Source organism: Saccharothrix isguenensis, assembly GCF_052936305.1.
On sequence record NZ_CP193626.1, the window covers coordinates 4,581,603 to 4,812,288 of the forward strand.

Consider the following 230,686-nt stretch of genomic DNA (forward strand, 5'->3'; position numbering starts at 1 on the left):
CGGCGCAGCGTTTCCGTCAGATGGCCACGCGCCCCGATGATCGCCGCGGGCAGACCCGTCACATCCCGGACGCTGGCCAGGAACACCCCGAACCCGGTGAAATCCAGCCGGCGGACCCGGCTCAGGTCGATCACTACCTTGCCCACACCTGCGGCGCGCACCCGGCGGAGCCAGCGCGACAGGTGCCCGCAGACGTGTTCAGCCTGCTCCGGGCTCGGACGCAGGACCCACACGGAAGCATCCGTCCGGCCGTCCGGAGACCGGGCCGCACACCCATCTGCGGACACACCGACCACCGGACCGCCACCGGACCGCCGCGCACCAACCGCGGTTGGACGAGGCCGCGCCGAGGTCGCGATTGCCATCAACACCACCTCCAGGATCGCCGACGTCGGGTGAAGCAACCGCTTCACAGCGAAGACGTGTCCGCCTGCCCCGGTGTTCCCCGCGCCTCGAACCGACCCGACGCTCAGGCCCTTCCCGATCGCGGTTGAGTCGAGAGGGCTCAACTTCGGGAACACAGGGCCGCTCATGTTCGTTCTGTGGCACGAGAGCGCGTACCGCACGCGCTCGACCGACACGAAGTTGATCGTTTGGAGGTGGAGCCATGACGCTGCCGGCCGTGCGATCGTCCGGCCCCGTGGGCCGCTGGGACCCGTTTCGCGAGTTCGAGGACCTCTACCGTCAGCTGGGCCGCTGGATGGACTCGGTGGCCGGACACCTGGACGACACCGTCGCGACATGGTCACCGTCCGCCGACGTGACCGAAACCGAGGACGCGTACCTGGTCGGGGTCGAACTGCCCGGCGTCAAGCGCGACGACATCTCCATCGACCTGGTCGGCAACGAGCTGGCCATCAGCGGCGAGCTCAAGGAGAGGGAGCGGCAGGGCCTGTTCCGGCATCGCACCCGCCGCACCGGCCAGTTCTCCTACCGCGTGACGCTGCCGCACGACGTCGACGCCGACAAGGTCGAGGCCAACCTGACCGACGGCGTGCTCACCGTGCGCGTGCCCAAGAGCGAGGCGGCCAAGCCACGACGCATCGCCATCACCGGCAGGTGACACCTGCCGCCGGCAGGCCCCCGGGCTCGCCCGGCCCAGGGCTCGCCGGCCGGGGGTGCGCTGGGTCCGGCGGCAAACGTCGCACGCGCTCCCTCACCACCGCCTAAGGACAACCGACCGATGGAGGCGACCCCCATGACGACCGCGACCACCACCCCGTTCCTGCGCGCGCAGCCGGCCGTCCTGCCGACACCGCCCACGGGATGGCCGATCGGCTCCTACGCCACCTACGCCGAAGCCCAACGCGCCGTGGACCACCTGGCCGACCAGGACTTCCCAGTGCACGACGTCACCATCGTCGGCGTCGAACCGATGATCGTCGAGCGCGTCACCGCCCGGTTGACCTGGCGCCGCGTCCTGGCCGGCGGTGCGGCGTCCGGCGCCTGGTTCGGCCTGTTCGTCGGCCTGCTGCTCGGCGTGTTCAGCACCGGACCACTGCCGGCGCCGCTCCTGACCGGGTTGCTCACCGGCATGGTCTTCGGCACGACCTTCGCAGCCGCGGGTTACGCGTCGCTGAGAGGCCAACGCGACTTCGCCTCCACGACGCAACTCGTCGCCGGCCGCTACGACGTGCTGTGCGAACCCCGCCATGCAGAGAAGGGGCGCGACCTGCTGGCCCGACTCGCCCTCACCGCGCCGTCAACCCCCTGAGAACCGGAACCTGACCCACAGCGTCAACCGAAAGGAGGTGGGTAGGCATGTGTGCCCATCCCGTGCACGGCGCTCTGCGGTCAGGCGACAGAGGGCTGCGTCGGGCCGCCGCCTCGCTGCGGCGAGCCACGTTGTCCGCGGACTCCCTCAGGTGCGCGGTAGGGCGGACCCGGCGGTTGACGGCCGAACTGGCCACCCTCGCCGACGCGCCGGCCGACCAGGCGCAGGCGCTGCCCCCGGCCGAGACGGTCTCCGACCAGCGCCCCGGCAGCGCTCCGGTCGACCAGACCATGCGGGAGATCGCCGAGGACCTCCGCACCGTGGCCCGCCACCTGCACACCGGTCATCTGCTGCTGGAACCGGCCGACGACGACCTCACCCACCTCCGGTCGCAGATCCCCGCACCGGGCAATCCCGGCCCGAGAACAGCCCGACACACACCGACGGCGCGCTTATGCCGACCGCCTACCCGCACCACGGCCAGGTCTTGCCGGTTGAGACACCAACCGGCAAGACCACGAGGAAACGGGCGCAGCGCCGGAAGGCAACTTGAAGGATGCCGATGGACTCCGAACGCCCGGACCCGCTGGAGCGCCTGGACGCCACCACCGCGGCGATCGCCGCGACCGTCAACGCCGCCGCCGGAAACAGTCCCGCGACACGTCAGAGGTCGCCCACTCCGCCGCGTCCGGTGACCGCCGACGTGGCGCACGACATCCGCAACGGCAAGGCGGTGCCCGTCACGTAGCCCATCGGCCCCGTGGGCGGCCGCGACGACGATGAAGCGTCGGCGGCGGCCCGACCGGTCGGTGCCGTCAGCAGCCGGCTCAACACATGCCTGCTCCTGAGGTTGGACGCCCCATACGTGCGGGAGCGCGTTTTCCTACGCCTTGGCTGCGCTCCCGCGCCTGGCGTCCGAAGGCACCCGGATGGCCGTGTCCGCATCCGCCACGGTCCCGAGTCACATCAGCCGCCGGATGCCTGGTCTCTTCCGCGCCAGTCCAGGGCGACGACCATGGCATCGTCCTCTGGTCCGGAGGTGTGCCGGTGCCCGGCCAGCTCCTGCAGGATCGCGCGGGGCACCTGGGCGGCGGGCAGGAGGCGGGTGGCGTTGATGGCGCGCGCCAGCGCGCGCTCGCCGTAGCGCTCGCCGCCGGTCGAGGCGACGTCGTAGACGCCGTCGCTGACGAAGACGAGACGGTCGCCTGGCAGCACCTGGAACCTCTCAGCGGTGTACGGCGTGCCGTCGAACATTCCCAGGGGCATCTGGGCTTCGAAGGCCACCGGTCCGACAGTGCCGTCGCGCAGCAGCCACATCCGCGGCGAACCGGCGTCGATGACGTCGACGCGGCCGTTGGCCAGATCGAATTCCAGCAGCAGCACGGACACGTGCGCCCGGCCCGCGTACTGGCCGTAGACGGCCTGGTCGGCCAGGGCGGCCTGGTCGGCGAGCGGGGTTCCGGCGCGTCTGGCGTTGCGCAGGGCGTTGACCGCGAGGTTGGTCAGCAGCGCTGCGTCGATGCCCTCCCCCATCCCGTTGGTGACCGTGAGCGTCAACCGGTCCGCGGAGGTGGACCAGTCGAAGTTGTCGCCGTGGATGGCGTAGGCGGGTTCGAGTTGGGCGCCGATGCTGTACTCGGCGCGGGCGCAGGCGCGGCCCGGCAGCAGTTGCCACTGCATCTCGGCGGCCAGGGTGAGCCGGTTGGCGCGTCGGGCTTGGAGGTAGAGGTCGGTGTCGCGTTCGGCGACGATGATCTCGTGCGCGAGCACTTCGCTGACCTGGGCCAGCGCCTCGAGCACCACGTCGTCCGGCGCCTGGGGCAGGCTCACCGAGAGCACCCCGAGGCGGTCGCCGCGCACGGTGACCGGCAGGTGGACCACGACGCCGGACGGCTGCCGCCGCTCGACGTGCGGCTGCTGGGACCCGAAGGCCTTGCCCGGCTCGCTCGTGCCCGTGGGCACGGGGTGTGCGGTGTAGGGCAGGACGGAGACCGGCTGCAGCATGGTGAGCGCGTAGTCGGCCATCAGCAGGTCGACGGTGGTGGCGCCGAAGCGCCGTGCCAGCTCGGTGCGGGTGACGTCGAGCAGTTCGTGCGGGGCGGCGTTGCGGAGTAGGCGCTCGACTTCGAGGTGTCTGCCGTCGGCTGGTGCGGTCATGGGTGCCTATCTTCTTCCGGTGGCTGCCGCACGGTGGTGACGGACGAGCGCAGGCTGACAGAGCGCGGCGTGGATGCGAGAGTGGGAAGTGTGAACCGGTTCCGCCCTCGCTCCGACCCCGATGAGGCGCTCAATGTTCTCACCGAGGTCTTCGAGCGCATCGAGGTGATGTGGGAGCGGAGTCGCGAAGTGTCGTCTGCGCCCCTGTCGGCCTCGCAGCTGCGTGCGATGTTCGTACTGGAACGCCTGACCTGCATGAACCTGCGCACGCTCACGGAGGAGCTGGACTCGACGCCCCCGTCGATGAGCCGGTTGTGCGACAGGTTGGAGGCGGTTGGGTTCCTGGAGCGGTCCCTGAGTCCCAACAGCAGGCGTGAGGTCGAACTGCGGCTGAGCGAGCGGGGCCGGGTGTACCTCTCGGATCTGCGCAAGCGGCGCAGAGAACACGTCCGAGGGCTGATCGAGGCGATGCCGGTGTCGGCTCGGACAGCGATGACGGACGGCCTGATCGCACTGCGCGAGACCGCTGCGGCGCAGGACACGCCGCACGAGGAGTCGGGCACGCAGTCGGCGTAGCGCCCTGCGCAACATGATCGCCTTCTGACTGCACTCCACGCGGAACCGCTGCCCGCCGGGTCGCCACTACCCTGCTAACGTTTGTCGAGAGACAATAGTTTAGCAATCAGGCATTACCCGCCGGAAGGAGTGGTGGACGGTGGCCACCGAAGGCAACCCGATCGTGCGAGAACTCCTGGTCAAAGTTCTCGTCACGCGGGAGGCGGACATCGTCGACCACTGGGTGCGAGCGCAGTTCGACCGCGCGGTCTCCACTGCCATACCCGCAGAACGCGAACTCCGATCCGAAGCGGCCGACATCCTCACCGCCCTGCGGGACGGCCTGCTGATCCAGCTGCCGGTGGACGAGGTAGTCGAACGGCACGGACCGACCCGCGAAGCCGTGGTGCAGCTATCGGTGCGGCGGGCCCGCGCGGGCGTGGACCCGACCACCACCGCGCTGTCCACCCTGGCGTTGAAGGACGCGCTGCTGGACGCGGTCCGGGCGGAAACCGACGACCCCGCCGTGCTGTTCGCGGCCGCGACCACCCTCAACGGCCTGCTCGACGCCGCGGGCGCGTTGACGTTCGCCACCTACGTCGGGGGACGTGAGGAGATCATCCGCACGCAACACCGGCAGATGCTGGAGCTGTCCACCCCGGTGGTCCGGTTGTGGCGCGGCGTGCTGGCGGTGCCCCTGATCGGCACCCTCGACAGCACCCGCACGCAGCTGGTGATGAACGGGCTGCTGGAGGCCATCCAAACCGACGAGGCGCCGGTGGCGATCATCGACATCACCGGTGTGCCGACCGTCGACACCGTGGTCGCCCAACACCTGCTGCAGACCGTCACCGCAGTCCGGTTGATGGGTGCCGAGTGCTTCATCAGCGGCATTCGGCCGGCTATCGCCCATACCATCACGCAGCTCGGCATCGACCTGTCGATGATCACGACCAGGGCCACCCTGGCGGACGCCCTCGCCGAAGCCATCCGGCTGCTCGACGTGGACTCCTCCGACCAGGCGCCCGATCGGGTGCGGAGCGTCCTGTGACCGCGCGGTCGTCGGCCGGTGTGCCCGTCATCCGACTCGGCGACATCCTGTTGACGGGTCTGCTCGACGACATCGACGACCGGACCGCCCTGCGGTTCACCGAGGAACTGACCGAGCGCATCGCAGGCGTCGGTGCCCGCGGCGTCGTGATCGACATCTCCCGGTTGCAGATCATCGACTCGTTCGTCGCCCGCATGCTGACCGAGGCCGCAGCGGCGGGACGGCTGCTGGGCGCGCGGATGATCGTGGCGGGGATGCGCCCGGCGGTCGCCATCACGCTGTGCGGCCTCGGGCTGAGCCTGACCGGCGTGGAGACCGCGCTCAACGCCGAACGGGCCCTGGCCGCGCTGGGCTGGCAGAGGGCTCCGGCCCGCGACGAGCGCGGGAGCCGGCCACATGCGATCAGGTGAACTTCCGACCGTTCACCGAGGCGTCGTCGCCGAGTCGACGCACCCGGTGCGCGACGAGCCCGACCTGCTCCTCGCCCGGCACGCCGTACGTGCGGCCGCGGTGGCGGCGGGCTTCGACCTGGTCGCGCAGACGAAGATCGTGACCGCCGCGAGTGAACTGGTCCGCAACGCCTACATCCACGGCGGTGGCGGCACGCTGACCATCAGCACCGTGTCCAGCCCCCACGGCAGGCGCGGGCTCCGACTGACGGTTCGCGACAGCGGGCCGGGCATACCGGACGTCCAAGCGGCACTGACCGACGGCTTCAGCACCGGCGCCGGCCTGGGGCACGGCCTGGGCGGTGCGCGACGACTGGTCGACGAGTTCACCATCGACACCACACCCGGCGCGGGCACGACCGTCACCGTCGTGCAGTGGGTGACGTGACCGCACCGTCGACACGGGAGATCCGCATCGACCACGTGAGCGCCGTGCACGTGGCCGCCAGGACGGCGCGGGCCCTCGCGACGGAGGTCGGCCTGCCCGGCGTCCTGCCGGAGCACGCCGCCGTGATCGCCTCCGAGCTGGCGAGCAACCTGGACAAGCACGCCGTCGACGGCACGATCCACATCCAGCCGCTGCTACTCGACGCCGGAGTGGAGATCACCTCGCACGACCGCGGCCCCGGCATGACCGACCTCCGCCGGTGCCTCGCCGACGGCCACACCACGACCGGCACGCTCGGGGTCGGCCTCGGCGCCGTCCGCCGTATGTCCACCGAGTTCCTCATCACCACCGCGCCCGGCGAGGGCACGCTCGCCGCCGCGAGCCTGCGCGCGCCCGGCGAACCCGATCGGGCCGTCGAGATGGGTTACGCCGTCCTGCCCGCCGACACCGAGCAGCACAGCGGCGATGCGGTGGCGGTGCACCACGACGAGGACGTCACCACGCTGCTGCTCGTCGACGGGCTCGGCCACGGTGAGCCGGCGGCGGAAGCGGCTCTCACCGCTGCCGACGTCTTCCACCGCAACCCGACCCGACCGGTGTGCGACACGGTGGAGGCGTTGCACCGCGGCATCAGGCACACGCGTGGAGCGGCAGCCGCCGTCGTCCGCGTCGAACGCGGCCGGCTCTCGTTCTGCGGCGTCGGCAACATCACCACCACCGTGCTGTCCGGCGCGCGTGACCGCCACCTGCTCAGCCGTCCGGGCGTGGTCGGCCTGCGCGTCGACCGCCCGACGGTGCACGAGATCGACCTCCCGGCCGGCGGCACCGTCGTCCTGCACAGCGACGGCATCGCAAACCACTGGCTGCTCGACGCACCCGGGCACACCGCCCCGCCGCCGCCCCTGCTCACCGCCCGGCTCCTGCGCGACCACCGCAACCACCACGACGACGCCGCCGTGCTGGCCGCCCGATTCAGAACCTGTTCCCCATGAGCGCCGACATCCCCACCGCCCGCACGGACACCGACACACCGCACGCCCTGCGAGCCCGCCTGCGCCACCTGTGCGACGTGCACGGCGTGCCGGTCGAACAACGCGCCCGGCTCGTCCTCAGCGCGACCACCCTGGCGGGCTCCACGCCCGAGGCCGCGGTCACCTGGCACCTCGACCACGGCACCACGCTGGTGATCACGCTGCACGTGCCCGCACCCGTCGGCACCGCGATCGATCTGCCGCTCCCACCCGAGACGACCACCGGCACCGACATGACGTGGAGGCTCACCGTCCCGGAACAGCCGGCCGTCCGACACACCGGTGCCACCGACGACGACACGGCCACCCGACAGGAGCTCCGCGCGATGATCGCCCGCGCCGACATGCTGGAACGCCAGCACCGCGATCTCAAGCACGAACTCGCCGAAACCAACAGCGGCGTCGTGGCCATGTACGTGGAACTGGAAGAACGCGACGAACGCCTGCGCCGAGCCCACGCCGAGATCTTCCGCGAACTCGAAGACGCCCTGCGGCCACCGGCGCCCACCGTTCCCGGCGTCGAACTGGGCGTGCACTACCAACCCGCCGGCCAGTACACACCCACCGGCGGGGACCTTTACGACTGGTTCGTCCTGCCCGACGGCACCCTGCACATCACCGTGGTCGACGCCGTGGGCCACGGCGTCACCTCCACCCGCAACGCGATCAACGTGACCCACACCGTCCGCACCCTCGCCATGGAAGGCCACCGCCTCGACGACCTCGTCCAACGCACCGCACGGATCAACCCCGCCGCCATGGCCACCGTCCTGCTCGCCCGACTCGACCCGTCGACCGGAGACCTGCGGCTCGCCAACGGCAGCCACCCACCGGCCCTGCTCGTCCGGCCCGACTCGACCACCTACCTACCCACCCCCGGCCGCGGCATCGGATTCCCCGACCCGGGCAGCAACGGCGTGCTCACCACTCGACTCGCCCCCGGCGACCTGCTGTTGCTCTACACCGACGGCCTGATCGAAAGCCGCGGCGAGGCCGACCACGACGAGGTCCGCCTCACCCACACGGCACGCCAGCACGCCAACCTCCCCGTCACCCCTCTGGTCTCCGCCGTCGTCCACGACATGCTCAACGCCGTCCGCTACACCGACGACACCCTCCTGCTCGCAGTCCGGTACACCGGCAACCCCGATCCCAGGCACCCTCCCGCCGCGGCGGTGCGGGACCCCGAGCACTGCTACTCCGGGGTGGACTCGCCACTACCCGGCGGTGCCCGACCACTACCCATGATCGGTCGACACCGGCGACCTCGGCCGGCGCGCTGACGACAATCCCGCCGCATGGTGGCGCCAGCGGCTGACACCACAAGACAGCCCGCGGCTGTCGCCGATCCGCACACGTCTCTTCGCGCCACGGGCTACAGTTGCCGCTATTCTGCGGCGACAGTGGAACAGGCCCGCGGTTCGACCTGCTCGACGCCGGTACGTCGGCTCCAGCGAGTCCGGGGAACGGACGACATGACTACCAGCCTCGACGCAGGTGGGCGTGGTTACGACCACGCCGCCGTCTACTACGGCTCCTACGACGAACTGCTGGCCGTGGTGGTCCCGTTCGTCCGCGCCGGCGTGGACGCCGCTGAGCCGACCGTGGTGTCGCTGGCGAAGCACAAGTCCGACCTGGTGCGCGCCGCGCTACCCGACGCGTCGGACGTCGAGTTCCTCGTCGCCGACGACCTCTACGCCCGGCCCGCCGCCGCGATCAAGTCCTACCGGGACCTCATGGCCGGGTACGTGGCCGACGGCGCGAGCCGGATCCGCATCTTCGGCGAGGTCCCCCGCTCCGGTCTCGGTGCCACGTGGGACTGGTGGGCTCGATACGAGGCGGCGGTCAACCACATCTACGACGAGTTCCCGCTGCGCAGCATGTGCGGCTACGACACCCGCGACACCCCGCGGCACGTCTTGGACGACGTCGCGCGGACCCATCCCTTCGTGGCCACCGCCGACGGACGGCACCTGACCAACGACCGCTACGTCGAGCCGCGTTCGTTCCTCACCGCGTCACGGACGATGACCGATCACGCGATCCAGCACACGCCACCACTGGTCGGCCTGACCGATCCCACACCGGCCGAAGCCCGTCGGGCTGTCCTGGCGACCAACCGGACCAGCCTGTCCTCCGACGAGATCGATGATCTGTCGCTGTCGGTGACCGAGGTCGTGACCAACGCCCTGCGTCACGGCCGCAGACCTGTCCAGGTACGTGCTTGGTCGGACACCGCACAGCTGGTGGTGACCGTCCACGACTGCGGCACCGGGCCCTCGGACCCGTTCGCGGGTCTGCTGCCCGCACCGGACCGGTCGACGGGCGGGTTCGGCCTGTGGCTGGCTCACCAACTGTGTCACCACGTCGCCTTCGCCGGCGACGAACGAGGCTTCACCATCCGCCTCACCATGGGCGAGCCCCACCCCGCCACCTGAGCACCGAGAGCCCGTTCGTCCAATGCGCCTCAGCGCGGCGGCCCTGGTCGGGTCCGGACGGCTCCCGATTTCTTCTTCTTCACCTCATGATCCGCTGGGAGCCCGCGGACAGCACCGTGACGTCCTGAAGGGCTCTCGTGCGACCGTGGAGCGCACCCCGCCCGCTTCAGCCGGACTCGGTCCCGTTGTCCCGCGCGGGCGAGGCGGTGTGGATGTCGGCGCCGTTGTCGGCCTGGCGTTCGGTGCGGCCGGGGCCGTGCCAGTCCAGGCAGAGCACGGTGGCATCGTCCTGGAGGTGATCGCCGCAGGCGTGCCGCACCGCCCTGGTGGCCGCCCGCACCACCTCCCGGGGGTGCAGCCCTTCGGTGTCGCACAGCAGCGCGGGCAGGTCGACGCCGGCGGCGTCGCGCTCGAACATGCCGTCGGTGATCAGCACCAGCCGGTCGCCGGGCCGCAGGTCCAGCCGCTGCACCCGGTACTCGTGCTGCGCGACGCCGAACAGCAGGTCGACCTTCAGCCCGACCGGCTCCACCACGCCGTCGCGCAGCAACAGCGGTACGGGGTGACCGGCGTTGACCAACTCACCTACTCCGCTGTTCAGGTCCACGCGCATCAGCAACCCGGTCGCCAACGACCCACCGCCGTGCTCCAGCAACGCCTGGTTGGCCCGCTCCGCCTGACCGGCCAGGTCGCAACCGGCCCGGCGCGCCCCGCGCAGCGCGCCGACCAGCAGGGTCGCCGTCAGCGCCGAGGCCACGTCGTGACCGACGGCGTCGGTCATCGACACGTGCAAGGTCTCGCGGTCCAGCGTGTAGTCGTAGGTGTCGCCGCCGATGTCGTCGGCGGGCACCAGACCTCCGGCGACGGTGAACTGACCCGCCTCGCAGCAGGACGCCGAGGGCAGCAGCTGGTGCTGGATCTCCGCGGCCAGGCTCATCGTCGTGGTGCGGCGACCGGTGTGGTACAGGTCGGTGAAGCGGCGGTCGGTGAGGATGACGTAGGCCAACGCGTGCGCGGCCTCACCCAGCTGCGCCAGCAACTCCTCGTCCAGGGCGGGCACGGTCGCTTCCAGCACACCGACGCAGTCGCCGCGGTTGGTCACCGGCAGCACGACACGCACGCCGTCGCCGTCCTGCTCCCGCCTCGGCTGCTGGGTGCGCAGCACCTCTTCGTAGGCGCTGCCCCGCAGGTCGACACGCTCAGCATCACGCCCGTCCAAGTCCAGCGAGGTCGACGTCAGCCGCACCAACTGCTCGTCGACGAGGTCGGTCAGCAGGTACGACACGTCGAAGGCCCCGAACCGCTTCGCCAGGTCACGGGCGACGACCTCGACCGACTCCCCCGGCGGCGCGCTCTCCGCCGCCGCCAGCACATCACCGGTTCCCACCACGCCACCGTCCACGGCGACCTCCGACCACTCGGGCGTCCACCCAACCACAACCGCCGACCCGCCTGAACACAACGAGGCCATCCGCGATCCCCCGGGCCGCACACGGCCGTCTACTGGGACGAAACGAGGTGGCACGCGTCCGCCCACCCATTCGCGCTTCGGTCCCTGCCTTCCCGACCACATCCGCCGCAGGTCGGGGAACGTGTGCCTGGGGATGCGTTATGTTGGCCGCCTGGAGGGTGTTGAGCAGCACAGCATCCCGGTTCCCAGTTCCGCCCGGTCCTACAGCCGTCGTGCGGAACGCGGCCTGTCGAGGGGTGCATCGATGACACGTGACCAGGACGTCTCCGTCCGCGCACTGGCTGCCGAGTTGACCGAGATGGGCAGGCTGGTGGAAGACGAGGACCACGAAGCGGTCGGGCGCCGGTTCACCGAACACCTGGTCCGCGCCGTCCCGGGCTGCGACTTGGCTTTCCTCGCGGTCGACCGCGAGGGCGAGGTCGATGTGACCGCGAGCACCGACCACCCGCCGCTCGACCTCGCCGTGGACGAGGGCGACCCGGTCCGCGAGGTGCTGCGCTACCGCGAACCGCGCCGCCTGGGCGACACCGCGCAGGACCACCGCTGGCCGCTGTTCGCCTCGCGCCTGGCCGTGCACGGCCACCGCAGTTGCCTCGTGCTGCCGCTGCCCACCCTGCACTCCCCCACCGCCGCGGCGGTGCTGCTGTCGAAGGAACCGCACCGGTTCAACGACCACTCCTACGACATCGTCCTGCTGGTCGCCCTGCACGCCGGCGTCGCCCTGGACAACGTCGAGGCGCTGCACCACAGCAAGCAGCTGGTGGGGCACCTGACCACAGCCCTGGGCACCCGCCACACCATCGGCCTGGCCCAAGGCCTGCTGATGCGCCACTTCGCCCACGACACCGACCAGAGCTTCACGCTGCTGCGGCATGCTTCCCAGCACGCCAACCGCAAACTGCGGGACATCGCCCAGGACCTGGTGGCCGCCCACGAGCGCGGCGAACTCGGCGAAGCGCTGGCCCGGCACCGCATCCCAGGACCTGACGGCGTCCTGATGTGACCGGGGCGGTGGCGGTGGCCGACGGTCGATTGTGCCGGCCGGTGGTAGGCACGTACTGTCGGTATCGGCGCGTCCTCACGGATCCGCCGCGGAGCGCCGATACGGGTTGAGCAGCAGCTCGGTTGCCGGTTCTCGTAGGTTCCGACGAGAGGCACCCATGCTCGACACCACCGGGATCGCGACAGTCGACACCACCCCGCATCACGACGTCCCCGTCGTGGTCGTGACCGGTGAGGTGGACTCCACCAGTGTCGACCCCGTGCGGGTCCACCTGTTCGACCAGCTCGACCGCTGCCCGCGGAGTGTGGTGCTGGACCTGTCCGGCGTGGTTTTCCTGGGTTCCACGGCCCTGCAACTGCTGGTCGAGTCCGCCACCCGCGCGGAGCGCGCGGGCACGGCCCTCGTAGTCGTGGCGAACCACCGCGCGGTGCTGCTGCCGATGCGGATCACCGAGCTGGACCGGGTGGTGGCCGTGCACGCCACGGTCGACCAGGCGGTCACCGCGGTGCTGTCGCGCTGACCACCGGTCAGCCGGCGGGCGGCGGTGCGGAGCAGGGCACCTCCGCCCACACGGTCTTGCCCCGTTCGTGGAACTCGACGCCCCATGCCGTGCTCAAGTACGCCACCAGCACCATGCCCCGTCCGCGGTGCTCACCCAACCGCGACTTCTCCACCACCACCTCGCCGTGGGTCGCGTCGAAGACCTCGACTCGCACCGAGCGCGGTTCCGATGACCGGTGCAGTCGCACTCGACGCGGCGCCTCGCCGTGGTCGTAGGCGTTGGCCACCAACTCGGTGATCACCAGCAGGCAATCACCCAGGTCGTCGTCGGTCAGACCGGACAACACCTCCCGCGCCCAACCGCGCACCCAGGTCAGCGGTGGCACTTCGTCGGCCAGGTCCATGGTGGACGAGCTGGGCCGGCCCGCATCCTCCTCGAGCAGCGTCACAGTCCTCACGCGCCTCTCCGCCGAAGACGTTGGACGGCGCGAAAATACCCACCCGCCCTGTTCGTCAACCATGCCGCGACTCGGGCCACCACATCCGACCCCTGTGCCGGTGTTCTCGACCGCCCGCGTCTCAGGCCGGCCGCGAGCCGTCACTAATGCCCTGACCTGCGGCGATCAGGCTCAGGAATGCGTACACGGTCGTACCGTGAGCGCTGGTGTGGACACGGACCAGATCGGCGAGCTGGTTGACCAGGAGCAGCCCACGGCCGCCCTTGTGCCCCGGCGCGCGCGGGCGGCGGCCGGCGAGGGGGTCTGCCAGGTGTCCGCTGTCCTCGACCGCGCAGACCACGTGGCCGCCGGCGTGCCAGATCCGCAACAGACAACCGGCTCCGGTGTGCCGGAGGCCGTTGGTGGCCAGTTCGGTGGCGATCAGCTCAAGATCGGCGACCCGCTCGGCGGCCAACCCCCACCGTTGTGCCCGTGCGGCGGCGAACCCGCGCGCACCGCGGATGTCCGCGGTAGCGGTGACGGGGAAGCCCGCGGTATCGGGAGCCATGTCGAACGGTCGGTTGTACCGGCTGACGATGACGTCGGGGTCATACCGATCGCTGACCCCGCGATGGGTGCCGTGCCACACCGCGGGGTGGGTGACCAGGGCATCGTCCAGGACGCGGGGGTCGAGAGCCGATGTGTCGTACGGGCAGAGGATGGTGACGTCACGGCCGGCGAACGCCAGGTTTATCAGCGCCTCGTGCTGGGCGCACGCGGGATACTCGGCGTCGGTGCGGCCGGCCCAGATCGGTTCACCGACGATGCGCACGTGGCCGCTGACGTGGGTGTCGGCGAACCGGCGCAGCACGGCGGGGATGATCCGGCCGGGGTTGCGGCCGGCGACCTGCATGTCGAGCATCGGCACGTGGGTAGCGGCGTCGCCCAGAGCGTCGTGCAGCAGCCTCATCCGTGCCCCGGGCACCGCCACGGCGACGGGCTGTCCTGCGGCCAGGCCGTCCAGGACGAAGGGCACGAGGGTCTCCACGTACTCCTCGTCGGAGGCGTAGAAGAAAGCGGGGTGGACGAAACCTGCCGACGACGGCGCTTCCAGGGTGGTCATGCGACCGTCTCCCCGTGCCCGTCGCGCGGTCGCGGATCGGCTCGGTCCGAAGTCGGAGCGAACGGCTTGCTGGTGGACATGTCCACCTCTCCGCCTAGGACGGGCATCGGGGCAGCCGCTGTGCGCGGACAGGGACCGATCGCCACGGAGTGGGCGTTCGAGTACACGCACGCGACCTGCGCGAATACCCACTCCTCTACGTCCGGGCCAGCATAGCCGCATATCGCTGAGAGTCGAACGCGGTGTCTCGGTGGCTGGTGCCCGCCGCGGGATTCAGGACGTCGAGAGGGGCAACCGGCGTGACTCGCCCGTCGCCCTGCCTGAGGTCTTGGGCGGCCTGGAGCTCGGGGACACGGTGGTGGTCGATGGCGTCGGCGGCGATACGCGTGGCCCCACCGGCCCTCGCACCGGGAACGGGGTGGACACGTGCTCTCGGGACGGGTCGGCCACTGCGTGAGTCGCCAAGGACAGTCGATGCTCCCGCAAGTCGGTGAACGGGCGCAGAAGGCTGTCGGGGCGGGTGGCGGCGTCGGCGGCCAACTCCATCAACCGCATGCCGGATTCCCATCCGGCTCTCGTCGAACGGGTCGGGAAGGCACCCGTTGACGACGCGATCGTGGGCGAGGTGGTTGTCCACCCCGGCGCGGACGCGCCACACCACGGTGCGGGCGTGCCCGAGCGTGCTGTGCTCCAGCACGGGCGCGACGGTGTCGAGGACACGCCGGGCCAGGTGTGGCGGAAGCGGGGCGGGGGAGGCTGCGGGCGTAGTCCAGGCACTCGTGGGCCAGCAGCTCCCGGATTGCGCTGCGCCACTCCGCGCCGCGGTTGCCCGGATCTCCGCCGCCGTGGTCGTCCTCGACCGCCGACAGCGTGGTGGAGGTCCGCGCAGCCGAGCGGTCAGGTGGTCAACGCGGTAACGGGAACGACCCGGGGCTGAACGCCGCCGTTGTTCTCCCTGATGTGCTGCCTGCTATTCGGCACGCGCCTGCGGCGCACCGCCGGAGGAGGCATGTCCGGCTACCTTCGCAACGACCCCGCGACAGGTGAATACGCGATCTCACCAGTCGGCACCCCTGCCAGCGCGTCGCCACTCTCTCATGACCCGCCGGGACGCCATCGCGGCTGGCGGCTTCATGACGGCGTCGGCATGTCGATCGCGACGTCGACCCCGATTGACCAGTCGGTGACCGGACGCAGGCACTCGACGTCCAGCCGGGCCCTGACCCGGCCGGACGCAGCGAGAACCGAGGACGCCGCCTCGGCAGCGCGGAAGTCCCGCCGTGAGCAGCTGAGGAAGAGGTTCGACACACGATCGGTCCTGCCTGTGACCGTCCCCGGTAGGTCCCCGATGTGGGTAGTCGTCGACGGAGCCGATCAGGGCCCTGCTTTTGTAGTGGCGCGACGGCATCTGCCGCCGCCACAATCGACGAGTGTCCACCCACGACCTCCTGCGCCGGCAGTTCGACCTGACCTGGGCACTGTTCGAGTACCACCTCGAACGGCTCACGTCCGAAGACCACCTGTGGGAACCTGCCGGTCTGGTGTGGACGATCCGGGACGGAGCGCCGGACTGGGCCGAATCGGAGCCGGACCCGACGCCCGTTCCGACCATCGCGTGGGTGTCCTGGCATATCGGGTGGTGGTGGTCGGTCACGATCGACCACGCGGCCGGGCGTCCGACACGGGAACGCACGGACGTCGTGTGGCCCGGCCCGGAGTTCGTCGCGGACTGGCTGCGCGGCCTGCGCGACGAGTGGCTCCAGCTGCTGCCGGGGCTCGACCTGGCCGCACCGTCCGACTTCCCGCAGCCCGGAGGAACGGTCGGGCACACGGCGGCATGGGTGAACGCCGAGCTGATGAAGAACGTGGCCGAGATCGGCCAGTTGCGCCTGTTGCGGGCTGCCGGCCGCTGTCCTGGGTCGTAGTGCGCCGATGGAGGCGGCACCCCCTCGACCTAGCGCGTGTTTCAGATGTGGCGTAGCCAGATGTTGATGGCGGCGATGTCGATGGTTGCCTGGTAGCGGATGGCGAGTTTGTCGTATCGGGTGGCGACCGCCCGGTGTTGTTTGAGCAGGTTGATGCCGCACTCGACGGCGTGGCGCTGCTTGTAGACCTGCCGGTCGATCGTCGGTGGCCGTCCACCGTGGGAGCCTTTGGCCTTGCGGTGGGCGGCCTGGTCGCGGGGCTGGTCGATGGTCGCCTTGATCTTTCGTCGCCGCAGGTAGGCGCGGTTGGCCTTGGAGCTGTAGGCCTTGTCCGCCAGGACCCGGTCCGGCCGGGTACGTGGTCGACCACCGTCCGGACGCGACACCCGGATCGCCTCGATCACCGGCACGAACTGCGGGCTGTCGCCGCGTTGCCCCGCGGTGACCAGCAGCGACAGCGGTTTGCGGCCTTGTTCGCAGGCCAGGTGCAGCTTGCTGGTCCACCCGCCCCGCGACCGCCCCAACCCGTGATCGTCCGGTTCCGTGCCACCGGTCGGTGTGTCGGGCGGTTCGACCTGGAGATCCCCCTTTTACGCGCACCGGCGGCATGCTGGTGCGCCCGCATGATCGTGGAATCCACGCTCACGTCCCACACGATCAGCCCGTCGGCGTCCGCACGGGTCTGCAGCGCGGCCAGGATCGCTTGCCAGACCCCGGCCCGCTGCCACCGTCGGAACAACCCGTAGACGGTCTGCCAGGGCCCGTACTCGGGCGGGAGATCCCGCCACGGAGCACCCACCCGCACCCGCCACCGGACGCCGTCGATCAACTGCCGCTTACTCCACTTCGGGGGACGTCCCGGCCTGACGCCGACGGGTAACAGTGGTCGCACCAGTGCCCACTGCGCGTCGGTCAGATCGAACCGCCCCGCTGCCGCTACGCTGGCCACGAGGTCTCCGGTACTGCGGTTTTGCTTGGTCGCTAAACCATCTACCGGAGACCTCGCCACATTCCGGCCACCGACACGCCGCCAGCCACCTCACCTTTGAAACACGCGCTAGGCCTCCACGTGATACCCGAATGCCTGCGCAGTAGAACCAGCTATGATCTTCGACCGGCTGACGCCGAGAAACGAGCACGACACGGGCGTACGTCATCGACCTGGACGTGCCGCCGAGGATGCCGGCTACCGCTCGCCACCCGGCAAAATCGGCCGTCGCTCCCCCGGTCTACGACCGCAGGCGCTCCCGAGGTGGTGCGCGCTGATCGACGAGTACGGGCAAGCGACCTGACCGGCAGCGATGCCTTTCGAGCGGCACCGGTCGAGTTCCGCGAACGCGCTCGGCAGCCAGGCCGGGACAAGCGGCTCAGGCAGGCGGCGGACCGGACAGCGCGGTGCGCCGCAGGGCGGGCAGGGACTGGATCAGGAGGTACCCGAGCACGCCGCCCAGCGTGTTCGCGAGCAGGTCGTTGATGTCGACGCTGCGCCCGCTGCGCGCGACGACGTAGATCAGGAGCTGCGTCACCTCGATCGACGCGCTGAACGCCAGAGACAGCGCAGCCACCCGCCCCGCGCTCGGGGCTCGCGGCGACACCAGCGGGAGCAGAACGCCGAACGGCACCAGCATCACCACGTTGAGCGCGAACGACGGCACGTCCGCGGTCAGCAGCGGGAACCAGTTGACCTGCTCGTACCACGGGGTCTGGTCGGCGTACGGGCCCTGCTGCACGTCGATCGGGAACAGCGTGAAGTGCACGACCCCCGCTACGTACGCTCCGACCGCCGCCCGGATCACCCAGTGGCGCCCCGTCCACCCCGGCCGACCGCGCACCGCACGTGCCACGAGCACCGCGCCCCACAGCGCGAGTGCGGGCACGAGCACGTACCACGATTCGATCCCCACACCCGCGTAACCGACGTCATCCCACACCTGCGGACCTCCTGACTGGACTCGGTGCCAGCGTGCGCCGAAGCGCGCCGCGCGGACCTCCGTCCTCAGGCGGGTCTTGCGGGTCCGCCTCCTCCTTTCGGCGGACCCCCTTGCGAGGGATCCGGCGATCGCGCCCGGTCCTTACGCTGGCCGGGTGCGGTTCTTCCTCCGAGCAGCAGTCCCCTGGCTGGCCGCCGCGTGCGTGCTGGCCGCCCTGGGCGTGGTCGACCTGTGGCTGGGCGAGTTCAGCGGTCAGGACAACACGCGCCTGCCGTGGGCGGTGGCGATGGTGGCGGTGGCCTTGTGCGCCGGTTGGCCCGGCCCGCGCGGTCTGCCCGCGCTCGCGGCGGCGCAGGCCGCCGGCGCGGCGGGCATGTGGTGGGCGACCCGACACGACCAAGCGGTGGAGATGCCCTTCACGCTGTCCGCGACCGCCGCCCTGCTGGGCGTGCTCGGCCTGGTGGCGTGGCGGGGAGATCCCCGGTGGACGACCGTCGCGGCTCCTGTCCTGGCGGTGTCCGTCCTGGTCCAGCCGCTGCGGGGCGACGTCGAAGACCTGCGGACGACGGTCGGCGTGCTCGTGCTGGCGCTCGGCGTCGCGGTCGCCGTGGCGGCCGGTCTGGTGGCACGCTCGGCCGCCGCCGCCCGGACTCGGCAGGTGCAGCGCGCCCGCGCCGCGCAACGCGCCGAGTTCGCCCGCGACCTGCACGACTTCGTCGCCCACCACGTCGCCGGGATCGTGGTGCACGCCCAAGGCGCGGCGGCGGTCGCCCGCACCGACCCCGAACTCGTGCTGTCCGCGCTCCGCGAGATCGAGCACGCGGGCACCGAGGCGGTGGACGCCATGCGTCGCGTGGTCGGCCTGCTGCGCGACACCGCCGATGACGGGGCACCCGGGGTCACCGAGGTGCCCGCCCTCGTGGAGAGCTTCCGCCGCACGTCGGGCCTGCTCGGCGACCTTGACGTGCGCGGTCCGTTCACCGACGTGCGCCCCGACATCTCCACTGCGGCCTACCGCGTGGTGATGGAGGCGTTGACCAACGCGCGCAAGCACGCGCACGGTGCCGGCGCCGTCGACGTGTCGGTCCACCGCACCGGCAGCCACCTCGAGGTCCGGGTGATCGACAACGGCCGTCCCGGCCCCGAGCACACCGGCGGGTTCGGACTGCGCGGCCTGCGCGAACGCGTCGTCGCGGCGGGTGGCACCCTGTCCGCGGGCCCGGCCCCACGCGGCGGCTGGGCGGTCGAGGCCAGCCTGCCGGTCGGGAAGGAAGCATGACGATCACCGTCCTCATCGCCGACGACCAGGCGATGGTCCGCACCGGCTTCCGCATGATCCTGTCCGCCGAACCGGGCATCGAGGTCGTGGGCGAGGCCGTCGACGGCGTGGAGGCCGTGGCCCTGGCGCGGGACCTCGTTCCGGACGTCGTGCTGATGGACATCAGGATGCCCCGCCTGGACGGCCTGGCGGCGCTGCGCCGGATCAGCGGCCCGAAGGTCGTCGTGGTCACCACCTTCGACGATGACGAGCACGTGCGCGAGGCGCTGCGCCACGGGGCGTCCGGTTTCGTGCTCAAGACCTCGGGCGCGGCCCTGCTGGTGGAGGCGATCCGCGCCGCGGCGTCGGGCGAGGCGCTGGTGAGCCCGGCGATCACCGTGCGCCTGCTCCGGCAGCTGGCCGGTCGACGTCCTGCGCCTCGCGAGATGCCGCTCTCGCCTCGGGAACTGGACGTGGTGCTGCTCGTGGCACGCGGTCGCACGAACGCCGAGGTGGCGCGCACCCTGCACGTCACGGTAGGCACGGTCAAGACGCACTTGGCGGCTGTCCAGGCGAAGCTGGGCGCCCGCAACCGCGTGGAGATCGCCGCCTGGGCGTGGGAATCAGGCCTCCTCGACGCCGAGGGGTGAGCGGCGGGATCGGCTCGGATCGCAGGGCGTGCGACTGTGGCGACCGAGGCGATCATCCGTCTACGACCCAATCACCGCCAGGATGACAAGGCATCGACGGTCAAGCCGACAACCACGGCCCGCTACAGCACCGCGAAACGCGTTCGGTGGTGCTCACGCACGTACACCTGAACGTGAAGTTCGACGGGAGCCACCGAACCTGTCCAGGAAATGTTGGCAGGTGCAGGTCCAGGTGCCCGGTGGCCGAGCTCCACGGCGAGGTCGATCAGCGGTGTTCGACAAGCTCGCTCGCCACCGGACGGTGCTGGTCGTGGTCGACCAGCCCGCCGCCATCGACGCCCTGCCGGTCGCGGTCACCCGCGTCCTCGGGTACCAGGTCGCCTACCTGCACGACCTGGCGATGCGCCGCACCGTCGACCGACACCCCGGCCGAACTCGGCGTGCTGGTCGGGTTCGACGACGGCCTGGCCGCCGAAGCCACCCGCCTCTCCAACCGCGTCCGCGGCCTGCTCACCGGCATCCACCCCGTCCACAGCCCGTCAGGTCGGCGAGACCCTCACGAGCGAGCCCGGCCCGGCGCCTCCGGCGGGCTACGACTGGTGATCAGCCTGCCGGCCCGACCCGTAGGCCTCTGCGAGTCGGAACCTCAGGGCAATCATGTGGTCAGGCGTTGTCCTGGAGCATGGCCAGGGTGAGGACGGTGTCACCGATCCCCCAGCCGCCGTCGGCGACCTCCTCGACGAGGATCATGGTGTTGGGCCGAGCCCGGTCGCCGTAGATCTCGGCGTAGATCTCGGTGGCCCGGTGGACGATGGTTTCCTTCTGCTTCGCGGTGAGGGAGCCGGCCGGCACCTTGAAGTTCGCGAATGGCATGTTTTTTCTCCTTCTGCTGTAGGCCAGTGGCTGGCTTGGGTGGGTAGTAGCTAGCTGCGATGCTGCCGATGCGGCGGTAGGACTCGGCCCTGATCCGGTCGTTCACGGCGGAGACGATGTCGCTACCGTCGTGACTGGGGTCGGCGTGGGCGCGGAATGGTCGTTGCCGGTGGGCAGGTCGATCACGCATGCGACGCAGAAGCCGCTGGACGCAGCCGTGATCACGACGACCTCCCTGTCGGTCATTGCGGTGACCTCAGACGATTCCGCCGTTGGCACGCACGACCTGGCCGTTGACCCAGTGTCCCTGGGGACTGACCAGAAAGGCGACCACGGCGGCGATGTCGGCAGGCGTACCGAGCCGCTCCAGCGGTGGCTGGGCCGCCAGAGCGGCGACGGTCTGCTCGTCCTTGCCGTCGAGGAACAGCTCGGTGGCGGTCGGGCCGGGGGCGACGGCGTTCACGGTGACGTCCCTGCCGCGCAGCTCCCGCGCCAGGATCATCGTCAGCGCCTCCACCGCACCTTTGCTCGCGCTGTACGGACCGTACTGGGGAAAGGCGAGCCCGACCACGGAGGTCGAGAACGTGATCAGCGCACCACCGGGCCGCAGCCGGCGCGCGGCCTGCTGAGCGACCACGAACGTGCCGCGGATGTTGGTGCGATGCAGGTCGTCCAGAACGGTGAGGTCGAGGTCGACCACAGTGGACAGAACCAACTTGCCGGCGGCGTGCACCACCACGTCGACACAGCCGAACGTGGCCTGGGCCGCGTCGAACAGCGCGGCGACGGCGTGCTCGTCGGCCACGTCCGCCTGGACGGCGATCGCCCGCCCACCCGCTTCCTCGACCGCGTGGACCGCGTCGTCGGCCAGGTCCTCGCGTCCGGCGTAGCCCACAACGACGGCACAGCCCTCCGCCGACAAGCGGGTCACGATCTCGCGGCCGATGCCGCGCGAGCCGCCGGTCACGACGGCGACCCTGGATGTGGCCCCGGTCATGGTGCTGCTCCCTCCATCCGGTGATGGGTCCACCATGGGGCCGCCGGCCGCGCTCAACCAGTTGCCGTTCACCCAGGGGATGACAACCCCTGGCAGGAGCCGGCGGGACGGCGGAGGATAACGACGTGAACCTGGCTGAGCTCGGCGCTTTCCTGAAGTCGCGACGCGACCGGATCCGACCGTCGGACGTCGGCCTGCCGACCGGTCAGCGGCGGCGAGTGCCGGGGCTGCGCCGGGACGAGGTGTCCCAGTTGGCCGGCGCCTCCGTCGACTACTACATCGAGCTCGAACGGGGCAGCGGTGCGCAACCGTCCGAGCAGATGCTGGCCGCGCTGGCCCGAGCGCTGCGGCTGACGTTGGACGAACGCAACCACCTCTACTACCTCGCCGGGCGCCCGGTTCCGCGCTCGGGCAGCCCGGCGGCGCACGTCCACCCCGGCATGCTCGACCTGCTGGACCGACTGACCACCACACCCGCGCAGGTCATCACCGACCTGCACGTCACGCTGGTGCAGAACCGGCTCGCCGTCGCGCTGCTCGGACCCGCGCCCAGCACGACGGGCATGGAGGCGAGCTTCGTCCACCGCTGGTTCGCCGACCCGTCGGCACGCTCGATCTACCCGGCCGAGGACCACGCATACCATTCCCGGACGTTCGTTGCCGACCTGCGCGCCGCCGTCGCCCGTCGCGGCGGACACGACCAGGAGGCCACTCAGCTCGTGGTCGACCTGCAACGTCACAGCCCGGAGTTCGCGACCCTGTGGGAGCAGCACGACGTCGCCGTTCGCCGCAACGACCGCAAGCGAATCATCCACCCGGGCCTGGGCACCGTCGAGGTCAACTGCCTCAACCTGTTCAGCGAGGACGGCCACCAACGGCTGCTCTGGTTCACCCCCGCTGTCGGCGCCGTTTCCCTGGAACAGCTGGAACTGCTCGCCGTCCTCGGTACGCAAGAGCTCGCACCCGAGCGGTCCTGACAACGACCCGGTGTCAGGGCTCCGCTCCTTCCGGAGGTGCTCATCACCGCCGCACCCGCACCCACGTCCGGAACACCCGACCTCAGAGCCGGGCTGCACCTCGTCACCGCGGGGCGATGTCGGTGCAGTCGACCTTCTTGTCCGGCAGCCGGCCGGTGGTCAGGAACGTCACCGTCGCCTCGTCCACGCACGTGGAGCCCTGGTGGTAGACGTAGTGCCCGCCGTTGTCCGCGCCGACGAAGGCCGCTCGCTCGCCGAGGACCTGGTACAGCCCGAGGCCGTCCTCCCACGGTGTGGCGTTGTCCCTGCGGTTCTGCAGGATCAGCGTGTTGCGCGGTCCCTTGTCCGTAACGCGGACGGGCTCTTCGATCGACTTCGGCCAGAACGCGCACGCCCAGATGTTGGCGGGCATCCCCGCGGTGAGCGGCCAGGCCGTGCGGTCCTCTGCGGTGCGGCGGGCGTAGTCGTCGACGTCGTCGGACCAAGGCGCGTCACCACAGGTCAGTGCCAGGAACATGGTGGCCTGGTTGTCGGCCGGCACGCCCGGGGTCGGCGGCGGTGCGGTGAACACCTGGCGCAGCACCTGGCCGTCCGCCTCGGTGAGCGTGCCGTCGGCCAGCCCGACTGCGGCCTTCCAGAACTGCGCGAGCACCGGGAGGGTCCCGTTGTGCAGCAGGAGGCTGTAGGTGACGGTGCGCAGCATCGATCCCGTCAGTGCCAGTGGGGTGCCGGGGACGGGCGCGGGGGTGCGGTCGAGGCGGTCGGCGAGTGCGAGGTACTTCCGGGTCACCTCGTCGACGGTGCCGCCCAGTCCGAGCGTGGCGTGCTGCGCCGCGGCGACCCTCGCCGCGTCGGGGAAGCGTTCCGACATGGCCTTGCCCCAGTTGTCCGTCGCGTTGGCCCAGACCTTCGTGGGGTCGACGTTGCCCTCGAGGACCACCCGGTCGGTGCGCTCCGGGAACAGTGACCCGTAGACGGTGCCGAGGTACGTGCCGTAGGACTGGCCCCAGTAGGAGATCTTCTCCTCACCGAGCGCCGTGCGGATGCGGTCCATGTCGCGGGCCGTGTTGGCGGTGGTGAAGTGCCGGAGCTTCTCGCCGGCGTTCGTCGCGCACCGTTCGGCGTCGGTGCGGGCGTGGTCGACGTTCGCGGTGATCGAGCCGTCCGCGGCCGGGTACGGGAAGAGACCGGCGAGAGACGGGTCGTCGAGGCCGCAACTCTGCGGGGTGCTGTGCCCGACCCCACGCGGGTCGAAGCCGATCAGGTCGTAGGCCGCCAACACCGAAGGCGGCAGGGTCGGCGCCACGACACCCGGTGCGTCCAGGCCGGGCAACGCCGGGCCGCCCGGGTTCAGCAGCAGGACACCGCGGCGGTCACGGGACTTCGCTGCCGGCAGCGTCGAGACGGCCACCTCGATCTTCTCGCCGCCGGGGTTCCGGTAGTCGAGCGGGACCTCCACCGTTCCGCAAGTGAGCCGGGGGTCGCGGCCGGCACCCTCGGCCAACGCCGGACACGTGCCCCAGGTGATGCGTGGCGTGGCGGCCGACTCGGCGGCGACCGGTGGTGCGTCCTCACTCGTCGCGTCTTCTTCCGCGGCGGCGTCACAGGCCGCCACCGCGGCGACGGTGAGCGCCACCGCGACCACCACCCTGGTGAACCTCCGGGGGATACCGGCTCCCGCTGGCCGTTGCATCGTCTTCAAGGCCCTTGCCCTCCAGTTCTCGGCGTGCCGCACGCGCTGACGCCGTCCCAGCGAAACTATGGGACACCGCAGCCCCACGAATCCCCTTGGTGTGGACACTTTCCTGTAGTCCTCACGGGGGACAGCGGCCTGCGGCAGCCGTCGCCCGATGCGGGGCGCGACGGACTGCGCGGCGCGGACACCCCTGCGTCGTGCCGGCACTGCGGCTCGATACCACGCGGTCGTCGTGCCCGGCCATATCCCGGTACGCGGCAAAGATCTCCGAGGGTTCTGCGTCGAGCGCCTGTCGGATCGGATCGCGCGCGCCGGTGTCCGTCGGGCTACTGGCCGTGACCCGGCCGGCGGTCATCCCATCGGAAACCTCACCGTCACCGGGAGGCGCAGGTGAAGGATTCCGCGTCGTCGGCATCGCGCGGGGACAGCTGCCCGCGGATCTGCACACCGAGGCCACCGAGCTGGTGCGGGACCGACTCGGCACCGCCGAAGCAGCGAAGCAGACCGACTCAGCGCCCTGACCCGGTTGACCAGGAAGGTCGGGCGGGTGCGCCGGCTCTCTTGACCGCCGACTTACCGCTCTACTATGTTCCTAGGAAAGGAGTAAAGGGGATACCGTGTTCGTCTTCCGGCTCGACACCCACTCCGGCGTGCCGCCGTACCTGCAACTCGTCCAGCAGGTCCGCCAGGCGGTGCTGCTCGGCTTCCTCCAACCCGGTGACCGCCTTCCGCTCATCCGCGAGGTGGTCGAGGACCTGGCGATCAATCCGAACACCGTCGCCAAGGCGTACCGGCAGATGGAGCAGGAGAACCTGGTCACCGGCCGGCCCGGCCAGGGCACGTTCGTCAATGAACAGCAGTCGGCCGCGATGTCGGCATCGACGTACACGTCGCTGCGCCGCGGCCTGACGACCTGGCTGCGCCGCGCCTACGCGGCCGGCCTCGACGAGCAGGCGGTCAACGCGCTCCTTACTTCCGTCCACCAGCAGACGAGGAATGAGGACGTGGGGTGACAGCGACCGAGTTCGCGCTGCGCACCGACGGTGTGGGCAAGCGGTACCGGAAGGGCTGGGCGCTGCGCGACTGCACCCTGGCCCTGCCGGCGGGCGGCGTGATCGCCTTGGTCGGGCCGAACGGCGCGGGCAAGACCACGCTGCTGCGCCTGGCCGTCGGGTTGCTGGCACCGAGCACCGGCACGGTGGAGGTCCTCGGCCACGACGTCACCGCCAGCACCCCGCAAACCCTGTCGCGGGTCGGCTTCCTGGCCCAGGACCACCCGCTGTACAAGCGCTTCACCGTCGCCGAGATGCTCCGCTTCGGCCGGGCCTGCAACCTGCGGTTCGACCAGGGGCTGGCCGAGCGCCGGCTGGCGAAGCTGGGCATCCCGCTCGACCGCAGGGCCGGCACGCTCTCCGGCGGGCAGCAGGCCCAGGTCGCGTTGGCTCTGGCCCTGGCGAAGCGGCCGGACCTGCTCGTCCTCGACGAGCCGGTGGCCAGCCTCGACCCGCTGGCCCGGCACGAGTTCCTTCAGGTCCTCATGGGCGCGGTGGCCGAAGGCGGGGTGACCGTCCTGTTCTCCTCGCACGTCGTGCACGAGCTGGAGCGCGTCTGCGACCACCTGGTCGTGCTCAACCACGGCCGGGTCACGCTCACCGGTGACATCGACACCCTCCTCGCCGAGCACCGGCTGCTCGTCGGCCCGCGCACGGTCACCGACCTCGACCGGGCCCGCGCCGTCGTGGAGGCCGTCCACAGCGACCGGCACACGACCCTGCTGGTACGCGACGGCGCGATCCCCGCCGCGCCCGGGTGGCAGGCCCGGCCGGTCGCGCTGGAGGACCTGGTGCTGGCGTACCTGCGCCGACCGTCCGAGCCGAGCGCCGCGGTCGCGTCGGGGGGCGCGGCATGACGTGGTTGATCTGGCGCCAGCACCGGACCGAGGTCTGCGTCCTGGGTCTGCTTGTCGGCATGTTCGGCATTGCCCTGCTCGTGCTCGGGACGCAGGCCCACGACCTGTTCCCCGGCGGTCCCGCCCGGTGTGCGGGAGGGGCCGGTGTCAACGAGGACTGCGTGGCCTCCTTCCGCCGGCTCGACGAGGAGTACGGGTACGTCGAGAACCTCCTGGCGGGCTTCTACCTGGTCCCCGTCGTCATCGGCGCGTTCCTCGGTGCGCCGCTGCTCGCGCGCGAGCTGGAGGACGGCACCTGGCAGCTCGCCTGGACGCAGGCCGTGCCGCGGATGCGCTGGCTGGCGGCCAAGCTCGCGGCACTGGCCGGCGTCACCGTCACGCTCACCGGGATGTTCACCGCGGTGCTCACCTGGTTCCGTCAGCCGTTCGACGCGTGGGAAGGGCGGTTCCAGTACGACGCCTTCGACGTGGAAGGAATTGTTCCGGTGGCGTACGCGCTGTTCGCGTTCGGCGTCGCCACCGCCGCCGGGGCGATCCTGCGGCGCAGCCTGCCCGCGTTCGGCGTCGCGTTCGGGGCGTTCCTCGCCGCCCGGATGCCGGTGGCGCTGTTGGCCCGCCCCGCGTACGCCACCCCGCTCACCACGATGGAGCCGGTCCCCGTCGGCGGCTCGGAGGACCAGGCTGGGCACCGGCCCGTGCACAGCTTCGCGGACTGGATGATCGAACACGGCTACGCGGACGCCACCGGGCGCAGGCTGAGCTGGACCGAGTACCACGAGCTGGAGGACGCCGCCAACCGGGCCGGCACCAACCTCAACCAGTTCCTGCACTCGCGGGGCACCCAGCAGTACGGGGTCTACCACCCGGCCGACCGGTTCTGGACGTTCCAGCTCATCGAGGCGGCCCTGTTCGTCGCCGTCGCGGCGGTCCTGATCGGTGTGGTGGTGTGGCGGGTGCGGCGCCGTGTGATCTAGTGCCCTGACCACGAACGTTCACGACGTTGGTCGACACGCTGTTCGGCTTGTCGGCCGGGCGGCGTGTCGACGTTCACGCCGTGTGGGTGGCAGAGCCGGACTTCCCCGACGACAACAACGGAACTCCCGGTGGAACGGCGCATGGTCACCGTCCGATCCACCAGCAGTTCCCCTGTCTGCGCACCAAGAGCCTTCGCCCGACCAAGTCGGGTACAGCACCTGGCAAAGCTCTATCAGGACGTGCGCGAGGACGTGCGCGCCGGATCGCCGGTGCCGCGCTTAGCGGACCGCAGGTAGCGCGCCAGCCCGTTGAGCTTCTGGTCGGCGATGAACGTGGACCGCTCGTTGATGATGACGTCCTCCGCATGTCGGATGCACGCCCACGCCGAGTCGCCCCACGGGTCGGCGACCTTGACCTCGACGGGGTTGTCGCAAGGGCTCGACAAGCCGAGCTGGCACGTCCGGGGGTGCTCACCGTCGAGGTGGTCGGCCGCGAGGTGCCGCAGTTGGCCCGCCAACTTCGCCGACGCGGTGGCGTGTGCGCCGGGGACCTCGTCCAGGCCGCGTTCCGCGCGCACCGCTTGGATGGCGGCCAGGCGCAGCTCCAACTGGTCGGCGACGATCCCGGCCAGCGCGGTGAGCGTCGCCAGCTGGGCATCGGTGACCTCGCGGGGTTCGCGGTCGATCACGTTGACCGTGCCCAGCCTGTGCCCGTCGCCGGTGATGATCGGGGCGGCGGCGTAGAAGCGCAGGCCCAGCTCGCCGCGCACCAGCGGGTGGTCGAGGGTGCGGGGGTCGACCGCGCCGTCGTTCACCACGTACGCCTCGTCCTGCAACACGGCCGAGGCACACAGGCCGGGCTCGGTACCGATCTGGGTGACGCCTGACAGACCGTGGCAGGCCGCGAACCACACCCGATCGACGTCCACGATCGTCACGGTCGCGATCGGTGTGCCGAAGACTTGCGCGGCCACGCGGGCGACGTTGTCGAAACTGCCGTCGGCGGGCGCGTCCAGGATGTGGTAGCGGCGGACCGCCGACAGGCGCTCTGGATCGGTGTGGGTGAGCACGCATGCAGGATAACTGACGATCACCGCAGGCCCGCAGTGCGAACAGTCCTATAGCAGCAGGTCGTGGAGGCAGTCCTGCCACGCTCCGCACGCGGTCGGCCGGTCGCGATCCGTCCGAACCGTCACCCCGTGGCGGTTGTCGGCCCGTGGTGGCCGAGGACTGCGACCGAGGACCGCGTCGCGACACACCTCGTGCGCTGCGGAAGCTCCACGCGTGGCGGCTCTACGAAGGGACGGGACGGCCGTGCGGGACGAACCAGTCACGACCGCGTTCACCGGCACCCCCGGCGGCCCCGCTCCCGCCGAGATGAACGGTCAGGCCGTTGAGGTCGAACCGCCGGAACGACTCGCCGAACTCCCCGCGGGTCGGCAGGGGTACCGAGCCGCACATGCTGCCCAGCGGAAACTCGTCGTCGGATCCGACAGGTGCACTCCAACTCCGCCGGCACCCCCATACACCGACACCGAGGGGATGACCGGCTGCGCCGATGCCTTCGTCGGCGAATCGCCCGACGCCGAGGCGCTCGACGCCATCGTGCGCCGGATCAGCGGGTCCTTCGAGCAGGTCGACCGAGCTGAGCCGTGCGTACGCACTCTCCTGGACGGCGCCCACCGTGTAGCCGGCGAGTACCAGCGTTGCGTAGAATGGAGGGAATGCGCAGGTCGGGACTCGTGGATCACACGCGTGGGCTGGGTGCACACGACCACGTGTGCTGGCGGTACGACGACGTACCGGAGTTCGACGCCCGCGTGCGGGAGTTCCTGCTCGACGGCCTGCGGCGAGGCTACCGAGTCCGCTACGTGGCCTCCGGCGACATAAACGCCCTGGTACACGACCTGCGCGGGATCGACGGCATCGACCGGGCACTGCGAGAAGGTGCCGCCCAGGTCACCTCGTTGGAAGCGATGTATCCGGTCGGCGCGGTGGTCGAGCCCGAGGCGCAGGTCCGGGCCTACGCCGCCGCCACTGAAGCCGCCGTGCGCGACGGGTACGCGGGGTTGCGGGTGGCAGCCGAGGCCACTCCCCTGGTGCGCACCTCGCAGCAGCTCGCCGCCTTCGCCCGCTACGAGCACCTGGTGGACCGCTACATGGCCGAACACCCGTTCTCCGCGATGTGCGCCTACTCCTCCGCGGAGATCGACGACTCGGCGTTCGCCCAGCTGGCGTGCCTGCACCCGAACACCAATGCGCGGTTGCCCGGTTTCCGGCTGCACGCGGTCGACGATCACGTCACCGCGCTCGGCGGCGAAGTGGACTCCTACACGGGCGGCCTGTTCACCCAGGCGTTGGACCGCATCGACCTGCGTCTTCGGGACGGGGAGCTGGTGCTCGACGCCACGGGGCTGACCTTCATCGACCACAACAGCCTGCTGCGCCTGGCCGACCACGCGGCACACCTCGGTGCGCCCCTCGTCCTGCGCGCCTCCTGGCCTGGCTTGGCCCGCCTCGTCGACCTGCTCAACCTGGGCAACGTGCACGTGGAGCACGCCGCATGACCGTCTCGACGCCTCCTCCCGGCGGGTTCGTGCACCCGGCCTTCTTCTACAACTCCGACGAGGAGTACCTGGGCGCACTCGTGCCCTTCATCACCGACGGGCTGACCGAAGGGCAGCCCGCCGCCGTGGCGGTGCCCGGCGCGAGGCTGCGGCTACTGCGCGAGGCCTTGGGCACGGCCGCGAACGACGTGCTGATGCTGGACATGGAAGTGGCGGGCCGCAACCCCGGCAGGATCATCCCGACCGTCCTGCGACGGTTCGCCGACACCCACCGCGCCGGGCACGTGCGCATCATCGGCGAGCCGATCTGGGCCGGCCGCACCGAACTCGAGTACCCCGCCTGCGCACAGCACGAAGCTCTGATCAACCTGGCCTTCGCCGGACGCGACGTCACCATCGTCTGCCCCTACGACACCCGGACCCTCGACGACCACGTGCTGGCCGACGCCCTGGCCACACACCCGACGGTGTGGGACGCAGCCGGGCGTTGCGACAGCGACCACTACGACCCCCACGCCGTGGTCGATCGCTACAACCGACCACTGCGAACCGCCCCCGACGCCACCGCCCTCGTCATCGAGACCACCGCGGACATCCGCGACGTCCGTCGACTCGTCACCGACCAGGCGCGACAAGTGCACGTGGACGCCGAGCGGACAGCCGACCTCGAACTCATCGCCACCGAATTGGTGACCAACAGCCTCCGGCACACCGGCGCCGGATGCCGAGTGCGGATCTGGCGCGATGAAGAACACCTGATCTGCGCGGTCGAGGACGAAGGACGCCTGACCGACCCTCTGGCCGGTCGCCGACCAACCGAACCAGGGCAGCTCGGGGGCCGCGGCCTCCTGCTGGTCAACCAACTCGCCGACCTCGTGCGGACCCACGCCACCAGCTGCGGCACGACCGTGACCGCTTTCCTGCGCCTGAACCGGTGACCGGCGCGCGTCTCGAGGTGCTCGACCTCGCGGCCGGTGTCCGCTGGACAGCAGGAAGCCGGCACATCCACCGACAGCGCCTCGGGCCGCAGGATTCCGGATGGCGGTTCACGGGACCGTCACCGCGATTGGTCGGCCGCGGTGCTGCACGTCAATACCCCGCGGATCAATCCTCGGACGCACGATCAACGAGTACGAACCCGCGAACAGCCCCGGAGATCCCAGGTTTGCCCGGCCCGAACGCCGACGCGGACTGCCCGTCGACCAACAGGTCCGGTAACTCGTCCCGGACCCGCATCGCGAACGTCTTCCGAAACGCCGCCATGGCCACCGCCGCCCCACAGACGAACGCCAGACCGACACGGCGGGCGGTGCGGCCCGCCAGTACCGCTATCGGCCCGCACCGCGTTGCCGGAGGGCGGGCGCTGACCGTTCAACGACCCCGGATCCACCTGGCCGGAACCTCTGCGGGGCCCTCGCCGCATCCCCTCAGGAAACGGCACTGACAGTGCTACCCGGATGCAGACGGTTAGACCTTCTCGGATGCGGGTTCGGTCGGTGCCGTGGCGGACACGGTGGCAACAGCCTGGTCGACGTCGGGATAGATGTCGAACACCTCGTCCAGTTGGGTGGCCTTGATCGAGCGCAGCACGGCACGGTGACCGGCGGCCACGACGAACCGGACGCCGCACCGTTCCGCGTGCCTGGCGGCCTCGACCAACAGGGCCAGGCCGCTGGAGGCCAGGAACATCACCCCGGTGAGGTCAAGCACCACGCGGTCGGAGGCGCTCTCCAACCAGGCCAGCAGTTCGGCGCGCACCGTGTCCACGCTGCCCATGTCGATCTCGCCCGTCACGCGCAGCACCGGCACGCCGCCGACCGTGACGGCCTGCGCCGAGACCGCCTCGAACGCCTGGTCCTCGCTCATCCGCCAACCCCTTGTCTTCCCGGTGCACCACTTGCGGCGGGGCTGTCACTTCAACCCGATCAAGCCACATCGACAACGGCAACAGTAGCCGCGGCTCGCCACGTGCACAGCACCAGTAGCACCGATGACGCAACACCATTTGTACTGCTCACCAAGCGTGACGAGGGATTGGGAGCGTGCCCCTGTCGCCCTGGCGACCGTGGTCGATGGACCGCCTGGCCCGTGGGGAGACAAGCACCGGGGGCCGGGGGGCGTGCCCCTATCGCCACGCGTCCATCCCGCGACACGCGCCCAAGTGATCAGGCCGAGACCTGCGTTTACCGGCGCGGTGACGGTGTCCATCACCTCGCTCCTGGGACTGTGCGGAACAGGCGAGCAGTGCTGGCCGGAGTCGTTGTCGACGCACGAGATGATCGTCGAGACGCTACGGACTGTGCACGTGAATCGGCTCTGTGGTGGCGCTCGCGGTTGCCGCGCCGGCTCGGCGCTTCCCTCACACCGCGGCCGTGTCGGCGGTCGGCCAGCATGAGAGGAGTCGTTCGCCGCGCACATCGACACGGCCGAGCAACGAGCACGTGTAGATGCCGACGGGCTGGTCAGCCATGATTGTTCGTCACGACAGCCAGGCGATCGTGTGAGCGGGGCTTTGCCGGCGGAAGGGGATTCAGGCGGTGGCCGACAGTGATGCCGCGGAGGCGGGGCGGGTGAGCTTCGCACTCCATCTCGACGCGCGGTCTCCGCAATTGGGAATGGTGCGCCGCTGGGTCGGCCAGGTCTTGGCCGACGTGGACGAGAACGACCTGGACGACTGCGTGCTGGTGGTGAACGAGTTGGTGAGCAACGCGTTCGACCACGCCGATGCTCCTCGCCGCGTCCGGCTGCACCGGTTGGAGGGGCCGTGCGTCGTGCGTGTCGAGGTCGATGACGCGTCACCCGATAGGCTTGTCCTGGGCCGGTCTCGACTGGGCGGTAGCCGTGGCCGCGGCTTGATCATCGTGGAGCGTCTGTCCAAGGACTGGGGAGTCGTCTCGCACACGGAGGGCAAGACCGTCTGGGCCGAGATGCCCTGCTCGATGGCCACGACCCGCGCCGACGACGGATAGGCGTCAACCGTGCGCGGCGCCCGCCGGGTGTCAGCCGTCCGATTCCGATGACACAATCCGATCGCACCGAAGTACGCCGTGCCATTCAATTGATCTCGTGGCTGGCGGCGCGGGCACGGATCGACCGGTGGACGGTGTTGAGCTTGACCGCACACATGACCGCCTACATCGATGGACACAGGGAGCGATCCGGGGTCGAGCCGATCTGCACGGTCCTGCGTGAGCAGGTGTGCCCGCACCGACTCGTCGCCCGGCAACGAGGACGGTTCGACGAGTCGTAACTCTAGTCGACACTGAAGTTATAGAGCCGACCTACGCCAAGTCGTGTCCGTGCTGTCGACCGTCCTTGGCGGCCTGATCGACGAGCACGAACTCACAGCCGCTGAACAGGACCGTGTCGTCCCGGTCGGCCAGACCCGGCCGGGTTGCGGACGGCGCGGCGAGCGAGTGCGCGGTGCGTGCGCGGCGTGGAAAGGCGGCGGGCGGTGACGTGCACCAGCTGACCGCCGTGCGACGGCTCGAACGGCGGTTCGCCGCGCAGCAGAGCGCTGGAGGTGTCGGCCCCTCGCCCTGTCGGGAGGAGGCCGGGAATGCCGTGCCTGAGAGGTCGCCGGGCAGGACCTCTCAGTGGCGCAGGTCGTGTACCGGGCCGGTGGCGTGATCGGTGATCTGGTCGGTGATCGTGTACGGCATCCCCACGGGTGGCCACAGATCGTTCAGGGACAGCAGGACCTGGTGATCGCGATGTGAGCCGTGGTCGTGGACGGTGATGGTGACCTCGGAACCGACACGGTGAACACGTCGATAGGTGAGGTCGGTGTCCCGGTAGTCGACCAAGGCCATCGCATGGCTGCCCAGCCGTACAGCAGCTCCGCCCACGGGTCGAACCGGTAGGGCTGTTCGGCGAACGGCGGCACGGGCGGCGTGGCCAGTGCGCGGGCCAGGTCGTCCATACCTGCCGCTACCGGCACCGCCACCGTCCCGGCCTCGGTGGTCAACGCCGCTCGCCGTCGGCGAACTCGACCGCGTCCACCCGACTGCCTGCCAGGACGAGGGCGGCCAACTCGGTGAGCAGGGCGCCCTCGCGCCGGTATCGAGCCGTGGTCATCGGGTCGATGCTGGATGTTGACCGAGTTCTTCACCCAGTCCGGGCAGCGGACGGTGCCGAGGCAGAACGCGGTCACGATGCCGAACGCCTTGGCGTCGGCGCCCGCGTGGTTCTTGCGGAAGTCGTGCCCTGCGCGCACGACCTTCTTCTCCACCACCTTGCAGGTACGCCACGGCCCCAGCCGCTGCAGCGCACCCGCAGCACGTCGGTGTCGTAGTTCCACGTCGTACCGCCGATGTGGGTGCGGACGCGCGGCCACTTCGTGGTAGCCATGACGGCCCGCTCGGTGAGGTTGTGCTTCCAGTAGACCTTGTCGAAGCCGAACCCCTTGTCGGTCGCCGCGTTGTAGTAGCCGCGGCGCAGCACGAACGGGGTGCCGAGGCGGTCCTGCCACTGCCACAGGATTTGGTACATCGGGTAGCCGGCGGTCGTGGCCCGGGCCGCCGTGATCTCGGGGATCTCCGGGTCTTCCGGACCGGGGTCGGTGTTGGGCTCCGACTCCGGCGCCACAACGGGTTCGGCCTGCTCTACGACTCTCAAGGAGAACTGCCCGGCACCTACTACGACAACCGACCACCAGGCCACGACCCAGACCGGACGAGTGGTGCTCCCGACCCCAGCTCAAGGGATCCGAAGCCTTCCATGGCCCTCCTCCACCGCTCCGGAATCAACGCGAGTCGGCGTGAGCACACGTTTCACGCGCGGCTCGGGTACCGGCCGGTGAGCTGACCGGGGCAGGAATCCCGACCCCCGCTCCGCCTGGCGCGGACCGGGGGTCGGGAGGCCGTTCCCGGGAGGTCACCGCAGTGCGGTGAAGAACGTCCGGATGTCGTCCACCACGACCTCCGGGACCTCGAGTGCGGCGAAGTGGCCGCCCTTCTCGAAACGGCTCCAGTGCACGATGGTGGAGTTGTCCCGTTCCGCGAACACCTTGATGGTCTGGAAGTCGTCGGCGAACACGGCCACGCCGGTCGGGGCGGCGTTCACCGGGACGGGCTCGTCGGCGTGGGCGGCCGCGTTGTCGAAGTAGGACCGGGCCATGCCCGCGGCGGCGTTCGCGAACCAGTTGACCGACACCTCGGTGAGGATGGTCTCCAGCGGCACCAGGGACGTGCCGTTGCCGAAGGAGTTGAACAGCTCGCTGTAGGCGAGCATCCCTATCGGTGAGTCGCTGAGCCCGGCCGCGACCGTCTGCGGCCTGCTGGCGTTCATGGTGTTGTACCCGCCGACCTTCTGGAACCACCGCATGTGCTCCAGACCGGCGTAGTCCCGCGGTTCGAGTCGTTCGAACTCCGCGGGGTCGCCCGACGGGAAGGAGAACAGTTGCAGCACGTGCAACCCCAGGAAACCCTCCGGGGCGAGGATGCCGAGTTCGCGGGCGACCATCGCGCCGTGGTCGGAGCCGTGGACGCCGTAGCGCCGGTAACCGAGCCTGCGCATGAGGGTGTCGTAGGCGCGGGCCACGCGGGCGGTGGTCCAGCCCGATTCGGTGACCGGGTTGGAGAAGCCGAAACCGGGCGCGTCCGGCACGACGACGTGGAACGCGTCCTCGGCGCGCCCGCCGTGGGCGACGGGGTCGGTGAGCCTGCCGATCATGTCGAGGTAGTCGACCGACGAGCCGGGGTAGGTGTGCGCTAGCAGCAGCGGCGTCGCGCCCTCGTGCGGCGACTCGACGTGGATGAAGTGGATCGGCTGGTTCTCGATCTCGGTGACGAAGTGCGCGTGGGCGTTGATGCGCTCCTCGGCGGCGCGCCAGTCGAACGCGCGCCACGCCGCCACGGCCTCACGCAGGTAGTGGTTGGGGGTGCCGTGCTCCCAGGTGTCGCCCGGTGCCGGCTGCGGCAGGCGGGTGCGGTCGAGGCGACCGGTCAGGTCGTCCAGCTCGGCCTGTGTGACCTCGATGCGGAAGGGGCGGATCTCCGTGTTCGTCATGACACAGACGCTAGAGTTCCTATAGGAAAGGTTCGTTCCTATAAGACGGAGGTCGACACGGTGACCGCGGACACATCGGCGCGGCTCCTCGCGCTCCTGGCGCTGTTCCAGTCGCGCCCGTCGTGGAGCGGCACCGAACTCGCCGACCGGCTGGGCGTCACGACCCGCACCATCCGCAACGACGTGGAGCGCCTCCGCACGCTCGACTACCCCGTCCAAGCCACCCGCGGCGCGACGGGCGGCTACCGGCTCGGAGCGGGCGGCAAGCTCCCCCCGCTGCTCCTGGACGACGAGGAGGCGGTGGCCGTGGCGATCGGGTTGCGCGCCGGCCGCGGCATCGCCGGGATCGAGACCTCCAGCGCCCGCGCGCTGGCCAAGCTGGAACAGGTCCTGCCGCCACGCCTGCGGCCGACGGTGGACGCACTGGCCTCGGTCGTCGACCACGCGCCGGAAAACACCGACACCGACGCCCCGGACCCCGAGGTCGACCCCGCCGTGCTGCGCACCATCGCGACCGCGATCCACGACGTCGAGTGGTTCCGCTTCGACTACCGCGACACCTCGCTGCTCGTCGAGCCCTACCGCCTGCTCGCCTGGAAGCGACGCTGGTACCTCGTGGCCCGCGACCCCTCCAGTGGCGAGTGGGACGTCTACCGGGCTGACTGGATCACGCCACGCATGCGCACCCACCGCCGGTTCGCCCCCAGCGCCCTCCCCGACGAGGACTACACGAGCTTCACCATGCGCCGTGTCGCGTTCAGCGGCTGGCAGGTGCACGCACGCCTGCGGGTCGACGCGCCGGCCCAGGCCGTCCTCGACCGGATCCACCCGGCCGTCGGCGTGGTCGAGACGGTCACCGACACCACCTGCGTCCTCGTCACCGGCGCCGACTCCCTGGACACCATCGCCGCCTACATCGGCATGCTGGGCATGGACTTCACCGTCGAGTCGCCCAGCGAACTCAGACCACTGCTGCACACCCTGGCGGAGCGCTACGCCCGCGCCTGACCACCGCAACCACCCCAGGGAGGTGCGGCGTATCCGGCGAAGCGGTCCCAGTCCCCGGTGCGCAGAGACTTCTCCGACCTGTCGCGGACACAGTCGTTTACCCCCGACAGGCTCTCGGTCCTCGGCCCGTCGTTCGAGAACACCGGTTCCCCGACCAACCGATCGACCTCGGTGCGAGGATCATCCAGGTCCGACATCATCCCACCTTGATCACTCCCGCATCGAGCACTCTGCCGTTGAGATAGGGGGTTGACCGGGTTGTGCCTCCGCGTGCGGCAGGGGCACGCCGACGTCGGCCAGGACGGTCACCGCGCGTCGAACAGCGAGGGCAGGCCGGTGTTCATCACGGTCGTCGCGAGGGTCTCGCCTCATGCGGCGGGTCGCCGTCATCGACCGACACGATCACCCGCGCGACGCCCGCCACGTCCAACAACCGCATGTCACCGCCGGCGAGGCCCCGCAGACCCGGACCGCGGTCAAAGGGTGTCGAGCAGTGGCTGTGCGCACTCGCTCAGGCCAGGAGCGTGCTCGTGTCACGCGGACACCGCCTCGACCACTGGTCGGCCGAGACGTGGTCCGCGTCCAACGACACGATGGTGCTCAACGCCATCCAGCACTTTCTGATCGAGGCGATCGCCCCGCGAGCCAGCGAACTGGCCCACGCGACGTTCTCCCCGCACTGATCACGCACCTCCTCCGTCCAGTGGTCGGAACCGTCGACGGCGGGTGGGCTGCACACCGGAACCCACCGTGGCGTCGAGCGTGCCGGATCAGGTATTGCTGCGGGCAGCGCTGATGTCGGCCAACCCGGAGAGCGAGTCCTTCTCGATGGCGGCGTCCCCCAGGGACAGCACGCCGACCGGTCGACCGTCCTCGACGACCGGGATGCGGCGGACGGCGTTCTCCCGCATGCGTGTCACGACGATGTCGACGTCTTCGTCCGGGGTCGCGGTGACCAGTTGGTCGCTGCACACATCGCTCAGCCGGCAGGCGGACAGGTCGTCCCGGTCGGCCAGGCCGCGGACGACGATGTCCCGGTCGGTGACGATGCCGCGCACCTGGTCGCCGTCGACCACGAGGATGTCACCGATGCCCTGGTCGCGCATCGCCTGCGCAGCCTCCCGGACCGGTGTGTCCGGCGCCAGGGTCACCGGGCTGGTAGTCATCAGATCGCGCACGTGCTGAGCCATCCTTGTGCTCCTCCTGATCGAGGTCGCGAAGCGAGTCGTGGTCCGTTCACGGCTACCCACGACAGCGCGAACCATTCGTCTCGCGAGCACGCGGCCCAGGAGTACCCCGGCCCAGCCGAGTGAGCGGGAGCCCAGGCGATCACCTCACCTGCCGGTCGGATCCCCGGCGCGCTCGCCCAGGCGGATGATCAGGAGAAGGGCTGCGGTCCTGCTTGCACCGCCACCCGTCCACCGATCTCGTCACAGTGGTCCACATCCGCTGTGATGGTGGCGACCGCCTGTGAGGGTTCGGCGGGGTCGGCGTGGGTATGTCGTCGGCATGCGAACCGGGGTTCTTGTCACGGCAGGCCGCCCGTGGGCAGGGTGCCGATTCACGCGGTGAGCCGGCATCGGAACAACGGGTTCACCCCCGAGTCCAGCTTCGCCGGCGGCACGCGGATGCACGCCGGGGTGCTCGGGCCGGCCGGTGCGCAGGACGTGGTGTGCGTGCCCGGCTTGGGCTGCTCCCACCGCTACTTCCTGCCACTGGCACGACTCCTGGCACCCGACGCACGGGTGGCCGCGGTCGACCTGCCGGGCTTCGGCCGCTCCCCCGGGCCGCGCGAGCCGCTGGACGTGCGGGGTCTGTCGCTGGCGCTGGCCGACTGGCTGCGGGCCACCGGACGAGGCGGCTCGCTGTTCGTGGCCAACTCCGGCGGCTGCCAGGTCGTCGTGGACCTGGCCGTGCACTCCCCCGACCTCCTCGGCCCGGTCGTCCTCATCAGCCCCACGATGGACCGGCACGCCCGCTCGGCCGCGCGGCAGCTCGGGCGGCTGCTGGCCGACATCCCACGGGAACGGCCGACGCTGAGCCTGGTGATCGCCCGCGACTACCTGACCTGCGGCCCGCGCAGGTTCGCCCTGACGTTCCGGCACCTGGTCGACGACCCCATCGAGCACAAGCTCCACCACGTCCACACCCCGGCCGTCGTCGCGCGCGGCAGCCGCGATCCGATCGTGTCCGCTGAGTGGGCCGCGGAGGTGGCGGCGCTGCTGCCGCACGGACGGCTGGTCGAGGTGCCCGGCGCCGGCCACGCGTTGAACTACTCGGCCGCCGACGAGCTGGCCAGAATCACGCGTCCACTGCTCGCAACCGCCGACGGCAACTGCTGAGCGGCATTTGCGACAAGCACACCGTCCGCGGGGACGGACCGGATCGTGCTCCGATAACGCGGTCGCGGAATCGTTCTTCGCCGCCTCCAGACCGAGATCGGGCTTCTACCGTCGATGGGGTCGATCGGTGACTGCTACGACTGTGAGCGCCGCCTTGACCGGAACTGGTCGCGCGACGTCGGCGCGGCCCGGTGGTGCGAGCCGCGCCGACGTCGCGCGTGATCAGCTCGCCGGGCAGGGGGCGCCGGGGCGGGTCAGGGTGACCCTGGCGTGGCTGATGACGAGTTCCACGCCGCTGAGCAGGCGGACGCGCAGGGCGTTGACGGCGATGCCGGCACCGCCCGCGAGCGACCTCTGCTCGTTGACCACGACGGTGGCCACCAGCGGGATGGTGATGGCGAGGTCGACCGCGGGGTTGACGACCGGAACGCCGTTGACCTTGAGGTTGACCAGCTCGACGGAACCGGCGGTGGTGACCGCGCCGGTGCCGTCCTCGTCGGCGACGGCGGTGGCGCGGATCTCGTCGGCGGTGATCAGTCCGCCCAGCAGGGAGACGCCCGCGGTGCGGGCACTCGCCGTGGCGGCGCGTTCACCGTCGCTGTCGATCACGCCGATAGCCTCGGTGTCGATGACCCCCAGCGAGCCGATCCCGGGGAGGTCGGCGCCGAGGAGCTGGTCCTGGTTGACGTCGGGCTGGGTGGTGCAGTTCAGGTCGGAGGGCGCGAGTGGGCCGACGCCGATCAGCGGGGCGGTCAGTTTGCCGCCGTGGGCGTGGGCGTCGAACACCAGCACCGGCGCGATGAACCGGATCGAGGCGCACCCCGGCGCGTCGAGCCCGACCCGGGCGGTGAGGTCACCGGCGCAGGTGGTGTAAGTGCCGGGGACGGCCGCGGTGACCACGAGCGTGATGGTGCACGAGACCTGGCCGGTGGCCAGCGCACCGGTGGCGGTCACCGCGCCGGCGGCGGTGGAGGCGGTCGCGTCGGTGCAGTCGGTGGTGGGCTGGGCGATGGCGGTCAGCCCGGCCGGGAGGTTCGCGGTGAACGACCAGCCGTCCTTGACCAGGAGGTCGGTGGTGTTGGTGACGGTGAAGGTCAGGGTGGCCGTCTGGCCGGTCTGGGCCGGGGGCGCGCTGTAGCCGACGTCCAGCTTCGGCGTGACGTCCAGGACGCGGATGTTGTCGAAGGCCGCGTCGTTGCCGGTTCCGCTGCCCTGGGCGTTGACCAGTTGCAGTCCCAGGGAAGAGCCGCCGAACAGCACGGGCCGGTCGCTGGTGAAGGTTCCCACGGAGGTGCCGGCGATGACGGTCGTGGCGTCGGCACAGGGCTCGATCGGGCTGGTGAAGGTGGGCACCGCTGTCGCGCCGTCGAGGAGGTAGAACTCGAACAGGGCATGGTTGGCGAAGCAGTTCTGCTCGGCCGCGTCCACGGAGAAGGTGAGGAACCGGTCGGAGGAGGTGAGCGGGATGGGCTGTTCGGTGCGCAACTGGACCTTGTCCGCGCCCGGGTTGCCGGCGGTGTAGGCGGTCACGGCGTGGTTGGTGTCGAGGTTGCCGCCCGACCACTGGCCCAGGACCGCGGCCATGTCCTTGACCGACTGCCAGTTGCCGACGCTGCACCCGCTGCCGGGCGGTGGCGTGGCCGACTGCTGCCGCGAGGCGAGCCAGCCGTTGCACGCGGTCAACCAAGCGGGGTCGGCGTCGTAGGTCTGACCGATCGGTGGTGCGCCCGTGTAATCGGTGAGCAGCACGGAGGTCGCGTCCTGGCCGGTCTCGAAGTCCTCGGCGAACACCACCACCGGCTCCTGCGGCACGCCGGGTGCCGCTGCGGCGGGGTGGACGGCGGCCAAGGCGGTCGTGAGCGGCACGGCCAGCAGGACCGCGGTGATCGCGGACAGCGCTCTGCGCCGGAACCGGCTCGATGGGGACTTGGGCACCAGTGGACTCCCTCGTTCAGTGCGATGTCGGACACCAGTTCCTTCGTCACCGCGTGATGCGCATTAGCCGGTGCCGGGCATCCACACCCGCACGGCCGCAGGTACTCCACCCGATCGCCCCAAGCGGTCCGGCGGTCGACCACCCGGACGGACACGGCTCGCCCCTTCGGGTGATCGGCACACGATCACGCCGCGAACATCCGGATCGTGAGCGTCACCACGGCGGAGGCCCACCCTTCTCCGGGGGTGACTCGACCACTACGACCCCACGCCGTGGTCGATCGCTACAACCGACCACTGCGAACCGCCCCGGACGCCACTGACCTGGTCGTCAAGACCACGGCAGACATCCGCGACGTCCGCCGACTCGTCGTCGACCAGGCGCGACATGCACGACTGGCCGCCGAGCGGACGGCCGACCTCGAACTCATCGCCACCGAGTTGGTGACCACCAGCCTCCGGCACAACGGCGCGGGATGCCGAGTGCGGATCCGGCGCGACGAGGAACACCTGATCTGCGCGGTCGAGGACGAAGGACCCCTGACCCTCTGGCCGGTCGCAGATCACCGGACCCGGGACAGTTCGAGGGCCGAGGGCTCCTGCTGGTCAACCCACTCACCGACCTCGTACGCACCCACACCGCCGCCTGCGGCACCACCGTGACCGCCTTCATGCGCATGATCCGGTGACCGGCGCGTAACGGCAGCCCAAAGCCGCACCTGTGCGGTGTAGTTCCCGCACGACCCGGGTAACTGGCGTAGTGCCGCAACGAGCGATCGCACGGCGGTAGGGCCGCTTCCAGCGGTCTCGGTCCAGGCGGCACAGTGACGTTGAACAAACCAGCGCCTGTGCCGCCTGGGTTGCGCGACGCGCCGTTCCCCGCGACCGGGCGGCACGGTGAAGTACGGCAGGTCGGGGCGTTGAGGATCTCGCCAGCGGGCGGAGGGCCTTGCGCCATGACCATCCGCGACGATGTGGCACTTGCGGCCCGCGACCTCCTTCCGCGGTCCAGTCCCGCGGGGCCCGGCCGGCGCGGTCTCCGCGGCGCCCCGCGACTGGGAGTTCACGACCGCCGCCGACGGCGCCGCCACGGCCACGGTGGACGGTCCGCGATCACTCCCCGGCGGTGCTCCTCCCACCGCCCCACCCGACCGGCTGAGCACACCGGATCGGGCAACATCGAACCCGACTCCGACAACGTCCGATCTACCAGGAGGTCCCTCGTCCGCGCGCCGAAGGGCTTCACCTACTCAAGCTCGGGAACAGGTACTCGGCCCTGTCGTCGCGCATTCCTCGACCCCACTCTCATCTGGAACCGGCGACCTCTGTTCCACGCCCTGCGTGGAACAGAGGTCGCCGGCACTTTCACAACACACCGGTATTGCCAGGACATCGCCAACGCACGACCGCTCAGCCACTGTGACAACGAATCACCGATCAAGCAGGACTCACCCGGTTCGGCGGTCGTCGACGGTATTTCCGGTGAGCACAGCATTCGACGGCGTGTCGGATGGGAGGTTCGTCCGTTTATGCGTCGGTTAGGTTCAGCTGGCCGCTTGCAGTTGTTCGCCGTCCTCCGCGACCACGCCGGACCGGGCCAGGATGTCCAGGATCACACGCCGGGACCGCGTGATCTGGTTCAGCGACTCGTCCAGCCGCTGGACCTCCTTCATCAGGGTTGCCACCAGGTTGGAGCAGGGCAGCACCCGCGGAGTCGCGTCGAGCGTGCAGGGCATCAGATCGCGAACCGTTTTCAAGGACAGGCCCGCGCCCAGGAGAGCCCTGATGCGCTTCACCGTGTCGATGTCGGACTCCTGGTAGTGGCGGTAACCGTTCTCGCTCCGCTCCGCCGAAAGGAGACCTTGCTGTTCGTAGTAGCGGAGTAATCGGCTGTTGACACCGGTCCGCTCGGCGAGCTCACCGATCAACATGTGAACGTCCTCCGGATGTCGTCACTTGACCTTGACACTGATGTTAACCCTTAGTGTCCCGTGCTGTGAACGCACCAATCATCCCCGAAACCTCCCTGGCCTACGACAGCCACGGCGAGGGCCCTGTCAGCGTGATCTCCCACGGCGTGCAGACCGTCGCCGGCCACTGGGCGGCGGTGGCGAGCGCGCTTCCGGGGCGGACCCTGGTGGCCAACCGGCGTGGCCGCACCCCCAGCTGCACGCTGGGCGACGACTACGACCTGGGAACCGAGGTCGCCGACCTGAACCGGGTGCTCGACTTCGCCGGACCCGGCGCCGTCCTCATCGGCCACAGCTACGGCGGAGCGATCGCCCTGTTGACGGCGGCCGAGCGCGACGACCTGGGGGCCTTGGTCCTGTACGACCCGACCCTGCCGCTCGACAAGACCGCCGGCGAGGCGACTCTCGGGCGGGTCTCCGACGCGCTCGCCCGCGGTGACCGCGACGAGGCGTTCCGCGTGGTCCTCGCCGAGGTCGTCGGCGAGGCACCGGAGAACATCGAGGCGTTCCGCACCGGGGCGCCCGACGACTGGGCGGCCATGCTGGAGCTGGTCGAGACGACCCACCTCGAGCTGGCGGCGCTCAACCGCTTCGACTTCGACCCGACCGTGCTCGACAGGATCACCGTGCCGACCACGGTGCTGCTCGGCGAGCTGAGCGACCGCGAGCCGCTGAGCTTCGGGCCGACGTCGCGGCTGGTCGCCGAGCGCGTCGGCAACGCCGAGCTGGTAGTGCTGCCCGGCCAGCACCACGTCGCCCACATGCAGGCGCCCGAGGTGCTGGTGGAACGCATCGGCGCCGCCAAGGGAGTCGGCTCCGCGCTCTCCGCCTGATACCCCTTCCGACGAAGAGGAGAAGCAAGCCATGCGTGCGATCGTGCTGCGTGAATATGGCGATCCGCACTTGCTCACCGTTGAGGAGTTGCCCGAGCCGCGTCCCGCGGACGGGCAGATCCTGGTGCGCACCGCCGCCGCGGCGGTGAACCCGGTCGACCTGCAAGTGCGCTCCGGCGCCCACGCGGCCAACGTCTCCGCGGGTTTCCCGATGATCCTGGGCTGGGACCTCGCCGGAACGGTGGTGGAGGTGGCGCCGGACGTGACCCGGTTCGCGGTGGGCGACCCGGTGATCGCGATGTCGGCGCAGATGGCCACAGGTGTGGGCACCTACGCCGAGTTCGTGGCGCTGGACGCGGCGCTCGCCGCGCCGGCGCCCACGTCGGTGCCGTTGCGGGACGCGGCCGCCCTGCCGCTGGCAGGGCTGACCGCGGACCAGGCCCTGGACGTGCTGGACCTGGAGCCGGGCGCCCGCGTGCTGGTGGCGGGCGCGGCCGGCGCGGTGGGCTCGTTGGCCGTGCAACTGGCCGTGCACCGCGGTCTTGAGGTGATCGGCTTGGGCCGCGTGTCCGACGTGGACGCCATCCGCGAGGCTGGCGCCACCACGGTGCTGGTGGCCGGAGAGGTGATCCCACCGGGTGTCGCCGACGGCCTGCTCGACGCAGCGGGGCTGCCCGAGGCGATCACCGGCGTGCGCGACGGCGGCGTCGCGGTGTCCATCGTGCCCACGGCGGCACCGGTCGCCGAGCGCGGCGTCGAGGTCCGGATGTCGTTCGTGGAGCAGGACGGCGACCAGTTGGCGCACCTGGCATCCCTCGTGGACAAGGGTGTGCTCGCCCTGCGCGCCGGCACGGTGCTCGGCTTCGCCGACGCACCGGAAGCCCACCGGCGCCTGGCGGCGGGCGGCAGCCGCGGCAAGCTGCTGCTGGACCCCGCCGAGGGCTGATCACCCCCACAACCCTGCGCGAATAGCGGAGACGATCGTGCCCTTGTCCTTGTTCGCATTGATGCTGTGCGTGCTCAGCGTGGGTACCGCGGAATCAGCTGTCGCGGGCATCCTGCCGGAGATCTCCACCGACCTGGGCGTGTCCCTGCCCTCGGTGGGCCTGCTGTTCTCCGGCTACGCCGCGACCGTCGTGGTCCTCGGTCCCGTGCTGACGATCGTGACCAGGAAGGTCCCCGCCAAACGGCTGGTGCTGTGGCTGATGGCGGCCTTCGTGGCGGGCAACCTCCTGGCGGCGCTGGCGCCGGGGTACGGCGTGCTGATGGCGGGGCGGATCGTCTCCGCCCTCGCGCACTGCACGTTGTTCGCCGTGAGCATCGTCATCGCCAGCAGCGTGGTCGGCCCGGGGCGCCAGGCGTCGGCCGTGGCGAAGGTGGCCCTCGGCCTCAACCTCGCCACGGTGCTCGGCGTCCCGGTCGGCACGCTGATCGGCCAGCAGTGGGGCTGGCGGGCCACGTTCTGGGCCGTGCTGCTGGTCTCGGTCGTCGCGGCGGCCCTGGTGGCGGTGTCAGTCCCCGAGCCGCCGCAGGCCCCTGCGGGTTCGGTGGCGGGCGAAGTGCGGGTGCTGCGCCGCCCACGGGTGCTGCTCGCCGTGGCGATGACCGTGCTGGCCAGTGCCGGCGCGTTCACCGCCTACACCTTCATCGCACCGCTGTTGTTGACCGTCAGCGGGTTCGACTCCGAATGGGTGACCCCGCTGCTGCTGGTGTTCGGGATCGGCTCGATCCTGGGCAACGCGATCGCGGGGAGGTTCCCGGAACATGCCCTGATGCCCGCTCTGGTCGCAACCCTGGGTGCAATGACCCTGGTGTTGCTCGGCATTGCCGCGGTGGCCGACGGGCAGCTACCGGTGACCATCGCACTGGTTCTGTTCGGGGTTACCTATTTCGCGCTCATACCGCTGTTGCAGGGCCGCATCCTGGCTTCGGTGAAGGATGGCGCACCGACGCTGGCGCTGGCGTTGAACATCTCCGCGTTCAACATCGGTATCGCGACGGGCGCGTGGTTCGGTGGCAGGGTCATCGACGCCGGGCTCGGGCTGCGGGCGGTCGTGGTGGCTGGAGCGTGCCTGAGCGCCGTGGCCGTGGCCGTCGCCATCAGGGAATTCCGGTTCGACCGCCGGGCCGCGCACTCCGTCCGGGAACAGCACGAATCAATGGTGGGCTGAGTTCGTTCGAGTGAGGTGGTGGATGGCCCAGGCCATCCACCACCGTTTTCGCATGCCCTCAATCAGGCACATTTGAATTGCCACACAGTGATGGCGATCACCATGGAACGATGCATCGAATTCGTTGTGCGGCTCTCGGCAGCCTGCTTAGAATCGATCTCGCCGAGAGGTTGGCCAGAGTGCCGGTAGCTCACCGGGTGAATCCCGACCCGGCCCAACTCTCAATCTCGCGCTCATTCTTTCCGGGCAGTGTCGCCTCTGATTTTTGGCGGAATTCCCTCGACCGCATGGAGGAACCATGTTCGTGACGTCGGCTGTGGGCTCCCCCACCGAGAAGAACTTACCGGCGGGTGCCGGTGCAGGGCTGTTCGTGTTCAGCAAGCAGGTCGACTCCTGGGTGGTGACCGCTCAGAAGCCCGTCCAGTACGAGGTGCGCTTCTGCGACGACCTCTTCAACCCGGGCAAGCGCGACCTCATCGACGCGGGCGGCACGTCCGCACCCGGCACGCGGACGCGGCGGTTCGTCGTCCTCGACGCCAACGTCGACCTGCTGCACGGCGACCGCATCCGCGAGTACTTCGAGTACCACGGCGTGGAGACCCGGCTGTGCGTGATAGCGGCCAACGAGACCACCAAGGACTTCGGGACCGCGGCCCGGATCGTCGCCGAGATCGACGAGTTCGGCATCGACCGCCGCCGTGAGCCGATCATCGCCATCGGTGGCGGCGTGCTGATGGACATCGTGGGCCTGGTCGGCAGCCTCTACCGCAGGGGCACGCCCTTCATCCGGGTCCCCACCACGCTCATCGGTCTGGTGGACGCGGGCGTCGGCGCCAAGACCGGGGTCAACTTCAACGGCCACAAGAACCGGCTGGGCACTTACTTCCCCGCCAACCTGACCCTGTTGGACCGCTCATTCCTGGCCACCGTGGACAGCAGGCACATCGGCAATGGCCTCGCTGAGATCCTCAAGATCGCCCTGATCAAGGATGCCGAGCTGTTCACCCTGCTGGAATCGCACGGCGAGCTGCTGGTGGACGAGAAGTTCCAGGGCACCACCGCCGTCGGCGACCAGGTCGCGGGCGTGGTCCTGCGCCGGGCCATCCACGGCATGCTGGAGGAGCTCCAGCCGAACCTGTGGGAGACCAAGCTGGAGCGCTGCGTCGACTACGGGCACACGTTCAGCCCGACGATCGAGATGCGTGCGCTGCCGGAGCTGCTGCACGGCGAGGCGGTGTGCGTCGACATGGCGCTCACGACGGTGATCGCCCACCGCCGGGGCTTGGTCGGCGAGATCGACCGCGACCGCGTCTTCGACGTGATGCACCGCATCGGCCTGCCCAGCTGGGACCCGCTGCTGGAACCCGAGCTGCTGGCCAAGGCGCTGGAGAACACCGTGCGCCACCGCGACGGCATGCAGCGCCTGCCGCTCCCGGTGGGCATCGGTGACGTGGTGTTCGTCAACGACGTCACCCGTGACGAGCTCGCCGACGCCGTCGCCGAGCAGCGCGAACTTGGTCGGACCAAGGCGTTCGACGGTGTCTGAGCGGGCGCACCAGGCCCCCGTGCCGGTCGCTGACGTGCGCGGGGTGACCGACATCCGGGGAGTGCACGGCGCGGAAGGGCTCAGCCACTGGAAGTGCCTGGCCTCCCGCCGGGACCTGCGCGGCGAGTGGGAGGCGGTCGAGCTGGCGCGGGTCCCCGCGGGCGGGATGTCCGGCGAGCACCGGCACACCCGCACCGAGGAGGTCTACTTCATCGTCACCGGCGAGGGCGAGATGCTGCTCGACGGCGAGCCGCACGAGGTCCGGGCGGGCTCGGTGGTCCTCACCGGCCTGGGCACCGTGCACGGGCTGCGCAACACCGGCGACGACGACTTGGACTGGATCACCATCGAGGTCCTCGCTCCGGCGACCACCGCCGTGCAGCGCGGGCAGGGCCCTTTCACCGCCACGGGAACCGCGAAGTCGAGGGGAGGCGGAGTGAACGCGGAGGTTCACGACCTGAACGAGGGACCGGTCGACACCCGGTCGGTCTTCACCGGACCGTTGCGCAGGCTCGCCGTGCGGGACAGCGAGCCGGGCGCCACGACCACCGTCAGCGCCGACGGGGTCGAGCACACCCTGTTCGTGCTCGCCGGCTCCGGCACGGCCACGGGCGGCGGGGGCGAGGTGCCCTTGGCGCCCGGTGTGTCGATCACCCTGCCGCTGGGCACCGGTGTGCGGGTGGAGGCCGGCGCGGAAGGACTGCGCTACTTCCACGCCGAACTCGACGTGCCCGCACCGCGTGGCGGTCGGCCGTGATCGTCAACCACACCGACTCGCCCGCCGTGCTGCGGACGCCCGACGGGCCGCCGCACTCGACGTGGCGATGCCTGGCCCGGCGCGGGATGCTGCACAGCGAGACCGAGATCGTCGACCACCTGCGGGTCGCGCCCCACGACTCCCTGCCGCACCACGCGGACGACGTCGTGGAGGAGGCGCTGTACGTCGTGGCGGGTGGCGGCGAGGTCGTCGTGGGTGAGCGCGCCCTGCCCGTGCGGCCGGGGCACGCCGTCCTGCTCGGTCCCGACGAGACGGCCCGGCTGGTGGCCGGGCCCGAGGGCGTCGAGCTGATCAGCCTGCGCACCATGCCGCTGCGCGTCAGCTCCGCCCTGCCGCCGCGCGTCCCGGAACTGGTCGAAGCCCACCGGTAACCCGTTTCCCCGAGGAGAGAGCTGTGTCCGTTTCGGAACTGCCCGGCTCCACCGCCCGGCTGCCGGGCTGGCCGACCGGGACCATGCGAGCGGCCGTGCTGCGCGGCGTCGGCGCCGTGGCCGTCATCGAGCTGCCCGTGCCCGCACCCGTCCCGGGCACGGCGCTGGTGGCGCCGCGCCTGGTCGGCCTCTGCGGCACCGATCTGGAGCTGCTGCACGGCACCGCCGCCTACGTCCGCGATGGCCGCACCGGTTGGCCGCACGTGTTCGGGCACGAGTGGGTCGGCGAGGTCGTTGCCGTCGATCCCGACGCCCGGGGGCACGTGGCGGTCGGTGACCGCGTCGTGGGCCACACCATGATCTCCTGCGGGCTCTGCCGGTCCTGCCAGTCGGGCCGGCGCAACAACTGCTCACGGCTGGTCGAGGTCGGGCTGTACGGCCAGCAGGGCGCGGCGGCGCAGTACGTGCGGATGCCGGTGCACGCACTCAGCGTCGTGCCGAGCGGGGTCTCCGACGCGGAGGCGGCGCTCGTCGAACCCGCCGTCACCGTGATCGGTGGCTTGGAGTCGGTCCGCTGCGGCCCCGGCGACCGGGTGCTCGTGCTGGGCACCGGCACGATCGGTCTGCTGGCCGTCCAGCTGGCGGTCCGGCTCAGCGGATCGGTCGACGTGGTCGGCGTGGACGAGGCGGGCCTGGCCGCGGCCGCGTCGTTCGGCACCCGTCGCGGCTACGGGCCCGGCGAGGCCCCGCGTGGCGCGTACGACGTCGTGGTCGAGGCGTCCGGCGCCGACGTGGCGTTCCTGGAGGCGCTGGAACTGGCCGCCGTGGGCGGCCGGGTGAGCGCCATCGGCGTGCCGTCCAGGTCCGTCGGTCCCATCGACGCCTGCGACCTGGTGCTGCGCGGCGTCAGCGTCCACGGCGTGCGCCACGGCCTCGACCACTACGACCGCGCGCTGTCGCTGTTCGCGGGCGGCGCGCTCACCGCGGCGGGCATGACCAACCCCCCGATCCCGCTCGACCGGGTGACCGAGGCGTTCGCCGTCCTGGAGCACGGGCCGCGGATGGCGCCGAAGGTCGTGCTGGCCCCCTGACAGCACCTGGGCCCGGCGCGATCCCCGGCGCCGGGGCCACAACGGATGCCACACCGACGAACACGAGGAGGCAACGCAGATGTCCGCACCCATCGCCGTCGTCACCGGTGCCAGCTCCGGCATCGGCGCCGAGATCGCGTCCGCGCTCGGCGCGGCGGGGTACGACGTGCTGCTCGGCTACGGCCGCAACGAGGCCGCGGCCAAGGAGCGCGCCGGCCGCATCACCGCCGACCACGGCGTGCGCACGGAGACGGTGGCCCTGGACCTGACCGACCCCGGCCGCGCGGCCGAGGCGATGGACCGGGCCGCGGAGTCCTTCGGCGGGATCGACGTGCTGGTCAACAACGCCGGCGTGAACCGGCGGGCACTGGCGGTCGAGGAGACCGACGAGGACTGGCACCGGGTCATCACGGTCAACCTCACCAGCCCATTCGTGCTGGCCCGCGCGGCGGCCAAGCGGATGATCTCCCAAGGCCGTGCCGGCCGGATCATCAACATCACCAGCTGCCACGAGCACTACCCGATCGTCGGCGGCAGCGCCTACTGCACCAGCAAGGGCGGACTGGGTGCGCTGACCAAGGTGATGGCGCTGGAGCTGGCCGAACACGGGATCACCGTCAACGCCGTCGCGCCCGGCGAGACCGCGACGCCGATGAACGGCGTGCCCGAGGGCGTCGACGCGGCGCGGATCGGCAGGCCCGCCATCCCGGTGGGCCGCCCGGCCCGCAGCAGCGAGGTCGCCGCGCTGGTGGTGCACCTGGCGTCGCCCGAGGCCGCCTACACCACCGGCAGTTCGGTGGTCATCGACGGCGGCCTCGGGCTCACCGCCGCGATGGCCAACGCCGCCCGCGCCGGACAGCTCTGACCGACCCACCGCGACGAACCAGACGAAACCAGCACACGGCAGGAGGAGATCGATGACCCAGGCCGCGATCCGGGCCACCGCCGGGCGGTCCCGCATCCCCACCATCCGCAACGTCGACCACCTCGCGTACACCGTCCCGGACCTGGCGCAGGCGGTGGAGTTCTGCACCGAGGTGCTGGGCGCCGAGGTGCTCTACCACCTGGGCCCGGTCGAGGAGCCCGACTCCGACTGGATGACCGTCCAACTGGACGTGCACCCGCGGGCCAGCACCCGCATCTGCCTGCTGCGCCTGGGTCCGGTGACGAACCTCGAGCTGTTCCAGTACACCTCACCGGACCAGCGCACCGAGCGCCCCGCGGACGGCGACGTCGGCGGCCACGAGCTGGTGCTCGACGTGGTCGACGTCGAGGCCGCGCACACCGCTCTGGCCGGATTCGCCCCGACCGCGATCACCACCGAGGCGGACGGCCCCACGGCGGGGGTGCGCTGGTTCGAGATCCGCACCCCCTGGGGCATGGCGCTCCGACTGCGGCAGGTCCCCGCGGAGCTGCCGTTCGAGCACGAGGGCGGCCCCCGGCTGTTCCGGCCCGACCCGGCGGGGTACCGCGTGCCGCAGGCCGTCCTGCCGGGGCTGCTCGGCGTCAGCCAGGTCGGCTACACCGTGGCCGACCTCGACGCCGCCGTCGAGTTCCACGTCGACGTGATCGGCGCGGCCGTGCTCCACCGCACCGACGACGCCGCGGTGCTGCGGCTGGGCCCGGTGACCAACGTCGAGCTGCGCCGGTGCACCTCCGGGCGCACCGAGCGCCCCCGCAACAGCGATGTCGGCGGGCACCACCTGGCGTTCCACGTGGAGGACCCCGAGGCCGCCGCCGCGTACCTGCGCACGGTGCCGGGCGTGCGGGTGCTGGGCGAGGTCCAGCTCATCGACGACGGCGGCCCCATCGACGGCGACCGCTGGGTCTACTTCAAGGCGCCCGACGGCTTCCAGATGGAGGTGTTGAACATGCCGCCCGGCATGCCGTACGAGCGCCACACCACCGCGCGCAGGTTCGGTCCGGCACCGGAGTGGCGCGTCGACTGACCCGTGCGCGACGGGTGAGAGGGGGAAACCATGATCTGGCACGACATCTTCGTCGACGCGGCGGCGGTCGAGCTGCCCAGGCTCCTCCCGGTCGCGGAGGCCGTCGCCGCGGGCGAGTACGACGCGGAGGAGGCGGCGCGCAGCCGGATGCGCTCGGTCGCGGTGAGCGACAAGGCCGCGGCACCCGAACTGGCCGTCGCCGCGGCCCGCGCCGCGCTGGCGCGGTCGTCGGTGCCGGCCGCGGGCATCGGTCTGCTGATCCACGCCGACTGCTACTTCCAGGGCACCGAGTTCTGGAACACGGCGGCGTTCGTCCAGCACCAGGTGCTGGGCCACGGCGAGACCGTCGCGTTCGAGCTGCGGCAGATGTCCAACGGCGGCATGTGCGCGCTGGACGTCGCCGCGGGCCTGCTGACCGCGCGGCCCGACTTCGGCGCCGCCCTGCTCACCACCGGCGACCGCTTCGGTGACCGCGGCTTCGACCGGTGGCGCACCGACAAGGGCCTGGTCTTCGCCGACGGAGGCACCGCCGTGGTGCTGAACAGGCGGCCCGGACCGCTCCGCCTCGTGGCCACCGCGGCGTACGCGGCGCCAGAGCTGGAGGGTCTGCACCGCGGCACCGGGTTCGCCGAGGGTTTCGAGGAGGCCAGGACCGTCGACCTCCTGGCCAGGAAGGAGCAGTTCCTCACGACGATGCCCGTCGGCGAGGTCGGCGCGCGCAACGCGGCCGGCATGATGACGGCGGTGAAGCGGTGCCTGGCCGAGGCCGGGTCCGATGTAGACGAGATGGCCCTGGTCGCCGTCCCGTTCTTCGGCGCAGGACTGCTCACGCGCCAGTGCCTGGAACCGATCGGCGTGCCCCTGGAGCGCACGCTGGGGGACTGGGGCTTGGAAACGGGGCACCTCGGCTCCGGCGACCAGTTCGCCGCCCTGGCCAAGGTGCTCACCGACGACCTGCTCGCACCCGGTCAGCGGGTGCTGCTCGTCGGTGTCGGCGCGGGGTTCACCTGGACCTGCGCCGTGCTGGAGAAGTGCTGAGGACCGTCCTGTCAGGACGGTCGTTCCGCATCGCCCGGCCCCGCTGTGGCCGGGTTGAACACGAGAGAAAACCACCCGAGGTCGCACATGTCCAACCTGTCCCGCCGGTCCTTCTTGGGCGGAGCCGCCGCTGCAGGTGCTGTGTCCCTGCTGCCGGCCGGCAGCCCAGCCGCAGTCGCCCATCCCTCACCCGCCGCCCCGGGGATGAGCGCGGCGTCGGTCGCCGTCACGGCGGCCGACGCCCGGTACCCGGACCTGGTTCGGGGCGCGAACTTACGCTGGGTCGGCCAACCGGACTACGTCCAGCTGGTCGACAACGCCGACGCCGTCGTCAAGGCGGTGCGGTCGGCGGTCGATTCGAACACCCGCTTCGCCGTGCGCAGCGGGGGCCACTGCTACGAGGGGTTCGTCACCGATCCCGAGAACCGCGTCATCATCGACCTGTCCTGCATGAACCGGGTCGGCTACGACGCGCGGGCGCGTGCGTTCTCCATCGAGGCGGGCGCCACCCTCGCCGAGGTCTACGAGACGCTGTTCAAGCAGTGGGGCGTCACCATCCCCGGTGGTTCATGCCCGTCGGTGGGAGCCGGTGGGCACATCGTCGGCGGTGGCTACGGCGCCCTGTCCCGGATGCACGGCCTCACCGTCGACCACCTCTACGGCGTGGAGGTCGTGGTCGTCGACCGCGACCGCAAGGTGCGCAAGGTCCTCGCGACCAGGGAGCCCAACGACCCCAACCGCGAGTTGTGGTGGGCGCACACCGGTGGTGGCGGCGGCAACTTCGGCATCGTCACCCGGTACCTCATGCGCTCGCCGGGCACGGGCTCGACGAACCCGGCCGAACTGCTGCCGCGCCCGCCGTCCAACCTGATCGTGCTCAACGTGACCTGGCCGTGGGCGGACTTCACCGAGCGGACCTTCGCCCGGCTGGTCCGCAACTTCTGCACCTGGCACGAGCGCAACTCCGCGCCGGACTCGCCGTACACCGGGCTGTTCAGCCAGCTCAAGCTGTTCCACAAGTCCCAGGGCAGCAACCTGCTGGTGGCCCAGGTGGATGCCGACAACCCGCGCGCGGACGAACTGCTCAGCGCGTTCCTCACCGAGATCAACCGCGGGGTGGGTGACGTCCCGGGCGGTCCCACCATGCGGGTCAACGAACGCAGGCGCCTGCCGTGGTTGCACGCGGTGTGCACGTGGCCGGGCTTCGCCGGCCTGGACGCCACGCAGCGGTTCAAGGACAAGTCGGCGTACCTGCGGCGTGGGTTCACCGACGCCCAGATCGCCACGCTGCACCGCCACCTCACCGACCCGAACTTCGGCAACCCACTGTCGCTGCTGCTCCTGGCGGGCTACGGCGGCCGGGTCAACGCGGTGGCCCCGTCGGCGACGGCGGTGCCGCAGCGCGACTCGATCCTCAAGCTCCAGTACCTCACCTTCTGGCTGGACGAGGCCGACGACCAGCCCAACATCGACTGGGTGCGCGCCCTGTACCGGGACGTGCACGCGGACACCGGCGGGGTCCCGGTGCCCAACGACATCACCGACGGCTGCTTCGTCAACTACGCCGACGCCGACATCGGCGACCCGGCGCTCAACACCTCGGGCGTGCCCTGGCACCAGCTGTACTACAAGGACAACTACCCGAGGCTGCAGCGCGTCAAGGCGACCTGGGACCCGTTGAACGTGTTCCGCCACCGGCAGTCGATCCCGCTGCCATGAGAGGTCCGCGCCCGTCACCCGCGGCGGGCGCGGACCACACCCCCTTCCCCGCACCGCTGAGCGGTGCGCCGCAGACGACGTGGAGGTGTTGTGGCCGACCCCGGTTTCCTCGTCCTGCTCGGGCCCGACTACGCAGGCAAGTCGACGGTGATGCGCGCGCTGGCCGCGACGCGACCGGACTGGCGGCTGCTGTCGGTGGACGACGAGTTCCTCGCGCCCGAGCACGGCGTCGTGTCGACGCTGAAGTCCAGCCTGGTCACCGACGTGCTCCCGGCGATGGGCAAGCACCACTCACCCGACTTCGTGGCCGCCCTGCTGAACACCGCCGTGGTGCACCTGCGCGACCAGCTCCTCGACCGCGGCCCGCACCAGCCGGTCGTGGTCGACTCCTACTACTACAAGATCCTCGCCAAGTGCCGCCTGGTCGGTGCGGCAGCCGACCCGCTGTTTGCCTGGTGGCGCTCGTTCCCGCAACCGCGCAAGGTGCTGTTGCTCGACGTGGACCCGGGAACGGCGTGGGAGCGCAGCGGCCGGGGCGCGCGGGCCAACGGATTGGAGTTCCACGGCGCGCACGTGGACCGCGACTCCTTCACCCGCTTCCAGGCGGACCTCCGGACCGCGCTGCTCGACGAGGTCGCGCACCTGCCGGTCGAGGTCCTGCCGCCCGCCGACCCGGCCTCGACCGCCGAGCGCGTGCTGGAGGTGGTACGCCATGGGTTCGCCTGAACGCGGTTGGAGCGCCGAGCACATCCGCGGCTACCGCGAGCGCGTCTTCAGCGAGCGCGAGCGGCTGCGGCGCTCCCTCGGCGAGGCGCGGTCCTGGCAGCAGCGGGTGCTGGAGGACCTGCTGGAGTTCAACGCGGACACCGAGTTCGGCCGCAAGTTCGGCTTCGCGTCGATCCGCGGCGTCGACGAGTACCGCCGTGCCGTCCCGCTCCACGACTACGCCGCGCTGGAGCCGTGGATCGAGCGCATGGCGGCGGGCGAGTCCGGGGTGCTGACGGCCGACGACCCGGTCGTGTACTTCACCAGCAGCGGCAGCACGGGCGCGCACAAGAAGATCCCGGTCACCCGGCGGTTCATGCGCACCAGCTTCTTCCCGTTCTTCTACGCGGCGTGGGCGTCGATGGCCGAGCACCACCCGGACGTGCTGGCCCGCGCGGACGCCGTGCTGAACCTCAAGCACGACCCGCTGCCGGTGCCGCGGACCACCGCGAACGGCCGCCCGCACCTGGGCGCGAGCCAGGTCGACTTCGGCGCCGCGTTCGGCGAGCCCCTCGCGGCCGAGCCCGGCACCTCGGCCGCCTGGGCGACGCTGCCCGCGGCGGTCGCGCCCGACGACCACCTGGAGAAGGCGTACCTGCGGCTGCGGTTCGCTGTGGCGGCCGACGTGCGCTGCGTCATCGGCATCAACCCGGCCGTCGTCGCCGCACTGCCCCACCAGCTGGAGACGTGGTGGGAGCGTCTCGTCCGGGACGTGCGGGACGGCACGGCGGGCGGTGAACGGATCACCGACCCCGACCCGGCGCGCGCGGCCGAGCTGGAGGCGCTGGCCCGGGTGTTCCACCCCGTGCGCCCCGCCCACGTCTGGCCGAACCTGCGGGTGGTGTTCTGCTGGACCGGCGGTGTCGCCTCCCTGTACCTGCCGCGCCTGCGGGAGGAGTTCGGCATCGGCGTCGACGTGCTGCCCGCGCCGCTCGCGGCCTCCGAGGGGCCGACCGCGGTGACCCTGGACCGGCACGCGACGGCGGGCAGCCCGGTGGTCACCGCGTCGTTCTACGAGTTCGCGCCCGCCGACGAGCCGATCGGCCCCGACGTGGAGACGCTGCGGCTGCACGAGCTGGAGGTCGGGCAGGAGTACCAGGTCGTCTACAGCCACGTCGGCGGCATGTACCGCTACGCGGGCGGCGACGTGGTGCGCGTGGTCGACGCGCCGGGCGACGTGCCGCGCGTCGAGTACGCGGGCCGGGCCGACGCGAGCGACGCGGTCGGCGAGCGGCTGCGCGAGTCCCACGTCGTCGGCGCGCTGTCCACCGCGCTGGACGAGACGGGTCTGGCGGTGCGCAACGCGTCCTGCCGGGTCTCGCCCACCACCGACGGCACGCCCGGTTACGAGTTCGCGGTCGCGCCCCTCACCCGGTGGAGCCCGGACGAGGTCGAACGGGTCGCGCGGCGGCTCGACGCGGCGCTGGGCGCGCGGGCGCCCGGCTACCGGCGGGTCCGCGCCGAGGGCGCTTTGGCCCCGGCACGGCTGCGCACCATCTCCGCCAAGGCGTTCCAGGACGACTGGCACGCGCGCGTCGCCGAGGGCACCAGGCCCGCCCAGGTCAAGGACCGGCTGTTCCGCCGAACCGACCGCGAGTGGGACCGGTTGGTCGGCACGCGGCCCCAACCCGAGGAGTGAGATGATCGAGACCGGTGCGCTGCTCGACTCGATCGAGCGCACGGCCCTGCTGACCGCCGCGCTGCGCGCCGCCGAGAGCCGCCGCGAGGACCGCCTCTACGTCGACCCGTACGCCGAGGCGTTCGCCGGGGAGATCGGCCCGCGGCTGTTGGCGGAACTCCGCGCGGTCACCTTTCCGCCCGACCGGCCGCGCACGCTGCCCAGCACACCCGACTACAACGCGATCCGGACGCGGTTCTTCGACGACTTCCTCGTCGGAGCCGCCGCCCGGCCGGGGATGCGCCAGGTCGTGATGGCTCCCGCGGGCATGGACTCGCGACCGTTCCGGCTGTCCTGGCCCGACGGGGTGCGGGTTTTCGAGGTGGACCGCCCGGCCGTGATCGCGTTCAAGGACGCCTTGCTCGCCGGCGAGCGGCCCGCCGCGGACCGGGCCGCGGTCGCGGTGGACCTCCGGGACGACGACTGGGAGGACGCGCTCGCGGACGCGGGCTACGACCCGACCGCGCCCTCGACCTGGCTGCTGGAAGGGCTGCTCTACTACATCCCCGAAGCCGACGTGCACCGCCTGCTCGACCGGGTCCGGCACATCACCGCGCCGGGAAGCCTCGTCGCCGCCGACATCGTCAACGCCTCGGCGCTGACCCTGCCGACCATGCGCGGCCTGCTCGACGTGTTCGCGGGCTGGGGCTGCCCCTGGCTGTTCGGCTCCGACGAGCCCGAGGCGCTGTTCGCCCGCCACGGCATCGACGCCGTGGCCGTGCAGCCGGGCGACCCCGAGGCCGACTACGGCCGCTGGCCCGACCCGGTGCCGCCGCGCGAGGTCCGGGACGTGCGCCGGGTGTTCTTCGTGCACGGCGTCAGGAAGTAGGCGACCACGATGGCTGAGGTCGTGATCGCGGGCGGCGGCGTGGCGGGACTGGCCGCGGCGCTCGTGCTGGCGAACGACGGGCACCGCGTGGTCGTCGTCGAACGCGGCGCGCCGCCGCCCGCCGGACCACCCGACCTGGCGGGCCGGCTCTGGCACCGGCCCACGGCGCCGCAGACCGGGCACTCGCACACGCTGACGTCGTTGGGCGTGGCGGTGCTGGAGGACCACGCGCCCGCGCTGCTCGCCGACCTGCTCGACGCCGGGGCGCGTCTGGTCGACCTCACCGAGGCGATGCCGCCCGACGAGGGTGCGCCGCGCCCGGACGACACCGAGCTGCGGGCCCTGGCGTGTCGGCGCACCACCTTCGACGTGGTGCTGCACCAGCACGTCGAAGCGCACCTGGGCGTCCGAATCCTCCACTGGACCCGCGTTCTCGGCCTCCTCGTCAGCCCCGACGGCGACCGGGTGCAGGGCGTGACCACGGACCAGGGGACGCTGCCCGCGGACCTGGTCGTCGACGCCACCGGCAGGCGCGCCCTGGGCAGGCGGTGGCTGGAGCGGCTCGGCGTCGTGCTGCCCGCAGACCTGACCTCGCCCACCGCGACCCGCGCCCACACCCGCTTCTACCGGGGGCCGAGCGGTTTTCTCAACCGCGGCAACGCCGCGGGCGTGCTGGCCGACCACTTCGCGGGCGTACTGCACCCCGGCGACAACGGCACGTTCTCGATCGCGTTCGGCGTCCTGCCCCAGGACGCCGAGCTGCGCCGCCTGGGCGATCCCGACGCGTTCGACGCGGTAGCACGCGTCACCCCCTGGGTGGCGGACTGGGTGGTGGCGGGGCGCGCCACGCCGATCTCCGGAGTGCGGACGATCACTTGTCCGCCGAACGCCCTGCGCACCCTGGCCGTCGCGCCGCCGTCGGCGCCGTCGGGGCTCGTGCCGGTGGGCGACGCCGCGTGCGTCACCGACCCGCTGTTCGGGCGCGGCATGTCGTTGGCGCTCGCCCGCGCCGCCGAACTGCCCGCGCTGCTGCGCGAACACCCGCGGGCGGGACGTGACCTGGACCTGGACGCGGCCCGCGCCGCCGAGCGGCTCCTCCTGCCGTGGTACCTCCAGGCGGAGGAAGAGAGTGAGGTCCGCATCGCCCGCTGGCAGGCCGCCCTGGCCGGCGAGCCCGTGCCGCGGACACCGACCACCCCGCTCCGCTCGGCCGCCGTCGCGGCGTCGCGGGACCCGGTCGTCTGGCGCGGCGTCACGCGCGTGCTGATGGGGCTCCGCACACCGGACGAGGTGTTCGCCGACGAGGTGTTCGCGGCGCGGGTGCGCCGGGCCACCGCCGACCCGCCCGCGCCGCCGCACCGCACGCCGGACCGGGCACAGCTGCTGGCCACCACTCGGTTACCGGGGAGGGAAGATGCTTACGCTGGAAGCGCACCGCGCTGAGCGGTCCACCGCCGCGGTCCGCCGCGACCGCGCCGCCACCGGGTCCACTCGACGCAGGGTGCTGCTCGCACCCGTCACGATCACCCCCACCAAGCCGCTGACGCCGAGCCACCTCAAGGGCCTGTTCTGGACCGACGTCGCCTACCGCGCCACGCGGCGGCTCGCCGACGTGACCTACCGCAGCAACCGCACCGCGTTCGACCCCTGCGAGCAGACCCTCGGCTTCTGGGAGTACCTCGACCGGACCCTCGGCGACACCGACTACTCCGGCATGTCGGAGGACGCCGTCGGCGAGCTGTACCGGCGCTGGCGCGCGTCGGGCGAACGCGCGCCCTTCGCGGCGTGCGCCCCCTACCTGGAAGCGATCGAACAACACGGCTGGGTGCACCCCGCCAGCGCACGCCTGCTCGACGCGTGGGCCGGGCAGTACCGCCGCCTCGGCCTGCACGACCCGGGGCTGACCGCGCACCAGCCGCCGGGTCTGGGCCTCGACGAGGCCGTGGACCGCCTCCACTCCCTGGGCATGTGCCTGGACCTGCGCGCGGACGGCGGCCCGGTCTACCTCGACGCCACCCGGGACGGCATTCCGCTGCGGCAGATCGTCGCCGCGGACGGCAGGCCCAACTACCTGGCGTGCGCGCTGCGCGACCTGATGCCCCTGGCACCCGACCACGACGAGGTCGTGCTGCTCCACGACCGGGAGCTCGAACCGGACTACCTGCTGCTGCAACGCGTCCTGTCCCGGCTCGGCCCCGCCGTGCACCGGGTGTCGCTGGGGCGGGTCCCCATCGACGGGCGCATCGCCTCGGCCCGGCACGGCGGCTGGCGAGGGCACGGCGCGGGCGCACTGCTGGCCGAGTTCGGCGACCGGTACGACCCGGCGGTGCTCCGGCTGGGCATGCGGCTCTACTTCATCGCCGTTCTCGGTCCCGGCGACCACGACTCGATCCGGCACGACCTGCTCGACCGCTCCTTGGCCAAGGCCGCGCGGCTGCTCGACTCGGCGGACGACGTCGGCCCTGGCGAGGTGTCGGCCGCGCTCGCGGCCCACCGCGGCGCGAAGGGCGGCCACCTGCACGTCGATCCGTACCGGCTCACCAGCAGCCTGCTCAACCGACGCCGCGGCGCGCCCGCGCGCGAACTGCTGGAGGAGGTCTACACGTGACCATCACCCAGCAGGTGCTGCGCGACCACGTCGCCCAGCGCATCGCCACGGCCCGACCGGACCTGGCGCGGCTCCACGACCTGTCCACGGTGGACGGGCTGGCCGGTGTCGAGGCGTGCGTCGCCGAGGACGGCACCACCGTGGTGGCGGTCGTGCGCCGCTTCGACCTGGTGTCGTGGACGCGCGGCACGGTCGCCTTCGCCGCCGGCCTGGACCCGGAGCGGGCCGCGAAGTGGCGTCGCTCGTTCACCAGGACCGTCTTCCTGGCGGGAAACCCGGTGAACCTCGTGGACAGGTTCGCCTTCGCCCACGTCGACGACATCGGCTCGACGGCGTGGACCGCGCCGGCCCCCGGACCGGTCCACGCGCCGCTGCGGCGGCTGCTGCGGACCTTCAGCGGTTCGCGCGAGGTCGCGCCCTCCGGGGACGTCCTGATCGACCTGCCGGGCGGCGGCGGTGGCCGGCGCGCGCGCCGGGTGCTGTACCTGGCCGGCTCGGGCACCACCGTGGAGCGGTTCATGGTGCACATGAACCACCTGCTGGTGGAGGCCGTGCTCGACGGGATCGTGTCGCCCGGTGATCGGCTCGTGGTGCGCCGCGTGCCCCGGCTGGTGGGCGTGCCCGGACCGTTCGACGCCCTGCGGGTCGACATCGACCCGGTCTGCCCCGGACGGCTGCGCGCCGTGATGGGCCTGACCGAGGAGGGGGAACGTGCCTGAGTTGAGGTTCGGCTACCACGGCTCGCGGAGGTCGCCCCTGGCGCTCGCCACCGCGGCCGGTCTGGCCGCCGACGAGGTGGAGCTGGTCGAGTACGACGTGCGCGACCCGTTCACGCCGCTGAGGACGGGCCGGGTGGACGTCATGATCACCAAGTTCGACCAGCGGGAACCCGACCTGCACTACAGCGCGCCGGTCGCGGTGGACCCGCGGGCGGTGGTCGTGGGGGTCGGGCACCCGCTGGCCGACCGCGCGGAGGTGTCGGTGGAAGAGGTGGCCGACCACCTCCTCTTCCACCGGCCCGGTGACATGCCCGTCGAGGCGTGGGACCAGATCGTCCCGCCCACCACGCCGGGAGGCAGGCCGCTCCGCCGCGGGGTCGAGCTGACCACGGTGGCGGGGATGATGCGGCTGATCGCCTCCGGCACCGCCGTCCACCTCACCGTGCTGTCCATCGCCGACATCGCGCCGCCCACCGTGCGGGTCGTGCCGGTGACCGACCTGCCACCCGCGTCCGTGCAACTGACCCACCTGCCCGGCGCGGCGCAGCGGGTGACCGACTTCGTCGCCGCCTGCGAGGCGGCCGGCGCGCTCCTGGGAGTCGCATGAGCGCCCCCGTCGTGCTGCTGCACGCCCTCGCGGCAGACGAGGGCATGTGGGCCGGGCAGGAACGGGCACTGGCCGAGTCCGGGCATCCGGTGCTGGCCCCGAACCTGTACCGGCTCGCGGACCGGGTGCCGGGCCCGCCGTCCGTCGCCGGGCTCGCCGCCGCGCTGGCCGACGTCCTCGACGCATCCGGCTTCCGGCGCGTCGTGCTGGCGGGCTGCTCCCTCGGCGGTTACGTGGCGATGGCGCTGGTGCGCCATCGCCCCGGGCTGGTGGGCGCGCTCGCGCTGCTCGGGACCAGGGCGGACGCGGACGACCCGGCGACCCGCGCACAGCGGCTCGCGTTCGCGAACCGGATCGCCGACCCGGCGTCGGCGCGCGTGTTGACCGCGGCCACCGCGCCGAAGCTGCTCGGCGCGGGCACCAGGCGGCGCAGACCGGAACTGCTCCGGCACGTCGAAGACGTCGCGCACGCCGTGCGGGCCGGGGACGTCGCCTGGGTCCAGCGCGCCGTCGCCGACCGCGAGGCGGCCCACGATGTCCTCGCCGGGTTCGCCAGCCCCGCCGTCGTGCTGGTGGGCGCGGAGGACGAACTGGTGTCCGCTGACGACGCCCGGCGCGCGGCGGGATCCCTGCCGCACGGGCGGCTGCGGATCGTGCCCGACGCCGGTCACCTGTTGCCCCTGGAAGCCCCCGACGCCATCCGACACACCCTCGAATCGCTGCTCGCCGACGTTGAACGGGAGCCCGCATGCTGACCGCGACCGACCACGCCGACTGGGGGTTCACCACCTCCACCGGGCTCGCCTTCACCCGGGCCGACATCGTCGGCGCCCACTTCGAGGCGTGCGCCACCACCTACCTGGGCCTGCTGGCCCGCGTCGGCGTCCGCCCCGGCTGGCGCGTGCTCGACGCGGGCTGCGGGACCGGGCGATTCCTGCCCCACCTCGCGGACCTGGTGGGCGGTGGCGGCGCGCTGTCCGCGGTGGACCTCGCGCCCGAGAACGCCGAACAGGCCCGTGCCCTCGCCGCGGACCTGCCGTGCCCGGTCGAGGTGCGGCAGGGCGACCTGACGGACCTGCCCTACCCCGACGACGCCTTCGACGCCGCCTGGTGCGCCAACACCACGCAGTACCTCGACGACGACCAGCTCCGCCGCGCCCTGGCGGAACTGCGCCGCGTGGTGCGTCCCGGCGGGCTGGTGGCGGTCAAGGACCTGGACGCCACCGCGGTCACCGCCCGACCCGGACCGCCCTTCCTGTTCACCGACTTCTTCCGGGAGGCGGCCAGGACCTCCGGCTACGCCCGGCAGCTGCTGCGCGCCAGGGATCTGTACCGCCACCTCGCGGAGGCCGGCCTGGCCGACGTGCGCCAGCACACCGCCCTGTCCGAGCACTACGCGCCCTTCACCCCGGCGGAGAGCGCGTTCTACGGCGGGTCGTGCGCCCGACTGGCCGCCCAGGCCACCGCGGCCGGCCCCGCCCCGGACTGGCGGCCGTTCCTCGACCCTGCCGATCCGGCCAACCCCCTCAACGCCCCCGACGCCTACATCTGCGAGGGCAACGTGCTGGCGGTGGGCACGGTGCCGTACCGGGCGGTGACCTGAAAGAGTCCGTCCGCGCGCTACCCGCAGCGACCTGCGCCATGGACGCCTGGGCATCTTCCGCCAGGTCGAGTGCGTCAGCCAACGACGCGAACGGGAGATCATCGACTGCCTGGCGCAGCGCGGTCACCACCGCACCGACACCGGCCAAGCCCGCGCCTGCCGTGAAGCAGCTCGGCCCGTGGTCGGACGGGGTCGCGCGCAGGCACGCCGGCAGGTCGGCCGCCGCTCCGGCACGCAGCGCGGCCTGTGCTGCGGCGAAGCAGGATCCCCTCGTGCAGTGCCCGCAGGACCGCGTTGGTCCGGTCCCTGGCGCCGAGTTCGAGCAGGATGGTCGAGACGTGGTTCTTCACCGTGACTTCGGCGAGCAACAGGGCCGCGGAGATCTCGCGGTTGTTGTAGCCCTCGGCCACCAGCCGCAGCACCTCACGCTCGCGCTCGGTGAGGTCCTTCACGGGCACGGCACCAGTCGCGACCGGCGACAGGCCGGAGCGGATCGCCCGCAGCAGCCGGTCGGTGACGGACGGGGCGATCAGGGTCCCGCCGCCGGCCAGGGTGTGCACCGCGCGGGTCAACTGTTCGAACGTCACGTCCTTGAGCAGGTACCCGCGCGCCCCGGCGTGCAGCGCGTCGAGCACGAGCGAGTCGTCGTCGAAGGTCGTCAGGACGAGCACCGGGACCTCGATGCCGCGCTCGCGCAACTCGCGCACGTCGGCCAGCAGGTCCCTGGCGACCTGGTTCGCCCGGTCGACGTGCGTCCGCGCCTGCTCCTGCCCGCGGTGCCGCGCCACCTCGGGCGGTCGTCGGCTCGGCGGCTCCGAACAGGACCGGCCCGCCGACCGCGACCGACACGACGAGCATCGCCGGCCCGGACCACACCTCCGGCCCTACTCGACGCATGACACCTCAAGTTTCGGCGCACCACCTCGCCGGTGCCGAAAGTCATGGTGTGGCTTCCTGACCATCGGCACAGGCGCACCGCCGACCGCGCCACCTGGCGTTCCGGCCCATGAGCAGCACGACGGTCGCGATCGTGGCCGAGAACCTCCACAAACGGTACGGCGACACGGTCGCGGTCGACGACCTGAGCCTCCGGGTCGGCACTGGCGAGGTGCTCGGCATCCTCGGCGCCGCAAGATGATCACTTTCGACTCAATACCACGAGATAAAAGTTTAGCGCTGACCCCGTCATTCCTATGGTGTAGACGCCGCGCGTAGCCGCTCGCCCAAATCGGGGTCAAGCAGGGACTGGAGAGGCACTGTCCGCCACTAGGCCGTTAGCCTGACGGCAGGCGCAGGACCAGCGAAGGCCCGCGTGTCTCCAGGATCGATACGGGGAGCTCATGTCCGTTTATTCGGTACGCGCGCGTTTTTACGCAGCGTCTTCTCGATTCATTACCCGAACGAGTCGCTTTCCCCGGTTGGGGGTGACCGTCGCGGTGCTCGCCGTAGTGGCCGGCACCGGTTTCGACGCCTCACCGCGGTGGCCGACCCGAATTCAGGTGTTCGTGGCCAACAGCGGCTCGGACAACGTCACCGTGTACGACACCCGGCTGGGCAAGGTGACGGCCACGGTGGGTGTCGGCGACTACCCCGCGGGTGTCGGCGCGCACCCGGCCGGGCACCGCGTCTACGTCACCAACGAGTCCTCGAACACCGTCTCGGTGATCGACACCCGGACCCTCGCGGTCATCGCCACCGTGCCCGTGGGCCCCAACCCCTTCGGCGTCGCCGCCACACCCGCCCACGCCTACGTCACCAACTTCGGCCGCGACGACGTCACGGTTGTCGACACCGCGACGAACGCGCCGGTGAAGAGCATCCCCGTCGGCCGGTTCCCGCACAGCGCGGTGGCCAGCCCGGACGGCTCCCGGGTGTACGTGACCAACAACGGCGCCGACAGCGTCACGGTCATCGACACCGGCTCGCAGACGGTCGTCGGCACCATCCCGGTCGGCGTCTTCCCGGCGGGCATCGCCATCAGCCGGGACGGCAAGCGCCTGTACGTGGCCAACACCGGCAGCGACACGGTCACCGTCATCGAGACGGACGGCAACCGCCCGAGCACCACCACCAAGGTCGGCGACGCGCCCCTCGGAATCTCGGTCACCCCGGGAGGCCGGGTGCACGTCGCCAACACCGGCTCCAACACGGTCAGCGTCCTCGGGCCCACCGGCAAGCCCATCGAGGTCGTCAAGGTCCAGCGCATGCCCGAGGGCTCCGGGGCTGCGCCCGACGACAGCTTCGTCTACATCACCAACACGGGGTCGGGCACCGTGTCCGTGATCAACGCAAAGAACGGCAAGCCAGCCGCCCCGTTCGCCGTCGGCAAGTCGCCCGAAGGCGTGGCGGTCACCTCCTGACGGAGGGCCAGGCCGCAGGGAACTCGACGGTCGCCCGGCCGGCAGATCCTTCAGGACACCGGAATCGATCCCACGCCCGACCGCGCGTGGTGCGCGACTGCTGCGCGCCCTGCGCGCCCAACGTGGTCGACCGACACCACGAGAAGAAGGACGAGCGTGGCCGGGGGTCGCGATCGCGGTAGGCCCGCACAAGCGCAGTCACGCTGGTGGCCGTCTACGGGGTAGGACGCAGACTGACTGAGCTCTTCCGACCGCATGCAGGGACGACTGGACGGTGTGCGCCCGACGGCACCGGTACTCCACACGAACATGTCAGCGTTCCCGCCCACTGCGCAAGTGACTTCACGCGAAAGGGGTGTCTCCGATCATGCTGACGCGGCCCACGTGGTCCAGCAGCGCGCCCGTGGGCTCGCCACCGGGGCCGCGCCACCCGCCCGTCCTTGACCAGCTCGTCGACGAGGCGTCGAGCCGCCGGTTCAGGACCGGCTGAACCGATCGCCGGCGGTCGGTGCAGGGTGGAAGCTGCTCGTCTCACGCTACGCGGCGACGCCGTCGAACGAGAAGCGCTGGTTGTCCTGACCGTGGCAGGGGTACTGGCGGATCTCCGCGCCGTCGTCCAGGGAGGCGTACTCCACCTCCAGGCACTGTCCGGTGTGGTCGGAGACGAGCTGGTACCCGTACTCGGCTTGGCCTTCGACCCGCCACTGCTGGGCGGGGTCGCCGTCGCAGGCGCGCTGGACGACGTCACCGCCCTCCTGGGCGGCAGGCGCCGCCTGGAGGCACTTGTCGGTCGCCTGGGACCAGAACGACCACGAGCCGTTGCCGGAGGAGGCGGCGGAGAAGCGCTGGCTCACCCGGCCGTCACAGGTCCACTGGACGATGTCGGCGTCGTCGCCGGGGTTCGCGTCCAGGACGTCGACGCACTTCTGGCTGTGCACCGGGACGATCAGGTACTCGTACGGTTCGGTCTTCGCCGTGGCGGCCGTCGCCGAAGCGACCAGCGCGGCGGCGGCGGCCAAGGCGGTCATCGCGGCCCCGCGGCCGGTGAAACGGGACATCGTTCGGTCCTCCGGGAGTGGTCGGCAGGTGCTCGACCACCACCATGCCCACATCCACCGGCCACACGCGGCGAAGTTCACACCGCCGTTGCACACCGACCACCCGTCGAGGTGACGCACACGTCCCGACACCGCCACGGCACGCCGGTGGACCGTTCGGACGCATGGAACCCAGTCGTCCAGGTTAGCGAGGGCCGCCGTCCCCGTGCCGGGTGCGGCGGCCCTCCCTCGTGCGACGTGGACAGGCTCGCCGGCCGGAGGTCAGCTGGTGCAGGGGTTCCCGTTGGGGTGGACCCCCGTGCCGTGGATGTCGGCGTGTGCTTCACCGATGACCACGTCGGCGAGCAAGGTGTCCAGCACCACGGCCCGTTGGGTCACCGATGTCGCCGTGGTCTCGGTGCTGTTGAGCTTCAGCGAGCCGATCACCAGCGGGATGGTCAGCGGCGCGGACCCGACGGTCGTCGGCACACCGTTGATCTTGAGGGAGGCGATCGTCGAACTACCCGAGAACCGCGGAGCCAACCCGGTGCCACTGGGCGCGCACTCGACCGCGGCCTCGGACTTGATCACGCCCAGCTCGATGATCAGGCCGAGGGTGCTGATGGTGGTGGTGTCGACCTTGGCGTTCGCGGTGGCGTTGTCGCCCGCGGCCGGAGGTGCCGAGGTGAGGTCGTCCGGTGTCTGGTCGGTGGTGGCGGACAGCACCTTGGCGTTGACCGCCAGCGCCCCGGCGTTCAGACCGACCTGCGCCAGCGTCTCGCTGTCGTCCACGCAGGGCACGTCGGCCGGGTTCGCCACCACAGGCTCGATACCGACCACGTTCAGCGCACTCGCCCGGCAGGAGAACACGCCGTCACGGTCGTCGTCGACGATCGTGCCGACACCGACCGCGTCGGTGATCGCCGCGCCGCCGGCCGCGGCCAGCGTCACGGTGAACGTCTCGTTCAGCTCGTCCACCGTGTCGCCGACCACGGGAACGATCACCAGCTTGGAAGTCTCGCCCGGCGCGAAGGTCACCGTGCCGGCGGTAGCCGCGTAGTCCCCGGGCGCCACGGCGGTGGCGTCGGCAGTGGTGAAGTCGACCGTGACCGGGTTCGGGCTCGGCCGGTCGAGGCTGACGGTGAAGGTGGCGGGTGTCGTGCCCGCGTTGCCCTCATCGACGGTGACGTCGTTGATCGACAGGCCGGGCACGTGCACGGTGTTCTGCTCGATGAAGCCGCGCGAGGTGCCGTCGACCAGGAAGTCGACCGTGCAGTGGTAGGTGCCGGCCGGGGTGCCGGGGTCGACCGTGATGGTCTCGGTGAACTCGGCGACGTCGCCGCTGTCCACGGTGCGGCTCGCGGGCGCGAAACCGATCGTCAGCTGCGGGTCGCACGCGGTGATCGCGGGTGTGACGGTGACCTGGACGGCCTGGATGCCGTCGATGATGGCCTGCGCCACCTGGTTGGCCGGGACGTTGTTGAGCAGCACGCCCCCGGTGGCGTCGACGATCGCGCCGGCCTGCCCTCCGGCGTCCAGTCCGCCGCCGGACGGTCCCATGTTGACCGCGATGACGCGGATGTCGGCGGCCTGCAGCGCGGCGATGGCGTCGGCCAGGGTGTGGCCCAGGCTGGGGTCGTGGGAGGGCGCGTCGCCGAACCACGCCACGATCCGGGTGCCGTCGGGGCGGAACGCGATGGCTCCGCTGCCGATCTCGAACAGGGCGTTGATCGCGGCTTCGGGGAAGTCGCCGCCGCCGCTCGCGACCCAGGCGTTGATCCCGTTCTGCACGGCCGTGGCGTCGGCGGTGAGGTTCTGGTTGACCCGGAAGGCGAACGGGTCCCCGGCGTCGCGGTACTCCGAGACCGCGAACCGCGCCGTCGGTTGGGCGTCGAGCACCGCGTTGGTCACGGCACCGGCGTTGTTCCGGACGTCGGCGATGGCGCCGCCCATGCTCCCCGTGGTGTCGGCCAGGAACACCAGGTCGGGGTTGGGCGGGACCGCCGGGGTGGTGACCGTCTTGGCCACCGTGGTGCTCGCGCCGGGGCCGAGGGTGACCTCGACGTCACCGGGCTCGACCTGGGCCCCTGCCTGTGGTGCCGCGCTGATCGCGACCGTCGTGGCCCATACCGCCAGCGTGGCGGTGGCCGCCGCCACGGATCGGCGCAGCAACGAGCGTCGCCGCGTATTGGAATAGGACATGGGTTCCCCTCATCAGATACGTCCTGGCACTGTGCCCGGGAGTTCGGACCCGGTAGCGAGCACTGACTGCGGACCGGTTCGACGGACCACTTGCGGACCGTTCCCACGAGCGTGGAAGCTGAGCGGACCAGTAGGTCAGGACGACACAGCCGGGGTTGCCGGGAATCCCTGGAAGGATCCGCCGTTGGCTCTGTCACCGCCCCGACCCGTGTCGGCGGGACACACGGCCGGCAGGGATCCGCCGGCCACTCCACCCGGACCTCCGGCGTTGCCGCTGCCTCCCACGGCAGCACCGGCGACCGTTCTACGTCCGAGCGCGTCAAAAGAACGGACAATCGTGTACATCGACCCTCCCTGTGGAGGGGCATCTACGTGTCGCCGCAAACCGGAGGGTGAATCGCGAGTCCACCCGGCCGTCGTCCCGCCAAGGCGGCGGATCACCCGTCGATTCGACAAGCAGAAGGCATTGCCCCCATCATGGAAACGTAACAGGGATCATTGCCCCCGCAGGGATTCCGGCCAAGCCTCCAGCGGTGTGACACGAAAAGTCGTGTCACGACACCGACGGTGTGATCAGTGGTCCCGTCAGGTGACGACACCCCATTTCTACGGTCACTTCCGGCCCACAGCCACAATTTCTGCCCCGCCGACCCCTCTACCGGACCGGACCGGAGCCGCCAGGCCGTCGGCACACCACCTTCCGATCCGAAGACCCCATGGACGCACGACGAGGAACCGAGTCTTCCCAGTAACCGTGCGGTGGCATCACTTGGTCAACTGTCGTTGAGCGGGCCGTCCAGTGATCTCGTGTTGCAGCAGGACAAGCGCCGTCCCGACGACGCGCAGACGCTCAGGGACTCATGTCGCGCACGGCCGTGCCGCACACCGGAAGTCCACAAACGCCACCCGAGAATGCGGGACGTCCACGGCGGCCCTGAACGACCAGTACCGGCACGTAGCCGCCCACCACAGGCCAGGGCCCGCAACGCCCCCTCCCCCAGTCGTCGCGGCCGCGAACGACAACTGGTTCAGCGGTACCCCTTGCGCGTCACCGGAGGTCGGCCACCGATCACCCACCGTCGAACGCGACCTGGGCCGCTCCGGTCTTCTGCCCGGGAGCGGGCAGGGTCGTGGAGCCGAGCGTGCCCTCCAGTTGCTCCCATCGCGTGACCAGGTCCGACATCATCAGCATCAGCACCTCGGGGAAGGCTTGCAGGAAGCTCTGGTACCGGTAGTGGTCCAGGTAGAACAGGACCACGTCGTCACCGAGCGCCGTCATCGACGTGGTGCGGGCGTTGAAGAACAGGTCGTAGTGGCCGAGCACAGCTCCGCGGCCCACGACCGCGCGTTCGTAGATCCCACCGAAGTCGACCTCCACCTCACCGCCGGCCACGATGAACACCCCGTGCGCGGCATCGTCCTCGCGGCAGATGACATCACCCGCGGCGAACGGGATCTCGTCGAACATCGAGGCGAGGGTCTCCAACTCGGAGGCCGCCAGTGAGGCGAACAGCCGCACCCCGTACGGGTCGACTCCCTCGCGCAGGCACGCCACCCGCTCGGCCAGATCACGCTCATCGATGTGCGTCATCCGCAACCGTGCGAAGCGCAGCACGCGGTCGGTGTTGCGCGACTGGCGGCGAAGGGTCCCGGCGCTCGGCGCGGTGTAGAGGGTCGGGTCCCCGCTGATCCGCGCGGCTTCCCGCAGACCGGACTCGTAGGCGCTGTGCACGCAGCCCCAGTGGTAGGGATTGGTGCCCTCGCCGGCGAAGAACAACCGATCGCCGACCGGCTCGGCCAGCGTGCCGATGTCCTTCGACGAGGAGCCGACACCGATGCAGGTGTACGAGCCCCGGGCGAACGGGTCGGACGACCACGCGGTGCGCGAGATGTGCTCGGGCGCGGGCGCATCGGCGCCGAACAGGTCCTCGACGATGGTGCCGGCGTAGACGGCGGCGTCCCGATCGGACCAGGTCTCCGCCTCACGGCCGAGCGAAGCACCCAGCAGCAGCACCAAGACCGGCTTGCCGTGGGACTTCCACATGCTGATGACGACCGTGGGGTAGCGATCGGTGTCACGGCACAGGTAGCCGAACACGTACTGGTCCCGCGGCCAGAAGGGCTCGCGGTAGTGCAGGGCGATCTTGTTGAGGGTGCCGAAACCCAGCCGGGCGATCGCCGACCGCTTCGCCTCGGGCAACGGAGGCTCGAAGCGCACGACCCCGGCCTTGAGCACGCCGAGCGGCACGGTCACCAGCACCCTGTCCGCCTCGAAGTCACCCCGGTCGGTGGTGACCCGCACCGGACCGGCACCGGTGTCGATCCGCGTGACCACGTGACCGAGCCTGATGTCCAAGCCATCGGCCAAGGCGTCGACCACCGACTGGTAGCCCTGGTGCAGGACGCTGTCGCCGTAGCCGTAGACCAGGTAGCCGTCCTCCCAGAACTGCAGGGACAGCCTGTCCGGGTCCTCGGCGACGTCCTCGCGCAGCAGCACGTTGAGGTGGTAGCGGACCGCCTGCTCGTCCTCGGAGGACAGCCGGCGCTCGGTGAGGATCCGGCGCAGGGCCTCGCCGAGCGAGATGTCGGGGTGCTGCTCCTTGCGCGCGACCGCGGCCCGCTGCTCGAGCTCGTGCAGCACGTCGTCCGCCAATTGCAAGGTGCGGCTCTTGTGGCGGTGGGTGGCCAGGCGGCGATCCGCGCCGAACAGGTCCAGGCTGTCGAAGCCCCCGGTGTAGGCGCTGTCGCCGCCCACGTAGCTGTAGGGGATGCCCAGGTCCTCGACCAGTTCGGCGATCGGGTTGCCGTCCGTGCCGTGGATCCAGTGCGCGCCCAGGTCGACCCCGTGCTCGTCGGTCCGGATCCGGCCGCCGACACGGTCACGCGCCTCCAGCACCACCACGTCGTGACCGAGTCCGCGCAGCGCCCGCGCGGCGGCCAACCCGGACATGCCGGCACCCACGACGATGAGGCTGGGTAGATCGTGCGCGTCAGCTTTTCGAGACATCATTTGATTCTCCGGCAGTCGGCGCAGGCGCCGACATACCCGGATCGAGTGCTTCCGGTTGGTCCCTCCGGGTCGTCCCGGAGGGCTGGGTCAATCCTCAGTGGGCGTGTTCCCGCGGAGTGCGGGTTGATCCGGTGTCGGATACGGCGTGGCCGCTGACGACACCAACGACACGTGGACGGGGACTTCGGTGGAGCGGGTTGTGTCTACGGCCTTGACCTTCCCCGCCCATCCGGCGGCGACCGCGGCGGCGACCGCTGCTCGCCGCCGCGGTGTCCGTCGTGGTCACAGTTCGCAGTTGGCCTCGTTCTCGACGTTGGTGCAGGTGTCGAGGCTCGGACCGGCGTCGGCGGTGTCGGTGCCGGTCCCGCCGTCGATGTTGTCGATGTTGCCGACGACGAGGCTGATGAAGTTGGCGTTGCCGTTCTCGGCGTCGCCGTGGACCACGTCGTCACCCGGTCCGGCGTCGATGGTGTCGCGGTGGCCGCTGGTGACCGCCTTGGCGCCCGAGGAGGAGTTCAGGGTCTCGTAGTCGCCGTAGATGGTGTCGTCGCCGTCGCCGCCGGTGATGGTGTCGTTGGAGGTCTCGGCCGTCACGGGTGCGCTGACGCCGAGGTTCGCGGTCTGCGCGTCGCCGTAGATCGTGTCACCACCCCCGCCGCCGGAGATGGTGTCGTTGAGGTTGCCGATCAACACCGCTCCGGCCAGACCCGCGCCCGTCCCCACGGTGATGGTCCTGCCGTAGCCGTAGATGGTGTCCGGGTCGTCGCCACCGATCAGGGTGTCGTTGAGTCCGACGATCCCGCCGGAGACGGCCGTGATCGTCACGTCGAGGAACCCGCCGGAGATGACGTCCGATCCCGGGCCGCCGTCGATGTGGTCGTTGTCGGCGACGTAGGCCGCCGAGACACTGATGACCCCGGTCCCGGAGTTGCCGATCAGCACGTCGTCACCGGCCTCGCCGAACACCCGGTCGGAGAGGTTCTCCAGAGGGCCGGGGCCGGGCAGACCCGGGAGGACGTCGGGCACCACGACGAACTCGCCGTAGACGGTGTCGTCGCCGTCCCCGGCACACACGCGGTCGTTGCCGGCCAGCCCGACGATGGTGTCGTCCCCGCCCAAGCCGACGATCACGTCGTCACCGTTCGTGCCGGTGAGGGTCTCGCCGCTCGCGGAGCCGACGATGGTCGCGGCCATTCCGTCACAGGTCGTCGTGGCGTGCGCGGCAGGCACACCCACCAACGACCACGCAGCCGCCACCGCCACGGTCACCACCGCACCGACGGACATCTCGATCCTGGACTTACGCACAGCGTTCTCCTTCCCCACCGCTCAACGCGGAACCGGTGATCACAATGAGAGAGCTGCGCAACTCCTCCATGTCATCGCGCGTATCCGGCACGACGTTACGGCGACATACCCGACACGTGCGAGGAGTAGTTGAGCCGGAGGAATGTCATGACACTCGAACCGTGCACCAGTCGACTCCGCACTTATGCGGCAACAACACCCACCCCCAGTTTTCCGCCGCAAGCCGTTCAGCCTATTGCGGACGAGCGCAGTGATCGCGACTCGTTCCACCCGTCGCGCCTTCCGGGAAATGGGAAGCCCCATGCGTCTGCGCGCATTGAGGTTTTCCCAACAAAACAGCCGAGGGGGGATCGCCATTAGCGCCGGAGTGGGTGCTGACCCGCGAAGGGCGTGAGCCGCTGGTGGGACAAGGCTCGCGAAGATCATGTCCCGGACACCAAGGGCTCACGTGATCGCCTGTTCTGCCGTGCTCGACGTCCCGCGCCATTGGTGGGGTTCCCCGGCCGGCCTGGTGGCCGTCCGACCCGCGTCACCTCGCCGCGATCGCCGCCGGGATCGTCGACCGCCGTATGCTCCGGGCGGCCCGAGCCCTTACTGGCACAGGCGTCGGTGACTCTCCGCATGTCAGGCCCCGGTGCAGCGGCAATACCGGAGTGCAGTAGCAGCGCACAACTTTGTGTTGGGTTCCGCTGCGCATACCGGCGTTGCTCACCCTTCCGTGTCTGATTATCGGGTGAGTGGAGAATAGTTTCTGTATACGACCGGCCACGCCACCGAAGATCTGCTCACACATCGACCACCCGTAAGTGGGCCACGGTTCACCTGAACAGTGGCTAACCAGGCTCGGGACGTCGCGATAGACCTCATACCGTTCCCGAAAATTCCTGACGAATGAGGTTGCCATGAGCCTGCAGCGCGTGATCACCGACGAGCACGATTTGCAGATCGCCCCTGTCTTCGCCCAACGGATCGACGAGGACGTCATCCCGAAGGGCAGGCTGCCGGAGGACCCGATGCCCGCGAGCGTCGCGGCGGGCATCGTGCACTCGAGGCTGTTGCTGGACGGCCGGGCGGCGCTGAACCTGGCCACGTTCTGCACGACGGCCGCCGAGCCGGAACTGGAGCGGATCTACGCGGACACCGCCGCGATCAACCTCATGAACCGCGAGGAGTACCCGGCCAGCTCCGACATCGAGCAGGAGTGCATCAACGCGCTGGCGAACCTGTGGCACGAGGACGACGGCCGGTTCATCGGCTGCTCCACCAGCGGAAGCTCGGAGGCGGCAATGCTGGCCGGACTGGCCATGCTGCGCCGCTGGAGGGAGCAGGGCGGTACCGGTAAGCCGAACATGGTGTTCGGCAGCCACGTGCACGTCTGCTGGCCGAAGTTCTGCAACTTCTGGGACGTGGAAGCGCGCATGGTGCCGCTCGAAGAGGGTCGCACGACGCTGGACCCGGCGCTCACCGCGGAGGCCGTGGACGAGAACACGATCGGGGTCGTCGCGGTGCTCGGCAGCACCCAGGACGGGCGCTACGACCCGGTCGCGGAGATCGCGACCGCGCTCGACGCCGTGGCGGCGGACCGTGGCGTGGACGTACCGCTGCACGTCGACGCGGCGAGCGGCGGGTTCGTCGCGCCGTTCCTCGACGTCGACTTCGCCTGGGACTTCGCGCTGCCCAGGGTGGTGTCGATCAACGCGTCGGGCCACAAGTTCGGCCTCGTCTACCCGGGGTCGGGCTGGTGCTTGTGGCGCGATCCCGAGTACCTGCCCGAGTCGCTGATCTTCGACTGCAACGTGCTCGGCGGCCACCACCCGACGTTCACGCTCAACTTCTCCCGGCCGGCCTCCGGTGTGATCGCGCAGTACTACCAGTTCCTGCGCAACGGGTTGGCCGGTTACCAGATGATCGCGCAGCGGTGCCAGGAGGTCGCGCGGCAGGTCGCGAAGGGCGTCGAGGCCGTCGGGCCGTTCGAGATCATCGGCGACGGCGAGGACCTGCCGGTGGTGGCGTTCCGCCTGCGCGACCCGGAAGCCTCGGGCTTCACCGTGTACCACCTGTCCGAGGCGCTCAAGAGCGAGGGCTGGCACGTGCCCGCCTACAGCCTGCCGCCGAACCTGGAGCACGTGCACGTGCTGCGCGTCGTGTGCCGGCAGGGTTTCACGCTCGACCTCGCGTCGAAGTTCCTGGAGAGCCTGGCCAAGCACGCCGACCGGCTCGGGAGCCACCCGTTCCCGCTGCCGGAGGCGACCGCCCTGACGTTCGCGGACTGACACCGTGGTCACGATCGCGGAACTGGAGACCGACCCCTACCCCGTTTATGCCCGGCTGCGCCGGGACGAGCCGGTCAGTTGGGTGCCGGAGGCCCGTCAGTGGCTGGTGACGAGCTGGCGCGACGTGCACACCGTCCTGACCGACACCGAGCGCTTCACCACCGACCAACCGGCGTCGCCGATGCACGGGCTGTGCGGTGGGACGCCCATGTTGTTGAGGGAGGGCGAGTCGCACCAGGACGTGCGGGAGGCGTTCCGGCACGACTACGACGCCCACCGGGTCAACGACTACGTGGACACGATCGCCCGGCCGGTCGCGCACCGCGTCGCCGACGAGGTGTTCCCGGCCGGGTCCGTCGACCTGGCGGCGGACTACTTCGAGCCGATCGCGGCCATCGCCGAGGCCACTCTCCTCGGGGTTGGTCCCGGTGGTGCGGACACGTTGCGCCGCTGGGGGCAAGCGCTGACCGGGGTGGCGAACAACTTCGGCCGCGATCCCGCGGTGGACGCCGACGCGGCCGCGGTGATGGCCGCCGACGCCGAGGTGACCTCGGCCGTCCAGCGGTTGCGGGAACAGCCGGACGGATCGGTGATCTCCCACCTGCTGCACGCGAACCGGCGGGGCGAGGCAAGAACCGACGCGGACGTGCTGCCGGTCCTCAAGCACATCGCGCTGAGCGTGATCGAACCCGGCTGGCTGGCCGGTTGGACCCTGGTGGCGCTGTGGTCGGCGCCGGACCAGCTCGCCGCGGTCCGCGCCGACCGGGCGCTGCTAGGCGTGGCGGTGTACGAGGCACTGCGGTGGAGCGGACCGGTAGGCGTGCTGGGCAGGCGCACCACGCGGGACGTGACGCTGGGCGGGCGGGACATCCCGGCGGGGAGCATGGTCGCCGCGGCCATCGCCTCGGCCAACCGGGACGAGGCGGAGTTCACCGATCCTGACCGGTTCGACCTGCACCGCGATGTCCGCATGCACCTCGGCTTCGGCGTCGGACCACATGACTGCCCGGCGCACCCGCTGGTCACCGCCGTGGCGCGCACCGCACTGGACGTGCTGCTGGAGCGGATGCCCGGCGTGCGGCCGGTACCGGGTTGGCAAGCGGCGCCGCACGGCTGGAAACTGCGGCTGCCGGGGCCGATCGACGCGGTGTGGGACATGGCGGAGAGGAGGGCGTCGTGACCCGATCGACGACGGAGGAGTCACTGCTCGCGCAACTCGACGCCGACCCGTACCCGGTGTACGCGCGGCTGCGGGCGCAACAGCCGGTGTTCCTGCTGCCCGAGGTCGACCAGTGGCTGGTGACGCGCTGGGACGATGTCCAGCGCGTGCTCACCGATCCCGGGACGTTCACCACGGACAACCCCGACGCGCCCGTCGTCCGGCTCTGCGGTGGACCTCCGCTGATGAACCTCAACGGCGCCGTGCACCAGGACTTGAGGCGGGCGGTCGAACCGGACTACGCGCCGCACCGCGTCAACGATCACGTCGACTCCATCGTCCGCCCCTGGGCGGAGAAGCTCGCCGCCGAGCTGGCCCCGGCCGGTCGCGCGGAGCTGGTGTCGGCGTACTTCGAGCCCGTCGCCACGCTGTCGCACGCCCGGTTGTCCGGTGTGGACACCGCGGAGGCCGACCGGCTGCGGTGGTGGGGCATCGCGCTCATCGACGCGCTCACCAACTTCAGCCGCGACCCGGCGAAGCAGACCGCGGTGGCGGACGCGATGGCAGACTTGGACGACGTCCTCACACGCGCGGCGGCACGGGTGCGGGCCGTCCCGGACGATTCGGTGCTCTCGCACGCCTTGCACGCCCACCGCCCGACCGGCCACCCCCGGGCGGAGTCGGATGTGCTGCCCGTGTTCAAGCAGCTCGCGCAAGCGCAACTGCAGGCGGGTTGGGTCGGCGCGTGGACGCTGAGCGCGCTGCTCGCCGACCCGGAGGTGCTCGCCGAGGTGTCGGACCACCGGTGGCTCGTCGGCGCCGCCGTCAACGAAGCGATGCGGTGGACGCCGCCGCTGGGCAACGTGACCAGGCGGACCACCCGCGCGGTGACCCTCGGCGGCGTGGACGTCCCGGCCGGGGCGACGCTGTCGGTGAGCGTGGCATCTGCGAACCGGGACGAGCGGGTGTTCGACGACCCGGACCGGTTCGACGTGCACCGCGACGTCCGGACGAACCTGGGTTTCGGCGCGGGGCCGCACGGGTGTCCGGCGTTCCCGTTCGTGATGGCCGTTGCACGGACGTCGGTGGACGTGCTGCTGACCCGACTACCGGGTCTGCGGTCCGCACCGGGCCGGCGACCGGCGCCGCACGGCTGGAAGCTGCGCCTGCCCGGCCCGCTGGACGTCGTCTGGTGACCACGTCGATCCGACCGGTCGGTGCGACATCGTGGCAGAGCGGCGTCGGACACCGACCCGCAAGACCACGGACGCCGGATCCCGTCGACGCCGTGCCTGCCGAGAACCTCATCCATGCAGGTTGAGGGCACGCAGAGCGCGCGGGGCCGGAGTGGTGGATCCGTGCGCCACGGTGAAAGCGGCGGGCTGAACCAGTGCGCAACCTGCTACAACCACCGCCGCCCACACCCACCCCGACAACACACCCCACCACGACCGGACCACCCGATCGCAGACGCGATGCTGCTCGTCGATCAGTCCGCCGACCAGTTCTCGGCGGACTGATCGACGAGTACGAACCACAGCAGCGTAAACCCAGGTCAGGTCATGTGACCGACTCTGGCACATCACAGGGTTCGACGCGGCGCCGTTGAGCAACCAGCGGCCGCGGCGGTCGCCGCAGATCACGCTCGACGAGCACGCATCTCGGCCCACACGGTCTTGCCCTCCACCCGAGCGTCGACACCCCACTCCTCGGACAGACGTTCCACGATGATCAACCCACGGCCACGGCTGCCACCCAATCGCGACCGACCCAGCACAAGCCCGTCGGGTGACGCGTCGTCGGCCTCGACACGCACCACGCACAGCCCCGACGACCAGCGAAGACGGACACGACGAGGACCGTCGGCGTGGTCGAACGCGTTGCTCACCAACTCGTTCACCACCAGCACGCAGTCCTCCAGGTCGTCCTCGTCCAAGCCGGCCAGGACCTCTCCGACCCAGCGCCGCACCACTCCCAACTGCGCAGACGGCGCGTCGAGAGCGAGAGCGAACGACACCTCCCCCACCCCTGCGGCGTCACTGTCGCCCACGCGCCCCTGTCCCCTTCCACCGGCGAAGGCCCCCGCTCACACGATCGCCCGGCTGTCGCGACAGACAATCATGCCCGACCAGCCGGCTGCCGCCTACCCGACCAGACGGCGAGGGATCACCCACCCGGTGCGACGACGGCGCGGATGAACCGCTCGGCTGCGGCCCGCAGCTCGACGTTCTCCACCTGGGACTGCTTGGCCAACATCGCGAACGCCTCCTCGGCCGAAACCTGCGCACCGCCATCAAAACGCTCCTTGCCTGGTCGATCACGGGGGCGAGGCGAACGCCGTTTGCAGGTGTTTCGCCTTCTCATGTCCGACAGGGGTTCCTCAGGGCATGGAGAGACGACCCCAAACGATCTTCCGGTCCTTCTCGTGGCGCACGCCCCAGTCGTTGCAGATCGTCTCCACCATCCTCATGCCGTTGCCCCGGTTCGGACTGACGCTGGACGACCCGACGACGGGGGTCCGGTCAGGCGTGGCGTCGCAGACCTCGACGACGAGTTCCGGTCCGCGATCCGGGTGGACTTCGCGGCGCAGCATCAGGTGCCGGGGATCGTCGGCGTGGTCGCAGGCGTTGGAGGCCAACTCCGTCGCCACCAGCCGCGCGTCCTGGACAAAGTCCTCGTCGTGCATGTGCAGCGCCTCATCGATGCGCTCGCGCACGGCGGCGAGGTTGTCGCAGTGCAAGGAGGTCTCGATCTCCACCTGGCCTGCGGTGCGCCCCTCTTCGGCGTGGCCGTCCGCGCCGCGCTCGTCCTGCGGAATCGTCGCCGCCTCGCGCGACCCGGTCACAGTGCCCGCGTCCGGAAGGTTCCCGGTTGAGCGGTGATCAGAGACGGAACTGGCATCGGTCACCGGACCGGGTTGCCCGAAACGCGTTCAACCCACACACGCTTAAGCCATTCAGTCCAATTCCGGACCACCCATCAGTCCACATCCCGCTCGGAGAACCAGCTCAACACACGTCTCCCCCGACCAGCGAATACCCCGGAGTTCACCCCCGACGATTCGCCGTCGTCGCCACCTCCGACTCGACGCCCACGCACACTGGGCCGAACTCATCGTGACCGACCGGCCACCAACGCCTCCACGACCTACACAACTGACCTGACCAGCCGAACACCGGAAGGAGAACCCGCAACCGCCACGTGCCAAGGCCTGAAGCCAGGCCGTCAGCCACGCGAAAGATCCGGGCTGACCGTGCACGAGGTCGTCAGGGTGTTCTCGGTCCAGGCGAGCACCTCCACCCGCATGAGGCCCTCGTCGGGATGTTCGCACTCCTGCACGGAGCCTCCAGCCGGAAAAGCACGGCTGCTGCGCATCAACGACATCCACCGCCAGGCCCGAGCCCGGCGGCTGGGCAACCGGCAGCGGACGGACAACACGTCGATGCGACGCGACTACCAAACCCAGAGCCTGTCTCCGGACTGACAGCCTCGGAAGGAGCGACCATGGCCGGACTGTCGGTGACCTGGAACCTCACCGGGCCCGGGTGGGCCGACATCGTCACCGCCGATCACCGGGCGGAGGCCGAGGTCACCGCCTCCTGTATCACCGCCGCCCCCGAGGACCTCCTGACCGCCGTGCCCAGGCTCGTCCTCGGCGAGAACGAAACACGAGCGCAGTTCGAGGCGGAACCGACGTGTGGATCCGGCTGCTCGAACTGCCCGATGGTCGCAAGCACGACAATGCCGGCACCGAGGTCTGGTCGAGTCAGCAGACCGTCGACGCCGTCGCACGGGCGGTGATCCGTTGCTTCGACGAGGTAGCGAGGAAATACGGGGAGAGCGCATACCGCAGCAAATGGAACGAGCACTTCCCTCGTTCCGAGCTCGAATCCCTCAGGGCCGCTTGGCGTGCGAGCCGAAACACCGAACCCGCCTGAGCTGCACCGAACCGTCGTGATCCTGAGACGCTGCCGATGAGCGACTGCCGATCACCCACTTGGTCGATCGACGGCGAGGGCGAGCTGTCTGCAAGGTGAATCAACAAGACTGGCCTCCGTGGGCCGAAGGCCGCTCACGCCACGGTTCCGGCCGCCTTGAGCATTGGGGCTGGGTGGCGCTGTGAAGGAGCTGTGCGTGCCGACTGTGGAACGGAACATGCACCGACGGCTCGATTGGGAGTCGGTGCGAGGCTGTGGACGTGATCTCGTACGGGCCACTCGCCTGCTGCGACGCGACCCCGGACGCCGGAGCGTTCCTCCGAGACCCGAACGCATCGTGGTCACGCTGTCGACGATTCCCCAGCGCGTGCGACACCTACGGCCGATCCTGCGGAGCCTGCTGGACCAAGCGACCCCAGCCGACCGCGTGGTGCTGACCTGGCCGACGCATTCCCTCCGCACGGGACGACCGTATCCAGCGCCTCCCGACCTGCCCCGCGGGGTGGAGCTGTTGCGGTGTGAGGACGTAGGGCCCGCGACCAAGCTGCTGCCGGTGCTGCGCGCCGAGCCTGGTTCCGCGATCGTCGTCGTCGATGACGATTACCTCTACCCGCAAGACTTCCTGTCGACCTTGCTGGCCGCGCACCGGATCAGTCCGGACGCCGCTGTCGGCATCCGCGGCCAGCTGGTCGGTCGGTGTCTGACGGACTCGCGCTACCCCGTCTACGTGCACGGCATGGGGTTGGCCAGTCCGAAGCCGGTCGACGCGTTGATGGGGATGTGGGGTTACCTGATTCCTCCTCGGGCGTTGGATGACGCCGTCCACGACTTCAGTGGCTGGCCGGAAGAGATGCGGTGGCAGGACGACATCTGGATCTCGGGACATCTGGCGCGGCGTGGAGTGGAGCGGTTGGTCGTGCCGATCAGCGGTATCCCTGTCAGATCCCCGAATACGCTTTCTGCCGCCCTGCATCACACCGTCAACCGATCCGGCCACAACGAGCGCATCGCCAAGGAGACGTTCCGGAACTGGTGGCAGCCCGCGTGATCGTGGCGCAATCGGAAGGCACAGCCATGGGTCTCGCAGGCGAGATCGTCTACAGATGCACGAACCTCGTCGTGAAGGCCGCACCGCTGTTGATGGGCGTGCGCCTGCGGATCGACGGCCGCCACAACCTTCCGACGACGCCGGCCGTGATCGTGTCCAACCACGTGTCCTACCTCGATCCGTTCCTCATCGTGCACGCCTGTTACGAGGCGGGGCTGAGAGTCCGGTTCCTGGCGTTGCCGTCACAGGTCACGTCGAAGATCACCGGACCGTACATGCGCGCCGTGCGGAGCATCCCGATCGGACGCGACGGCGGCAAGTCGGCTTACCGGGGTGCCCTCGAGGCGTTCCGGCGTGGTGACTCGGTCGGGGTGTTCCCGGAGGGCACCGTCGCACGGTCGTACGCGCTGCAGGAACTGAAGTCCGGTGCGGCCCACATCGCGATCGATGCGGGCGTGCCAGTGGTGCCGGTGGCCGTGTGGGGGCCACAACGGCTGTGGACCACGGGCAGGCGGGAGGTGTCGCGCCGGGGCGTGCCGGTCACACTGCTGATCGGCGAGCCGTTCCGGCCGGGCGCCGGTGACGGACCCGGGCAGGTCACCGCGGAGCTGCGGCGGCAGATGCTCTCGTTGCTGGAACGGGCACAGCGCGAATACCCGGATTCCGGTTCGGGGCAGTGGTGGCAGCCCTGTCACCTCGGCGGCACCGCGCCCACACCGGGTGAGGCCGAGGCGATGGACGCCGCGGACAACGCGGCGCGTGCCCGATGATCAGTGCTCCGAGATGAACTCGCGCAGGAGCCGGTCGACCTCGTCCGGCTTGCGGATGGAACTGAGGTGACCGGCCCCCGGCACCACCACGAACCGCGCTCCGGGGATCAGGCCGGCGGCCTTCCTCTTGTGGCGCAACGGAACGAAGTGGTCGTCATCGCCCGCGATCACGAGGACGTCCGCTGCGCCGAGCGCGGCGGCCCCGGCGGTGTGGTCACAGGTGGAGGCATCGGCCAGCAGTGCCAACAGGGTCATCGTCCTCGTCGACGTGACCAGTCGCCTGACCATCCGCGCCGGCCCCGGCCGCTTGCGCCGGGTCTGGCGCCGTTGGTGCGGCACGGCGTGCCTGCGCTCCGACATGTCGGTGACCAGGCGGCGCAGCGGAGGCACCGCCAGCCACAACCCGCGGGCGATGGCGTCGGCCAGGGTTTGGGGCAGCCGCATCGCGATCACGTTCCACTTGGCGGGCACCGTGTCGAGCAGTGCGACGCCGATCACCTTGTCCCCGAACAGATTTGGCCGTTGCGCAGCCAGGGCGTACAGCGCCATGCCGCCCATGGAGTGGGCGACTACGATCACCCGGCCGCCGGGTGCGACCGCGTCGATCACGGCGCCGACGTCGCGACCGATCGCGGCGACCGTGGCGTGTGCGACGTCGCAATCCGTGGAACCGCCGTGGCCCCGATGGTCGAAGAACACCAGCGTCGCGAGGTCGGCGAGGGTGTCGTGCTGGCGGCTCCAGTAGACCATCGTGGTGTTCAGCCCGTTGACGAACAGCACAGTCGGCCTGTCGGCGTTGTTCGCGCGCACTTTCAGGTGCAGCGTCGCGTTGTCCTCCGTGGTCACCCGCGAAACGAGACAACAGCCTGTGGCCGCGATTTCTCCGTCTGCCTGCACGAACACCCCTTCGGTCGACGATGGCGGAGTACGCATTCGCCGACTGTCGCTTGCCAAGGACCGCAGGCGAGTAGATCATGCGCTGCACCGTGTCGGAGGACGGAGTCACCTTGGTGATCATGCACCTTACCGACGTGTTCGCGCCACGGGTCGGGGGCATCGAGGTGCAGGTCGAGTCGTTGGCACGAGCACAGGCGGCGGCCGGTGAGCAGGTCGTGGTCGTCACGAGCTCCTCGGCGGACGGAGACGACGGATCGTTGCCCTTCAGGGTGTTCCGGGGCTCGCGCGCCAGGGACGTGCGTGCGTTGTTATCGGAACTCCGCCCCGATGTCGCGCACATTCACCTGAGCGTGTTCTCCCCGTTCGCAATCGGTGCGGCGAGGCGCGTGCGGTTGCTCGGCGTGCCGGTGGTGCTGACCGTGCACAGCATGTGGGACATGCCAGTGCGCTGGTGGTACCGCGGTGTTGGCGCGGTCGGAGGGTGGCGGCACGGGTTCGTCGTGACGTCGGTCAGCACCGCCGTGGCGGCGCAGGTGGAACGAGCGCTGCCACGCGTGCTGAATGTCGTCGTCCCCAACGGTATTTCCGTCGAGGTGTGGCGCGCTCCCGCCCGGCGGTCCACGGGTGTGCACGTGGTCTCGGTCGGCCGCATGGCGGTGCGGCGCAGGCCCTTGCTGTTGTTGAAGGTGCTGCGCCGGACGAGGGAGCGGCTCGGCGGTGACGTGGAGTTGCGGGCGACCTTGGTGGGCGCCGGCCCGCTGTTCTCCGTGATGGCGCTGTACCTGCGTCGCCACCGGATGACCGACTGGGTGCGGCTCACCGGCCGTCGCGACCACGCGGGGGTGCGGGAGGTGCTTGCCGGCGCGGACATCTACCTGAACGTGACGACGAGGGAGGCGTTCGGGCTGGCCACGCTGGAGGCGCGGACCGCGGGCCTCCCGGTGATCGGCCGCAGCGATACCGGCGTCGGCGACTTCATCGCGCACGGCGAGGAGGGTCTGCTCGCGACAACCACCGGCGGTCTCGTGGACGCGCTGACCCTGCTGTCCCGTGATCGGCGGCTGCGGGACCGGATGTCGGCGCACAACCGCGCGCGCATGCCCGACGAGTGCGCATGGCCCGCGGTGCTTGAGCGTGTGCGGCGGTGCTACGCGGTCGCACGGCAGGTGCCGGCCGTCGGCGCGGCCGCGTGAACGCCGCTCTGCACCAGGCCCGCATCGCGGTCAGCAACACCGGACATCTGTTGCAGCGTTTCCGCAACAGCACCCCTGCCAGCGCGGTCCACGACCTCGTGCGGGCGGCGCGGCTGTTCCTGCGTGATCCGGCCACGCGACCGCCGGTGTCACGTCCTGAGCGCGTGGTGGTCACCCTCACGACCGTGCCGGACCGCCTGACGTACTTGCGGCCCGCTCTGCGCGGCCTGCTCGACCAGACCAGTCCGGCGGATCGCGTGGTGCTGGCGTGGCCACGGCAGTCACTCCGGACGGGCATGCCGTATCCGTCGCCACCGGCATTGCCACGCGGTGTGGACGTACTGCACTGCGAGGACGAGGGACCTGCGACCAAGTTCCTGCCCGTCCTGCGGGCCGAACCGGACGCCGTGCTCGTCGTGGCCGACGACGACGCGATCTACCCGGACACGTTCGTCGAAGACCTGCTGCGCGCGCATCGTCAACGGCCGGACGCGGCGCTCGGCCTGCGCGGCCAGCCCGTGCGACTCGGGGTCGATCCTCGCTATCTGGGCCACGTCTACGGCACGGCTGTGCGGTCCGCGGTGGCGGTCGACGTCCTGATGGGCATGTGGGGTTACCTGATCCCGCCTGGCGCGCTCGACGACGCGGTGCACGACTTCGACGGCTGGCCGCCTGAAGTCCGCTGGCAGGACGACGTGTGGATCTCCGCGCACCTGGCCCGAAGGCAGGTGCCGAGGCTCGTTGTGCCCGTGCGCGGCGTTCCGGTGGAGTCCAGGGCGGCGTTCGTCGGGGCCCTGCACCACACCGTGAACCGCTCCGGGCGGAACGAAGCCGTCTCCTTCGAGACCTTCCGCGACTGGTGGTGACCGTGATCGCCGACGACGGCGTCGAGTTGCACGTGGAGATCGACGATGAGGCCATGTCGGAGGCCCGCTCATCTTCGTCAATGGCCTGAGCCTGCCGATCACGGCCACCGTAGGCGACACCTCTGGCGAGGGTGGAGCTGCTGTCGCACACCAGATTCCCCTATGACGTCTGGTGGTGGCCGAAGGCGGCTGGCATGCGAGCCACCGCAGGAGTGCCGAGCCGGTGAACTCCGTGATCAGAGGGTTGGTGAGCCATGTGCGTCCGCCACAGGCAACACCATGGCCGAAGGCCTGAGCGGGTCGTGGAACAGCTCCTGCTCGGCGGGCTCTGTTCCCGGCGCGAACCGAGGCACGGCGGCGCCGCACACCTGCACCCGCAGGCGGTGTCCACGGGCGAATCGATGCGCCGCCGGCCACAGCTCGACCAGGATTCGTCGCACCCCTTCGGGGTCCTCGCCGGGGCCGAGTCGGCGCAGGCCTTCGCAGACGTTGATCGACCGCCCGTCCGGGCGCACGTCGCACAGCCGCACGACGAAGTCCGTGTCGTCCCGGCTGGCGCGGACGAAGAGGTCCGCGGTCACGGTGCCGATGACGTCCATCGGCTCGGTGAGCGGGGCGCTGGTGTACGTGAGCACGTCCGGCCGTCGTTCGATCCGCCGGTTGTCGTGCGGCCGGGAATCGCCGACGATCACCGGACCCCTCGGCGCGGGAGTGGGGTCCTTGGGAGAGTACGTGAAACAGTCCGGCGCCGAATCGGCCGGATCCTCCCGGCCGAGCGTGTGATCACCGGTGAGGTGCCACCGCGCCGAGGTGCCGGGCGGCGGCCAGTGCGGGTAGTTCCGCCATTCCCGCGCACCCGTGACGAACAGGCGCACCGGCAGGTCGCGCACTGCGTGGCCGCTGAACAGGTGGGCGCGAAACCAGTACAGCGCCTCGCGATTGGCGGTGACGAGCTGACGTGGGTCGTAGTGCGCCCACGGTCCGACGGTGAGGTGCGGTTCGTGCCCATTCGCCCGCATGGCCTCGTAGTCGCGGATCTGGCCGGGCAGGAAGATGTCGTACCATCCGCCGACCAGGTGCGTCGGCGGCAGCTCGGCGCGATGGGCGACGGAGCTGTGGTCCAGAGCTGTCCTGAGTGGACTGCCAGGACCGGTGTCGGCGATCACCGCCTGGTAGAACGGCACCGCCACCCCGTTGGTGAGGGTGTCGAGCTCGGTCAGCGGTCGTCCGGACCGGATGGCGCGGCGGGCTCGCCAGGGTGCCATGACCGCGGTCCTGAAGCTGTTGTTGGACACCCAGATCAGCAAGGACTCGAGCGCCGTCGAGCCACCGAAGAAGATCGTACTGGCGATCGACGACGCGGAGACCTGTACCGACATCGCCTTGAGCTCGGGTATGTCCGCCGCGACCGCCCAATGGCAGAAACCCAGCGCACTCATGCCGTGCAGCACGAGCGAGCCGTCGAACCAGGGCTGCTCACGCAACCACGCGACGGTGTCGAGCCCGTCCTGCCGCTCGCGGTGCAACGGCAGGAACTCGCCCGGCTCCCGCGCGCCCTGCACGACGACCTGGAACCCGTTGCGTGCGAAGAACCGGCCGTAGAACGAGCCGAGCGGCCTGCGGCCCATCGGGGAGCGGATCAGCACGGTGGGCCAATAGGAGCCCGCTGTCGGCACGTACCGATCGGCGAGCAGGCGGGTGCCGTCGGCCATCACGACCGGCAGATCCCGCTCGACACGGACACTTCGCTCGCGGCGCAACGAGATGGGCGTGGACAACTGCGGATCACCTTCTCCCCGGCGGGGAGGTTATCAGCAATGATCAAGTGGATGGCGCAGCCGCGCTCCAGCAGGCAGGTCCCGCCGGACGTACCACTCGGTGCCCAGCGTCAGCCGGAAGAGGGACGAGGGCAGCCGGAGCAGGGCGACGAGCGTGCGGGTGCTTTCCCCACCACCGGCCTGACTGCCGTGGCAGGACATGCTCGCGCGCTTGGCCCGCACGTACCGGCGCACGTTCACCCGGTGCGTGATCTCGTCGCGCGGACTGTACTTCCCGGCGAGGACATCGGCTCGCATGCCGGCGGGCAGCAGACCGAGCGCGCCGGCGAACCTCATGCCGCGGAGCAGCAGAGCGCGGTCGATGGTGGCCTCGAGCACTATCGGCGTGCCTGCCAGGCGTGTGGCGGCCACCCCGACCTCGTGCACGCGGACGTGGTCCGGATGTCCATATCCACCAACGGGGTCGTAGATGGTGACCAACTCGGCATCCTCATCGATGAGCAGCTCCGCGAGGCGGGCGGCGACATCGGCGATGGGCACCTGGCAGAACGCCTCCAGAGCCGTGCCGATCATCCCGGAATCGCGGTAGCCGAAGAACTCCACCCGCTCGACCCCGAGGGCCCGCGCCGACGACAGCGCCTCCGCACGCCGGACCCTGCCGAGTTCGTCACCCGCCAGAGCATCCGCGAGGCCCGCCTCACCGTCCGTGGCGAGGACGAGGACGACCCGGTGGCCCTCCGCCGCCAGCCGCGCCATCGTGCCCGCGGTCAACAACGCCTCGTCGTCGGGATGAGCGTGAAAGAAGACACAGGTGGACCTCACCCGGTGAGGGTGCCACAGGACGAGGACGGCGCATGCTGATCAACCGTGACTTCCGGCTGCCGTGGGCGGGCCAGGTCGTCTCCGAGGTCGGCGACTCCCTGTTCACCACCACCCTGACCTTGTGGATCGGCACGATCCTTCTCGGCGAAGAACGCGTCGCGGGGCAGCATCTGTCCGGCAGGTCCGGCAGGTCCGGCGCACGAAGGCGACGTAGGTCCGGGTTCGGCATTACACTCGCCGTACGAGACAGCGCCCTGGTGGTCGAACACACGTTCGGACGTTTCCAGTGGGCCTTCCGGTCGGAGGATCGTGAGACAGCAGTGACCGCAACGGTCGGCAGACAGCGGCGCCGGGTCCGGGAGATCGGACCGGGCGATCACCTGTGTTTGTCCTTCGCCGATGACGCGGAGCAGCGCACGACGGTCACCGAATACCTGTCGACCGGCTTGGCGGCCGGGGACAGGGTGCTGTACTTCGCCGATCGGCAATCCCCCTCCACGGTGCTCGGGTGGCTCACGTCCACCGGGGTCGACACCGGGTCGGCCCTGCTCGACGGACAGTTGCGAGTGGTCACGGCCGAGGACTCCTACCTGGCAGCCGGCCGGTTCACCCCTGCGGCCATGATCGCCACCCTGCGGCAGGAGGTCGACGACAGCCTGGTGTCCGGCTTCCGCGGCCTGCGGGTGTGCGGGGAGATGAGCTGGGCGCTGCGCGGGGTCACCGGGAGTGAGCGGCTGGAGGACTACGAGCGCGAGGTCGACGAGGTGTTCACCGGACGGCCCATGTCGGCCATCTGCCAGTACGACGCGAGGCTGTTCCCCACCGATCGGCTGGAGACCTTCCAGCACTGCCACCGCGGCTCGGTGGAGCCCGCGCCGCTGCACAGCGACAGCCTGCTGCGGGTGATCCCGGCCGTCCGGTCCGGCGCGCGCTGCCTGCGGGTGATCGGTACGGTCGACCAGCGCACCAACCACCACCTGGCCAGAGTCCTGGACGCGGCCGTCGACGGATCCGGCGACCTGGTGGTGGACGTGAGCGCTACGGAGTTCATCGACATCGCCGGCGTGCGCGCCTTGGCCGACACCGCCGCCCGCTTGGGCGGCGACCGCACGCTGCGGGTCGAACACCTGGCGCCCGCGCTGCGCGAGGTGTTCCGACTCGTGGGCTGGGACCGCACCCCGGGACTGGTCCTCGTCACGGAAGGCACCACCGCATGACCGACACCGCGGACCTCCCCGGGCTCGTCCACCAAGGCCTGATCTACGACACCGACGAGCAGTTCCTGGCCGCAACCGTGCCGTTCTGCCTGGACGGCCTGGACCGGGACGACGCCGTGCTGGCGGTCACCACGACCGCCAACATCACCCTGCTGCGCGACAGCCTCGGCGACGATGCCCGGCGCGTGGAGTTCGTCGACGCCGACAGCTGGTACCGGGCCCCCGGCCGCACCCTGGCCGCCTACCACCGCTACGTGGACGACCGGTCCGCCCGCCACCAGCGGATACGCATCATCGGTGAGCCCGTGTGGCACGGTCGTGACCCCCTGGCGACCGCGGAGTGGACGCGGTACGAATCGGTCATCAACCTCGCGTTCGCCGACTCCGCCGCCTGGATCGTGTGCCCCTACGACACCAGGGCCCTACCGGAACAGGTCGTCGCCGACGCACGCCGCACCCACCCCGACCTGGTCACCGGGCCGGTCGCCGAGCCCAGCCCCGCCTACGTGGACCCCGCACTGTTCTGCGGCGAGTCGGAGCACCGACCCACAGCCGGCGAGAAGAGCGCCGCCGGCATGCGCTTCGGACCCGACCTGTCCGCGGCACGCCGCTTCACCGCCACCAATGCCGCGGCGCTCGGCCTGCCGCCCGCCGACACCGCCACCCTGGTCATCGCGGTGAACGAAGTCGTCGCCAACGCTGTCGAACACGGCGGCGGGAGCGGCCGGCTCTCCCTGCACCGCGCCGGCCGCAGGATCACCTGCGACATCACCGACAACGGCCCCTCCCCCCTCACCGACTGGTTCACCGGCTACCTGCCGCCGGACCCCGCCCGAACCCGCGGCCACGGCCTGTGGATCGTGCGCCAGCTCTGCGACCTGATCGAGATCCACCCCACCGCAACCGGCACCACCGTGCGACTCCACCTCGACATCACCTGACGACCCGGACCACCCGGCCGACGCGCGCCCGCCGAAGTCCTCAACGTGCAGGTCGAAGGCATGCGAACCCTAAGTGCTCGTAGGTAGCGGTGGCGCCCAGGGGTGGCCGCGCTGCGAAGCGCGTTGCGGGCTGGTGGCGCCCGAGCGGTTCGGCGGCATGGACCAGGGGCTGTCGGCGGTCGTGCAGATCGGGGAGGTGACCTGCGGGGAACCGGAGCAGTGGCTGCCCGACCACCCCGTGCTGCTCGCCCGAGCGAGGCAACCGCTCGCGCCGTGCCTGCTCAACCCGGCCGAGGCCCTGAGCCGCGAGTGCATCGCCGCCGCGCCTTCCGAGAAGAGGTAGGACGCGCAGTACTGACGATGTCGACTTCCCATTCCGGTCGGACGTCCTCACCGCGCGTCCGCCGCTGACGAGCCACCTCTGGACGGACACCGGAGGTTTCCAACCCGACCGCAGACCCGGCGGCGTTGAGCTGCACGAACGACAAGTCCGCCGCGATCCGGCGACTGAACCCCGGCTCGGCAACGGGTGGGCGGCGGGGTGCCTCCCACCCGTGGTCGTTGCGTGCTACCCGTTGTGCGCGCTGACGACGGCGAGTTGGCCGCCGAAGACGGACTGGTAGAACTCCAAGCGGCGGGGGCGTCGCCGCGGAAGTTCAGGTGGGCTGTGGCCATGACGGACACTGGCAGCCGCGCGGCTGGAGGTCAGCCCGCGCACGGTGCGCCGCGACGCCGACCGGCTGCGCGAACTCGGCTACCCATCGCCACCACCTCCGCCCGACGAGACAGCGGAGTCTCGTCGGTGCGACGGTGTTTCCCGCATCCGCATCGCCGAGGTCCGGTGACCGTGGACGGCCTGACCGGCACCCCGAAGATCATGAACACCGAGGTTGGCTCGATGGCGTCAGTAGGTGCCGGTGTGGTGTTTGAGGGCCAGGAGCTTGTGGCGGTACATGCGGCACAATGCGACCAGGAGGTGGACCTGCTCTCCGGGGTCCAGCGGGCGCAGGTGCTCCACGAGGTCGTCGGGGTGCAGGTCGGCGTCGGTGCCCAGACGCTGGTTGAGGATGTCGCGGGCGAGGCGGTGTTCGCGGTCGCCGATGGCCAGGCGATCGACATCGCGCAGGTCGTAAGTCTCAGGCAGCGGGAAGCGGACGAGCGCCTCCGGGTAGCGGGCGGTCATGAGCTGCACGGCGATGTTGACGAGGCGCGCCACCAGTGCCGCCGTCCGATCGAGGTCGTCGAGCATGACCGCCAGCTCGTTCACCGTGACCGTGTCGGGTTCGAACGCCGGCGGCGAGTCGATGTCGACGTCGAGCCGGTGCAGGGCCAGGGTGATGTTGTCCAGCACGCGCTCAGGATCGACGAACACCTGCTCTTGACGGTCGGTTTCGACGCTGGCTCGCGGGTGCCACGGGTCGAGGAACTCCCGCACCTCCCTCTCCCCGTAGACGCCGGGGTCGGGTAGAGGTCGTCGGGAACTCGGGGACTGCTCCACCACCCTGCCTCCTCATGCCGTATCGCCGCCAAGTCGCCACACTGCCGCCGCCGGCGGCGGCAGTGCCTGCGGTGTCTCAGCCGGTATACCCGCTACGGGACCGTAGTACGAAAAACAGGGCTGCGGATCGTGCGTCGGAGGAAGGCGGAAGGCGGTCAAGTCGTCGAACCGGCGACCTGATCAACGAGTACGATCCACAGCAGCTCAACCCCAGGTCAGACCATGCGCCGACTTCTGGCACCCCACAGACGTCCAACGCCCGGGCCGGCATCGCGCGGGCCAGTACGGGTTTGGTCGCGAGCTCCACGGTGTCGGGCACCGCCGGCTTCCGCCACCCGATCAGCGCCAGGTCCGCGGACACGTGGGTCCGGTCCGTTGCCGAGTGCTCGGCGTGGGCATGCACCAGCACGGCCTGCATGTCGTTGTCCAAGCGGCCGCGCAGCACGTTCGTCTTCCCTGCCGGATGAGGGCAGAAGCCGAACCGCTGAATCTCCGAGGTGGCCCCTCAAGCTGCCGACCGGGCGGCATCCGGCGCGCAGCTGGACCCACCCCAGGCAGTTCCTCGCCCTCCAGCTGCCACCAGCCGGAGTATCCCCCCGGCACCACCGCCAACTTCTTCGCCCACCCGGCCAGCTTGCCAAGCCAGGCCACGACGGCGGCCACCGAACTGCGATCGGAACCGCAGCACCCGCTCCAGGCGTCGCCGATTACGCCGATGGTGTGGCCGCTGAGGAAGTACCAGACCTGGTAAGGAATCGACGTGTGTGTGAGCGGCAGGTAGTCCTAGTCTCGGTTGATGCTTACCGAGGACATCCGGAGTGGTCTGAACGTCGCGTTGAACGAAAGCCGGTTCCTGTCGGTGCAGGTCGATCGCGCGGTGCGCAGTGCCATGGTGTGGTTCGAGGTGCTGACCTTGCCCGAGGATGGACCCCCGCCAGCCGACACCGTGGTGGCCCTCGCCGTTCGAGGGGTGGCGCGTGTCGCGGTGTCGTTGCGCGAAGGGCGGTGGGACAACAGAAAAGCCGCAGTCACGCCGGTCACGCTCGACCGCCTCGACGCCGTGGTGCGCGAATTCGGCGGATCAGCGATCTATGGCTGGGACTTCATTGATCCGCCAGATGAATCCTGGGTGCATTGGCGTGAACGGTTGAGCCTGAACGAGGTGCTGTCCACGGAGGCGGCAGGCCACGTGTTGAGCCTGTTCCAGGAGGGCGTAACCCTGAGTCGTCACCTGGACCTGCGGTTGTGGTTCACCGAATTGAGCGTCGTTGACCGGCACGGCCAGAAGATCGAGCTTGAGCAGTTCGTGGCGGGCGGGCTGCGGTGGTGGGACGCCTTATACGCAGGCGATACTCGCACCGATGGTCACGGCATCGTTCCGGGGTGAGCGTCGGCCTGCTCGGCCGGAAGGTACATGCCATTGACGTGATGGGTGTCGGCACACTGCTCGACCGACGAGAAGCCCTTCCGGGGTTTCATCGGATGAACCCGAGGCCCCGTCGGGGGGACCACGGAATACCACTCACGGCCAGGGGCGAACCGGGTGTCGGACACCAGAACCGTCACCGGGATCGCCGAGTCGGACTGCCCGAGATCGTGATCCGTGCGCGAGGGGCTCAGGCGGTGTCCGCCGGCCACCGTTGGACGCCGGCGGCCTGCGCGTAGGACAGGTGGCCGCCGAGCGCGCCGCCGGCGCCGAGCACCACCAGCCCGACCAGCACCCACGCTCGGGCGGAGCGATGTCCGTGGCACCGGGTCGAGGCGAGGAAGCAGCCGGCGGCGAGCGTGTTCCCGATCGCGTGCAGGAGACCGACCCGCCGCTGGCGGACGTCCAGGCGGGAGAAGTCCGCCAAGCCGACGAGCACGGTCGGCGGCGTCGCGGCCAACCCGATCCGCACCAGCCGCCGTGCGGCGGCGTGGTGGCCGCTCACGTCGAGGACCGCCGAACACACCCACGCCCCGATCGGCACCGTCACCAGCAGCGGGTGCACGGGGTGGCCGAGCCACGCACCGCGCAGCAGCCGGTCTGCCCGGCCTCGGCCTACGACCCGCCGCACGGCGCGCGCGATCACGCCGGCCGGTGCGTCGACGGCATCGAGCGACTCGGCGGCGTGCAACGCCCGGCGCAAGCTCATGCGTCCCGAATACCCACCGCCTGCTCGCTGAACCGGCGACTCGCCGGAATCCGCGCTCACGGAAACCTACTGCGCGGGCCGTGGGTGGTGAAGGCATCGACGCCGGCGCGGACGCGGAACGGTTCCAGGTCGGCGCGTTGACGTGCGGCCCGCTCTATCAGGTGGTCGAAGTCGACACCGGGCAGGCGTTCCCGCAGCCCCGCGAGGTCGCGCAGGGTAGTCCAGAGCTGCTTCTTGCCGTCGATGCCCATCGCGAGGAACTCCAGCTCCTCGAACCGGCTCAACGGCGAGTACGACGTCAGCCGGCCGTTGCGCTTGAACCGACCGAGGCGTTCGGCACCGAACGCCAACCCGGTCTTGACGGGATTGGTACGCACCCCGAGCCGTCGCATGATCGCCCGGAACGTCTCGACGTCCTCCGCGATGGCCGTCGCGACACCGCCCACCGCAGCCCCGAGTTCGGTGCCCCGGTTGTTGCGCTGGGCACGCCGCGCCAGCTCGCGCCACAACACGCCCATCGCCAACTGGTCCCTGAGGTAGATGCCCAGAAAATCGTCCACGAGCACGAGGTACCCAGCCCGCCGTCCACCCGAACCCCTCGTGACAGCAGCACGCGCACGCTGACGACACCGCGGATCGGACCGCCCGTCAGTCATCGGCGGCGAGGATGCCATCGACGACGCGCTCGGCGAAGTCGCGGAGTGTGACGTTCTCGCGGTGGGACCGGTCGACCAGCATCGCGACGCCTCCGCGGACACCCCGTGCACCGGCCGCCGTGGTGTACAGCTCCAGCAGCGCCACGTCGACCGCCCGCACACCGTCCGCACGCCCGCTGTAGAGGTTGCGCGAACCGAGGCCTCCTCATCGACGCGCAACGGCGCCGACAGGTGACCGACCACGCCGGAGGACGGTCACCGCGTGCACGACCTCACCGGTCCGCGCGGCGTCCACCTCGCCGCGATCCACGTCGGACGCGAATGGACCCGTCGTCCACGGGTACGCCACAAGGCCCAGACCACGGAGGTCCCACGATGGGCACCCAGGAGCGACCGGGGAACCACGCGGCACACGGCGTCGAGCCCGGACCGGAAACCAACCCGCCGGACCAGAACCCCCGGAACTGGGGCCAACGCAGCCTGATCACCACCGACCACGAGGTGATCCGGAAGTGCGCCGAACGCCGTGGTGCGCGCCCGGCGACTCTCCCCGGACACGGTGACCGCACGGCGGTGCTGCGGCTCGACCTGCCCGGCTACGGCAGCCACAACCTGCGTCACATCGGGTGGGACGAGTGGTTCGCGATGTTCGACGCCCGCCGGCTGCACTTCGTCTACCGGCACCAGCGCTCGGACGGCTCGCCCAGCAACTTCTTCCGGTTGGAAAGCCCGGGGAACCAGGGCCGGTGACCGGCTCAAGTGGACGCGAGCCGCACCGCCGCGACCGCGGCCCGCACCGTCGGGTGCAGGGGCAGTGCGGTGTCGACCTGGCTCATCCGCAGTGGCCGCAGCACCCGGTGGTTGTCCGCGACGACGGCGAAGGGGATGCCCTGCCGTGCGGCCCGGTGCCGGGTGTTGACGAGCAGGGCGATGCCGGCCGAGCCCAGGAAGTCGACCTCGCTGAGGTCCAGCACGATCGCGCCGGGACCGGTGTCGAAGACGTCGTCCAACGCGGCCGTGACGGGCCGCTGCGCCGCCGCGTCGAGTGAACCCGACACCCGGACCAGGGCGATGCCTCCGTCCACGTCGACCCTGGTCGAGGTGTGGGTGGTGCGCTCTGTCATCTGAGCCTCTCCTCGCGATCGCGGAGTTGGGGTCGGGCGTTCATCGGTCGGTGGCGGCCAGGCCGTGCCGGACGGAGGTGGGCAGGCCCCGCGGTGGATCCCACAGGGCGGGTGCGGCGGCCAGCACGTCGCCGCTGCCCGGCCACGTCTGCGGTGACGTGCCGACGTGGTCCCCGACCGCACCCCCGGCCTCCTGCACGAGCAGCACACCCGCGCCCGGTGCTCCCCTCACGGCCGAGGACGCCGTCGCTCGGCCGCTGCCTGTTCAGGACCGCCCGGATGGCTTGATCGGCTTCGTAGCGCGCTTCGTCGATCGTGCGGCCTCCCGCCTGGGCGGCGGCGCACGCGACGGCCAGCAGCTCGTCGAGGTCGACAACGCCGTGGCGTGAGGTCGGTGATGTGTCGGTCATGTGGGGTCCTGGAGTGGTCGGTCCGCTGCCCTGGCGGCGGGTGACCGGGCCGCCACAGGCACGCCCAGCCACCGTGGTGGGGCCGGCGCCTGCTCGACCGACCTACCGGGGAACCGGTCGGACAACGCGATCACCGCGCGATCCGATCGACCCTGGAACACCCCACCCGCGATGCGCGAACCCTCGCCCGACAGCGCTGCGCGAGTCCTATGGCGCGGTCGGTCGCGGGCGTGTGACGTGCAGGCAGGCCGCGGTCATGAGCAGCAGGCAGCCCGCGAACACCATCGGCAGGTAGACGGCTGCTCCGCCGACCACCAGGGCGATGCCGAGCAGCGCCGCCGACGCCCTGGTCGAGGTCCGGTGCGCGGGTCGCCGGATCGTGGTCCGCCCGGAGAGCGCGCAGGCCAGCGCCGGGTCGGTGGCCTCCAGCCAGCGCTCGATCCTGCGGAGTTGACGACGCTCGTACCGGGTCATCGGGTCCTCCTCCCCACGCCATCAGTCGTCGTGCTTGGTTTCACGGTCGGTTGGGGCGAGGTACTTCTCGGTGGTCGGGTCGACGCCGGTGTCGTCCTGGTCCCGGTTGAGCACGGAGTAGTGGGATTCAGTGCGCATGCGCTCGACCATGTGCGGGTAGTGCAGCTCGAACGCGGGCCGCTCGGAGCGGATGCGCGGCAGTTCGGTGAAGTTGTGCCGCGGCGGCGGGCAGCTGGTGGCCCATTCGAGCGAGTTGCCGAAGCCCCAGGGGTCGTCCCGGCCGGCGGGTTCGCCGTAGCGGTAGCTGCGGAAGACGTTCCAGATGAACGGCAGGGTCGAGGCGCCGAGGACGAACGAGCCGATGGTGGAGATGGTGTTGAGACCGGTGAACTGGTCGCTCTGGAGGTAGTCGGCGTAGCGGCGCGGCATGCCCTGGTTGCCGAGCCAGTGGTGCACCAGGAAGGTCAGGTGGAAGCCGATGAACGTGGTCCAGAAGTGGATCTTCCCCAGTTTCTCGTCGAGCATCCGGCCGGTCATCTTGGGGAACCAGAAGTAGATGCCGGCGTAGGTGGCGAACACGATCGTGCCGAACAGCACGTAGTGGAAGTGGGCCACGACGAAGTAGGTGTCGTGGACGTGGAAGTCGATCGGCGGCGAGGCGAGCAGGATGCCGGACAGGCCGCCGAACAGGAACGTCACCAGGAAGCCGACGCTGAACAGCATCGGTGACTCGAACGTCAGCCGGCCCTTCCACATCGTGCCGATCCAGTTGAAGAACTTGATGCCGGTCGGGATGGCGATGATGAACGTGGACGCGGCGAAGAACAGCAGCAGCACCGCGCCGGTCGCGTACATGTGGTGCGCCCACACGATCACCGAGTACAGCGCGATCGCGATCGTGGCGTACACCAGGCCCTTGTAGCCGAAGATCGGTTTGCGGGAGAACACCGGGAAGATCTCGGAGACGATCCCGAAGAACGGCAGCGCGATGATGTAGACCTCGGGGTGGCCGAAGAACCAGAACAGGTGCTGCCAGAGGATGACTCCGCCGTTGGCGGGGTCGAACACGTGTGCGCCCAGGTGCCGGTCGGCCAGCAGCCCGAGCAGGGCGGCGGTCAGGATCGGGAACGCCACCAGCACCAGGATCGACGTGATGAGGATGTTCCAGGTGAAGATCGGCATCCGGAACATGGTCATGCCCGGGGCGCGCAGGCAGACCACCGTGGTGATCATGTTGACCGCGCCGAGGATCGTGCCCAGGCCACCCACGACCAGGCCCGAGATCCACAGGTCCGCGCCAACGCCGGGGCTGTGGATCGCGCTGGACAGCGGCGTGTAGGCGGTCCACCCGAAGTCCGGCGCGCCGGCGGGCGTGAGGAACGAGCTGACCGCGATCAGGCCGCCGAACAGGTACAGCCAGTAGGACAGCGCATTGAGCCGGGGGAACGCCACGTCCGGCGAGCCGATCTGGAGCGGCAGGATGTAGTTGGCGAACCCGAACACGATCGGCGTCGCGTACAGCAGCAGCATCACCGTGCCGTGCATGGTGAACAGCTGGTTGTACTGCTCGTTGGACAGGAACTGCAACCCCGGACGCGCGAGCTCCCCGCGCATCAGCAACGCCATCAGCCCGCCGGCCAGGAAGAACGCGAACGACGTGGTCAGGTACATCAGGCCGATCATCTTGTGATCGGTGGTGCGGAACAGGCGCAGCAACGCCGATCCCTTGAGACGGGGCCGGGCGGCCCCTCGGGGGACGATCGGGGTCGGTTTGAGCGTCGTCATGACCATCCTCGACTCACTGGGGCGGTGCACGGGCCTACCGGCGCCACCGACCGCTTCCGCACTCCGCATTCGGACTGGGACCGCCGGCGACGCGCCCGACTACCCCGTTCCGGCCCGCTCACACACCGGTGTCCGAGATCCACCTGTCCGCAGCGAACCGACGCGCCGACGACGAGTTTCGCGCCCGACAAGCCGACCACCGCCAGGCCGAGCCCCGCACCGCCGTGGCTTCCGGTGGTGTCGACCGACGTGGTCCCCCACGTACCCGCTGCCGAAGTGGCGGGAGTGCATCCGACCCGGTGAACCGGGCGCACCCGGCGCGTCGCCGAGGCTTCCTCGGTCACCGGCACGGGAACCGCCTCGACTGTCGGGCCGGGCACCTCGGCGTTCGGCATCGACCGGCACCTCATGCGGTCCGGGACAACGGAGTCACCGCTGCCGTCGCGTACGGCACCAGTCGACGGGTCAGGTCCGCGTGCGCTTGGCCGGTCGACCCGTACCCGGCATCGGGATGCCGGTCGCCACGGAGCAGCGCATCGACCCAGCGTGCCACCGCCCGCGGCCCGGGCAGGAGGTCCGAGCCGAACCACGCCTGCACGATCAGGTCCTCACCGCTGTGCGTCTCCACCGCCGCCGCCCAGCCGCTGCGCTCGTCCCACAGCAGCGCCACCTCGCGGTCCGGGAAGGCCGGGAGCCTGCGGTCCAGTTCCAGGAACATGGTCGCGGGTCCTTCGGCCTGCACGTATGAGCACTCAGGGGAGAGCCCGAGCTCACGGGTGACCGACTGCGCGTAGCCGCGCAGCGCCCTGACCAGGAAATCGTTGCACTGCGATGTCATCCTGCGTCGCCGCCTTCGTCCGACCATCGGGTGAACGCGCCGGCTTCTTGACGCACTGACTCAATACCCCACACGGGGCGACGAAACCCCCCATCCGGGTGACGTACCGGTGGCTGACGTCCGACGTCGCCGCCCGACCCCTCGGTGCCGATTGGCGGCGAGGGTGCTCGTCCGGCGGCGCGGCGGGAGCACAGCCGCAGTTTCGTCCCCACGGGTGTGACGACGGCGTGGAGAGGGCAAGAAGTGGTACGTGAAATGGGCCGGCGGCGCCCGGTCGGCGGAGGAGGCTGGGGAGATGGGCGGACAGCGGGATGGAACCGGTGACCAGGTCACGAACGGGGTGACTTGTCGAATCGACGAAGTGACAGGAGCGTTGGCGGAGCTGTCCGCGGTCCTGGACCAGGAGGAGCAGTTGTCGGTCGTCCTGGACCGGGTCTGCGTCCAGGTGGCCCGAGCCGTTCCGGGAGCGGACGCGGTCAGCGTGACCGTGCTGGGCCCGGACGGTCCGAGGACCGAGGCGGCGACCGGGCGGCCTGCGCTGGACGTGGACTCCGCGCAGTACCGCACCGGGGAGGGGCCCTGTCTTGAGGCTGCCCGGACGGGCCAGGTCCTGCAAGCGGTGGTGAGCGCGACGTCGGACCGGTGGCCGGCGTTCTCGGCGATGGCCGAGAGGTCGGGCATCACCGCCTACCTGTCGGCTCCGCTGCACGTCGACGAGCAGCAGTCCGGCTCGCTCAACCTCTACGGCACGCGGGACCGCGGATTCGAAGAACTCGACGCGGCGTTCCTGGAGCTGTACACGACCGCCGTCGAGGCGGCGTTGCTCAACGCCCGCCGCTACCTGCGGGCTCGTCGGCAGGCCGCCGAGCTGGGTCAGGCGTTGACCAACCGTGCGGTCATCGACCAGGCGAAAGGGATCCTCATGGCGGTGCACGAGATCACTGCGGACGAGGCGTTCGCGATGCTGGCCGAACGCTCCCAGCGCGAGAACGTCAAGCTCCGCGACCTGGCCCAGCGCTTCGTCACCGACATCACCGGCAGCGGCGGTCGAGCCGACCGGGCAGGTGAGGCCCCGGTGCCCTCGTGACGACCTCGCCGTCCACCACGTCGACGTCCGGCTCCCCTTCGGACACACCTCCACCGTCGTTTGACGGTGTTCCCGCCGGGCATACCGTCCGAATGCGACGTCCACTTGCTCTGCTCGACAACTCGCTGTCCGCGCTGGTCGAGGGCTACGCCTGGTTGCCCGCCCGCCGGGCCCGGTCGGCGTCGGGGGCGGCGCACACCAGGGTGCTGGGCCAGCGCGCGGTCGGGTTGTGCGGCCCGGACGCGGCCCGCTTCTTCTACGACGAGGACCACGTGCGCCGGCACACCGCGATCCCCTGGCCGGTGCAGAACACGCTATTCGGCCGACGCGCGGTGCACACCCTCGACGGTGACCGGCACCGCGCCCGCAAGAACATCTTCCTCTCGGTCGTCAACCGGGCGACCGCGCAGTCCTTGGCCGACGGCGTCGGCGCCTCCTGGGACGAAGCAGCGGCTTCCTGGGAACCGGGGCGGCCGGTGGTCTTGTTCGACGAGGCGGCGAGGGTGCTCACCCGAGCCGTGTGCCGGTGGGCCGGCGTCCCGCTCGCCGAGGCCGAGGTCCCCGCCGTGGCCCGGGACCTGGTGGCGATGGTGGACGGCTTCGCCACACCCGGTCGCCGGCACTGGCGGGCCCGCTCCGCGCGGGGCAGGCGGGAGGCGTGGCTGGGTGGCCTGGTGACGCAGGTCCGCGACGGCACGCTGAGCGTGCCCGCGGGGTCGGCGCTGGAGGTCGTCAGCGCTCACCGGGAGGTCGACGGTGAGCAGTTGTCGCCCCGACTGGCGGCGGTGGAGCTGCTCAACGTCATCCGGCCGACAGTGGCGGTGTGCTGGTTCGTCGCCTACGCCGGGCACGCGCTGCACCGGTGGCCCCAGCACCGGCAACCCCTGCGTGACGGGGACCGGGACTTCGCGCTGGCCTTCGCCCACGAACTGCGGCGCTTCTACCCGTTCGCCCCGTTCATCGGTGGCCGCGCGGTGCGCGAGCTGACCTGGTGCGGCGACCGCATCCCCAAGCACGCGATGGTGCTGCTCGACCTGTGGGGCCACAACCACGACCACGACCTGTGGGGCGACCCCTACGCGTTCCGCCCCGAACGCTTCCTCGGCCGTGACATCGGCCGGTTCGAACTCGTGCCCCAGGGTGCGGGCGACCCGGAGACCAACCACTGCTGCCCCGGCGAGCCACTGACCGTGGCCATCCTGCGCACCCTCGCCGTCCGGCTGGCCCGGACCGACTACGACGTGCCCGAGCAGGACATGACCATCTCGCTGCGACGAGTTCCGGCACGGCCCAAGAGCGGATTCGTGTTCGAACCGACGGGTACGGCGTCACACTGCCCACGACCGGCGTCATCACCGTGACCGTGCCAATCGGCGCATCGACCTGACCGCCGGATGGTGTTCGCGGTGTCCAGCGCAGAGACGGTCCGGTCGGCCCGCTGACGCGGCTGGAGCAGTCGAAGCACATCGATCGCGATCGGTGCGACTGCCTGTCGCCTGCTGGTCGAGGCGCCGGTACAACGCCTGATCGGCTTGTACTCGGTGCAGTGCTACCAGTAGGTCGTGGGCTCGCGCGTTCGGGGTGGGGGTGTCAGGCGGCGTTGTGCCCGGCTGCGCGTCGGCCCGCCGGCGCTGTCGTCGGCCGGGCAGGCGTCCGCGTGGTCGGCCTGTGCCGGGTCGGGTGGTCAGTCCGGTGGTTCGACCGCGGCCGCGTCGTGGCTGACGTCCTGGCCGGTCGGTGTCGTGCGCTCGACGTCCGGAACCCGCACGTCCGGGTCGTCCAGGTCGTCCAGGCCTGGCGTGCCCGGGGAGTGGGGCGGGTCGGGGTTGAGCGGTGCGTTGTCGCCTTCCGTCATCGCACGCGGTTACCCGGGCGGTCGCCGGTCAAGCGGCTGGATCGGGTGATGTCGGAGTAGCGCCGTCACCAGGTCGGCCACGGGTGCGCAGGGTGACGGAGGGCACTCCCGACGGGGAACACGGGCGTGCGCGGTGCCGTTGTACGAGGTGGTCGGTGCGGTCCGTGTCCCCCGGGCCTCACCTGTAACGCCTTCGCGGAACACCGTTCGGCTGGAGCCGCGTCGTGCCACTCGCCGAGAGGCGACCGCCGTACCGACCCTCGATCCCCTCGACCCGCCCCGGTCGCTTGCCTCCCCCCAGCGCGGCCAGGGGCTGCCCGCCTCCGGCCGCACCTTCCCCCAGGGCGACCGGAGGCCGCTTCTTCTCCCGGCTATACGCCGGGCCGCCTCACCGGCGTGGGCGGGAACGTAGAGATCGTCGTGCTGGTCAACCAGTCGTCATCGCTGAACGGCAGCGCCGGCAGATCGGCCCGGGCACGCTCGGAAGCCTCGACCTCGACCACGTCGTGGTAGACCCCGGGCAGGGTGACGCGGCCTCCTCGTCGTGCAGCCGTGAACGGTTCCTCGTGGTGGACGTGCTCGGCACCCCCTCGGGCCGGTACCGCGAACTCGGCCGGACCACTGCCCTGCGGTTCGCCCGGTCAGGAGTCGCTGGGCGTGCCCTGGGGACCGTGCGGGACCAACTGCTCCTTCGACGAGGTCGGCGTGCGGTGCAGCAGGCCGTCCTCGTGCTCGGCGTACTGCCCGGTGTGCGACAGCGGGGGCGAGTACGCGTGGATGGTCACCGTCGGCCCCGCCCTCGGCTCGCGGCGCATCCGGTGGATGAAGGTGTTGTCGAAGCGGAACCCGTGGCCCTCGGTCGCGACGGCGCCGGTCGGCCGTTCGCCCAGGCGCAGCTGCTCGTGCCTGATGGCCCCGCACGCCACGTACACCGCACCGCTGGAGTGGTCGTGGTCGTGGTACCCGGTGTCGTGCCCGTCCGCCATCCACGAGATCGCCCACACGTCCAGGTGCTCACTGGTGAACACCTCGGTGTACGTGCGGTCGTCGACGGTGGTGCGCAGGCGATCCCGCCACAGTCCGGGCCGCTTTCCCACCGCCTCGGCGATGCGGTCCAACTCCTCTGGCCCCAAGATGCGATTCGGCACCTCGAACGGCAACTGGCGACTCATGTGACCTCCTCGACGGGAAGAGGCAGCACGCCCCACCGGCCGCACCACCACCCGATACGCGACACGCCAGCTGCTTGACGTGACCACTGGGTACCCCAGTCGTGATCGGAAAACCCGCGCTCACCGGAGAGGACACCGACCGGGGCCTTGCGTCGTGACGCCGCGGCTTGGCCCGCGTCCAGTGCGGCCGGCGCGCCGGCCATCCGCACGCCGTCGCGCTGTTGCCCGAGCAGGGGTGTTTCGGGTCGGTGCCGTGACGGTGACGACGCAGCACCCTCCCGGTCCGACGTACTCACTCAGCACAGCCGCCGTGAGGTCAAGTGCGCGCAGGAGCGCCGGACCGGGATAATCGGATTCCCGGCACTCCCCGATGAGGCCGGGGCGCGTCCGCGACGTACCGCGTTCGTGCGCGAGGTCGCCGAGGCGGTGATCACGGCCGGCACGTGGTCCGGTGCAGCGGTACTCCTGCGGCAGCGAGGACGGATGTTGAACGGGCAGCGTCGAGACCGGCTGGCGCGGATGGTCGCGGAACGCGTGGCCTCTCCTGGTCGCGGCGGGTGGGCGCAGGCGCTGTGCGAGGTCTGCGCGCAGTCCCTGACCGGGGTCGACGCCGCCACGGTGACGCTGCGCAGCCATTCCCGCGCGCAGGAACTGCTCGGCGCGAGCGACCGCTGGGCCGGTGTGCTGGACGAAGCCCAGTACACCGTCGGCGAGGGCCCCGGGATCGAGGCGTTCGACACCGGCGGGCCGGTGCTGGTGGCGGACCTGAGCGCGCACCGCGCGCAGTGGCCCGGGTTCGCCGACCTCGCCGAGGAGGAAGGGCTGGCGGCGGTGTTCGCCTTCCCGCTGCAGCTGGGCGGGATCAGGCTCGGGACGCTGGACCTCTACCGCCGCCGACCGGGGGGCCTGCCGCCCGACGTGGTGGCCGACGCCGCCGTGCTGGCCGATCTGACGGTCCTGTGGCTGCTCGACCACAGCAGCACCTCCGACGGCGGGATACGCGCCGAGGTCTCCTACCAGGACGTCAACATCGCCACCGGCATGCTCTCGGCCCAGTTGCGGATCAGCCTGGAGGACGCCTTCGCCCGGCTGAGGGCGCACGCGTTCGCCGGCCGCAGGTCGGTGCTCGACGTCGCACGCGACGTGCTGGCGCGGCGCCTGCCACTGGACCAGCTCGCGGACTGAGCCGCCACCGCGCGCGGCGAACGCGCGACCGGCCGTATGCTTCGGAGGTGCCCGCCCCCGGACAGATCGCCGCCGCGTTGAGCGAGATCACGGCGAAACTGGTCGACGGCCACGACGCCGACGCGGTGCTGCGCATGGTCACGGCCGCGTGCACGCGGTTGCTCGACGCCTCCGCCACCGGCGTGATGCTGGTGGACCCCCGCGGCGGCATCAAGGTCGTGTCGGCCTCCGACGAACGCGCCCGGTTCGTCGAGCTGCTCCAGTCGCAGATCGACGAAGGCCCCTGCGTGGACTGCATCCGCCACGGTGTTGTGGTCAACGCCGCCGACCTGGCCCGGGAATCCGACCGCTGGCCCGAGTTCACCCCCGCCGCGACGGCCGCCGGCTACCACTCGGTCCACGCGATCCCGATGCGGTTGGACGGCCGCACCATCGGCGGGTTGAACGTGCTCTACACCGGGACCGCGCCCTGGGAGCGGTGGCAGGAGCAGCTCGCCCGCGCCCTGGCCGACCTGACCGTGCTCGGGCTGTCGCAGGAAGGCGACTCGAGGCGCGGCGACCGGCTGGTCGAGCAGACCTTGACCGCGATGAACGACCGGGTGCGCTTCGCCCACGCGACCGGCATGGTCGCGGGTGCCCTCGACCTCGACCCCGAACGGGCGAGCGCGCTGATCCACCAGCACGCCGCCGAGCACGACGCACCGGTGCGCGACATCACCCGCGCGCTCGTCGACGGCTCCCTCGATCCCGCCGCCGTCGCTTCCCCCGCCGATGCGCACCGGAATCGGCCACCGGCCGGCTAACGCCCGTCCCAGTCCGGATCGGCCCAGTCGGGATCGGCCCGCCCGTCCGCCGCCGCGTCGACGATCGCCGCCATGCGCGCCGCCTCCGCCCGGCAGTGCGCGTCGTCGTACCGGGCGGAGAACCGCTCGTCGGCCGACGCCGGATCACCGCCGCCCACCCCTCCCTCGACGATGCCGACCGCCTCGTAGAAGACGCTGCGGCTGACCACCTCGTCCACGATCCGCCGCGCCGCGGCGACGCGGTTGACGGGACTGCCATCCGGGTGCGCCATCACTCCCACCCTCCTCCTCACCTCGCGCGGACGCCACCGTGTAGCGACGTTCCGCCGTCCCGAATGGACGGTGGGTGACCACCACCCGGCAATCCGGCCATCAACGGGTCGACCCGGCCGACAACCGAACAACGCGTGAGGCACCGCACCGGACAACGCCGACCGCGCTACCTCACCTCATACGGTCAACCGACCCGCGACCTGCCCGCCCCCGTCCCGGATCGCCGGTCGCCCGACCGAAAATCGATTGTCCGACAAGGAATCCAAGACCCAGTCGGCATCAACTGGGGTTTCGCAGGAGCCACCCCCTGCCCGGCGGTCTGCCGCGCCCGCGCCGCGCCGGACTCGTACCGCGGTCGAGTCACCGCATCCGACTCCTCGCCCCGTCCGCGCTCCGGTCCCGGTGGGTCCGACCCGGTCCCGTCCCGCCGATCGGTTCCGGCCACAGGCACGAGCGGTCAGGCGGGCCCGGGCTCGCCCCGCGTCCCATTCCTGGCGACCACCTCGACGATGTTCGCGATGTTCAGCACGAGGGTGCTGCGGTCGGGCCGGAGCACCGGCACCCAGGCGCGTTCGGTGAAGGGGTCGACGAGCACCGGCCCGACGACGATGCCGCGACCGAAGGCGGACGGGGCGGACACGTCGGGATCGAGGAAGGTGATGACCGCACCGTGGTCGAGGAGATGTTCGTGAGCCATGACGTCGCCCTTCGGACGCTGGAGTTGCGCCGACTGCTTGACGTCCCGGTCGAGTACCCACGACACGATCGCGCCAACCACGCCCTCACCGACGAGTCGACCGGCGGCCCCAGCCGGGGCGTGACCTACTGACTGTGTGCCGCGCACCCCACCAATGTGACCGCCGAAGGACCCGAACGTGCTCGGCAGGGCTAAGCTGCGGGAGCTGAGGTTCTTCGTGTGCACTGGCTGGACGGTGTGCCACCTTCGCGGCATGCCGATCCCGTGCGACGTCGAAGGGACCTCGCCGCGGGGAGGATGCGGCGCGTGCCTCCCGTTCGCCTCACAGCGGCCCGCAAGGGCGCACACCACACCGCCCCCATCACACCGCCCACGCGGCGGGACGTGACGACGGAGTGCGACACCGGTTCGTTCTGTGTTTGTCCTCGTGGACGAATCGCTTCTGCTCGGCGCGGCCGACAGGAGCATCAAACGTGGGAACAAGACAAGACGAGTCGTGGCCGTCGGTGCTGGACGAGGTCGCCAACGCCCTGACCGGGCTGACCGCCGCGCTCGACGGCGTAGAGTACCTCCCGGCGGCACTGGACCGGATGTGCAAGCAGGTCACGCAGGCGATACCGGGTGTCGACGAGGCCAGTGTGACCCTGATGGCCGATGGACGACCCGGCACCGCGGCCGCCACCGCCGACGTCGTCGCGGAGCTCGACCGCGCGCAGTACGGCCTGGACCAGGGACCCTGCCTGGAGGCCATCCGCACCGGCACACTGGTGAGGAGCTCGATCACCGACGCGGCCGACCGGTGGCCCTGGTTCGCCCGGGACGCCGACGCGGCGGGCTTCGGCAGCTTCCTGTCCGCCCCACTCGCGGTCGACGTCGAACACACCGGCAGCGTCAACTGCTACAGCCGCAGCGGACACGGCTTCACCGAACTGGACGAGAAGCTGCTCGACCTCTACACCGCCACCGCCACCGCGGCGCTGACGGCCCACTCCCGCTACCGACACGCCGTCGACACCACCGAACGACTGCGGGCGGCACTGGACAATCCCCCGATGATCGACCACGCCAAGGGCATCCTCATGGCCACCCACCGGATCAGCGCCGCCGAGGCCACCCGACTGTTGGTCGAGCAGTCGCAACGCGGCGACACCACGGTGCACGACACAGCCGCCCGACTCGTCGCCGACACCACCCGCACACCACCACGACCGCCGACAACCTGACACGACTCCCCACCGCCGGCCGGCGTTGTTCGATCAGGGCGCGCACGGTCGCCGTCAGCTTCGGCAGCTCGGTGTTCAGGAGTGACGTTCGGGTGGCTTCGTCGCCGACCTGCTCGCTCATGGCGACATCGACGCCCAGGCTCCAGCCGCCTGCACACCAGCGGGGGGGCGCGCCAGGAAGACCGACCGCACCGCTGTGTTCATCAAGGCCGGCATCACGTTCTGCCGCCGGCGGACGCCCGCGTGGTGTGGAACTGGTGGCCCAACCCGCCAGCAGGCTCGGCTATGGACCGTTGCCGGCCGGTGGGCTGGTGTGCGCAGGCGGAAGGACGAGGCGACCGCGAGCTGTGGCCGTGCTCAGGCGGACGACCAGCTGATCGGGAAGCCGATCCGGCGGACGTCGTCCGCGATGGCGGCCAAGGTGGTGGCGGGGTTGAGCGCGGCCACGACCTCGGTCGTCAGCGGACGCCCGGCATAGAGGTGGCGTACCGCCTCGATGTCGACCGGCTGCTGGTAGTAGTCCTGCGCCCAGTCCTGGAACGCTTCAGGGCTGCCGTCGATGAGCAGGTCGAACAACCAGTCCGCACCGTCCTGGGCGTCATCGGGAAAGGCGATGTCGCCGTGCCGCCACCTGTCGTCACCCGACTCGCGCCACAGGCAGACCGTCACGCACGGCGTGCCCTCGTCGGTGAACGCGGGTTCGTCGACCTGCGCCCGGAACACCTCCGGCACGGAGTCGGTCACGCCGGGCCACGGCTTGCCGTCGTCGGTGGCGTACGGGCTTACCGGCGACTCGTGGTCGAACCCGCGCACGTACGCGCCGGAGGCGGTGAACACGATGGAGTACTCGTTGCCACAACCGTCCTTTTGGGAGGCCAGTTCTTCGCCGGGTGCCCATGCGGGATCGTAGGAGTGGTGGCGGTCCTCGTTGTCCGGGTCGAGCACGGCGTCCAGCACGGCGAGAACGCGACACAGGTCGCGCAGTTGGGGAATCGCGGGCAGCTTGTCCGCGATGTCGTAGGCGGTCATGCGCACATTCAATTGCGGCGTGCGGCGGACTGCTCCTCCGGGGTCCACTGACGCTGTCCGGCCCCCTGATCGCGGGGACCGCAGAGCCCCGAGCGTGCGGTCGCGGGAGCGCTTCCTGGGCGAAGTGTTCCAGCTCGTCTTCGTGAACCCCGATCCCCCGGCCTGTCCGACCACCGGAGTCGGCACCGTCTGCGGCCCTCTGACGATGACCTTCACCGGCTGACCGGCCTCCGCCCACCACACTGCCGAACAGTTGCCGGCAGGCACGCACGACAGCGGCGTTCCGGCATCCATGAGAACTGCTTGCGGCGAGACCCCGTGCTTGGGTGCTGCGTCGCGGAAGTGCGGAGTCGTCGGCGCGCTTTCGCGTAGAACGGGAATATCTTTTCACCGGATGGCTCCTGTCGCTTCGCACGCGCCCTCGGTACGAAGAACAGGCCGAAGCCCCTGTTCGTGTGATCGGAGCCCACCTGTGACCACCTCCGCGCAGCACACCTGGACCGCCACCCCGACCACCGCCGACGAGTGGCTCGACCGCGCCCGGGAGGTGGCCGCAGTGCTGGCCACGGACGCCGTCGCCCGCGACCGGGCCGGCGCCACCCCGCACGCGGAGGTGGCGTTGCTCAAGGACTCGGGACTGGTCACGCTGCTGGGTCCGGTCGAGCACGGGGGCGCCGGGCAGGACTGGACCACCGCCTACCGGGTGATCCGCGAGGTCGCCGTGGGCGACGGTTCGATCGGCCAGTTGCTGGGCTACCACTACCTGTGGTTCTGGACGCCCCGCCTGATCTCCACCTCCGAGCAGATCGCGGCGGTGGAGCAGGCGGCCACCCGCGATCGGTGGTTCTTCGGCGGTGCGGTCAACCCGCGCGACAGCGACCTGACCGTCGTCGACGAGGGCGACGAGATCGTGTTCACCGGGCGCAAGTCGTTCTCCACCGGAGGCAAGGTCTCCGACGTGACCGTGCTGGAGGGAATGCTGGAGGGCACCGACAAGCACGTGTTCGCCATCGTCCCGTCCCACCAGGACGCGATCGTGTTCAACGACGACTGGGACAACCTCGGCCAGCGGCTCACGGAAAGCGGCAGCGTGCAGGTCGACGGCGTGCGCGTGCCCTGGTCGGAGGCGGCCGGTTACGTGGGCAAGGAGTTCCGGCCGCGGGTCTACAACACGCTCAACGTGCCGCTGCTCCAGTTGGTGTTCACCAACTTCTACTTGGGCATCGCCAAGGGCGCCCTCACCACGGCCGCCGCCTACACCCGCGACCGCACCCGTCCCTGGCCCTACGCCGTCGACGTCAAAAAGAGCGCGGTGCAGGAGTTCCACGTTCTGGAGACCTACGGCGACCTCCAGTCCAAGCTGTGGGCCGCCGAAGCCCTGGCCGACCGCGCCGCCGAGCTGATCGAGGCGATCAACGCCCATCCCGACACCGTCACCGAGCGCGAACGCGGTGAGGCCGCCGTCGTCATCGCCGCCGCCAAGCAACGCGCCATCGACACCGGCCTGGAGATCGGCACCCGCGTCTTCGACGTCACCGGCGCCCGCGCCACCGCCAACACCGTCGGCCTGGACATTTACTGGCGCAACATCCGCACCCACAGCCTGCACGACCCGATCGCCCACAAGCGCGCCGAGGTCGGCCGCTACGCGCTGCTGGGCGAGCTGCCCGAACCCACCTGGTACACGTGACCGAGCAGACGGCCGATGACTCCTGCCCCGTCCTGCTTGTGCCTGGCGGGGGCGATCGTGCAGGACGGCGCGACCGGCATGCTGTGCCATCGCCCTGCGCCACACTGCCGATCCGCGTTGATCACACGCCCCGAACCGCGTCGACATGATCGAAGGGAAGCTCCTGGTGGCCATTCGACCTTTGCGGCGATCCGGCCACCAGGAGCCTCGCCATGACAGTGGCGCAGAGCGGGACAGGCGCTCGCGCGACTCCGCGAGGCTGCCACCCGTTTCCAGGAGGTGCGACAGCAGGACGCGCCGGCTGCACTCCGACAGGGCCACCGCGGTGTGGACGGCGTGAGGCCAGAGCCGGGCAGCGACCCCTTGGCCGGTTCGCGGTCCGTCAGGAGCGCTGGATGGTGAGTGTGGTGGGTCCGGTCATGCTCGCCACCCCGCCGGTCAGGCATTGGAGGGCGTTCGGTGTCACCAGGCTGACCACCTGCACGGCACCGGCCGGGGCGAACCCGCCGGCCGTGATGACTCCGGTGTTGGTGGTGACCACGGCAGCGCCCGCCGCGTTGGAGGTGGCGTTGTACTGGAACTCGCTGGGAGCCACCGTCCCGCCCCAGGTGAACGTCCGCCGTGCCGCTCCGGCGTCGAACAGCGTCAGGCAGGACGCGGTCAGGCTGAACGTCTCCGCGTAGGTCCCGGTCACCGCGCCCGTGTTGGTGCACGAGGGAAAGACGCCGCTGACGGTGATCGTGGTCTCCCGTGGGGTGAAGGTCAGCGGTGGGGCGAAGGTGGTGGCCTCCGTGCCCACGCAGACCTGCTCCACGGTCGCGGCCTGAGCCGGCGCGGTGGACAAAGCGCTCACCAGCACCACCACCACCACACCGCCGACCAGTCGTGACAGCCTCATCAGCGAGCCTCCTCCGAGATCGGACACACCATGAGGTCGTCGGGTCCGAGCTGTCGTTAGCGGATCAGGCCGTGCTCCACCCGAATGGCCGCCGGCCGATGCGGTGTCCGTCACCCGCACCGTGCCCTGTTGCGACCGCGGTACCGGCACGCGACGTGGGGATTGGGCCTTGTGCTCCTGGTCCCGATCGTGGTGGCCTGGCCCTGATGATCGTGTGGATCACCGACGGTCTGCTCTGATACGAGGCTGCGCCGTTGGTGGGGTCGGCGGCGGTAGCACGACTACGGCAGCGAGGTTGATCGGCTGCTCGGCAACGCGCCCGGCTACTACCCGCTGCACAGCTGGTGAGCCAGAGTCGGCACCTGCCCGGTGTCGGTCCATCATCGCTTCCGCCCTGCCGCCTCGCTGTTCTGCTCGGCCTCCGCCGGCATCCGCTCGAACGGCTCACCAAGACCACCACGAGAGCGCGGTCCGAAACGGGTGTGGGGAGGCCCCGCTCGGTGAGCGGGGCCTCCCCGGTGCCGGGACTCAGCCGACCGGAGGCGCCATCGTGAACCAGTTGAAGCCCTCGACCAGCGGCTGGCTCTCCCCGGTGTACACCGTGCCGGACAGCTCCCAGCGCTCGACGGAGCGGTACGTGCCGGGCTGGAGGCTCTCGTCGACCGGCGTCGTCTCGTCGTCCTTCACGGGCAGGTACTCGTAGACCGAGCGGCGCATCAACGTCACGCTCAACGCCTCGTAGGCGGACTGCGTGTCGAGGTAGCCGGGCTGGCCGTGGTCGGCCGCACGGCCCGGGTCGGCCAGCTTGAGCTGCACGAAGTCGCCACCGAACGAACCCTTGGCCGAGACGACCGTGACCAGGTGCCCGCCGTCGCGCTTGAGGCTGTTCTGCGGACCGGCGACGTAGCGGCCGTACCACATCTGCACCGGGCCCTGGTTGAGCTTCTTGGCCAGGTCACCCGCGAAGTCCGGGCTGGTCGCGGTGCTGACCGCGCCGGTCGCGGTCGACCAGCCGATGTCCCTGGCGGGCTTGGTGGCGATGTTCCACGCGGTGCGCAAGTTGGTCGAGTTGGTGCCGTCCTCGACACTCCACTTGGAGTCCGTGGCGATGCGGCCGATCGAGTTGGTGACGATGCGGTAGTCGGCGGGGTCCTTCGGGTCGAGGTTGCCGACCTTGGTGGTGAGCCAGCCGACCGGCGCCTTCTTCTCGTGGCCCCAGTAGTGCAGCACGTTGTAGAGAGACGAAGGGCCGCAGTGGGTGCCGCCGTTCGCGGCGAAGCCGGCGCGGAACTGGTCGACGTCACTGACTCCGCACTGCTTGACCTCGAAGTCGGGGCCGGTGACGTCGGCGAGCTTCACGCACGGCGGCGGCGTTCCGATGACCGGGTTGGCGACGGCGAGGCCCGGAGAGCCGAGGGAGCTGACGGCGGCGGTGGCGATGGCGGCGATGACGACCTTGCGCAACATGGGGTTCCTACCTCCTGTGGAGGGGGCCACCTCCCGTGGCCCCTTCGATAGGAGAAGCTTGACCTGCGCAAACGTCGAGGGCATGAGGGTTGATCCCTCAACGTGAAGTGGCAAAAGATGGGTGTATCAGGCCTACCCCCACCCGACTCCTACTCAGTCAGGCGAGAGCTTTCGCCAAGTCGCGCCGGCCGCTGATGCCGAGCTTCGTGTAGATCCGGCCCAGGTGGTTCTCCACCGTCTTGGGCGTCACGAACAGCTCCTGCGCGATCTCCCGGTTGGCCCGCCCGGTGGCGGCGAGGTCGGCGACCCGGCGTTCGCTCGCGGTCAACGCCTCCGCGCCCGCGAGCAGCAGCCGGCGGGGCCGGTCGCCCAACGCCTCCAACGCGTCCACGGCCCGCGCGCGCAGCACCGTCGACCCGCACGCCGCGGCCAGGTCGATGGCCAGGTGCAGCGGTTCCCGCGCGTCGGTGCGCCGGCGCGCCACCCGCAGCGCCTCGCCGAGGTCGACCAGCGACCGCGCCAGCTGCAGCCGCGACGGCGACGCCTCCAGCACGTCGACCGCCGACTCCAGGAGTTCCACCCGGCGACCCGGGTCGGAGTGCGCGAGCAGCCGCAGCGCGGCGCCGATCTCCGTCGCGGCGCCCCACCTCCGGGCCAACGCCAACTGCTCCTCGGCCAACGCCAGCGCACCGGCCTCGTCACCGAGGAGCATCGCCGCCCGCACCGCCGGCTCACGCCATGGGATCGTCGGCGGGTCCAGTTCGGCGGCCAGCATCGCGTCCCGCTGGAGGTGCGCCTCGACCAGCGCCGAGCGCGGGTCACCCTTCGCCAGCGCCAGCAACGCACGCGGCTCGTGCAGCCAGATCGTCGGCATGATCTGCGGCGCGTCGGGGTGCTCGACGTCGAACGCGGTCAGCACCGCCGCCGCTCCCGTCAGGTCGCCCCGCTCGAACGCGACGTAGGAGAGGAAGTGGGTGGCCGTCGCGCGCAGCGCCACCACGTGCGGCGCCGGGTCCTCGTCGCGCACGGCGGCCAGCACTCCCTCGGCCTCCGCCGCCACCTGCGCCATGTCGCCCAACCGCCAGTTCAGGTACGCCGCCGAGTTGGCCACCATGGCGAACTCGACCGGCGAGCCGTGCGCCCGCACCCGCAGCCGCGCCCGGTCGATCTCCCGGCGGGCCTCGTCCACGCCGTCCGCGGCCATCAACGCGAGCAGCGCCACCACCCACGCCACCATGGCGTCGATACTGCCGGTGGCGTCGTCGAAGTACGCGCCGTTCGACAGCGCGCGCAACGCCGTGGCGGCCACCTCGGACGACGCCCGCACCTCGTAGCGGCCGGTCTGGGCGAGCAGGCCGAGCAGGGTGCGCTCGTCGGGCGTGCGGCCGGCCAGCGACGCGTGCCCGCGCAGGTGCTCGGACGCGGCCTGGCGGTGGCGCGGCGAGAACGACCGGACGACCGCCAACCTGGCCTCCAGGTGCAGCCGTCCGGCGTCCGGGCCACGTGCCGCGATGGCGTCGGTCAGCTCGGCGATCGCCGCCTCCGGCCCGTCCACGGCGGCGGTCGCGGACGCGGCGGCGGCCAGCAGTTCGGCGTCCGGCATCGCGGCGGCGGCGGCACGCAGCTCGCGGCGCGCCTCGGCGGCGTCACCCATGCGCAGCAACGCCCGGCCCAGCGCGGCCCGCAGGCCCGCGTCGTCCGGCTTCTCCTCCACCGCTCGCCGCAGGTGCGACGCCGCCGTGTGCGCGTCGCCCGCGGCCACCAGTGCGACGGCGGCGTCCCGCAGCACGTCCACCGCCTGCGGCAGGCTGCCCTTGGGCGCCCGCGCGAGGTGCGCGGCGATCCGGTCGGCCGGGGCCTTCGCCTCCCACAGCCGGGTGGCGGCACGCGCGTGCAACGCCGCCCGCGCCACCGGACCCAGCTCGGCCAGCACCGCCTCGCGCACCACCGGGTGCACGAACTTCAGCTCGTCGCCGGTCAGCACGTGCGCCGCGACCAGCGCTTCGACCGCGCCCGGCAGACCGGCCTGCTCCACGTCGGCGATCGTGCCCGCAAGCCACGGGTCGCTGCCGGTGCCCAGCACGGCCGCCGCGCCCGCCAGCCGCACCGACTCGGTGGGCAGCCGGCCGAGCGTCGCGCGGAACACCGTGCTGGGACCGAGCTTGCCGACATCGGCGGCGGTGCCGGGCGCGTCCAGCGGCAGACCCAGAGCGTCCAGCTCGTCGACGAGCACACCGGTCAGGAACGGGTTCCCGGCGCCGGCCGCGTGCAGCGCCGACACCACCTCCGGGGTGGGCCTCACCCCACGTGCCGCGACCAGCTCGGCCAACCCGTGCGGCGTGAGCGGGCGCGGCAGCAGCCGTTCGGCTTGCCGCGACACGCTCAGCTGCGCCAGCGGCCCGGCGTTCGCAGCAGGCGGGCGCGTCGCCACGACCAGCGCGATCGGGAGGTCCGCGATCCGCCGGGACAGGTAGACCAGGAACTGCGCCGACGACAGGTCGGCCCACTGCGCGTCGTCCACGGTGATCAGCAGGGGTCGGGTCGCGGACAGGTCCACGGCCACCCACCACAGCGAGTGCAGCGTGCGGGCCAGTTCCGCCTCGCTGGGGTCCGCGGCGGCGGTGTCGAGCGCCCGCAACGCGTCGCCGGACGGTCCGGCCAGGATCCGGTCCCGGATCTCGCCCCGATACCGGGACACCGACCGCTCCACCAGCTGCCGCACCACGCCCCACGCCATCGCGCTCTCCAGGGCGTCGCCGACTGCCTGGATACGGCCGAACCCGCGCTGCTTGGCCAACGCCCTGGTGTCCTGGACGAGCCGGGACTTTCCGATGCCCGCCCGGCCCTCGATCACCACCACCCGGCCGTCGCCGGCCGCCGCCGAGTCGAGCGCTGCCGTGATCCGCTCGAGTTCCCCGTCCCGTTCGAGGGTGTTCATCCGACCAGGCGGGACAGGGAGTCGGGGTCGCGCAGCGGCCGGCCGTGGCCGAACAGCACCAGCTTCGGCCGCAGCTCGGCCAACCGCCGCATGGACGCGCGGTTGCGCTCGTCGTCGTAGGTGAGGAACTTCGGCGGCGCGGACGGCCGCAACACGTTGAAGAACACGTCGCCGCACAGCAGCACGCCATCGCGGTCGCGCCACAGAGCGATGTGGCCCGGCGAGTGGCCGGGCACGTCCAGCACGGTGAACCCGGCGACCTCGTCACCCTCGCGCAAGCCGCGAGCGACCGGGTGGGCGTCCGGCATCCGCATCCGCGCCATCAGCGCCGGGACGAGACCGGGGCCGATGGCGGGGGTGGCGGTCGCGATCGCCTCGGCGTCCCGCTCCCCCGTCCACAGCGGCACGTCATACCGCTCGCAGAGCGAGTGGCTGGAGCCGAAGTGGTCGGGGTGTGCGTGGGTCACGACGTGCGCGGCGAGCGTGCGACCGTCCAACTGCCGGGTGATCCGCTTGTAGGCCGCGGGAGTCCCCGCGTCCACGAGGACGTCCTCCACCAAGTAGGCGTTCACCAGGTGAGGAGGACGACCGAGCAGCTGGTGTACTCCGGGAGCCAGGGGTCGCACGCCGGTGATCCTAGCGTCCGCGCAGTTCACTGTGGATGTGCGCGGCTGCCGCCCGGTGCCGGACGTGCGGGTGGTCGTCAGCGTCAAGATGCGACCGAGTCACCGGAGTGGTTGGACGCCGAGGCGTCGAACCTCGTCGCGGGGACGGCGCACGGGCCGAACACGGCACGCCCCGTCACGTATGGCCGTTGGCCGACGCACTGCGGGCACACTTCCGGTTTCGCGGGCATGTCCGGACTGGCTCTCGGCCAACACTGCCGGGCGAATACGACCCACCGGCGCCTCAATTGTTCACAAGTGTGATCAGCACCCGTCGATTCTGTTCACAAGTATGACTGCCCGCATTGATACCGCAGCCGGTCGATGATCAGTTTGATGGTGTCTGACCTGGGCGTTCGATCCTGTTCGACACTTACTGGACGTCGGCCTCAGAAACCGTTATTGACCGGCCACTTCCGGACCATCTAGCATTCGACGGGAAGGCGATTTCCCACAACGACGTGAGGAAGCACCTCGGACGCAAGGTATTGGCCAGCGCGTGCCAGCGCATTTCTCGCCAGCGGGTTCCGCCCAGCGTGAATAGTCGCCACCGCCGGTTCCGGCGTCCAGATAAGCCAGAAGCGGAGTACTCGATGAATGTTCAACCTCAAACCACGCGCGCCGCACGGCCGCGCGGCGTGCGATGGCGCGCGGGCCTGGCAGCGGCGGCGGGCGCCACGGCGTTGGCCGCCACGCTCGTCGCCTGGCCGATCACGACCGCTTCGGCGGCGATCGGCGCGGGCACGTACACCGTGAAGAACGCGGGCACCGAACACTGCCTCAACGTTCCCAACGGGACCACGACCGCGGGCGTTCAGCTCCAGCAGGCGGCGTGCGGCACGGCGAGCAGCCAGCAGTGGAAGTTCACGGCGGTGAGCGGCGGGTACCGGATCAGCTCGGTCGCCACGGGCCTCTGCGCCGGTGTGCAGGACGCGTCCACGTCGGCGGGCAAGGCGATCCAGCAGGTCGCGTGCACCGGCGGCCCCGGCCAGACCTGGACGGCGACCGCGAGCGGAAGCAACTACCGCCTGGTCGACACCAACAGCACGAAGTGCATGAACATCAAGGACAGCTCCACCGCCGTCGGCGCGGTGGTGCAGACCAACTCCTGCGACAGCGTGGCCACCAAGCAGTGGACGTTGACCCCGGCGAGCGGTGTGCCGACCTCGACGTCGACCTCTACTTCCACGTCCACCTCGACGTCCACCACCACGACGACCTCGACGTCGACCTCGACCACCACGACGTCGAACCCGCCGCCCACGGGCGCAGCGACCGGCTACGCGTCCGCGAACGGTGGGACGACCGGCGGTCAGGGTGGTGCGAAGGTCCGGGCCACCACGGGAACGCAGATCCACGCGGCCCTGTGCAGCCGGGCCAGCCGCTCGACCCCGATCATCATCGAGGTCGAGGGGACCATCAACCACGGCAACACCACTCAGGTGTCGGGCGGCAGCTGCTCGACCGCCTCGAACGTGATCGAGCTCAAGCAGATCAGCAACGTCACGATCATCGGGGTGGGCAGCGGAGCGGTCTTCGACCAGTTGGGCATCCACATCCGCGAGTCGCGCAACATCATCATCCGGAACGTGACCGTCCGGAACGTCAAGAAGTCCGGTTCCCCGACGTCCAACGGCGGTGACGCCATCGGCATGGAGAGCAACGTCCGCAACGTCTGGGTCGACCACACCACCCTGCTCGCCTCGGGCGGTGAGTCGGAAGGCTACGACGGCCTGTTCGACATGAAGAACGACACCCAGTACGTGACCCTGTCCTACAGCACCCTGCGCAACTCCGGCCGCGGCGGGCTGGTCGGGTCCAGCGAGAGCGACCTCTCCAACGGGTTCGTCACCTTCCACCACAACCTGTACGAGAACATCGACTCGCGGGCGCCCCTGCTGCGCGGCGGCGTGGGCCACATGTACAACAACCACTACGTGCGCCTCAACGAGTCCGGCATCAACTCCCGCGCCGGTGCCAAGGCCAAGGTGGACAACAACTACTTCAAGGACTCCAAGGACGTCCTCGGCACCTTCTACACCGACATGGCCGGGTACTGGCAGGTCAGCGGCAACATCTTCGACAACATCACCTGGTCGGCCCCCGGCAGCGAGACCAGGCCCGCCGGCCCCGACGTCAAGTCCACCACCACGGTCAGCATCCCCTACAGCTACAGGCTCGACCAGACCAACTGCGTGCCTGGCATCGTGAGCCGCACGGCAGGCGCCAACACCGGCATGCAGGAGTCCAACGGCACCTGCTAGTGCAGGGCTTCGCACGGCGGCTACCGAGCCACACCGGCCCGGTAGCCGCCGTCTCGACGTGAAGGCCCGAGCGCAGCACCGCCGCCGGGTCACGGGCGGCCTCGCCGCGATGCCACCGGGCGCCGACTGGCCGCACGCGGCTCAGTGACCCCGACGTCGTCCGCATGAAGGAGCCGTGGTCCGAACGTCGGACGGCGGGACCGCCGTCACACATCGTTGAGAACCCCGAACGCTGTGCCTGCGTATAACCCCATCCATGCAGGTGAGAAACGCGGTCAGGACAAGGTTATATGGCCGATTTCTGGCACCCCACAGGCAGCTCTGGGGCGTCGGGACGACAGGATTCGACCTTGCGGTCACTGCCCGACCGCGATCAGGAAGACCTACCCGTCGAGGTCAGTGGTGCCACCGAGCTCGGGCATCGGCTTGATCCTGGCGGCACTGTTCCACTGCGTGGGCGTTCGCGACAGCCGCGCGGTAGGCGGCGTGGAACCCCAGGACGCTCCACGCGCGGGCATGGGGGGCGAGGCGTGAACTGTGGTCGGGCCAGTCGGTGACCTGCCGCGTCCAGGACTTCTCCGCTGCTCCCGCGAGGCGCGGGAGCAGCAGGAACGCGAGGTCGTCGAACGAGTCGACCGTCTCGCACCAGATCGCCGCCTCGACACCGGCGATCCGGGCGCCGGCAGCCGCGAGTTCCGGCAGGGTGCTCGGGTGCCAGTCGAACGCCTGCCCAGGGCTGCGCGGCACGTAGTCCCCGTGTCCCACGCGACCCCTCCTCCGCTCAGCACCCTCGTCGGCCGCAGCGTCCGCGTAGGGGCGGTCCAGGTACAGCATCGTGTTGGAGGACACCAGCACCGGAACGCCTGCTGCGGCTGCGGTGGGCACGTCTTGTGGGGCGAGGGCGAACAGCCGGGCCGCGTCGTCGATCACGGGGTGCAGCGCGGCCGGTGCCCGTCCTTTCAGCTGTTCCGCGTCGAAGGGGTTGTCGGGGCCGATCCAGTACTGCAGCACGTCATCACCGTCCAGGCAGTCCGCCCGGGCGGCTTCCTGCCAGGCAACGACGCGCTTGCCGCGGGAACGCAGCAGCGCGTGCGCTTCCCGGACGAACCGTCGGTACGCCTGCACCGGCATGCCGAACGGCTCGTCGGCCCCCAAGTGCACGAACGGCCCCGGTGCCAAGTCGATGAGTTCGTGGAGCACGTCCCTGGTGAAGGCGACGGCCTCGGGGACATCGGGATCCAGGTAGCGCACGTACGGGTGAACAGGGTCAGCGCCGCCGCCCAGTTCCGGGTAGGCGTTGAAAGCGGCCAGCACGTGGCCGGGCACGTCGATCTCAGGGATCACCGTGACGTGGCGCTGCGCGGCGTACTCGATGATGTGGTCGAGGTCGTCGCGCGAGTAGAACTCCGCGGTGGCGCCGGGGCCGGTGAGTCGGGGCCAGGCGGGCGTCTCGACCCGCCACGCCTGCGAGTCGGTCAGGTGCAGGTGCAGGACGTCGAACTTGTACCAGGCGAGGAGGTCGACGACGCGGCACACCTCGTCGGGTGGGAAGAAGTGGCGCACGACGTCGAGCGAGAGGCCGCGCCACGCGTAGGCGGGTCCGTCCTCGATCGTGACGCCGGGGACGGTCAGTGCCGGGTCGACGAGTTGGAGCAGGGTGGTGAGGCCGCGGAAGGCGGCTTCGTCACCTGCGGCCTCGACGAGCACGCCCTCGGGGCGGACCGTCAGCCGGTACCGCTCATCGGCGGGGGCCGCGCGGGGGTCGACCCCGTCCGGTTCCGGCAGGTGCGCCAGTCCCAGTGCCTCGGGGTCGCCCACGACGACCACGACGTCGGCTCGCGGTTCCCCGTGCGGGACCACCCGGACGTCGAGGCCGTGCAGGCGTTGCGCCCAGGTCGCGAACCAGTCGGTCACGCACTGGGCGAGGCCGCGCGGCACGGCCACGGTGACCGTTCCCATGGGCGCGAGCGTGAAGGGTTCCGCCCTGGTCGTCTCGACGTGCGACGGGAGCGGCACGAGGGGGAGGTCCGGTGTCATGCGTTCTCCTCCGCCCGCCGCTGGTCCAGGGCGGCTCGCCGGGTCCGCTGTACCGCGGGGTCGGCGACGGGGGCTGACAGCAGCAGTCGCTGGGTGTAGGGGTGCCGGGGCTCTGTGGTGACCTGTCCGGCGTCTCCGGACTCGACGATGTGACCGCGGTGGATGACGTTGACCCGGTGGCTCATGTAGCGAACCACGGACAGGTCGTGGGAGATGAACAGGTAAGCGACCCCTGTCTGTTCCTGGATCTCCAGCAGGAGGTCCAGGACCGTGCGCTGGGTGGTGAGGTCGAGCGCGGAGACCGGTTCGTCGCACACGATCAGCTTGGGGCCGATGGCGAGCGCCCTGGCGATGGCGACGCGCTGGCGCTGCCCGCCGGAGAACTCACGTGGAAGCCGCTGGGCCACGTCGGCGGGGAGGGCGACGCGGTCGAGGAGGTCGAGGACCCTGCGCCGAGCCTCCCGCCCCGGGATGCCTTGCGCGTGCAGCGGTTCCGCGAGCGTGTCGCCGACCGGGATGGACGGGTTCAGGGAGGCGAAAGGGTCCTGGAAGATGACCTGCAGGTCGCGGCTGAGCCGGCGACGCCGCCGGTTGGAGGCGTGCTCGATGCGCTCGCCGAGGAACTCCACCGTCCCGTCGTGCACCGGGGCGAGGCCGAGGACGGCCCGTCCGATCGTCGTCTTGCCGGAGCCGGATTCGCCCACCAGGCCCACGGTCTCGCCGGGGCGGATGTCGAGCGAGACGCCGTGCAGGACCTCCACCCGCGGGGCGCGCCACCCCTTGCCGGGGAAGGACACCCGCAGGTCGCGGATGTCGAGGACGCGCGGTCCGGGTGGCGGTGCCGCGGTGGTCGGCGGCTCGGGTGACGCGGTGCTCATGCCGGGACCTCCGTGCCGTCGTCGGCTCGGGGCGCGACCCAGGCGGGCCTGGCGGGGGCGTCGTCGAGCACGGCGTCGATCAGGGTTCGGGTGTACGGGTGACGCGGGTCCGCGAGGACCTGCTCGGTGTTGCCGGTCTCGACGATGCGACCGGCGTTCATCACCGCGACGCGGTCGCAGAGGTCCGCGACGACGCCGAGGTTGTGCGTCACCAGCAGCACGCCCAGGCCACGGTCGGCTTGCAGTCGGCGGAGCAGTTCCAGCACCTCGGCCTGCACGGTGACGTCCAGCGCGGTGGTCGGCTCGTCGGCGATCAGCAACCTCGGGTCGCAGCTCATCGCCCCGGCGATGAGCACCCGCTGTGCCATGCCCCCGGAGATCTGGTGCGGGTAGGCGTGGAAGACCCTCCGGGGCTCGGCGATCTCCACTTGCCGCAGCAGCTCCAGCGCGCGCTCGGCTGCGGCCTTGCGCGAGAGCCGCAGCCGCAGCCGCATCGGTTCCACCAGGTGGCTGCCGATGGTGAAGGCCGGGTCGAGGTTGGTCATGGGCTCCTGCGGCACGTAGGCGACCACGTCACCACGCAACGCGTGGTACCCCTTCTCGGAGAGCCCGACGACCTCCGTGCCGGCGACGAGGATGCTGCCCCGCGTGACGCGGCCGCCCTCGGGCAGGATGCCCAGTACCGAGAACGCCGTCTGCGACTTGCCGGAGCCGGACTGGCCGACCAGACCGACGACCTCGCCCTCGGAGACGTCCAGGTCCACTCCGCGCACCACGTCGACGGCCGACGTGCCGGCGCCGTAGGACACAGCGAGGTCGCGCACGGACAGCAACGACGCCCGCGGCCCGGCATCGTCCCGTGTCGCGGGTGCCACCACGCGGGCACGTCGGGCGGCCCGCGGCTTCGAGGGCATGGCGTCCCCGTCCTCCAGGACGTCGCGGAGCGCGCTCGCCAGCAGCACGAGCGCGGCGCTGGTGATGCCGAGCGCCAACCCGGGCCACACCATGAACAGCGGGCTGCGCTGGACGTTCTGGAACGCCTCGTTGAGCATGGCGCCCCACGTCGGCAGGTCGCCGCTGCCGATGCCGAGGAACTCGAGCCCGGCCTGCAGGCTGATGGCGATGCCCGCGACCAGGGCGGTCTGGATGATGATCGGCGCGCGGACCACGATGAGCACGTGCCGGGCGATGATCCGGCGGTCGCGCAACCCGGACACGCGCGCGGCGTCGACGTACAGCTCACCGCGCACGTTGGCGACGATGCCGCGCACGAGCCGGAAGAAGCTCGGCGCGACGAGCACGCCGAGGACGACCATGAGCACCCACATGGTCGGGCCGAGGATGGCCCGCGACGCCAGCAGCACGACCATGGCGGGCAGGGCCATGACGAAGTTGCCGACCCAGTTCGCCAGCGCGTCGAACCACTTGCCGTAGTAGCCCGCGACCAGGCCGCTGGGCACCCCGATGGACAGCGCGACCGCGAGGGCGATGAGCGCGCCTCCGAGGGTGTTGCGGCCGCCGTGGAGCAGTCGGGACCACACGTCGCGCCCGGCGGAGTCGAACCCCAGCGGGTGTCCCGGCTCCGCCCCGGCGAACGCCTTGCTCAGCTCCGCCGCGCCGGGGTCGTCGGTGGACAGCAGTGGTGCCAGCAGCACCGCGCCACCGATCAGCACGAGGACCAGCGTGGAGATCACGGCCTGCGGGTTGCGCAGGAACCGCCGGGACCGCTTGGCGCGGCGGGGCGCCGCCGCGCCGGCCACCGGGTGGTTGTCTGACATGAGCGCCTCGCTCATGCGGCCCTCGCCTTCGGGTTGAGCCAGCCGACGAGCAGGTCGACGACCAGGTTGATCACGACCACGCAGACGACAGTGGCCATGACCAGGCCCATGATGACCGGGGTGTCGCCGCGCGTGGTGTAGGTGACGGTCATGGAGCCGATGCCCGGCAGGCCGAAGATCTGCTCGACCAGCACCGCGCCCCCGAGCAGGCCCACGAACTGCATGCCGAGCACGGTGAGCGCCGGTGCCGAGGCGTTGCGCAGCACGTGGCGGAACAGCACCCGCCCGGGCGGCAGCCCCCGTGCCCGCAGCGTGCGGACGTAGTCCTGGCGCAGCACGTCGATGACCGAACCTCGCACCTGCTGGGAGACGCCGGCCACGGCCGCCACGGACAACGACAGGATCGGCAGGGTGACCGTGGACAACCACCCCGGGACCGATGTCGTCAGCGGGATGTACCCGATCGCCGGGAACCACCGCAGCTGCACGGCGAAGACCAGCACGATGACGAGCGTGACCAGGAAGCCGGGCAAGGCGTACCCGACGACGCCGAGCACCTGCACGAGCCGGTCGACGGCCCCACGGCGCACGCCCGCCCACACCCCGAGGAGGAAGGCGAGCACCGCGGTGACGAGCGTGACGCCGAGCATCAGGCTCAGCGTCACCGGCAGCCGGTGCCCGATGGCCGTCAGCACGTCCTCGCTGGTGAACCACGACGTCCCCAGGTCACCGGCGAGCGCGTCCGCCAGCCACCGCGCGTAACGGGCGAGGACCGGCTGGTCGAGGCCGAGCTCGGCGTTCTTGGCGTCCACGGCCTCCTGCGACGCGGACTGCCCCAGCAGCTGCCGCGCCACGTCGAGGGTCGGGATCGACAACAACACGAACGAGACGAACGAGACGACGAAGAGGAGGAAGACGCCCGCGGCCAGGCGGCGGGCAGCGAATCCGGACATGGTGAGCGGCCTCCTGGGGGGACCCGGTTCCCTCGGCCTCAGGCGGCCGGCCGGTAGTTGTAGAGGGACGGCACCGCCATGCCCGACTGGGGAAGTGCCGTGACACCGCTGTCGGTCACCAGCGCGTAGGTCATCCGGTAGAACGGGACGAACCAGGCGTTCTCGACGAGGTTGCGGTTGAGGGCCCGCAGGTCGTCCCGGGCATCCTCGGCCGAGGCCGTCCGGATCCTCGGCACCAGCGCCCGCACCGTTTCGTCGGTGTAGCCGAAGAGGTTGAACGTGCCCGGCAGCACGAGGTCCTTGATGACCAGCCAGTCGCTGGCCTGCTGCCCGAGGTTCATCACGAAACCGGAGAACTCGCGGTTCTGGAATACCCGCCGCAGCGCGTCGCCCTGGTCGACGTCGACCCACGTGAGGGTGATCCCGACATCGGCGAGGTCGGACTTGAGCGAGGAGGCGATGGCTTCGGTGACGATGGAGGTCATGCGCGGCATCTTCAGCTCGAAGCCGTCCGCGTGGCCGGCCTCCGCCAGGAGCCGCTTGGCCTCCTCCGGGGCGTGGGCGTAGTGCGAGTCGAGGGCTTCGTCGTAGCCGAGGGAGTCGGTGCCGAAGACCTGGCTGGTCACCACGCCCTTGCCCCGGCGGATCTGCTCCAGCATCGTCTTGCGGTCGATCGCGTGGTTGAGCGCCTGTCGCACCTTCACGTCGGCGAGTTCGGGCGTGACCACACCGGCGCGGTCGAACAGCAGGATGCCCTGGTAGTCGAAGTTGATCGGGGTCGTCGTCAGCCCGGCGGCGCCTTCGAGGGCCGCCTGCTGGTTGGCGTCCTGGACGACGGCGGTGTCGATCTGGCCGGTCTTGAGCCCGTTGACGATGGCCGTCTCGTTGTCGAACACCGTCATGGTGACGCCGTCGAACGGCAGGCGCTCGCCCCAGTAGCTGTCGGCGCGCCGGTAGACCCACTTCGTCCCGACCGTGGTCTGGGAAGCGTCCAGTTCGTACGGTCCTGTGCCGTCGGGCGTGGTCTTCAGCTTCTCGGCGTCGGCGAACGCCGCGGGGTTCGCGATGAGGCCGGCGGCGTCGGACAGGTAGTAGAGGTAGGCCGGGTCCGGCGCGTCCAGGTGCAGCACCACGTGGGCCGCGTCGACCACCTCCACCTGTTCCAGACCGGACAGCCACTTGGCGTTGGCCCCGCTGCTCGCCTTGAAGCGCTCCAGGTTCGCCTTGACCGCCGTGCCGTCGAACGGCGTGCCGTCGTCGAACTTGACGTCACCGCGCAGCGTCAGCGACAGCTTCGTGCGACCCGCGTCCCAGGTCCACTCGGTGGCCAGCATCGGCCGGTAGGCGCCGTCGGGCTCGCGCTTGAGCAGGGAGTCGTAGGTGGCCTGGAAGAAGGGCAGCGCTCCGCCGACCGCGGTCACCGGGTCGAGGCTCTGGGGGAAGGTCATCGTGGCGATGTCGAGCGTCGGATCGCTCTGCCCGGCCGTCCCGCCGCCGGCTCCGGCGCATCCCGCCAAGACGAGGGCGGCTGCCACGACGCCCGCCGAACCGGCGGTCGGGAACCTGCGGATCCTCATGGGTCACTCCTGTTCTGAGCAGCCGGGCTTCCTTGCCCGAGAACCGATCTCGCAGAACTAACCATATGGTAAGTTCTGCCGGGCGACATGGTAGGCACACCACCACGCAAGATGTCCAGCACGCTTTCGCATCACGGTGCTGCCCGACCGGGACCCGACCCACGAGGAGACACGATGACGAGCCCGGATCTCGACCACGTCGCCAACGACCGGCCCGCGCCCGCTCGCCGGTACACCAAGGGCGACCGCACCAAGGAGCGGATCGTCGAAGCCGCCGCGGACCTGTTCTCGAAATCCGGCTATCTCGCGGTGTCCCAACGCGACATCGCCGCTCAGGCGGAGATCACCCACGCGGGCCTGTTGCACCACTTCCCGGGCGGCAAGGACGAGCTGCTCATGCAGGTGCTCGAACGACGCGACGCCGACGACGCCGCCGTCCTGTTCGACAAGCACCTCGACGCCTGGGGACACCTCGACCAGACGGTCCGCATCGTCGAGCGCAACGCCCGCACGCCCGGGCTGGTCGCGTTGTACGCCAAGCTCTCCAACGAGGCCAGCGACGTCAACCACCCCGCCCACACCTACTTCCGCCGCCGCTACGAGATCCTGCGGGAGCACTTCGCGGCGGTCCTCGGTGAACTCGCGGACCGACACGGCGGGCGTCCCGGTGTGGACCCCGACGTGGCGGCGCAGCAGCTGATCGCGCTCCTCGACGGGCTGCAGACGCAGTGGCTGCTCGCCCCCGAGGCGATCGACATGCGCGCCCGCCTGGTCGACTTCCTCGCCCTGCTCGGCGTCGACACGACCGCCTGGCGCACCGACTCGGTTTGAGGCCCACCGGCCGGCACGCTCGGACGCCACGACCGGCCTACCCCCACCCCCACTCATGAGGGAGACCGCACCCATGCCCGACGAGATCGACCGCTCCACCCCGATCGAGCTGAAGGCGTCGCTGACCTCGGGCAGCGACACCTGGCACTCGACGGGGGTGCCGGGCGTCGTGCGCCCGTTCCTGCTCGCCGACGGGCCGCACGGGGTGCGCCGCCAGCGCGAGGGCGGTGACGCGCTCGGCATCGGCAACAGCGTCCCGGCCACGTGCTTCCCCCCGGCGGTGGCGCTCGGGTCCACGTGGGACCCGGCGCTGGTGCGCCGCGTCGGTGAGGCCCTCGCCGTGGAGGCGGCCGCCCTGGAAGTGGACGTGGTCCTCGGCCCGGGAATGAACCTCAAGCGCTCACCTCTCGGTGGGCGCAACTTCGAGTACTTCTCCGAGGACCCGCACCTCACCGGTCGGTTGGCCGCCGCCTACGTCGAGGGCATCCAGTCCGCCGGAGTCGGCGCGTGCGTCAAGCACTTCGCGGTGAACAACCAGGAGACCGACCGCATGCGGGTCTCCGCCGAGGTCGACCAGCGGGCCCTGCGCGAGGTCTACCTCCGCGCGTTCGAGCACGTCGTGCGTACCGCCCGCCCGGCCATGGTGATGAGCGCCTACAACCGGATCAACGGCGTCCCCGCGAGCGAGGACCCCTGGCTGCTCACCCGGCTGCTGCGCCAGGAGTGGGGCTTCGACGGGGTGGTCGTGTCCGACTGGGGCGCGGTCGACGACCGGGTCGCCGCCCTGCGCGCCGGCCTGGACCTGGAGATGCCGCCGACCGGCACCGACGACGAGGTCGTGGCCGCCGTCGAAGGGGGCGAGCTGGCCGAGTCCGCGCTCGACGCCGTGGTGGAGCGCCTGCGCCGCCTCGAAGCGAGGCTCGGCGCGGCCAAGGAGCCCGCCTCCGAGCAGGAGCTGGCGGCGATCCGCGACCGCAACGCCGACCTGGCCCGGGACGCCGCCGCGCGGTCGGCGGTGCTGCTGACCAACGACGGCGTGCTGCCGCTGGACCGCTCGTCGCGGGCGTCGGTCGCGGTGATCGGCGAGTTCGCCCGCACGCCCCGCTTCCAGGGCGGAGGTTCATCCCGCATCGTGCCGACCGGGGTGAGTTCGGCCCTGGACGTGCTCACCGCCCGGTTGGGCGACGACGTCGTCCGGTTCGCGCCGGGGTACGCCGTGGACGGTTCCGGCGACGAGGCGCTGGCACGAGCCGCGGTCGAGGCCGCCGGAGCCGCCCACGTCGCGGTGGTCTTCCTGGGACTGCCCGAGAACGCCGAGTCCGAGGGCTTCGACCGCACGACGATCGACCTGCCCGCCGACCAGGTCGGCCTGCTGGAGCGGGTCGCCGCCGTCGCGCCCCGCGTGGTCGTCGTGCTGTCCAACGGCGGCGTCGTGTCGGTGGCCGGGTGGCAGCACCACGCCAACGCGATCCTGGAGGGCTGGCTGCTCGGACAGGCGGGAGGAGAGGCCACCGCGGACCTCCTCCTCGGTGACCGCGCGCCCTCGGGCAGGCTCGCCGAGACCATCCCCCTGCGACTCGCGGACCACCCCAGCTACCCGACCTTCCCCGGCGCCGACGGGATCTCGGTGTACGGGGAGAGCGTCCACGTGGGGTACCGGCACTTCGACGCGGTGGATCGGCCGGTCGCCTTCCCGTTCGGACACGGCCTGACCTACACCCGGTTCGAGTACTCCGACCTGCGGGTGGTCGAACACGCCGAGAACACGTGGGAGGTCGCGTTCTCGGTGACGAACACCGGTGACCGCGACGGCCGCGAAGTCGCCCAGCTCTACGTCGGCCCTGCCGGAGCAGAGCAGCCGACCCGCCCCCGCGCGGAGCTGCGCGGCTTCGCCACGCTCGACCTGCGCCCCGGCGAGACGGCCACCGTCACGCTGCCGCTCACCGCCGCCGAACTGCAGACGTGGGACGCGCGCGGGCAGCGCTGGACCGTCCTCCCCGGCGACTACGCCGTGCGCGTGGGAGCGTCCTCGCGCGACGTGCGGCTGCGCGCCTCGGTGCGCAGCGACGGCGACCGCGTGCTGGCGCCGCTCACAGCGCAGTCCACGATCGCCGAGTGGCAGGCCGACCCCGCGGGTCAGCAGGTGCTCGCCGCGCTCCTCGGCCGGGTGTCCCTGGCCGGTCGGGCGTCGTCGGTCGCCCCCGAGCTGGTGCGGATGTTCCTGTCCATCCCGCTCGACAAGCTGCGCTCCTTCGGCCTCGGCGTCACCGCCACGACCGTGGCCGACCTGGTCGCCCAAGCGCGGGCCCGCCAGGAGGAACTCATCGCCGCCGGCGCCTACCGACGCCCGTGACCCCCTCGCGACCGCAGCCAGGAGACACCATGACGAGCACCTTTCCCGACGGCTTCCTGTGGGGCGCCGCGACCGCCGCGCACCAGGTCGAGGGCAACAACACCAGCAGCGACCTGTGGGCCGTCGAGAACGCGCCGGACACGATCATGCCGGAGCGCAGCGGAGACGCCTGCGACAGCTACCACCGCTGGCGCGAGGACCTCGACATCGTCCGCGACCTCGGCCTCAACTCCTACCGGTTCGGCATCGAGTGGGCGCGCGTCGAACCCGCGCCCGGCCACACCTCGCGGGCACAGCTCGCCCACTACCGCCGGATGATCGAGGGTTGCTTCGAGCGCGGCCTGACGCCCGTGGTGACGCTGCACCACTTCACCACCCCGGCGTGGTTCCGCGCGGCGGGCGGGTGGACCGCGGAGGGCGGCGTCTCCCGGTTCCGCGACTACGTCCGGTCGGTGCTGCCGATCCTCGACGGCGTCGAGTGGGTGTGCACCATCAACGAACCGAACATGCTCGCGATGATCAGCGCGATGCTCAAGCGCGGTCAGCGGCACGAGAACGTGGCCGGCGCGATGCCCCCGCCGGACCAGGACGTCGCCGACGCGCTGATCGCGGCGCACCGCGTCGCACGCGAGGAACTGGCGGCACTGCCGCAGGTCCGCTCCGGCTGGACGGTGGCGAACCAGAACTTCCAGGCCGCGGCAGGTGCCGAGCAGGCGACCGCGCAGTGGTCCCACTCCCGGGAGGACCAGTTCCTCGACGTCGCCAAGGACGACGACTTCATCGGCGTGCAGGCGTACACCCGCGTCGTCATCGGACCCGACGGCCCGCAGGACCCGGAGAGCACGCGCAAGACGCTCACCGGCTGGGAGTTCTACCCCGAGGCGTTGGAAGGGGCCGTCCGCCACACCGCCGGGCGGGTCGGCCCCACCGTGCCGGTCCTGGTCACCGAGAACGGGATCGCGACGGCCGACGACGCCGAGCGGGTCGAGTACACCCGCACCGCCCTGACCGGGCTGGCACGCGCCATGGCCGACGGCGTCGACGTGCGGGGCTACCTTCACTGGTCGCTGCTGGACAACTACGAGTGGGGTTCGTGGACCCCGACCTTCGGCCTGGTGTCCGTCGACCGTGAGACCTTCACCCGCACGATCAAGCCCAGCGCGCGCTGGTACGGCGAAGTCGCCCGCTCCGGGCGGATCTGAACTCGGCCCCCCCGGGGCGGTACTACGACATCACTCGCCCACCGGCCGTCCACCGCACCGACGCCGACCGTGACCGGACCGGCCGCCGGGAGAGCCAGGGAGTCCGTGTTGCTTCGCCGTCACCTGGCCGGCGATCCGGTGGAACTGGTCGGCACCTGCCGGGGGCGCAGGTGCTGTCACTGAACGACTCCGCCGCCTGCGGCTCGCGGCGCGCGCAGTCCGGGGGCATGCCGCGACATGGCCCAGATGACGACGACGTCGTGAGCCGGTGCCGACGTCGTGCTGCGGCTCGGTGCGACCGCAGGTACAAAGTCAGGGGTCGAGCATTGCGCCGCGCCACCCCTGTGAGGAGCCCTCCATGACCTCACCCGCAGACCCCGGCGACCAGGCGGACCTGCCCGCGAGGACGTCGACGCTCGACGCTCGGCCGAGCACCGGCGCCATGACGGAGTGGGTGCGGCGGACCCCCTTGCTCGTGCTGGGGCCGGCAGTGGTCGTGGTGTTCCTCGTCGTCGTCAGCACCTTCCTGCCCGCTCCTGTGAACGTCGTCGGCGCCACTCTGTCGTCGTTCTCGGCGCACACCGCCATCGCGTCCTTCTTCCTGGTCGCGGCGGTCGGGTGGCTGTGGTGGCGTCGACGGACCAGGGCGCGAGGGGTGCTGGTCGTCCTGGCCGTCCTGTCGCTGGTGGGGGTCGCCGTGATCGGTGGAAGGCAGTTGGCCCTGGCCGGCCGCGAGGAGGTCGACCTCGACGTGGGAGCGCTGCTGGACCTCCCGGGTGGGAGCGCCTCACCCGACGAGGACGTCGACTACCTCCGCTCCGAGGGGCAAGACCTGTCGCTGTCGGTGTGGCGACCGGCCGACGGCGGTGGAGGCGGCGCGCCGGTCATCGTCATGGTGCACGGTGGGGGCTTCATCTCGAGTTCCCGACTGGAGGGCACGCCGCCCGCGCACGCGCGCTGGTTCGCCGAGCACGGGTACCTCGTCATCAGCGCCGATTACACGCTCTCCACCGACCAGCGTCACCTGTGGGACGTCACCGAGCAGCAGATCGGCTGTGCGTTGGCGTGGGCCGGGGCGAACGCACGGCGGTACGGCGGCGATCCGGCGCGGTTGATGATGATCGGCGACTCCGCCGGCGGCAACCTGGCGCTCCAGACCGCCTACAAGGGCAACGCCGGTCGACTCCGTTCCAGCTGCGGCGGCGAGCCACCTCGGGTCGACGCCGTCAGCGCCCTGTACCCCGTCAGCGACATGGCGCAGCTCTACGCCAACGAACCATCCAGAACCTTCGCCGAGCGGTATGTCGGAGGGAGTCCCCAGCAGTACCCGGAGCGGTACGCCGCCGCCACGCCGGCGAATCACATCACCCCTCGGACGCCGCCCACCCTTCTCACCATGGGGACCTCCGACTACATCGTGCCGCCCGACGGCACCCGCCGGTTGTACGACCGGCTCCACCGCGACGGCGTCCCCTGTGACCTGATCGAAGTCCCCTACGGTCAGCACGTCTTCGACGCCGCGCCCGGTGCGGTGGGCACCCAGGTGTGGCGTCAGGCCACCCTGCGCTGGTTCGCGGATCACGCGTCCGCGGTTCTCCCCCGGTGACCGGGCGTTGTGCGAGGTCACCGCTGGCTCGAACGAACGCGCCCTGGCGTTGACCACCGTTATCCGCACTGATCGCTCAGGCCCTCGGGTGTTCCGCTCTCGACCTCATCGGCAGCATCACTGGCCTGCAGGTCACCGCAGGTTTCCAGGACGCGGAACTCCTCGACCGCCGAGCCCTTCACGTCGACCGTAGGGCGCGGCCGGTGAAGACGAACTCGTCGCCCTCGTCGACGACGACCAGGTCGTTGTCGCGCGGTTGAGTGCGCCACCGAGGAACTACCCCGAACAGGTGGCCCGCTTCCTCCACCGCGGACACCTGTTCGGGGGTGGCGATCAGGCGGGCCGTCCAGGACCACAAGTAGTGGTAGCCCGGCAACTGACCGATGTAACCGTCGCCTGCGGTGATCTCGCGGCGACTGGGAACCGCGTCGACGGCGAAGTGCGCGGCGACCACGAGCCCGGTCGGGCCAGCTCTCGGCGGTGGTCGGGGTGGTGGTCCAGCCGCACTCCGCAGAGATATTCCACTTCACGTGAAACCACACCGCACCGGTCTCCGCAGTTCTGCGGCACACAACAACCACGCACGGTGTTCTGCCACAAGCCGATCAGCCGATTGAGAGCGGACGCCGGGATCGCAACACTCAACCCTCCCTTCGGATCCCGGAATGGAAACCCCATGCGTCTGCGTTCACTGATCGTCGCCCTGGTGGGCGGACTCCTCGGAGCCGCCGTCCTGTCCCCCGTGCCCGCTTCCGCCTCGCCGTCTGTGGTGGACGTCAACTGCGCCCTGGGCACCCAGGTCGGCACCTACTCCCCCGGCATGACGCTGCTGCCCAGGCACATCGACTTCCACGCCACCGGCACGCTGGGCGGCTGCGTGTCCCCCAGCCACCCCGAGATCACCGGCGCCACCTTCACCTCCCTGGTCAGCGGCACGTTCAGCTGCCTGGCCGGCTCCACCACCAACACCTCGACCTACCACTGGAACACCGGGCACAGCAGCACCGTCCGAGGCGGCTTCGAAGTCAACCTCAAGCCCGGCGGCACCACCGTGCTCGTCCTGACCGGCACCGTGGTCGACGGCCTGTTCCACGGCGCCACCGTCGTCCAGAGCAAGGTCCTGCCCGCCACCGACCTCACCGCCTGCCTCACCCCCCAAGGGCTGACCAGCGTCAGCGGCACGGTCACCTTCACGGCCGTGCTGTGAACCGACCAACACCGCGGGCGAAGGAACCCTCAATGCCGTCACCGTGGAGGTGCAAGCGTTGCGAAGAATTCGAAGTGTGCTGGTCCCAGCCGTACTGATCACATCGTCCCTGCTGCTCCCGCCGTCCATCTCGCACGCGACCCCAGGCGATCTCACCTGCGCGGAGACCCAGTCGGTGGTCTACTCCCCCGGCCTGCTGAACACGCGTCGGACGGTGGACGTGAGCGTGCACAACGTCCTCTCGTGCACGTCCCTCACCGATCCGGCCGTCACGGGAGGGCAGGTGCAGGCGACCATCCACGGCCTCGACCGCTCGTGCACGGACATCGTCGCCTCCGGCAGCGGCTCGTACACCATCACCTGGAACACCGGCGACACCAGCACGATCAGCTACAACCGGACCGCCAACTACGTCCTGGGCACCCTGGTCATCGTCGAGACCGGGACGGTGACGGCGGGCAGGTTCACCGGCGACTCCACCACTCACATCGTCGAACTGCCCAACCTCGACCTCCTCGCTTGCCTCACCGAACCGGGACTCACCGCCGCCTCAGGCATCGGCACCTACGTCTTCGCCTGACTGCCGCGTCCCGGGTGCCGGCCTGCGACTTCCCTTCAGGTCGGCGCGTCAGTCCGAACCGAACTCCCGCACAAGACGGGTGCAATGAACCGTCGGGAATGATCATGTGTCGTCGCCGCTCCACCAACACCGGCTACTACGCCTACCCGACGGTGTGACCCGCTTCGCCCGGACCGGGCGTCACGCCGGTCCGGGCGAAGTCGTTTCCGCGCGCAGGCGAGGAGCGATGACCGAACCACTCGACACGGTGACCGCGGCGGCGAGTTCCGGTGGGGCGTCACCGACATCGAACCCGATTCGTGCGGACAACCGGACCCCAAGACCGAGCGCCTGTTGACGAGCAGGAACACGTCTACGGCCCGACAACGCCTGGGCGGCATGCCCACAAACACCACCACGCCGCCTGGCCTGCACGGATGATGTTTTCGGCAGGCACACCGTTACGAGCCGGCCCGTGCCCGGCCGTGCGCGTGCCCGGCCGCCCGCGCCGCGCGGCGCGTTCTCCATCTTGACGGCCTGACCGCGACGGACCCACCCGCCGCATACGGCAGGGCGCCAGCCCTTACAACGGGTCCGACGCTTCTCCTTCACACATCGGCGGCTGTGGACCCCACCTGAGCGATTCAGCCTCCGCGCCCATCCGGACATGATCGACTCGTCGCCCATCAGGGGCGAGGTTTGCCCAGTAGGGGCGGGGCAGGTTCGACAGTCGGTCGCCACGCTGCCCGTACAGCTGCCCGGAGGCGGGCGTCGGCACACCATCTCACCGCGTGTATCAGGAGGTGAGGAGTCGGCCGCGCCCGTCTAAACCTCTGCGAGAACGATCACACAACGGTGATCCCGGGCAACTTCCGCAAGTGGACGATGTACTGCGATTGCGTCCGCCTCCGGTCGTCCACGGCGCGCCGGTTCCCGCAGCAACATTCACCTCTGCTATGGCGGAGGAATGCGTGGGTCGCTATGTTCGTCGATCGGGGTGGGCAGCCGCACGGCGCGCGACGGACGCGCCGTCTTATCAAGCGAAATCTCATCAAGCGAAGGTGAGCGCACCTGTCATGACCGTCGCCACGTCTCAAAGATACATCTCGCTCAGTGTCGCTGCTTACCTCGCAGCATGGGAGCATCTCGAACTTGGCCCGATGCCGATCGTGTTGCATGTCAACGGTGACGAGGTCGACCGCAGTGTAGGCCGGAAGGAATTGACAGACCTCGGCGTGATCGCGGAGGGTGGACTCGTCTCATGGCTGACGGCCGCGTTGGAGCTCGTCGCCGACCCTCCGTGCTCGGTCGACCTGAGACTGGGCATCGGTCGCTCGTCCGTGAGGGCGTTGGCGGCCTCCGCCCCGGAAGACCGCGGGGTGCTGGCAATCCTGCGGGGCGGACTGCTTGCGATCATCGAGTTCCCCGATCGCCGCCCCGCCGCGCACCTGGTCGAACTTGTTCCGCCTTACGAGGTCGACGGCGTCCACCTGCGCGGTTGGTTCGGCGCTTCGTTCGTCGACACCACCGGCAGACGACATCGCGTCCGAGACGTGGTCGATTTTCGCGACACACCCGCCGGTCGACTGCTCGGATGCGGCGAACCCGCCGGACCCGGCGATCTTCTGCGCCACGTCGAAGCACTGCTCGAGCAGCGCCGATACGAGCATTGAGTGTCGACGCCCGGACGCCTGCCCGGCACACGCGAAGGAGGCCGTCGCGGGAACGGAAGGATTCCCGGTGAAGCTGATCGCCCGGCCCGTCAGCCGATAAGGCGACCGACGGGCCGGGGGGTGGACGCGCGCACGGGGGGGAGAGAGAGCGCACGCGCCCGAACTCCTCGACACCCCCAGAAAGGCCGTCGAGGCGCGGCCAACCCTGGTGCAACGCACCAGAAATACCAAGTCGCGACCCAGTTGGTCGTTCTCGCTCGACGAACCGACCTCGGCAATACGAACCATTCTCCCGCCACAGGCGGAGGCACGTTCACGCCGCAAAAAATGGGACCGCTCCCGCTCTTGACTCGACCACGGAGAAGTGCAATCGCGCTCAGCCCAAAGGACTACTCGACCTGCGTTAAGGGCCTGGCGATCCGCACCGGTAGGGCGGGACGATCGCTGAGGTGTCGATCGCCATGCAGCGGGCCCGATACTTGCCGCTGAGATGGGCTCGATCAGACCCCGGTCCCGTACTCGCCGTGGATCTTCACCGGTGCAGTGGAGACACGGGTGTCAACCTGGGGGCGCGTTCCTCGCCGACGGAAGTCGTCCACCGCCCGTGTGCCTTCTGATCGGTTCCGGGCACCGAGGTGGGTCGCAACCGCCACCGGATGATCGCCACTGCGGCCTGGGCGCGATGCCTCGACCGTGGCCTGCGCAACGGCCCGAGCGGTGGTCACGCGGTTCCACCTGATGGCGCGAACAGCGGCAGCAGGCGTCGCAGCAGCGGCAGGACGCCCGCCCGGACGTGCCGTCGACCGGTCAGGTAGCGCCGAAGACCCGAGGCAGTTCCAGCACGGCCACCGGCAGGCGCGGACGGACGGCTTCGCGTGCCACGCGCACCTGGTCGAGCCGGCTGCGGACGCAAGGGTGGCGGTCGGCCAACGCCAGGCCCGGACGGGCGCGGTGGGTTGCGGTCAGGTTGGAGCCGTGTGCGACGGTGCCGCGGCAGCCAGCGCGGCGCACAGCGGTCAGCAGCCGCCGGCCCGCTCACCGCCAGTCCCTCCAAATGATGATCATGTCGATGCCTTCCGCGCCCGTACTGGCGTGCCGACCTCCTCTCGAGAACCGGCTGCGCGTGAGCCGGCCGGAACACCCAGCCCGCTACACCTGATCCGCCGGCGCGGCGAGGCCGGTGACCCGGCGGTGCGGTCCGACCTGCGCGCCCTGCTGTCCGACCAGGTGCGGGTCTTCAGCCCGGACCACCCCGCCGTCCGGGGCCGTCGACCAGGCGGTCGAGCTGGGCACGGCGGCGAATCGCTCTCCGAGCGTGACATCTGCAAGCGCTCAGCGTTACCGATGATGCTCCATTCAGGCGGCAGTTAATCCACTCGGCCGGTCCAGGAGTTCCCTGTCAAGTCGGCGTGTTGATCTGTGCTGCTGATCGAAGTAGCCGTGGTGGTGCTGCTTCCAGGCGGCTCGGTTGGCAGAGGACAGGGTGCCGCGCAGGTGAACAGTGCGGTGGCCGGGTCGTTGTGGTCGAGGTTGGAGTCTGCGGCTGCCGGTTCAACCATTCGGGCACTGTGTGTACACGAACGATGACGGATTGTCAGCAATGCTGGAGGGCGAGTTCGTGCCGCGTCCGCGCGTTCCAGCGTCGAAGGGATCTGTCATGGCATCTCCGACCACCGAATCCGCCACGGCCGGCACCCCGCACCAGGAGCGGTTGGAGCGGTTGCGCGGTCGCCTGCGGGTGAGCCGCCGACCAAGCGGTCCAAGCGGTCGGGGAAGTGGGTGGCCGGTTCCAAGGGGGCGAACCTGTCCTCCTGGGTGGCGCTGCACTGTGCCGCGCGCCGGGCCGCGGGGCTGAGCTGACCGAGTTGGAGACGGCGTTGGTGCGGGCCCTGCGGATGATCGCGGCCACCGACGAGGAGGTCCTGGACTACGGGCGCCTCTACCGGGAGGAGGACCGCTCTGCGCTGTCGCCGCGCACGCCGTCGACGTCCCAGTCCGCCCGCCGCAACAACCGCTGCACCCCCTCCGGCGACACCTCACCGGCCTGCAACATCGACCACCACAACGATCATGATTCACTACCCGACAAGCAAGTCTGTTGCAGTATCAGGCCGGACTCCCGTCGAACGCGGCATTGCACGGCTGAACTCCTGGCGAATCTTCCGCAGGTCACACATCAGCCCCAAGCGCATGACCGCATCGCCAAGGCCACCCTCACCCCAGAGAGGCAACGCTCAAAGGATTTCTGATTACACCCGAACGGTGGATTCACCGACGAAACCCGCCGCGGAAGACAGCACCATATGCAAGCCTCGTGCTGAGGCCCTTCCCGCGATCCCGGCGGATCGGCGAGCGGCGTCGGATGTGGTCAATGGCAAAGCGAAGGGTGATCCTCGTATGCGGCGTACGCGGACGGGTCAACAACGCGGCGAGTGGGCGCAGTTGGCGGCGGGACCGCTCGGAACTACGGGAATCCCTTAGAAGTTCATGGGCGGGCGCCGCGATGCTTGCTCGCCTCAGCCCTTCAGCTTGAACTCGGATTCTGAGCTGACCCTCGTTTGCCAGTGGCAGTGGCGGGCTTTCGGAAGCCATTCGATCACCTTCCATTCTGAGGGCTGGCGGGATCTGCCACCGGACTGTTCTGCCGTAAGCGGGGTGAGGTCACCCCAGGCGCGAAAAGGGGTATCAATGACATCATACGGTGATACAGACCAGATGATTTTCCCGGCCGGTGCCGCGACGCAGACCAGCGCCGCAGAGGCCGCGAAAGCCGAGTGGGATGCCGTTATCGTCGGTGGCGGCATGGCAGGTTCCATCGTCGCCGAGCAGCTGAGCCAAGCAGGCTACAAGGTGCTGATTCTCGAAGCCGGCCCCGGCAAGGACCTGGACCTCGCCGAGTACGAGTCGTACCTGTCGCGGTTCTACGGCGCAGTCATCAAGGACAACCAGTCTCCGTACCCGTTCAACCCGAATGCCCGGATGCCCAGGAGCACCGACACCATGCCGGTGCGTCCGGACACGCCCCGAGACGACTTCTACCTCGTACAAGAGGACAAGTACTGTACGGACACCACCTTCACTCGGGTCCTCGGCGGCACCTCCATGCATTGGGAGGGGAAAGCGCTGCGCATGCTTCCCGAGGACTTCAACCTGCAAACCAAGTACGGCCAGGGCCTGAACTGGCCGCTCAGCTATGACGACCTGGAACCCTACTACCGGCAGGCCGAAGCCGAACTGGGCGTAGCCGCCGAAGTCGAGGACCAGGCATACCTGGGAATGCATTTCCCCAAGGGATACGTGTTCCCGATGCACCGCATGCCGCCGTCCTATCTCGACCAGACGGTCGCCCAAGGCGTGGACGGCATGCGGGTCAACCTCGCGGACGACGATTACACACTTCAGGTACGGAGCTTTCCGCAAGCCCGTAACGGCGTGCCAAACGCCGCGTACGACGGCGGCAAGGGCTTCGTCCCGGTCGGCGCGGTGAGCACGAGCCAGGCGGAAGAAGGCGAGCGCTGCCAGGGCAACACCAACTGCGTCCCGATCTGCCCCGTGCAGGCCAAATATCACGCGGGAAAGACACTGGCCAAGGCGCTCAGCAAGGACAACGTCAAGATCGTGATGCAAGCCGTCGCGTCCAAGGTCGAGATCGACGACCTGGACCGGCGGGTGACAGGGATCACCATCAAGAACTACCAGTCGCTCGACTCCGACAGTTACGAGACATACACGGTGAAGGGCACCGTCTACATTCTCTGCGCGCACGCCATCGAGAACGCCCGGCTTCTGCTGGCCTCCGACATGCAGCGTATGAGCCGCAGCAAGCTGATCGGCTGCAACCTGATGGACCACGCCTACCTGCTGTCCTGGGGCCTGCTGCCCAAGCCGGCCGGCACGATGCGAGGCACAACCTGCACGAGCGGGATCACCGACCTGCGCGGCGGGCGATTCCGCGGAACCCAGGCCGGATTCGGCGTGGACATCCACAACGACGGCTGGGGGTGGGCAACGGGCTCGCCCTACACGGACCTGGTCGAACTCGTCGACAAGCAGGGCCTGCGCGGGCCGGAGCTGCGCAGGACACTCGGGAACCAGATCTCCCGACAGCTCCTGCTGGCCTTCATGATCGACCTGCTGCCCGACAGGAGCAACACGGTCACTGTGGACGACCGATACAAGGATGCCATCGGCAACTTGAAACCGGTCGTGTCGTTCAAGATCCCGCCCTACACCATGCGGGGCGCCGCGTTCGCCCGCAAGCTCGCGACCGACATCTTCGACAAGCTCGGCGTTGATGACAGGACCGAGTACGACCAGAAGCGCTACAGCGCCGTCGAGCACGACGGCCAGTGGTACAACATCGTGGGCGGCAACCACCTGGCGGGCACCCACATCATGGGAACAGACCCGACGAACTCCGTGGTCGACCACACCCAGCAGTCGTGGGACCACGAAAATCTCTATCTTGTCGGGCCTGGCAGCTTGCCCTCTATCGGGACTTCCAACATCAGCCTGACCATGGCGGCGCTCGCCTTCCGCAGTTCGACCCACATCGTCAGGTACCTGCGTGCCGCGAAGGCGCCGGCCACCGTCCACAGCTAGACGGCCAACAGATCGGCGGGTCGAACGCGACACCCGCCACCGCCACCGCCACCGCCCACGATCGGGGGAACATGTCCATTTCAGAATCCCTGTCCGTTTCAGCATCGGAACCGTCCCAGGCCTCCAAGATCCAGACCCTCGAGGAGCTGCACGAGTACCTCTACAAAGGGCTCCAGCTGGAGCATGCAACGCTCCCGCCCTACCTGACCGCCCTCTACTCGCTACACCCCGGGAAGAACTCGGATGCCTGGCACGTCATCAGGGTCGTGGCCGTCGAGGAGATGCTGCACCTCACCCTGGTCGCGAACGTCCTGAACGCCGTGGGCGGGACGCCGGACCTCACCAAGCCCGGCTTCGTGCCGAACTATCCGACGCGCCTGCCGTGTGGTCCGGATTACTTCGAGGTGCATCTCCTACCGTTCTCGCGCGAGGCTCTCGACACGTTCCTGAAGATCGAGAAGCCCGCGCAGGCAGCTAACGAGGAAGACAGGTTTGTATCGATGGAGTGGGCGACCCTTGGACTGACGTCCAACGGTTCGGCGCCGCGACCGGACGAATTGGCAGAACTCGAGGAGTCCGGCACCATCCTCGGCCTCGTCCCCAGGGACCCCACCCAGCGCTTCCGGAGCATCGGTGAGTTCTACGAGGAGATCAACCGGGGGATCAACCACCTGGAGGACCAGGCCCGTAAGGCAGGGACGACGATTTTCACCGGTGATCCCGCTCGCCAGGTGACCCCCGAGTACTTCTACTCGGGTGGCGGCGATGTGATCAAGGTGACGGGGAGGGACACCGCAGTCGCGGCGCTCACTCTCGTCGCGGAGCAGGGCGAAGGGCTGTACGGCGGCATCTTCGACAACCAGGATGAAATCGCCCACTACTACAGGTTCCAGCAACTGGAGAAGGGGCGGTACTACAAGAAGGGCGACAATCCAGGCGAGCCTTCCGGCCCGGATCTGAACGTTGACTGGAGTGCCGTCTACCCGGTGAAGCCGGACATCAAGCTCGCACACCTCGCGGGAGACCCGGAACTCCTGGCGGCGGCCAAGGAATTCAACAAGTCCTATGCCACCTTCCTCACCGGTATCAATCTCGCCTACAACGGTCAGCCCGAACTGCTGCTCAAGGCGGTTTGGGAGATGTTCCGCATTCGCGACAGCATGAACCGCCTCATCCGCAACCCGCTCACAGGGCATCCGGGGGCGAACGCCGGCCCGACATTCGAACTCTAGACCGTCGAAGGAGGAGGCACCGTGACGCAAGGAACGACCGCAGAAGAGAAGCTACGGGAATTCGTGAAGTTCTCTGCCACTGTGACCGGGTTCAGCGAGTTCGACCTATGGGGGACCGGTCAGGCGGAGGCCTACTACGAAACGGTCGTGGATCAAGAAGGGCCGGATGCGATCCAGAACGCGATCTTTTCCGATCCCTGTGCCGTCCCCGCCGATCCAGTGGTGCAAAGCATCATCAAGCTCTGGTACGTCGGCGTCTGGTACGGCCCGGACCTGGCGGGACGTGTGGACGTGGCGGCCTGGACGGCACCCGGCCGGAGCGGTGCGAAGCCCGCCGCCCCGGATGACAGCCAGCCCGAGGAAAACCAGCCCTGGCACGCCGTGTCCGGACAGGGCCAGCCCGGGGAAGACCGCGCGCACGCCACAGACGGACGCAAAGCCTTGTTCGTCGTCTCCCCCGAGGCCTACACCGAGGGGCTGTTGTGGCGGGCGATCGGTGCCCACCCATCCGGCGCGAAGGCGCCGGGCTACGGGTCGTGGGCCAATCCGCCCACATTCGAGAACTACCAGAAGGAGCAAGTGCAATGACCAGTACTGTCCCGAACCTGGGTCGCGACAAGGTATCACTCGGCGTGACGCCGACCCTGTGGTGGAACGACGACTTTCCGCTGATCGACATCGGAATACCGTTCGAGCAATGTGTGAGCGAGATGGCGCTCGCGGGCTTCCAGGGCTGCAGTATCGGCCACAAGTACCCGGCCGACCCTGCGGTGCTCAAGGAGGCGCTCGACCTGCGCGGCCTGAGGGTGTCCGAGCCCTGGGTGAGCACCTACTTCACCATCGGCGACAAAGATCGGACCGTCGAAAATTTCAAGAGGCAGCTGGAGTTCCTCAAGGAAGTGGGCGGCCAGGACATCGTGGTGGCAGAGTTCGGGCAGTCGTCACACCTGCAGCCCATCCCCGTTTTCAAGCACCGCCCCCATTTCACCGAAAAGGACTGGGATCTCCTCACCGGCGGGCTCGACGAAATCGGAAAGCTGGCCGCGGACAGCGGGATGCGGCTCTGCTACCACCATCACATGGGCACTGGTGTGCAGACGGCCGAGGACATCGACAGGTTGATGGCGGGCACCAACCCGGACCACGTGCATCTGCTGTTCGACACCGGGCACCTTCAGTTCGCGGGCGACAACCCGCTCGAAACCGCGGAGAGGCACAAGCAGCGAATCAAGCACGTTCACCTCAAGAATGTCCGCCAGTCGGTGGCCGAGAAGGTGAGGAGCGACCACCTCTCCTTCCAGGAGGGAATCTTGCAGGGCGTCTTCACCGTACCCGGGGACTCAGAAGGCGTTATCGACTTCGAGCCCATCCTCTCGACACTGGGGGAAGCCGGCTACGAGGGGTGGCTGGTCGTCGAGGCCGAACAGAACCCGGCGACGGCATGCCCGCTGAAGTACGCCAAGATGGCCCACGCTTACCTCACCAAAGTCCTGGGATGGTAACGATGAGTACACGCGACATCTATCTCAGCTTCTTCATGTTCACCGTCAACCTGCACCCGGATGATCCCCGGTACACCGAGGTCATCGTCAGGCACATGAAGGAGCTGCAGTACATCGGGTACACGGGCTTCGACATGCCCGTTTTCCCTAACGACGCGGGCAACCCCCAAGCGGACGTGCCTCGCTACGAGAAGCTCAGGGAGGCTCTCGACGCAGCCGGCTTGGAGGACGTAGGTCTGACCACCAACGTGGCCACCACACCAGCCTACGATCCCACATCGCTGCACCCCGAGGAACGCGAGGCAGCCTTGGCTTACCTCAAGTCCCGGGTGGACATCACAGCGGCCCTGCGCGGCACCATCTTGGCTGGCCCGGTCCTGTTCCCCTACAACGTATTTCCCACACTCAACGGCAAACCGCTGTGGAGTGACGCGCTGCAGGACTGGCTGCGGCCCCGGTACGATGTCGCGCAGCCGATCTTTGAGCGGCTTGGCGAATACGCGGCAGAGAAGGGCGTCCAGGTCGCCATCGAACCCGTCGACCACTGGGAGACACCAGCCCCGAACATGGTGCGCGACGTGCTCGACTTCCTTGCCGGCGTGCGCAGTCCGAACGTCGGTGTGTGCGTGGACAGCTCCCACGTCGTCCTCGGCAGCAGCGGCCCGGATGCGTACCGCAGCGACATCCAGGATGCCGCCGACCAGCGGCGCCTGCACTACGTGCAAGTGTCCCCGCCAGATCGCGGCGAGGTCGCGGACAGCTGGATCCCCTGGCGCACGTTCCTCGATCCGGTCCTGCCCGTGTACGACGGACCGCTGCTCATCGAAGTCTTCAACGCCATCCCGGCGTTCCTCACTTCATTGCGGCTGACAAGGCGGAAGTTCTGGATCCCCATGGAGGACGAGCCAGTTCCGGGCGTGCCGAGCGCCTACGAGGTTGCCGAGCACGGGATCAAGAAACTGCGATCGGAGCTGGCCACGCTGCACGCGGCATGACCCGAGCTGCTCATCGGTCAAGACGCCGTGAACGTCAGGTCGAGGATCGACGAGGGAGCTGCCGATGCCGCGGGCACGTCCGCTCCCGTCGACTGACGTCTGCGGCGTAGGCCGCCCAGTCCCCGCCTGATGCCTGTTGCCACTGGACGGCCACTTCGGTGGCGAGGGTGAACAGCGCGGACCGGCGGAGTGCGGACCGCCGACGACAGTCGCCGCATGGGCTCCAGCAGCGTGGTGCGCAGGCGGTGCTGTTCGGCGGGCGGGGTCGCCCGGTCGCTGTGGTGGCGAAGCTCGGCCAACCACCACGCCACAGTCGACCACTCCAGGTTGGAAAGGGCTCACTGCCTATGTGAGTCGCTGTCAGTCGCGACCAGAACCGGAGGGAGCACTGGAACTCCCGTCGCTTCCGGTGTACCCACCGGAGCACTCGGAAGTGATGAGTTGGATGCCCGGAATACTCGGAAGGCCGGCCAAACCCCCGGAATTGCCGCTACAAGCCTGGAAGCCGTCAACCACAGCACCGAAGGTGTCGTCGTCAACGACGACACCGGTTCCACCGACGACCACTTCGCCGGCCGTGGCGGTGTCGGTGGACACTGCCACGTTCGAGACGAGGTGGGAGAGATCGAGGTCGATGACCGGTTCGGCGCTCGCTGTGGCGGCGTTGCCGACAAGGGCGAGGACGCCCGCCGCCGTCACTGCGGCTGTGGTGAGCAGGAGTCGCATGATGGCGCCTTTCCTTGATCTGGATCTTGGGAGGTCAGCGAGGTGTGTCGGTGACCTTCCGCCGTGGGGTTGCCTTCTCGCCACATGTCAGACCGGGTCGAGGACGCTTCATCCGAAGAGGTGACTCCGTGACCGAGGTGGCGCGGGACACTGCGGCCTGCATCGTGCGGACGCTGTAAAGCACCTGGGGACCGGCCCACTCAGGGCCGCTTCCCGAGCGCACGACGGCGGACTGCACAGCAGAAAGGCCGGCGGGAGTTCTTTCGACCGACGACGACGTGGGGCACACCGCTTCCACGTCCGAGTGATTCCGGTGGCCCAGGGCGTCGTACGCCGTGATGGGGTCAACCCAGGAGCGGAACGGTTGCGCGATCCACGTGACCGACGAGGAGACGGATGGAGTCGCCGCCGCAGTGCGGCGGTGCGACGAGAGGAGTCATCATGCGCCGGATGACGATGGCGGCTGCCGCCGGAGCGGTCGTCTTGTGCAGTGCGCTGGCAGCGGTGGGAACCGCGTCGGCCGAACCCGATGTCACCCTGGAACAATGCGTACGGGGCGGTGGCGGTCCGCTCATCAGCCTCGACGAAAACGCCAAGATCACCGCCGAGTGCAGCGGCGGGCGCTACGACGGGCATCGCCTGATCCTTCGCCGCTCCTGAACCCACACCCGGCACCGTCTCGACGCGGACTGCGGCAGGGCTGATCGGCCGATGACGTCGCAGCGTCGTCGGGTTAGGCAGTGGGGTTGACCCGTTTTGACGGACAGGGCGGCATAATGCGTACGCATCTACAGAACAGCACAGGCGATTTCCGACTCGCAAGTCCGGCAATATCCCGGGTGTCCGCCCTCAGTCGAAGCCAATTCACTCCCTCGTCCTCGCGCGCACGGCGGGACGGGTCGGCCTGTCGGGCCACCCAACCGTGGTAGGTGGAGAGGCGACACCGAGGACCCCGAGGACGAACTCGACCCCGAAGCGGCCGCGAAGCTGCTCGACGAGCTTCACGACCGTCTCCGGGTCGGGTCGGGTTCCGCCGCCAGGAAGCGGACGCCGGCTGGAGGACCTCGTTGGCGCGATTGAGTTCCGCGTTCTCCTTGCGGAGCCGGCGCAGCTCCTCGGACTCGGTGGTCGTGGACCGGTCGTCACGCTGTCCGCGGTCGGCCTCGTCCTGCGGATCCAGTTCCGCAACGCCTCATGATGCACGCCCAGCTGCTCGGCCAGGCGCCAGATCACCGGCTTGGGGTCCGACTCCCGGTACAGCCGGACCGCACGGGACCTCGACTCGTCCGGGTACTCGTTCGGTGGTGCCACGGACGACTCCCTTCAGGCCCTATCGGACCATGTCTGGAAAGCCACCGGGCTACCCCCGGGGAAGCTCATCTCGCCCTACGACCTGGCGGCCAGCTACGCACGTCGGAGCGGGTCACCCACCGGCAAGGGTTTCTCGCGCACGCGAGACCCGCCCCGGGCGACGGCCGCAACGTGGTCTCGGGCGGGGCCACCAGCTCGGACGCCGAAGTCCTGCCCGACATCCTCGCCGACCTCGGCCCCGCTGATCGTGGCCCGCTTCACCACGAGCAGTGCCAACCATTCCCGGTCCGGGCCAAGTGCACCACCTCCCGCGACTCCGCGCGAAACGTCGGCTTCCCCCACGAGTTGCTCGAGCTGCGGCTGCCCAACCGCGCCGAGCGGCAGGAACCGGCCTGGGACAAGCGCTACGCGGTGCGCTCCGGTATCGAGGGCGCCGACCGTACCTGCATACGAGTCGGAACCTCACTCGACGGACCCGGCGGCCAACCGAGGCGTGATCGGCCGCGCGTCGACCGGTGGCCGCGGCACGTCGGCCCGCGTCCGAATGACGTATTGCCAACAAGGCGAATTCGTGCAGTGGGCGACCGTGGACATCGCTTGTTGCATCGGGCAACCGATTGGGATAAGTTTCGTACCGCTGTCGGAACTGCCAGAAATCCGCGTCCGGATCGTTGTCGATAAGGCCTTTGCTGACGGTCATGAGTAATGTTCTGATGGTGCCCGTTCATCTGGACGCACTGCACTGTCCCAACGACAGGGCGGTGGTTCAGGCCAGCGCGGACTTCAGCAGGCTGCCGTTCAGTGACGGCATCGCCGATCTGAATTCCGGCTTCGCGCAGATCAGCGAGGAGATTGTCGCACGGCCTTTCCAGGACGAGACCGCGCTGTTGCATTCCGGTGTACATCTGCACTGGGCGTTACCCGACGCGTTGACGCACGGTCGCCATCGGTCGGACGACAATGGCGGCCATCGCACCCGGTTTCCGGCCGTGCCGAACCGCTGGCTGGTGCGACGGCGGGCTGCGGGCGCGCTGGTGGCCCGCGCCTGGGTGGTGGAGAGCGACTACGTCCACCCCGACGGCCTCGGCGGGGTTGCGGGCGTCGCGGTGCCCTACCCCGCAGATCCGGCACGCGGACGTCACCAGCCGTTTCGGTTCCTGGGCCGCACGCTGCCCCTTGAGGCGTGGCAGCCGCTCGACACAGCCGCCGAGTACGTGACCACGTTGACCGCGGTCGGCTTCGAACTGGCCGGTGGCGGCGGTTACAGCGAGCCCGCGTTCGCCGCGCTGTACCCGAACTGCCACAGCGTGTTCGGCTTCCACGACGGGGAGATCGGCGCGACACTCCCTACCGGACTCCGGTACGACGTGGTCGGCTGGTACGCCGACGTCGACCAGGACTTTCTGCACACGGTGATCGCGGAGCCGCCGGCCGGTGACGCGGACGCGCTGCCGGACAGGCTCAAGCAATACGCGTCGTGGACGTTCACCACCCCCACCGGCGCCGAGTTCCCCGACCGGCTGGTGTGCTACGCCAGCGTCGGCTTCGTCCCGCCGGCCCGGCCGGTGCCGCGCACATCGGCGTCGGTGGCGTTGGGCAATACCGGGACCGAGGCGCTGGCGACCGCGTTGGCCGCCGCGCTGGAACCGGACTTCCGCTTCGAACTCGAGGACACGCTGGAGGCGGTCCTGCTGGCGCCGCGAGTCGCGCACCAGAAGCTGGACGTCGCCGCGCGGTTCCGCGAACTGCGGCACGAGAAGGGGTTCACGCCGCACCGCGGCGAGCAGCACTGGACCGTACGGCCGATCACCACGGCACCGGAGACACTGCCGGCGGACGCCGAGCGGGGCCAGACCCAGGTGGCGGTGGACCTGCCGCCGGCACTGGCCGGTCTGCTGGCCGAGCTCAACGAAGCCCAGGCCGACCGGGACCGCGCCGCCAACGAACTGGAATCGGCCCGCCGCCAGCTGTTCGCCGACTGGTACAAGTACCAGATCTGCGCCTATCCGCCGGAGGGCAGCGGCGACAGCTATCCCGACATCGACCAAGCGAAGGCCTTCCTGGAACGCAAGGACCTGCCGGCGGTGGCCGCACTCGCGGCGGCCATCGAGCCGGGCACCGACACCCCGGAGAGCCGGCGGCGGGCCGCGTTCGCCGCCACGGCGAGGGCGTTGGACGCGTTGAACGCGCAGGAGCCGTTGCAGGACGCGAAACTCGGCTACACACTGGTGCCGCAGGTGGCACCCCGCTTCTGGCAGCCCACCGATCCGGTGGTGCTGCTGACCGGCGACGAGGTGCTGGCGACCGAGCGGCACGGCCAGGACGGGCGGTTGCGCGACGACGGGCTGCTGGAGTGCCACGTGGTCGCGGACACCGAGGTGCGCGGCGCGCTCACCGGTGACCAGCGGGCGCTCACCGCGTTGATGGACGGCCTGCGCGGCCACGAGAGGCCCGACGGCGGCGTGGCGTTCCGGGACTCGGACGGCGCACCGTGGAACCCGTTCCAGCTGGAGTGGCAGGTGGAACTGTTCCCCCTGCGGGACAAGGGAAACATCCAGCCGCAAGCGGACAGCTACGACACCGGCTTCATCACGGCGCACTACGGCCTGTCCGAGCGCGACCCGGACCTGGTGCCGGCCGACGGGTCGAAAGCGGTCGCCGGTGCGGTCACCGCGTACGCCGGGTCGGCGTTCCTCACCAAGCACGCCGGCCAACGGCTGGGGCGCGGCCTCGTGGAGTACCTGAACAACGAGGTGATGCCGGACTACCGGCGGGACGTGCCGGACGCCGGTGAACCGGCGACCGTGATCGACGCGCTGCGCGCCTGGTACGAGCGCGAGCACGCGGCGGACCTGGCCACCCCGGCCGGGCGCGCGGCCGACCAGGCCTACACGGTGATCCGGGCCTACGAGGCGCTGCTGGGCATGGGCTACCTGGCCCAGTCGCTCGGCGGTTTCAACGACGCCCTGCTGATGCACCGCCAGGTGAAGCAGCTGCCGATCGGTGACCCGCTCGGTTTCGCCGAGTACCGCGCGTTCGCCGAGACGGTGAACCGCGCGGTCGGCACCGGCAACCGCGGCGCGCCCGAGCCGCTCAACGACTTCAACCCGATCCGGTCAGGGGGGTTGCGGCTGTTACGGCTGCGCCTGGTGGACACCTTCGGCTCGACCCGTGACGTGCCGGTGGAGACCATGGTGCCCGCGGAATCCCTGACCACGCCGGACAACCCGGCACTGGCCACGCTCCCGCCCCGGCTTTCGCAACCGGCGCGGATCGTGTTCCGTTGGCTGGCCGCGGATCTGGACGTGCGGACCAACGACCACCCGACCACCACCCCGGTGTGCGGCTGGGTGCTGCCCAACCACGTCGAGACCAGCCTGATGATCTACGACAACGCCGGCCGGGCGCTCGGGTCGCTGGACCGGCTCGCGGCATGGCAGGCCGCGCCCGGTGGCACCGGCGTGGCCACGGTGGCCGGCATCCCCAACCCGCACCTGCGGTCCACCGTCGCCGACATCCAGGCCCACGGCGTGGAGTTCCTGTCCCAGCTGATGGGTGCGGTCGACACCGCGCTGGACAACATCGAACCGGAGACCGGGGACCAGCACATCGACCTCGCCGTCCTGGTCGGCCGGCCGATGGCGCTGGTGCGCGCCGAGCTGGGCATCGAACTGCTCGGCCGGCCCGCGGTGCACCAGGGGTGGAACCAGTTCCGCCAGGACATGGGGCGCAACGCGCGGGACCACGACGGGTTCACCCGCGTCGAGTTCCCGCTACGGCTGGGCTCGCACCGGCACCTCGGTGACGGGCTGGTCGGCTACTGGCTGGGCGACGACGGCACGTTCTACTCCCCGCAGCCGGACATCTTCGAGCACTCGGCGTTGCGCACCTACGCCGACGAACCGCTGCTCGTGAAGCAGGCGATCGACGACCCGAACCGCGTCGTGCGCATGCTGGTCGACCCGCGCGGAGCGGTGCACGTCACGTCGGGCATCCAGCCGGTGAAGTCGATCAGCATCCCGCCGCCGATGTACGCGCCGGCGTTGGCCGCCATCGAGGTGTTCTTCCCGTGCGCGCCGCTGTTGACCGATCCGGGCACGGTGAGCCTGCCGCTGCCGGTCGAGCCGGGCTACCGGTGGACCTGGCTGGCGCGCGAGCACGGCGAGTGGGCCGAGGTGTCGCAGGCGGCGAGCATCGGCCGCGCCACCTTCGTCGAGGTGCTGGCGACGCGGCTGTGGGACCACCTGGTCGACCCGCATGTCGCTTGGCTGCGTCCGGTCCCCCGCGCCACCGGCGTGACCCGCGCGGTCACCACCGCCGAGCGCGCCACCGCGGTGCTGGCCCCGGAGTTCCGGGCGCTGACCGACCGGGTGGAGACGGTCCTGGCGCCGCTCGGCGACCACCTGCTCAAGCGCGACGCGGCGACCGCCCACTTCGCCGAGGTGATCGGCGTGCCGATCTGGCAGGCGTTGCTGGCCGCCGACACCGGCTGGCTCGCGCCGCTGCCCGGCGATCCGTCGCGGGCCGTGGTGACACCGAAGGACGGCCGACCGCGGCGGACGCTGGCCGGTGCGCTGGCCGGGACCGGTCCGCTCGTGGACGAGCTGCTCGACCTCGGTGCGGAACGTGTCGGCCCGACGAGCACCGAGGCGACCTTCGGGCCGCCCGTGGAGCTCCGCTCGGGCTGGTTGAAGTTGCGTCGTGACAGCTGACAGGAATCGAACATGACACAGGAGATCCGGCTGAACTTCAACGTGGAGGAGACCAACACCGTGCTGGAGGCGTTGGGGCAGTTGCCCTACGTGCGGGTGCATCTCCTGATCGACAAGGTGCAGCGGCAGGCCACCGCCCAGTTGCGGAGCGCGGACGAGGAGGAGGGCGGATGACCACGTTCGACAGCCAGCTGCTGCTGCACCTGCGGCTGGACGCGCTGCCGGGCGGCAAGGTGGTGGACAGCTCCAGCCACGCCAGGGCGACCACGGTGGTCGGCACGCCCCGCGTGGTACCCGACGACCGCTTCGGCAGCAGCGTGCGCTTCGGCGGCAAGGACCACGTCCAGGTGGCCGACGTCACTCCACAGGCCGGCGGGCACAACCCGGTGCTCAGCGTCACCGGCTGGGTCCTGCTGGACGCCCTGCCGACCGCCCGGTCCTGGCTGCTCACCCTGGGCCAGGCCGCCACCGGCGCATTGCACTGGCAGATCGACCCCGACGGCCGCACCCATCTGGGTGTGTGGGGCAACCCGGGACAGCTGGCACCGACGCTGCCGGTGGGCGTGTGGACGCACATCGCGACCGTGTACGACGGCAAGACGCTGCGCGCGTACGTCGACGGAGCCTTGTGGGACAAGCCCGTCGCCGCGTCCTTCAACTACACCAGCTGGCGGTTCGGGCTGGCCAAGCGGGAGCTCGGCGAGGCCAACCTCGTCGGCCGGGTGGTGGGCGTGCGGGTGTATGAACGCGCGCTGTCCCAAGAGGACGTCCAAGTGGTGGTCGACGAGGACCAGAGCGCGATGGCCGCGTTCCGGCACAGTCACCCGCTCGCGTTCAGCCTGCACGACCCGGACGACCAACCGGTGCTGGCGATCGTGGACGACCCGGCCGGTCACACCATGCGGCTGGAGGTCACCAACGAGGCGAGCCAGGCCATCACGTTCACTCCGGTCGACCCGGCCACCGGCGGCAGCCACCTGGAACTGCGGTTCCGGCCCGGCACCCTGGCGCCCGACCAGGTACCCAAGATCACGATTGCCACGCCGGAGGGTTGGACCAGCACCACGAGCACCGCGGTGGACGGCACCGTGGCCTTCGCGCTGGCCGGCGAGGACCGCCGCGAGATCAAGCCGAACGAGACGCTGCGCTTCACGTTACACGGAATCGCGGCCGACGGCCGCGGTGGCACCCGCGGCACCCGGGTCCAGCTCAGCTACGCGAACCTGTACTACCCGGACGACCCGTCGGCGCTGACCGGCAGCCGGGTGCAGTACCTCAACGTCGTCAACCGGCGCGGTCAACAGCAGATTCCCTTGGCCGTCGGGTTCATCGGCACCAACACGGTGCTGCGCGACGAACAGCGGAAGACGGTCCTGCGGCTGCGCATCGCGAACGTCGGTCGGAGGGCGATCCCGCTCACCCCGAGCGGCCTGCCGGAGCCGACCGCGCTCGTCCTGTCCTTCGACACCGCGCATGACTGGGCGATGGGCACGCCGGCGCAACTGGCCGCGTTGGCGATCACCGCCGACCACTGGCGGACCGAGGTGCCCAGCGAGGAGGGGCAGACGATCGCGTGGCGGCTGACCACACCGACCCAGGTCGCGCTGGCGCCGGGGGACTCGATCGTCGTCACCGTCGACGGACTGCTGGGCTGGCCGCCGTCCGGGCACAGCAACCTGTACGTGCGCCACGAGAACGTGCCCGGCCACTGGGACGGCCAGACGTCCGTGATCGTCGAGCGGAGTCCGTTGGTCACCGACGACGTGACCGTCGGCGACCAGGTCGACGCCCGGGTGGGCATCGGCACCCCCTCACCGAGGGCGAAGCTCGAGGTGGCCGGCGGCGCGATCATGCCGAGCCTGGGCAAGGACGCCACGGCGGGCCTGCTGTTCCCGTCCGTCGCCGGCACCGAACCCGAGGACGGGGCGTGGCTGCGTTACTACTCGATCGCCGGCAACGCGGCCACGCTGGAACTCGGCACCGGCAGCGAGGCGGGCCACGACATCGCGCTGATGCCGTCCGGCGGTGTCGGTGTCAACACCAGAACGCCGCGGGCCCGGCTGCACGTGGTGCACACCAACCAGGACGCCAACGGCAACTCCCTCATGCTCGGCCCGCTCAACCAGTCCCACCTGCGCTTGGGCTACCACCAGGACTACAGCTGGATCCAGTCGCACTACGGCAAACCGCTGCGCATCAACCCGTTGCGCAACCGGGTCGGCATCGGCGCGGCACTGCCGGACGCGACGCTCGACGTGTCGCGCGGTGACGCACCCGGCGGCACCGCGCTGTTCCGCGGCAGCAGTCGGATCTCGCACTTCAACCACAGCACCGACGAGCACACCTACATCCGCGGCGGCAAGGCCGGGTCCAACGTGTACCTCAACGACGACGCGGGCAACGTCGCGATCGGCGGCACCGACCCGCAGGGCAACAAGCTGTTCGTCAACGGTGTCACCAAGGTGACCGGCCTACGGGTGAACAGCGGCTATACGTTCGGGCGGATGCAGGCGGGGCAGGCCAACGCCGGCACAGGCACCAGTGGGGTCAACGAGGCGCAGTTCTCCTTCCCCGAGCCGTTCGGGAGCATTCCGCACGTCATCGTGGTACCGCGCAACGAAGCGCTGTACCCGGACACGTTCGCCGTCACGGTGGCGGAGGTCACCACGTCGTCGGTGAAGGTGAAGCTGTTGCGGCTGGACTCCTGGCAGGCAAGCTGGAACCAGCGGTTGCGGCTGGACTGGATCGCGTGGGAGTGAGCGACGATGCCATGGACCGTGGACATCCACCACATGACGGTCAACGGTGCCGGTGACGCCACCCTGATCGTCGCGCGCTGCCCGGCCGGCAGCGGCCGTCCGCCGCAGTTCCGGACCGTGCTGATCGACTGCGGTTCGAACTCCGGTTTCCTCGCGCTGAACAACTACTTCAACACCGTCATTCCGGCACGCCCCATCGACGTCCTCGCCATCACGCACTTCGACGACGACCACTTCGGCGGCTTCGCCGGGCTGCTGGGAATAGCGGGCACGACCCGGTTCGACAACACGCTCGTCTACGACGTCGGCCAGCTGCCCACCGCCCGGCTCCAGAACACCACCCAGGACCAGCACGGGAACAAGGTGGCCAACAACAGCGACTATCACTACTACCGCCAGGCGGCGATCGGTGCCACGCGGCGACACGTCACCCGGAACGTGAACAGCTTCTGGATCGCCTCCTACGACGTGAACGACGCGCCGATCCTGCCGACCGCGGCGAACAGCCCGCTGGTGGCCGGCTACCTGTCCCCGGACTGGCTGCTGGGCAAGGACATCATGTGGGGCAACGGCCTCACCGGCGCGGGCGGTGAGGGACCGTGGGCGGAGAACCCGCCGGCGGGGGCGCCCACGCTGCGCTGCATCGCGGCCAACAAGTGGGTGGAGCAGGTGGCGGACGGGCCGAGGTTCGTCTCGGCAGTGGACATCTACGACGGCTACCGGAAGTCCGACCAGTGGATCGCCAACCAGGACAGCGCGAAGAAGCAGGACAACGAGAAGAGCCTCGCGTTCCTGCTGGAGTTCAACGGCTTCCGGTACTACGTCGGCGGGGACATCTACCGCCTCCAGGAGGACGGCGGCTACGCGCGGAACGTCCATCCGCCGCAGTGGCAGCCGGGTATCAGGACGCGGCTCAACCCGAACGGCACGGCGGCCGGCCGGGTGCTGGCCATGAAGACCAGCCACCACGGTTCCGACACGTCGTCGTCCGCGGACTTCCTCCACACCATGCGGCCGGCGGCGGCGTTCATCTCCGTCGGCGAGCGCAACAAGTACAAGCATCCGCACCCGAACACCATGAACGCACTGGACGGGTACCCGGAGGTGCCATTCGGAGCCAACAAGGCCAACCTCCATCCGGCGGCGCCGCCACCACCGCCCCGGCCGCCCATTCCCAACTACCTCACCGGCTACCAGGATCCCGCCTCGACACCGCCCGAGTCGTACGGCGGCGACCAGTCGATCGTCGCCGGCCCGCCCGACGGCTGGGTCAAGCTGAGGGTCACCGAGGACCAGTCCCGACTGGACTCCCGCGGTCAGCTGTACCGAGGCGTGTTCGCCGTGGTGAACGCCATGACGGCCCCGCTCACACGCGTCTTCGACCCGCTCGTGATCGCCGAGGCGGCCGTCATGTACGGGCCGTTGGGCGCCTGCGCCGTGGCAATGGTCCTTCCACCGACCATCGCGGAGAACACGCTGCTGATGGTGGCGCAGACCGGCGACAAGATCAACGACCAGAACGGGGTGGTTCCCGGCTTGGTGACTACCGGGGTGGCCAGGGCCGCGTTCGACAGCAACCCGGTCCACGTGGCGAATGCGGTGGCCGGGGTGTCCCCCGGCGCCGCGACGCGCTGCGGCCCTGGGACGGCCGCGGTGATCGGCGCCGCTGTGACCGGCCAGCAGGCGGACCGGATCGCCGCCGCGGCCACGAGCGCGATCCCGCCGGCGAGCGCCGCGGCGGCCGGGGCGGCCGGAGTCGCCGGGGCTACCGCGTACACCCGCACGGACGGGACACCGGCCGGCTACGCCGCGGTCACCGCGCTGGCCGCCGCCGGCCACGGCGCCGACCAGGCGCAGGCGGCGGTGCTCGGCGCCATCGTGGGCGCACTGGCGGCCCAGAGCAGCGCCAACGACACCACGCTGATGGTGACCACGGCGGCGCTCGCCGCTGGGATGCACCGCGCCGACGCCGCGATCCTCGGCGCGGTCGCCGGCGCCTCGGCCCGCCTGGGCAGCTCCTACGTCGTCACGGCGGCCGTGCGGGCCGCGCTGGGCAAGATCGGCTATCCCAGTGCCGGTATCACGACCATCACGAAGAACGCGGGCGACCAGGCCACTCAAGTGCCGCCCGCCCTGTTCAGCGTCACCTATCTGGGCGGCAACAAAGCCATCACTCACAACGGTTGACGACATCACTCACAACGGTTGACGAACGGTCACCTCATGACGAGCAGCATCGCGACACTGGCCGACCTGCGGGCCCACTTCGAGCAGGCGGTTGCCGACCGGACACTGGTCATCACCGCGACCAACGGCGTGGTGGCCCGGCTGACCGGCTTCGTGGCGTCGCTGCCGGAACGGCGACTCATCCTGCGGGCGCCGAGCTTCCGACTGACCGACACCGAGCTGACCACCGAAGCCACGGCCGACGAGCAGTGGCCGACCAGCGACACCGGCGACCGGCCGCTGCACGTCACCGGCGTCCAACTGGTGTTCCGGCGGCCACCGGACTTCACCGTCGAGTTGACGCTCACCGGAACGGTCACCGTCGACGGCAGGGACCTCGGCGTGACCGGTCTGCTCGACCCGAAGGACGACCGGGTCACCGTGACGCTGCCCACCGGCAACCCGTCCAGGTCCCTATCGCTGGCCGCGCTGGCCGGCTTCGTCGCCGGACACGCACTGGACGAGTACCTGCCGGTCGGCGTCGCCGTCCTGGCCACGGTGCCGCTGTCGGGGCTGCGGATGGCGTTCGGCTACCGGGCGGCCGAAGCCATGGAGATCACGACGACGTCGACGTTGAGCGACGCCACCTGGCCGGTGGTCCCCGACCTGATCACCCTGAAGAACATCGCCGTCGACCTGACCAGCAGGTCGGTCGCGCTGCCGCAGCACAGGGCGACAGTCGGCGGGAACGTGCACGGCACAGTCCACATCGGACAGGATTTCCGGGTCACCGCCGCGCTGACCGGTGACAACGCCTGGACGCTGGAGATCGTGCCGGCGGACGGCGACCTGTTACCGGGCATAGACGCGCTGGCCAGGCTGGCGGGCGGCGCCGAGGTCGCAAAACAGGTGACGGACGGCTTCCAGGCACTGGGGCTGGAGCGGTTCAGCATCGACGGCGTGCGAATCGGTTTCGACCTGGACACCGAGTCGCTGACGCACGTGGCGATCCGGGGCAGCGTCACCATCGACGGGCTGACCTGTGACGTAGAGATCGGCCTGCCGATGTTCTCACTGCAATGCATGCTGTCGCCGAAGACGCCGATCGACCTGAAAGCGTTGGTGACCAAGTACTTCCCCGGGGTCAACAACTTCCCGGCCGTGGCCGTCACCCGGCTCGACATCGTGGCCGTGCCGAGCATGTCGCACTTCGAGCTGGCGGCCGCGATCGTGGGCGACTGGCGGTTCGACGTCGGGCCGATCCCGGTGGGCTTCCACGAGTTCCTCCTCCGCATCAACAAGAACGCCATCGGTGTCACCGGCTTCATCTCCGCCGGCTTTTCGCTGTTCGACGCCGACTTCGAGGTGATCGCGAACAACCCGACGGCGGGTGGCGGCTGGCAGTTCACCGCACGAAGCGTGCCGGGCAAACCGCTCACCATCAAGGCGATCCACGCCCACATCGCGGAGATGTTCGGTGTGGACACCATTCTGCCGGCTGCCATCGAGGGGTTGTCGCTGGCGAACCTCGGCATCTGGTTCGACACGTCGACGGGTGACTTCAACTTCACGTGCGAGGCCGACTTCCCGATGGACGGCACGACGGTGGACATCACCGTCACCATCCGCCTGAACAAGACCCCGACGGGTTACCAGAAGACGTTCGGCGGGCACGTCACCGTCGGCACGCTCGTGTTCGACCTGGCCTTCCAGCAGGACGCGGCGTCCACGGTGTTCGCCGCGGTGTACTCGCACACCGGCGCGCAGCAGCCGCTCAAGATCGCCGACCTGGTCGCGCAGCTGTCCGCGTCGGCGGCCGGACTGGTACCGGCCGACCTGACCATCGACCTGCGGGACGTCGTGCTCGCAATCAGTGCCGGCACGCCGCCGGCGTTCGTGCTCGGCCTCGAACTGTCCGCCGAGCTCGGCCTGTCGGAACTGCCGTTGGTGGGCAAGGACTTCCCGCCGGACCGCAAGGTGGGTCTGGACAGCCTGCGGGTGCTGGTGGCGTCGCGGGTGTTCACCGTGGCCGACATCGGCGCGATCAACAAGATCATGCCGGCCACCGTGCCGCCGCTGCCCGACGCGAGCAAGGACGCCACCCAGGACGGCGCGCCGGTCACCCCAGACGCGGTGGCGCTGGCCGCCGGTGTCACGGTGTCCGCGCGACTGCTGCTGGGCGGCACCGACACGGCCCGGACCCTGAGCCTGCCCGCCGGCCCTGTGGCCCCCGGTACCGCGGTCGCGACGAGCGCCGGCGTGCCGGCGGTGACGGCGTCGGACGACACCCGCTGGTTCGACGTGCAGCGCTCGTTCGGCCCGGTCTACTTCGACCGGATCGGCCTGTCGTACCGGAACAAGACGGTCGAGTTCCTGCTGGACGCCGCCCTGACCGCCGCCGGGCTGACAGTGTCACTCGACGGGCTCACCCTCGGCTCGCCGGTCGACCACTTCTCGCCCACGTTCGACGTGCGCGGCCTCGGCATCGACTACCGGAACGAGACGGTGGAGATCGGTGGCGCGCTGCTGCGCACCACGGTCACCGAGAACGGCGTGTCCCACGACGAGTACGACGGCGCGGCGCTGATCAAGGCCGAGGGGTTCACCGTCGCCGCGCTCGGCGCCTACACGTACGTGGGCGACGCGCCATCGCTGTTCGTCTACGCGGTCCTGGACGCGGCACTGGGCGGTCCGCCGTTCTTCTACGTCACGGGCCTGGCCGCCGGCTTCGGCTACAACCGCGCCATCGTGGTGCCGCCGGTGACCGGGGTGGCCGACTTCCCGCTGGTCACCGCCGCGCAGAACCCGCAGCCGATCACCGGCGCGGCCAACCCGAGGCAACTGGTCCAGGACGCCATCGCCAAGATGCGGACGTCGATCCCGCCGACGCCGGGCGCGTTGTTCCTGGCGGCCGGGATCAAGTTCCAGTCGTTCCGCATCATCGACTCGTTCGCGCTGGTTGTGGCGGACTTCGGGAAACGCCTCGAACTGGCCGTGCTGGGCCTGTCCACCGTGGTCGCGCCGACCCCGGAGGCCGGCACGTCCGTCACGCCGCTGGCCGAGATGCAACTGGCGCTCAAGGCGAGTTTCGTTCCGGACGAAGGCTTCCTCGGGGTCATCGCGCAGCTCACCGAGGCGTCGTTCCTGTTCTCCCGGAACTGCCACCTCACCGGCGGATTCGCCTTCTACTCCTGGTTCTCCGGTGAACACGCCGGGGACTTCGTGCTCAGCGTCGGCGGCTACCACCCGCTGTTCCACCCGCCGGCCAACTATCCGTCGGTGCCGCGGCTCGGCTTCAACTGGCACGTCGACTCGCAACTGATGATCAAGGGCGACGCCTATTACGCCCTGACCCCGGTGGCGCTGATGGCCGGCGTGCACCTGGAGGCGGTCTGGCAGAGCGGCAACCTGCGCGCCGCCTTCATGGCCGGTGCCGACTTCATCGTCGCCTGGCAGCCCTATTTCTACGACGCCCGCGCCTACGTGGACATCAACGTGTCCTACACGTTCGAGTTCTTCGGCACCCACAAGATCGAGGTGGACCTGGGCGCGGACCTGCACCTGTGGGGGCCGGAGTTCGCCGGCACCGCGCACATCACGCTGGCCATCTTCTCGTTCGACGTGGCCTTCGGCGCCCGGACGACGCGGGCGCCCAAGCCCATCGGCTGGTCGACGTTCCACCAGTCGTTCCTGCCCGCGGCTGGCCAGTGCGATGTGGCGGTCAGCGCCGGCCTGTTGACCAAGGGCACCGCCGCGACGACCGACCTCGGCGTGCTGGACGCGCAACGCATGGTGCTGCTCACCAACACCGTCGTCCCGTCCACCGGTGCCGTGGTGCACGGCTCCCTGGCCATCGACCACCTCTACTACACCGGGGATGCCGGCACGCCGGTGTTCGCGCCGTTCACCACGACGGTCCGGGACACCACACCGACGCAGACGCCGACGGACCGGTCCAAGCCGGCCGGCGCGGTCGCTGTCGGACCGATGGGCATCAAGCTGCCGGGCCACGACGGGGCGCACCTGAAGTCGACGCTGACCATCGCGATCACCAGGGGCACCGAGTCGATGGCGCACCACTTCGCGTTCACGCCGGTGCTCAAGCACGTGCCCGCCGGCATGTGGGGCGAGCTGGGTGAGCACCTGCGCCCCGACCCGAACGACCCCACGCTGGTGGATGACGCGTTGGTGGGCTTCGAGATCCGGCCGGCCGTCGCGCCGCTGGAGGGCAGCGATCCGGCCACCGCCGGCGACCTGACGCTGTTCCAGTACCACCTGCCGACCCTTCCCGGTGGCAGGTACGAGGTCACCGTCACCCAGGACGTCACGACCGACGACAACGAGGGCGACCCCACCAAGCGGAAGATCCCGCCGCAGCGGTTCGGCGGTGGCGGCGATTTCACCATCGCCGGCACCCGCCCGGCGCTCGCACCCGACGAGGTCTACGCGGTCTACCCACCGGACGGCGCGCTCGGCGACTACTCGACCGACCTGCCGCACGTCATCCTCAACCACAGCACCCTGCCGTGGCAGGAGGCCGCCGACCCGGACCGGGACGACCTGCCCTGGCTGGCGTTGTTGCTGTTCGACGACGCCGACCGGCCGACCCCGCAGGTGACCACCGTGGGACAGCTGCGCAAGCCGGTCCCGGGCGTGGTGTTCCCACCGGACAGCCTCGGCGACACCCAGGCAGACGGCGACCAGGTGACGGTGATCGACGTCCCGTTCGCACACCTGGGCAAACTGCTGCCCGCGCAGGACGCGCACCGCCGCGACCTGGCACTGCTCGGTCACGTGCGGCGCGGCCCGGACGGCACCGAGCGGGCGGTGATCATCGGCAACCGGCTGCCCCGCGTCGGCGCGGCACACGTCGCGCACCTGGTGTCCGTGCGCGGCCGGTACACCCCGTCCGGTTTCGACCCCCACGGCGCCACGGACACCAGCACGGTCCGGCTGGTCAGCCTCGCCAGCTGGCGCTTCACCTGCACCGACACCGACCAGGCCGCGCTCGGCCTGCTGCGGCACGTCGCCACCCGCGCCGGCGCGTTACGACCCACCGCCGCCGACGACCGCGCCGAACAGGGCTACCTGCGGATCCGCCACACCACCAGCACCGGCGACCGGCAGGACGCCTGGTACCGCGGCCCGCTGGCCCCCCACGCGGTCCCGGTCGAACAGCTCAACCTGCCGGCGCACAGCCCCGCCGACCTGATCCCGCCCGGCGCGACCCCCGACGTCAGCCGGGCCACCGCCTGGCAGCTCGGCCAGTTGTTGGCGTTGCGGAGCAAACCGTTCGCCGCGGCCCTCTACCGTTGGAAGCGGGCAAGGGCACAGCTGCGCAAGTCCGGCAGCACCGACACCCCGCCGATACCGGCCGCCGTGACCACCTGGCTGAACGACATCGGGCTGTTGCGCGGCGTGCCGTTCCACCACCTGGTGCCGGACGAAGCCATGCTGCCGGTCGAGTCCGTCCGATTCTGTTCGGTGGACGCCAACTGGCAGGCCTGCCTGCTGGACGGTGCGCTGAGCATCGGCCGCGTCACCGGGTCCGACGTCAAGCAGGACGAGACGCTGGCCACCGACCTACGTGCGGTGGCCGGCGACGCGCTCAGCCCGTGGACCCGGCAACTGCTCGGTGCGGAGGGCTCCGGTGCGCACAGCGGCATCCTGCTGCGGTCCGCCGTGGTGGCCGGCTGGCCGGACCTGGTGATGGCGGCCACCGCGGCCGGCAAAGCCGTCGACACGGTTCGGCAGGACACGTTGTCCGCCAACACCCTGTTCGCGCTGTTCGACGGCGAGCTGACCGACCTGTCGATCCGGTTCCACACCCAGGTCCTCCACTTCGGGCTGGGCTCTGCCGCCGAGGACTGGGAGCGCGACGACCGGGTCGTGGACATGACGGCGGTGGCGACCACCCGGATCGGCCCGGCACTCGCCGCCAAGGCCGCGTCCGCGCAACTGGCGGCACAACTGCTCGCCATCCCCCCACACGTGGACATCCACCGGCCCCAGTGATCCCCGCGGCCGACCCGATGAGCAGCGCGACGGCCGTGTCGGCCACCTGTGGGGTGCCAGAACTCTGCACTGGGCTGCTGAACTGGTGATCGTGCACCATGGACGGCAGGGGCGTGATCGTGGGCGTGTTGCGGGTGGCCCAGCTGCTCGCCGACCCGGCCCACCTGCCGAAGTGGCTGCGGGGCTTGGCGTTGCACGAGCCGATCAGCGGGCTTCATCGCGCATTCCTTCCAGGTGTGGAACGACATGCTGTCGTGCTGCTCGGCCTGCTCCTCGACGGAGAGGTCCGACATTGCCGGCCGGTCCACCGCCGTGGGGATGTCAGGTCGGGTCGGGTGCGTAGAACCTGGTGGTGGCCTCGACTGCGGCCGCGACGTGCTCCGGTTCGCCACCGGCGGCCAGGTGGGCCTTGCCCCATGCCGCGGCGCTGCGCCGGATGAACTCGCGTCCTTCGGGCGACTTCGCGACCCCCTCGTGGTCGGCGGCCTCGGCACCGGCCAACAGCCGGGCCAGGGCGAGGAGAGCCAGGTCCCAGCCAACGCCGCCGGCACCGGGGCCGTAGGTCGGGAAGAGGGGCTCCTCGACGACCGCTGCGTGGACCAGTTCGAACTCGGTGTCGCCGGTCGGGCCCGGCGCCAGGCGCACTTCCACCTCGCTCGTGCCGGGCCAGGCGTCGGCGTCCGGCCCGTAGAGCCAGGACACCTTGAGCAGACGCGGCGGCTCGCACCGGAGGATCTCGCCGTGCTCACCGCCGTCCAACTCGAACTTCCCGCCAGGGCGCAGGTCCCCGGTGACCGGTTTCAACCAGCGACGCAGCCGCTCGGGGCTGGTGACGGCGTCCCAGACGTCCTCGATGTGCGCTTCGTAGCGACGCCGCACCTCGACGGTGTACGCGTCACCGGCGGGCACGCTGCCCTTGCCCATCGCCCGGTGCGCGGCGGCCAGTTCGTCCAATACGTCTTTCATGTCATGTCCCCTTCGCCGACGGATCGCTCTATGTCCGCATCGATGCCGGACTCGTTCGGTGTCCGAGCTGCACGCCTGCCCCGAGCCAGCTCCCAACCACGCGTCGACCTCGCTCAGCGGCGCGGGCTCGATGGCGTAGAACCGGCGAGCGCCCTCAGCCCGCACGGACACGAACCCGCTGTCACGCAGCACGCGCAGATGCTGTGAGACAGCCGGCTGCGAGAGCCCGAACTCGGACCGGATCACGTCCGTGATCGCGCCAGAGGTCTGCTCACCGTCGGCGAGCAGCTCCACAATGCGCCGGCGCACCGGGTCGCCAAGGATGCCGAACGCGTGCACGAACGAGGATCATACCAGTCCCCACTTATATAAGTCAGCTCTGGCATCCTGACGTCGCGATCGGCTTGGAGTTCGTCGTCGTTCGCGGACTCCACCGCAGCCGACGCCTGCTTCACCGACTGCGGAACATCGCCCTTCCACAGCAGGCGGACGGTGTTTTCCGGGATCGACGGAACACACCGATCTCGGGCGGCCGAGCGGACGGGCGTCACGGTCGAGGTGCTGTCGGCTCCCTACTCGAAACAGTCCCGGAACGGCCCGTACTCCGGGAGAGCCGCTGGCGGCGGTGGCGGTGTGTTGGCATGGCGACCGGTGACGGACATGGATGACTCGGAGTCGGTACTGCTGTCGGTCAGGTGTTGGTGTAGTCGGCATGTTGATCGCCTTGATCCTCACTCGGGTTGGGTCGGACTGGTCGGTACGGGTGGGAGTTGTGCTGCGGTCGGGTGGTTGTCGGTCGCGTGGTGCCGAGTTCTGGGATGGTGGTGGTCCGAGCCTTGGGGGCGGAGGGAACGACCGTGACGGTTCAGCGGTAGTCGAGGTGTCCTGCGGAATGGACGAGCCCGTGGAGCGGCACCGAGACGTACGTTCGACCGGATCGGGTGATCAGCGGACTCCGGTCCGCATCTGCGGCCGTACCGCGGGGTGGGCGACTGAGAACCGGAACTTCGGAACGCCGGCCGCTGGGGTTGTCGGGGATCGACGGCGCGCACGGCGTGATCGTGGCGCGCTGTTCACCGCACCGAAGCCACACCGGCTGCCGGGTGTGGCTTCGGTCCTGTCACCGAGCCGGTGCCCGGAATGCCGCGCCCGATCGGATCCCCTCCCCACGCGGACCTGAAGGGCGTCGATAAGGGCCAACAGCGAGCCATGTGCCGTGAGGAACGTGTCGTGGCGCCACTACGCCGGCCGGCGAGCCGTCTCCGGATGGATCGAGCGGGCGGAAGGCCTATCCGCATATGAAGACTTCCCGGAGAACGGAGCACGACCTGTGGTTCTGCATGAGTCGGCTGCCTGCGAGCCGATCGCCATCATCGGGATGGGCGGCCGTTTTCCCGGTGCTTCGGATCCGGAGGCGCTGTGGCGGCTGGTGGTCGAAGGCCGGGACGCGATAGCCGAGGCGCCTGCCGACAGGCCATGGTTCCGCGAGCTGCACGACACCAGGCCCCGTGTCCCGGGCAGGGTGCCGACCACCCGGGGTGGCTTCCTGCCGGACCTGGACCGCTTCGACGCGGCGTTCTTCGACGTCGCGTTCCGCGAGGCGCGACGGATGGACCCGCAGTTGCGGCTGCTCCTGGAAGTCGCTTACGAGACGGCCCAGGACGCCGGTGTGGGGATGCGCCGGTTGGCGCCGCGTGCCCGGACGGGCGTGTTCGTGGGCAGCGTCTACGGCGACTACTGGCAGCGGCAGCTGGCGGACCTGACGGGGCTGGACTTCTACGCCGAACTGGTCGCGGACGCGCGTGCGGCGCTGTCGGGGCGCCTGGCGTACGCGTTCGACCTCCGGGGTCCCGCGCTGACGGTGGACACGGCGTGTTCGTCGTCGCTGGTAGCGGTGCAGCTGGCGTGTCAGAGCCTGCGGTCGGGAGAGTGCGAGGTCGCGCTGGCCGGGGGTTCGAACATCATCCTGACTCCGTACAGCAGCATCACGTTCGGTCTGGTCGGAGCGCTGTCGGCGGACGGTCGTTGCAAGTTCGGCGACGCCTCGGCGGACGGCTACGTGCGCAGCGAGGCGGTCGGCCTGGTCCTGCTCAAGCCGCTGGCCCGCGCGGTCGCCGACGGGGACCGGGTCCGGGCGGTGGTCCTGGGCGGCGCGGTCAACAACGACGGTTTCTCCGGCGGTGGCATGGCCGCCCCGGCGGTTGACGGGCAGGTGGACGCGTTGCGCACCGCCTACGCGAACGCCGGGGTCGATCCACGGGAAGTGGCCTTCGTCGAGGCCCACGGCACGGGCACGCCGGTGGGCGACCGGGTGGAGCTGACCGCCCTGACCCGGGTGCTGGGCCCTCGGGACGAGGGGCGGCGTTGCCTGGTCGGCTCGGTCAAGACCGCCGTGGGCCACACCGAGGCCGCGGCAGGCGTGGTGGGATTGATCAAGGCGGTGTGGAGCCTAAAACACCGCACCGTGCCGGGAACCCCGCGGTTCACCGAGCCGAACCCGGTGCTGGACCCGGCAACCTCACCGCTGTGGCTGCCCACCGATCCGGTCGTCCTGCCCGACAGCGGAGAGCCGCTGCTGGCAGGCATCAACAGCTTCGGCGCCACCGGGACCAACGTCCACCTGGTGCTGAGCTCCGCCCCGCGGCCACCCGCCCCGCAGCGATCAGGGGAGAGTGGTGGACGGCCCGCCATCCTGGCGATCTCGGCCCGTTCGGCGGACGCGTTGCGGACGTTGGCCGGTCACTACGCGGACCTGCTGGACCCGGACGAGGGCCATGCGCCCGCGCTGGACATGGTGTGCGCGGCCGCGGCCACCCGCCGCGACCACTGGGAACACCGGCTCGCCGTGACCGCATCCACCGCCACCGCCACGGCGACGACGCTGCGCGAGTTCTCGGCCCGGCGGCAACACGCCGCCACCTCGTCCCCCGTGGAAGGCAGTTGGCAACGCCCGCGGGTCGTGTTCGTCTTCCCCGGCCAAGGCTCCCAGTGGCACGGCATGGGGCGCGAGCTGCTGGCGGGCGACCCGGCGTTCCGGGAGAGCCTGCGGGCCTGCGACGCGGTGATCCGGCAGCACGCGGGCTGGTCGCTGGTCGACGCGCTGCGCGATGACGACCCGGCCTGGTTGCGGCAGACCGCCAAGGTGCAGCCCGCGTTGTGGGCGATGGGTGTGGCGCTGGCCTCGACGTGGCAGGCGTGGGGTGTGACGGCCGACGCCGTGCTGGGGCAGAGCCAGGGCGAGATCGCCGCCGCGCACTGGTCGGGGGCGCTGAGCCTGGAGGAGGCGGGTCGGCTGAGCTGCCTGCGCGCCGGGCTCATCGACGAGTCCGCCCCGCCGGGTGCCATGTGCTGGGTGGAGCTGCCCCACACCGCGATCCCCGCCCTGCTCGTCGAACTCGACGCGACCGCGTCGATCGCGGTGGTGGAGGGCCCCGGTTCGACCGTGTTGTCCGGCGCGGTGCGGGACGTCGAACGGATCGTGGCGGGCTGCGAACGGCGCGGGGTGTCCTGCCAGCGCGTGGACGTCACCTACGCGGCGCACAGCCCGCAGATCGACCCGGTGCGGCAACCACTGCTCGCCGGACTGGCCGGCCTCGCGCCGGGCGAGACCGCGGTCCCGTTCCTGTCCACCGTCACCGGCGGTGAACTGCCCGGGACGGCGCTGGACCGCGACTACTGGTGGCGCAACCTGCGCGAGACCGTGCGGGTCGACCTGGCCGTGCGGGCTTGGCAGGACACCGGGCCGGTCGTGTTCCTGCAGATGGCGCCGCACCCCGTGCTCGACACCGCCCTGCGCGACAACCTCGCGGACCGCGGCGACGCGCTGGTGCTGGGTTCCCTGCGCCGTGGCCGTCCGGAACTGGCGGGTATGCATGAGGCTCTCGCCGCCCTGTACGCGGCCGGGTGCGACCCGGACTGGCACCGGGTCCACGGCGGACAGGAAGCGCTTCTCGACCTGCCCCGCTACCCGTGGCAGCGCAGCCGCCACTGGCACCAGGCCGACGGCTTCCCCTGGCCGCCGATCGGCCGCCCAGAGCCGCTGTCCGCCGACACCGCGACCCGCGTGGAGGAACCAGGCATGATCGACACACCACAGGCCGCGACACCTCCCGACGCCGCGCCGCTCGACGCGGCGTCCGCGAAGGAGGCGCCGCCGCACCCGTGGCTGGCCGAGGTGGTGTCCGGCGGGCCCGGTGTGGTGGTGCTGCGCGGCGGGCTCCACCGCGAACGCGACCGGTTCCTGGTCGGCCACCGGGTCGCCGGTCGACCGGTGATGCCCGGAGCCGGTTTCGTGGAACTGGCGTTGGCCGCGGCGCGGCACCTGACGGATGGCCGGTGTGAGCTGCGCGAGGTCGCGTTCCACGAATTGCTGCTGCTCGACGAGGTCGGACCGTGGGACGCGGAACTGCGCGCGACCGCTGAACCCGACGGCGACGGCTGGCGACTGGACATCGCCGGCCGTGCCGGCCCGGACGGTGAGTGGATCAGCCACGCCACCGCCCGGCTGAGCGCCGGCCTCCCTCATGACGCGCCCGCCAACACCGAGCTGCCCGCCGCGGTCTCGCGGCGATGTCGGGACTGGCAGGCCGGAGAGCGCTTCTACCGGGACAACACCCGGGCGGGCAACAGCTGGGAGGGTGCCTTCCGCGGCATCGCGGAACTGTGGCGCGGGGACGGCGAGACGCTGGCACGGTTACGGCCCGCGCCCGAGAGCGACTTCCTGTTCCACCCCGCAACGCTCGACAGCTGCCTGCAGGCCGTCGTCGCCGCGGTGCCCGCCCTGCGGGACGTCGGTGATCGGGGGTTCGTGCTGACGGGCATCGAGCGGCTGCGCATGTACCGGGCGCCGTCGTCCGCGACGTTGTGGAGCCGCGCCGAGCTAGCCTCGACCGACGACGGGATGCCCACCGTGGACGTCACCGTCGTGGACGACAGCGGCACGGTGTTCGCCGAACTCACCGGCATACGTGCCCGACCGCTGGTCGCACCCGCGACGTCGGTTGCACCTGGAACCGACCTCAACGGTTGGCGGCACACCCTGAGCTGGCGGGAAGTGCCGGCCACGCCGACGCCTGCCGATCCCGGCCACTGGGTGCTGTTGTGCGCGGGCGACGACGTGGACGCCGCTCTGGCCGACCGGCTGGTCGCGTCCGGTTGCGGGGTCACCACGATCGGGCGGAGCACCGGGTCCGGTACCGACGGCGTCCACCACTTCCCCGCGGACCCCGAGTCGGAAGCGGACCTGGTGCGGGCGCTGTCCGAGGCCACGCGCCGTGCTCCGGTACGTGGCGTCGTCAGTCTCCACGCCCTGGCCGCCGGGCCGGACGACGACGCCTCCGTCCGCGCGGTCCAGTGGACCGCCACCGACCTGTGCACCACCGCCCTGACCCTGGCCAGGGCCGTCCGCGACTGCCTGCCGACCGCGACGGCCAGGCTGTTCCTGCTCACCCGCGGTGCCCAGAGCACCGGCGGTGAAGACCGGTGCCAGGCCCCGTGGCAAGCCGTTCTCTGGGGCCTCGGACAGGTCCTGGGGCGCGAGGAGAGGAGCTTTCCCACCGTGCTGGTCGACCTCGACGAGGATCACGCCGGCGCACCCGAGGAAGCCTCCGACCTGGCCGCCGCGCTGCTGTCCGCCGGTGCGGAGAACCAGTTGGCGCTGCGCGGACGGCGACGGCTGGCTCCCCGCCTGCTGCGTGGTCACGACGGCGGTGGGCAGCCGGAAGCCGTCGTGCTGCACACCGACGACGGGATCACCGGGCTGGGCCTGCTCCGCGAACCGCGTCCGGCTCCCGGACCCGGCCAGATCGAAGTCGAGGTCACCCACGCCGGTCTCAACCACCGCGATGTCCTCGCCATCCTAGGGGCCATCCGGGGCGAGGAACGGTCCCCCGGCCTCGGCCTCGGCCTCGAATGCGCCGGCAGGGTCAGCAGGGTCGGCACGGGCGTGCACAGCCATCAGGTGGGCGATGAGGTGCTGGCCTACGGCTACCCGCTGATGCGCTCGCACGTCGTGGTTCAGGAGTACATGGCGGTCCGCAAACCGGCACGCCTGAGCCCCGCCCAGGCCGCTGCGCTGCCCCTTGCCCACATGACCGCCTACCACGGCCTGGTCGAGCTGGCCCGCCTGCAGCCGGGTGAGCGGGTGCTGATCCACTCCGGGACCGGCGGCGTCGGCCAGGCCGCCCTGGAGATCGCCCGCTGGCGCGGGGCCACCGCCTACGCCACCGCCGGCAACGCCACCAAACGCGACCTGCTGCTCAAACTCGGTGCCGCCAGGGTCGCCGACTCCCGCTCCCCCCGGTTCGCCGAAGAACTCCTCGACCCGGCGCAGGGTGACCGCGGTGGCGTCGACGTCGTGCTCAACACCCTGGTCGGCGACGCCGTCGAGGCGAACTTCGCCCTGCTCAACCCCTGCGGCCGCTACGTCGACATCGCCAAGAACGACATCGCCGCAGGCCGTCCGCTGTCCATGGCGGTGTTCTCGCAATCCCGCTCCTACCACGCCATGAACCTCCTCGACACACACCGACACGACCCGCAGCGCCTGGGCACCCTGCTGCGCAAGGTGGTCGACCTCGTCGACACCGGTGAGCTTGCTGCGCCCAATGTGCGGGTGTTTCCCGTCGAGCAAGCCGAGGAGGCGTTCACGCTGATGGCCCGCTCCGGCCACACCGGCAAGCTCGCCCTCTCCTTCCCGACGCCGGTCCCCTTCCCACCGGTCCCCTCCACGCCGCACTCCCTCACCCACGACAGCCGTCGGCCGGTTGTCCGACCGGACGCGACCTACCTGGTGACCGGCGGGCTCAGCGGCATCGGCGGCCTGTTCGCACAGTGGCTCGTCGACCAGGGCGCACGGCACCTGCTGCTCACCGGGCGCTCCGACGTCACCACCGGCCCCCGTGCCGCACTGCTCACCCGGCTGCGCTCCACGGGTGCCGAGGTCGAGTACGCGGCGGTGGATGTGGCCGACCCCGACTCGATGGCAGACCTGCTGCACCGCCGGGAAAGCGGCGGAAGTCCGAAGGTCTGCGGGGTCGTGCACTCGGCCGCCGTGCTCGACCCCGCTCCCGCCCTGGACCTGTCCAGCGAGGACCTCGACCGCACCCTGCGGCCCAAGGTCGCCGGGGGTTGGGCCCTGCACCGGTTGTTCCCCGACCGGGAACTGGACTTCTTCGTGCTGTTCTCCTCCGCGGTGTCCCTGCTGGCGGGTCTGAGCGTGGGCAACCAGGTCGGCGCCTACGCCGCGGCCAACACCTTCGTCGACGCGCTGGCCGCCCACCGCCGCGCGGCCGGGCTGCCCGCCACCGTGGTCAACTGGGGGTACTGGACGGAAGTCGGTTTGGCCGCCCGGCTCAGCGAACAGAGCGGACACGATGTGCGACCGGCCGGGATGGCGGCGATCCGCCCCGCCGACGGGCCGCGGTTGTTCGCCGCGGTGCTGGCCTCCAGGGGCCGCATGATCTGCCTGCCCGCCGATTGGCAGGCCTACGCCCGCGCCTACCCCCACGACACCGACGTTCCCCTGCTGAACGAATTGCTCAACGGCCACGACACCGCCACGCCACCCCCTACCCCTCCTGCCGCTCCTCCTGCCCTTCCACCATCGCCGGCCTCACCGACACCGGCCGAGCCGCTGACACGACCCTGGCCGCCGCCACCACCCCTGGCGACACCGCAGCGCACCTCGACCACAGCGGTGGACGCGGCGACGGTCGAGGACTGGCTGACCGCGCAACTTGCCCGCGTCCTGGGCATGCCGCCGGAGCAGGTCGACCGGACCCGTCCGATGAGCAAGCTCGGCCTGGATTCCCTCATGGCCGCCGACCTGCGCAACCACCTGCGCCGCCACCACGGCTACGAGCTGACCATCCCGCGCCTGCTGGAAGCGACCAGCCTGCGCGCCCTCGCCGCCGACCTCGCCGCCGACGCGCCCCGGGACGCTCCTTGAGCACCGCCACGGGCCCGCACGCGGTGCTGCTGACCGGTGCGACCGGCAGCCTCGGCGGACACCTGTGCGCCGAACTGCTCACCCGCACCCCGGCCACCGTGTACTGCCTGGTGCGCGGTTCCGATCCGGCTGCGGCCCAGCGGCGGCTGGCACAGCGCCTCGACCAACTCGACGACCCCTTGGGTCTGCGGGAGCGGCTGGTGGCCGTGGCCGGTGACCTTCGGCAACCCCGTCTCGGCTTGTCCGCGCGCGGGTACGACGCGTTGGCCGAGAGCGTCGACACGATCCTGCACTGCGGAGCCGGGGTGAACCTCGCCGCCTCCTACGACCAACTCGCACCGGACAACGTCGACGGCACCGCCAACATGATCGCCTTCGCCGAACGCGGCGGTGAGCTGACCGGGCGCACCCCGCTCTTCCACCTCGTCTCCACCCTCGGCACCCTCATCGGCGCGCGCCAGGCCGGGTTGGACGACGTCGACGAGCGCACCCCGCACTCGCCGGCCCTGGCCGGCCACCTGGGCTACCCCCGGAGCAAGACCGCCGCCGAGACCGTGCTGCGGACCGCCGCCGAACGCGGCCTCCCGATCACCGTCATGCGCCCCGGTGTGGTCACCGCCCACTCCCGGACCGGGCGCAGCTCCGACTCCGACGTGCTGCTGCCACTGCTGCGGGCCGCCGTCGCGATCGGAGCGGAGCCGGTGAGCGGCGCGGCGGTACCCGCCGACATGATCGACGTCGTCGCCGCCGGCATCGCCACCCTCGCCACCCACCCCAGGGCACGAGGGCACACCTTCCACCTGGTCCGGCCGCAACACCTCGTGCTGTCCGACCTCTTCGACGCGCTCCGGCGCGCCGGCCACCGGCTTGACCCGATGCCCCCGCACCAGTGGTGGCAACGTATTGACGAGCAGTCATCGGACCCGGCGGTGTTGCCGATGTCCGCCCTGTCGGAGGTCGGCCGGTACATGCTGGCCGCCGACCCGCTCCACCGCCCACCCCGCATCAGCTCCGACGCGACCTGGGAGGTGCTGACCGACCTCGGGTTCCGCGCACCACCGCTGGACGCGCGATTCCTCGACCTGTTCGTCACCGGCGTCACCGCACAGGGCCTGCTGCCGTCCGCAGCCGACCCGCCCCGTTCACCACCGGCACTCCCCCCGACCCGAGTGGACGCGGAACCACGCCGGTCGGCCGTCGGTTCACCGGCCCCTCGCACCCGGTCGGCGACGATGATCGGCGAACTCTTCAACCCAGCGTCGTTCCACGACTGCGGGCCCGGCGCCGCCACGGCCGCCGCAGCCTGTGAAGCGGCGGGTCGGGACGGGTTCTGGGTCGCCGAACGACTGCACGACCCCATGCTTACCCTGGCCGCCGCAGCGTCCGCGACCACGACGATCGACATCGGCACCTGCGTGCTGGTCGCACTGGCCCGCAGCCCCATGACCGTCGCCGCGTCCGCCAACGACCTCCAAGCCCTCTCCCGAGGCCGCCTGGTCCTCGGCCTGGGATCGCAGATCCCCATCCACCTGACCCACCGCTTCGGCATGCCCGCCGACCGCCCCGCAGCACGGATGCGCGACTACGTGGCGGCATTGCGCGCCATCTGGGACTGCTGGAACCACGACCGGCCATTGGACTTCCGGGGCCGGTTCTACACCCACACGCTCATGACCCCGTACTTCACCCCGACTCCCAACCCCCACGGCCCGCCCAGGATCTTCCTGTCCGCCGCCGGACCACGCATGGCCGAACTGGCGGGAGAGATCGCCGACGGACTCGTCGCACCGCCCTTCTCCAGCCGACGCCACCTCACCGACCTCCTGATCCCCGCCGCGGCACGCGGCCTGGCCAAAGCCGGCAGATCCCGCGAGTCGTTCACCGTGCTGTGCTGCCCCCTCGTCGCCACCGACCCCACCGAACACGACCACACCGCCGCCGTGCGACGCACACGCGAACAATTGGGCATGTTCCTCAGCTCACTCACCTACCGCCCAGTCCTGGAACTGCACGGACTCGGCCGGCTCGGCGACCAGCTGACCGCCGTGACCCTCTCCCCGGGCACCGACAAATGGCGCCGCGTGGGCGACCTGATCGACGACACCACCCTGGACCTCTTCGCCATCACCGCACCACCACAGGACCTCGACGCAGCACTGCACCACCGCTTCGACGGGCTCGCCGACCGCGTAGCCCCGCACATCCCACCGGTTACCGCAGGGACCACGAGCACCGCGAAGCCGACAGCCATCTGACCGCCCACTCAGCTCACCCGGCTCGACATCCGCCGACTGCAACGACCGGGTGGCATCCTCAACGAGTACCACCAGGGACTGTTCCAAGATCGGCTCTGGCGCACTTCAGGTGGTGCGGTGGGCTCCTGTGGGGTGCCAGAACGCTGCGCTGCGGCGCTCAGCTGCGGCGATCGTGCACCATGAGACACAAGGGCATGATTGTGTGCTGTGACGTTACGACTGCTCTACCTGGTCTTCGTCCGACTCGGTGACCGGCTCTGCAGGGTGAGGGCGGTGCGGAAGTGGCTGCGGGCGGTGTCGTGGTCGCCCAGTTGCGCGGTGTACCAGCCCACCGCGTTGTATGCGTGGGCTTGGCACAGCGAGACGTCGAGGCCGAGGAAGAGGTGCAGTGCCCGGGTGGTGTGGTGCAGGGCCTTGCGGGGGTTGCACCGCCTCAGGATCCTGGCGAACGTCTGGTGGGCATGGGCCTGCTCGTAGGGACTGTGATGTTCTCCAGCGCGGTTGATGGCGTGAAGCAGGTGCTCGGTCGCCTCCTCGTGCAGTCCGACATCAGCGCAGACGCGGCCCAGCTGTCGGTGGGCGACGATGCGGGTGACGGGGTTGGGCAGGTGTGCGGCGGCATGTGCGGCGGCCCGCCACATGGTGAGGCGATCGTGGCGGTGGCCGCGCCGGTGGCAGAAGGTCTCCGAGGACAGGGCCAACCACCACACGGCGCGGTGGTGATGCAGGGGGATCGCGGCGCGCTGAGCGGCGAGAAGGCAGGCGCGTTCGGAGTCGAACCAGGCCGTTGCCGACGCACGTGATCACGGAAGGGGCCTTCCATCTGCCGGGGACGGCCCTTTCCGCATTAGGGTGGCGGCCCAATGGAACTTACCGGCTGCTCCTACTGCTACACCGTCGACGAGTTGGCGGTGCTGGCGGGTGATCCCGCGCTGGCGCCGGACGACCTCGTCGGCGAGTTCGCGCGGGAACCGTTCGACCACTGGGAGCCCGAGGAGTGGCGGTGGCTGTGGCGGCGGTACGCGCACCGCGTCATCGCGCTGGTCGGCGCGCGGACCGTCGACGTCGGCCTCACGCTCCAGAGCCTGGGGCGGCACTTCGCCGACCTGTCCTCGTGGCCGGACGACGAGCGCCGTGCCGTGGACGACGCCCTGGGATCCGTGTTGGCCCAGGCCCTTGGTCGGTGGTCCACGTACGACCTCGTGCAACTGCTTGGCGGGTTGGCCTGCGTGTACGACGACCTCCGCCCGTGGTTGGCGCGGCTCGACGGGCCGGCGGCGGAGGTGGGGATCGTGCACCTGGCGCTGCGCTGGACCACGGACCTGTTGTGGGAGGACCATGACTGGTTTACTTGGTGGTTCGCCGACGACCCCGTGACGCCCGTGCGAGAGTGGGTGGACGGCGTCAGGCCGCGGGTCGAGCGGTTCGCCGCCGCGAACCCCGGCTGCAAGACGGCGCGCGACGCGCTGATCGCCTACGACCACCTGGACCGGGGCCTGCCGAGCCCTTGGTTCTACCCCGGCGCCGGCTGGGACCGCTGGCAGCGGATGGGATTGCCGGGCAGCTACGGCTGGCCGGCGCCGAGCACGGGTTCCAGGTAGCCGCGCACGCCTGGCCGCTCGGTGTGCCCACCGTCGCCGCGGGCAACAGCCTGGCTTCCCTCGGGTCGCGCCCCGTCGCCGACGATCCGTTGACACGCGAGTTCGGGGTGTACGGGCACGGCCCCGACGCCGGACGGCTGATGGAACGGGTGCTGAAGCGCATCCGATCCTGGGACGGCGAGAGCCCGTGGGGTGCCAGAATTCTGCACTCGGGCGTCGAGCTGCGGTAATCGTGCGTCACGGGCTGTAAGGGCATGATCGTGGGCGGTCGCGTCGGCGAGGTGGCCGGACGCGGCGCAGGTCGGGCTCAGCGCAGGCCGATCGCGGGCAGCCAGCCGCGTGGCGCACCGGTCGCGGTACGCAGGACGGCGAGCACCCCGGAGGCCCCGGTGAGCAGGGACATGTCGATGCGCGCGAGGTCGGCCACCTCGTCGCCGCGCTCGCGCAGGTGGGCCACCAGGCGGTGGCGCAGGGCAGCGGTGTGCGGGAGCGCGGCGTGGGTGGTGAACGCGTCGGCGACGGCCAGCACCCCCGCCGCGCCGTGGCAGACGCTCAACCGGTCGCCCACCGTCTCGCCGCCGAGGTGGAAGGACTCGTCGTAGTGGTCGCACAGCGACCGGATCGCGGCCACGCCGAACGCCGTGAACCGCGGCTCGTCCACCGCGACGCCGGTCTCCCACAGCGCCCAGGCCGCGCCGGGGCAGCCGTAGCACCAGGCCTGACGGGCGACGGCCCGCGACGGCGGCGCGACACCACCCGCGTTGGGCCACGTGACGACGCCGCGCGGGTCATGGTGGGCCTGGGCGACCAGCCACTGGCCGAGCCGGCGGAGCGCGTCGCGGACCTCGGCATCCGCCGACCTGTTCGACCCGCCGGCGCGCAGGGCAGCGGCGAGGGCCACCGCGACCCCCGGCACGCCGTGCGCCAGCCCGGCGTTCACGCGACCCTGCATCCAGGCCAGCAGCTCGTGCCCGTCGTACGCGGTGCACCGCAAACCCTCTGGGCCCTCGGCGCACAGCGCGGCCAACCGGGCGGCGTACGGGCCGACCTCGTCCCGGTGATCCGTCGGGACGCAGTGGGCCAGCAGTGCGCCGGCCGGTCCGGTCACCAGGTCGTAGTCCCGGAAGCCGAAACCGATGTCCCGGTCCAGGTCCAGGGCGGCCCGGCGCAGCGCCGCGCCGACCGAGGCCGCGGCCCGTTCCAGGGGTGGGTGCATCGCGGCGAGCAACCGCAGCCCCACCAACTGGCCGGCGAGCCCGCCGAACAGGCCGGGGCGCCCGTTGGCCGACTCCCGCAGCCCGGCCAGCCACGCCCGCGCCACCCGCGCGACCGTCGAGTCGTCCGGGGCCAGGGTCGAGGCCAGCACGACCGGTCCCGGGTCGGCGCTCGGCCGCCCGTGCTCTGCCCACTCGCCCAGGACGTCGTGCGCCAGGTCGTCGACCAGGGTGTGCGTCACCGGACTCCTCCTCACCGGTGGGCGGGCCGTCGCGGACCCGCCCACCACCGCGCTCGGCCGTGCTCGACGCCCGGCCCCGGACCAGTACGGCTACTCGCCGCTGTCGCAGTAGGCGAAGATCGAACACAGCAGGTTGCTGCACTGCGCCTCGCTGAACGCCATCGGCTCCGCCGGAGTGGCGTGCCGGACCTCGCTGATGCGCTCCTCCAGGTCCGCGATGAGGGTGTCCAGCTCGGTCGTTTCCAGGATCACGTGGTCCATCTCGTTGTCTCCCTTCGCACTGCGTCGGCCACGAGGGCCGTCCCCACCCGGCTGGGTGGGACGTTCGCGTCGTCGTCCACCGGCAGGCGCACCAGCAGCTGGCACGCCAGGCGGTCATCGACGTCGTGGGCGGTGTCGACCACGGGGGAACCGGTCGGGTCCGGCAGCATCTCCACGAGCACCAGCTCGTCGCCCGCGCCGAGGACCCGGTCGAGCACGCGCAGCGCCGGCAGGCCCGCCAGGTCCACCGGCACCTGCCTGCCGCCGGGCACGCCGGCGAACACCCACCGGGGCAGCGACCGCGCCCGGGTGAGCCGGCCCAGGGCGCGGAACCTCGCCTCAACGCCCGCGTCCGGGGGCCAGAGCTCGTCGCGGCACACGCGCCACTGGGCGCGGCTGACGACCACCGGCCCGACGGTGACGCGCGGCAGGTGGCGGCGCCCGGGGAACGCGGTGATCGCGTGCGGCCGATGCCAGCCACGACGCCGCGCGCCGCGCGGTCCGGCGGCCAGCAGCAGGCCGAGCGCGACGTCCCACGGCGCGACCGGCGCGCGGGTGGCGTGGTGCACGGGCCACAGCCGCTCGCCGTCCGCTTCGGCGATCACCTCCCCGCCCTCCCGGCGCAGGGTGATCGCGTGCAGCGGGAGGTGGCGCCCGGGGTGGTCCTCCCCGAAGTACGGGAGCGGGTCCGGGTCGCCGGTCCACAGGTCGGTGTGGACGGGTCGGCGCACGGTGTTGGCCGACCGCGCGTTGTGCGGCGGCACCAGCACCTCCACCAGCCGCCCGCCCGCCGTCCGCTCGAACTCCCGCAGGAACTCCCGGTGTGCGACCACCCCGTCGGGCTCTACGCCGTGCAGCAGCCGCAGCCCCCAGGCGAACCGCGCGTCGAGGACGCCGGCGGGCACCGCGCAGTCCAACACCGCCGCCGGACCACCAGCCGCCGGACCGCTGGCCGGCAGGGGCCGTACCAGGCAGTCCACCGGCCAATCCCACACCGGCCGGGGCGCACCCGCCGCGTCGAGCACGTCCTCGGTCAGGTCCACCACGCCGCCCGGCTCGTCCGGGAGGTCCGCCCAGCGCCGCAGCACCTCCGCGTACCCCGAACGGGGATCCCGCGGCACCGGCCACGTGCCGGGGTCGGTCGGGCGCGGGGAGCGGTCGACCAGGGCTCGACGCACCAGGTCCGGCACAGGGATCGGCCGCTCGTCCACCACCCGCCGGATCGGGCCGGGCGCGTCCGCGGCGAGCAGCGCGTCGAACCGGCGCAGCACCCCGACCGCCGCGCGCACGTCGGGGACCGGCATCGCCCCGGTGACCCGGCGGTGCACGTCCAGGAAGTCCTCGCCCACCCGCGCCCGCGCCCGAGCCGGACCCCACGCCGACACGCGCTCGGCGACCCGCCGACCGTCCCGCAGCACGCCGAGGTCCACGAGGTGGCGCAGAAACCCGGTGAGCGCCTCGCGGCCGGCCGGGTCGTCGGCGCGCGGCCCGAGCAGCGCGGTCAGCACCTCGTCCGGCGACCGGGGCCCGCCGGCCAGCACGCGCCGCACCGCGCCCAGCGCCGGGGTGTCCCTGACCCGCACCTCGCGCAGCGGCCCGGTCGCGTCCTCGCGCGGCGCCCAAGTGACCAGGAATCCGTCCTCCGACCAGTGCAGCCCGGTCAGCGACAGCCCGTCGCGCGGCGCGCGGGCGGTGTGCACGTTGGGCGTCTCGACCGTGGCGAACGGACCGGCGGTCAGCGTCCCGGGGCCGCCCGCCGGCGCCGCCACGTGCCCGAACCAGCTGCGCGGCGTGGTCTTGACCGCGCCGCGCGCGATCAGCCGCCACAGGTGGTCCGCCCGCTGCCGCAGCCGCTTGCCGCTCCACGTCTCACCGGCCGCGAGCCGCCGCCGCACGTCCGCCACGACGTCCGCGGCGTCGTGCGCCAACGCGGCGGAGCCGACCGGCGACGACCGCAGCAGCCGCCACGGCAGCCCCTCCAGCCGGCGCTGCTCGGCGGCCAAGTCGTCGCGCAGCCCCGCCTCGCCCTGCGCCAGGTCACGGACGCGCACGACCAGCCGGTCCAGCCCCACCGCCGACGGCAGGTCAACACGGGCCGCAGCGGACCGGGCGAGCGCAAGGACCACCTCGTCGGGCAACGCGCGACCACCGTGCGCGGCCCGACGCACCCGCAGCACCGCCTGCCGCTCGGCCTCGGTCACCTCCGGCCGCGGCACGACCCGCTCACCCAGCCGCACGGCCAGCGCCCACCCGTGCTCCCGGCACGCGGCGGCCTCGGCGTCGACGTCCGCCAGCGCGGCGAACAGCCCTGGGCACGCCCCCGCCGACCACATCGCCGCAGGCAGCCCGGCCAGCCGCAGCAGCACCGCCCGATCACCCACGGTCCGGCTCCGGCGTGCCGAGTGCCTCGGCCAGCAACACCTGGCGCTCACCGGACAGCGCGGCCCGGTTCCAGTGGAAGACGACGTGGAACGCCGCCGCGTGGCGCGGACCCGGCCCGCCGCCGTAGCCGTCGAAGAACTCCGCCCGCCACCGCCCGCCGACCTCCAGGGCGCATTCCCGGTGCCGGACGACGACGTCCCGGGCCCACCCCGGCAGCGACCCGGCCAACCGGGCCTGGTCGTGCCACAGCTCCCGCAGACCCCCGACGGCGGCGGCCAGCCCCGCCTGGCCGCGCACGGCATCGGGCAGGCGGCGGCCGGCTTCGCAGCGGACCCGGTCCCACACGTCGCGGTCCTCCCAGCCGACGATCCCCAGCCCGTCGAGCACGGCCCGCGCCATCAGCAGCGAGACCGCCCACGCGGGGGCCTCGCGCGCGTCGGTGCGGCGGTGCACCCGCAGCCAGGCCACCGAGTCCGCGGTGAACAGCTCGTGGGCGTAGCGCAGCGACGCCCGCCCGCCGAACAGGCCGGCCTCCGCCTCGTACGCGGCGGGCACGACCTCCCTCGTGACACCACCGGCAGTCAGCCCGTCGGCCCAGCTCAGCACCCGTGCGGCCAGCGCCTCGCGGCCACCGGGCGGCGCCTGGAACCGCACCCGCAGGCCGGGCGGCTTGTGCATGAAGAAGAATCCGGTCGCGCCGCCGTCCGCGAGCAGGGCCACGGCGAAGTCGTGCAGCGCACCGTACAGCGCGGGATCACGCGGGATGGCGGGCGCGAGCCCGACCTGGACCCACCGGTGCTCGTCGGGCGGTCGCCGCAGCGCGGCCAGCCCGGCGGCGAGGAACGCGCTGCGCGCCTCGGCCAGCTCCGGGTCCGCCGGCTCCGGGTCCTGCCCCCTGCCGTCCAGGGCCCACTGGCACCCGGCCAGCACGTCCGCCAATGCCACCAACCGCCCGCCCACCGGCACGACGACAGCGCTCGGCGGTGCATCGGCGCCGAACAGGAAGCCACGTGACATCGCCCATCCCTAGATAGGTACGCCACCAGGAATACAACATCGGCGGGAACCTAAACGCGCACGTCACCGTGCTTCACCGCATCGGATGGGCACGGACCCCGGTCGATACCACCAGGGTCACCCGACCGGTGAACCACTCGTCGGGCAGTGACGGACAGTCGACGGGGGAGATCGCTTGACCCTGACACCGTGACAAGGTCTGCACTGGGTGCAGGAGGTGGCCCCCACCAACCCGAGACACAGCAACCCACCGGACGCAAGCCTGCTCGACGCGTTGGGCGCGCCGACCGCGCCTGGTGTGATCGCCACGGCGGTGTTGCGGGCGCTGGCCGCGCCGCCGGACGGCAACAAGCCCGAGAGCGTGGGCGGACACTCACGGGTCGCGGCACACGAGGGCGGCGGGCTCCACCTCACCGACGACGAGTTGGATGTGCTGCGCCCGCCTCCGGCCCCGCCGCGCGGCGCGTTGTCTGTAAGCGCAAGTCGTCGATCAGTCCTCGCGCGGTCGGACTCGGCGGATCGTGCGATGCTCGCCGCGTTGGTGCGACGCCTCCCGACTGGTTCCGGATCGCCCGTTGGTGACGCCGGGCACCATCCCGCGGTGGCATCGACGGCGGTCGCACGGCACCACCACGCAGAGGTGCCAGATCCCTCCCGGTGTCAGGAGTCCGCATCCGCCTCGTGTTCGTGTACCGGGACGGTCTGGACGAGTCCGCTGATGCGCAGGACGCGGATGACCGGGCCGCTGGGGTCGACCACCAGCTCGATCGTCCGGCGCTGAGCCTGTTCGAAGAGGACGTCGATACCCGCGCTGTCGAGGTAGGTGACAGTGCACAGGTCGATGACGAGAGCCGCATCAGACGTCGAAGCGTTGTCGATGGCTTCCCGGAACAGGGGTGCGGTGGCGAAGTCGATTTCCCCGGTGACGATGAGCCGAGCCGTGCCGTCGGCACGGTCGAGCAGCGTGGTGACCAGCTCATCGGTCATCGCCGAGCCTCTTTCGCATCGTGACGGTGGTGCCGTCGGGCCTGTGGTCGATGTCGACGGAGTCCATCATGGCCTTCATCATCGCGACGCCGCGCCCGCGGGTGGTCGGGGCGTCGGTCGGAGGTTTCCAGGTCCCGGTGTCGCGGACGACGATGAGGAGTCCGTCCACGTCGTGGCGGATGTCGAGGACGACCGTCCGAGTGGCGTCGGATCCGTAGGCGTGCTCGATGGAATTGGTGCAGGCTTCGCAGACGACGAGCAGGACGTCGTCCACCGCCTCCTGGTCGAGCCCGACATCGACCAGCCACGGGCGCAGCTCCCGGCGCAACGGCGCGAGCCGCGTCGGGTCGGCCGGCAGCGAGACGGTGAACTCGTCCACCGCCCGCGGTGGGTGGCGGTAGACCAGCAGGGCCACGTCGTCGGCTCCGCTCTCACCGGACAGGAGCTGCTCGATGATCTCGTCGGCGAGGGTGTCCGGGGACAGGTTCCTGTTCACCACCGCCGAGGCCGTGAACAGGCTCAGCCCCACCTCCAGACCTCGTCCGCGCCGCTCCACCAATCCGTCGGTGTAGAGCATCAGGGTCGATCCCGGCGTGAGGATCGCGGTCGCCTCGGGGCGCGTCGCCACCGGGATGGTGGCCAGCGGCACGGAACCGGCCTGCTCCAGCAGTTCCGCGCCTCCGGCGGCGTCGATCAGCAGGGCCGGTGGGTGGCCGGCGCTGCTGTAGCGGACGGTGTGGCCGTTGGTGTCGATCAACGCGCAGAACACCGTGGTGCACCGTGCACCGGGGATGCGCAGGGCGAATTCGTCGAGCACGCCGAGCACCTCCCCAGGTGATTTCGCTTGCAGCAGCAGGGCTTGGGCGGCGCTGCGGAGCTGGCCCATGACCGTGGCGGCGTGCAGGCCGCGCCCGACGCAGTCTCCGACGACCAGGCCGAGCACCCCCTGGCCGAGGTCGACCACGTCGTACCAGTCGCCCCCGACCTCCAGCGGCCGCTCGGCGGGCAGGTAGCGGGCCGCCAGCCCGTCCGGCAGGTGCACCGGGCTGAGAATGGCGCGCTGGAGGACCGTGGCCACCTCGTGCTGATCGTCGAACAGGCGCGCCCTCTGCAGGGCCAGCCCGAGGTAGTCGCAGAGAACGCCGAACAGGGCACGGTCGTCGGCCGACAGAAGTCTGGGCGGATCGAAGTGGACCCACACCGCCGTCCGGTCCCCGGCGGGCGCTCCCATGCCGACGCTGGGCTGGGTGGGCACGGCCGAACCCGCCTGCGTTTCCGCGCCGGGGCTGTCGTCCGGTTCCACGTGCAGCCCGTGGTTGCGGCGGATGTGGTCCAGGGCTGCCCGCATGCCCTCGGGCAGTGATTCCCAGGACGGCGTCGGCGGATCGGCCAGCACGTCGGTTCGACCGTCGCCATCCCACGACGCCTCGACGACCTGCTTGGCGCTCCACACCTTCCGCAGCTCCGCCAAGCCCGCCACGAGCACGTCGTGGACGTCGCTGGACTGGGCCAGCCTCGCGGTCAACCGGGCCAGTGGTCCGGCGCGGTCGATCGAGCGCAGCTGGGGGGTGATGTCCCTGGCCGTCCCCACGAGCATCCGGTCGCCGGTACGGGGGTCGTCCAGCGCGTCCAGCGACAGTGAGATCCACACCCGGTGACCGTCACGGTGGCGGAACGGCGCCTCGATCCTGCTGCGGCCGTCGGTCAAGGCCGAGGCGATCGCCGCGTCGACGTGGTGCCGGTGTTCCCCGTCGGCTTCGGCGTCGGGCCACCACGGGTGCGCAGCGGTGTACGGCGCGCCATGCTGGCCGTAACCCGTCAGCTCCTCGAAGGCGGCGTTGACCTCGATCACCGCACCGCTCGGATCGGTGATGAACACGCCGTCCTGGATCGCGGCGACCAGGGCCGAACGCCACGCCGACTCGTGGTTGCGCGATCGGGCCAGTTCGAGGTTGGACCGGACCCTGGCCAGCAGTTCGAGCGAGGAGAAGGGCTTGACCAGGTAGTCGTCCGCCCCGGCGTCCAGTCCTTGGATCTCCGCGTCCTCCCCCGCCCTGGCCGACAGCAGGATCACCGGGATGGTGGCCGTGGCCGGGTCCGACCGCAGCGCTTCGAGCAAACCGAACCCGTCGAGGCTGGGCATCATGACATCGGTCAGCACGAGATCCGGTCGCACGTCGCGGGCCAGCTCGAGCGCCTGCCTACCGTCGGCCGCCACCAGCACCTGCCAATAGGGGCTGAGCAAGCGGACCAGCATCTGCCGGAGATCGGCGTTGTCGTCGACCACCAACACCTTCGCCCCCAGGGCGCTGCCCGGCAGCGGGTGCGCGGGCGGTGCGCCGAGAGCCCGGGGATCGGTCGCCTCCCAGCGCAGCGCCTCCTCCAGGTATGCCGTCGCCTGGCGCGGACGTGCCGCGGGCGCATCCGCGACCGGCGCGGCGGTGTTCGGCACTCCACGACGCGGTATCCGCACGGTGAACGCGGTACCCGTTCCCGGCTCGCTCTGCGCCGACACGGTCCCGCCGTGCAACGCGACCAGTTGGTGGACCAGCGCCAGGCCGATCCCGCTGCCTTCGTGGGAACGCCCCTCCGTCGACCGCACCCGGTGGAAGCGCTGGAACAACTGCGGGATCTCATGCGCGGCGATGCCCACACCCGTGTCGGCGACCCTCAACTCGACTCCGTCAGCCCCGGCCCGCAACACGACGTCGATCCGACCGCGGAGGGTGAACTTGAGCGCGTTGGACAGCAGGTTCAACACGATCTTCTCCCACATGTCGCGGTCGACGAACACGCCGTCGATACTCGCGAGGTCCGTCCGGAGCTCCAGGCCCGCGCGCCGGACCGCGGGCGCGAAGGACGCGATGATCCCACTGGTGAATCCGCCCAACTCCGTCTCGACCGACTCGGGCCGCGCCCGTCCCGCCTCGATCCGGGAAAAGTCCAGCAGGTCGTTGACCAGGCGCCGCAGCCTCGCCGCGTTGCGGCGGATGGTCTCCAACCGCTCGCGCTGAACGGGTGGGAGCGGGTTCGCGTCGTCGGCGAGGCCGTCCTCGGCCGGGCCGGCGATCAGCGTCAGCGGTGTGCGGAACTCGTGGCTGACGTTCGAGAAGAACTCGGTTTTGGCCCGGTCGAGTTCGGCCAACGCCTGGGCGCGGCGGCGCTCGTGGTCGTAGGCACGCGCGTCGGTCACCGCCGTGGAGACGTGACCGGCGACCAGGGACAAGAACGACAGGTAGTCCTCGTCCAGCGCACGGTGCGGGCTCACACCGGCCAGCAACACGCCTGCGGTGTCGTCGCTGCCGGAGGCCGCGATGGGCAGTGCCACGACCGAGTCGGGCAGCGTGTCCGACATCGTGCTCCACCCCGGTGTCAGCAGGCCCGCGCACCGCTCGGCCATTCCCCTGGTCACCCGGATCGCGCCCGACTCGACCACGTCCCACATCGACCACGGATCCCGCTCCCGCACCACCAGCCGCAGGTGGTCGTCGTGCCCCTCCACCAGCCCCTGACTCGCGACGAGCCTGGCGATCCCGTCACCGCCGTCACACAGGTGGATCGACGCGAACGGCAGGTCGGCCCTGTTGCGGGCCAGCACGTCCATGATCGCGAGGCATGCCTCGTCCGCACTGCGCGACTGCGAGGCGGAAACCTCCCCCAACTCCCGCAGCGTCCCGAGGCGGCGCTCACCCAGGACACGCGAGGTGGTCTCGGTGACGGCGGTGAACACCCCGGCCACGCTTCCGGACCCGTCCCGGATGGCGCTGTAGGAGTAGGTGAAGTACGCCTCCTCCAGATAGCCGAACCGGTGGGCGGGCAGGAGCTGGTCGTCCGACCACGTCGCCTCGCCGGTCTCCAGCACCCCGCGCAACTGCTTGCCGATGATGTGCCACATCTCCGGCCACACCGACTCGCCTGGACGCCCCAGCGCCGGGTGCTTCTCGGGTCCCAGGATCGGCACCCACGCGTCGTTGTAGAGCAGCACCAGCTCGGGGCCCCACCAGATCACCATCGGGTGACGGGAGGACAGGCAGATCCCGACCGCCGTCCTCAGGCCGGCGGGCCAGCTCTCGATCGGCCCGACCCGCGTGGACGACCAGTCCAACGCCACCACCCGACGGGCCATCTCACCGCCCGATCTCAGGAACGACAGGTCCGCAGGCAGATCGTGCACATCAACCAACTCCCGAACCGTCCCGTCCCGTCCCGTCCCGCGCCACGCCACGCCACGCCGGCATCCGAGCCGACCGCAGCCGTCGGCGGAGTACCCACAGTAATCAACACAACCACTACGCCCGGATACGACGACCCGGGACGCCCCATGGCCACCCGCCGGCAGGACCGTGACCATCACCGCAGCCCTGGGCAGGCACGACGATCCGTGAGCCGATCGGCTCCACCTCCACGTCATCCCGACGGGTGAACCGCCGTACCGGCAACAGCCGCCCAGGGTTGAAGTTTCACCGGATACCGCCGTAACGTGGTGGTGCCCGGTGACGTCGCGGGCTGTTCGCGGAACGTCTCCCGGGTCCAACAGCGTGCCCGGACGACCGTTCCCTCTGCCACGAGGCGAAGGGTGGTCCCGCACGTGGACGACCAACTCATCGACATCGGCCCATGGGCCGACATCACACACACCGAGCAGGACGGCGTGCTGGTCACCAGCGTGACCGGCGAGGTGGACCACGACAGCGTCGAGGTGATCAGCGCGGAACTGAGCGTTCGCCTGGAGCAGCGACCGGCCGGGTTGGTGGTCGACCTGGAAGGCGTGGCGTTCTTCGGCTCGCTGGGCGTGACGGCGATGCTGAAGGCGCACGAGCGGGCGACCCGGTTGAGTGTCGGGTTCGCCGTGGCCGCCAAGCAACGTCCGGTGCTCAGGACACTGCACATCACCGGAACGATCGAGGTGCTGCGGGTGCGCCCGACGCTGCGGGAAGCCCTCGACCTCGCCCGATCAGCCGCATAACCAGCGAAACGCCGAACTGCGACCGGGCGAACTGGATCACACGCGCCATGTCGCCCACCTGCGACCATCCGCCGGGTTCCCGGGTTGCATTCGGCTGCGAACGGGTCGGCGCGGTGCGTGGGCGCAGGCTGCTCGACACACCACGCCGGACCTGGTCGGATCACCCCGGACGGCGACCCTGCTGTGCCCTGCGCAGATGCCGGCGCGCCCGGTTGCCCGAACGGGTTCTCGTCACACCGGAAGCGCTACACCACCGATTCACCGGGAGTCGTCGCGGTGGAGGCCGCGCGATGCAGCGGGATCGCCACCAAGGCCCGGGTCAGTGTCCCGAACAACGGCAGGACCCTGTTCATGCCGCTGACCTCCAACGACTGCAGCACATGCCTCTGCCAGGCCACCACCGCGAAGGTGACGTCGTCGCGCACCGCCCGCTGTCGGACCTGCGCCACCAAAGACACACCTACCGAGGCGAAGAAGTCCACGCCCGACAGATCGAGCACGAACCCGGCCGGACGGGCGTCCAGCCGGGCGGTGACCTCGGCCTGGAGGACACCCACCGTGCTCATGTCCACTTCACCGCTGACCTGGACGACCAGGACGTCGCCGATCTCCAGCGCCCCGACGCTGATCCCCGGCCGGTTCCCGTTGAGCTGCTGGTCCACCGGTAGCACCCTTCTGGCTTCTCCACGTCGCGGGCACCGAGCACGGATGACCCGGGCACCGCGACACCTCGGCTCCTGCCGCCTACCCGGGCCGACCCCAGCGAAACGGCGTCAACTCGACCGGGTGAACGACCACCGCCGTCGCCCCCGGTTCACCATCAGCAGGCCGTGACCGTGTTCCGGTGCGGCCAACCTCCCGAAAACCGGCAGTCGGGACAGCATTCGGCAAGCATGGGGTACGTGTCGTTGTGCGATGCTTCATCCGATAACAGGCGTTGCGACCAAGAGGGGGTGGCGGAGGTGGGTGTGCCGCGGCAGGAGAGGTCGTGGACTCCGGCCGTGGTGGCAGGCGGACGGGACGAGGCACCCGAGTCCGACGTGGTCGAGGCCGCGCGGATGGCGGCGGTGCGCCGCTTCGACATCCTCGACACCCCGCCCGACGGCGCGTTCGACCGGGTCGCGCGGTTGGCCGCCCGCTGGTTCGACGTGCCGATCGCGTCGGTGACGGTCGTGGACGACGACCGGATCTGGTTCAAGGCCGCCCACGGCCTGGACGGTGTCACCCAGATCGGGCGTGATCCGGGCTTGTGCGGGTCGGCGATCATGTCCGACGACACCTACGTGGTCACCGACGCGGTCAACGATCCGCGCGCGTGCGACAACCCGCTGGTCGCCGGGGCGCTCGGGGTCCGGTTCTATGCCGCCGCGCCGATCACCACCGCCGACGGGCACCGGCTGGGCACCGTCAACGTGATCGACACCAAGCCGCGCCGGATCGACGAGGCGGGCATGGCCACGCTGCGCGACCTCGCCGCGGTGGTGCTGGACGAGTTGGAGCTGCGGCTGTCGGCGATGCACCGGCTGCGGCTGGAACGCGAACTGCGCGAGCAGGCCGAACGCGACCGCGCCGAGATCGAGTCCTTCGCCACCACCCTGCAACGCAGCCTCGTCCCGCCCGCGCTGCCCCGTATCCCCGGGCTGGAGCTGGCCGCGCACTACCGCACCGCCTCCGCCCGCCTGGTCGGCGGCGACTTCTACGACGTGTTCCCACTGACCGGCGGCCGGTGGGCCGTGGTGCTGGGTGATGTGTGCGGCAAGGGCGCCGCGGCGGCGTCGCTGACCTCGTTCATCCGCTACACCCTGCGGGCCTTGACCGTCCAGCACGACGACCCGGTCACCGTGCTGTCCGAACTGAACACCGCGATGATCGCCGAACAGAACCTGGACACCCTGCCGAAGTTCTGCACCGCTGCGTTCGCCGTGCTCACCCCACACCACCACGACGACGGCGGCGGCGACCGAGACGGGTATTCCCCGACGGAGTTCGAGGTGACCGTGGCCGCAGGCGGTCACCCACCGCCCTACCTGCTGCCCGCAGCAGGTGGCGTGCAGACACTGGCCACCCCGAACGGGATGCTGATCGGCATGCTGCCCGACGCGCGGTTCATCACCTGCACCGCACGCCTGCGCCCCGGTGACGCGCTGGTGCTCTACACCGACGGACTCACCGAAGCCCGCACCCACGCCGGCGAGGAGTTCGGCGAACAGGCCCTGGAGGAATTCCTGGCCACACGCACCGGATGCGGTGCCGCCGAGTTGACCGGACACCTGGTCACGCTGCTGGAGCAGTTCGACCCGCGCCGCGCCGACGACGTCGCCCTGCTCACCCTGAGCATTCCGCAGACCTCGGTACGCGTGGAAGCCACCGCAACCACCGAAGGCGTGGACAACGCATGACCCCTCAGCCTGCGGTCACCGTCGCGCTCACCACTGCCACCGACGACCAGGTCGTCATCGGCCTCGGCGGGGAGATCGACCACGCCACCGCCCACCGGATGCACGACGACGTGCTCGCCCTGGCCCACGGCGGCACAGTCCACCTGATGCTGGACTTCTCCGGCGTCGCGTTCTGCGATTCCTCGGGGATGAGCGCGCTGCTCGGAATCTGGCGGCGCCTGCACGCCCACGGCGGCACCCTGGCCGTCACCGCCGTGCCCGCCAACATCGCCAAAGCCCTGCGCGTCGGCGGCCTGGACCAGATCATCACCGTCCACCCCGCCTGACACCACGCGCTGTCGGGCTCTGTTGCCCGATTCGCCTGTGCGGCGAGGTCGAGTCTGTCGGGGTGGCTGGTGCTTCACCGGTTGGGTGATGTGCCGCCCCTGTACCTTGCGCCTGCCGACAACTCCGTCCATCCGATTTGAGGCCAAGGGGAGCGCAGGAGGTCGAAGTGCTCGGGTACGGCCGCAAGTCCGCAGTGCCGTCGACTGACGCGGCATGATGACCGGCCGATGCTGCTCCGACCGGCCCGCTCGGCCGTGACCAACGCGTTCACGCTGCTACGCCTTCCGCCCATGAGCGATCGAGACAACGACATGGCGATTCCGGTGCTACGGCACCGGATCACCGTCCTGGATCGTCAACCGGGCAACGAGCTCTCGACCTGCACGCCGCCACGCCTCGTGCAGCACCTGGAACTCGCCGACGACCCCGGAGGTGTACTGCCGCGACTCGCGCACCTGCCGCATCACGTCGGCCGGGTGCCGCCACACGTCCATGGTGACCATGGCGGTCATCTCGCCGGAGGAGTACCCGACGACCGCGTCGGGCCGCACGCCGAGCACCCCGCCGGTCACCCGGCGGTGCAGACCAGCGAGCGCTCCGGCACCCACATCTGCCTGAACGCCCGGGGTAGCACGGAGTCCGCGCCGGGTGTCCGGTCCAGCAGGTCGTGAACCGGCCCGTACCGGTCTTCGAGGTCGGTCACCAGGTCGTGGAAGGCCAGCAGCAGGTCCGCGCCCATGCCGCGGTAGGCCGTCGCGGCGTTGCCGAAGGCGAGAGCCACCTCCGCGGTGAGCGGGTGGTCCCGGTACACCGCGTTGTCCGGTCGCGGACCGTCACCCGACAACCAACGCCGAGCAGCTTCCTCGACCTCGCGCAGCAGCGTGCCCCTCGGTGGACCACACCACCAGCCGAGCCGGGCCGCACTCGACGGCCGACCGGAACGCGACTCCCACGTCCGCGCCGGCCTCGCCGCACTCCCGTCCCGCTTCGCGCTCATCACCGTGATCGCCGCCGAGATCATCGCCTCCCTCGGCGCCGCCGCCCTCATTCGGTGATCGAGGACGCCAACCGCGGATTCGCTTCCTGGGCGCCACCGCGCGTGCCGGGCGGACAAGACATCCGATAGGCGTAGGAGTCAAGTCGCAGCTGTGGTGAGGACCGGGAAGGCTGTGGTCTCGTCGTAGTGTTGGCGTGTCTACAGGCAGTGGCAGAGGCAGCCCAGGAAGCGGTTGAACAGGTCGTGGAAAGCGGCGGCGTGGCCGTCGCCGTTGGGGCGTCGCCGGTCGTAGTGCGCTCGGGCGCCGGAGCGACGTCACGATGAAAATGGCTCAGTGATCGAGTCGCCAGCAGAGACGCGCCGTTGCTCGCCGGATGAGTCATCGAAACTATTTGATCAACACCATCGAACTGCAGCGGCTCACACGCAGGCCAGCGCCACGCCGTGGCGTCGATTTCGACACCCTCCACCCCGAACCGTTCGAACAGTGGCCACCGCTGCGGCGGCGGGCGAAGGTCTCGCTTCCGGCCTCCGCCCGGCGTTCCGCACACAGTGGCGGGTGCCGCACTGGTCACCGAGGAATGGTGCGAGGCCTGTACGGCGGGCGTCGCATCTCGTACTTCCCGATGCTGGATTCGTGTTCCAGTGTCAGGCTGATGTCGTCCAGCCCTTCCAACAGGCGCCACCGGGCGTTGTCATCGAAATCGAAATCAGCCGTGATCCCCTCGGCGCGAACCTGGCGGTTGAGCAGGTCCACGGTGATCTCGGCCGTGGGGTCGGCCTCGGTCAGCTCCCAGAGCCGCCCGACGGTCCCCTGCGGCAACTCCACGGTCAGCAGACCGTTCTTGAGGGAGTTGCCGCGGAAGATGTCGGCGAAGCGGGAGGAGATGACGGCCTTGAACCCGTAGTTCTGCAGCGCCCAGACTGCGTGCTCGCGCGAGGAGCCGGTGCCGAAGTCCGGACCGGCCACCAACACGGTGGCGCCTTGGCGGACGGGCTGGTTGAGGACGAACTGCGGGTCCTTGCGCCAGGCGTCGAAGAGCCCGTCCTCGAAGCCGTCCCGGGTGACGCTCTTCAGCCAGTGGGCAGGGATGATCTGGTCGGTGTCGACGTTGCTGCGACGCAGCGGGACGGCCCGGCCGGTGTGGGTGGTGAAGGCTTCCATGGTGTTCAGACTCCGGCGGTCGCGGGGAGTTCGGGCAGGTCGGCGGGCGAGGCCAGGTGACCCAGGACCGCAGTGGTGGCCGCTATCTGCGGGGAGACCAGGTGAGTGCGGCCGCCTTTGCCCTGCCTGCCCTCGAAGTTGCGGTTGGAGGTGGACGCGGCCCGCTCGCCGGGAGCCAGTTGGTCGGGGTTCATGCCCAGGCACATGGAGCAACCCGCGTGGCGCCACTCGGCGCCTGCGGCGGTGAAGATCTTGTCCAGCCCTTCCTCAACGGCTTGGAGGGCGACGCGCACCGACCCAGGCACGACGAGCATCCGCACCCCGTCGGCCACCGAGCGGCCGCGGAGCACGGCGGCTGCGGCGCGCAGGTCTTCGATGCGGCCGTTGGTGCAGGAGCCGAGGAAGACGGTGTCCACCGCGATTTCCCGCAGCCGCTGACCAGCCGTCAGGCCCATGTACTCCAGCGCCTTCTCGGCCGCCAGCCGCTCGCTGGGGTCGGCGAAGGCTGCGGGGTCGGGGACGGAGCCCGACAGGGGAGCGCCCTGCCCCGGGTTGGTGCCCCAGGTGACGAAGGGGGCAAGGGCGGAGGCGTCGATGACGACCTCGCGGTCGAAGGTCGCGTCGTCGTCGGTGCGCAAGGTGCGCCAGTCGACGAGGGCTGCATCCCAGTCGACGCCCTTGGGTGCGTGCGGGCGGCCCTTGAGGTAGGCGAAGGTGGTCTCGTCCGGGGCGATCATGCCGGCCCGGGCGCCTGCCTCGATCGACATGTTGCACACGGTCATCCGGGCCTCCATCGAGAGCTTCTCGATGGCCGGGCCGCGGTACTCGATGACGTGGCCCTGGCCGCCGCTGGTGCCGATCCTGGCGATCACGGCCAGGATCAGGTCCTTCGCCGTGACGCCGGGAGGCAGTTCGCCTTCGACCGTGACCGCCATGGTCCGGAACGGGGACATCGGCAGTGTCTGGCTGGCCAGGACGTGTTCGACCTGGCTGGTGCCGATGCCGAAGGCGAGAGCGCCGAACGCGCCGTGGGTGGAGGTGTGGCTGTCGCCGCAGACCACGGTCATCCCCGGTTGGGTCAATCCCAGTTGCGGCCCCACCACGTGGACGACGCCCTGCTCGACGTCGCCCAGCGGGTGCAGCCGGACCCCGAACTCCGCGCAGTTCTTCCGCAACGTCTCCAGCTGAAGGCGGGAGACCGGGTCGGCGATCGGTTTGTCGATGTCGATCGTAGGGGTGTTGTGGTCCTCGGTCGCGATGGTGAGGTCGGTGCGCCGCACGCGCCGACCGGCCTTGCGGAGTCCGTCGAACGCCTGCGGGCAGGTCACCTCGTGCAGCAGGTGCAGATCGATGAAGAGCAGGTCTGGCTCGCCCTCGGCACGCCGGACGACGTGGTCGTCCCAGACCTTCTCCGCCAATGTCTTGGCCATGAACTTCCCTCCGAGCGAATGGACGAACCGGAGCCGGATCGGCGCCGGGATTCACGCTGCGCTTACTCGAAGTGCCTCGTCTCGCGAGACACCGGTGAAATCCACCCGCCGCCCGCGTCGGCCGCAGCGCCTGGATGCCGCGTGCGCGGCAGGCAGCGGTGGACAGGGCGGCTCAGCCCGCCAGGCGAGCGGCGAGTGCGTCGCCGATCTGCTCGGTGCTGCGGGGTGCGGCCGGGTCGCGCTCGGCGAGGTCGGCGGCGACGGCGGCCTCGACCCGCTCCGCCTCCTGATCGAATTCCAGGTGGCGCAGGAGCAGCGCGACCGACAGCACGGTCGCGGTCGGGTCGGCCTTGCCGGTGCCCGCGATGTCCGGGGCGGAGCCGTGGACCGGCTCGAACATCGAGGGGTAGGCCCCGGTGGGGTTGATGTTGCCGCTGGCGGCGAGGCCGATGCCGCCGGTGACGGCCGCGGCCAGGTCGGTGAGGATGTCACCGAACAGGTTGTCGGTGACGATCACGTCGAACCGCTCGGGCCGGGTGACGAAGGAGATCGTGGCGGCGTCGACGTGCAGATAGTCGGTCGTGACGTGGGGGTACTCGGCGGCAACCGCGTCGAAGGTGTTCTGCCACAGTTTGCCGGCGTGCACCAGCACGTTGTTCTTGTGCACCAGGGTCAGCTTCCGGCGCGGCCGGGTGTCGGCGCGCTCGAAGGCGTACCGGATCACCCGCTCCACCCCGTAGGCGGTGTTGACGCTCACCTCGGTGGCCACCTCGGCGGGGGTGCCGGTGCGCAGCGAGCCGCCGTTGCCCGTGTACGGACCCTCAGTGCCCTCCCGGACCACGACGAAGTCGATGGCCGGGTTGCCGGCCAGCGGGCCGACGGTGCTCGGGTGGAGTTTGCCGGGGCGCAGGTTCACGTAGTGGTCGAAGGCGAAGCGCAGCTCGAGCAGCAGGCCGCGTTCCAGAACGCCGGAAGGGACGGTGGGGTCGCCGATGGCGCCGAGCAGGATCGCGTCGTGCTGCCTGAGCGACGTCAGCTCGGCGCCCGGCAAGGTCTCCCCGGTGGCGTGCCAGCGCCGGGCGCCGAGATCGTACTCGTTGGTCTCCAGCTTCACGTCCTGAGGAAGCGCGGCGGCCAAGATTTTCAGTCCTTCTGCCACCACTTCCGGACCGATGCCGTCACCGGGGATCACCGCGAGGCGGATGCTGCGACTGTGCGGCATGACATTTACCTCCTTCATCCGTATGTGTGATGCCTGATTTCCGAGGATTTTCTCTCCGAGCCCAGAACAGGGCTGCTCACTTGTCGAGGGCCTGCCGATGTGCCGCAGCTGGTGCCAGGCCGTTGTCGTCTGCCTCTGATCCGCGGGTGTTCACGGGCTCCACGTACGAAGAAGCGGACGTCGGGCACTCAGGCGACGGGCTCGGCCACCGCGGTCTGCGTGGCGTGCGGTGCGGACAGCTTCTCGTCGCGGACCCGTCGAGCAGCGGCCAGCGCGGCCCTCTGTACCGCTTCCGCCTCCTCGGCGTCGATGCCCACACCCCACAGGGAACGCCCGCCCAAGGTGGCCTCGCAGAAAGCGGCGTACCCGGGACGTCCCCGGAGTCGCTCCACGGTGACGCTCTGGACCGTGCCGTGGATCTTCTGGGCGGCGAACGCCCGGCCCACCGAGTTCTTCCAGTCACCGGGTGCCAAGTCGGCGGCGGAGATCTCCGGGACGCCCGCCCCCGCCTCGTCAGCCTCCGTGCCCGATGCCACGTACCGCGCCGCGAAGAGCTCCCACAGCTCGTCCGCGCCGACCTCGCCACCTCGCCGCTCGCAGAACTTCTGCATGACGTGGGCGAAATCGATCTGCAACGGCCGGGGGAGGGCCAGGCCCTGCGTGCTGAGCAGCAGATGGGCGATGCCGCCCTTGCCTGACTGGGTGTTGATGCGAATCAGCGCCTGGTAGCTGCGCCCGATGTCGCGGGGATCGACGGCGAGGTAGGGCACGTCCCAGACGGCGTCGGGGTTCCGCTCCTCCTCGCGGGCCTTGAGGCCCTTGGCGATGGCGTCCTGGTGCGTGCCCGCGAAGGAGGTGTAGACGAACTCGCCCGCCCACGGATGGCGGGGGTGAACGGGGATCTGATTGCACTCCTCGACCACGGCGCGGATGCCGTCCAGGTTGCTCAGGTCCAGCATGGGGTCGACGCCCTGGGAGAACAGGTTCATCGCCAGGGTGGGCAGGCATACGTTGCCCGTGCGCTCGCCGTTGCCGAACAAGCACCCCTCCACCCGGTCGACGCCGGCGAGGACGGCCAGTTCGGATGCCGCGACGGCGCTGCCCCGGTCGTTGTGCGGGTGCAGGGTGAGGATGGTCCGGTCGCGGTGCGCCAGGTGCCGACACGTGTACTCGATGCGGTCCGCCAACTCGTGCGGGGGGAAGCACTCCACTGTCGCGGGCAGGGCGATGCGGAGGGTGTGGTCGGTGCGGGGAGCGCAGTACTCCAGCACCGCGTTGCAGATCTCCACGGCGAATTCGGGTTCGGTCTGGCTCCAGGACTCCGGCACGTAGGACAGGTACAGCTCGGTCTCCCGCAGCTTCTCCTGGAGCTGCACGGCGTGCCGGGTGCCCTTGAGTGCCAGCTCCACGATCTCCTCGCGGCTGGCGCGGAAGACCACCCGGCGCTGCGCGACGGAAGTCGGGTTGATGTACTGCAGGATCGCCCTGGGGGCTCCGCGCATCGCTTCGACGCTCCGGTCGATGGCGTCGGTCCGCATGGAGCAGAGGACTTGGATGATGACGTCGTCGGGGATGGAGTCCGTCTCGATCAGGTGTCGCACGAAGTCGTAGTCGTCCTGGGACGAGGCCGGGTAGCCCACCTCGATCTCCTTGAACCCCATGGACACCAGGAGGTCGAACATCACGCGCTTGCGACTGACGTTCATCGGCTCCAGCAGGGCCTGGTTGCCGTCGCGCAGGTCCACGCTGCCCCACAAGGGCGCGCGTGTCAGTTGCCGGTTGGGCCAGGTGCGGTCCTCCAGCCCGATCGGCTGATAGGGAACGTACTTGTGCACCGGCATTCCGCTGGGCGTCTGCGCGCCCATGTCCTGGGCGCGGAAGTCGCGGTGCTCGTGTGGTGAAGGGCTCATCTCTTCCTCGATCCTTCGATCTTCGGCCTTCGTGGTGCCGCGCCCCGCCGGTGCGGGCGAGGTTTCGGCACGAGGATGCGATGTGGTTCCAGCGGATCGCGAGCGGGAGCGCGGCGGCCTCCGCCCGCTCACGAGTCCTATGGGGACTTCGCACCGCTCTTCGGCGACACGTCCCCGGTGGAGGGCGGGGAGGCGGTCGTCACCCTCCGATGAGTCCCGGCCGCGTGGTGGCGGGTCGACCGGCGTGGTGCCTGTCGAGCCACGCGGTGGGGAGCAGACCGCCCACGTAATCGTCCCGGATGGCTCGCTTGTCGTACTTGCCCACCGAGGTCTTGGGCACTGTCGGCATGACCGCCCAGCGCTCGGGCACCATCCACGCGTCGAGGCGTTCAGCCAGGAAGTCACGCAGTTCCAGGAGGTCGATCTCGCTGTGGCGCAGTGACACGGCGGCCAGCGGACGCTCGCCCCAGCGGTCGTCGGGCACCGCCACGACGGCTGCCTCGATCACTGCCGAGTGCTCCATCAGTGTGTTCTCCAGCAGCACGCTGGAGATGATCTCGCCCCCGGACTTGATGACGTCCTTCACCCGGTCGGTCAGCCTCAGGTAGCCGTTCGCGGTGATCGCCCCGACGTCGCCGGTCCTCAGCCACCCGTCCGCGGTGAAGTTCTCCGCCGGCCGCTCCTGGGCAGCCCCGGTGCCACCGTGGTAGGCGGAGGTCACGTCGGGACCACGCAGCTGGAGCTCTCCGGTGGCCACGCCGTCGTGGGGCACCGCGGCGCCGTCCGGGTCAACGAGCCTGAACTCCGCTGATGTCGGGAACCGCCCCTGACTGACGCGGTAGGCCCATTCTTCGTCGGCATCCGCCTCTCTGGGTGGCACCGCCGCGGTGATCATGCCCATCGTTTCGGTCATCCCCCAGCCGTGCAGCAGCTCGATGGAATGCCGGTCCCTGTATGCGGCGATCAAGGCGGGCGGGCAAGCGGAACCACCCACGTACGCCCGCGTCAGGCTTCCGGTGTTGTAAGTGCGGGTGTCCAGTTCGTCCAAGAGCGAAGACCAGACGGTGGGGACGGCGGTGCTGAGGGTGGGCCGCCCCTCCTCGATCATTCGGGCGAGGGACGCGGCTCGGGTGAAACGATCAGGCAGCAACAGCTCGGCGCCCGTGAAGAAGGCCGCGTGTGGGACGCACCATCCGTTCACATGGAACATGGGCCCTATCGGGAAGAGGGTGTCGTGCGGGCTGATGCCGAACTGGCTCGGCGCCACCACCTGGGAGCAGTGGAGATATATCGAGCGGTGGCTGTAGACCACTCCCTTCGGCTTTCCTGTGGTGCCGGTGGTGTAGCAGATCGTCGCGGCGGTGCGCTCGTCCAGCCGCTCCTCCCAGGGGTAGTCACCGGGGTAACCGCTGATCAGCTGCTCGTAGTCATGCACCTCACCGGCGAATCCGGACAGCGCCTCACGCCCTCCACCGCCGGCGACGACGATGTGCCGCACGGTCTTCGGCAATCGCGCGAGCAAGGGGGTGAGCGACTCCACCAGGCCCGCGTCCACGATGATCACCTCGTCACCGGCGTGACCGATGGTGTAGGTCAGCTCCTCCGCGGGCATGCGCCAGTTCAGGGTATGGAGCACGGCGCCCATCCCGGGGACCGCGAAGAAGAGCTCGAGATGACGAGCGTTGTTCCACATGAAGGTGCCGATGACGCTTTGCTCGCTCTCCAGCCTGGCACCGGGGCGCACACCCAGCCGGTGCCGGAGCGCGTGTGCCAGGCGGGCCGCCCGTTCACCGACTTCCGCGTAACTCCTCCTGTCGAACCCCTTTCCATTCCACGTGGCCACGTCGGAGGAAGCGTGGACCGTGGCTCCGTAGCGCAGGATGCGGGCGATGGTCAGCGGAGCGTCCGGCATCGTGCTGAACATAATGTGCCTCCGGAATTCGATGCCTGCGGCAGGGGCGATGATTCGCCGAGCGGCGCGACCGTTGGCACGAAACTATTGCCGTGTTCTCCCCACCTGCAACCCCGCGCACCTGTCTCACGTGGCCGCAGATCGGAAGGTCACGTAGCCGGCACCGGCCACATTCCACGGCTATCCCCAGCAGTTCAGCGCCGTCGTCGTCGACCCTGCACAACATCCGGACCGGCCCTGGCAAACGCGAAACAGGATGAGGGATGATCGACATCACGGATCACCCCATGTGAACCCGACTTTTCCCAACTGCCACATGAGACGAGAGGCGATTGCCGCACTGGTGGTACGCGGGGGGCCGCGAAGCCTCACCTCGCTTCCGCTGTGCACCGAGTACATCCCGCACAACGACGACGACGCTCCGACAACAAACGCACCCGCCGAACAGCCACTATGGTCGCGATGGCAGGGTCGAGCACCGAACAGGGACGTGCGCCTTCGTGAGGTCACCGAGAGGGGTAACGGAGTGCACCACCATGAGCCGGTCCACAGCACGTCCGAAAGCCGCAAGTCCGGAGGACGGTCGCCGACACATCTTCTTGCCGGTGCAGGGCGACTTGAATGGCCACCGCGCGAGCACCCGATGAGCACGGGGTGCTCCAGACCCGGAGCCTGATCCGACGCTCACACGAACCCGCGAGCGTTACCGGGGAGGGTCGGGATCGGTTGGCCGCAGTCGTAGGCGGAGGTGCACCGCAATGGCCGGTGGGCGCCGGAAATGCCTTGAGGACGTCACGCCACTCCTCGACGCCACCTCTCCCGCCGTAGATCAAGAGGATGCTGCACCCTCGCCTGATCCCAAGTCGGTCGGGCCACACGGCACACGGTGGCCCGACATTCCTCCACTCCTGACTCGCTGACGGCGGACACGCCGGAGGTCCAGCGCGAAGTCGTTCCGCGCGACGTGGTGTGCGCTGGCTCGCGGCGTGCCACCCGAGGCACGGAGAGCGCGGGTTGTGCCGCGACCGGATTCGCACCCTTCCCCACATGGCTGCGAACTGAACGGGGCACCGCCGCGGGATCGGCTCACCACGTGATTCCGGAACGCCACCGGCCCTGTGATGTGCTTCACCCCAAGGACGTCCCCCAATCTCAGCCGGGTATCGAGAATATCGCCGCACACGCCTCTGAGCTGCGATGACGCGGTGCGACAACACCCACCCCCTCGACATCTGCAGGCATTCCTACTTCCGTGTGAACCGGTCGCCTCGATTGGCGTAGTCAATTCCTGGTGAGTCCGGATCGAACGTATTCGCACATATAGGGAAACCTCATGTTCACCCCATCGGGTTATATGCACCCACCACTTCGGAGTACTTAGCTTGACTCGTCCGGTGCCTGCACCCCAGCGGGCACGAGCAGGCAAAGACCAAGGAGGGAATTGTGCAGGGTGAGTACCTCGTGCGCATCAATACCCTCATCCGCCCGGAGCGCCCGCCGACCGCCAACCTCGATCGCGGCGGCGCTTCGGGTCCACCCTCGCTCACCGTCCGACCCGACAAGTCAGTGCCAATGCCTGTGAGCTCAGACCGGGCCGGGCCGGTCTCGTGCTCCGACACCGACCGGCAGATGGGTTGGCGCTTTGCCGACGTCTCCGTCCGCCGACTCCGCGGTTGACACCTCGATCGATTCCAGGCGAATGCGGCCCAAAAGAATCAGCTCGCCGCGGTAGTGCGTGCGCAATCGATTCCCGTAAAAAAGGTCCGGTTCGGGACTCGCGTACATCCCATCTCGAACCGGTCCAACTTCGTCACAGGAGCGGACGCCCGGACGAGTCACGGTTTCACGGGCCACAGGTGCCCGGATCCGACTGCAGACAGGGAGATGTGACGGCATGGGCGCGCGACAACTCGCCGGTCGAGAGGCGAACGATCGGCTGCGGACGGTGATGGACGAAGCGGGGTGCTCCAACACAGGGCTGGCCCGCCGGGTCAACGTGTGCGGCGCCGAACACGGACTGGACCTGCACTACGACAAGACGTCGGTGTCGCGCTGGCTGAGAGGACAGCAGCCACGAGGTCGTGCGCCGATGGTCATCGCGGAGGCGCTGAGCCGCAAGCTGGGCCGCGTGGTGACGGTCGACGAGATCGGCATGGCCGCCGAGCCGGGTACCACTCCGACCGCGGGCCTGCAGTACGAGCCGACCTTGGAGGTAGCCCTGCGGGAGGTGCGCGCCCTGTGGCGCGCGGACGCGAACCGCTTCGGCGCCCCGGAGGGAGAGCGCCTGCCGACGTCCGTGCTGGTGCAGCCCAGCCGTGACTGGCTGATCACCGAGCCCGACCCGGAGGTCGCGTCGTCGGGGCCGTTCACCGTCGGCACGGCGGACATCACGGCAGCGCGAGCGACGGCGGCGGCCTTCGTCAGCCTCGACCGGTGCTTCGGCAGCGGTAGCATCCGCCCCGGCGTGGTCCACTACCTCGACAGCGTCATCTCCGATCTCCTCACGGGTTCCCGTGAGGAGATCATCGGGCGGCAACTGCTGGGCATCGCGGCGCGGCTCACCGAGCTCTCCGGGTACATGGCGGTCGACACGGGGCAGCCCGGTCTCGCGCAGCGCTACTACATCCAGGCACTGCGGTTGTCCCAGGCGGCGGACGACCCCGGGCTCGGCGCATACGTGCTGGCGTCCGGCATGAGCCGCGTGGCGCTCCTGTCGGGAAGCCCGCGCGAAGCCGTCCAGCTGGCCCGCGTCGCCCTGGAGGGCGCGAGGAGGCGGGGCGCCCGGATCGCGGAAGCCGTCTGCCACGCGGCCGAAGCCCGCGGCCATGCGCTGCTGGGGGACGCGTACACCAGTGACAGTGCCATCAGGAAGGCTGTTGAGGTGCTGGCGCAAGTCGATTCCGACGAAAAGCCGGAGTGGAGCAGGCATGTCGACCGGTCCTACCTGGCGGAAGAACAGGCCCGTTGCTTCCTGGACCTGGACCGACCGGTGCCTGCCGCGCGGTGGGCGTTGGAAGCCCTCCGGGATTGTCCCCCCGACCGGACGCGACGTCGGGCGCTCCGGCTGCTGCTGGTGGCCTCGACGCAGCTGCGACTGGGAGAAGTCATCCGGAGCCACAACACCGCCACACAGGCCGCAGAGGTGCTCGACGGGCTGCGCTCGGCGCAGTGCACGGAGGACTTGAAGGAGCTCTGCGGTCGTCTCCAGGCGTTGGGGCATGAGGATGAAGCTCGCGCTCTGCTCGAAAAATCCGGAGGAGATCGCCACCTTGCCTCGTGACGGGATGCGGGCGACCGCCACCTACCCGTCACTTCTCCCCGTGGTAGGCGCGGTACCAGCCATGTCGCAGGCACAGTGTGAGTCCCGGAGGTGCGCGGATCGCCCGTTGTGCGCACGCGCGCTGGAGCGCAGCAGGTGCCATTGAAAGCATCGAGTGCTTCCTCGAACTGATGTCTCATGTGGCCGCAGTCCTCCCCCGTCATCCGAAGCGCCGAGGCCGACCGAACAGCTGTCGGCCTACCTCGGACCTGCGCTTCGAGTGATGAAGCCGAAGTGCTGCGCAGTACAACCGCCGGTGTGCCACGCGAGACGGAACGCACAGGTTGTCACGACCGTCCGCAGTGTCGAACATTTTCAGTCATGACGAGAAACCTCGCAGAGCGCTTGGTGCCCGACACGTTGTGGAACTTGGTCGCGCCGTTGATCCCGGGGTTCGTCCCGCGTCCTCAAGGAGGCGGCACCGGCGCCCTCGACGATCGCGACGTGTTGGCCGCCGTCGTCTTCGTGTTGACGAGCGGATGCGCGTGGCGTCATCTGCCTTCCTGCTTCGCCACGTCGCCGGCAACGGCACACCGCCGCTTCACCGCGTGGAGTGAAGCGGGATTGTGGTCGGGGATGCGACAGCGTTTGGAGAACACCGACCTCGGTGACGACGGGGAGTGGGCCGCGACGATCATCGACGTCGCCCTCGCCCGGACGAGCACCCGTTCCACCCCCGTCGGCACCGGAGCGGGAACGACCCGGTCGGTACCGCGGAACCGGGCCATGGCGGTCGAGCCCGTCGAGTACCGAACGTCACCACGACACACGACGTGAGACGACCGCCTGTTGTCGCGTTCGTCGGCGACCATGACAGACCAGCCGCTCGCGCGACTACCGCACAACCTCCGCGCTACCCGGAGTGCGCCCGCGCGCCTCCGGGCTTCCTGCGCGCCTGCCCGGGCGACGTGAGCCCTCCTACATTCTTGCTGAGAACATGCTGGCCGGAGGTCGGCTGCGGATCACGGGAAGAGTCCTCGACTCTCCGCCTCCCGGAATGAGGAGCGATATGAGTTCGTTCGGCCTCAGCGCGCCCATCACCATTCTCGGTTCGGCGGGCTTCGAGCATGAGAAGGTCATGATCTGCCAGGATCGGCAGTCGGGACTGAAAGCAGCCATCGCGATCCACTCGACCGTTCTCGGCCCAGCGCTGGGTGGAGCGCGCTACCGCGAGTACGGCAGCGACGAAGAGGCCATCGTGGACGTCCTCAACCTGTCGCGCGGCATGTCGTACAAGAACGCGGTTGCCGGCCTCGATTTCGGTGGGGGAAAAGCCGTCATCATCGGTGACCCGGCACGAACCAAGTCCAAAGAGCTCCTGCTGGCCTTCGGCAGGTGTGTGGCGTCCCTGGGCGGCTCGTACGTGACGGGCAGCGATCTCGGCACCACCACGTCCGACATGGACGTGGTAGCCCGTGTCTGCCAGTGGACGGCGAGCCGTTCCCGGAAGGTCGACGGAGTCGGCGAGATGGCGCTCTACACCGCCCGCGGCGTGCTCAACAGCATGAAAGCTGCGGCATACCACCGTTGGAGCACCTCGTCGCTCCGCGGCCGCACAGTCGGTGTCGCCGGAGTGGGCGCGGTAGGGCAGCCGTTGGTGGAGCTGCTCGTCCGGGAAGGCGCATCGGTGATGATCACTGATGTGAAGGAGGAGCCGCTGTCCCGGGTCACCGCGAAGTTCCCTCAGTGCAGGGTGGTCGACAACGCCCAAGCCCTCGTCCGGAGCCCAGGACTGGACGTCTACGCCCCGTGCGCGCTGGGCGGGGTGCTGGACGACGACACCGCACCGGTGATCACAGCCGAAGTGGTATGCGGCGCCGCCAACAACCAGCTCGCCCACCGGCGCGTGGAACGGCAGTTGGCCGACCGTGGTGTCGTCTACGTACCCGACTACGTGGCCAACGCAGGTGGTGTGATCCACGCGGTCGGTGAACTGCAGGGGCACTCGGTGGACGAGACCTCGCTGAAGGTGGAGAAGATCTTCGACACCACGCTGGCGGTGCTGAACCGGGCGGAACTCACGGGCATCATGCCCGGCGAGGCCGCCGACGGCATCGCCGAGCAGCGCATCACCACCGCGGCGCAGGCACGTGCGGCAGGCGCGAAATCATGAGCGGGGTGACGCGACGAGCCGGACACGGGCCATGCCCGGGAACGGTGATGTGGCTACCAGGTCCCGCAGGGCGACGCGGTGAGGACCACAACCGACGTAGTGGGCGACGTCGGCCGGCTCGGTGATCGGGTGGCCGACGAGCCAGCGTTGCCTCTCCGGTCCGGTCGCCACAGGATGCGTAGCGGCACCTGCGCTCGGTCGGACTCGCACGGCCCGTGCGTCGCGACTTCCGCCGGCATTCGGCCCGTCCGTGGGCCTCGTCGGCGATCACCCACCTGAACGGCACCCCGGCGTGGCGCGACCAGATCATGTACTCCAGGGCACCCAGGACCAGGTCGGTGTCACAGCTGTCGGAGGTCTTCCAGCCGACGATCCAGTCGGGCAACGAGTCGCACACGGCCGCGAGCCGGAAGGTGCACTCGCCGGTGCGAATCCGGCTGGCGTCGGCCACCCGCGACCGGTCCGGCACAGCTGCGCTGAAGTCCCAGTTCACCCGATCGGGTTCCGGGGTGGCGCGAGGATCCGGCCTGGTCTATCGAACGCGCCACCATTTGCGCAGGATTGCGCCCCGCCGCCCGGCCTGACGCATCAGCCGCTTGATCCGTTTGCGCGGCCACTACGGCGCAGGACCTGGTGCACTCGCGCGCTGGCGTAGGTGCCGCCTGAGGCGGCGCGGATGACGGCGACCTCAACGGTGGTTGCATTGCCCTCCAGTCCGGGCCGGGACGGTCGGCTCGGCGGGCCATCCAGCCGTATAGGTGGAGGAGACGACGCCCGGGTCCCGAAGGACGCACTGGATCCCGAAGCTGATCCACGAGCTTGACTACTGCCACCGGATCGAGGTCGAGTCCGGCCGCGAAAACGCGGACGCGGCCTTGAGGATGTCATTGGTCCGCTTGAGCTCCCCGTTCTCCCACCGCAGTCGGCACAGCTCCTCCGACTCGTCGGTCGTCGGTCTGTCACCCCGGTCGCTGCGGCCGGACTCGTCCTCCCTGATCCGGTTGCGCGACGCCTCCCGGTGCACGTTCGCCTGCCCGGCCAGGCTTCGAAGCACGGCTTGGGATCGGCCTCCCGGTACAGCAGGACGACACGAGCCTTCACCTCACCGGGGGACCTCGACCGAACATGGACCAGACCGGGCATGTTCGACGCCACCGCGGTGGTCGGGTAGTTGCGATCAGATACCGGCAACCACGGACGGAACGTCACTCGCCGGCGGTCACCAGTTCAGCAGCGTGACGGGCGTTGACCGGTCAGGCCGATCCGGCACCGCGTTGGTCGGAGAGTCGGTCAGGTGCTGGTGATCTTGGCAGCGGGGATGGTCAGGCGGGCGTTTCCGAGGTCGGTGTTGACCACGGTCACGTCGGTGAAGGTGAGGCTGGGCAACACCAGCGGTGGAGGATGAGCCGGGGTGAAATCGACAGGGAGGCCGACCGGGCCGACCAAGCTCAAGGTTCCCTTCAACCGCAGGGTGAGCAGCTCGATGCGGTGACCGGTGGCGGTCGAGACGCTTCCGGGTGGTGCGGTGATCGTACCCAGGTGGCCGTCGATCAACTCACTCGTCTGGACCAGGCTGGTGATGTCGATGCGGCTGGCGGTGAACCTGAGCACCTCGACCGTCACGCCACCCACCCTGGTTGTGCTCACCCCGTGGTACTGCAGTCCGCTCAGCTGAAGGACGGAGGCCGTCAGCACCCACACCCGGCCGGACGGAGCAGCGGTGGTGGTGGTCGAGGGGGAAGCCGCCGGGGCACTGACCATCGCGCCGACGAGGAGGACCACCACCCCCGCCGCCCGGGTGCGCGACGAGCCCGGGCCGTCTTCCTGGCCGCGATCCCGCCCGTCAGCGGACGGAGGCGCCCACGAAAGGGCCAACGCCCCACCTACGAGTCCCAGCGCAGTGCCCACCAGGAATCCGCCGAGGTTGCTGTTGACCAGCGCGATCAGCGACACGAGGATCGCGGTGACGCCGGCCGCCACCCGGTACTGCGGCCTGATCCACAGCGACACCGCGCAGATCAGGAGCAGAGCGGCGATCAGCAGCGCCGACACCCCGCCGATGGTCCTGATCGAGAGCACGAGGTCGCCCAGCCGGAAGGAGGCGTACGGCGGCAGTCCTATCGCGACGGAGGCGGGCAGCAGGAACACGCCGGCACCGAAAGGCCGTTGCCTTCGCCAGCTGCGGAATCCCCGCCATCCGGCCCTGACCCGTCCGAGCGGCCCGCTGCTCACCGCGGCCACCGGTGGCCGCAGGTGGACTCAAAAGCATTCATTCTTGCCACTCCTCAGCGACATCGCGAGGTTCTTCAGCCGCAGGGTCTGAGCAGTGGTGCTCCAAGCCGTTTGCCGGAGTTGGCCGATCGTCGCGCCGTCGGCCTGCAAGCCGAACGATCCCGGCCTGCCCTTCGCCGCTGCCGGTCCCTTGGACAACTGAGCGGCGTCGATACCGATGTGGGTGTCGGTCAGGAGGAGATCGCCGGTGAGCGAGGCGATGCCGATGATGATGTCCGTGGACTCCATCGCTGCGGGCCCACCCGAGGTCAGCACCAGGGTGACGTCTCCGACCAGGGGCACCTTCGGCAGGAACACCGACTGGCAGAAGTTGTCCATCCTGGCCTTGCGGAACGCCCCTACCGCGACTGCGTGGGCCTCGTCGGCACCCTGGTCGACGTCTCCGTACAGGACGAACCCCTCACCCACCAGCTTGTCCGCGCTGATCTTGAACGCGCTACCGGACACCGCGAACGACGCCGCCAGCGCTCCCTGCGACAGTCCGGTGAGCAGCAGTGCCGCTCCGGCCAGCGCCATTCCGAGGATCCCGGCGAACCGGGCCCACCTGGTCCTTCCTCGCGATTCCGAGCGCTTCATGTCCCCATCCCTTCCTCGGTCGCCCGGCAGTCGGGCGGAATTCTGTGCGCGGTGCGGACCGCGACGACGTCGCGGCACCTGTCGGCCCGGCGACTTGCCGCTAGCCGCACGCGGCCCGGCGCACCGCGTTTCGCAGGCCCGGCTGACGAGGGGCTTCTACCTGCCCGGCGGTGCCCGCCGTGACCGCGCGCCGGGCGACGCCTCGCTCCGTGGTGCGGAGTCGCCGGCGACTCATGACAACTTCTTGCCGAGCGCTCGTCCGGCGATCCGGCCCGAGAAGATGCACCCGCCGAGGAACCCTCCTTCCAGGGCGTGGTAACCGTGCACTCCTCCGCCGCCGAACCCGGCCGTCTCACCGGCCGCGTACAAGCCGTCGAAGACGGATCCGTCCGGCCGCACCACCTGCGAGTCGAGGTTGGTCTGCGCCCCGCCCAGGGTCTTGCGGGTGAACAGGTTCAGCCGGATCCCGTACAGCGGCCCGTGCGCGGGGTCGAGCAGCCGGTGCGGGTGGGCGGTGCGCATCAACCGCTCGACCTTGTACCGGCGCACGTTGTGCATCGACATCAGCTGCATGTCCTTGGTGTACTCGTTCCGCACCTGCAGGTCGCGCGTCACGGCTTCGTGCTCCACGCGCGCGAGGTCCAGCGGTGTTCCGGGGGTGAGCGCGTTCATCGCCTCCACGAGCGAGGGCAGGTTCCGGCGGACCACGACGTCCTCGCCCCATTCGACGAAGTCGCGCACCGACTTCATCAGGCTCTTCTTCAGCCGCAACGGCAACAACGCGTAGTTCTTGCCGGTCAAGTCGGGGTTCTCGGCGGAGCCCGACAAGTCGAACTCCTTGTCCAGCATCGTCTGGGTCATGATGAGCCAGGAGTGCGAGTGGCCGCTCAGCCCCATGTGCTGCAGCACGGTCCCGGACGTGTGCCCTGGGAACAGCGGCGGCGGCAGTCGCCGCCCTGCTGGGTCCAGCCACAGGGCCGACGGGCCGGGCACGAAGTGCGACGCGTGGCGCGGCCAGGTCGGGCTGTGGTGCTTGAGGCCCTCGGAGTAGTGCCACATGCGGTCCAGGTTGACCACCGAGCCGCCGGCCCGTGCGGTGATCTCCAGCATCCGCCCGTCGACGTGCGCCGGCACGCCGACGAGCATCGACTCCGGAAAGGCGCCGAGGCGGTCGGTCGGCCAGTGGGCGCGCACCATGTCGAGATTTCCGCCCATGCCGCCCGAGGTGACGACCACCGCTTGCGCTCGCAGGTCGAACGTGCCGACCTCGTGCCGGCTGGAGGGCGCGCCGCGCGGGGCGTCCGAAGGCTCCAGCAGCGCGCCGCGCACACCGACCGCCGCTCCACCCTCGACGACGATCTCGTCGACCCGGTGCCGGTGCCTGAAGCTCACCGAGCCGCGTGCGGCGGCGTCGAGCACGGGGTCACGGAAGATCCGCACGAGTTCGGGTCCCGAACCCCAGACGACGTGCGCCCGGGGCACGGAGTTTCCGGGCCCGGTCGCGGTGCCGGCCCCGCGCTCGAACCAGCCGACGTTGGGCATCAGGGTCAACCCGAGCCCGCGTAGGTAGTCGCGCATGCCGCCGGCGGCGAAACCCAGGTACGACTCAGCCCACGCGCGAGCCCAGCGGTCCTCGAGGTCACGGTCGAAGCCCGCCGTGGCCAGCCAGTCCGACAACGCCAGTTCCAGCGAGTCGTTGATGCACAGCCGTCGCTGTTCCGGCGTGTTCACCAGCAGCAGGGCACCCTGTGCCCAGTGCGCCTGCCCGCCGAGGTTGGCTTCGTTCTCCTGGTCGACCACGAGCACCCGTCGCCCGAACCTGGCCAGTTCGAAGGTCGTGACGAGCCCGGCCAACCCGGCGCCCACGACGATGACGTCCGCCACGTCGCTCATGACAGCTCCTCCCCGCGGTCCTGAGCGGCGCCCACATCGGCGAGGAGCCGGCGAACCGCTCGGACCAACTCCTCAGGAGCTTCCAACGGCAGGAGGTGGCTGGCACACGCGACCAGCGCCAACCGCCCGTGACGCAGTTTCAGGCGAGCCGTGATGGCCTGCCAGAAGGGAACTTGCGGGTCCTGGAGTCCCCAGACCACCAGGGTCGGCATCGGCAGCTCGTGCAACCGGCCCAGAACCGGGTTTCGCTGCCCGAAGAGGCCGATCGCAGCGCGTTGCGAGCGCACGCTCGTCTCCAGCGCCACCGGTGTGGATACCGCCCGCTCCTGGCTCGACCACCAGGCCGCGTGAATGCGCCACGGTCGGCGCGCTCCGATCAGCGCTATCGCCGCGACGTACAGCCGGGGACCCCACGGCAGCGCCGGGATCAGGCACGCGGTCAGATCCCCCAAGGGGGTGACGGACTGCAGGATCGCGATCGGGTTGATGACGCGTCCTAGCCCGGCGGAATTGACCAGGACCAGCGCCGGCACCCGACTCGGTTGTTCCAGAGCCGCGTGGATCGCCACCGCTCCTCCCAGCGAGTGCCCGATGAGCACGGGTCGCCGCAAGCCGAGTTCCCGGGCGAATCGCCACAGGAAGCTCGCGAGCGCCGGGATGGAGGCGTCGCTGGTCGGCTCGGTGTAGCCATAGCCCGGCAAGTCGACCGCGACCACCCGGTAGTGGTCTGCGAGGCCCTGGATGACGTCGTACCACTGCTCGGCCACGGACGCTTCACCCGGAACCAGCAGGACGGGTGGGCCGCTGCCTGCCTCCAGGTAGCGGGTGGCGGTGCCGTCCACGTCGGTCCAATGCTCCTCTACCCCTCGCGCTCGCTCATCGGTGGAGGTGGTCATGGAGTTCTCCTCGTTGAAGGGGGGACGCTGGGAACCACGCGGCGCGGAGACTCGACACCCGTACGGGTCTCCTTCGACTGCCGAGAGCATCGACGGACGCACCGCGCAGGGCTGGCGGACAGGCACACTCGATGCGTTTGATGGCGCGCACGTCGCGTGGCCGCACGCCCGCTCGCACGGGGACGATCCGTGCTTCTGCTGCCGCCGGACCGGCTCCGCTCGGCGTTGCTCACGCCACCCACTTCGCCCTGTCAGGACGGTTGGCGGTCAAGCGGAGGAACCCCTGTGGCACATCCTCCTTGCGGAGGAAAGCCTCGATGAGGACGAGGCGGTCCGTGGTGGTGACGGCCCGGGCGAGCGCCTTGTCCAGGTCGGCAGGTCTGCGGGCGGACAGCACGAGCGGGTGCGGGACGCCGAGCGCCGCCGGCACCTCGGGCCAGTGCCAGCGGACCACGTCGTTGTAGGGGGCCCGCAGCCCGTTGGTGATCCGCTCGACCGTGTAGCCGTCGCTGTTCACCAGGACCACGATGGGGTTGAGCCGGTGACGGCCGATCACGCCGAGCTCCGGCGCGGTCAGTTGAGCCGCGCCGTCGCCGACGAGCAGCACCCCGCGGCGGGATGGGTCAGCGAGCTGCCCGCCGAGCAGCGCGGGGATGGAATAGCCGATGGATGACCACAGCGGCTGGGAGATGAAGCGGGCCCCGTCGGGGAAACGTGGCTCCGCCGCGCCGAAAAGCGCCGTGCCGCTATCGGCGTAGACGGCGTGGTCGGGCCGCAAGGCCTCGCCCACGGCTTTCCAGAGGTAGGACTGGGTCAGCGGGGTCGCGGATCCGCACAACGTCCAGCCGAGGGCGGCAGCGGAGTTCTTCACCGCTGTCAAGATGCTCGCCGGCGAGTCCCGCCGGCGCGGCGTGGTGACGGGCGTTCGAACCGGTCGCCGCTCCTTGATCAGCGAGGTCAACGCCGTCAGCGCGGCGGCCAGTGGCACGCCGGGGAATTCCACGCCGTTCACCCGAGCGGTCGCCGGTCCGAGGTCGATGGTCCTTCCAGGATCGAATTCGTGCGTGAACTTGCCGGTGATGTGATCGGTGAGCAGCACACCCGCCATGATCAGCGGGTCCGCGCGGTCGATGGTGGCCCGGACACCCGCCTCGCTCATCGCACCCGCGTACAGCCCGAGGAAGCCGGGCGTCTGCTCGCTCACCACCGTCTTGCCGGCCACCGTCGTCGCATGCGGCAGCGGACCGGCGGCCACCAGCGCGGCCAGCTCCGCGCGGGCGTCGAACCGGTCGACCAGGAAGTCCGCCAGGACCGCGACCTCGTCCGACTCGGCGAGCCGCGCGCGGGCCGCGGTGCGAAATGCCTCCAGGTTGTCCGGGTCGGCTGCCTTCAGGTCCGGTGGCTTCAGCGGCGGAAGCGGGAATGCGGGGCCGAGGGCAACGTCGCGCGGTACTCGCAAATACCCGGGCCGCCTTTCCCGCAGGCAGGCCGTCACCACGCGGTCTACCTCGGACAGGGCGTCCTCTGGTCGCAGCACGGCGTCGGCGCACACCACCTGCCGGTGCGCTCGGGCGAACCGGTCGAAATCACCGTCCCCCATCGTGTGGTGGACCGCGCTGCCCTCCCGCTCGGTGGTCGTGGTCGGCCCGATCGCGATGTGGAGCACCGGTACGCGCTCGGCGTAACTGCCCGCCACGCCGTTGATCGCGTTGAGCTCACCCACGCCGAAGGTGGTGAGCAGCGCACCGAAGCCGTTGACCCGCCCGTAGCCGTCGGCGGCGTACGCGGCTCCCAGCTCGTTCGTCGTCCCGACCCACTCCACCCGCGGGTGGGCGACCACGTGGTCGAGCACCTTCAGGTTGTAGTCCCCCGCCATGCCGAACAGGTGCCGCACCCCCAGGGCACTAAGGCGGTCCAGGATGTGGTCGATCACCGTGGCGCTCGTTTCCGGTCGATCGGTCGTCATGTGCTTTCCTCTCTCGGCGTGGAACCCGGCGTCGCACCGGTGTTCCGCCGGGACGCGGTGCGCCTGGCTCGCCCGGCGTGCCGGACGGTGCAGGCGCGTTGTGCTGCAGTCATGTGCGTGTCGAGGCCGCGCATGACTGCTCCCATCGCGGGGACCGCGAGGTGCAGCTTCGGGTGGCGGTTGTTGCCCCACACGAGAGTCCGGTGAAGCCCTGGTGGTCCTCGACTCGCGGATCCTTGGCTCCGCGCCACCGACCGTATGCGGCGACGCGACGCGCGTCGCCCGTCGAAGCCGTCTCGCGTGGTGTGCCGATCCGCCACGCGTCACGCACTCGTCTTCGGTGCCTCATCGGGACACCTGCCGTTCTGGCTCGCGCGTCCGACCCGCCGCAGCGAAGCGCCGGGCGGCGGCCCACGACAGGTTCCGCCACGTCAGCCAGCACCCACTTGAGACAGCGCCGTGTTGGAGCCCACGGCGGCTCGGTCGGGGCGCGGACCCGACCGCGAGCCACCCCGCCACACCTTTCACACCTCCCGTGACCCCCGGTGACACAACGACCCGTCCATGCGCCCTGTCGAGGCGCACCGCGCACTTCTACGTTGTTGCTCGAGAAGTGGATGCCAGGGGCTCGTAACCCCCTCGCCGCCCTCCGCTGCGGCGCGCTCGCGACGGCGCCGCAGCGTCCGCTCCCACCACGGCGAAATCCGGTTGGGCCGATGATCCGTTGAGGAGCACGACCAGTGGAATCGCACGATCGCGAGACGAACGTCCCGGACGGGTCGGGACCGCCAACACCACAACCGGACGCCGGAGCGGGGCGGTGGTTCCGCGACTTGCCGGCGGCGATCGGCGCCGGACCGGACCCCAGCGACGAACGGTTCCACGACGCCGCCTGGAACTCCCCCGGTTACCGGTACCTTCTCCGGACGTACCTGGCATGGCGCCGACTGGTGCTGGCGAGCGCCGAGGCTCCATTCGTGCCGGCGCGGCGCCGGTCGCAAGCGCGGTTCCTGGCGGAGGTCGTCACCGAGGCGGTGGCTCCCGTGAACACGCTCATCGGCAATCCCGCGGCGCTCCGCCGCGTCGTGGCCACCCGCGGCGCGAGCGTGGCCCGCGGCACGATCAACTTCCTCGACGACGTGGTGCGCCGCGGCGGCCGCCCGGCCAAGATGTCCCCTGGCGCTTACCGCCTGGGCGTGAACCTGGCCGCCACACCAGGTCGGGTCGTGCACCGCGACGACTTGATGGAGGTGCTCCAGTACGAGCCACAGACCACCGAGGTGCATCGGGTTCCGCTGCTGCTGATCCCCGCTTGGGTGAACAAGTACTACATCTACGACCTTGCCCCACGCCGCAGCGTCGTCGAATGGGCGGTCCGGCAAGGGTTCACGGTGTTCGCCGTCAGCCAGCGCAACCCCCTGCCCCACCACGCGGAGATCGGGCTGGACGAGTACTTCCACCGGGTTCCGCTACGCGCTCTGGACGTGGCGCGGGAGATCACCGGATCCCCGGAGGCGCACTTGGTCGGGGTGTGCGCGGGCGGGGTGCTCGCCGCGTCCCTCGCCGCCCGGCTCAAGGCAACCGGTGAACCGGGAGCGGCGTCGCTGACGCTGCTGATGTCCGCCCTCGACCACCCCTCGCCCGACGACCAGAACCAGTGGTCGGAAGTCGAGATCAAGCTGTTGACCGGTGTCCTGTCCAAAAGCGACGGACTGGTGGATGCCGACCGGATCAGCCTGCTGTTCGACCTGCTGCGCTCGCGGGACACGGTGTGGCAGCCGTCGATCTCCGGCTGGCTGCTGGGAGAGCGGCCGCAACCCTTCGACATCTGGGCGTGGAGCGAGGACGGGGTGGACGTGCCCCGTGTCCTCTTCGAGCAGACGCTGCGGTTGTCGGTCGACAACACGCTGGCCCGCGGCCGGCTGCTGATCGGTGGGCAACCGGTGAACCTCGCCAACGCCACCCAGGACGCCTTCGTGGTCGCCGGTGTCCGGGACCACATCGTTCCCTGGCAAACGGTGTACCGCAGTGCGCGCTTGCTCGGCGGTGATGTCGCGTTCCACCTGGTGCCGTCCGGGCACGTGGGCAGCATCATCAGCCCGCCGCGCCCCAAAGCCGCCTACCGGGCGGGGCTGAGCCCCCTGCCGGACGATCCCTCGGTGTGGTCGAACGGCTCGGTGTCACGACACGAGTCCTGGTGGCAAGCCTGGACCCGGTGGCTCGCACCCCGTTCGGGACCACTTGTCCCCGCCACTGCCGTGGGGAGCGACCGGCACCCCGCTGGCGTCCCCGCTCCAGGCCAGCACGTGCGATCGCGTTGATCGGCGCTCCGAGCCCTCGTGGCGGCAGCCGCACTTCGGTCATCGAGCACAACGACACCAAGGAGTCGACCCATGATCTTCGACCGGTTCCGCTTGGACGACAAGGTCGCGGTGGTGACAGGCGCCGGTCGCGGCATCGGTGCGGCGAGTGCCATCGCGCTCGCCGAAGCCGGTGCGGATGTCGTGCTCGCCGCGCGCACACAGTCACAACTTCTCGCGGTGGCAGAGGAGGTGCGGAGGACGGGTCGTCGAGCGATCGTGGTGCGAAGCGACCTGTCCGACCCAGGTGCCGCAGCGGCGCTGGCCGGTAACGCCGAGGCCGAGTTCGGCCGGATCGACGTCGTGGTCAACAACGTCGGCGGGGGTCGGCCCGGTCCGCTGGCGGGCAGTTCAACAGACTGGTTGGAAAAGGCCTTCCGCTTCAACGTGTCCACTGCGGACGCGTTGACGCGTGCCGCAGCTGAGGTGATGTTGCGCGGCGACGGCGGCGCGATCGTCAACATCTCGTCCGTGGTCGGACGCCTCGCCGGTCGCGGGTTCCTCGTCTACGGGACGGCCAAGGCGGCGTTGATCCACTACACCCGCCTCTCCGCTGCGGATCTGTCGCCCCGGGTCCGGGTCAACGCCGTGGCCCCGGGGACCGTGCTCACGTCGGCGTTGCAGAAGCTGGTCGGTGAGGGAACGATGCGCGAGCGCATCGAGTCGGCGACCCCGCTACGGCGTATCGGCGATCCGCAGGACGTCGCAGCCGCGGTTCTCTACCTCGCCACGGACGCGAGCTCGTATATGACAGGGAAGGTGATCGAGGTCGACGGCGGATTGCACGCTTTCAACGTCGACTTGGACCTCCCCGACCTGTGAGGGCTTCCCACGGCACCAGGTCGATGCGACGGTCGCCGACGTCAGGATCAACGGCACCGGCGGCGCCACCGAGTCGTTCGACGACGACGGCGGCGGCGGAACCGTCACCAACGCCAATTCTCACGGCATCCACTTCACCCTCGTCTCCGCGGACGCTCCGCCGGCAAGGGCGCGGAGGCGACCGCTTGCGCCAGGTCGAGCAGATGGCGGGTCGTCCCGGGCTCCGGCAACCGCACCCGGCGCAAGTGGTTGCGCAGCTCGAAGGTCTGGTCCACCAACCAGAACGGGCGAGGAGTCGATGCCGTCCCCCTGAGTCGGGGGCGGGATCGACTCCACCCCCAGCTCTAGCGCGTGTTTCAGATGTGGCGTAGCCAGATGTTGATGGCGGCGATGTCGATGGTGGCCTGGTAGCGGATGGCGAGTTTGTCGTATCGGGTGGCGACCGCCCGGTGTTGTTTGAGCAGGTTGATGCCGCACTCGACGGCGTGGCGCTGCTTGTAGACCTGCCGGTCGATCGTCGGTGGCCGTCCACCGTGGGAGCCTTTGGCCTTGCGGTGGGCGGCCTGGTCGCGGGGCTGGTCGATGGTCGCCTTGATCTTTCGTCGCCGCAGGTAGGCGCGGTTGGCCTTGGAGCTGTAGGCCTTGTCCGCCAGGACCCGGTCCGGCCGGGTACGTGGTCGACCACCGTCCGGACGCGACACCCGGATCGCCTCGATCACCGGCACGAACTGCGGGCTGTCGCCGCGTTGCCCCGCGGTGACCAGCAGCGACAGCGGTTTGCGGCCTTGTTCGCAGGCCAGGTGCAGCTTGCTGGTCCACCTGCCCCGCGACCGCCCCAACCCGTGATCGTCCGGTTCCGTGCCACCGGTCGGTGTGTCGGGCGGTTCGACCTGGAGATCCCCCTTTTACGCGCACCGGCGGCATGCTGGTGCGCCCGCATGATCGTGGAATCCACGCTCACGTCCCACACGATCAGCCCGTCGGCGTCCGCACGGGTCTGCAGCGCGGCCAGGATCGCTTGCCAGACCCCGGCCCGCTGCCACCGTCGGAACAACCCGTAGACGGTCTGCCAGGGCCCGTACTCGGGCGGGAGATCCCGCCACGGAGCACCCACCCGCACCCGCCACCGGACGCCGTCGATCAACTGCCGCTTACTCCACTTCGGGGGACGTCCCGGCCTGACGCCGACGGGTAACAGTGGTCGCACCAGTGCCCACTGCGCGTCGGTCAGATCGAACCGCCCCGCTGCCGCTACGCTGGCCACGAGGTCTCCGGTACTGCGGTTTTGCTTGGTCGCTAAACCATCTACCGGAGACCTCGCCACATTCCGGCCACCGACACGCCGCCAGCCACCTCACCTTTGAAACACGCGCTAGAGGGCGTCCGCCTGTGCGGCGGCCAGCGCGTGTTCCACCGTGTCGTGCAGCGGCAGCAGTTTGTCCATCGCGGTGACCGTCAGCGAACGGCGCACGGCGCGGCTGGCCACTACGTGGACCGGTCGGCGCTGGAGCGACGCGTTGTGCACACGGATGTGGCCGAGTGCGGCGATGCCGGAGGAAGCGAAGAACGTCACCCCGGACAGGTCGATCACCAGGGCTTCCACGCCGCTGTCCAGCAGGTCCACGCAGCGTTCGCGCAGCTCGTCGCTGTTGACCATGTCGATGTCCCCGACGACACGGACGATCACGGCGTCACCGTGGAGGTCGGTGGTCAACTCCGGAGTGGGCGAGTCGGCAGCATTCACCGCACCATCATGACCGCACCTGCGGTCCGGCACAGCCCCTGCCCGCCCTGGAAATGGGCGTCGCAGTCGGTGGTGAAGGGCGCGGTGCGGGCTCACGCAGCCCACACGAGCCTGCACCGCGCGACCAGACCGCCGTGGGCGCTGTCTGTTCAACGACATCACGTCGAGCCTGGCCCACCGCTAGCGCGGTCCCGCTGTGCCCCCACGCGCATCGACCCGCTGCCCGAGCTCGCCCGGCTGTGCCGCGAACACGACCTCTGGTTGCACGTCGACGGCGCGCACGGGGCCGCAGCCTCGATGACCACCAGGGGCGCGCCGCCCTGGTCGGGTTGGACGAGGCGGACTCCGTCGTCATCGACCCGCACGAGTGGCTGTTCCAGCCCTACGAGATCGGCTGCCTGCTCGTGCGGGACCCCGCCACGCTGCACCGGGCGTTCGCGCTGGGCCGGTTCCGCGCGCAGGCCGGGTACCTCGACCTCACCCGCCCCGACCTCGGCGAGGTCAACCTGTCCGACCACGGCGTCCAGTTCACGACCGCCGCCCGGGCGCTCAAGCTGTGGTTGTCGTTCAAGGGCTTCGGCGTCGCCGCCTTCCGCGCGGCCATCGACCACGGACTCGACCTGGCCGAGCACGCCGCCGAACTCGTGGAGCGGAGCGACGAGCTGGAACTGCTCGCCGGACCGAGCCTCGGCATCCTCTGCCTCCGGTACCGGCCACGGGCAGCGGACGGCGCCGCGGACCTCGACGCGATCCAGGCCCGGATCGCGGAGACCGTCAACAACGGCGACCGGTTCATGATCGCCACGACCGGCGTGGACGGCCGCCGCGCCCTGCGGCTGTGCACCATCAACCCCCGCACCACCCCGGCCGACGTCGACAGCCTCGTCGTTGACGTTCTGGAAGCGGGCCGCGCACTGGAGTGACCAGCCTGCTCGCCCGACACCGGCCGCCCGGGACCCGGCGAGCAGCGCCTGCACCCCGAACAACCGGTGAGGGCCGACCGGCAGGACGACGGGCCCTGCGCGTTGCCGAGTGCCGGTGGGTGGCGCGGCTGCGGGCTCGCCGGCCACTCCCCCGGTGTGCGCCGCGCCGCGTGGCGAGTCGGGGCGACTGTCCGGCGGCTGGGCCGTGAACCGGGCCGCCCACCGCGAAGCCGATGGCTCCCCGGCGGACGGTCACCGGCCTTCGACGCCGAGGTCTACCCCAGTGTCACGCGGTCGAGTGCGCCACCGACGTGGGGCGAGCGGCAGGGGCCGAGCCACCTGCGCGGGCGACGCGGTTCGGTCCGGACGGGCGGCGGTCAGTACCTGATGACGACGCAGCCGTTGCCTCCGACGTCGCCGGTGTACCCGCTGAACACACCGCCGTTGGCGCCGTTCCCACCTCGTCCGGTGCCGGCCGCGCACTCGGACGGCACCGTCGCGCCAGGTGCGCCACCCGCACCTCCGCCGCTGCTGAGGACACCATTGCCGCCGGTGGCGCCGTTCGCGCCGGGGGTGGTGGTGGACACGGTCCCCGCGCAGCTCACCGAGCTGCTCCCTGCTCCCCCCACGCCGCCGGTGTTGTCACCGAGCGAGCCCTTCCCACCGTTGCCGCCGCCACTGCTGGCCCGCACGGTCGTACCGGTGGTGATGCTGGAGCTCCCACCCCACGCTCCGGCCTTGGCCTGGTAGACGCCCTCCCGCGGGCCACCTCCGGCACCGCCGGCGCCGACCGAGATCTTCAGGACGGTGCCCGAGGTGACGGTCAGCGTGCAGCTGGCGTTCGCGCCGCCCCCGGCACCGCCCCCACCGGGCCCGGGCACGGGGAAGAACCCCCAGCCGCTGCCGCCACCCCCGCCGCCGGCTCCGACGACGTGCACGGTGACCGCGGTGACGCCCGCCGGCACGGTAAAGGTCGGGTTGCCGGGGTTGGTGTAGACCATGACCGAGGCCGCGTGAGCCGGCGTCGCCACGGCCAGCGGGAGCAGCAGCACCGTCAACGCCACCGAGGTGAGCCCTCTTCGGCGGGTGGAACGGCCGGACGGATCGACGAGTGACATGAGTCCTCCTTGGATTGGCCAGTGGTGTTCACGTTTCGCGGGCGTGCACGGCAGTCGTCCGGAACGAGGACGTGCCGCAGCCGACGACGGGAGCCGCGCCCAGGCAGCGGGGGGTCAGGTGCACCACGCGAAAGCTGTCGCATCGGACTCCGATCACCTGGGACCCGTCGAGGCGATTCTTCCTTCGTACCGGAAGGCCGCCTGAAACAACAGGTGCAACGAGGTTGATTCACGCTCGCACGACGAAGAATTCCAATCAACATCGAATCCGGTAGCACCACGGCGAATCGGGTGACCCTTTTTTCTATGTTTGTCTCCTACCATACGACCCTGCCTCATGTGACAGCAAGCGATAGAGCAAGTCGCCATCCCGACCAAATCGATCAACACCACCCGAAGAATGTCCGGAGAGCTGGTGGACCCGCGTGATGACGTCGAGGGCATGCACTTGTTCTGGAGGCCGCTGCCTCTAGGAGAACCGGCGCTTCGTGGACGCGACGGGCATCCACCGGGCGGTGCTGCCGTGCACGCCGCCAGCGGTGATGAAGCTGCTGGGCGAGGCTGGCCCGTTCCGCGGCGCGACTCCGAGTGCCAGTGCAACACGGATAATGAAGACAGGTATTATGCAATGATCAAACGCATTCGCCGACAGCACGTGGTGTCGAAGTCCTACCCGAAGGGTTTGCCTACGAAGCCGGCCAGTTGCGTTCGGCGGGTCGGCGCCGCGGCAGACCAGGGCGTGTAACGCGGTCGGCTTGTCGGCGTGCAGGTCGTCCAGGACCGGTTCACCGGGTGTGGTCGGGATCGCCGACACGCCGAGCATGTCGTCGCGCCGCTGGTGCTCCTCGCGTCCGGCCAGGGCCAGGCGGTCCGGGACATCACCTCGTTGATGCAGGTGAGCGAGGACTACGTGGTCGGTGAGGCGGTCCGTGAACGGATCTGCCTGATCGCCCGCACTGCGCCCGCCGACTGGGGCATCACCGCGTTCTCGACCTGGTCGTTGTCCAAGCTGCGCGACCATCCGCTCGACCGCGGCACCGTGGCCGCGGTCAGCCGGGAGACGCTGCGGCGCAGCCTGCGCGACGCGGGCGTCTCCTGGCAGGTCACCACCACCTGGAAGGCGTCCACCGACCCGGATTTCCTCGCGAAGATGCACCGCATCCTCGACCTCTACGACCATCCGCCCGGCGACGGGCGGGTGGTCTGCGTCGACGAGTTCGGACCGCTCAACCTGATGCCGCGCAAGGCAGGGCCTGGCGACCCGCCGGGTCGCCGCGCCGATTACGGGCGACCTACAACCGCCACCACGGCGGGATGCACATGCTCGCCGCACTCGACCTGACCACCGGAAAGATCCACTACCGCATCCGGTGCCGCAAACGCCACCGCGAGTTCCTCGACCTGCTCAAGACCCTGCGCGCCCGGTGGCCCGACCAGCGGCTCCACCTGGGCATGGACAACTTCTCCCCGCACCGGCACCCCGACGTCCGCCAGTGGGCCACCGACAACGACGCCGAGTTGGTGTTCCTGCCGACCTACTCCAGTCGGCTGAACTGGATCGAGGCGGAGTTCGCCGCCCTGCGCTACTTGGCCCTCAACGGCACCGACCACCTCTCCCACGCCGAGCAGAACGCCACCATCGGCTCGTTCATCCGTTGGCGCAACGCCCGAGCCCGGCCCAAGACCGGCTTCGCCACCGACTCGCCCATCCGCACCTGGACCCATTACCCGGCCAAGGCTGCGTGACGCGCCACCAGCAACAAGCGCGACCGGTCGGCCCGGACTTCGCCGGGGGCCCGTTTCACCGGGTGGCCGTCGGGCACCGCCATCCTCATCACACCCCGCAGTCGACAGGCCGCCGTACCCCGAGGCTCCGGCGCGCCGGCCGCGACAACAAGGAACACCCACCCGTGGAGACCGGCGTCCCCCTACGGTGGCGTCACCGAACAGGCCATCGGACTGTTCGCCCGCGGCCGACGTGCGCCAGGCCGACCGGGAGGTGCACGTCATCGCAGACCGGAACGCCGTGCACCGCAGCAAGGCCGTCCGCTCCTGGCTCGATGCCAACGCCGACCTCAAGCGCAACGTCAACGCCTCCCGCGCCCACAGCGCCAACCGGCTCGCCCACGAGATCCGACGCTCCCGCACCGCCGCCGGCACCAGCCGCACATCGTCCGCGGCCACTTCCGCACCCCGCACGTCCGCTACGCCGCCATGTAGGCAACCGACCGCTTTCGGCTCAACAGCAGTCAGCTCTCTTGTCCCGGACCGCCGCTGCGGTCGGGGGGAGCGAGGGGGGCGGCGCCGTAGCGGCGTTGGCGGCGGCCGTACTCGGTGATGGCCCGCCACAGGTCACGTCGGTCGACGTCGGGCCAGTGGTCGGGGGTGAAGTACAGCTCGGCGTAGGCGGCGTGCCAGGGCAGGAAGTTGGAGGTGCGTTGCTCGTCGCCGGTGCGCCACAGCAGGTCGACATCCGGCATGTCGGGGTGGGGCAGGTGACGGGCGAAGTCGTCCGGGCCGATGAGGTCGGGGTCGACGTCACCGTCCCGGACGGCCTGGGCGAGTGCGGCGGCGGTGCGGGCGATCTCGTCGCGGCCGCCGTAGTCGAGGCAGATGGTGAGAGTCAGCCCGGTGCGGTCGCGGGTGCGGTGCTCTTCGCGCCTGATGGCGTCGACGAGGTCCCCGGGCAGCCTGTCCGGGCGGCCCAACCAGCGCTGGCGCACGTCCAGGCCGTGCAGGGGGCCCTCGTCCAGTTCACGTCGGACCCCTTCGAAGATCGTGGCGACTTCCTCGGTGCCGCGTCCCCAGTTCTCGGTGGAGAACGCGTAGAGGGTCAGGTGGCGCAGGCCGATTTCCAGGGCGCCGTACACCACGTCGTGAGCGGCGGCGGCGCCGGCGCGGTGACCTTCCTGACGGGGCAGGCCGAGCTGCTGCGCCCAGCGGCCGTTGCCGTCCATGATGACCGCCACGTGGTTGGGCATCTTGTCGGTGGCGATGCGCGGGGGTCGGGCGCCGTCGCGATGCGGCGGCGGGGGCCGGAGCGCGGTGTCGTCGGACGCCGGGCCCGGCTCGCTCACCTTCACCGCCGCGGGGAGCCGGACTCCCGGCGCGGTCAGGGGGCTCAGGCCCCACACCAGGGCCGAGCGCAGGCGGGCGGGGAGCAGCACGCGGGCGCGGGCGATGACGGACGCGCGCGGGGCACGCGCGAGCAGGGTGGGGCCGGCCGCGTCGATGGCGTCGAGTTGCAGGCGCATCAGCACGGCCGCCGTGTCGAGCACGGTGGCGGGGCCGGGGTGCATTCCCCTGGTCAAAGCGGGCCTGGTCAGCCATCGGCGGGCCAGGGCGGTCAGGTCGGCGACCAGGGCCGCCACGGCCGGGCTCCAGCGGCCCCCGATCAGGTCCTCCTCCGCACCGGGGAAGGGCTCCATGGCGTCCTGCGGCAGGAGCAGGTGGCCTTGGGCCAGGTCGGTGCCCAGGTCGGTGAGGAGGTCGGTGAGCTGGGCGCCGTCGACGAAGTGCCGGTAGTCGGCCTGCCGGTCCAACCGCAGCGTCATCGGCGCCCCGGCCTGGTCGAACAGCTGTCGCACCTGGTCGACCCAGGGCACCACTTCCCGGTTGCACCAGGCCCGCCACTGGGCCCAGTTGGTGAAGCGCAGACCGTGGGCGTCGTCCCGCGTCGTGGCCATCGCGCCTTGCAGGCCGGACAGGTCCAGGCGCCACCGCGCCGCCGCGTCCACCAGGGCGTGTCGGACCGGATCGGTGCTCGTGCCCACCGACAGGTCGTGCTCCAGGGCCTTGGTCCACGCCTCGACGTCGGCCGCGCGCCGGGCCGGCTCGACGCCTGGCCGGTCGGCCAGGTCGTCCAAGGCGTTGGCTGCCGCCCACAGGGCCCAGCACGCCGGGCGCAGCGCGGCCGGCATGAGCTGGACGAGGGCGTGGACGGCGGGGTCGTGCGCTCGTGTGGTGCGGCGACACAGCCGGTATGCCGCCTGGACGAGGGGGTCCTCGCCCATCGGCGCACGGCCTGTGGCTCGGGCCCGCCGCGTGGGCACGGGCGCGTGGAGGGGTGTGGGATCGGGCTGGGGGCGTGTGCGCATCTGGGGACCGGGACCTCAGGGTGCTGTCGTGTCGGACGCCGACGCCGACGCCGAGGGGGCGGGGGGTCGGCGGGGCGGGGCGAGGGAGGAGTCGCTTCCCGGCTCGGGCGCGGGAGCCCGTGCGATGGCGGGCAGGGTGCTGCGGGTGCCGCGACGGAAGCCCACCAGGGCGATCAGGGCCGCCACCGCGAACCAGGTGAGCTGGATGGCCAGGTAGGCCGGCACCGGGCTGGTGGAGAACCCGGCCGCCGTGCTGGCCTGCATGGCACCGTAAGAGGGCAGGAAGCGCACGATCGGGTTGTCGGCCCCGGAACTCACGATCGGGTTCTGGAGCGCGAGGTCGATGATGCTGGTCATCACGATGGCGAACATCCCCTCGACCTCCCGGCGCAGCACCGAGCCGAAGCCGACGCCCAGGGCGCCGTAGGTGAGCCCGGCGCAGAACAGCGCGGCGGCGAGCAGCAGCGGCTGCCGTGGTGTCCACGCCAGGCAGGTGACCGCGGTGGCGTAGGCGGCGACCGCCGCCGAGACCAGGGCCAGCGCGGTGACCTTCGCCAGCACCAGGTGGGTGCGGGGATAGCCGGCCATCGCCAGTCGGCGGTCGAAGCGGCTGCCGGAGAACGTGGCGGCGAACATCATGAAACCGGTGATCAGGGTGACCGCGTTGAGCGCGCCGCTGATCTCCGTCAGTTCGTTCCCCCGCGGCGCCAGGGTCTCCCCCGTGGCGCGCAGCCGCAGGGACGCGGGGGTGTCGGGCATCGCCAGGTAGGCCAGGGTCGTCCACAGGGGGATGAACAGGACCACGAGGAGCAGGGCGAACCGGTTGCGGCCGTGCTCGATCAGCGCGAACCGGGTGGCCGTGGCGAACCAGCTTAAGTGGGCCCTCACGCGGACACCGCCTCGTCGCGGCGGAGCACGCCGTCGTCGAGGCGCCACAACTCGTCCAGCCGCTCGGTGTCGTAGGCGAGGTGGGATACCACCAGCACCGAACGCCCCGCATCGCGCAACCGCGCGGCGAGATCCCAGAACCGCTGGTAGGTGTCCCAGTCGAAGCCCTGATAGGGCTCGTCCAGCAGGAGCACCCGCGGGTTGTGCATGAGAGCCAGCGTCACGTTCAGCTTCTGCCGCGTCCCACCGCTGAGCACGCCGACGCGTTCGTCGACGTACCCGGTGAAGTCCAGCACAGCCATGATCTCTTCGGCATACCGCAGATCGGTCAGGCAATAAGCTTTCCGGAAGAACTCCAGGTGCTGCCGCACGGTCAGCGCGTCATTGAGGACTGCCTGCTGTGGGCAGTACCCGAATGGACCAGCGTGACGGACTGTGCCGCGAGTGGGCCGCAACTCACCGGACAGGATCTTCAGCAGAGTCGATTTACCCGCACCGTTCTCCCCGACGACCCCGCACAGCGTGCCCGGACGAAGCCGCAGGTCGACGCCCCGTAAGACGACACGCCGGCGATAGGCGTGACGCACACCTCTGACCTCCACGCTTACTTCCCCCATGCATCCGGATCAACCGTAATCGGATCGTCCAACGATCATGACGCGGAGAAGGTACGAGCCTTCACTCCGATGGTCTAGTAGCGTGTCGCTGCTTAGTTATGGTGCTTGTGGCCGAGATGCTGTCGTCCGGCAGGACCTTCTCCCTGCCGGATAAGGACTGTTGAGATGGTGTCCCAGATGAAGCGGCCGGTCAGGTTGTCGGCGCGGGATCGTGAAGCGTTGATCCGGCTGACCACTACCGGTGTGCATCCGGCGTCGTCGATCAGGCGGGCCCAGGTGCTGCTGGAACTGGATGTCTCGGTGGGCGAGCCGGATCCGAAGGAGGTGATCGCGGCCCGGCTCGGGGTGTCGGGCGAGATGCTGCGGCTGGTCGCCAAGCGGTTCGCCGAGACCGGCGGCAATGCGCCGGCCACGGTGTCGCGGAAGAAGCGGGATCTTCCGCCGGTGCCATCCCCCCGTAACCGGAAAGGTCGAGGTCCGACTGATCGCCCTGGCGTGCTCGCAACCGCCGGCCGGACACCCCGATGGTCGTTGCGATTGCTGGAGAAACACGTCGAACTCACCGAGGGCATCCCGAACCTGGACCACTCCACCATCGGCCGGGTCTTACGCATGGAGGACGTGCTCGCGGTCTACGCCCGGCCGCACGACCCCGCCCGTCCGGTCGTGTGCATGGACGAAAAACCTTCCAGCTCCTCGACCACGTCCGCGAACCGCTCCCCGCCCGGCCGGGCCGAGACGCCCGCGAGGACGGCGAATACGTCCGGTGCGGCACCTGCTCGATCTTCGTGTGGACAGAGCCGCTGCAAAGGTGGCGCCGTGTGCATGCCCTGGACCGGCGAACCAAGATCGACTGGGCCGGGCAGGCCAAGGAACTCCTGACCTTGGACTATCCCGACGCCGAGACCGTGGTGCTGGTCATGGACAACCTCAACACCCACGGCATCGCCTCGCTCTACGAGGCCTTTACGCCCGACGAGGCCTTCGCCCTCGCCCAGCGCCTGGAAATCCACCACACCCCCGAACACGGATCCTGGCTCGACATCGTCGAGATCGAACTGTTCGCACTGTTCGCACTGTCAAGGCAATGCCTCGACCGCCTCATCAGCGACCACGGCACCCTCAACGCCGAACTCGCCGCCTGGCAACATGTCATCAACGCCGAACAACGCCAGGTCCGCTGGCAGTTCACCACCGCCGACGCACGCGTCAAGCTCCGTCATCCATATCCCAGAGTTAGCCGCGACAATCTACTAGCAGTTGCGGGTCATGACGTTGGTGACGGCTGGTAGAGCCTGAGACGAGGGACGGGTCTTTCGGCGGCAGGATGAGAAGTGCGACCAACACATCCGCCGAGCAGAAAGACCCGTCCGTGCTCCACCGTAACGCCCCGCTGTCCGTCTAAGGCCGCCACCGCCTCGTCCAACGCTGCCGCACCCGCCCCATCGCCCACGTCGCGGCCGAGATGGGCATCTCACGTCAGTGCGCCTCGAAATGGGTCAACCGCTATCGCCGCTTCGGCGAGGCCGGCCTGGCCGACCGCCCCAGCGCTCCGCACCGGCAGCCCACCGCCACCCCGGCCGAGGTCGTGGTCCGCGTCGAGCGGCTGCGCCGGGCCTCGTCGGCGGTGAGCCGGCCTTCGGCGACCAGCTCGGTCACCTGCGCGGTCGACCGGGCGCAGGAAGCGCAGGGCGATGTCGGGGTGCGCGACCTTGGCGATCAGGCGGTTGCCCGGGACGACCGCGCCGGAGCGGTCTTCGGTGATGCCGGACAGCCGGTAGTGCAGCAGCTCCTTGCTGATCATGTTCCCTGGCCGCGGCGCGGGCGGCGGGGTTGTTGCCCGAATATCAGGAGTGCCTGCAGTCGGAGCCGGTACCCGTACTACGACCCGATCTCCACGCTCGGCGAAACCGGCCGCCAGTGGTGGGCATCGCAACTCTGAGCCCGACCGCCACCGGAAGCCCTGGGCTCAGAGGAAACCTCAAAGCATCGCACCCGGTGGCGGGTGAGGCAGCGGATGAACTCGACCATGCCCCGCTCGTCGCGGCCGTCGTGGATGAAGTTGACGGCGAAGGGCAGGCCGGGGATCTCCCGGGCCTCCGGGTGCCAGAACTGCGCGCTGGGATGTTGAGCTGCGGTGATCGAGCACCTCGGACTGTGGTACTTACTCGTTCCCGAACTGTCGAGGCCGCGTGACCCGGCAGCAGGCACTCCGGCAGGCTGTCGTCGGAGTTGCGCCGTGCTCGTCGCAGGGCAGCATCGACAAAGCCGTGATCGTGGGTGTGGCCGGGAGTTCATGCACCTCGTTGGAGCGCGACGTCCTGCTGACGTTCTGTCGCGCCGGGCTACTCGCTCCCAGTGACCTCATCACCCCGACGACCTATGGTCGGCATGCGCGGCGTCGTTCTGGTTACCGAGGTGTCGAGGGAAGCTCGAAGTGATGGCCTGATCCTGCCGGGTGCGCTGAGCGCGGTCCGCACCCGGCAGGTCGGAGTCAGACGGGGATCGGCCCGAAGATCCAGTTTCCCTTGGCGTTCTCCTCCGTGCTACGGAAGAACTGCTCGTTGGCGGCGTGCAGTTCCGCGCGGTCGAGCGAGCCGTTGCCGTCGAGGTCGAGCTTGTCGAAAGCGGCGTTGCCCGCGTCCTCGGACAGGCGGAAGGCGCTGGCCGCCATGCGGACGTACTCCGTCCTGGTGATCCGGCCGTCGCCGTCGACGTCCATCAGGTCGTAGAAGGCGTCGGCGACCGGTGCGATGTGGGTCCGGTAGCCCTCCTCGGACGCGGTCACGAACCGGTCCATGCCCGAGGAGTACTCCGCGACGTCGACGCGATCGTCCCCGTCGGTGTCCATCGGGAGCGTGACGGCCTCCCACAACCGGTTGTAGCGGTCCCGGACGAGTTCGCTCTCGGACGAGCCCGGCGCGTACCCGAATGCGGTGACGAGCCGGTCTGCGGAAGCCGTGTAGTCCATCCTGTCGATGGTTCCGTCGTCATCCAGGTCCAGCAGTGCGAAGAGGTGCGCGAGTTTCCGCTGGAGTAGTTCGTTGAGCATGGGATGCGGCTCTCTCTCCGAAGGAGATTACTCTGGCGGTGTGAACGCTACTGTCTACGATGCGAGCATGGGAAGGTCATCCCATGGCTAATCACGTGGTGGACGGAGCCAATGGGTTCGTGACCTCCCATCTCATCGGCGCGCTCCTCTCTCGCGGTGACACGGTGTTCGCTTTGGCGCGCGCCAGCGAGGAAGTCGTCAGGAGGAAAGTCTCCGACGCTCTGGCCACGCTGCACCTGAACCCCGCCATGGCCGAGAAAGTGCAGGTCACAGCGTTCTCGCTGGCCGAGCCCGAGCTGGGGGTGTCGGCGTCTGACGCGTTCGTCGGACCTTGCACTTATTGGCACAGTGCCGCCTTGATCACCTTCTTCCCGCGTCGCGAGGCCGAGTTGCGCGCCGTCAACGTGGTCGGATCGGCCAACGTCGCGGCCATGTTCGCCAGGCATGCGAAACCCGGTTCCCGGTATGTCCATGTCAGCACGGCCTATCAACACGGAACTACTCAGAGTAGAGCGTTGGAGCGATGGCCCGAATATGGCCACCCGTCCGAGTTCAGGAATGACTATGAGCACTCGAAGAGGGTGGCCGAAGTCGAACTTTCCCAGACCGGATTAGCGCAGAAGGGTGACGTGCTCGTCGCCCGATTGGGTGTCATGGTCGGCCACTCCGGAACCGGTCGGGCGTTGTCCGACCTCGGCATCTACGACTTCCTGAGAGTGATCGCGCTGTTCGCCAGACGCACTCCCGGCGAACGCGTCCGCTTCGTCTGCCATCCGAGGGCGGCTCTGCACCTGACACCGGTCGACGGCACCGTGGACCGACTGCTGGCGCTGGCGAGCGGTGCGCTCGACCGGCCGGTGCGGCATCTCGTGCCCCCGGTCGCGGTGCCGGTGACCGATCTGTTCGCGGCGATCTCCACGCACCTGCCCATCGAACTGGTCGCCGTCACCGCCGCGGACGTCGAAGCCGAGCCCTTCGGCAGGTTCGAAGCGATCGTCAACATGCGGTGCAAGTTCACCTCCCCCTACTTCCGGTACGAGTACGAGTTCGAGTCCCACGCGGACGCCGAGCCCCCACCCGTCACACCCCGGATCCTCGACCTGCTCATCTCCTGGTACATCCGCGAGGGGCTCCCCGAATGACGGACTTCGTGACCCGCTTCCGCACCCGTCCGCGCTCCGACCGGAAGGTCACCTACCTCACCGACGGGCGTCCGGCGGTCGAACTGACCCACCTCGAACTCGACCGGAAGGCCAAGGCAGTGGCGCACTGGCTGACCGGATCCGGGATGGCGGGCGAACCCGTGCTGCTGCTCTACCCCGCCGGACTGGACTTCCTCATCGCGTTCCTCGGCTGCCTCTACGCACGTGCCGTCGCGGTGCCCGCACCCCTGCCCCTGTCGGGAGCCTCCCGAGTCGACCGGGTGGACCGCCTCATCGAGGACTCGGGTGCACGGCTGGTGCTCACCGACGAGGCACACGTGGCCGCGCTGGGCAGCCTGTCGGCGCGCACCTTCGACGGGACCGCCGACACCGGCTGCTGGGAGCCGCCGGAGGTGGACGCCGACACCGTCGCCTACCTCCAGTACACCTCCGGGTCGACCAGCCGACCGCGCGGCGTCGAGATCACCCACGGCAGCCTGACGCACAACCTGGAGCTGTTCGCGAAGATCAGCGGCGAGGTCCCCGTCCGACGGATCGGCGGCTGGCTGCCGCACCACCACGACATGGGACTCGTCGGGCTCCAACTGCAGGCGCTGCACGCGGAAGCCGACCTGGTCCTGCTCTCCCCGGAGGCGGTGGTCGCCCGTCCGATCCGCTGGCTGCGCGCGATCAGCGACTACCGGGTCGACTGGACCGTGGCCCCCGACTTCGGCTACGCGTGGGCGACCCGCCGGGTCCGCGACGAGGAGCTCGACGGACTCGACCTGTCCTGCCTGACGATGGCGGTCAGCGGAGCCGAGCCGATCCGGATCGCCACGCTGGACGCGTTCGCCGACCGGTTCGCGCCGGTCGGGTTCCGGCGCACCGCACTGAACCCGGGATACGGGCTCGCCGAATCCACCCTGGTGGTGACCTGCACGTCACGGGGTTCCGGACCGACCGTCCGCTCGTTCACCACGGCGTCGCTGGCAGCCGGCGAGGTCGTACTGACCTCGGACGTCGACGGCGTGCCGCTGGTCGGGTGCGGCGAGCCCGGTGACATGGAGGTGCGCATCGTCGACCCGGCCACGGGCGTCGAGGTGGGCGACGGCACGATCGGTGAGATCCGGGTGGCCGGGCCCAGTCTGGCCGCGGGCTACCACGGCGACCCCGTCGCGACGCGCGCCACCTTCACCACAGACTCGGCCGGACGGTGGCTGCGGACAGGCGACCTGGGATTCCTCCTCGACGGAGAGCTGTACGTCACCGGGCGGCTGAAGGAACTCATCATCGTCCGCGGCCGGAACCTGTACCCGCAGGACATCGAGTTCTCGGCGCGGGAGGCACACCCGGACGCGGGCAGGGGCGCGGCCTTCGGCGTACGGGATGCCGATTCGGGGGAACACGTCGTGCTGGTGCAGGAGATGCGCCGTGCCTCGCAGGGTGACCCCGGCAAGTTCGCCGACGACGTGCTCGACGCCGTGACCGAGCAGTTCGGCGTGTCCGTCAGCATAGTGGTCGTGCGGTCGAACGCGATCCGCCACACCACCAGCGGCAAGGTGCGCCGAGGGCACATGCGCGATCTGTTCCTCCACGGTGGACTACCGGCGCTGCACAGCGTGCTGTCCCCGGCGGTCGCCGCCGTCGTCGCGGTCTCGGAGGGAACCCATGTCTGACGAGGCGTTGAGGGCCTGGCTCATCGACACCGTGGCGGGATACCTGGGGTTGCCGGCGTCGCAGGTCGGCACCAAGGTGGCACTGCGGTCGCTCGGCCTCGACTCCGTGCACGCCATGGGGCTGTGCGTCGACATCGAAGAACACTGGGGAATCCTCGTCGAACCCACGCTGGCATGGGACTTCCCGACCATCGACACCATCGCGGCGCACCTCGCCGGGCAGATCGACAGAACCTGAGCCGTGCGGCTGGGCGTGGCCGGCCACGCCCAGCCGCACCTGTGCTGCTCGAAAATTCGTCGTCGCTGCTAGAGCGAGGGCGTCAACGTTTCGTAGGTGCGTTCGAACGGACGCGTCGTTCCTGGACAGTAGGCAACTTCATCGGACGATCCGCAGCCCCACAGTCTTGAGGATCGTCCCACCGCGCCGAAAACGTCGGCTCGCAGGAGGCCTCCGGTGTAACAGGCGTCCTCCAGATATGCCTGGGCCTGGGTCGGTTGTGTGAACCCGGATCCGTACGACCCGGATCCGTACGACGCGGATCCAGGCTGGAACGGCTGCGGGCTGGCGGAGTTCTCGACATTGATGACGCCGAGGTCGAGCGCGCTCATGGTGTTGGCGGCGTCGATGGCGGCTTGGACGCCGGCGGTGATGGTTGTGGTGAGAGCTTGGCGTGTGGCGGGGGTGAGTGCGTTGGCGAGCACTCGTTCGGCGTGGTCGTCCGGTACCGGGACCGGTTGCGGCACGGCGGAGCCGCCCGTGTAGTAGCCCGATCCGGGTTCGTGGCCGGATAGGGACGAGCCGGGTGGGGAGGTCGGCGGAGGGCTGTAGCCGGAGCCGGGTTTGACGCCGTCGGGGTAGTTGGCCCGACCGTACGAAGGCGACGGGTTGGGCTTGGGATTGAGGTTGATCTTTGGTTGGTGGAAGGCGGCGGTGGTGCCGCCCAGCGGAATGGCGAACCCGGCGCTGGTGGCCCCGCCTGCCAGGGCCAGGTACGCGAACGCGCCGAAGCAGACACCTGCCGCAGGGGCCCGCTGGTCCTGCGGGCAGGAGGACGGCGCAGGCGGCAGCGGTGTGGCCTGTCAGGTCTGTGTGGGTGAGGGGATTGGCGGCCGCGTAGGCGTGGCGGTTGGCGTTGAGCAGGTCGGTGGGTCGAGGGCGGCGGTGTCGCGGCTGGCGAAGGTGCCGGTGCCGGGTTGGTACCAGCGGGCGCCCATGTTGACGTTGCCCGTGGCGGGGTCGGTCCACTGGTGTTGGTAGCCGAGACCGGGCTGGGTGCCCGCGGACGCCTGGACCGCGCCGAAGGGACTGTAGGTGCGGGATCCGGTGACCTCGCCGGTGGCGGGTTGACGGCGGCGACGAGGTCGGTGTGCAGGTCGGTGACGGCGGTCGCGGTGGTGGCGCCCTGCTTGACGCCGAGCGGGGTCCCTCCGGGCGTATGGGTGTGAAGGTCGGTGCCTGCGGAGATGATCGTCTGGCCGGTGCCCTGGTAGGCCAGGGAGTTGTTGCCGGTGCCGATGGGGCGTCCGAAGGCGTCGTAGGTGTTGGTGGTGGCACCGTCGGTGACGAGCTCGTCGTAGGCGTTGAACGCCAGGTTCACCGTGGTGCCGCCGGTGGTGCGCGAGGCCAGGGTGCCGCGGGTTGCCGTAACCAGCTGACAAGCCCAAGACCTCGAAGCGCTCATGGACACGGCTGCCATCCGCCGCGGCATCGACCAGCACGGCATGATGACCGACTATGCCGCTCCGACTGGCCTACCTGGGCATTACCAACGCCTTCGCGCTGCTGCGACTGCTGCACTGAGCGACCGGGACAAGGATACGGAGATCTTGGCGCTGCGGTGCCACTGGCACCGGGCACAAGGCCGGGCAGTCTTCCGCGCGCGAGCAGGGGTGGTCCGGGCTACGAACCCAGGTCTGAAGGTCGGTGCGTGAAATGGGATGCTCCGTGAGCACCGTCATGGCACACTCCATCCGTTGTTCACAGGAGGGGTGAGGATTGAAGCTGGGTGAGGCGCTCGCGTTGCGCGCCGACGTCGCGCGACGGGTCGAGCAGTTGCGTGCGCGAGTGGCCGGCAACGCGCGCTATCAGGAAGGCGAGATGCCCGCCGAAGACGCTGAGAGCCTGCTGGCGCAGGCGTTGGAGGCGTGTGACGAACTGGAGTCGTTGGTCCGTCGGATCAACCGCACCAATGCCTCGACGCCTCTGCGCGGCGGCACGATCACCGATGCCTTGGCCCGCCGCGACGCGCTACGCCTACGCCACGGCCTCGTCACCGCCGCCGCCGACGCCGCCACGGGACGCAACCAGCACGGCATGGCCCGCCAACTCCGCTCCGAACTGCTGTACGTCTCCGCCCTGCCAGTGGCCGCGCTGCGCGCGGACGCCGACCGGCTGGCGCGGGACATCCGTGAGATCGACATCGACATCCAGCAGGCGAACTGGCAGGTGGACGTTCTGGACTGAGCACGGCAGGAGCGGGTAGTCGCCCGGGAGGCGAGCGCACACCGCGGGTCGGCGGTTCATCCGGCCCACCTCCTCCGGCGCGCGGAGGGCAGCGCGCGGGGTTCGATTCCCCGGATCACAACGCAGCCCAGGACACCTCACAGGTGACCGTGCACGCCGAACACCGCACAACCACGCGCTGATCCCGGACGACGAGGGTGGGTAAGGGGTTTCCTGTCGCCATG

The 230,686-nt window shown here is 70.3% G+C and carries 191 protein-coding genes and 8 pseudogenes (2 of these 199 only partly in view); 109 read left to right on the forward strand and 90 right to left on the reverse strand.

Features of this window, described 5'->3' with window-relative positions; translation table 11 throughout:
- Window positions 1-233, reverse strand: partial view of an STAS domain-containing protein gene (locus ACRAKI_RS20570; RefSeq protein ID WP_447002128.1) — the 5' portion only. The gene continues 133 nt to the left of window position 1, outside the view; the window shows 233 of its 366 coding nt (coding positions 1-233); the start codon lies at window positions 231-233; its stop codon lies off the left edge, out of view.
- Between the two features lie 374 nt (window positions 234-607).
- On the opposite strand from ACRAKI_RS20570, the gene ACRAKI_RS20575 reads away from it, so the two are divergent.
- The 3 genes from ACRAKI_RS20575 (at window position 608) to ACRAKI_RS20585 (ending at window position 2,462) form a co-directional block, all read left to right on the forward strand.
- Window positions 608-1,063 carry an Hsp20/alpha crystallin family protein gene (locus ACRAKI_RS20575; RefSeq protein ID WP_447002129.1) on the forward strand — a complete coding sequence of 152 codons (456 nt, stop codon included), beginning with the start codon at window positions 608-610 and terminating at the stop codon, window positions 1,061-1,063.
- A gap of 135 nt (window positions 1,064-1,198) precedes the next feature.
- A complete protein-coding gene (locus tag ACRAKI_RS20580; protein WP_447002130.1) occupies window positions 1,199-1,714 on the forward strand; it encodes a general stress protein in 516 nt (171 codons plus the stop codon).
- Between the two features lie 562 nt (window positions 1,715-2,276).
- On the forward strand, window positions 2,277-2,462 hold the full coding sequence (locus ACRAKI_RS20585) for a hypothetical protein (protein ID WP_447002131.1): 186 nt from the start codon (window positions 2,277-2,279) through the stop codon (window positions 2,460-2,462).
- A 218-nt stretch (window positions 2,463-2,680) separates the two neighbouring features.
- Here the strand turns inward: ACRAKI_RS20585 and ACRAKI_RS20590 are convergent, their stop codons facing one another.
- Window positions 2,681-3,871: a PP2C family protein-serine/threonine phosphatase gene (locus tag ACRAKI_RS20590; protein ID WP_447002132.1), complete on the reverse strand. Its 1,191-nt coding sequence runs from the start codon at window positions 3,869-3,871 to the stop codon at window positions 2,681-2,683.
- An 81-nt stretch (window positions 3,872-3,952) separates the two neighbouring features.
- Between ACRAKI_RS20590 and ACRAKI_RS20595 the strand changes: the two genes are divergently transcribed.
- From ACRAKI_RS20595 to ACRAKI_RS20625, 7 genes are all read left to right on the forward strand, one after another.
- The gene (locus ACRAKI_RS20595; RefSeq protein WP_447002133.1) at window positions 3,953-4,447 is read left to right on the forward strand and encodes a MarR family transcriptional regulator; all 495 of its coding nucleotides are present in this window, start codon (window positions 3,953-3,955) and stop codon (window positions 4,445-4,447) included.
- Between the two features lie 139 nt (window positions 4,448-4,586).
- Complete coding sequence (locus tag ACRAKI_RS20600) at window positions 4,587-5,477, forward strand: STAS domain-containing protein (RefSeq protein WP_447002134.1); 891 nt, start codon at window positions 4,587-4,589, stop codon at window positions 5,475-5,477.
- Window positions 5,474-5,887, forward strand: coding sequence for an STAS domain-containing protein (locus ACRAKI_RS20605; RefSeq protein WP_447002135.1), 414 nt, complete (start codon window positions 5,474-5,476; stop codon window positions 5,885-5,887). Before ACRAKI_RS20600 ends, ACRAKI_RS20605 begins: the two co-directional genes overlap by 4 nt.
- Window positions 5,874-6,314 carry an ATP-binding protein gene (locus ACRAKI_RS20610; protein WP_447002136.1) on the forward strand — a complete coding sequence of 147 codons (441 nt, stop codon included), beginning with the start codon at window positions 5,874-5,876 and terminating at the stop codon, window positions 6,312-6,314. Before ACRAKI_RS20605 ends, ACRAKI_RS20610 begins: the two co-directional genes overlap by 14 nt.
- Complete coding sequence (locus tag ACRAKI_RS20615) at window positions 6,311-7,306, forward strand: SpoIIE family protein phosphatase (RefSeq protein ID WP_447002137.1); 996 nt, start codon at window positions 6,311-6,313, stop codon at window positions 7,304-7,306. The genes ACRAKI_RS20610 and ACRAKI_RS20615 overlap by 4 nt, the downstream gene beginning before the upstream one ends.
- Window positions 7,303-8,628, forward strand: coding sequence for a PP2C family protein-serine/threonine phosphatase (locus tag ACRAKI_RS20620; protein ID WP_447002138.1), 1,326 nt, complete (start codon window positions 7,303-7,305; stop codon window positions 8,626-8,628). The genes ACRAKI_RS20615 and ACRAKI_RS20620 overlap by 4 nt, the downstream gene beginning before the upstream one ends.
- 192 nt (window positions 8,629-8,820) lie before the next feature.
- Window positions 8,821-9,783, forward strand: coding sequence for an anti-sigma factor RsbA family regulatory protein (locus ACRAKI_RS20625; protein WP_447002139.1), 963 nt, complete (start codon window positions 8,821-8,823; stop codon window positions 9,781-9,783).
- A gap of 166 nt (window positions 9,784-9,949) precedes the next feature.
- On the opposite strand, the gene ACRAKI_RS20630 is transcribed toward ACRAKI_RS20625, so the two are convergent.
- Window positions 9,950-11,170, reverse strand: coding sequence for a PP2C family protein-serine/threonine phosphatase (locus ACRAKI_RS20630; RefSeq protein ID WP_447002140.1), 1,221 nt, complete (start codon window positions 11,168-11,170; stop codon window positions 9,950-9,952).
- A 328-nt stretch (window positions 11,171-11,498) separates the two neighbouring features.
- Here ACRAKI_RS20630 and ACRAKI_RS20635 point away from each other — a divergent pair, with 328 nt between their 5' ends.
- Both ACRAKI_RS20635 and ACRAKI_RS20640 read left to right on the forward strand, forming a co-directional pair.
- Window positions 11,499-12,257: a GAF and ANTAR domain-containing protein gene (locus ACRAKI_RS20635; RefSeq protein ID WP_447002141.1), complete on the forward strand. Its 759-nt coding sequence runs from the start codon at window positions 11,499-11,501 to the stop codon at window positions 12,255-12,257.
- A gap of 157 nt (window positions 12,258-12,414) precedes the next feature.
- A complete protein-coding gene (locus ACRAKI_RS20640) occupies window positions 12,415-12,777 on the forward strand; it encodes an STAS domain-containing protein (RefSeq protein WP_447002142.1) in 363 nt (120 codons plus the stop codon).
- Between the two features lie 7 nt (window positions 12,778-12,784).
- Here ACRAKI_RS20640 and ACRAKI_RS20645 read toward each other — a convergent pair whose 3' ends face one another.
- Both ACRAKI_RS20645 and ACRAKI_RS20650 read right to left on the reverse strand, forming a co-directional pair.
- The gene (locus ACRAKI_RS20645) at window positions 12,785-13,216 is read right to left on the reverse strand and encodes an ATP-binding protein (protein WP_447002143.1); all 432 of its coding nucleotides are present in this window, start codon (window positions 13,214-13,216) and stop codon (window positions 12,785-12,787) included.
- Window positions 13,217-13,337: 121 nt separating this feature from the next.
- The gene (locus tag ACRAKI_RS20650) at window positions 13,338-14,318 is read right to left on the reverse strand and encodes an anti-sigma factor RsbA family regulatory protein (RefSeq protein ID WP_447002144.1); all 981 of its coding nucleotides are present in this window, start codon (window positions 14,316-14,318) and stop codon (window positions 13,338-13,340) included.
- 1,430 nt (window positions 14,319-15,748) lie between these two features.
- On the opposite strand from ACRAKI_RS20650, the gene ACRAKI_RS20655 reads away from it, so the two are divergent.
- Complete coding sequence (locus ACRAKI_RS20655) at window positions 15,749-16,243, forward strand: DinB family protein (protein WP_447002145.1); 495 nt, start codon at window positions 15,749-15,751, stop codon at window positions 16,241-16,243.
- 41 nt (window positions 16,244-16,284) lie between these two features.
- Here ACRAKI_RS20655 and ACRAKI_RS20660 read toward each other — a convergent pair.
- Together ACRAKI_RS20660 and ACRAKI_RS20665 are read right to left on the reverse strand one after the other, a co-directional pair.
- Window positions 16,285-17,192 (reverse strand): annotated as a pseudogene (locus ACRAKI_RS20660) (IS5 family transposase).
- A gap of 418 nt (window positions 17,193-17,610) precedes the next feature.
- A complete protein-coding gene (locus ACRAKI_RS20665; protein WP_447002146.1) occupies window positions 17,611-18,174 on the reverse strand; it encodes a VanZ family protein in 564 nt (187 codons plus the stop codon).
- A gap of 154 nt (window positions 18,175-18,328) precedes the next feature.
- On the opposite strand from ACRAKI_RS20665, the gene ACRAKI_RS20670 reads away from it, so the two are divergent.
- The 3 genes and pseudogenes from ACRAKI_RS20670 to ACRAKI_RS20680 form a co-directional block, all read left to right on the forward strand.
- On the forward strand, window positions 18,329-19,453 hold the full coding sequence (locus ACRAKI_RS20670) for a sensor histidine kinase (protein WP_447002147.1): 1,125 nt from the start codon (window positions 18,329-18,331) through the stop codon (window positions 19,451-19,453).
- A complete protein-coding gene (locus ACRAKI_RS20675) occupies window positions 19,450-20,082 on the forward strand; it encodes a response regulator (protein WP_447002148.1) in 633 nt (210 codons plus the stop codon). The genes ACRAKI_RS20670 and ACRAKI_RS20675 overlap by 4 nt, the downstream gene beginning before the upstream one ends.
- A 268-nt stretch (window positions 20,083-20,350) precedes the next feature.
- Window positions 20,351-20,609, forward strand: a pseudogene (locus ACRAKI_RS20680) (IS110 family transposase); the annotation flags it as partial.
- Between the two features lie 136 nt (window positions 20,610-20,745).
- Here ACRAKI_RS20680 and ACRAKI_RS20685 read toward each other — a convergent pair.
- Window positions 20,746-20,955 (reverse strand): tautomerase family protein, encoded by a 210-nt coding sequence (locus ACRAKI_RS20685; protein WP_447002149.1) that lies wholly within the window; start codon window positions 20,953-20,955, stop codon window positions 20,746-20,748.
- A gap of 256 nt (window positions 20,956-21,211) precedes the next feature.
- Window positions 21,212-21,952, reverse strand: a complete 741-nt coding sequence (locus ACRAKI_RS20690; RefSeq protein ID WP_447002150.1) for an SDR family oxidoreductase — start codon at window positions 21,950-21,952, stop codon at window positions 21,212-21,214.
- A 125-nt stretch (window positions 21,953-22,077) separates the two neighbouring features.
- Between ACRAKI_RS20690 and ACRAKI_RS20695 the strand changes: the two genes are divergently transcribed.
- The gene (locus tag ACRAKI_RS20695; protein ID WP_447002151.1) at window positions 22,078-22,929 is read left to right on the forward strand and encodes an MmyB family transcriptional regulator; all 852 of its coding nucleotides are present in this window, start codon (window positions 22,078-22,080) and stop codon (window positions 22,927-22,929) included.
- 103 nt (window positions 22,930-23,032) lie between these two features.
- Here ACRAKI_RS20695 and ACRAKI_RS20700 read toward each other — a convergent pair whose 3' ends face one another.
- Window positions 23,033-24,577: an alpha/beta hydrolase gene (locus tag ACRAKI_RS20700; RefSeq protein ID WP_447002152.1), complete on the reverse strand. Its 1,545-nt coding sequence runs from the start codon at window positions 24,575-24,577 to the stop codon at window positions 23,033-23,035.
- A 665-nt stretch (window positions 24,578-25,242) separates the two neighbouring features.
- Between ACRAKI_RS20700 and ACRAKI_RS20705 the strand changes: the two genes are divergently transcribed.
- Genes ACRAKI_RS20705 through ACRAKI_RS20715 form a run of 3 tightly spaced genes read left to right on the forward strand, consistent with a single transcriptional unit; the run spans window position 25,243 to window position 27,508 of the window.
- The gene (locus ACRAKI_RS20705; protein WP_447002153.1) at window positions 25,243-25,638 is read left to right on the forward strand and encodes a GntR family transcriptional regulator; all 396 of its coding nucleotides are present in this window, start codon (window positions 25,243-25,245) and stop codon (window positions 25,636-25,638) included.
- Window positions 25,635-26,534 (forward strand): ABC transporter ATP-binding protein, encoded by a 900-nt coding sequence (locus ACRAKI_RS20710; RefSeq protein ID WP_447002154.1) that lies wholly within the window; start codon window positions 25,635-25,637, stop codon window positions 26,532-26,534. The genes ACRAKI_RS20705 and ACRAKI_RS20710 overlap by 4 nt, the downstream gene beginning before the upstream one ends.
- A complete protein-coding gene (locus ACRAKI_RS20715) occupies window positions 26,531-27,508 on the forward strand; it encodes an ABC transporter permease subunit (RefSeq protein ID WP_447002155.1) in 978 nt (325 codons plus the stop codon). Before ACRAKI_RS20710 ends, ACRAKI_RS20715 begins: the two co-directional genes overlap by 4 nt.
- A 233-nt stretch (window positions 27,509-27,741) precedes the next feature.
- Here the strand turns inward: ACRAKI_RS20715 and ACRAKI_RS20720 are convergent, their stop codons facing one another.
- Window positions 27,742-28,578, reverse strand: coding sequence for a GAF domain-containing protein (locus ACRAKI_RS20720; protein WP_447002156.1), 837 nt, complete (start codon window positions 28,576-28,578; stop codon window positions 27,742-27,744).
- A gap of 654 nt (window positions 28,579-29,232) precedes the next feature.
- Here ACRAKI_RS20720 and ACRAKI_RS20725 point away from each other — a divergent pair.
- Together ACRAKI_RS20725 and ACRAKI_RS20730 are read left to right on the forward strand one after the other, a co-directional pair.
- Window positions 29,233-30,075 (forward strand): MEDS domain-containing protein, encoded by an 843-nt coding sequence (locus ACRAKI_RS20725; RefSeq protein ID WP_447002157.1) that lies wholly within the window; start codon window positions 29,233-29,235, stop codon window positions 30,073-30,075.
- A complete protein-coding gene (locus ACRAKI_RS20730; protein WP_447002158.1) occupies window positions 30,072-31,013 on the forward strand; it encodes an anti-sigma factor RsbA family regulatory protein in 942 nt (313 codons plus the stop codon). The genes ACRAKI_RS20725 and ACRAKI_RS20730 overlap by 4 nt, the downstream gene beginning before the upstream one ends.
- A gap of 529 nt (window positions 31,014-31,542) precedes the next feature.
- Here the strand turns inward: ACRAKI_RS20730 and ACRAKI_RS20735 are convergent.
- Window positions 31,543-31,941, reverse strand: coding sequence for an STAS domain-containing protein (locus ACRAKI_RS20735; protein WP_447002159.1), 399 nt, complete (start codon window positions 31,939-31,941; stop codon window positions 31,543-31,545).
- A 704-nt stretch (window positions 31,942-32,645) separates the two neighbouring features.
- On the opposite strand from ACRAKI_RS20735, the gene ACRAKI_RS20740 reads away from it, so the two are divergent.
- Window positions 32,646-33,044 carry an ATP-binding protein gene (locus ACRAKI_RS20740; protein ID WP_447002160.1) on the forward strand — a complete coding sequence of 133 codons (399 nt, stop codon included), beginning with the start codon at window positions 32,646-32,648 and terminating at the stop codon, window positions 33,042-33,044.
- Between the two features lie 624 nt (window positions 33,045-33,668).
- Here ACRAKI_RS20740 and ACRAKI_RS20745 read toward each other — a convergent pair.
- The 3 genes from ACRAKI_RS20745 to ACRAKI_RS20755 all read right to left on the reverse strand — a co-directional run bounded on the left by ACRAKI_RS20745 (window position 33,669) and on the right by ACRAKI_RS20755 (window position 36,084).
- The gene (locus ACRAKI_RS20745; RefSeq protein WP_447002161.1) at window positions 33,669-33,923 is read right to left on the reverse strand and encodes a hypothetical protein; all 255 of its coding nucleotides are present in this window, start codon (window positions 33,921-33,923) and stop codon (window positions 33,669-33,671) included.
- Window positions 33,924-34,224: 301 nt separating this feature from the next.
- Window positions 34,225-34,692: a hypothetical protein gene (locus ACRAKI_RS20750; protein WP_447002162.1), complete on the reverse strand. Its 468-nt coding sequence runs from the start codon at window positions 34,690-34,692 to the stop codon at window positions 34,225-34,227.
- 258 nt (window positions 34,693-34,950) lie between these two features.
- Complete coding sequence (locus ACRAKI_RS20755; protein ID WP_447002163.1) at window positions 34,951-36,084, reverse strand: epoxide hydrolase family protein; 1,134 nt, start codon at window positions 36,082-36,084, stop codon at window positions 34,951-34,953.
- Between the two features lie 60 nt (window positions 36,085-36,144).
- Here ACRAKI_RS20755 and ACRAKI_RS20760 point away from each other — a divergent pair, with 60 nt between their 5' ends.
- Together ACRAKI_RS20760 and ACRAKI_RS20765 are read left to right on the forward strand one after the other, a co-directional pair.
- Window positions 36,145-37,092 carry a helix-turn-helix transcriptional regulator gene (locus ACRAKI_RS20760; protein ID WP_447002164.1) on the forward strand — a complete coding sequence of 316 codons (948 nt, stop codon included), beginning with the start codon at window positions 36,145-36,147 and terminating at the stop codon, window positions 37,090-37,092.
- A 530-nt stretch (window positions 37,093-37,622) separates the two neighbouring features.
- Window positions 37,623-37,775, forward strand: a complete 153-nt coding sequence (locus tag ACRAKI_RS20765; RefSeq protein WP_447002165.1) for a hypothetical protein — start codon at window positions 37,623-37,625, stop codon at window positions 37,773-37,775.
- A gap of 87 nt (window positions 37,776-37,862) precedes the next feature.
- On the opposite strand, the gene ACRAKI_RS20770 is transcribed toward ACRAKI_RS20765, so the two are convergent.
- Window positions 37,863-38,282, reverse strand: coding sequence for a CBS domain-containing protein (locus ACRAKI_RS20770; RefSeq protein ID WP_447002166.1), 420 nt, complete (start codon window positions 38,280-38,282; stop codon window positions 37,863-37,865).
- A gap of 378 nt (window positions 38,283-38,660) precedes the next feature.
- Here ACRAKI_RS20770 and ACRAKI_RS20775 point away from each other — a divergent pair, with 378 nt between their 5' ends.
- Window positions 38,661-39,434 (forward strand): alpha/beta fold hydrolase, encoded by a 774-nt coding sequence (locus tag ACRAKI_RS20775; RefSeq protein WP_447002167.1) that lies wholly within the window; start codon window positions 38,661-38,663, stop codon window positions 39,432-39,434.
- A 222-nt stretch (window positions 39,435-39,656) separates the two neighbouring features.
- Here the strand turns inward: ACRAKI_RS20775 and ACRAKI_RS20780 are convergent, their stop codons facing one another.
- Entirely contained in the window at window positions 39,657-41,369 is a 1,713-nt protein-coding gene (locus tag ACRAKI_RS20780; protein WP_447002168.1) for a choice-of-anchor P family protein, read from the reverse strand.
- 273 nt (window positions 41,370-41,642) lie between these two features.
- Here ACRAKI_RS20780 and ACRAKI_RS20785 point away from each other — a divergent pair, with 273 nt between their 5' ends.
- A complete protein-coding gene (locus ACRAKI_RS20785; RefSeq protein WP_447002169.1) occupies window positions 41,643-42,032 on the forward strand; it encodes an ATP-binding protein in 390 nt (129 codons plus the stop codon).
- 881 nt (window positions 42,033-42,913) lie between these two features.
- Here ACRAKI_RS20785 and ACRAKI_RS20790 read toward each other — a convergent pair.
- Window positions 42,914-43,300: a MerR family transcriptional regulator gene (locus ACRAKI_RS20790; protein ID WP_447002170.1), complete on the reverse strand. Its 387-nt coding sequence runs from the start codon at window positions 43,298-43,300 to the stop codon at window positions 42,914-42,916.
- A gap of 65 nt (window positions 43,301-43,365) precedes the next feature.
- Between ACRAKI_RS20790 and ACRAKI_RS20795 the strand changes: the two genes are divergently transcribed.
- The 20 genes from ACRAKI_RS20795 to ACRAKI_RS20890 all read left to right on the forward strand — a co-directional run bounded on the left by ACRAKI_RS20795 (window position 43,366) and on the right by ACRAKI_RS20890 (window position 63,644).
- Window positions 43,366-44,172 carry an alpha/beta fold hydrolase gene (locus ACRAKI_RS20795; RefSeq protein WP_447002171.1) on the forward strand — a complete coding sequence of 269 codons (807 nt, stop codon included), beginning with the start codon at window positions 43,366-43,368 and terminating at the stop codon, window positions 44,170-44,172.
- 31 nt (window positions 44,173-44,203) lie between these two features.
- Complete coding sequence (locus ACRAKI_RS20800; RefSeq protein ID WP_447002172.1) at window positions 44,204-45,118, forward strand: NADP-dependent oxidoreductase; 915 nt, start codon at window positions 44,204-44,206, stop codon at window positions 45,116-45,118.
- Window positions 45,119-45,161: 43 nt separating this feature from the next.
- Window positions 45,162-46,343, forward strand: a complete 1,182-nt coding sequence (locus ACRAKI_RS20805) for an MFS transporter (protein WP_447002173.1) — start codon at window positions 45,162-45,164, stop codon at window positions 46,341-46,343.
- Window positions 46,344-46,647: 304 nt separating this feature from the next.
- Complete coding sequence (locus ACRAKI_RS20810; RefSeq protein ID WP_447002174.1) at window positions 46,648-47,889, forward strand: sedoheptulose 7-phosphate cyclase; 1,242 nt, start codon at window positions 46,648-46,650, stop codon at window positions 47,887-47,889.
- Window positions 47,882-48,646: a cupin domain-containing protein gene (locus tag ACRAKI_RS20815; RefSeq protein WP_447002175.1), complete on the forward strand. Its 765-nt coding sequence runs from the start codon at window positions 47,882-47,884 to the stop codon at window positions 48,644-48,646. The genes ACRAKI_RS20810 and ACRAKI_RS20815 overlap by 8 nt, the downstream gene beginning before the upstream one ends.
- Window positions 48,643-49,038 carry a hypothetical protein gene (locus ACRAKI_RS20820; RefSeq protein ID WP_447002176.1) on the forward strand — a complete coding sequence of 132 codons (396 nt, stop codon included), beginning with the start codon at window positions 48,643-48,645 and terminating at the stop codon, window positions 49,036-49,038. Before ACRAKI_RS20815 ends, ACRAKI_RS20820 begins: the two co-directional genes overlap by 4 nt.
- A gap of 23 nt (window positions 49,039-49,061) precedes the next feature.
- Window positions 49,062-50,129, forward strand: a complete 1,068-nt coding sequence (locus ACRAKI_RS20825; RefSeq protein WP_447002177.1) for a zinc-dependent alcohol dehydrogenase — start codon at window positions 49,062-49,064, stop codon at window positions 50,127-50,129.
- 79 nt (window positions 50,130-50,208) lie between these two features.
- Window positions 50,209-50,994 carry an SDR family oxidoreductase gene (locus ACRAKI_RS20830; RefSeq protein ID WP_447002178.1) on the forward strand — a complete coding sequence of 262 codons (786 nt, stop codon included), beginning with the start codon at window positions 50,209-50,211 and terminating at the stop codon, window positions 50,992-50,994.
- A 52-nt stretch (window positions 50,995-51,046) separates the two neighbouring features.
- Complete coding sequence (locus ACRAKI_RS20835; RefSeq protein WP_447002179.1) at window positions 51,047-52,078, forward strand: VOC family protein; 1,032 nt, start codon at window positions 51,047-51,049, stop codon at window positions 52,076-52,078.
- Window positions 52,079-52,108: 30 nt separating this feature from the next.
- On the forward strand, window positions 52,109-53,116 hold the full coding sequence (locus tag ACRAKI_RS20840; RefSeq protein WP_447002180.1) for a ketoacyl-ACP synthase III family protein: 1,008 nt from the start codon (window positions 52,109-52,111) through the stop codon (window positions 53,114-53,116).
- A gap of 87 nt (window positions 53,117-53,203) precedes the next feature.
- On the forward strand, window positions 53,204-54,835 hold the full coding sequence (locus tag ACRAKI_RS20845; protein ID WP_447002181.1) for an FAD-binding oxidoreductase: 1,632 nt from the start codon (window positions 53,204-53,206) through the stop codon (window positions 54,833-54,835).
- 90 nt (window positions 54,836-54,925) lie between these two features.
- Window positions 54,926-55,561, forward strand: coding sequence for a hypothetical protein (locus tag ACRAKI_RS20850; protein WP_447002182.1), 636 nt, complete (start codon window positions 54,926-54,928; stop codon window positions 55,559-55,561).
- Window positions 55,548-57,239: a GH3 auxin-responsive promoter family protein gene (locus tag ACRAKI_RS20855; protein WP_447002183.1), complete on the forward strand. Its 1,692-nt coding sequence runs from the start codon at window positions 55,548-55,550 to the stop codon at window positions 57,237-57,239. Before ACRAKI_RS20850 ends, ACRAKI_RS20855 begins: the two co-directional genes overlap by 14 nt.
- A gap of 1 nt (window position 57,240) precedes the next feature.
- The gene (locus tag ACRAKI_RS20860; protein WP_447002184.1) at window positions 57,241-58,107 is read left to right on the forward strand and encodes an SAM-dependent methyltransferase; all 867 of its coding nucleotides are present in this window, start codon (window positions 57,241-57,243) and stop codon (window positions 58,105-58,107) included.
- 9 nt (window positions 58,108-58,116) lie between these two features.
- Entirely contained in the window at window positions 58,117-59,550 is a 1,434-nt protein-coding gene (locus ACRAKI_RS20865) for an NAD(P)/FAD-dependent oxidoreductase (RefSeq protein ID WP_447002185.1), read from the forward strand.
- Window positions 59,522-60,715 (forward strand): hypothetical protein, encoded by a 1,194-nt coding sequence (locus tag ACRAKI_RS20870; protein WP_447002186.1) that lies wholly within the window; start codon window positions 59,522-59,524, stop codon window positions 60,713-60,715. Before ACRAKI_RS20865 ends, ACRAKI_RS20870 begins: the two co-directional genes overlap by 29 nt.
- Window positions 60,712-61,434, forward strand: a complete 723-nt coding sequence (locus tag ACRAKI_RS20875; RefSeq protein ID WP_447002187.1) for a DUF6182 family protein — start codon at window positions 60,712-60,714, stop codon at window positions 61,432-61,434. Before ACRAKI_RS20870 ends, ACRAKI_RS20875 begins: the two co-directional genes overlap by 4 nt.
- Window positions 61,427-62,041, forward strand: a complete 615-nt coding sequence (locus tag ACRAKI_RS20880; protein ID WP_447002188.1) for a substrate-binding domain-containing protein — start codon at window positions 61,427-61,429, stop codon at window positions 62,039-62,041. Before ACRAKI_RS20875 ends, ACRAKI_RS20880 begins: the two co-directional genes overlap by 8 nt.
- A complete protein-coding gene (locus ACRAKI_RS20885) occupies window positions 62,038-62,796 on the forward strand; it encodes an alpha/beta fold hydrolase (RefSeq protein ID WP_447002189.1) in 759 nt (252 codons plus the stop codon). The genes ACRAKI_RS20880 and ACRAKI_RS20885 overlap by 4 nt, the downstream gene beginning before the upstream one ends.
- On the forward strand, window positions 62,790-63,644 hold the full coding sequence (locus tag ACRAKI_RS20890) for a class I SAM-dependent methyltransferase (protein ID WP_447002190.1): 855 nt from the start codon (window positions 62,790-62,792) through the stop codon (window positions 63,642-63,644). Before ACRAKI_RS20885 ends, ACRAKI_RS20890 begins: the two co-directional genes overlap by 7 nt.
- Before the next feature lie 98 nt (window positions 63,645-63,742).
- Here ACRAKI_RS20890 and ACRAKI_RS20895 read toward each other — a convergent pair whose 3' ends face one another.
- Entirely contained in the window at window positions 63,743-64,432 is a 690-nt protein-coding gene (locus ACRAKI_RS20895) for a LuxR C-terminal-related transcriptional regulator (protein ID WP_447002191.1), read from the reverse strand.
- A gap of 218 nt (window positions 64,433-64,650) precedes the next feature.
- Between ACRAKI_RS20895 and ACRAKI_RS20900 the strand changes: the two genes are divergently transcribed.
- A complete protein-coding gene (locus ACRAKI_RS20900) occupies window positions 64,651-64,782 on the forward strand; it encodes a hypothetical protein (RefSeq protein ID WP_447002192.1) in 132 nt (43 codons plus the stop codon).
- 286 nt (window positions 64,783-65,068) lie between these two features.
- Entirely contained in the window at window positions 65,069-66,004 is a 936-nt protein-coding gene (locus ACRAKI_RS20905; RefSeq protein ID WP_447008473.1) for a beta-propeller fold lactonase family protein, read from the forward strand.
- Between the two features lie 536 nt (window positions 66,005-66,540).
- On the opposite strand, the gene ACRAKI_RS20910 is transcribed toward ACRAKI_RS20905, so the two are convergent.
- The 4 genes from ACRAKI_RS20910 to ACRAKI_RS20925 all read right to left on the reverse strand — a co-directional run bounded on the left by ACRAKI_RS20910 (window position 66,541) and on the right by ACRAKI_RS20925 (window position 73,561).
- Window positions 66,541-67,062: an RICIN domain-containing protein gene (locus ACRAKI_RS20910; protein ID WP_447002193.1), complete on the reverse strand. Its 522-nt coding sequence runs from the start codon at window positions 67,060-67,062 to the stop codon at window positions 66,541-66,543.
- A 261-nt stretch (window positions 67,063-67,323) separates the two neighbouring features.
- Window positions 67,324-69,243 carry a Calx-beta domain-containing protein gene (locus ACRAKI_RS20915; RefSeq protein ID WP_447002194.1) on the reverse strand — a complete coding sequence of 640 codons (1,920 nt, stop codon included), beginning with the start codon at window positions 69,241-69,243 and terminating at the stop codon, window positions 67,324-67,326.
- Between the two features lie 1,069 nt (window positions 69,244-70,312).
- The gene (locus ACRAKI_RS20920; protein ID WP_447008474.1) at window positions 70,313-72,295 is read right to left on the reverse strand and encodes an FAD-dependent oxidoreductase; all 1,983 of its coding nucleotides are present in this window, start codon (window positions 72,293-72,295) and stop codon (window positions 70,313-70,315) included.
- 240 nt (window positions 72,296-72,535) lie between these two features.
- Window positions 72,536-73,561 carry a calcium-binding protein gene (locus tag ACRAKI_RS20925; protein WP_447002195.1) on the reverse strand — a complete coding sequence of 342 codons (1,026 nt, stop codon included), beginning with the start codon at window positions 73,559-73,561 and terminating at the stop codon, window positions 72,536-72,538.
- Window positions 73,562-74,463: 902 nt separating this feature from the next.
- Between ACRAKI_RS20925 and ACRAKI_RS20930 the strand changes: the two genes are divergently transcribed.
- Genes ACRAKI_RS20930 through ACRAKI_RS20940 form a run of 3 tightly spaced genes read left to right on the forward strand, consistent with a single transcriptional unit; the run spans window position 74,464 to window position 78,189 of the window.
- On the forward strand, window positions 74,464-75,834 hold the full coding sequence (locus ACRAKI_RS20930; protein WP_447002196.1) for a glutamate decarboxylase: 1,371 nt from the start codon (window positions 74,464-74,466) through the stop codon (window positions 75,832-75,834).
- Window positions 75,835-75,838: 4 nt separating this feature from the next.
- Window positions 75,839-77,014, forward strand: a complete 1,176-nt coding sequence (locus tag ACRAKI_RS20935) for a cytochrome P450 (RefSeq protein ID WP_447002197.1) — start codon at window positions 75,839-75,841, stop codon at window positions 77,012-77,014.
- A complete protein-coding gene (locus ACRAKI_RS20940; protein ID WP_447002198.1) occupies window positions 77,011-78,189 on the forward strand; it encodes a cytochrome P450 in 1,179 nt (392 codons plus the stop codon). The genes ACRAKI_RS20935 and ACRAKI_RS20940 overlap by 4 nt, the downstream gene beginning before the upstream one ends.
- Before the next feature lie 443 nt (window positions 78,190-78,632).
- Here ACRAKI_RS20940 and ACRAKI_RS20945 read toward each other — a convergent pair whose 3' ends face one another.
- Complete coding sequence (locus ACRAKI_RS20945; protein WP_447002199.1) at window positions 78,633-79,010, reverse strand: ATP-binding protein; 378 nt, start codon at window positions 79,008-79,010, stop codon at window positions 78,633-78,635.
- Between the two features lie 363 nt (window positions 79,011-79,373).
- Window positions 79,374-79,901: an ATP-binding protein gene (locus ACRAKI_RS20950; protein ID WP_447002200.1), complete on the reverse strand. Its 528-nt coding sequence runs from the start codon at window positions 79,899-79,901 to the stop codon at window positions 79,374-79,376.
- Between the two features lie 596 nt (window positions 79,902-80,497).
- Here ACRAKI_RS20950 and ACRAKI_RS20955 point away from each other — a divergent pair.
- From ACRAKI_RS20955 to ACRAKI_RS20965, 3 genes are all read left to right on the forward strand, one after another.
- Entirely contained in the window at window positions 80,498-80,794 is a 297-nt protein-coding gene (locus ACRAKI_RS20955; RefSeq protein ID WP_447002201.1) for a hypothetical protein, read from the forward strand.
- A 690-nt stretch (window positions 80,795-81,484) separates the two neighbouring features.
- Window positions 81,485-81,979 carry a hypothetical protein gene (locus ACRAKI_RS20960; protein WP_447002202.1) on the forward strand — a complete coding sequence of 165 codons (495 nt, stop codon included), beginning with the start codon at window positions 81,485-81,487 and terminating at the stop codon, window positions 81,977-81,979.
- 26 nt (window positions 81,980-82,005) lie between these two features.
- Window positions 82,006-82,749 (forward strand): lysophospholipid acyltransferase family protein, encoded by a 744-nt coding sequence (locus ACRAKI_RS20965; protein ID WP_447002203.1) that lies wholly within the window; start codon window positions 82,006-82,008, stop codon window positions 82,747-82,749.
- Here the strand turns inward: ACRAKI_RS20965 and ACRAKI_RS20970 are convergent, their stop codons facing one another.
- Window positions 82,750-83,703, reverse strand: a complete 954-nt coding sequence (locus ACRAKI_RS20970) for an alpha/beta fold hydrolase (protein WP_447002204.1) — start codon at window positions 83,701-83,703, stop codon at window positions 82,750-82,752. It abuts the gene before it with no gap.
- 62 nt (window positions 83,704-83,765) lie between these two features.
- Here ACRAKI_RS20970 and ACRAKI_RS20975 point away from each other — a divergent pair, with 62 nt between their 5' ends.
- Window positions 83,766-84,839: a glycosyltransferase family 4 protein gene (locus ACRAKI_RS20975; protein WP_447002205.1), complete on the forward strand. Its 1,074-nt coding sequence runs from the start codon at window positions 83,766-83,768 to the stop codon at window positions 84,837-84,839.
- Window positions 84,836-85,705, forward strand: coding sequence for a hypothetical protein (locus ACRAKI_RS20980; RefSeq protein WP_447002206.1), 870 nt, complete (start codon window positions 84,836-84,838; stop codon window positions 85,703-85,705). The genes ACRAKI_RS20975 and ACRAKI_RS20980 overlap by 4 nt, the downstream gene beginning before the upstream one ends.
- A gap of 236 nt (window positions 85,706-85,941) precedes the next feature.
- Here ACRAKI_RS20980 and ACRAKI_RS20985 read toward each other — a convergent pair whose 3' ends face one another.
- Both ACRAKI_RS20985 and ACRAKI_RS20990 read right to left on the reverse strand, forming a co-directional pair.
- A complete protein-coding gene (locus ACRAKI_RS20985) occupies window positions 85,942-87,483 on the reverse strand; it encodes a CocE/NonD family hydrolase (RefSeq protein ID WP_447002207.1) in 1,542 nt (513 codons plus the stop codon).
- A gap of 33 nt (window positions 87,484-87,516) precedes the next feature.
- The gene (locus ACRAKI_RS20990) at window positions 87,517-88,305 is read right to left on the reverse strand and encodes a PIG-L deacetylase family protein (protein ID WP_447002208.1); all 789 of its coding nucleotides are present in this window, start codon (window positions 88,303-88,305) and stop codon (window positions 87,517-87,519) included.
- A 386-nt stretch (window positions 88,306-88,691) separates the two neighbouring features.
- Here ACRAKI_RS20990 and ACRAKI_RS20995 point away from each other — a divergent pair, with 386 nt between their 5' ends.
- The 4 genes and pseudogenes from ACRAKI_RS20995 to ACRAKI_RS21010 all read left to right on the forward strand — a co-directional run.
- The gene (locus ACRAKI_RS20995) at window positions 88,692-89,522 is read left to right on the forward strand and encodes an MEDS domain-containing protein (protein ID WP_447002209.1); all 831 of its coding nucleotides are present in this window, start codon (window positions 88,692-88,694) and stop codon (window positions 89,520-89,522) included.
- The gene (locus tag ACRAKI_RS21000; protein WP_447002210.1) at window positions 89,519-90,463 is read left to right on the forward strand and encodes an anti-sigma factor RsbA family regulatory protein; all 945 of its coding nucleotides are present in this window, start codon (window positions 89,519-89,521) and stop codon (window positions 90,461-90,463) included. The genes ACRAKI_RS20995 and ACRAKI_RS21000 overlap by 4 nt, the downstream gene beginning before the upstream one ends.
- 133 nt (window positions 90,464-90,596) lie before the next feature.
- Complete coding sequence (locus tag ACRAKI_RS21005) at window positions 90,597-90,806, forward strand: hypothetical protein (protein WP_447002211.1); 210 nt, start codon at window positions 90,597-90,599, stop codon at window positions 90,804-90,806.
- A 346-nt stretch (window positions 90,807-91,152) separates the two neighbouring features.
- A pseudogene (locus tag ACRAKI_RS21010) lies at window positions 91,153-91,224 on the forward strand (HTH domain-containing protein); the annotation flags it as partial.
- A 143-nt stretch (window positions 91,225-91,367) separates the two neighbouring features.
- Here ACRAKI_RS21010 and ACRAKI_RS21015 read toward each other — a convergent pair.
- Entirely contained in the window at window positions 91,368-91,964 is a 597-nt protein-coding gene (locus tag ACRAKI_RS21015) for a hypothetical protein (RefSeq protein WP_447002212.1), read from the reverse strand.
- A gap of 793 nt (window positions 91,965-92,757) precedes the next feature.
- On the opposite strand from ACRAKI_RS21015, the gene ACRAKI_RS21020 reads away from it, so the two are divergent.
- A complete protein-coding gene (locus tag ACRAKI_RS21020) occupies window positions 92,758-93,348 on the forward strand; it encodes a hypothetical protein (protein ID WP_447002213.1) in 591 nt (196 codons plus the stop codon).
- Between the two features lie 229 nt (window positions 93,349-93,577).
- On the opposite strand, the gene ACRAKI_RS21025 is transcribed toward ACRAKI_RS21020, so the two are convergent.
- The 3 genes from ACRAKI_RS21025 to ACRAKI_RS21035 form a co-directional block, all read right to left on the reverse strand.
- Entirely contained in the window at window positions 93,578-94,096 is a 519-nt protein-coding gene (locus ACRAKI_RS21025; RefSeq protein ID WP_447002214.1) for a DUF2231 domain-containing protein, read from the reverse strand.
- Between the two features lie 56 nt (window positions 94,097-94,152).
- A complete protein-coding gene (locus tag ACRAKI_RS21030; protein WP_447002215.1) occupies window positions 94,153-94,656 on the reverse strand; it encodes a hypothetical protein in 504 nt (167 codons plus the stop codon).
- Window positions 94,657-94,744: 88 nt separating this feature from the next.
- Window positions 94,745-94,897, reverse strand: coding sequence for a hypothetical protein (locus ACRAKI_RS21035; RefSeq protein WP_447002216.1), 153 nt, complete (start codon window positions 94,895-94,897; stop codon window positions 94,745-94,747).
- A 230-nt stretch (window positions 94,898-95,127) separates the two neighbouring features.
- On the opposite strand from ACRAKI_RS21035, the gene ACRAKI_RS21040 reads away from it, so the two are divergent.
- The gene (locus ACRAKI_RS21040) at window positions 95,128-95,502 is read left to right on the forward strand and encodes a hypothetical protein (RefSeq protein ID WP_447002217.1); all 375 of its coding nucleotides are present in this window, start codon (window positions 95,128-95,130) and stop codon (window positions 95,500-95,502) included.
- Between the two features lie 5 nt (window positions 95,503-95,507).
- Here the strand turns inward: ACRAKI_RS21040 and ACRAKI_RS21045 are convergent, their stop codons facing one another.
- The 5 genes from ACRAKI_RS21045 to ACRAKI_RS21065 all read right to left on the reverse strand — a co-directional run bounded on the left by ACRAKI_RS21045 (window position 95,508) and on the right by ACRAKI_RS21065 (window position 99,383).
- Window positions 95,508-95,876, reverse strand: coding sequence for an STAS domain-containing protein (locus ACRAKI_RS21045; protein WP_447002218.1), 369 nt, complete (start codon window positions 95,874-95,876; stop codon window positions 95,508-95,510).
- Window positions 95,877-95,916: 40 nt separating this feature from the next.
- Window positions 95,917-96,108: a hypothetical protein gene (locus ACRAKI_RS21050; RefSeq protein WP_447002219.1), complete on the reverse strand. Its 192-nt coding sequence runs from the start codon at window positions 96,106-96,108 to the stop codon at window positions 95,917-95,919.
- A gap of 385 nt (window positions 96,109-96,493) precedes the next feature.
- The gene (locus ACRAKI_RS21055; RefSeq protein ID WP_447002220.1) at window positions 96,494-96,760 is read right to left on the reverse strand and encodes a DUF3040 domain-containing protein; all 267 of its coding nucleotides are present in this window, start codon (window positions 96,758-96,760) and stop codon (window positions 96,494-96,496) included.
- A gap of 21 nt (window positions 96,761-96,781) precedes the next feature.
- Window positions 96,782-98,545 (reverse strand): aa3-type cytochrome oxidase subunit I, encoded by a 1,764-nt coding sequence (ctaD, locus tag ACRAKI_RS21060; RefSeq protein WP_447002221.1) that lies wholly within the window; start codon window positions 98,543-98,545, stop codon window positions 96,782-96,784.
- 406 nt (window positions 98,546-98,951) lie between these two features.
- A complete protein-coding gene (locus tag ACRAKI_RS21065; protein WP_447002222.1) occupies window positions 98,952-99,383 on the reverse strand; it encodes a DUF6292 family protein in 432 nt (143 codons plus the stop codon).
- 361 nt (window positions 99,384-99,744) lie between these two features.
- Here ACRAKI_RS21065 and ACRAKI_RS21070 point away from each other — a divergent pair, with 361 nt between their 5' ends.
- Window positions 99,745-100,470: an ANTAR domain-containing response regulator gene (locus tag ACRAKI_RS21070; RefSeq protein ID WP_447002223.1), complete on the forward strand. Its 726-nt coding sequence runs from the start codon at window positions 99,745-99,747 to the stop codon at window positions 100,468-100,470.
- A gap of 92 nt (window positions 100,471-100,562) precedes the next feature.
- Window positions 100,563-101,831 (forward strand): cytochrome P450, encoded by a 1,269-nt coding sequence (locus ACRAKI_RS21075; RefSeq protein WP_447002224.1) that lies wholly within the window; start codon window positions 100,563-100,565, stop codon window positions 101,829-101,831.
- A gap of 323 nt (window positions 101,832-102,154) precedes the next feature.
- Here the strand turns inward: ACRAKI_RS21075 and ACRAKI_RS21080 are convergent, their stop codons facing one another.
- Together ACRAKI_RS21080 and ACRAKI_RS21085 are read right to left on the reverse strand one after the other, a co-directional pair.
- Window positions 102,155-102,325, reverse strand: coding sequence for a hypothetical protein (locus ACRAKI_RS21080; protein WP_447002225.1), 171 nt, complete (start codon window positions 102,323-102,325; stop codon window positions 102,155-102,157).
- A gap of 641 nt (window positions 102,326-102,966) precedes the next feature.
- Window positions 102,967-103,497: a hypothetical protein gene (locus ACRAKI_RS21085; protein ID WP_447002226.1), complete on the reverse strand. Its 531-nt coding sequence runs from the start codon at window positions 103,495-103,497 to the stop codon at window positions 102,967-102,969.
- A 483-nt stretch (window positions 103,498-103,980) separates the two neighbouring features.
- Between ACRAKI_RS21085 and ACRAKI_RS21090 the strand changes: the two genes are divergently transcribed.
- Together ACRAKI_RS21090 and ACRAKI_RS21095 are read left to right on the forward strand one after the other, a co-directional pair.
- A complete protein-coding gene (locus ACRAKI_RS21090) occupies window positions 103,981-104,682 on the forward strand; it encodes a GAF and ANTAR domain-containing protein (RefSeq protein WP_447002227.1) in 702 nt (233 codons plus the stop codon).
- A 47-nt stretch (window positions 104,683-104,729) separates the two neighbouring features.
- Window positions 104,730-105,485 (forward strand): GAF and ANTAR domain-containing protein, encoded by a 756-nt coding sequence (locus ACRAKI_RS21095; protein WP_447002228.1) that lies wholly within the window; start codon window positions 104,730-104,732, stop codon window positions 105,483-105,485.
- On the opposite strand, the gene ACRAKI_RS21100 is transcribed toward ACRAKI_RS21095, so the two are convergent.
- Window positions 105,482-105,757 (reverse strand): hypothetical protein, encoded by a 276-nt coding sequence (locus tag ACRAKI_RS21100; protein ID WP_447002229.1) that lies wholly within the window; start codon window positions 105,755-105,757, stop codon window positions 105,482-105,484. The two genes, ACRAKI_RS21095 and ACRAKI_RS21100, sit on opposite strands and share 4 nt — an antisense overlap.
- Window positions 105,758-106,215: 458 nt before the next feature.
- A complete protein-coding gene (locus ACRAKI_RS21105; RefSeq protein WP_447002230.1) occupies window positions 106,216-106,680 on the reverse strand; it encodes a hypothetical protein in 465 nt (154 codons plus the stop codon).
- A 248-nt stretch (window positions 106,681-106,928) separates the two neighbouring features.
- On the opposite strand from ACRAKI_RS21105, the gene ACRAKI_RS21110 reads away from it, so the two are divergent.
- Window positions 106,929-107,678: a GAF and ANTAR domain-containing protein gene (locus ACRAKI_RS21110; protein WP_447002231.1), complete on the forward strand. Its 750-nt coding sequence runs from the start codon at window positions 106,929-106,931 to the stop codon at window positions 107,676-107,678.
- A 357-nt stretch (window positions 107,679-108,035) separates the two neighbouring features.
- Here the strand turns inward: ACRAKI_RS21110 and ACRAKI_RS21115 are convergent, their stop codons facing one another.
- On the reverse strand, window positions 108,036-108,707 hold the full coding sequence (locus ACRAKI_RS21115; protein ID WP_447002232.1) for a hypothetical protein: 672 nt from the start codon (window positions 108,705-108,707) through the stop codon (window positions 108,036-108,038).
- Window positions 108,708-109,179: 472 nt separating this feature from the next.
- On the opposite strand from ACRAKI_RS21115, the gene ACRAKI_RS21120 reads away from it, so the two are divergent.
- Window positions 109,180-110,397 (forward strand): acyl-CoA dehydrogenase family protein, encoded by a 1,218-nt coding sequence (locus ACRAKI_RS21120; RefSeq protein WP_447002233.1) that lies wholly within the window; start codon window positions 109,180-109,182, stop codon window positions 110,395-110,397.
- 382 nt (window positions 110,398-110,779) lie between these two features.
- Here the strand turns inward: ACRAKI_RS21120 and ACRAKI_RS21125 are convergent, their stop codons facing one another.
- The 4 genes from ACRAKI_RS21125 to ACRAKI_RS21140 all read right to left on the reverse strand — a co-directional run bounded on the left by ACRAKI_RS21125 (window position 110,780) and on the right by ACRAKI_RS21140 (window position 116,326).
- Window positions 110,780-111,295 carry a hypothetical protein gene (locus ACRAKI_RS21125; protein ID WP_447002234.1) on the reverse strand — a complete coding sequence of 172 codons (516 nt, stop codon included), beginning with the start codon at window positions 111,293-111,295 and terminating at the stop codon, window positions 110,780-110,782.
- A gap of 528 nt (window positions 111,296-111,823) precedes the next feature.
- A complete protein-coding gene (locus ACRAKI_RS21130) occupies window positions 111,824-112,762 on the reverse strand; it encodes a hypothetical protein (protein WP_447002235.1) in 939 nt (312 codons plus the stop codon).
- A gap of 157 nt (window positions 112,763-112,919) precedes the next feature.
- Window positions 112,920-115,700, reverse strand: a complete 2,781-nt coding sequence (locus ACRAKI_RS21135) for an AAA family ATPase (protein WP_447002236.1) — start codon at window positions 115,698-115,700, stop codon at window positions 112,920-112,922.
- On the reverse strand, window positions 115,697-116,326 hold the full coding sequence (locus ACRAKI_RS21140) for an MBL fold metallo-hydrolase (protein WP_447002237.1): 630 nt from the start codon (window positions 116,324-116,326) through the stop codon (window positions 115,697-115,699). The genes ACRAKI_RS21135 and ACRAKI_RS21140 overlap by 4 nt, the downstream gene beginning before the upstream one ends.
- A gap of 677 nt (window positions 116,327-117,003) precedes the next feature.
- Between ACRAKI_RS21140 and ACRAKI_RS21145 the strand changes: the two genes are divergently transcribed.
- Window positions 117,004-118,629, forward strand: a complete 1,626-nt coding sequence (locus tag ACRAKI_RS21145) for an RICIN domain-containing protein (protein WP_447002238.1) — start codon at window positions 117,004-117,006, stop codon at window positions 118,627-118,629.
- A 396-nt stretch (window positions 118,630-119,025) separates the two neighbouring features.
- On the opposite strand, the gene ACRAKI_RS21150 is transcribed toward ACRAKI_RS21145, so the two are convergent.
- Genes ACRAKI_RS21150 through ACRAKI_RS21170 form a run of 5 tightly spaced genes read right to left on the reverse strand, consistent with a single transcriptional unit; the run spans window position 119,026 to window position 125,852 of the window.
- Window positions 119,026-120,666, reverse strand: coding sequence for a family 20 glycosylhydrolase (locus ACRAKI_RS21150; protein ID WP_447002239.1), 1,641 nt, complete (start codon window positions 120,664-120,666; stop codon window positions 119,026-119,028).
- Window positions 120,663-121,544, reverse strand: coding sequence for an ATP-binding cassette domain-containing protein (locus ACRAKI_RS21155; RefSeq protein ID WP_447002240.1), 882 nt, complete (start codon window positions 121,542-121,544; stop codon window positions 120,663-120,665). Before ACRAKI_RS21155 ends, ACRAKI_RS21150 begins: the two co-directional genes overlap by 4 nt.
- Window positions 121,541-123,322 (reverse strand): dipeptide/oligopeptide/nickel ABC transporter permease/ATP-binding protein, encoded by a 1,782-nt coding sequence (locus ACRAKI_RS21160; RefSeq protein WP_447002241.1) that lies wholly within the window; start codon window positions 123,320-123,322, stop codon window positions 121,541-121,543. The genes ACRAKI_RS21155 and ACRAKI_RS21160 overlap by 4 nt, the downstream gene beginning before the upstream one ends.
- An 11-nt stretch (window positions 123,323-123,333) precedes the next feature.
- On the reverse strand, window positions 123,334-124,275 hold the full coding sequence (locus ACRAKI_RS21165; RefSeq protein ID WP_447002242.1) for an ABC transporter permease: 942 nt from the start codon (window positions 124,273-124,275) through the stop codon (window positions 123,334-123,336).
- Window positions 124,276-124,313: 38 nt separating this feature from the next.
- Window positions 124,314-125,852, reverse strand: a complete 1,539-nt coding sequence (locus ACRAKI_RS21170) for an ABC transporter substrate-binding protein (protein ID WP_447002243.1) — start codon at window positions 125,850-125,852, stop codon at window positions 124,314-124,316.
- Window positions 125,853-126,026: 174 nt separating this feature from the next.
- Between ACRAKI_RS21170 and ACRAKI_RS21175 the strand changes: the two genes are divergently transcribed.
- The 4 genes from ACRAKI_RS21175 (at window position 126,027) to ACRAKI_RS21190 (ending at window position 131,844) form a co-directional block, all read left to right on the forward strand.
- Window positions 126,027-126,683, forward strand: a complete 657-nt coding sequence (locus ACRAKI_RS21175; protein WP_447002244.1) for a TetR/AcrR family transcriptional regulator — start codon at window positions 126,027-126,029, stop codon at window positions 126,681-126,683.
- Window positions 126,684-126,756: 73 nt separating this feature from the next.
- Complete coding sequence (locus ACRAKI_RS21180; protein ID WP_447002245.1) at window positions 126,757-129,036, forward strand: glycoside hydrolase family 3 C-terminal domain-containing protein; 2,280 nt, start codon at window positions 126,757-126,759, stop codon at window positions 129,034-129,036.
- A 29-nt stretch (window positions 129,037-129,065) separates the two neighbouring features.
- A complete protein-coding gene (locus tag ACRAKI_RS21185) occupies window positions 129,066-130,238 on the forward strand; it encodes a glycoside hydrolase family 1 protein (protein WP_447002246.1) in 1,173 nt (390 codons plus the stop codon).
- 358 nt (window positions 130,239-130,596) lie between these two features.
- Window positions 130,597-131,844, forward strand: a complete 1,248-nt coding sequence (locus ACRAKI_RS21190; protein ID WP_447002247.1) for an alpha/beta hydrolase — start codon at window positions 130,597-130,599, stop codon at window positions 131,842-131,844.
- A gap of 178 nt (window positions 131,845-132,022) precedes the next feature.
- Here ACRAKI_RS21190 and ACRAKI_RS21195 read toward each other — a convergent pair whose 3' ends face one another.
- Window positions 132,023-132,298: a hypothetical protein gene (locus tag ACRAKI_RS21195; RefSeq protein ID WP_447002248.1), complete on the reverse strand. Its 276-nt coding sequence runs from the start codon at window positions 132,296-132,298 to the stop codon at window positions 132,023-132,025.
- A 222-nt stretch (window positions 132,299-132,520) separates the two neighbouring features.
- Between ACRAKI_RS21195 and ACRAKI_RS21200 the strand changes: the two genes are divergently transcribed.
- The 3 genes from ACRAKI_RS21200 to ACRAKI_RS21210 all read left to right on the forward strand — a co-directional run bounded on the left by ACRAKI_RS21200 (window position 132,521) and on the right by ACRAKI_RS21210 (window position 135,283).
- Window positions 132,521-133,051 (forward strand): hypothetical protein, encoded by a 531-nt coding sequence (locus ACRAKI_RS21200; RefSeq protein WP_447002249.1) that lies wholly within the window; start codon window positions 132,521-132,523, stop codon window positions 133,049-133,051.
- Window positions 133,052-133,127: 76 nt separating this feature from the next.
- On the forward strand, window positions 133,128-133,631 hold the full coding sequence (locus ACRAKI_RS21205; protein ID WP_447002250.1) for a hypothetical protein: 504 nt from the start codon (window positions 133,128-133,130) through the stop codon (window positions 133,629-133,631).
- Window positions 133,632-134,686: 1,055 nt separating this feature from the next.
- A complete protein-coding gene (locus tag ACRAKI_RS21210) occupies window positions 134,687-135,283 on the forward strand; it encodes an ESX secretion-associated protein EspG (RefSeq protein WP_447002251.1) in 597 nt (198 codons plus the stop codon).
- 1,149 nt (window positions 135,284-136,432) lie between these two features.
- Here ACRAKI_RS21210 and ACRAKI_RS21215 read toward each other — a convergent pair.
- Window positions 136,433-136,576: a hypothetical protein gene (locus ACRAKI_RS21215; protein WP_447002252.1), complete on the reverse strand. Its 144-nt coding sequence runs from the start codon at window positions 136,574-136,576 to the stop codon at window positions 136,433-136,435.
- 819 nt (window positions 136,577-137,395) lie between these two features.
- On the opposite strand from ACRAKI_RS21215, the pseudogene ACRAKI_RS21220 reads away from it, so the two are divergent.
- From ACRAKI_RS21220 to ACRAKI_RS21245, 6 genes and pseudogenes are all read left to right on the forward strand, one after another.
- A pseudogene (locus tag ACRAKI_RS21220) lies at window positions 137,396-137,532 on the forward strand (IS5/IS1182 family transposase); the annotation flags it as partial.
- A 466-nt stretch (window positions 137,533-137,998) separates the two neighbouring features.
- A complete protein-coding gene (locus ACRAKI_RS21225; protein ID WP_447002253.1) occupies window positions 137,999-139,885 on the forward strand; it encodes a GMC family oxidoreductase in 1,887 nt (628 codons plus the stop codon).
- A gap of 71 nt (window positions 139,886-139,956) precedes the next feature.
- On the forward strand, window positions 139,957-141,117 hold the full coding sequence (locus ACRAKI_RS21230) for a ferritin-like domain-containing protein (RefSeq protein ID WP_447002254.1): 1,161 nt from the start codon (window positions 139,957-139,959) through the stop codon (window positions 141,115-141,117).
- Window positions 141,118-141,138: 21 nt separating this feature from the next.
- Window positions 141,139-141,705 (forward strand): hypothetical protein, encoded by a 567-nt coding sequence (locus tag ACRAKI_RS21235; RefSeq protein ID WP_447002255.1) that lies wholly within the window; start codon window positions 141,139-141,141, stop codon window positions 141,703-141,705.
- Window positions 141,702-142,619 (forward strand): myo-inosose-2 dehydratase, encoded by a 918-nt coding sequence (gene iolE / locus ACRAKI_RS21240; protein ID WP_447002256.1) that lies wholly within the window; start codon window positions 141,702-141,704, stop codon window positions 142,617-142,619. Before ACRAKI_RS21235 ends, iolE begins: the two co-directional genes overlap by 4 nt.
- 2 nt (window positions 142,620-142,621) lie before the next feature.
- The gene (locus ACRAKI_RS21245) at window positions 142,622-143,614 is read left to right on the forward strand and encodes a sugar phosphate isomerase/epimerase family protein (RefSeq protein WP_447002257.1); all 993 of its coding nucleotides are present in this window, start codon (window positions 142,622-142,624) and stop codon (window positions 143,612-143,614) included.
- Between the two features lie 360 nt (window positions 143,615-143,974).
- Here the strand turns inward: ACRAKI_RS21245 and ACRAKI_RS21250 are convergent, their stop codons facing one another.
- Window positions 143,975-144,340, reverse strand: a complete 366-nt coding sequence (locus ACRAKI_RS21250; RefSeq protein WP_447002258.1) for a hypothetical protein — start codon at window positions 144,338-144,340, stop codon at window positions 143,975-143,977.
- Window positions 144,341-144,781: 441 nt separating this feature from the next.
- On the opposite strand from ACRAKI_RS21250, the gene ACRAKI_RS21255 reads away from it, so the two are divergent.
- Window positions 144,782-145,000, forward strand: a complete 219-nt coding sequence (locus ACRAKI_RS21255; protein ID WP_447002259.1) for a hypothetical protein — start codon at window positions 144,782-144,784, stop codon at window positions 144,998-145,000.
- 204 nt (window positions 145,001-145,204) lie between these two features.
- On the opposite strand, the gene ACRAKI_RS21260 is transcribed toward ACRAKI_RS21255, so the two are convergent.
- Window positions 145,205-145,651 carry a transposase gene (locus tag ACRAKI_RS21260; RefSeq protein WP_447002260.1) on the reverse strand — a complete coding sequence of 149 codons (447 nt, stop codon included), beginning with the start codon at window positions 145,649-145,651 and terminating at the stop codon, window positions 145,205-145,207.
- Window positions 145,652-146,658: 1,007 nt separating this feature from the next.
- Between ACRAKI_RS21260 and ACRAKI_RS21265 the strand changes: the two genes are divergently transcribed.
- Genes ACRAKI_RS21265 through ACRAKI_RS21285 form a run of 5 tightly spaced genes read left to right on the forward strand, consistent with a single transcriptional unit; the run spans window position 146,659 to window position 161,303 of the window.
- Window positions 146,659-150,363 (forward strand): hypothetical protein, encoded by a 3,705-nt coding sequence (locus ACRAKI_RS21265; RefSeq protein ID WP_447002261.1) that lies wholly within the window; start codon window positions 146,659-146,661, stop codon window positions 150,361-150,363.
- Between the two features lie 12 nt (window positions 150,364-150,375).
- Window positions 150,376-150,537, forward strand: a complete 162-nt coding sequence (locus ACRAKI_RS21270) for a hypothetical protein (protein WP_447002262.1) — start codon at window positions 150,376-150,378, stop codon at window positions 150,535-150,537.
- The gene (locus tag ACRAKI_RS21275; protein ID WP_447002263.1) at window positions 150,534-153,122 is read left to right on the forward strand and encodes a LamG domain-containing protein; all 2,589 of its coding nucleotides are present in this window, start codon (window positions 150,534-150,536) and stop codon (window positions 153,120-153,122) included. Before ACRAKI_RS21270 ends, ACRAKI_RS21275 begins: the two co-directional genes overlap by 4 nt.
- A 6-nt stretch (window positions 153,123-153,128) precedes the next feature.
- Window positions 153,129-155,309 carry an MBL fold metallo-hydrolase gene (locus ACRAKI_RS21280; protein WP_447002264.1) on the forward strand — a complete coding sequence of 727 codons (2,181 nt, stop codon included), beginning with the start codon at window positions 153,129-153,131 and terminating at the stop codon, window positions 155,307-155,309.
- A 36-nt stretch (window positions 155,310-155,345) separates the two neighbouring features.
- Window positions 155,346-161,303 (forward strand): DUF6603 domain-containing protein, encoded by a 5,958-nt coding sequence (locus ACRAKI_RS21285; RefSeq protein ID WP_447002265.1) that lies wholly within the window; start codon window positions 155,346-155,348, stop codon window positions 161,301-161,303.
- Window positions 161,304-161,624: 321 nt separating this feature from the next.
- On the opposite strand, the gene ACRAKI_RS21290 is transcribed toward ACRAKI_RS21285, so the two are convergent.
- Together ACRAKI_RS21290 and ACRAKI_RS21295 are read right to left on the reverse strand one after the other, a co-directional pair.
- Window positions 161,625-162,269, reverse strand: a complete 645-nt coding sequence (locus tag ACRAKI_RS21290) for an SRPBCC domain-containing protein (RefSeq protein WP_447002266.1) — start codon at window positions 162,267-162,269, stop codon at window positions 161,625-161,627.
- Window position 162,270: 1 nt separating this feature from the next.
- Window positions 162,271-162,608 (reverse strand): annotated as a pseudogene (locus ACRAKI_RS21295) (ArsR/SmtB family transcription factor).
- 991 nt (window positions 162,609-163,599) lie between these two features.
- Here ACRAKI_RS21295 and ACRAKI_RS21300 point away from each other — a divergent pair.
- On the forward strand, window positions 163,600-170,217 hold the full coding sequence (locus ACRAKI_RS21300) for an SDR family NAD(P)-dependent oxidoreductase (RefSeq protein WP_447002267.1): 6,618 nt from the start codon (window positions 163,600-163,602) through the stop codon (window positions 170,215-170,217).
- Window positions 170,214-172,472, forward strand: a complete 2,259-nt coding sequence (locus ACRAKI_RS21305) for a TIGR03617 family F420-dependent LLM class oxidoreductase (RefSeq protein ID WP_447002268.1) — start codon at window positions 170,214-170,216, stop codon at window positions 172,470-172,472. Before ACRAKI_RS21300 ends, ACRAKI_RS21305 begins: the two co-directional genes overlap by 4 nt.
- Window positions 172,473-172,696: 224 nt before the next feature.
- Here the strand turns inward: ACRAKI_RS21305 and ACRAKI_RS21310 are convergent, their stop codons facing one another.
- Entirely contained in the window at window positions 172,697-173,182 is a 486-nt protein-coding gene (locus ACRAKI_RS21310; RefSeq protein WP_447002269.1) for a hypothetical protein, read from the reverse strand.
- A gap of 153 nt (window positions 173,183-173,335) precedes the next feature.
- Here ACRAKI_RS21310 and ACRAKI_RS21315 point away from each other — a divergent pair, with 153 nt between their 5' ends.
- Entirely contained in the window at window positions 173,336-174,073 is a 738-nt protein-coding gene (locus ACRAKI_RS21315; protein WP_447002270.1) for a hypothetical protein, read from the forward strand.
- A 23-nt stretch (window positions 174,074-174,096) separates the two neighbouring features.
- The gene (locus ACRAKI_RS21320) at window positions 174,097-174,303 is read left to right on the forward strand and encodes a hypothetical protein (protein ID WP_447002271.1); all 207 of its coding nucleotides are present in this window, start codon (window positions 174,097-174,099) and stop codon (window positions 174,301-174,303) included.
- A gap of 77 nt (window positions 174,304-174,380) precedes the next feature.
- Here ACRAKI_RS21320 and ACRAKI_RS21325 read toward each other — a convergent pair whose 3' ends face one another.
- The 6 genes from ACRAKI_RS21325 to ACRAKI_RS21350 all read right to left on the reverse strand — a co-directional run bounded on the left by ACRAKI_RS21325 (window position 174,381) and on the right by ACRAKI_RS21350 (window position 184,350).
- The gene (locus tag ACRAKI_RS21325) at window positions 174,381-175,529 is read right to left on the reverse strand and encodes a lanthionine synthetase LanC family protein (protein ID WP_447002272.1); all 1,149 of its coding nucleotides are present in this window, start codon (window positions 175,527-175,529) and stop codon (window positions 174,381-174,383) included.
- 90 nt (window positions 175,530-175,619) lie between these two features.
- The gene (locus ACRAKI_RS21330) at window positions 175,620-175,790 is read right to left on the reverse strand and encodes a hypothetical protein (RefSeq protein ID WP_447002273.1); all 171 of its coding nucleotides are present in this window, start codon (window positions 175,788-175,790) and stop codon (window positions 175,620-175,622) included.
- Complete coding sequence (locus tag ACRAKI_RS21335; RefSeq protein ID WP_447002274.1) at window positions 175,778-178,171, reverse strand: lantibiotic dehydratase; 2,394 nt, start codon at window positions 178,169-178,171, stop codon at window positions 175,778-175,780. The genes ACRAKI_RS21330 and ACRAKI_RS21335 overlap by 13 nt, the downstream gene beginning before the upstream one ends.
- Complete coding sequence (locus ACRAKI_RS21340) at window positions 178,164-179,189, reverse strand: thiopeptide-type bacteriocin biosynthesis protein (protein ID WP_447002275.1); 1,026 nt, start codon at window positions 179,187-179,189, stop codon at window positions 178,164-178,166. Before ACRAKI_RS21340 ends, ACRAKI_RS21335 begins: the two co-directional genes overlap by 8 nt.
- Window positions 179,190-179,849: 660 nt before the next feature.
- The gene (locus tag ACRAKI_RS21345; protein ID WP_447002276.1) at window positions 179,850-180,176 is read right to left on the reverse strand and encodes an STAS domain-containing protein; all 327 of its coding nucleotides are present in this window, start codon (window positions 180,174-180,176) and stop codon (window positions 179,850-179,852) included.
- On the reverse strand, window positions 180,166-184,350 hold the full coding sequence (locus ACRAKI_RS21350) for a SpoIIE family protein phosphatase (RefSeq protein WP_447002277.1): 4,185 nt from the start codon (window positions 184,348-184,350) through the stop codon (window positions 180,166-180,168). The genes ACRAKI_RS21345 and ACRAKI_RS21350 overlap by 11 nt, the downstream gene beginning before the upstream one ends.
- A 414-nt stretch (window positions 184,351-184,764) precedes the next feature.
- Here ACRAKI_RS21350 and ACRAKI_RS21355 point away from each other — a divergent pair, with 414 nt between their 5' ends.
- Window positions 184,765-185,142: an STAS domain-containing protein gene (locus ACRAKI_RS21355; RefSeq protein WP_447002278.1), complete on the forward strand. Its 378-nt coding sequence runs from the start codon at window positions 184,765-184,767 to the stop codon at window positions 185,140-185,142.
- Window positions 185,143-185,387: 245 nt separating this feature from the next.
- On the opposite strand, the gene ACRAKI_RS21360 is transcribed toward ACRAKI_RS21355, so the two are convergent.
- Entirely contained in the window at window positions 185,388-185,804 is a 417-nt protein-coding gene (locus tag ACRAKI_RS21360; RefSeq protein ID WP_447002279.1) for an STAS domain-containing protein, read from the reverse strand.
- Between the two features lie 300 nt (window positions 185,805-186,104).
- Between ACRAKI_RS21360 and ACRAKI_RS21365 the strand changes: the two genes are divergently transcribed.
- Both ACRAKI_RS21365 and ACRAKI_RS21370 read left to right on the forward strand, forming a co-directional pair.
- Entirely contained in the window at window positions 186,105-187,541 is a 1,437-nt protein-coding gene (locus ACRAKI_RS21365; RefSeq protein ID WP_447002280.1) for a PP2C family protein-serine/threonine phosphatase, read from the forward strand.
- Window positions 187,538-187,867, forward strand: coding sequence for an STAS domain-containing protein (locus ACRAKI_RS21370; RefSeq protein WP_447002281.1), 330 nt, complete (start codon window positions 187,538-187,540; stop codon window positions 187,865-187,867). Before ACRAKI_RS21365 ends, ACRAKI_RS21370 begins: the two co-directional genes overlap by 4 nt.
- Before the next feature lie 327 nt (window positions 187,868-188,194).
- Here ACRAKI_RS21370 and ACRAKI_RS21375 read toward each other — a convergent pair whose 3' ends face one another.
- The 7 genes from ACRAKI_RS21375 to ACRAKI_RS21405 form a co-directional block, all read right to left on the reverse strand.
- A complete protein-coding gene (locus tag ACRAKI_RS21375) occupies window positions 188,195-188,440 on the reverse strand; it encodes a hypothetical protein (protein ID WP_447002282.1) in 246 nt (81 codons plus the stop codon).
- Window positions 188,437-188,916, reverse strand: coding sequence for a hypothetical protein (locus ACRAKI_RS21380; RefSeq protein ID WP_447002283.1), 480 nt, complete (start codon window positions 188,914-188,916; stop codon window positions 188,437-188,439). Before ACRAKI_RS21380 ends, ACRAKI_RS21375 begins: the two co-directional genes overlap by 4 nt.
- A 520-nt stretch (window positions 188,917-189,436) precedes the next feature.
- On the reverse strand, window positions 189,437-190,030 hold the full coding sequence (gene leuD / locus ACRAKI_RS21385) for a 3-isopropylmalate dehydratase small subunit (protein ID WP_447002284.1): 594 nt from the start codon (window positions 190,028-190,030) through the stop codon (window positions 189,437-189,439).
- 5 nt (window positions 190,031-190,035) lie between these two features.
- Window positions 190,036-191,460: a 3-isopropylmalate dehydratase large subunit gene (gene leuC, locus ACRAKI_RS21390; RefSeq protein WP_447002285.1), complete on the reverse strand. Its 1,425-nt coding sequence runs from the start codon at window positions 191,458-191,460 to the stop codon at window positions 190,036-190,038.
- A gap of 172 nt (window positions 191,461-191,632) precedes the next feature.
- Window positions 191,633-192,664: a 3-isopropylmalate dehydrogenase gene (locus ACRAKI_RS21395; protein WP_447008475.1), complete on the reverse strand. Its 1,032-nt coding sequence runs from the start codon at window positions 192,662-192,664 to the stop codon at window positions 191,633-191,635.
- Window positions 192,665-192,870: 206 nt separating this feature from the next.
- On the reverse strand, window positions 192,871-194,592 hold the full coding sequence (locus tag ACRAKI_RS21400; protein WP_447002286.1) for a 2-isopropylmalate synthase: 1,722 nt from the start codon (window positions 194,590-194,592) through the stop codon (window positions 192,871-192,873).
- Between the two features lie 199 nt (window positions 194,593-194,791).
- Window positions 194,792-196,504 (reverse strand): long-chain-fatty-acid--CoA ligase, encoded by a 1,713-nt coding sequence (locus ACRAKI_RS21405; protein WP_447002287.1) that lies wholly within the window; start codon window positions 196,502-196,504, stop codon window positions 194,792-194,794.
- 1,894 nt (window positions 196,505-198,398) lie between these two features.
- Here ACRAKI_RS21405 and ACRAKI_RS21410 point away from each other — a divergent pair.
- The 3 genes from ACRAKI_RS21410 (at window position 198,399) to ACRAKI_RS21420 (ending at window position 201,936) form a co-directional block, all read left to right on the forward strand.
- Window positions 198,399-199,784 (forward strand): hypothetical protein, encoded by a 1,386-nt coding sequence (locus ACRAKI_RS21410; protein ID WP_447002288.1) that lies wholly within the window; start codon window positions 198,399-198,401, stop codon window positions 199,782-199,784.
- A gap of 297 nt (window positions 199,785-200,081) precedes the next feature.
- Complete coding sequence (locus ACRAKI_RS21415) at window positions 200,082-200,600, forward strand: transposase (RefSeq protein ID WP_447002289.1); 519 nt, start codon at window positions 200,082-200,084, stop codon at window positions 200,598-200,600.
- Between the two features lie 232 nt (window positions 200,601-200,832).
- Window positions 200,833-201,936, forward strand: coding sequence for a Leu/Phe/Val dehydrogenase (locus ACRAKI_RS21420; protein WP_447002290.1), 1,104 nt, complete (start codon window positions 200,833-200,835; stop codon window positions 201,934-201,936).
- 823 nt (window positions 201,937-202,759) lie between these two features.
- On the opposite strand, the gene ACRAKI_RS21425 is transcribed toward ACRAKI_RS21420, so the two are convergent.
- From ACRAKI_RS21425 to ACRAKI_RS21450, 6 genes are all read right to left on the reverse strand, one after another.
- Window positions 202,760-202,990 (reverse strand): hypothetical protein, encoded by a 231-nt coding sequence (locus ACRAKI_RS21425; protein ID WP_447002291.1) that lies wholly within the window; start codon window positions 202,988-202,990, stop codon window positions 202,760-202,762.
- Window positions 202,991-203,226: 236 nt separating this feature from the next.
- On the reverse strand, window positions 203,227-204,177 hold the full coding sequence (locus ACRAKI_RS21430) for a DUF6114 domain-containing protein (RefSeq protein WP_447002292.1): 951 nt from the start codon (window positions 204,175-204,177) through the stop codon (window positions 203,227-203,229).
- Between the two features lie 18 nt (window positions 204,178-204,195).
- Complete coding sequence (locus tag ACRAKI_RS21435) at window positions 204,196-204,744, reverse strand: DUF6230 family protein (RefSeq protein WP_447002293.1); 549 nt, start codon at window positions 204,742-204,744, stop codon at window positions 204,196-204,198.
- Window positions 204,745-205,035: 291 nt separating this feature from the next.
- Window positions 205,036-206,697 (reverse strand): FAD-binding dehydrogenase, encoded by a 1,662-nt coding sequence (locus tag ACRAKI_RS21440; protein WP_447002294.1) that lies wholly within the window; start codon window positions 206,695-206,697, stop codon window positions 205,036-205,038.
- Window positions 206,694-207,593 carry an alpha/beta fold hydrolase gene (locus tag ACRAKI_RS21445; protein ID WP_447002295.1) on the reverse strand — a complete coding sequence of 300 codons (900 nt, stop codon included), beginning with the start codon at window positions 207,591-207,593 and terminating at the stop codon, window positions 206,694-206,696. Before ACRAKI_RS21445 ends, ACRAKI_RS21440 begins: the two co-directional genes overlap by 4 nt.
- A 229-nt stretch (window positions 207,594-207,822) precedes the next feature.
- A complete protein-coding gene (locus ACRAKI_RS21450) occupies window positions 207,823-209,559 on the reverse strand; it encodes an alpha-keto acid decarboxylase family protein (protein WP_447002296.1) in 1,737 nt (578 codons plus the stop codon).
- Window positions 209,560-210,299: 740 nt separating this feature from the next.
- Here ACRAKI_RS21450 and ACRAKI_RS21455 point away from each other — a divergent pair.
- Together ACRAKI_RS21455 and ACRAKI_RS21460 are read left to right on the forward strand one after the other, a co-directional pair.
- The gene (locus ACRAKI_RS21455; protein ID WP_447002297.1) at window positions 210,300-211,880 is read left to right on the forward strand and encodes a PHA/PHB synthase family protein; all 1,581 of its coding nucleotides are present in this window, start codon (window positions 210,300-210,302) and stop codon (window positions 211,878-211,880) included.
- 72 nt (window positions 211,881-211,952) lie between these two features.
- Entirely contained in the window at window positions 211,953-212,741 is a 789-nt protein-coding gene (locus ACRAKI_RS21460) for an SDR family oxidoreductase (RefSeq protein WP_447002298.1), read from the forward strand.
- 134 nt (window positions 212,742-212,875) lie between these two features.
- Here ACRAKI_RS21460 and ACRAKI_RS21465 read toward each other — a convergent pair.
- The 3 genes and pseudogenes from ACRAKI_RS21465 to ACRAKI_RS21475 form a co-directional block, all read right to left on the reverse strand.
- Window positions 212,876-213,040, reverse strand: a pseudogene (locus tag ACRAKI_RS21465) (wax ester/triacylglycerol synthase domain-containing protein); the annotation flags it as partial.
- A 57-nt stretch (window positions 213,041-213,097) separates the two neighbouring features.
- Window positions 213,098-214,005: pseudogene (locus tag ACRAKI_RS21470) on the reverse strand (IS5 family transposase).
- 108 nt (window positions 214,006-214,113) lie between these two features.
- Window positions 214,114-214,485: an STAS domain-containing protein gene (locus tag ACRAKI_RS21475; protein WP_447002299.1), complete on the reverse strand. Its 372-nt coding sequence runs from the start codon at window positions 214,483-214,485 to the stop codon at window positions 214,114-214,116.
- Between the two features lie 53 nt (window positions 214,486-214,538).
- On the opposite strand from ACRAKI_RS21475, the gene ACRAKI_RS21480 reads away from it, so the two are divergent.
- The gene (locus ACRAKI_RS21480) at window positions 214,539-215,408 is read left to right on the forward strand and encodes a pyridoxal phosphate-dependent decarboxylase family protein (protein WP_447002300.1); all 870 of its coding nucleotides are present in this window, start codon (window positions 214,539-214,541) and stop codon (window positions 215,406-215,408) included.
- Window positions 215,409-215,785: 377 nt separating this feature from the next.
- On the opposite strand, the gene ACRAKI_RS21485 is transcribed toward ACRAKI_RS21480, so the two are convergent.
- Window positions 215,786-216,526: a glycine-rich domain-containing protein gene (locus ACRAKI_RS21485; RefSeq protein WP_447002301.1), complete on the reverse strand. Its 741-nt coding sequence runs from the start codon at window positions 216,524-216,526 to the stop codon at window positions 215,786-215,788.
- Between the two features lie 1,203 nt (window positions 216,527-217,729).
- Here ACRAKI_RS21485 and ACRAKI_RS21490 point away from each other — a divergent pair.
- Window positions 217,730-218,272: a transposase gene (locus tag ACRAKI_RS21490; protein ID WP_447008476.1), complete on the forward strand. Its 543-nt coding sequence runs from the start codon at window positions 217,730-217,732 to the stop codon at window positions 218,270-218,272.
- 503 nt (window positions 218,273-218,775) lie between these two features.
- Here ACRAKI_RS21490 and uppS read toward each other — a convergent pair.
- The 4 genes from uppS to ACRAKI_RS21510 all read right to left on the reverse strand — a co-directional run bounded on the left by uppS (window position 218,776) and on the right by ACRAKI_RS21510 (window position 222,541).
- Window positions 218,776-220,539, reverse strand: a complete 1,764-nt coding sequence (uppS, locus tag ACRAKI_RS21495) for a polyprenyl diphosphate synthase (protein ID WP_447002302.1) — start codon at window positions 220,537-220,539, stop codon at window positions 218,776-218,778.
- A 99-nt stretch (window positions 220,540-220,638) separates the two neighbouring features.
- Window positions 220,639-221,511 (reverse strand): ABC transporter permease, encoded by an 873-nt coding sequence (locus tag ACRAKI_RS21500; protein ID WP_447002303.1) that lies wholly within the window; start codon window positions 221,509-221,511, stop codon window positions 220,639-220,641.
- Window positions 221,508-222,113, reverse strand: coding sequence for an ABC transporter ATP-binding protein (locus ACRAKI_RS21505; protein ID WP_447002304.1), 606 nt, complete (start codon window positions 222,111-222,113; stop codon window positions 221,508-221,510). The genes ACRAKI_RS21500 and ACRAKI_RS21505 overlap by 4 nt, the downstream gene beginning before the upstream one ends.
- Window positions 222,114-222,220: 107 nt before the next feature.
- Window positions 222,221-222,541: a hypothetical protein gene (locus ACRAKI_RS21510; RefSeq protein WP_447002305.1), complete on the reverse strand. Its 321-nt coding sequence runs from the start codon at window positions 222,539-222,541 to the stop codon at window positions 222,221-222,223.
- Window positions 222,542-222,652: 111 nt separating this feature from the next.
- Between ACRAKI_RS21510 and ACRAKI_RS21515 the strand changes: the two genes are divergently transcribed.
- The gene (locus ACRAKI_RS21515; RefSeq protein WP_447002306.1) at window positions 222,653-223,420 is read left to right on the forward strand and encodes a transposase; all 768 of its coding nucleotides are present in this window, start codon (window positions 222,653-222,655) and stop codon (window positions 223,418-223,420) included.
- Window positions 223,421-223,500: 80 nt separating this feature from the next.
- Window positions 223,501-223,743, forward strand: a pseudogene (locus tag ACRAKI_RS21520) (helix-turn-helix domain-containing protein); the annotation flags it as partial.
- Window positions 223,744-224,622: 879 nt separating this feature from the next.
- On the opposite strand, the gene ACRAKI_RS21525 reads toward ACRAKI_RS21520, so the two are convergent.
- A complete protein-coding gene (locus tag ACRAKI_RS21525; protein WP_447002307.1) occupies window positions 224,623-225,180 on the reverse strand; it encodes an EF-hand domain-containing protein in 558 nt (185 codons plus the stop codon).
- 83 nt (window positions 225,181-225,263) lie between these two features.
- Here ACRAKI_RS21525 and ACRAKI_RS21530 point away from each other — a divergent pair, with 83 nt between their 5' ends.
- Genes ACRAKI_RS21530 through ACRAKI_RS21540 form a run of 3 tightly spaced genes read left to right on the forward strand, consistent with a single transcriptional unit; the run spans window position 225,264 to window position 228,236 of the window.
- Window positions 225,264-226,322: an SDR family oxidoreductase gene (locus ACRAKI_RS21530; RefSeq protein WP_447002308.1), complete on the forward strand. Its 1,059-nt coding sequence runs from the start codon at window positions 225,264-225,266 to the stop codon at window positions 226,320-226,322.
- Entirely contained in the window at window positions 226,319-227,998 is a 1,680-nt protein-coding gene (locus tag ACRAKI_RS21535; protein WP_447002309.1) for a fatty acyl-AMP ligase, read from the forward strand. Before ACRAKI_RS21530 ends, ACRAKI_RS21535 begins: the two co-directional genes overlap by 4 nt.
- Window positions 227,991-228,236 carry an acyl carrier protein gene (locus ACRAKI_RS21540; RefSeq protein ID WP_447002310.1) on the forward strand — a complete coding sequence of 82 codons (246 nt, stop codon included), beginning with the start codon at window positions 227,991-227,993 and terminating at the stop codon, window positions 228,234-228,236. Before ACRAKI_RS21535 ends, ACRAKI_RS21540 begins: the two co-directional genes overlap by 8 nt.
- 68 nt (window positions 228,237-228,304) lie before the next feature.
- Here the strand turns inward: ACRAKI_RS21540 and ACRAKI_RS21545 are convergent, their stop codons facing one another.
- Both ACRAKI_RS21545 and ACRAKI_RS21550 read right to left on the reverse strand, forming a co-directional pair.
- Window positions 228,305-228,700, reverse strand: coding sequence for a hypothetical protein (locus ACRAKI_RS21545; RefSeq protein WP_447002311.1), 396 nt, complete (start codon window positions 228,698-228,700; stop codon window positions 228,305-228,307).
- A 378-nt stretch (window positions 228,701-229,078) separates the two neighbouring features.
- Window positions 229,079-229,717 carry an RHS repeat-associated core domain-containing protein gene (locus tag ACRAKI_RS21550; protein WP_447002312.1) on the reverse strand — a complete coding sequence of 213 codons (639 nt, stop codon included), beginning with the start codon at window positions 229,715-229,717 and terminating at the stop codon, window positions 229,079-229,081.
- Between the two features lie 277 nt (window positions 229,718-229,994).
- On the opposite strand from ACRAKI_RS21550, the gene ACRAKI_RS21555 reads away from it, so the two are divergent.
- Window positions 229,995-230,462, forward strand: a complete 468-nt coding sequence (locus ACRAKI_RS21555) for a DIP1984 family protein (protein WP_447002313.1) — start codon at window positions 229,995-229,997, stop codon at window positions 230,460-230,462.
- Between the two features lie 137 nt (window positions 230,463-230,599).
- Here ACRAKI_RS21555 and ACRAKI_RS21560 read toward each other — a convergent pair whose 3' ends face one another.
- Window positions 230,600-230,686, reverse strand: the end of a protein-coding gene (locus tag ACRAKI_RS21560) for an ANL family adenylate-forming protein (RefSeq protein ID WP_447002314.1). 603 nt of this gene lie beyond the right edge of the window; 87 of the gene's 690 nt are visible here — the last part of the coding sequence; the start codon falls outside the window, past its right edge; its stop codon occupies window positions 230,600-230,602.

What these genes read in the sequence shown, in the direction of transcription:
- ACRAKI_RS20725 (WP_447002157.1), top strand. Translation starts at nt 29,233, where the DNA reads ATGCGCAGGTCGGGACTCGTGGATCACACGCGTGGGCTGGGTGCACAC.
- ACRAKI_RS21040 (WP_447002217.1), top strand. Translation starts at nt 95,128, where the DNA reads ATGGGCACCCAGGAGCGACCGGGGAACCACGCGGCACACGGCGTCGAG.
- ACRAKI_RS21160 (WP_447002241.1), bottom strand. Translation starts at nt 123,322, where the DNA reads ATGTCAGACAACCACCCGGTGGCCGGCGCGGCGGCGCCCCGCCGCGCC.
- iolE (WP_447002256.1), top strand. Translation starts at nt 141,702, where the DNA reads ATGACCAGTACTGTCCCGAACCTGGGTCGCGACAAGGTATCACTCGGC.
- ACRAKI_RS20580 (WP_447002130.1), top strand. Translation starts at nt 1,199, where the DNA reads ATGACGACCGCGACCACCACCCCGTTCCTGCGCGCGCAGCCGGCCGTC.
- ACRAKI_RS21065 (WP_447002222.1), bottom strand. Translation starts at nt 99,383, where the DNA reads ATGACATCGCAGTGCAACGATTTCCTGGTCAGGGCGCTGCGCGGCTAC.
- ACRAKI_RS21275 (WP_447002263.1), top strand. Translation starts at nt 150,534, where the DNA reads ATGACCACGTTCGACAGCCAGCTGCTGCTGCACCTGCGGCTGGACGCG.
- ACRAKI_RS20715 (WP_447002155.1), top strand. Translation starts at nt 26,531, where the DNA reads ATGACGTGGTTGATCTGGCGCCAGCACCGGACCGAGGTCTGCGTCCTG.
- ACRAKI_RS21345 (WP_447002276.1), bottom strand. Translation starts at nt 180,176, where the DNA reads ATGACCGATGAGCTGGTCACCACGCTGCTCGACCGTGCCGACGGCACG.
- ACRAKI_RS21225 (WP_447002253.1), top strand. Translation starts at nt 137,999, where the DNA reads ATGATTTTCCCGGCCGGTGCCGCGACGCAGACCAGCGCCGCAGAGGCC.
- ACRAKI_RS20865 (WP_447002185.1), top strand. Translation starts at nt 58,117, where the DNA reads ATGGCTGAGGTCGTGATCGCGGGCGGCGGCGTGGCGGGACTGGCCGCG.
- ACRAKI_RS20975 (WP_447002205.1), top strand. Translation starts at nt 83,766, where the DNA reads ATGCACCTTACCGACGTGTTCGCGCCACGGGTCGGGGGCATCGAGGTG.
- ACRAKI_RS21480 (WP_447002300.1), top strand. Translation starts at nt 214,539, where the DNA reads ATGGGCGTCGCAGTCGGTGGTGAAGGGCGCGGTGCGGGCTCACGCAGC.
- ACRAKI_RS21025 (WP_447002214.1), bottom strand. Translation starts at nt 94,096, where the DNA reads ATGAGCTTGCGCCGGGCGTTGCACGCCGCCGAGTCGCTCGATGCCGTC.
- ACRAKI_RS20640 (WP_447002142.1), top strand. Translation starts at nt 12,415, where the DNA reads ATGCTCGACACCACCGGGATCGCGACAGTCGACACCACCCCGCATCAC.
- ACRAKI_RS21540 (WP_447002310.1), top strand. Translation starts at nt 227,991, where the DNA reads ATGTCTGACGAGGCGTTGAGGGCCTGGCTCATCGACACCGTGGCGGGA.
- ACRAKI_RS21255 (WP_447002259.1), top strand. Translation starts at nt 144,782, where the DNA reads ATGCGCCGGATGACGATGGCGGCTGCCGCCGGAGCGGTCGTCTTGTGC.
- ACRAKI_RS21280 (WP_447002264.1), top strand. Translation starts at nt 153,129, where the DNA reads ATGCCATGGACCGTGGACATCCACCACATGACGGTCAACGGTGCCGGT.
- ACRAKI_RS21405 (WP_447002287.1), bottom strand. Translation starts at nt 196,504, where the DNA reads ATGCCGGACGCTCCGCTGACCATCGCCCGCATCCTGCGCTACGGAGCC.
- ACRAKI_RS21020 (WP_447002213.1), top strand. Translation starts at nt 92,758, where the DNA reads ATGCTTACCGAGGACATCCGGAGTGGTCTGAACGTCGCGTTGAACGAA.
- ACRAKI_RS20585 (WP_447002131.1), top strand. Translation starts at nt 2,277, where the DNA reads ATGGACTCCGAACGCCCGGACCCGCTGGAGCGCCTGGACGCCACCACC.
- ACRAKI_RS21290 (WP_447002266.1), bottom strand. Translation starts at nt 162,269, where the DNA reads ATGAAAGACGTATTGGACGAACTGGCCGCCGCGCACCGGGCGATGGGC.
- ACRAKI_RS21410 (WP_447002288.1), top strand. Translation starts at nt 198,399, where the DNA reads ATGGGCGCGCGACAACTCGCCGGTCGAGAGGCGAACGATCGGCTGCGG.
- ctaD (WP_447002221.1), bottom strand. Translation starts at nt 98,545, where the DNA reads ATGACGACGCTCAAACCGACCCCGATCGTCCCCCGAGGGGCCGCCCGG.
- ACRAKI_RS20840 (WP_447002180.1), top strand. Translation starts at nt 52,109, where the DNA reads ATGATCTGGCACGACATCTTCGTCGACGCGGCGGCGGTCGAGCTGCCC.
- ACRAKI_RS21190 (WP_447002247.1), top strand. Translation starts at nt 130,597, where the DNA reads ATGACCTCACCCGCAGACCCCGGCGACCAGGCGGACCTGCCCGCGAGG.
- ACRAKI_RS21400 (WP_447002286.1), bottom strand. Translation starts at nt 194,592, where the DNA reads ATGAGCCCTTCACCACACGAGCACCGCGACTTCCGCGCCCAGGACATG.
- ACRAKI_RS20830 (WP_447002178.1), top strand. Translation starts at nt 50,209, where the DNA reads ATGTCCGCACCCATCGCCGTCGTCACCGGTGCCAGCTCCGGCATCGGC.
- ACRAKI_RS21515 (WP_447002306.1), top strand. Translation starts at nt 222,653, where the DNA reads ATGGTCGTTGCGATTGCTGGAGAAACACGTCGAACTCACCGAGGGCAT.
- ACRAKI_RS21245 (WP_447002257.1), top strand. Translation starts at nt 142,622, where the DNA reads ATGAGTACACGCGACATCTATCTCAGCTTCTTCATGTTCACCGTCAAC.
- ACRAKI_RS21180 (WP_447002245.1), top strand. Translation starts at nt 126,757, where the DNA reads ATGCCCGACGAGATCGACCGCTCCACCCCGATCGAGCTGAAGGCGTCG.
- ACRAKI_RS21485 (WP_447002301.1), bottom strand. Translation starts at nt 216,526, where the DNA reads ATGTCACTCGTCGATCCGTCCGGCCGTTCCACCCGCCGAAGAGGGCTC.
- ACRAKI_RS21080 (WP_447002225.1), bottom strand. Translation starts at nt 102,325, where the DNA reads ATGACGGAAGGCGACAACGCACCGCTCAACCCCGACCCGCCCCACTCC.
- ACRAKI_RS20730 (WP_447002158.1), top strand. Translation starts at nt 30,072, where the DNA reads ATGACCGTCTCGACGCCTCCTCCCGGCGGGTTCGTGCACCCGGCCTTC.
- uppS (WP_447002302.1), bottom strand. Translation starts at nt 220,539, where the DNA reads ATGGGCGAGGACCCCCTCGTCCAGGCGGCATACCGGCTGTGTCGCCGC.
- ACRAKI_RS20650 (WP_447002144.1), bottom strand. Translation starts at nt 14,318, where the DNA reads ATGACCACCCTGGAAGCGCCGTCGTCGGCAGGTTTCGTCCACCCCGCT.
- ACRAKI_RS20930 (WP_447002196.1), top strand. Translation starts at nt 74,464, where the DNA reads ATGAGCCTGCAGCGCGTGATCACCGACGAGCACGATTTGCAGATCGCC.
- ACRAKI_RS20735 (WP_447002159.1), bottom strand. Translation starts at nt 31,941, where the DNA reads ATGAGCGAGGACCAGGCGTTCGAGGCGGTCTCGGCGCAGGCCGTCACG.
- ACRAKI_RS20675 (WP_447002148.1), top strand. Translation starts at nt 19,450, where the DNA reads ATGACGATCACCGTCCTCATCGCCGACGACCAGGCGATGGTCCGCACC.
- ACRAKI_RS20575 (WP_447002129.1), top strand. Translation starts at nt 608, where the DNA reads ATGACGCTGCCGGCCGTGCGATCGTCCGGCCCCGTGGGCCGCTGGGAC.
- ACRAKI_RS20790 (WP_447002170.1), bottom strand. Translation starts at nt 43,300, where the DNA reads ATGTTGATCGGTGAGCTCGCCGAGCGGACCGGTGTCAACAGCCGATTA.
- ACRAKI_RS20690 (WP_447002150.1), bottom strand. Translation starts at nt 21,952, where the DNA reads ATGACCGGGGCCACATCCAGGGTCGCCGTCGTGACCGGCGGCTCGCGC.
- ACRAKI_RS20860 (WP_447002184.1), top strand. Translation starts at nt 57,241, where the DNA reads ATGATCGAGACCGGTGCGCTGCTCGACTCGATCGAGCGCACGGCCCTG.
- ACRAKI_RS21130 (WP_447002235.1), bottom strand. Translation starts at nt 112,762, where the DNA reads ATGTTGCGCAAGGTCGTCATCGCCGCCATCGCCACCGCCGCCGTCAGC.
- ACRAKI_RS21380 (WP_447002283.1), bottom strand. Translation starts at nt 188,916, where the DNA reads ATGAGGGCGGCGGCGCCGAGGGAGGCGATGATCTCGGCGGCGATCACG.
- ACRAKI_RS21445 (WP_447002295.1), bottom strand. Translation starts at nt 207,593, where the DNA reads ATGACCACCTCCACCGATGAGCGAGCGCGAGGGGTAGAGGAGCATTGG.
- ACRAKI_RS21055 (WP_447002220.1), bottom strand. Translation starts at nt 96,760, where the DNA reads ATGACCCGGTACGAGCGTCGTCAACTCCGCAGGATCGAGCGCTGGCTG.
- ACRAKI_RS21525 (WP_447002307.1), bottom strand. Translation starts at nt 225,180, where the DNA reads ATGCTCAACGAACTACTCCAGCGGAAACTCGCGCACCTCTTCGCACTG.
- ACRAKI_RS21340 (WP_447002275.1), bottom strand. Translation starts at nt 179,189, where the DNA reads ATGTCACGTGGCTTCCTGTTCGGCGCCGATGCACCGCCGAGCGCTGTC.
- ACRAKI_RS21315 (WP_447002270.1), top strand. Translation starts at nt 173,336, where the DNA reads ATGGAACTTACCGGCTGCTCCTACTGCTACACCGTCGACGAGTTGGCG.
- leuD (WP_447002284.1), bottom strand. Translation starts at nt 190,030, where the DNA reads ATGGAAGCCTTCACCACCCACACCGGCCGGGCCGTCCCGCTGCGTCGC.
- ACRAKI_RS21450 (WP_447002296.1), bottom strand. Translation starts at nt 209,559, where the DNA reads ATGACGACCGATCGACCGGAAACGAGCGCCACGGTGATCGACCACATC.
- ACRAKI_RS21000 (WP_447002210.1), top strand. Translation starts at nt 89,519, where the DNA reads ATGACCGACACCGCGGACCTCCCCGGGCTCGTCCACCAAGGCCTGATC.
- ACRAKI_RS21090 (WP_447002227.1), top strand. Translation starts at nt 103,981, where the DNA reads ATGTTGAACGGGCAGCGTCGAGACCGGCTGGCGCGGATGGTCGCGGAA.
- ACRAKI_RS21115 (WP_447002232.1), bottom strand. Translation starts at nt 108,707, where the DNA reads ATGACCGCCTACGACATCGCGGACAAGCTGCCCGCGATTCCCCAACTG.
- ACRAKI_RS21535 (WP_447002309.1), top strand. Translation starts at nt 226,319, where the DNA reads ATGACGGACTTCGTGACCCGCTTCCGCACCCGTCCGCGCTCCGACCGG.
- ACRAKI_RS20620 (WP_447002138.1), top strand. Translation starts at nt 7,303, where the DNA reads ATGAGCGCCGACATCCCCACCGCCCGCACGGACACCGACACACCGCAC.
- ACRAKI_RS20755 (WP_447002163.1), bottom strand. Translation starts at nt 36,084, where the DNA reads ATGACGAACACGGAGATCCGCCCCTTCCGCATCGAGGTCACACAGGCC.
- ACRAKI_RS21170 (WP_447002243.1), bottom strand. Translation starts at nt 125,852, where the DNA reads ATGAGGATCCGCAGGTTCCCGACCGCCGGTTCGGCGGGCGTCGTGGCA.
- ACRAKI_RS21420 (WP_447002290.1), top strand. Translation starts at nt 200,833, where the DNA reads ATGAGTTCGTTCGGCCTCAGCGCGCCCATCACCATTCTCGGTTCGGCG.
- ACRAKI_RS20900 (WP_447002192.1), top strand. Translation starts at nt 64,651, where the DNA reads ATGAGCAGCACGACGGTCGCGATCGTGGCCGAGAACCTCCACAAACGG.
- ACRAKI_RS20855 (WP_447002183.1), top strand. Translation starts at nt 55,548, where the DNA reads ATGGGTTCGCCTGAACGCGGTTGGAGCGCCGAGCACATCCGCGGCTAC.
- ACRAKI_RS21330 (WP_447002273.1), bottom strand. Translation starts at nt 175,790, where the DNA reads ATGGACCACGTGATCCTGGAAACGACCGAGCTGGACACCCTCATCGCG.
- ACRAKI_RS20965 (WP_447002203.1), top strand. Translation starts at nt 82,006, where the DNA reads ATGGGTCTCGCAGGCGAGATCGTCTACAGATGCACGAACCTCGTCGTG.
- ACRAKI_RS20835 (WP_447002179.1), top strand. Translation starts at nt 51,047, where the DNA reads ATGACCCAGGCCGCGATCCGGGCCACCGCCGGGCGGTCCCGCATCCCC.
- ACRAKI_RS21285 (WP_447002265.1), top strand. Translation starts at nt 155,346, where the DNA reads ATGACGAGCAGCATCGCGACACTGGCCGACCTGCGGGCCCACTTCGAG.
- ACRAKI_RS21185 (WP_447002246.1), top strand. Translation starts at nt 129,066, where the DNA reads ATGACGAGCACCTTTCCCGACGGCTTCCTGTGGGGCGCCGCGACCGCC.
- ACRAKI_RS21135 (WP_447002236.1), bottom strand. Translation starts at nt 115,700, where the DNA reads ATGAACACCCTCGAACGGGACGGGGAACTCGAGCGGATCACGGCAGCG.
- ACRAKI_RS21230 (WP_447002254.1), top strand. Translation starts at nt 139,957, where the DNA reads ATGTCCATTTCAGAATCCCTGTCCGTTTCAGCATCGGAACCGTCCCAG.
- ACRAKI_RS20625 (WP_447002139.1), top strand. Translation starts at nt 8,821, where the DNA reads ATGACTACCAGCCTCGACGCAGGTGGGCGTGGTTACGACCACGCCGCC.
- ACRAKI_RS21175 (WP_447002244.1), top strand. Translation starts at nt 126,027, where the DNA reads ATGACGAGCCCGGATCTCGACCACGTCGCCAACGACCGGCCCGCGCCC.
- ACRAKI_RS21085 (WP_447002226.1), bottom strand. Translation starts at nt 103,497, where the DNA reads ATGAGTCGCCAGTTGCCGTTCGAGGTGCCGAATCGCATCTTGGGGCCA.
- ACRAKI_RS21150 (WP_447002239.1), bottom strand. Translation starts at nt 120,666, where the DNA reads ATGACACCGGACCTCCCCCTCGTGCCGCTCCCGTCGCACGTCGAGACG.
- ACRAKI_RS21530 (WP_447002308.1), top strand. Translation starts at nt 225,264, where the DNA reads ATGGCTAATCACGTGGTGGACGGAGCCAATGGGTTCGTGACCTCCCAT.
- ACRAKI_RS21125 (WP_447002234.1), bottom strand. Translation starts at nt 111,295, where the DNA reads ATGAGGCTGTCACGACTGGTCGGCGGTGTGGTGGTGGTGGTGCTGGTG.
- ACRAKI_RS20885 (WP_447002189.1), top strand. Translation starts at nt 62,038, where the DNA reads ATGAGCGCCCCCGTCGTGCTGCTGCACGCCCTCGCGGCAGACGAGGGC.
- ACRAKI_RS21370 (WP_447002281.1), top strand. Translation starts at nt 187,538, where the DNA reads ATGACCCCTCAGCCTGCGGTCACCGTCGCGCTCACCACTGCCACCGAC.
- leuC (WP_447002285.1), bottom strand. Translation starts at nt 191,460, where the DNA reads ATGGCCAAGACATTGGCGGAGAAGGTCTGGGACGACCACGTCGTCCGG.
- ACRAKI_RS21100 (WP_447002229.1), bottom strand. Translation starts at nt 105,757, where the DNA reads ATGGCGCACCCGGATGGCAGTCCCGTCAACCGCGTCGCCGCGGCGCGG.
- ACRAKI_RS20610 (WP_447002136.1), top strand. Translation starts at nt 5,874, where the DNA reads ATGCGATCAGGTGAACTTCCGACCGTTCACCGAGGCGTCGTCGCCGAG.
- ACRAKI_RS21075 (WP_447002224.1), top strand. Translation starts at nt 100,563, where the DNA reads ATGCGACGTCCACTTGCTCTGCTCGACAACTCGCTGTCCGCGCTGGTC.
- ACRAKI_RS21460 (WP_447002298.1), top strand. Translation starts at nt 211,953, where the DNA reads ATGATCTTCGACCGGTTCCGCTTGGACGACAAGGTCGCGGTGGTGACA.
- ACRAKI_RS21155 (WP_447002240.1), bottom strand. Translation starts at nt 121,544, where the DNA reads ATGAGCACCGCGTCACCCGAGCCGCCGACCACCGCGGCACCGCCACCC.
- ACRAKI_RS20800 (WP_447002172.1), top strand. Translation starts at nt 44,204, where the DNA reads ATGCGTGCGATCGTGCTGCGTGAATATGGCGATCCGCACTTGCTCACC.
- ACRAKI_RS20890 (WP_447002190.1), top strand. Translation starts at nt 62,790, where the DNA reads ATGCTGACCGCGACCGACCACGCCGACTGGGGGTTCACCACCTCCACC.
- ACRAKI_RS20770 (WP_447002166.1), bottom strand. Translation starts at nt 38,282, where the DNA reads ATGGCTCAGCACGTGCGCGATCTGATGACTACCAGCCCGGTGACCCTG.
- ACRAKI_RS21270 (WP_447002262.1), top strand. Translation starts at nt 150,376, where the DNA reads ATGACACAGGAGATCCGGCTGAACTTCAACGTGGAGGAGACCAACACC.
- ACRAKI_RS21200 (WP_447002249.1), top strand. Translation starts at nt 132,521, where the DNA reads ATGCGTCTGCGTTCACTGATCGTCGCCCTGGTGGGCGGACTCCTCGGA.
- ACRAKI_RS21440 (WP_447002294.1), bottom strand. Translation starts at nt 206,697, where the DNA reads ATGAGCGACGTGGCGGACGTCATCGTCGTGGGCGCCGGGTTGGCCGGG.
- ACRAKI_RS20590 (WP_447002132.1), bottom strand. Translation starts at nt 3,871, where the DNA reads ATGACCGCACCAGCCGACGGCAGACACCTCGAAGTCGAGCGCCTACTC.
- ACRAKI_RS20955 (WP_447002201.1), top strand. Translation starts at nt 80,498, where the DNA reads ATGGCCGGACTGTCGGTGACCTGGAACCTCACCGGGCCCGGGTGGGCC.
- ACRAKI_RS21250 (WP_447002258.1), bottom strand. Translation starts at nt 144,340, where the DNA reads ATGCGACTCCTGCTCACCACAGCCGCAGTGACGGCGGCGGGCGTCCTC.
- ACRAKI_RS21045 (WP_447002218.1), bottom strand. Translation starts at nt 95,876, where the DNA reads ATGACAGAGCGCACCACCCACACCTCGACCAGGGTCGACGTGGACGGA.
- ACRAKI_RS21165 (WP_447002242.1), bottom strand. Translation starts at nt 124,275, where the DNA reads ATGTCCGGATTCGCTGCCCGCCGCCTGGCCGCGGGCGTCTTCCTCCTC.
- ACRAKI_RS20910 (WP_447002193.1), bottom strand. Translation starts at nt 67,062, where the DNA reads ATGTCCCGTTTCACCGGCCGCGGGGCCGCGATGACCGCCTTGGCCGCC.
- ACRAKI_RS20870 (WP_447002186.1), top strand. Translation starts at nt 59,522, where the DNA reads ATGCTTACGCTGGAAGCGCACCGCGCTGAGCGGTCCACCGCCGCGGTC.
- ACRAKI_RS20845 (WP_447002181.1), top strand. Translation starts at nt 53,204, where the DNA reads ATGTCCAACCTGTCCCGCCGGTCCTTCTTGGGCGGAGCCGCCGCTGCA.
- ACRAKI_RS21435 (WP_447002293.1), bottom strand. Translation starts at nt 204,744, where the DNA reads ATGGCGCTGGCCGGAGCGGCACTGCTGCTCACCGGACTGTCGCAGGGA.
- ACRAKI_RS20685 (WP_447002149.1), bottom strand. Translation starts at nt 20,955, where the DNA reads ATGCCATTCGCGAACTTCAAGGTGCCGGCCGGCTCCCTCACCGCGAAG.
- ACRAKI_RS20635 (WP_447002141.1), top strand. Translation starts at nt 11,499, where the DNA reads ATGACACGTGACCAGGACGTCTCCGTCCGCGCACTGGCTGCCGAGTTG.
- ACRAKI_RS20915 (WP_447002194.1), bottom strand. Translation starts at nt 69,243, where the DNA reads ATGTCCTATTCCAATACGCGGCGACGCTCGTTGCTGCGCCGATCCGTG.
- ACRAKI_RS21210 (WP_447002251.1), top strand. Translation starts at nt 134,687, where the DNA reads ATGACCGTCGCCACGTCTCAAAGATACATCTCGCTCAGTGTCGCTGCT.